Below are 225,542 nucleotides of genomic sequence, written 5' to 3'. Positions count from 1 at the left end.
CGCTCGGAAATGGATGACCGCGTCGAATGGGCCCTGACCAAGGCTGCGCTGTGGACCGAAGTGAAGGACAAGCTGCAGCAAAGCGGCTATGGGTTGTCCGGCGGCCAGCAGCAGCGGCTGTGCATCGCGCGCGGCATTGCGATCCGTCCCGAAGTGCTGCTGCTGGACGAGCCGTGCTCGGCGCTCGATCCGATCTCGACCGGCCGCATCGAGGAGCTGATCGCCGAGTTGAAGGACGACTATACGGTGGTCATCGTTACACACAACATGCAGCAGGCGGCGCGCTGTTCGGACTACACTGCGTATATGTACCTGGGCGAGCTTATCGAGTTCGGGGACACCGAGAAGATTTTCATCAAGCCGGCGCGCAAGGAAACAGAAGACTACATTACGGGTCGCTTCGGTTAATCGAGCCGACTGCCAAGACGGGAGAGCATCATGTCCGACAAGCATTTGTCCAGTCAGTTCGACGCGGACCTGAATCAGGTTTCGTCCAGGGTCCTCGAGATGGGAGGGCTGGTGGAGTCGCAGATCATCAAGGCGATGCAGGCGTTGAACCATTTTGACGCCGAGGTGGCCGACCAAGTGATCGCCGACGAGGCGCGGCTTAACTCGATGGAAGTCGAGATCGACGAGGCGTGCAGTAATATCATCGCGCGGCGCCAACCCGCGGCGCGCGACCTGCGGCTGCTGATGGCCATCTCGAAGACGATCACGAACCTAGAGCGCGCTGGCGACGAGGCCGAGAAGATCGCCAAGCGCGTGAAGCGAATCATGCAGGAGGGTAACGCGCGCACGGTGAACATCGCGGAAATCCGGCTAGCCGGCGACATGGCGACGTCGATCCTGCGTCGCGCGCTGGACGCGTTGGCCCGGCTGGACACGGTCGCCGCCGCACAGATTATGCGCGATGACAAGGCGATCGACGAAGAATTTGGGACGTTCGTGCGTAAGCTCGTGACCTACATGATGGAAGACGCGCGCACGATCTCGGTCGGGCTGGATCTGTTGTTTGTCGCGAAGGCGATTGAGCGCATCGGTGATCACGCGAAGAACATTGCTGAATTCATCATCTACATCGTCAAGGGCACGGACGTGCGGCATGTGCCGCGCGACCAGCTCGAGCGTGAGGCGCTGTCGTAGGACGGCGCTGCTTCGTTTAACTGTACGACTCTAGAAAGGCGAAAGAGGTGCCGATGCCCAGCAGCATTCTCGTGATCGAGGACGAGCCCGCGATTTCCGAGTTGATTGCGGTGAACCTGCAGCACGCGGGACACTGTCCGATTCGCGCGTACAACGCCGAGCAGGCGCGGAGCCTGATCAGCGATGTCTTGCCGGACCTGGTGTTGCTTGATTGGATGCTGCCCGGCAAGTCGGGCATCGTATTCGCACGCGAGTTGCGCAGCAACGAGCGCACCAAGCACATCCCGATCATTATGCTGACCGCGCGGGGCGAGGAGCAGGACAAGGTGCTCGGGTTGGAGATCGGCGCCGATGACTACGTGACCAAGCCGTTTTCGCCCAAGGAGTTGATGGCGCGTATTAAGGCGGTGCTGCGACGCCGTGCGCCGCAGCTCACCGAGGATAGCGTGTCGATCAACGGCCTGCGCCTGGACCCGGCGACGCATCGCGTCGCGGCGAGCCACAACGGCGAGCAAACCCAACTCGACCTTGGGCCGACCGAGTTCCGCTTGCTGCATTTCTTCATGACGCATCCGGAACGCGTGCACAGCCGCACGCAACTGCTCGACCAGGTATGGGGCGACCACGTGTTCGTCGAAGAGCGCACGGTGGATGTGCACATCAAGCGGCTGCGTGCCGCGCTCAAGCCGGCCGGCTGCGATGCTATGATTGAGACAGTGCGCGGTAGCGGCTACCGGTTGGCCAAGACAGCCTAACGCTGGCGCCGTCGGCGCCCGTATTGTCGTCGATTGTCCCGCGGCACCTTTCGCTCCGATATGAATATCATTTGGGCGCGTGCGCTCGTGTCGCTAGTCTTGCTGGGCTGTGTCGCCACGGCAATCGCCTTTGCGGTCAATGTGGATGCGGCGCTGTCGTTTGCGTTGCTCACGCTGCTCGCGCAGTCGCTTCTCAACACCTACCATACGCAGCGCCTGTGGCGGCTGCTCGATGCACCAGTCTACGGGGAAGTGCCGAGCGCGCCCGGGTTGTGGGGCGAGATCTACTACCGCTTGCATCGGCTCGCCAAGCGGTGGCACGCGCAGGTGCGGCAGGTGGAACAGCAGCATACGCGGTTTATCCAGGGCATTCAGGCCTCCCCCAACGGCGTGATGATGCTCGACGACCACAACCGGATCGAGTGGTGCAATGCCATCGGTGAGCAGCACTTCGGACTTGACGTGAAACGCGATTTGCGCCAGCACGTCACCCACCTGGTGCGCCAGCCCGATTTCGTGCGCTACTTGAACAGCCATCAGTACGATGAGGCGCTGACGATGCGCGGCATGGGCGCAAGCCGACAGCATATCCTGTCGGTGCAGGTTTTTCCGTATGGTGACAACCGCAAGCTGATCCTCACTCAGGATATTACTGAGTTGGAGCGCACCGATGCGATGCGGCGCGATTTCGTCGCCAACGTGTCGCATGAGCTGAAGACGCCGTTGACCGTGCTGTCCGGCTTTCTCGAGACAATGCGTGAACTGCCGATTGCGGAATTAGACCGACGCCGATACCTGGATATGATGGCGCAGCAGGCGGCAAGGATGCAGACGATCGTCAATGACCTGCTGGTGCTCGCCAGCCTGGAGGGCGACGCCAAGCCACCGGCCGAACAGCCAATCGACATGCGCGCGGTGCTGCAGCATCTGCGTAACGAAGCGTCGGGATTGTCCGGCGGGCGACACCATATCCGGTTCGAAGCCGACGACGCGCTTAACGTGGTGGGGGCGGAAAGCGAAATTCTCAGTGCGCTCGGCAACCTGGTCAGCAATGCGGTCCACTATACTCCGGACGGTGGGTCAATCCAGGTGACGTGGCGGGCCGAGCGTGACGGTGCTGTGTTCAGCGTCGTCGATACGGGGCTGGGCATTCCGGCCGAGCATATCCCGCGGCTGACCGAGCGTTTCTATCGCGTCGAGCGCAGCCGCTCGCGCGATACGGGTGGTACCGGGCTCGGGCTGGCGATTGTCAAGCACGTGCTGCAGCGCCACGATGCTGGTTTATACATTGCCAGCGAGGAGGGCAAGGGCAGCACGTTCTCAGTCCGTTTCCCGCCGTCGCGGGTCACGCACGGGCGCAGTGGGGCGATCTGACATACGCGGATGCCAAAGGCGTTTCATCCGCTGCGTTCGCGTGTGGGCACCGACGAGGCTTCACAAGCCGTATTCGAGTGTTGGCACCAACGGGGCTTCACAAGCCGCATTCAAGTGCCGGCACTAACAGGGTTTCGCAACTCGCGTTCAAGCGTCGGCAAGCGGGGCTCAGGCACTTGCAAAAACTATCACAGTATGATGACAAGTTATGACGCGCTGTAGCCAGAACGGCACTGTCACAAATCCTACCCGTTATTCTGGTATGGTCGGCAATCCGACCCGCCATTGACTCATGTACAAGACTCCGCACCTGCTCGCTGCCGTTGACCTAGGCTCCAACAGCTTTCGACTCATCGTCGGACGCGTGGAGGAAACTTCCGCCGGCACGCAGATTTACCCAGTGGACGCGTTGCGCGAGCCCGTGCGGCTCGCTGCTGGCCTCACGCGTGACAAATTCCTCGACCGACCAGCGCAGTTACGCGGCTGGGACGCGCTCAAGCGCTTCGGCGAGCGGCTGCGCGATTTTCATCCGGACTACGTGCGGGCGGTGGCCACCAACACGTTGCGGGTCGCGAAGAACGCCGGCGAGTTCCTTGGCGAGGCCGAGCGCGCACTGGGCTTTCCGATTGAGGTCATCGCCGGGCGCGAGGAAGCACGCCTAATTTATGCGGGTGCCGCGCATGCGATGCCGGCGAGCAACGGCAAGCGGCTGGTGTTCGATATCGGTGGAGGTTCAACCGAGTTTATCATCGGCGAGGAATATGATCCGCTGATGATGGAGAGCCTGTACATCGGTTGCGTGACGCACAGTCGGCAGTTCTTCCCGAGCGGTCATGTCAACGACTACACGATGCGTCAGGCGGAGCTGGCCGCCAAACGCGAGATCCAAGTCATCTCCAATCTGTACAAGCGGGCCGGCTGGGACCAGGCGGTCGGCTCGTCCGGCACCGCGCGGGCAATTGCGGACCTGGTCGAGGCCAATCAATTCAACGACGCCGGCGTGACGCACGGCATCACGCGTGGCGGATTGGAGCGCCTGAAGCGCGCGCTGATCAAGGCGGAAAACCTGAGCCGGCTCAAGCTGGCCGCCCTCAAGGCCGACCGTGTGCCGGTGCTGGCCGGTGGCTTGTCGATCATGCTGGCGGTGTTCGAGGAATTGGGCATCACCTATGTGGACACGACCGATGGCGCGTTGCGGCTGGGTGTACTGTACGACCTGCTGGCCCGCTCACAGCACCAGGACACACGTGCAGTGACGGTGGAAGGCTTCTCGCAGCGCTATGGCGTCGATCGCGCGCAAGCCGAGCGCATCGCCGCGCTGGCGACCGGTTTTTACAATCAACTGAATGAAACTGATCCGCGGCGGCGCACGGAGGGAGCGCTGCTGCTCGGCTGGGCCGCGATGCTGCATGAAATCGGCTTGTCAATCTCGCACAGTGCCTATCATAAGCATTCGGCGTACATCACAAGCCATGCCGACATGCCCGGATTCTCGCGCACTGACCAGGCACGGCTGGCGGCGCTCGTGCTTGGCCACGCCGGCAAGCTGGGCAAGCTTACGCAGACGCGAGACCTGGACTGGCGCCTGTTGTTCTGCTTGCGGCTGGCCGTGCTGCTGTGCCGTCGCCGGATTGACGTGGCGACCCCGATGCTGGCCGTGCGCGAGCATGATGGCGGCTTCGAGGTGCGCTTGCCGCGCAGCTGGGTTGACGACAACCCGCTGACCGAGTACAGCCTGGTCCAGGAGGCAGCTGAGTGGGGAAAAATCGGCCGGCACTATCGGGTCGTCTACGTGGATTGACGCGCGCGGTCAGCAAAACGCCTGGATGCTCGTTTGCGCACGTCCGAGGATCAGGGCATGGAGGTCGTGCGTGCCTCGAGACGTTACAGCAGCGTGCGCACCCGCCACAATTCCGGGAACAGCACGACGTCGAGCATCTTTCGCAGATACGGTACGCCGGCCGTGCCGCCGGTACCCTGCTTGAAGCCGATGATGCGTTCCACCGTGGTCACGTGTCGAAAACGCCACTGCCGGAAGGCATCCTCGAGGTCAACCAGTTCCTCCGCCATTTCATAGCATGCCCAGTGCTCAGGTGGGTTGCGGTAGATCTCCAGCCATGCCGCCTCGACGCTGGCGTCATACTTGGTGGGCAATGTCCAATCGCGCTCCAGCCGCGCCGGAGCGATCGCAAGGCCGCGTCGTGACAGCATCCGGATCACCTCGTCGTACAGCGACGGCGCCTCGAGCGCGGCTTGCAGCTGAGCATGAATAGCCGGCTGGTGGGCATGCGGCTGAAGCATTCGTCGGTTCTTATTGCCGAGCAGGAATTCGAGTTCGCGGTATTGATACGACTGGAAGCCGGACGAGGCGCCTAGGGACGGCCGCATCGCGGTGTATTCGGACGGCGTCATCGTTGCCAGCACGTTCCACGCTTGTACCAGTTGCTCGAGCACGCGCGAGACGCGCGCCAGCATTTTGAGGGCGGGCGGCAGCGCGGCGCGTTGCACCGCCGCCAGCGCCGCGCGTAGTTCGACCAGCGCCAGCTTCATCCATAGCTCGCTGGTCTGGTGCTGGATGATGAACAGCATCTCGTTGTGGTCGGGCGAGCGGGGATGCTGCGCGTTGAGCACGGTCTGTAGCGACAGGTAATCGCCATAGCTCATCGACTCGGAGAAATCGAGTTGCGCGTCATGCCAGCGGGTGGCCGGGCAGCCGCTTGTTGCGACAGGCGCCGCGCCGGCCGACGCTGCGCCGGCCGTTGCCGCGTCAGCCGTCGTTGCGCGGGCCGTCGCCGCGCCCGCCCGCGCCGTGCCTGCCTGCGCCGTGCCTGCTCTCGGGACCGTCCCCGAGGCCGTTCCGTGGCCCAACGGGCAGTTGCCGCATGGCGCTGTTGTTTCTGCTCGCGAATGCATTGCTGTCTCCGTGCAAGTCAGTCAGGTTACCGATCCGCGCGCGGTCAAGTGCGGTGCGCGCCATGCGTTTGTGGCCAGGGTCTCATGCAGGCGCGATGTCCCCACCAGCCCGATAACGGCTGCGAGAAAGCGTCCTGATGCTGCCGGGCGACCCACAGGAAGGCGGGCGCCCCCGGGCCACCGTTTAGGTATTGATACGTGCAGCCGACTGCATAGTCGGCCGCCGCGCCGTTCAACTCGACCGGCACGGCGCCGGCCGAATGCGCCAGGTCCCATACCGCGAGCGCGCCATTGTCATGGATCAGTTGGGTCAACGCAGCCATCTCGTGCATGTAGCAGGTCCGATAGTTAACGTGGGTGAGCATCACCACCGCGGTGTCCGGCCCGATCGCCCCCGGCAGCGCTGCTGGAGCATTGACCAGTTTCAGCGTATAGCCGCGGTCAAGTTGCTCGATTAGGCCCTGCGCGATGTATAGGTCGGTGGGAAAATTGGCGCGCTCGGACACGATTGTGCGACGCGACGGGTCACGCGCGTCCTGCGCCTGCAATGCTGCCGACAGCAACTTAAACAGATTGATCGAAATCGTGTCGGTGACCACCACTTCGCCGTTGCCGCCGCCAATCAGCTTGGCCAGTTCGTCGCCGAGCCGCCTTGGCAGCGCAAACCAGACGGCGCTGTTCCAACTCCGGATCAGCCCGCGCCCCCATTCTTCACGAATAACCTGCTGCGCACGGCCGGGCGCGGCAGAGAGGAGCAGACCGGGTATATACCTGAATGATAGACGGGGGTGCGCCGAAAATGCTTGTGATTTGGCGTGCGGTGCCGAATCGAAATCGCATAAAATTCTTTGATGAAGGCGGCCAGGAGAATTTTATGCAGGCGATTTCACTTGATGCAATCGATTGTCGGATCCTGGCACTGCTGCAGGAGGACGGCCGCGCCAGTAATCTCAAAGTGGCGGAGCGGATTGCGCTGTCGCCGTCCGCTTGTCTCAGGCGGATGCGGTTGCTCGAAGAGCAGGGTGTGATCGAGCGGTATCGTGCGTCGTTGTCCCGCGAGAAGCTGGGTTTCGAGCTGGAGGCCTTCGTGCAGGTATCGATGCGTAACGACCAGCCAAACTGGCATGAGAAGTTCGCCGCCGCATTGCGCGATTGGCCTGAAGTGGTCGGCGCATTCGTCGTGACCGGGGAAAGCCACTACATGTTGCGCGTGCTGTCGCACAACCTGAAGCACTTTTCGGATTTCATCATCAGTCGGTTGTACAAGGCGCCGGGCGTCATGGATATTCGTTCAAACATCGTGCTGCAGACGTTGAAGGACGGCACGGGTGTCCCGATTGAATTGCTGCCTTGTGCGCGTTGAATCGCGCGCGTTGAACCTGCGGGATTCAGCCGAGCGGATCGACGGTATGAAAGCCGCCGCGATGGAATACCAGCGGTTCGCGCGCATCGCCGGCGACGCCGCAGCGCTCGACCTCGCCGACGAAGATCACGTGATCGCCCTCGTCGTAGCGGCTGCGATTGTGGCATTCGAACCACGCGAGGGCGCCATCCAGAATGGGCATGCCGGTGTCGCCGGCCGCGTGCGCTACGCCGGCAAACCGGTCGCCTTTCAGGGTCGCGAAGCGGTGGCACAGCGCGAGCTGCGACGCGGCGAGCACATTGACGACATAATGTGTATTGGCTTCAAACACTGTCATCGAGCTTGCCCGTTTCGCCAGGCTCCACAGCACGAGCGGCGGCGCCAGCGAAACGGAATTGAACGAACTGGCGGTGATGCCGATCAATTGTCCCGATTCGGCGCGCGTCGTGATGATGGTCACGCCGGTGGCGAATTCGCCTAGTGCGAGCCGGAACGCGGCAGTATCGAAGTTGGGGTAGGCGGCGGACGTCATGGGTGAGTGCGAGCAGCGGCGCGCCGGGGCGCACACGCGAGGGCAGTGATGCGTTGAATGAGGCGAAGACACGATTGTAGCGGATCGGGCGCGGGCCGGCTGATCGAGCTGCTGGGTGTCCGTGAGGCGGTACCGCGCGCCGATGGGCGGGCGGGGACAAGACTCGATGGACATGCCGCACGATGACGGGATGCCTGACTCGATGGAGGATTCCTGACTCGATGGGGGTTTCCTGACTGATTGATAGAGGGCAATGATGAGCGAAGTGGCGACGCTGGGTGGAGGATGTTTCTGGTGCCTCGAAGCGGTGTTCCTGGATGTCGAAGGTGTCACGGCCGTTGAGTCAGGCTATGCGGGCGGCCATGTCGACGCTCCAGCGTACGAAGCGGTGTGCCGTGGCGAGACTGGACATGCGGAGGTCGTCAATCTGACGTTCGATCCGGCGGTAATCGGTTATCGCGAAATCCTGGAGATTTTCTTTGCCATGCACGATCCGACGCAACTGAATCGGCAAGGTAACGACGTCGGCACCCAGTATCGGTCGGTGATCTTCACGCATTCGGGTCAACAGGCACGCATCGCGACAGCGTTGCGCGACGAGCTTGCGGCGCGCCGGCTCTATGAGGCGCCGATCGTCACGCAGATCGAGCTGCTGGCGGGAAACTATTGGCCGGCCGAAGCCTATCATCAGAACTATTTCGCGAACCACCCAGCACAGGGCTATTGCTCGTTCGTGATCGCGCCGAAGGTGGCCAAGTTCCGGCAGTGTTTTGCGCACCGGCTCAAGTCGCGGCGCGCCTAGCGACGCAGGCCCATGCTCGTGCTGGCCCGCCGGCACGCCGAGATAGGGCGCCTGGCCAAGCCCGCTACGCGACACCGTGCACAGCGGCGAAACTATCCGGGCGCAGCCAGTTGGGCAACAATTGCATCGGCCAGCGCGATGCACGAGAGCGGGGCGCATCCCTCGGCGTTGTTGCTGACCGTGATCAGCACGGATTGGCCTGCGCGTGCGTGGCGTGCCGCCAGTGCGGCGAGTGCCTCGCGCGTATCGCGGTCGTCATCGAGCAGCGTGTCGAATGGAGCGTACCGCGCTTCTGCCTGCTGGTGCTTCAATCCCGCATGAAGATTCCAGCGCACGACCAACGGGCCGGGCGTGTCGCAGTCGAGCAGCGCCAGCGCAGCAGCCTGGCGCTGCACGGACGGCATCCGTGCGTGGATGCCGATGCAGTAGCGCACGCGCGCGGCTCGCAGGGCCTTCATCAGCCGGGGCGTCAGCAGGATCGCGTCGCGGATTTCCACCGCGTACACGACCCCGTCGGGCAGCGCTGGTAGCGCCTCCAGAAACGGCTGCAAGCGCTGCACGAACGCGGCTGGATCGGCAATCCATCTGTCGGGCAGCGGCGGGAACTGGAACACCAGTGCGCCCGCCTTGTGGCCGAGCCCTTGCAGGCACGGCTCGATGAACTCGCGCTGCGCTAACCCGGTATCGAGGAAGCATGGATTGGCTTCGCCCGGCATGCCGCGCTCACCGCGCACCGTCGCATCGGTAATGCTCGACATCGCCTTCACGGTGAAGCGGAACGCATCGGGCACCTGCGACGCGTAACGTGCATAGTCGCCGATGGTCAGTGGTGCATAGAAGGTCCGGTCGATGCTGACACTGCGCAGCAGCGGATGCGCGCTATAAGCGGCTAGCCCATTGCGCGACAAACGGCTGTCGCTGTATTCGTCGCCATAGACGAGGCCATTCCATCCCGGGTACGACCACGACGATGTACCGAGGCGCACGTTGGGCGGCAACGCGGCGCCCAGTCGCTGGCAACGCTCGTCGATGCGCGCCGGCAGGATCTCCCCGCGCGAGCAGTGACGCGCCGCCGCAGCGGTCACGGGCTTACCGGTAGCGGCCGGCGTCGCCGGCGGGGGCGTGCCGAACAAATGAAATTGGCCGTCGTTGGGTGGCGCTGGCTCGGTCACAGTGGATTGGCGTACATGTAGCGGCGTGACCAGGGCAGCGTGCACGCGGGTCGTCCGGCCTTGCGGCATACCACTTGATAGATCGACACGTCATCGTTGTCGAACGCGTATGCGCACCCGGCCAGGTACACACGCCAGATGCGGAATTTCTCGTCATCGACGAGCGCCTTCACTTCGGCCGCGCATTTCTCGAAATTCTCAGTCCACAACTCGAGCGTGCGCGCGTAGTGTCGACGCAAGCTCTCGACGTCGGTGACCTCCAGCCCGCCGTGCTGCATCGCTTCCAGCGCCAGGCTGATATGGGGCAGCTCGCCGTGGGGGAAAACATACTTGTCGATGAACTCGCCGCCACCCAGCGCGGTTTCGCCGCTGTTGAAGTCGCTCGACGTAATGCCATGGTTCATTGCGATGCCGTCGTCCGTAAGTAACTCGCGGATCTTGCTGAAGTACAGCGGCAGGTTTTTGCGACCGACGTGCTCGAACATGCCGACGCTGGTGACGCGGTCGAATTGCCCCGACACGTCGCGGTAGTCCTGCAGCCGGATCTCGATCCTGTCCTGCAGCCCCGCGTCCTTGACGCGTTGCGTGGCCAGCGCGAATTGATTTTCAGACAGTGTGACGCCAACGCACTGTGCGCCGAACTTCTGCGCCGCGCGCAGCACGAGCGCCCCCCAGCCGCAGCCGATATCGAGCAGCCGCTGCCCAGGCTGCAGCTGGATCTTAGTCAGGATGTGGTCGATTTTCTTCAGTTGCGCGGTATCCAGATCCTCGTCGCCCTTTTCGAAATAGGCGCACGAATAAATCATGTTCTTATCTAGCCACAGCTTGTAGAACGCGTTGGACACATCGTAGTGGTACTGGATCGCCTTCTTGTCCGAGGCTTTCGTGTGCGTGAAATAGCGCCGCACGCGCGCCAGCTTGCTGGCATGGGTGACCGTGCTGCGGGCCAGCGAGTAACCGACGCGGATCACATCGGATAGCTTGCCTTCGATATCGATCTTGCCCTTGATATACGCTTCGCCGAGGTGGTCCAGGCTCGGGTCCAGCAGCAGCGGCAGCGCCGCAGCCGTGTTGACCTTCAGCGTGACTTGCGGCGCCGCAAACTGGCCGAAATCATGCTGCTGTCCGTCCCACAGGACTAGACGTGCGGGCAAATTAGCCTTTTCGCGCACCTCCGAAACCCATTGCGCAAGCTTTTTTTCCCAGAACATAAGAATTCTCCTGTTCGTTGAAACGCAAGCAAAGCAACTGTTGTTCGTCTGTGATGCAAACTTTCCGGCCCGCGACGTGGCCCCGCGTGAAGCCTTGTCTCGCAACGCGCCGGCATGGGCAGGCAGGGTCACGGCGACAGGCGCACGATCCTCCAAGTGTTGTCCGGATTGCGCAGGTACTGGATTCGATCATGCAGCCGCGATGGCCGCCCCTGCCAGAACTCGACCGCGTCTGGCACCAGTCGGTAGCCGCCCCAGTGCGGTGGCCGCGGCGGGTGGTTGCCGAACTGCGCCGCGAAGTGGGCTTCACGCGCTTGCAGTTGCGCGCGGTCGCGCAGCACCGCGCTTTGTTCCGACGCCCACGCACCGATGCGCGAGCCGAGCGGACGGGACGCGAAATAGGCGTCGCTTTCGGCGTCGGCGGTCTTGCACACCTTCCCCTCGATGCGGACCTGGCGCTCCAGCTCAATCCAATAGAAGAGCAGCGTGGCGTACGGGTTGTGCGCCAATTCGCGACCCTTGCGGCTCTGGTAGTTGGTGAAGAACGTGAAACCTTGCGCATCGATCCCCTTGATCAGCACGATGCGGGCGTCCGGCCGGCCACGCTCGTCAACGGTGGCCAGTGTCATCGTATTCGGTTCGGGCAGTTGTGCGTCGAGCGCCTGTTCGAACCAGCGTTCGAACTGCTTGATCGGATCGGCGTCGACATCGGCCTCCGATAATGTGCCAAGCGCGTAGTTCTTGCGTAGGTCAGCGAGGGAACTCATCTTTTTATGCGGTCGCTTACTATGGGGCGAGTATATCGGAAGACGGCGATAGCCGCTCGACAGGGCGACGCAGCCGCCACAGGCAAGGCACAATAGCGGTTTGGCCACCGCATCGTGCATGAGGTGCGGCGGTGTTCCTTCTGCCTCTCCAACGCTAGACCATGTCCACTTCGCATGCCATCCACACCGCGTCATCTGAACCGTGCGCCGCGCGTGCGGCGCCAGCCGATCCAGCCTCGGAAACCGGGGAATTCGAGACAGCTGACCATCCGCGCCGTTTTGGCGGCGTAGCACGATTGTACGGCGCAGCCGCGCTGCAGGCATTCGAGCGTTGTCATGTCGCAGTCGTGGGCATCGGCGGGGTCGGCTCGTGGGTGGCCGAAGCGCTGGCGCGCAGTGCGATCGGGCACCTGACACTGATCGACCTGGACCACGTCGCGGAGAGCAACACAAATCGCCAGATCCATGCATTGAACGGCAACTATGGCAAGCCGAAGGTCGGCGCAATGGCGGAGCGGATCGCAGCGATCCATCCGCAGTGCGTCGTCACGCAAGTTGAGGATTTTGTCGAAGCCGACAATCTGGACGCGCGGTTGGGCGTCGGGTACGACTTCATCGTCGACGCCATCGATAGCGTGCGCACCAAGACGGCGCTGATCGCATGGTGTGCTCGGCACCGGGTGCCGTTGGTGACGGTGGGCGGCGCGGGCGGGCAACTCGATCCGACGCGGATTCGCATTGACGATCTGGCTCGCACAATACAGGATCCGCTACTAGCCAAGGTACGGACACAGTTGCGCAAACACCACGGATTCCCGCGCGGGCCGAAGGCCAAGTTCAACGTCCCGGCGGTCTACTCCGATGAGCCGTTGATCTATCCGCAGGCGGCCGCATGCGATTTGGACGGCGAGGAGGCCGTGCATGCCGGCGCGCCGGACATGGGCACGGCGCCGATCGGGCTCAACTGCGCGGGCTTCGGCTCGAGCGTGTGCGTGACCGGCAGCTTCGGCTTTGCCGCCGCAGCCTATGTGCTGCGCGTATTGGCCGCGCGCCAGCCGAATTCGGCGCGCGGCTGTTCAGAATAGCGCGCTGCTCAGCTTGCGGCGCCACTGCGAGACCAGGTGCGGCTGCCCTGACGCAAGATCAAACACCGACAGCATCGTCTTGCGGCCGATGTCGTCACGGAACGAGCGGTCGCGCTTGACGATCTCCAGCAATTGCTCGAGCGCGCCGGCATAGTGACGCGCGGCGATCCATTGGCTGGCCAGGTCAAAGCGTGCTTCCAAATCCCCCGGATCATTCGCAATGCGCGCTTCCAGCGCGCTCGTATCGGGCAACTCGGTGGCCACCGCGGCTGCGTCCAGCCGGGTCTTCAGCGCGTTGTAGCGCGCGTCGATGCCCTGCGTGGTTCGCGGCGACAGGAATTCGGCCTCGGCCCGCGCGTCATCGAAACGATCGTCGTCGAGCAGCCACTCGATCAGGTCCAGGCGCGCCTCGTCAAATCCCGGATCGAGTGCCAGTGCCGTGCGCAACCGGCCCAGCGCTTCGTCGGTGCGGCCCTCGGCCCGCAGGGCGTGCGCGGCGCGGCGCTCGGTTTCGGCGGCGTCAGGCACCAACTGGTCGATGAAGCGGCGCAATTGCCCTTCCGGCAGCACGCCGACGAACTGGTCCACTGGCCGGCCGTCGACGAACGCAATCACGTGCGGAATGCTGCGAATGCCAAGATGCTGTGACAGCTCCGGATTGTCGTCGGAGTTGACTTTCGCGAGCTTAAAGCGTCCGCCGTACTCGCGCTCGATTTTTTCCAACAGCGGGCCGAGGACCTTGCACGGGCCACACCAGGGCGCCCAGAAGTCGACCAGTACTGGCACGTTTCTCGATGCGGCGATCACGTCCTGCTCGAAAGTCTCAAGCGTCGTGTCCATCATGTTCCTCGCAAAAAAGAATTGGCTGTCCGACTACCAAATGAGGGTGATCTTGCATAATTCAACGGTCCGGTAACGGCGCCCATTCGGTCTCACCGGACCTTGTCCCTCGTCTGCTGCCGCCATGCCTGTTGCTGGGACACCGATTGGAACGTCGCTGCGCGCGCGGTGTTGCCCGGGGCGTTACAACTGCTTACTTTTCGCCGTCAACGGTGTGGTTGGCCATCGCGTTTTTGTAGCCAAGCGCGACTGTTTCGCGCGTTCGGAAAAGGAGTCCGACATGAGTAAGCTGCTGATCGCATTGACCGCTGGTCTGTTCGCCGCTTCCGCGGCATACGCGCAAGGCGCGGCATCGACGCCCGTGGTGGCGTCCGCGCCTGCCGTGACAGCGTCCGCACCGGCGGCCGCCAGTGGCGTGAATACCAAAAAGCACCATGCACGCCACCATCACGGCGCGAAGGCGAAAAGTGCCGAGCAACGAAAGGCGGCAAGCCACCCCGACAGCGGTGGCACCGGTTCGAAGTAACCGATCCGGGCACGGGCGCGCTCAGTGCGTCCCGCGCCGCGACCGCTGCATCTCGGTGTTGCACATAGCCTCGCCCGCCTCAGCGCACGAGGCTTTTTAAGTTGGTGCGGCGTGCCGCCGGTACCGCCGCTGGCCTCATAGGCTTGACGGACAGGCTATCTTGATGGGCGTTTGCGTGGCCCGAGCAAGGCCGCCGCGTGGCAAATGCCATACGACAAGCCGTTAAGGAACGCAAAGTGTTTCCAAAGGACCAGCCGCTCGCGTTCGAAGAGCCGGCGCCGATCCGCGTGTCGGTCGCCCAGATCTCGGCTGTGTCGGTGCTCGTGGTGGCCTACTTGGCGTTCGCCGCCACGCTGCTCGGCTATAGCTTGTGGGATCGCCTGCTGACGCGCTAACTAGCCGCGCAGGTCGCGCTGTTTTCGCTGTTAGTGCCGATCGTCGGGCTGAGCGCCGCGGCGCTTTGGCTAGGCGAGGCGCTCCCCCTGCCGCAATGGCTCGGTGCGGTTCGGGTGTCCGTTGCATGCCACTTGTTACGCGGATTTGCCCCAACTGTCACGCAGGCTGACGATCCGGTTGAACACCGGCTGGCCGGGCATCGAATCGACACGGTCCGCGACGAAGTAGCCGTGTCGCTCGAACTGAGCCCGCTCCTCGGGCAGGAACTGTTGTGCGTCCGGCTCCAGGTAGGCGGTAACCACGCGCTTAGCATCCGGATTCAGCGCTTCGAGGAAGTCACGACCGCCGGCATCTGGCTGCGGCTCCTTGAACAGCCGGTCGTACAGGCGCACCTCGGCACGGTACGCATGCGCGGCGCTGACCCAGTGGATGTTGCCCTTGACCTTGTAATGGTTCGAACCCTCGGTCCCCGACTTGCTGTCCGCGAAATAGTGGCAATGCACCGCGACGATGTTGCCGTGCTCATCCTTGTCCGCGCCCGTGCATTCGACGACGAAACCGTAGCGCAGCCGCACGCGATTGCCCGGGAACAGCCGGAAATAGCCCTTTGGTGGATTTTCGTTGAAGTCCTCACGCTCGATCCACAGCTCCCGCGAGAACGGGAAGGTCCGCGTGCCGCGCTCCGGGTGATGCGGATGCACCGGCGCGCTGCATGTTTCCTCGCTATCTTGCGGATAGTTGTCCACGATAAGCTTGAGCGGATCGAGTACGGCGATCGCGCGAGGCGCCTTCTCGTCCAGATCCTCGCGTAGTGCCGCTTCGAGCAGTCCAAAGTCGATCCACGAGTTGATCTTGGTCAGTCCGGTGCGTTCGCACATCAGCCGGATGCTCTCTGGCGTGAAGCCCCGACGGCGCAACCCAACGATCGTCGGCATGCGTGGATCGTCCCAGCCGTCCACGTGCTTGCCTTCGACCAGTTGCAGCAGCTTGCGTTTGCTCGTAATCACGTACGTCAGGTTGAGCCGCGAGAACTCGATTTGCTGCGGCAGCGGGCGTGTGAAGATGCCGGCATCGGCCAGTTCCGCGAGAAACCAGTCGTACAGCGGCCGATGATCCTCGAACTCCAGCGTGCACAACGAATGCGTGATGTTCTCCAGCGCATCGCAGATGCAGTGCGTGTAGTCGTACATCGGATACACGCACCATGCGTCACCAGTGCGATAGTGATGAGCGAAGCGGATCCGGTAGATGACCGGATCGCGCATGTTGATGTTCGGCGACGCCATGTCGATTTTGGCGCGCAGCACATGCGTGCCTTCGGCAAATTCGCCAGCCTTCATCCGGCGAAACAGCGCCAGGTTTTCCTCCGGCGTGCGGTCGCGATACGGTGACGGCGTGCCCGGCTCGGTCAGTGTGCCGCGTGTGGCGCGCATCTGCTCCGCGCTCTGGCTGTCCACATAGGCCTTGCCGCGCTGAATTAGCAGCTCGGCGAACGCGTACAGCTTGTCATAGTAGTTGCTGGCGAAGTACAGGTGCTCGCGACCGTCCTTCTGCCAATCGAAGCCGAGCCACCGGACCGCGTCGATGATCGAGTTCACATACTCGACATCTTCCTTTTCTGGATTCGTATCGTCAAAGCGCAGGTGGCAAACGCCGCCGTAGTCGCGTGCGATGCCGAAGTTTACGCAGATGCTCTTGGCGTGGCCAATGTGCAGGTAGCCATTCGGCTCCGGCGGGAAGCGCGTCTCGACCCGTTGGCCCCACTTTCCGGACCGGTTGTCGTCCTCGATGATGTTGCGGATGAAGTTCGACACAGTGGCTGGTTCAGCCGATGCGTTCGTGGGTGCGCCCGAACCGCCGCCGGCCGGCGGCACGCTAGCAGGGGCGGCAGGGTGTTGGCCGGGCTTGGCACCCGATCTTGCGTCGTTGCGTTCGATATTCATGAGCGGGCAGGGTGGGCCGGCCCGTGCCCGGGCCGGACAATGTTCATGACATTGCATTTTACCCGAGGTGACGGCGCGATACGGGCTGCGTGGTGCGATCGGCTGGCGGGGGCCGCGACCGTAACATCTGTAACAGCCCGTAAAACTGTTTGCCACCCCGCGCCTCGGTCTCTTAGGATCCCTGAGCTAGCGCATGCGCGCGGCCCCGCTCATAAGGAGAAGACATGAACGCGAAGGCGTTGACGCTCGCAAAGGTGGTGGTCCTGGTATCGCTCGTTCCGGCATTGTCCGCGTGCGGGTCGTTGTCGCGCTCGGAAAAACACGCGGCGATTGGTGCGTCGGCCGGGGGCGCACTCGGTTACGTGCTGACCGGTGGGCCGCTGGGCACGGTGGTGGGCGCGGCCGCTGGCGGCCTGGTCGGCGCAGGCCATTGATGCGTGATTCTGGGCGATAAAAAACGTAGTCCTCACTGGCGTGCTTTTTGACGTGTTGCGCCGTGTCGGTCAGTAGAATCATATTACTTAATATATTAATTAAATTAAGGAGATATCACATGCGCCTGGACGACACCTGTCGTTGGCCGCGCGCCATACTAAGCATCGTGGCCAATGCGGTTGCACTGTCGTTGCCGTTGTCCTTCGTCGACAACGAAGTGGCCTTTGCGAGGGCGCCCGTCCAAACCCCGGTGCTGACCGCGTCGGCCATCGCGGTGGCCGACAAGTACAGCGCCGATGCTGCCCAGCAGATCTTCAACGAAGGCGGCAACGCGATCGACGCGGCGGTGGCCATCGCGTTCACGCTGGCAGTCACGTATCCGGAGGCGGGCAATCTTGGCGGGGGCGGCTTCATGACGCTGTACATGGAAGGCAAGCCGTACTTCGTTGACTACCGCGAGCGCGCGCCGGCCGCCGCGTCGCGCAACATGTATCTGGACGGTAAGGGCAAGGTGGTCAGCGGCATGAGCCTGGTCGGCGAGAAGGCCGCCGGGGTGCCGGGCACCGTTGACGGCATGTGGCAGGTGCATCGCCGCTTTGGACGCTTGACATGGAAGCAGGTGCTGGCACCGGCAATCCAGTACGCGCGCCAAGGCTTCGAAGTCGAGCCGCAACTGCAGCAGGTGCGCGAAGCGGAGGAAAAGCACTATGAGGGCAAGACCAATTTCAGCCGCTATTTCGGTGCGTTGAAGGCCGGTACCACGTTCAAGCAACCGGAGCTGGCTCAGATGCTGCAACGCATTGCCGATCACGGCGGTCGCGAATTCTATACCGGCAGGACCGCCGAGTTGATCGCCGCGCAGACGCGCGGCAGCAAGTGGATCACCCGGCATGACCTGCAGCAGTACCGGGCCGTGTGGCGCCAGCCGATCATCGCGAACTGGAACGGTTACCAGGTCATCACCGCGCCGCCGCCGAGCTCGGGCGGCATCGGGTTGATCCAGCTGCTGAAGATGAAGGAGCGCCTGCGCAGCCGCTTCGCCGGCGTGCCGCTGAACTCGCCGCAGTACATCCACCTGGTCGCGGAGATTGAGAAGCGCGTGTTTGCCGACCGCGCGCAATACCTGGGTGATCCAGCATATTATAAGGTGCCGGTCGCGCAGCTGATCGACGAGTCGTACCTGACCAGGCGGGCGGCCGAGGTCGACCCGAAGGTGCCATCGGACACCCGTAGCGTGCAGCCAGGCCTGGGCATGGTCACGGCGCAGCGCGTGAGCCGCGTCACGGCGAACGAGCGCGCCGAGACCACGCACTATTCGGTAGTCGATAAGTGGGGCAACGCCGTGTCGAATACCTATACGATCAATGGCTATTTTGGCTCCGGGGTGGTTGTCGAAGGCGCGGGCTTCCTGTTGAATAATGAGATGGACGGCTTCTCGTCCAAGCCCGGGGTGCCAAACCTGTACGGGGTGGTTGGCAGCGATGCCAATGCGATCGAGCCCGGTAAGCGGCCGCTGTCGTCGATGACACCGACGATCCTCACGCGAGACGGCAAGCTTGCGCTGGTAATTGGCACGCCAGGCGGCTCGCGTATCTTCACATCCGTGTTTCAGGTCATAACCGACCTGTACGACTTTAAGATGCCGGCCAACGAGGCCATTGCCGCGATGCGCTTTCATCATCAGTTGCTGCCGCCCAACACGATTTTTTGGGAGCCGTACCGGCCGATCGAGGGTGAGCTTGCGCAGCAACTCCAGGCGCTCGGCTATACGCTGCAAGGGCAAGCGTTCAACGGCGACGTCCAACTCGTGAAGATCAACGGCGATACGCCCGAGCCGGTGGCGGACCCGCGCAAGCGCGGCGTCGCGAGGGTGATCCGGTAGGGCGGCTATCCGATGCGGCGTCGCGCTTGCGCGACGCTCAGAACGAGCGAGGCGCGAGCGCTAACACGAATTACAGCTTGAGCATAATCAGCAACGTCAGCGGATAGAGTGTGGCAAAGCCCTCGCGACGGCAGCGCGTGGCGTTCGCGCCTATCTCGGCGAGCGCGATCGCGAGCACGGCACAACTGGACGACTGCAGCGCGCCAAGCGTATCGTGCAGCAGTGCCAACCCAAGCGCGAAGCCGAACAACAGTGAGCCGGCGCTCGACGAGAATGCCGACACGCGGCGCTCCACGTGGTGCAGCGCGGCGTCGAGCCGCCGCGCGGCGCCATCCGGCATGAACGCGAGCACGAGTGCGCCGCAACACTGGAGCGTGCAGGCCAGCGCCATCGCTGCAAAGGCAAGGTAGAGGAACGAAACCGGCAAGGCAAGCTTATCGATTGCGTACGGGCGCCCGCACCACTGCAGCGCGAGCGCGGCGGCCAAGCCCAGCGCGCCGAACAGCGGTAGATCGTGCCGCAGGTCGGGCCACAGCTTGAACCATGTGCTGGGTGCACGCTCCATGTCAGATAACCTGTGGCTCGCGTAATGCGGCGAGCGTGGCCGCGTTGTAGCCGAGCCATTCGGCCAGCACTTTATCGGTATGCTGGCCAGGGGCCGGCGGCGCGAGGCGGGCTTGCGGCGGCGTCGCGCTCATCTTCACCGGGTTGGCCACCCGTATCGCGGTGCCGCCGCTCGAATGCGGCAAACCGACGCGTAATCTTCGCGCGATGACTGGCGGATCGTCGAATACGGGTTGAAGGTCGTTGATCGGCCCGCATGGCACGTCCGCACGCTTTAGCGCCACGCGTGTCAGGTCCAGGACGCGCAACTGAGTCAAGGCTCCCATAACCGAACATGTCTCCTTGCAAGTGCGACGGTTGCAGCGATTATACGGGGGGCAGGCTGGTGCGCCCATCCCGTATAATCAATCGTTTAAACGGACGCGCCCGTGTCCGGATTTACCCGATGCGCTGGCGCGCCAGCGACAGACCACTCGAAGCACGCTATGAAAGCCGCTGAAATCCGCGAGAAGTTCCTGAGATTCTTCGAATCGAAGGGCCATACGATCGTTCGCTCGTCGAGCCTCGTGCCCGCCAACGATCCGACGCTGCTGTTCACCAACTCCGGCATGGTGCAGTTCAAGGATGTATTTCTGGGCGCCGACACGCGGCCGTACTCGCGGGCCACGACCGCGCAACGCAGCGTGCGAGCTGGTGGCAAGCACAACGACCTGGAGAACGTTGGCTATACCGCTCGGCACCATACGTTCTTCGAGATGCTGGGCAACTTCTCGTTCGGCGATTATTTCAAGCGCGACGCGATCCACTATGCGTGGGAGCTGCTCACACGCGTCTACCAGCTGCCGCCTGAGAAGCTAACCGTAACCGTCTACCACGAGGACGACGAGGCGTACGGCATCTGGGCCAACGAAATCGGCGTGCCGCTCGAGCGGATCATCCGCATCGGCGACAACAAGGGTGCCCGCTATGCATCGGACAATTTCTGGCAAATGGCCGATACCGGTCCTTGTGGCCCGTGCTCGGAGATTTTTTACGATCATGGCCCGCAGGTGTGGGGTGGGCCGCCCGGATCGGCCGACGAGGAAGGCGACCGCTTCATCGAGATCTGGAACCTCGTGTTCATGCAATTCAACCGCGATGCGCAAGGCAACCTGACGCCGTTGCCCAAGCAGTGCGTTGATACCGGCATGGGCCTGGAGCGGCTCGCCGCGGTGCTGCAGCACGTGCACAGCAACTACGAGATCGATTTGTTCCAACGGTTGATCGCCGCAGCGGCGCGCGAAACCGGCGTGTCGGATCTTGCGCACAACTCGCTGAAGGTGATCGCCGACCATATCCGCGCGTGCAGCTTCTTGATCGTTGACGGCGTGATTCCGGGCAATGAGGGGCGCGGCTACGTGCTGCGCCGCATTGTGCGTCGCGCGATCCGCCACGGCTACAAGCTTGGCCGCAAGCGCCCGTTCTTTCACCGGCTAGTCGAGGATCTGGTCGGCGAGATGGGGGCCGCCTATCCCGAGCTGACGGCGGCGCAGCAGCGCGTGACCGACGTGCTGCGCCAGGAAGAGGAACGATTCTTCGAGACGATCGAGCACGGGATGTCGATCCTGGACGCCGCGCTGTCCGAGCTTGCGGCGCGCGACGTGAAAGTGCTCGACGGTGAGCTTGCGTTCAAGCTGCACGATACGTACGGCTTCCCACTGGACCTGACAGCGGACGTGTGCCGCGAGCGGGGCATCGGCGTCGATGAGGTGGCGTTCGATGAAGCGATGGCGCGCCAGCGCGAGCAGGCGCGTGCGGCCGGCAAGTTCCGGATGACCCAAGCGCTCGACTACACGGGCGGCAAGACGACATTTCACGGCTACGACAAGCACGTGTTCGACGATGCCAAGGTCGTCGCGGTGTATGTCGACGGCATGGCGGTGCCATCGCTGCGGGCGGGCCAGCAGGGCGTGGTCGTGCTTGACCAGACGCCTTTCTATGCGGAGTCGGGCGGCCAGGTCGGCGACCAGGGCACAATCGGCAATGCGACGGTGCGCTTTGCGGTGTTTGACACGTTGAAGGTGCAGGCCGACGTGGTCGGCCACCACGGTACCCTCGAGCAGGGCGAGCTGAAGGTCGGCGATGTCGTTAGCGCCCGTGTCGATGCCGAGCGGCGCGCACGCACTGCGCGCAATCACTCGGCGACGCACCTGATGCACAAGGCGCTGCGCGAGGTGCTGGGCCCGCATGTGCAGCAAAAGGGCTCGCTGGTCGATCCGGACAAGACCCGTTTCGATTTCTCGCATCATGCGCCGCTCAGCGATGACGAGATTCGTCGCGTCGAGGCGATTGTCAACGCCGAGGTGCTGGCCAATACGCCGGGCATCGCGCGAGTGATGTCATTTGACGACGCGGTCAAGTCGGGCGCGATGGCGCTATTCGGCGAAAAGTACGGCGACGAGGTCCGCGTGCTCGACCTGGGGTTCTCGCGCGAGTTGTGCGGTGGTACGCACGTGCGGCGCACCGGCGACATTGGTTTGTTCAAGATTGTGTTCGAAGGGGGGGTGGCGGCCGGTATCCGTCGTGTCGAGGCAATCACTGGTGACAATGCGGTGCGCTATGTGCAGGGCCTGGAGTCGACGCTCGCGGGGGCTGCCGCGGCATTGAAGGTCCAGCCGGCGGAGCTTGCCCCGCGCATCGCACAGGTGCAGGATCAGTTCAGGGCGCTGGAGAAGGAGCTGGCGCAGCTCAAATCGAAGATCGCGTCGAGCCAGGGCGACGAGCTGGTGAGCCAGGCGGTCGACGTGGCGGGCGTGCGTGTGCTGGCGGCCCAGCTCGAAGGCGCCGATGTAAAGACGCTGCGTGAAACGGTGGACAAGCTGAAGGACAAGCTCAAGCATGCAGCGATCGTGCTGGCCAGTGTTGACGGTGGCAAGGTCAGCCTGATCGCCGGCGTGACGACCGACGCGAGCAAAAAGGTCAAGGCCGGCGAACTGGTCAACTTCGTTGCGCAGCAGGTCGGCGGCAAGGGCGGCGGCCGTGCGGACATGGCGCAGGCGGGTGGCACCGATCCGTCGAAGCTGTCGGCGGCGCTCTCCGGCGTCAGGGAATGGATCCAGGCGCGGTTGTAAGCACGCCGCGGGCATCGGGCTTAGCAACGCATCACCGACGGTCGCGGGTTTCGCGCTTGGCAGTTTGCTGGTCGGGCTGCCGTTTACGGCGATCACGCTGTTTGCAATGCGCGAGGCGCGCCGCCTGCACGGCGAAAGGGCTGCGGCACTGCTGGGCTACGCCACCGTCGTCTATGGCATCGGGCAGATCACCGGGCTGCTGGTGGCCGCGCCGATCGCCGAGCGCACAGGATCGTTTTCTGCCGCACTCGGGTTCGCGCTAGCGGCGTTATGGCTCGGCGCGGCTCTATTGGTAGTGGTGGCCCGCGCGGCAGGAGCGCGCGAGCGCTAACCGGCCACGCGCCTGTCGGCCTGTCGCATCGTCGGCGTGTGGCAGACGATGCACGGCGCGACCAGGCGGCGCCTCAAAGCCGATACAATAGGCGGCTCTTTCGCGCATTTCAAACGATGATGGGATCGACCCCCGCAGGCGTGGGCAGCAACTACCGGTATTGTCCGTGCTGCCGCGCCGAACTGATTGACCAACCCGTTGTGCACGGTGCTCGAGCTGCTGGTTCGATAGCGGGGCGGCGGACGCGATACGTCGAATGCCCGCGGATTTGACGATGCAATCGTTCGTTGCCGTGTTGCTCAATGGCCTGAGCTATGGGTTGCTGTTGTTTCTGTTGTGTGCCGGGCTGACACTCGTGTTCAGCTTAATGGGCGTGATGAACTTTGCGCATGCAAGTTTCTACATGCTCGGTGCTTACATCGGCTACACGACCGCGCGCTACAGTGGCTTTGCCGCCGCGTTGATCCTCGCGCCGGCCGTGGTGGCCGGCCTGGCCGCCGCTTTCGAGCTTGGCGTGCTGCGCCGCGTGCACCGCCACGGGCCGCTTGCCCAGTTGCTGGCGACCTTCGGCCTGGCTTATCTGATTGCCGAGTTCGTGCAACTGGGATGGGGCCGCTCGCCGTTGCCCGCCGTCGTGCCGCAGTGGCTCGATGGCGCACTGGTGAATTGGCATGGCGTGGCATTCTCCCGTCTTCGCGCCTTCATGATGGCGATCTCCGCTGGCGTGCTCGGCCTCTGTGCGCTGCTACTGCGGTATTCCCGCATCGGCCTGGTGATCGCGGCCGCGCGCACGCACCCGCACGCCGTGCAGGCATTGGGCCATGATGTCGCGCGTGTGCATACTCAGGTGTTCGCGTGCGGCGCGGCGCTTGCTGCGGTGGCCGGGGTGCTCGGCGGCGCGGCATTCGTCACGGATACGTCGATGGCCGAAACGCTGGGCTCGGTCGTGTTCGCGATCGTCGTGGCCGGTGGAATGGGCTCGTTGGCTGGCGCATTCGCCGCGTCGCTGTTGTTTGGCATCGTGCAGACGCTGCTTGTCGGACTTGACATGCGGCTCGACACGCTGCTCCATTGGGTGTTGCCGACGGTGGACGAGACCGGCGCATGGGGCCGCATCACGTTGGCACAACTCGCGCCAGTGACACCCTTTGTGTTGCTGATCATCGTGTTGGTGTTGCGTCCGGGCGGGCTGGTGCGTGGCCATGTGGAGTTGGACACATGATGGCGCATCGCCAGACGCCGCGTGGCACGCGGGGCGACCGTGACGTACGGCGGCTGCCGTGGGGCGGGCTGATATTGGCAACCGTGCTTGCTGTGCTACCGCTGCTGCCGCTGGCGCATGGCGAGCCGAGCGGAGCGGTGCTGGCGCTCGCGTCGCAGGCGGCTGTGCTGATTGTGTTCGCGCTGTCGTACGATTTGTTGCTCGGTCAAACCGGCCTGCTGTCGTTTGGCCATGCCATGTATTACGGCATCGGCGCATTGGCGGCGGCGCGCGTGGCCAACGCGTGGGCATTGCCCGCACCGTGGCTGCCGGTGGTCGGCGGCGTAGGTGCGGCGCTTGTTGCCGTCCCGGCCGGGTGGCTCAGTGCGCGCCGGGGCGGCGTGACCTTCGCGATGGTAACGCTGGGGCTCGGTGAACTGGTTGCGACTGCCGCGAGCACCGTGCCGGAATGGTTTGGCGGCGTGGGCGGCGTGATGATCGACCGCGGCGCTGTCCCGGGCTGGCTCGGTATCGATTTCGGCGCGACGCGCGCGGCCTATGGCCTGGTGATCGCGGTCGCATTGGCCTCATGCATGCTGATCGCCTGGTTATTGCGCACGCCGCTCGTGCACGTGGCCAATGCGGTGCGCGACAATCCGCGACGGGCGGCATGCGTCGGCGTGGATCCCTCGCGCGTGAGATGGGCGATGACGGTTATCGCCGCATTCTTTGCCGGCGTCGCCGGCGCGCTGTCGGTGGTGACCTTTGAGATCGCCACTGCAGACAATGCGAGCGTTGCAACATGCGCGACCGCGTTGATCGCCGTGGTGATCGGCGGCACTGGCACGTTCGCTGGTCCTGTGTTGGGTGCCGTGGCCTATGTGTCGATCGCGAACGGCTTGGCGTCGCTCACCCGCGCGTGGCCGATGTACGTTGGCCTTTTTTTCTTGCTCGTCGTGGTTTTTGCGCCCGGCGGGCTGGTCGGTGCATGGTTGCATCGCCGGGTGCCGCCCGCTCTGGCGGGCAGCCGGCGTGCGCGATGCGCGCTACCGCGGTTCAGCGGGAGACGCATGGGACGTGCGCTGGCAGTGCTCGGCATGCTGGCCGGCAGTATCGCTGTGATTCAGTCAGTTTATGCATGGCGATTTGGCGATATCGGCGCGGATATCAGTCCGGGCTGGCATGTCGCCAACGGGTGGGGCATCGCGGTGGCCGGTGCGGTATGGATGGCGGTCTCGGCGTTCGCGCTGCGTGGGACGACGCTGCGTTCGCCGCGCCGGGTTGCCGAGAGCTTGCGTCCGACCCATACTGCTGCGGCAGCCATGGCTTCGACCCGCGCTTCTAAAGCGGCCATGGCTTCGACCCACCCTTCTACGGCAGCCACGAGGCCCACCGTAGCCAAAACCACCGCGTCGGTCATCGTCGCAGGCGCTGCCGCCAATGTGCCGGCACGAGCAGCCGGTACGCCGGAACAAGCGAAACCCATCGATTCCGCGCCGATGGTACGGCCGAGACACGCGCCGAGCGGTCCGGCGTTTGATGTGACGCTGGATGACGTCCATGTCAGTTACCGCGCGACGTCTGTGCTGCGCGGCGTGCATTTGCACGTGCAAGCCGGCGAGATTCACGCATTGATCGGCCCGAATGGCGCAGGCAAATCCACGGTGTTCAATGTGCTCAGTGGCGTCACGCAGGCCGATCGGGGCACCGTGCGGCTCGATGCCAGGCCGATCCGGCGGCTGGCGGCACATCGGATCGCCCGACTTGGGGTCGCGCGGGGCTTGCAGACACCCAGCTTGTTCGCGCGATTGTCGGTACTGGACAACGTGTGCTGTGCGATGCTGTGCTCGCGCGGCGCGCCGCTTGATCGCTGGCTGCTACCTGCCGCGTGGCGCGCTTTGCGTGAGCGCGCACTCGACTGGCTGCGGCTAGTGGGTCTGGGTGACGAGGCCAGCGCCCGCGCCGCACAACTGAGCTACGCCCGACAGCGCGCGCTCGAGTTGGCCATGGCCACGGCCAGCGGTGCGCGACTGCTGTTGCTGGACGAGCCGACCGCCGGCATGAGCCGGGCAGAGGCCATTGAGGCGCTTGCATTGATCCGCGCGATGGCGGTGGGGCGCACGGTCCTGCTGATCGAACACGACATGGACGTCGTGTTCGATCTCGCAGACCGGATTTCGGTGCTAGTCGACGGTGTGGTCATGGCTACCGGTACGCCGGCGCAGATCCGCGCCAATCCGGACGTGCGCGATGCCTACCTGGGCCCCGCGCGTGCGCCATGAGGCTCGTCGTGCGCCACCTGGAGGCCGGATACCAGGGCGTGCGGGTCATCCAGCACGTATCGATGCACGTGGACGGCGGTGAGATCGTCGCCCTGTTTGGCCGCAATGGCGTGGGCCGTTCGACGCTGGCCAAAGCCATTGTCGGCCTGGTTGAGCGGCGCGGTTCGATCGAGCTTGATGGCATGCAGATTGACACGTTGCGCACCGTGGACATCGCCCGCGCCGGCGTTGGCTATGTCGCCGAGACCCGCGATGTGTTTCCGACATTGAGCGTCGCGCAGAATTTGCTGCTCGGCCTGCCGCGACGCGCACGGGGCCCGGCGGTGTTCGAGCCACTGTACGAGTTGTTTCCCCGCTTGCGTGTCCGTGCCGACGTGAAGGCGGGTGCGCTCTCTGGTGGGGAACAACAGATGTTGGCCATTGCCCGGGCGTGGGCTGCGCAGCCCCGTGTGTTGATCATTGACGAGCCGACCGAGGGCCTCGCGCCGCGTGTTGTCGATGAGCTTGGCGTGGCACTGGCGACGCTGGCCGTGCGCGGCACGGCGATACTGTTGATCGAGCAGCGTGCCGCGATGGCACTGGAGCTGGCGCGACGCGTCTACGTGATGGGGCGCGGTCCGTCGGGCTTGGGTGAGATCGTCTTCACCGGTGCGCGTAGCGAGTTCGAGGCGACGCCGGCGATTGCTCGGCAATGGCTGTCGGTATAGCGCTGCGCGGGCGGCATGGCGTGCTCGAGCGACAGCCTGGTCAGCATGTCGGTAATGCAGGTTGCCAGCGTCGTTTCTCGCTACAATTCGTAGACGGTGCGAACCCGCATCGCGTTTGAGCCAACGGTAGGGATTCGATGGAGATCCACAAGGAAGTTGACGCGCGGGGGCTGAATTGCCCCTTGCCGATCTTGCGCGCGAAGAAAGCGCTGGCTGACATGCAGAGTGGCCAGATCCTGAAAGTGCTGGCGACGGATCCCGGCTCGCAGCGGGATTTCGCCGCGTTTGCGAAGCAGACCGGCAACGAGCTAGTCGAAACCAGCACGGGCGCCGACAAGACATTCGTATTCCTGATGCGTCGGCGCTGAGTAGCAAGGCACCGCGAGCGGCGACGCCGTGTCGCGGCGTTAGCCTTCGAGCACCGGTGAACGGGTGCGCAGGTATTCGGCGAACTCGTCACGAACCTCCGGGTGCTGGAGCGCGAATTCGATTGTTGCCTTTAGGTAGCCAAGCTTGCTGCCACAGTCAAAGCGCGTGCCGTGGTACTTGTACGCGAGCACCTGTTCGTCGTCGAGCAGCGACTGGATCGCGTCGGTCAATTGCAATTCACCGCCTGCGCCTGGCTTCAGTGCACGCAAGTGACTGAAGATGCGCGGCTTGAGCACGTAGCGGCCGACCACGCCGAAATGGGATGGCGCGACCTCCGGGGCCGGCTTCTCGACGATGCCCGACATCTTGACGATGTTGTCTTCCCATTCCTTGCCGTCGACAATGCCGTACGACTTCGTTTCCTCATGCGGCACTTCCTCGATGCCGATCACCGAACTGTGATAGTGATCAAACACCTCGATCATCTGCTGCATCACGGGCGGGCGACCGTACAGCAGGTCGTCGGCGAGGATGACCGCAAACGGGTTATCGCCGACGAGCTTTTCCGCGCACAGCACCGCATGCCCGAGCCCGAGCGCTTCGGGCTGGCGAACGTAGAAGCAGTCAACATGGCTGGGCTTGATCCCACGCACCAACTCGAGCAGCTTGTCTTTGCCGCGCGCCTCAAGCTCCGCTTCGATCTCATACGACTTGTCGAAGTGATCCTCGATCGCGCGCTTGCTGCGGCCCGTCACGAAAATCATTTCAGTGATACCTGCGGCAATCGCTTCCTCAACCGCATATTGAATCAGCGGCTTGTCCACCACTGGAAGCATTTCTTTCGGGCTTGCCTTGGTGGCCGGAAGGAACCGTGTGCCAAGACCTGCCACGGGAAACACTGCCTTAGTAACTTTGAGCATCTTCGATTACCCTGTTTGTTTCCGGTTGTACTACGTTAGCCCGATATGGGGAAAATGAACAGCGCGACAAAAACTATCGCCCCGCTATAGCGGATCACCCTGCACTTTATGCCGGAAGCCGCTCAAGTTGGGTGGTCAGTTTTGCCAACATCGACTCGAAATCTGCCAATCTTTTGCGCTCCTGGTCAACGACGGCGGCCGGCGCACGAGCCACAAAACGCTCGTTTTGCAGCTTCGCATTGCACTTGGCCAGTTCGCCGCCGATGCGGCTGATTTCGCGGGTCAGCCGCTCACGTTCGGCGGCAACGTCAATCTCGACCTTCAGTACCAGCTTGCTCGAGCCGACAAGGGCGACAGGCGCGCCATGCGCCTGCTGGTCGAGCGCGGCTTCGTCTGCGAGCACCTGGACTTGCGACAACCGCGCGAGCGCTTGGGCATAGGGTGCGAATTCGCGCAGGCGCATGGCATCGCCGGCCGCCACCAGCGGTACGCGAGTGGCGGGCGACAGGTTCATCTCGCCACGCAAATTACGACATGCATCGACTACTGCCTTCAGTTCGGTAACCCACTGTTCCGCCCGCTCGTCGATCTTCGATGGCGTGCTGCGCGGATAGGGCTGCATCATCACAGAGGCGTCGCCGGCCGCGGTCCCGGCCGGGTACCGGCCCGCCAGCGGCGCGACTTTCTGCCACAACGCCTCGGTAATGAACGGCATCAGCGGATGCGCGAGCCGCAGGATTGTCTCGAGCACCCTGAGCAGCGTACGCCGCGTGCCGCGCTGCTGCGCCGGCGTGCCGGTCTGCAACTGGACTTTGGCCAATTCGACGTACCAGTCGCAATACTCATCCCAGACGAACTTGTAGATCGCGTTTGCAATGTTGTCGAAGCGGTAGTCGGCAAAGCCCTTCTCGACATCGGCCTCGACCCGTTGCAATAGCGAGACAAGCCACCGGTCAGCGGGCGAAAAGTCGAGCGTGCCTTGCGGCCCGCAATCGCCTTGGCACGGTGCGATACCGCAATCATGCCCCTCGCAATGCATTAGCACGAAGCGCGTGGCGTTCCACAACTTATTGCAGAAGTTGCGATAGCCCTCGCAGCGCGCCAGATCGAAGCTCACGTTGCGCCCGAGCGTGGCCATCGATGCCATCGTGAAGCGCAGCGCGTCGGTGCCGTAGGCGGGAATTCCGTCCGGGAACGCCTTGCGCGTTTTTTGCTCAATCGATGCCGCCTGCTTCGGATTCATCAGCCCGGTTACGCGCTTGGCGACGAGCGTCTCCAGGTCGATACCGTCGACGATGTCGATCGGATCGAGCGTGTTGCCGCGGCTCTTGGACATCTTCTGGCCTTCAGCGTCGCGCACCAGGCCGTGCACATACACGGTGTGGAACGGCACCTTGCCGGTGAAATGGGTGGTCATCATCACCATTCGGGCGACCCAGAAGAAGATGATGTCGAAGCCTGTCACCAGCACCGATGACGGCAGGAAGTGCTCGAGTTCCGGCGTCGATTGGGGCCATCCAAGCGAGGAGAATGGCACAAGCGCGGACGAGAACCACGTGTCGAGCACGTCCTCGTCGCGCTTGAGCGCGCCGTTATAGCCCTGCGCGCGGGCCTGTGCCAGGGCATCGGCCTCGCTGTGCGCGACGAACACCTGGCCATCGTCCGCATACCAGGCGGGAATCTGGTGGCCCCACCAGAGTTGGCGCGAGATGCACCAGTCCTGAATGTTCTCCAGCCACTGGTAGTACGTCGTGGTCCAGTTTTCCGGCACGAACTTGATCTGGCCGCGGCGCACCACGTCCAGCGAGGTTTGCGCGATTGACTTGCCCGGATGCAGCGTGCCTTCGGGCGCCGGCTGGCTCATCGCGACGAACCACTGATCGGTGAGCATCGGCTCGATGATCGATTGCGTACGATCACCACGCGGCACGACCAGCCGGTGCGGCTTGACCGACTCGAGTAGGCCGAGCGCGTCCAGGTCTGCGACGATGCGCTCGCGCGCGTCAAAACGATCCAGCCCGCGGTAGGCGGCCGGTGCGTTGTCGTTGATCTTCGCATCGAGCGTGAGCACGATGATCTGCGGCAGGCCATGGCGTTGCCCGACCTGGTAGTCATTGAAATCGTGTGCTGGCGTGACCTTGACCACGCCGGTGCCGAACTCGCGTTCCACATAGTCGTCGGCGATCACCGGGATCTCGCGTCCGACCAGCGGCAGCGTGACGGTCTTGCCGACCAGCGCCGCGTAACGCTCGTCCTGTGGATGGACCATGACCGCGACGTCGCCGAGCATCGTCTCGGGCCGTGTGGTCGCCACGCTCAGGTGGCCTGAGCCGTCAGTGAGCGGATAGCGGATGTGCCACAGCTTGCCGTCCTCCTCCTCGCTGACTACCTCCAGGTCCGACACCGCTGTCCTCAGCTTCGGGTCCCAGTTCACGAGCCGTTTGCCGCGGTAGATCAGCCCTTGCTGGTAGAGGCGCACGAACACGTCGGTGACGACGCGGGACATGCGCTCATCCATCGTGAAGTACTCGCGTGACCAGTCGGTCGATGCGCCGAGCCGCCGGATCTGCCGCGTGATCGTGGAGCCCGATTCCTGTTTCCATTGCCAGACACGCTCGATGAAGCGCTCCCGCCCCAGCTCGTGCCGTGATTGCTGTTGCGCGTCGAGTTGGCGCTCCACGACGATTTGCGTGGCAATGCCCGCATGGTCCGTGCCGGGCACCCACAACGTGTTCTCGCCGCGCATCCGGTGGTAGCGCGCCAAGCCATCCATGATGGTCTGGTTGAACGCGTGGCCCATGTGCAGCGTGCCGGTCACGTTCGGCGGTGGCAGCTGAATCGCGAAGTCGGGCCGCTGCGGGTCTAGGGTTGCCTTCGCGTAGCCACGCTTTTCCCATTCTGGGCCCCAATACGCCTCGATCGTCGAAGGCTCAAAACTTTTTGCAAGCGTGGTATTGCTGTCGCTCATTGTCGAAATCTGCCGGAAAGACGGTGAAAATGCGGTCGAATAGATCGTTATAGTCAATTATAAGGGAGCCGGCGATGCGCGGGCGCCGGTTGCGCCGCCGCGCGACGCGGCACTTGCCGCCGTGGGACGGTATGCCGTGTGCATTCCCCGCGTGCTGGGCCGGCCACGGCCGTATAATGGCAAGCTTGTTGTGACCAAGGCCGCTCATGTCCGATTTGCTTGCCAACCTGAATCCCGAACAATATGCAGCGGTGACGCTGCCGAATGAACCGGCCCTGATTCTTGCCGGCGCGGGCAGCGGCAAGACGCGCGTGCTCATCACCCGCATTGCATGGTTGATCTCGCGCGGCGAGGCGAGCCCCGCCGGCATCCTGGCCGTCACCTTCACGAACAAGGCGGCGCGCGAGATGCTGATCCGCCTGGACGCGATGCTGCCGATCAATACGCGCGGCATGTGGATCGGCACGTTCCACGGATTGTGCAACCGCATGCTGCGCGCCCATTACCGCGATGCCGGGTTGCCGCAAGCCTTCCAGATCCTGGACACGGCAGACCAGTTGTCGGCGATCAAGCGGCTGATGAAGGGTCTGAACATCGACGACGAGAAATATCCGCCAAAGAGCCTACAGTACTTCATCAACAACGCGAAGGAGCAAGGCTTGAGGCCGGAGCAGGTCGATGCGAGCGACAACTTCAATCGCAAGTGCGTCGAGCTGTATGCCGCCTACGAGCAACAATGCCAGCGCGAGGGGGTCGTGGACTTTGCAGAATTGCTGCTGCGCTGCCATGAACTACTGCAACGCAATCCGACGCTGCGGGCGCATTACCAGGCCCGTTTCCGGCATATCCTGGTCGACGAGTTCCAGGACACCAACAAGCTGCAGTACGCGTGGCTGAAGCTGCTGGCCGGCGGGCACAATGCGATATTCGCGGTCGGCGACGACGACCAGTCGATTTACGCATTCCGCGGCGCTAACGTGGGCAACATGCTCGATTTCGAGCGCGAGTTCAACGTCCGGCACCTGATTAAGCTCGAGCAGAACTATCGTTCGCACGGCAATATTCTCGATGCCGCCAATGCGCTGATCGCGCATAATTCAAAACGGCTTGGCAAGAACCTACGTACCGATGCCGGCCACGGCGAGCCGGTGCGGGTCTATGAGGCGACGACCGATTCGCAGGAGGCCGGCTGGATCGTCGAGGAAATCCGCGCCCTGATCGACATGGGCCTGTCGCGCGACGAGATCGCGGTACTTTATCGCAGCAACGCGCAGTCGCGCGTGGTCGAGCATACGCTGGTCAATGCCGGGATTGCGTACCGGGTCTACGGCGGGCTGCGCTTTTTCGAGCGCCAGGAAGTCAAGCATGCGCTCGCGTATCTGCGGCTGATCGACAATCCGAGCGATGACACCGCGTTTGCGCGGGTGGTCAATTTTCCGGCCCGTGGCATTGGCGCACGCTCGCTCGAGCAACTGGCCGATGCCGCACGGCTGTACAACTGCTCGATGGCACAGGCGATTCCCTATGTGACCGGCAAGGCCGGCCAGGCGCTTGGCGGGTTTCTTGCGTTGATTGAGCGGATGCGTGGCGAGACCCGTGCGATGAGTTTGCCGGAGACGGTCGAGGCGGTGATCCGGCTCAGCGGGCTGGAGCAATTCTATGCCAACGACCGTGAAGGTCAGGAGCGCATCGAGAACTTGCAGGAGCTGGTCAACGCGGCCAGCGCATTCGTGTCCGAGGAGGGCTATGGCCTCGATACGCCGGCGCGCTCGATTCCGCTGGCGCCGGGTGCGAGCCGCGCTGCCGCACTGCGGGGACTGGACGATGACGGGGAGCAGGCCGTGCTGGATGCACCGCGCATCGACGCACCGGCGCAGAATCCCGACCAGATGACGCCGCTTGCCGGCTTCCTGTCGCATGCGTCGCTCGAGGCGGGCGACAATCAGGCGCAGGCCGGTGAGCACGCGGTGCAATTGATGACGGTGCATGCCGCCAAGGGGCTCGAGTTTGCCGCCGTGTTCATCACCGGACTCGAGGAAGGCTTGTTCCCGCATGAGAACAGCGTGACGGAACAGGATGGGCTCGAGGAAGAGCGGCGCCTGATGTACGTTGCAATCACGCGCGCCAAGGAGCGGCTCTATTTGTCGTTCGCCCAAAGCCGGATGCTGCACGGCCAGACGCGCTACAACGTGCGCTCGCGTTTCTTTGACGAATTGCCGGCCGGGGTGCTGAAGTGGCTCACCCCCAAGTTAGAGCCCGGCTCACGCTGGGGTCAGCGTGCCGGTTTCGGCGACAACGCTGGATGGGGCCGCGATTGGTTCGGCCGCGGCGGTCGGCGCGACGACGCGCCGTATGGCAATGCGCGCTTTGACGATGGTGCACCGGCGCCGGCGTTCGCGGACCAGCAGCGCGCCACGCAAAGCGGCTTCCGGATTGGCCAACCCGTGTTTCACGCGAAATTCGGCGAGGGTACGATCACCGCGCTGGAGGGGGGCGGCACGGACGCGAAGGCGCAGGTCGCCTTCAAGCGGCACGGCACCAAATGGCTTGCGCTCGCGGTCGCAAAACTGCAGTCGGTATGACGGACGGATAGTGGTGAGGGCGACGGACTGGCAGTGGTGGGGACGACGAACCAGTAGCGGTCGGGGCAACGAACCGGTAGTGGTGGGCGCGTAGGGCCATGGCACGGTTATGCGGCGGCGCTGCCGCGGCGTCGCGACGGCTTACGCGGTCGGCGGCGGGCCAGCGGGCTGCTCAACGCCGAAACAGCCGCGATAGGTTGCGTAGAACGAGCAATAGATCATCGTCCACAGGATCACACTGACGGGCAACAGCGCGGTCAACGCGCCGCTCGTCAGGCCAAACGCGCTTAGCACGAAACCCAGTAGCAGCGACACACCCATCAGGACTGCAAGCCACGTGGCCAGGTAGACGAGGAACGCGCCGCGGTTGCGCCAGCAGGCCACGAAGCTGAAGAACATCGCCTTGAGGGGCGGCACGCGATGCCAGGCGGTCAGCAGCGGCGCGAACCAGAACAGCATCATCGTGGGCACGTAGAATACGAAGCCGAGCGCGATACTGGAAAGCAATATGCCGCTGGAGGCGACGTCGTCATCCGGCTTCGCCTCGCTAACGACCGTTTTCAGCAGCGAGCCGCCATCGATCAGTGACGTCAGGAACAGGCTCGCGGTGACCAGCACCAGGTAGATTAGCCCGAGCTGCAGCAGCTGCCGTGCGACGGCGCTGCCATGCGCGCGAAAGCCGGTAAACAGCGCGAGTGGCAACACGTGCTTGCCGGCGATCACGTCGCGGCACGCGCTCATGAACCCGACGGACAAGCCTGGCGCGAGCATTAGCCACAGCGCGGAGCCGACTACCGGCACATGCGCGACGAGCATCATCGAGAACAAATAGGTGAAGAAGACCGCCAGGAAGCTCAGCGGGTTCTTGCGGAATAGCCAGATGCCTTGGCGGAACCAGACATAGCCGGATTTTTTGGGTGACTCGATTAGTCGCATAAGAGAGTGGTCAAACCCACGGTAACGCTTCTGCACCGATGCGCTCGCGCAACACACGCTCGAAATGAGCGGGGTCGTGCGGCTTGAGCAGTTGAGCGTCGCGTGGCAAGTAAAAGTCATAGAGCCGGGATAGCCAGAAGCGCAATGCACCGGCACGCAGCATGTCGCGCCAATGCCGCGTCTCGGCCGGTGTGAACAGCCTGACAGTCTGGTACGCGCGCAGCAATGCCTGCGTTCGTGCATCATCCAGGCGGCCGGTGTCCAGGTCGACGCACCAGTCGTTGACGGTCACAGCGACATCGAACAGCCACTTGTCACAGCCGGCGAAATAGAAGTCGAAGAAGCCGCCGAGCGTATCACGTCCGTCGCGCGACGCGAACAGCACGTTGTCGCGGAACAGGTCGCAGTGGCACGGTCCGCCGGGCAGCGCCGCGTAGTCGGGCGACGCAAAGAACGCCTGATGATACGCCAATTCGTTGATCAGCAACCGGTGCTGCGCATCGGTCACGTAGGGCAAGACCGCCGGGACATTGTCTTGCCACCACGGCAGGCCGCGCAAATTCGGCTGGTGCATCGGGAAATCGTGTCCGGCAACATGCATCCGCGCCAGCATCTGTCCGACTTCGGTGCAGTGCGCGACCTGCGGCGCCAGCCGCGGCGAGCCGTCCAGCCGCGTCACGATCGCGGCGGGCTTGTCCATCAGCATGCCGAACAACGCGCCGTCGTCGCGGCGCATCGGGTCGGGCACCGGCACGTGATGCGTCGCCAGATGCCGCATCAATTCCAAATAGAATGGCAACTCGTGCGCGGCGAGCTTCTCAAAGATCGTCAGTACGTACTCACCAGTGGTTGTCGTCAAGAAAAAATTACTGTTTTCGATTCCGGACGCAATGCCGCGGAAATCGATGATCTCGCCTATCGCGTAATGCTGAATCCAGGCGGCGAGCCGGGCTTCGGGAACGGCGGTGAAAACGGCCATGCAGACGTCATTGGACAGGTTGAAGGCTGCCGCTAGCGTGAGGCGGCAGGGGTCCGCGTGCGGCCGGCATCGATTGCCGGCCGCCGAGTCAGTCAGTACTTGAGTTGCAAGGACGGCAGCCGCGTAGAGGGCTTGCCGCTCTCGTGCACTTGCGGCGAGACATCCGGCGAGGCGCTCATCTGGTAGCGCGTGCCGAAGTTCGAGTGGACCTGGATTTCGACCGGCTTGCCACGATCGCGATATTCGGTGATCGATGTGCCGTTCGGACTCTTTTCGTAGAAGCTCGGCGTGCGGGGCGCGTTGAATTGCACTGTCGAATGCACGACGCCGGCAGGCCGGTTGATTTCCGTCAGATTCGGCAAGCCGACGGCCTCGCTCTCATCCTGTGACGTGGCGGTGGCCGGCGTCGCCGCGGCGTCCGGTTGTGGTGCGCTTGCCGCAGCGACCATCGTGGCGGCAAGCGCCAAGGTGGCCGTCACCAGTACGGTCGCGAACCGGGCCGCGCCGCGAGGAGGTGCGCCAAGCGCAATGTGGAACGGCTTCATGACAGTTCTCCGAGACGGTAAAGCAATTTTATCAAACCAGCGTGCGTCATAGGCGCCAGCGTGACGCTGTCGCCGCGGTTTTTTTGCGCCCCGCATTGCAGCCGTGTTTCGTGATAATGTCGATTGGCGCCAGTCTGCACGAGCCCGCTGTGCTCCTGCACCCAAACCGCCGCGCCTGCCCCGAGGACATCGAATAATGAATGTGATCAACGCGTCTGCTACGTTTTGCACCGAAGCCTTTGACGATCCCGCCGCGGCCGTCGAGCGGCTGTCCGCCATTTATGATGTCAGCAGTGCGTCGCTGCGCGATGCATTCGAGCGGTATCGGCGTGGTGAGCGCATCGAGGCGCGTATCCGCGCCTGTTATCCGTTTGTGCGGATTCGCACAGACGTCAATACGCATATCGATTCACGCCACTCGTATGGCTTCGTCGCGGGCCCCGGCGTCTATGAAACCACGGTAACCCGGCCGGACTTGTTTGCCCACTACTATCGCGAACAACTGAGACTGCTCGTGAAGAACCATAAGGCGTCGATTGAGATCGGGGTGTCGCGCCAGCCCATTCCGATCCACTTTGCGTTTGCAGAAGGCATTTACTTGGAGGGCGAGTTAGATGTGGACCGTCTGCGGCAGATGCGCGACATCTTCGACACCCCGGATTTGTCGCTGCTGGACGACCGTATTGTCAACGGCACGTACGAGACGCCGCCTGGCGAACCGCATCCGCTTGCCCTGTTTACAGCGGCGCGAGTGGACTTTTCGCTGCACCGGCTGCGTCACTATACGGCGACGTCGCCGATCCACTTTCAGAATTACGTGTTGTATACGAATTACCAGTTCTACATCGATCAGTTCGTCAAGCTTGGCCATTCGCTGATGGCGCGCGCCGACGATGCGCGCGAGCGCGCGTATCGTAGCGAATACGTCGCGTTTGTCGAGCCCGGTGACGTGATCACGTACAACGCGAACCTGGGCGAGCAGCCGAAACAGGGGCTGCCGGTGGCGCGCATGCCGCAGATGCCTGCGTACCATTTGAAGCGCGCCGATGGCAGTGGCATTACGATGATCAATATCGGCGTGGGGCCATCCAACGCGAAGACGATCACCGATCACGTCGCGGTGCTGCGCCCGCACGCGTGGATCATGCTTGGGCACTGCGCCGGCTTGCGCAATACGCAGCGGCTCGGGGACTACGTGCTCGCGCACGGCTATGTGCGCGAGGACCACGTGCTGGACGACGACCTACCGCTGTGGGTGCCGGTGCCCGCGTTGGCCGAGGTGCAGGTGGCGCTGGAGCGGGCTGTCGCGCAGGTCACGCGGCTCGAGGGCACTGAGCTTAAGCGCGTGATGCGCACCGGCACGGTCGCCACTACGGATAATCGCAACTGGGAACTGCGCGATCATCGTGAACCGGTGCTGCGGCTGTCGCAGAGTCGGGCAGTGGCGCTCGACATGGAGAGTGCGACGATTGCGGCGAACGGCTTTCGCTTCCGCGTGCCGTATGGCACGTTGCTGTGCGTGTCCGATAAGCCGCTGCACGGTGAGTTGAAGTTGCCGGGCATGGCGGATCGATTCTACCGTGCACAGGTGGACCAGCACCTGCAGATTGGCGTGAAGGCAATGGAGCTGCTGCGCACCAATGGACTGGACCGGCTGCACAGCCGCAAGCTGCGCAGCTTTGCTGAAGTGGCATTTCAGTAGCCAAGCCTTATGGGGCGGGGAACTGGCGCCCCCCGCCAGCTTTGCTTTGTCTAACTTGGCTAGGGTTGTCTAACTTGCACGCTTGATCGGTACGGGCGAAACACGTTCGACCTCCCGAGCCTTTGTGTAGTGTGCAGTCATTCCTTCGGTCGTGTGGCCGGCCAGCGCCTGGGCTGTTGCGGCACCTTTCAGGCGTTTCAGGTCGGTTAATGCCTTGGCCCGCAGATCGTGGAAATGCAGTCCAACCAGGTATTTCGGATCGGGTGCGATCCCTTTTTCATTGCAATCGTCCTCGTAAGCTTTCCTAGCGCGTTGACAACCGCGTTTCCAGCCAGAATAAGCCCCAATATAGGTGAAGCGACCGCCCTTGCGCGTGCAGATGACGGGTCCAATGGCCGTAACCTTTCCTCCACGCGCTAGATCGAGCGTGTCTCTCAACTCGGGTGTCATTTCGATGAGTAATCGCACGCCACTACTATTGACCGTTTTGCTGGGATGAAAATAGATACCTTCGTCAGTTACCTCCTGCCAGTTGAGCGCAAGCAAGTCACCAATCCGCTGGGCGGTTTGGTAAGCCAGATCAATCAAGCAAAGGATAGAGCGAGAAGAAGAATGCAGGTTCTTCCCTGACTCGACAATGGCGGCTCTAATTGCTTCCAGTTCAGCGTCTGTAATGTATCGATCGCGCTTTTTTTCTTTGGCTGCACCAATTTCTCGGGCTGGGTTTCGATCGCGTAATCCTTTCCGAATGGCGTGCATGAAAATTAACGACAACAACGCTTTGTACTTGTTGCTGCTGTTCGGCTTGTCATGAAAGTGCTTGTCGAGGAAGCGCGCGACATCTGCGGGGCGCACGTCCTCAATTAACCATTGCGGGCCAAATTCCTGGCGAATCAGACTGAGCATCTTGGCATAATTTGAGCGTGTCTTTGGAGCATAGTCAGGAAGCTTCTTTTGCACCCAATCGTCGATTAGAGCGGGCATCGTATTAGCTGTTGACCGCGAACTGTCCGATGCGCGCGTAAATTTAGCCAGTTTCTCGTACAAGCATGCGATCCCTTCGGTGGTACGACATAGCTTGTGCCACTTTCGATTGATATCCACGAACCACCATGTGCCATGCTTCTCGTACACGCGAGCGGGTAAATGAGATGGAATTTTGCGACGCCCAATCACGCTGCAACTCCCATATCGGATGTCAATTGCGGGCGCTTGCGTTGCTTGCTTGGCTGTGCGATGCCGGTTATATGGTGGCGCCAAACGCGCACACTGCCATCGGGGCGCCGATCGGCCGGGATACCCGCTTTTTGTAGCGCGGCAAGTTGCCGGCACGGCTGACGGTAGCCGGTCGCTTCAATGATTTCTTGTTCGGTAAGGGTCAGTGAGTCCATAATGCCTTTGAGCCAATGCCTCTATATCACTCTCCATCTCCAGCAGGGACAGGTGTTGTTCCAGGCGTCATCTTGGAATGCTGCGTGTGCATTGCATAGAGCGATGCATGCCATTGCGCCATCTACCGCACTGCGTGTCATTTCGCGTTCCCGCGCATTGGTATGGGTTGTCATTGCTCTGTCCAAAAGGACGGGCGCACGTGCTGGCTGCCCGTAAGTGCCGCGAGGTTAGTCATTTCATCCTCGCGTTGCTGGACGCATATACGTCCTCAAACACTCGCGCACTACCGGACACTTGCGCACTGCCGCATACCCGCGTACTGCCAAACACCTGCGCGTTGCCGGACACTTGTACTTTGTCGAATATCTGTGCACTGCCGAACACCTGCGCGTCGCCAGACACTTGTACTTTGTCGAATACCTGTGCACTGCCGAACACCTGCGCATTGCCCGACGCGTGTACGTTGTCGAACATCTGTGCGCTGCCGCACACCCGCGCATTGCCGATCACCCACGCGCTGCCGAACACCTGCGCGTTGCCCGACACGTGTACATCGTCGAACATATTTGCACTACCGAACACCTGCGCGTTGCTAAACACGCGCACACTGTCGTACAAATTTGCATTACCGAACACCTGTGCGTTGCCGAACACCTGCGCGTTGTTGGACACGCGTACATCGTCGAACACCTGTGCGTTGCCGAACACCCGCGCGTTGTCGAATAGCTGTGCGTTGCCGTACACCCGTGCATTGCCAAACACCCACGCTTTGTCTGCTTGTGAAAGGTTTTCCTCTTTCTCGACGTAACCGCCGATATCACCAGCACAGACGCGTGCGAAGGAGACAAGTGCACGAATGCGAAAGAGCTTCACGCCGAGCTCTTCAATAAATTGATCATCGATAAGTTCAAATTTCTTGACAATGGTCATGCTTTCACCGTTCAGATTGCTTATAGTGTTGCTTCTTCGGGGGGGACTGACAGCCGTTCTGCCAAGGCAGAAGACGTCTGCGTTACGACTTGATTTCGAGGCGTTGGCTGTGTTCGAGCCGACAGCCCGGCACGTTGCTCCCGTCTTTGATTGCCTGCGCGATCAACTTCTTGTCTGGCTTTGGTTGTGGAGGTGGCGGGTCTGTCATGTACGCCATTGGAACTTGGCGCGCGTCATCGATGACTACCTTGGCAGGATTCTCACGCACGGTAAGCTTGAGGTAAGGGCATTCAAGCTTTTGCACGCCGCTCATCAGCATGTTTTGCAGCAGATATGCTCTGATTCGCTCTGCACGCCTTGCGTATTTTTGCGCGCGCATCTGCATTTCTTCAATTGCAACTTGAATCTGTTCGGCCGACGTTTCAAGGTTGCGAATCAAGAACGCAACGTTTTGAGCTTTAGTGATAAATTCCCCGCTGATTGATTCAAGCGTGTCTGCTACGGTTCGCTCATCGAAATCAAGTTCCACCAATCTATCGGCCGCATGTCGATACTCACTGGCAATTTGGTATAAGGTCAGGTCACTCACGTCAACTCCTTAAAAGGGAATGTCGCCATCCGTGTCCAACGAGCTGTCAGCGCCAGGTATAGGGTCGCCTGGCTGGGGGGCTTGTCCTGCCACGCGCTTCAACGGACGATGGCGAAGTGTCAAAATCATCTTTGAGAGTTGTGTCGGCTCAACCTTTTTGTCGAGGATTTCTCCGGCCATCAATCCGCTCGAGGCCTCAAAAAAGGCGGCGGGCACGGCTTTGGTTCCGATGCTTCCGTCCTTTTTTAGATAGTCCTCGGTTTCAAACAAAATGCCTACTTGTTTGTTCATGAGATCCTTGAACACCTCGGCGTCAAACTCCTGAACGCTGTTTGTTTCCCGGTCCCACTTCTTTACGATGGCGTGAGAGGGCGTGATGCTCTTGATACGCAGGCACGCCATCAGCGCTTGTAACTGCTTGAAGCCGAACAGTGGTTCGCCTTGTACTTTCATGGTCCAAAGCGTGAAATTTGCGCTCAAGCGTTCTGGTGTCTCGAACGTGAAGTCGATGCCACGGGTGCCTTTGGCGCTCGTCACTTCTTCTGCGCGAGTGAATATCCCAACATACTTCCCCATGTCAGTGATGCGTACAATGCGTTCATCGGCTTGACGTGCTACGTTTGTGTCGAGTGCATACATGATGTGTTTCCGTTCAGGTGGTTTCAGTCAGTTCGTAAAAGGCTGTGATGGCGTGGTCGACCGCTGACAAGTCATTCGGAATGCGTTCTGATTCAAATAATCCCATCGGACTTTTAACGGTGTCGCGGCCGTTGTTACGTGTGGTGAAGGTGTATGTGCCATCGGACACGTCGGTGCGCAGAACTATCGTGAACATCCCTTCGATCGTGATCTTCTCGTCCAACATTTTTCCGATGGTCTTGATCTTCGTGGTGCCAGACTGATCTTCTTCGGTGTGGCTGAACACATAAACGCGCACGTCATTGGGTAGCGTGCCAGCAGCACAAAGTACGTCCCATGCGTGGCGGCCGATCTCGGTGAACTTGTCAAATCCACGTTCGTCGCTGCGGCGCATAAACTCGTTGGCAAGCATGTACTGGAAATCGTCCAGCACAATGACCTTGCGCTTGGTATGCTGCATGATCGTGATGATTTTTTGGGATTGATCCGACACGAAGATGTTGCCCGCTTTCTCCTTCGTGTGATAAGCCCATCCTGCTGCGCGAAAAGGCAGCGGCTTACGGATAGTCTGGATCAATAGGGTGTGTGCCGGGTCCATCTTGCAGAGGGACGTAGACTTTCCGGTTCCGCTCTGACCGAGAACCAACGTTGCGATGCTCATTTTCGACTCCTTGTGATGCGTGCCATTCAAGAAATTCCTGTAACTCTTGCTGTTGCCGGTAGTCGGGGCCGTAGTCCGTGTTCATGCGCTTAGCGTGAAGGGGGGCAGGGTTTGGGATGCCCTGGTGCATGTTCGGGCGTGAGGGGAAAGGGCCAAATATGTGCTATGCTGCACGCTATCTGGCACGTTTTCTGACATTTCGCCATGGCCGCCATCGCCTTCGACACACTAAAATTTGCCAACCGGCTCAAGACCGCCGGCGTGCCGCCTGCGCAGGCTGAAGCGGAGGCCGAGGTGTTCGCAGATATCTTCGAGGCCAACCTGAACCAGCTTGTGACTAAAGCGGACCTGCACGCTGAGTTGGAAAAACTTGAGAGCCGCCTGGATGTCCAAATGGACAAGCATTTGGCTGACTTGGAAACCAAGATGGACAAGCGCTTTGCTGAAGTGGACAAGCGTTTTGCCGACTTAGATGCTAAGGTGGACAAGGGATTTGCGGAGGTAAGGGGTGAGCTTGACAAAAGGTTCGCGGAAGTAAGGGGTGACCTTGATAAAAGGTTTGCGGAAGCCAAAGGCGAAGCGTTGCTCCTCAAATGGATGCTCGGTGTGACGGTTGCTAGCACGACATCTCTCCTAATCAGATCGTTTTTCTGAAGAAATAATCTTTTTGCCCAAACAGCATGAGGCGCGCGCTATTACCTATCGAGATTCACCACAATTAGTACGCCTAGTGTGATTGCAAAGCATGCGATCGCAACGGCCCTATCCGACATTCCGGACCAAAGGAGCATCCGATCCCACAGCGGCGGGGTGATGTCCTTGGCGTCGTTCAGGCCGGTGGGGCGCTTGTTTTCGGTGCGAGCCTTGGTCTTGCGCATTTCAGTGCTCCGTTTCTAATTTTCCGACATCGCAGATCGCTTCTGTCTCTGCATCCTCGCGCATCGTGTCCAGCACAATGCGCTTGACCATCGCGCCAAACTGAGCGTCGCCCATCAGCCATGTGGCACGCAGCGTTTCGCCATGCTTTGACTGCATCGCGCTATGCATACCGCCGATGATGTCGTCGTACGTCAGTTTGTTGACCTTACGGGCGAACTTCTCTTTGGCGATGGACGCGATGAGTTCGTCACGCTCCGCCTCGGCGTCTGCGCGCTCGTCCATTTCGGCCTTTTCGCGGGCGTAGCGGTAGTCCTGGAGTTGATCCACATCTACGTAGGGGGGCATCGCTTTCTCACTCAGTGCGCGTCAGGTGACGCCATGAAAACGAATATACACAAACGAATAGTTATGCGCAATACGCAGATGAATAAATTTGCATACTAGCGTCAGCCACGCGTGCCCGCATTGTGGTGCGCGCGGCTATCTATCAGGCTGAAAGGCCACATATCGCAGGCGTGACATGAATGCGCGAGAGATAGCTCAGAGTCCAGCAGCGCTTGCTGATCCGATCACACGGACAAAGCATTTGATTTGATCTTGGGAGCTTATCTGGAGAATGCCAGGCGAGAGAACCAGGTCATCCCATCCTATAGCAACGGCAGTGACTCACTGTACGAGCCCATGCAGCGGGAACAGTGAATCATGAAGTTCGTTGCTCTATGTTATTGAACTGAAGTAGGACTTGGCCAGTACTTAGCGCATATAGAAAAATTTTTTGTCTATCACTTATTTAACGAAAAATCTAACAATTCACCTGTAGGAAAATGAAATATTTTTGCATTCTCTCGTTTAGTGGGTTCCTGTATTCCTTTTAGGCTGTGATGCCTCCCACATCTCTACGGTGGCGAGTGCATAGGTTTCAACCCTATCTTTGTGTTCCCTAGGGAGAGCATCAAAGCGATGTTGCGAAAAAGCGAATGGCCAAGTGCCGCGCAGCCGCGCTCCAGGGTTGGCCGCATGAGGCAACTCCTTTTCTCCACGCCCTGTGAGCAGCCATTCCGCATGTATCGATAGGGCAATCGCGAGCTTGGCGATCGTATCCGAATCCGGGTTTTCGGTATGTCCGCGCAGAAGTCTGTTGATGGTCGGCTGAGGTACGCCAGACATGCGTCCTAGAGCTGACTGGCTCTTCACACGTCGCTCTCGCATCACCTCTTTTAATCGATCGGCAAGTTCCATGTACGAAATATACGTTGGCGCATAACTGGCAGCCAAATATCTATCCATCAATGGATTGACAAATTTATTCATTTGAGTATAGATTTCGGGCTGGCTAAAAGGAGCAGTGGAATGAAAAGTGCCAAGGAATTGGTTGCCGAGTTACGTGCTGCTGGCTTAAGCCAAAGCCGTATTGCGCAAAGCACAAAACTGTCGCAAGCAACTATCAGCCGGATCGAAAATGGCCAGTCGAATGACACCAGTATGTCGCATTGGGTTCGTATTCAAGAACTCCACTCAACGTATTGCGCTCCGAAGCCTGCCCCTGGCGTTGCGGCAACAACTTCAGATTTGTCGTTGGCAGCGGTTTTTCCAGCATCGAGTTCTGTTGAGCACATGGAGCATCGGAGCATTAAATGATGGCCACAACTAATCTGACCTTGGAGGATGGATTTGACGTTTCTCTCGTCGAAGCAACGTTGACAGATGAAGTGCGGCGGCTCCAGTTCGCACTCTGTCAGTTCGGCCGCCGGCTTCAGCGCGTAAGCGAAGATATTCCCGCTGGGCACGATTTCTCGAAGCTCGTAACGAGCACGTTCGGTTTGTTGGGCTTCCAACTCGCGTACGCGGTTGGTCAGATCTGCAATCCGAGCGTCTTTCTCGATGATGGCCGCGAGTATCTCGGAGAGGCTGAGTTGTGTTTACAGGAGCTTTTCCGTGAGTTGAATCTTGACGGTCGCGACTACCTGTGTATCGCGAAAGTCGGTCCAAGACCTTACCAAAGTCACGATGCTGTTGAAGCTGCCAGGTAAGGAATTTACGTTCATGCGAGCCTCGTTATGTATGGATTGAAGAGGTTAGAGACTTCGATTTCCGCATAGCGGTGGCTTGCATTCTTTCCAATGGGCACGTCGAAATTGGTTATGGCATACCAAAAATTTTCCCCGAAACCACGATACAACACGAGACAAACGATTTGACGCGAGATGCTTCGATGCAGCGGGAACTGAACTTAAAGCCGGAAATGCAGCGCGTGGACATACGCTGCATCGACGCGCAACCGTCAATGACAGCGGCCATCCGCCTGTGTCAGCAACTCTCTGGCTTGGACGACAAGAAGATCGTCGGAAAGCAGGGCATTGTCGCTGACGTGGCGCAGTGGTCGCGCATCACCCGAAGCGGCCAACATTACTTCCCCCAGGACAAGCTAAACGCCTTTATGGATTTGTGCTGCAACGAAGCGCCGCTGATCTGGCTGGCCCGGTCACGGGGCTATGAGCTCACCCCGCTTGAGACCGAGATGGAGCGGCGTCTGCGCCTGGAGCGCGAGAAAACCGACGAACTCGAGCGTGAAAACATGCTGCTCAAGAAGCTGCTGACGGGGAGGATGGCGTGAAAAAAGCCCATCGCACATTGATTGAAATGCAGGCCTTTGCTGCCGCTTGCGTGCAATTCGATGGCCGAGTGCCTCGACCGCGTAACCCCTATCTGTTCGATGACGGACGGCACCGGCGCTGGCAGCAAGCATTCAAAGCTGCACGGGTCCGCGTCCAGGCCCGATTTGGCGGGCAAGCAACATGATTTTCGGCTCCGTATGCTCCGGCATCGAGGCTGCATCCGTTGCCAGGCATGCGCTGGGCTGGCGTGCCGCGTGGTTCAGCGAAATCGAGCCATTCCCGTGTGCGGTGTTCGCACAGCGACATCCGAGCGTGCCGAATCTTGGCGACATGACCTGCTTCATGGATTGGCCTGATGCAACTATCGATCTTCTCGTTGGCGGAACACCTTGCCAAGCCTTCAGCGTTGCCGGACTGCGAAAGGGATTGGCAGACCCGCGTGACAACCTCATGCTTACCTATCTTGCCATTGCTGCAAAGTATCGCCCCCGTTGGTTGGTCTGGGAAAACGTCCCCGGTGTCCTGTCATCAAATGGCGGACGGGATTTTGGCACCCTGCTTGGCGCGCTGGCGGAACTCGGGTATGGGTTCGCCTACCGCGTTCTTGACGCTCAGTACGTCCGAGTGGAATCACACGCTCGCGCCGTGCCTCAACGACGACGGCGTGTGTTCATTGTCGGATATCTTGGAGACTGGCGAGCACCTGCGGCGGTACTTTTTGAGCGCGAGAGCCTGCGCGGGCATACTCCGCCGCGCCGAAAAGCGGGGCAAAGTGCTGCCCCAGCCCTTGCTGCGCATACTCGTGGCGGTGGCGGCCTGGGAGCCGATTTCGACTGCGGTGGCGGACTCGTAGCCCCCACGTTGCACGGCGAGGGCGATGAGGCGAGCGGAGGCCGTACCGGCGCTGGCGTGGGCATCATCGCATTCGACACCACGCAGATCACATTTGCCGAGAATGGCAGTCATCCGCGGCCCGGCGATCCCTGCCACCCGCTGGTGGCGAGCGGGCACGCACCGGCCATCGCGTTCGACTACGAGGCATCGGGACAGAACGGTTTCGGCGTTGGACAGGCCGCATCAACGATGCGCAGCATGGGGCGTGCGAACTCGTGTCAGAGCGGTGGCGGTTGTCAGGCCGTAGCGTATGAAGGTGCAGTGCGCCGCCTCACGCCACGCGAATGCGAGCGCCTGATGGGGCTTGACGACGATTACACGGCAATCGACATCCAAGGCAAGCGCGCGGCTGACGCTCCACGCTACAAAGCACTGGGCAACAGCATGGCAATCCCGCCGATGCGCTGGATTGGCGAGCGCATCGCGCGCGTGGAGAAAATCAACTATGCCTAACCGGGTCCTCCGAGAAGGAATTCTGACCAGTGAGCGAGTCAATGAGCTGAGTTGGGAAGCGGAGGTGTTCTATCGCCGTTTGATGTCCGTGGTCGATGATTACGGGCGCTTTACTGCTCATCCGTCGCTGCTGAGAGCGGCACTCTATCCCCTGAAACTGGATACCGTTCGGGACGCCAACATGGAACGTTTGCTCGCGGCTGTCGAGCAAGCCCGCCTTGTCCGTGTCTACGAGGTTGCCGGCAAGCGGTACTTGGAGATGCTCGACTTTCGCCAGCAGATACGAGCAAAGGAAAGCAAATACCCGCAGCCGCCAGCAGAGGCACAGCACATGCATAGCAGTTGCGTAGCAGACGACTCACAGATGCCAGCAGATGAACACTTAGACGAAGGCGTAGTCGAAGACGATATCCCTACCCCCCTACCTAGCGCGCGCGCAGACGAAAACTCGGCGTTTCGGATGTTCGTGGGCTGGAAGCCGTCGCCGCATCTGTCAACGCTGGCACACCAGTCGGGTTTGCCGATGCCAGACAGCAATGCATTCAATGCCGCCATTGGTGAATTCATCGCGTACTGGCTCACCCAAACCAAAGCCAGAACACAGCACGAGTGGGATCACGCGTTGGTGAAGGCCCTTCAAGGCAATCGCCTGCGCGGATCGAGCCAGAAAGCGACACCCGGTAGGCGGCTGCCGAAATCGGAAAACTTCGCCGCGATCGATTACGGTGAGGGGGGCAGGCTATGAACCGCGTAGCGGAAACACTCAAGCGGGGCGGGGTTCATGCCGAGCCCCAAGCCCGCATGGCGGTATGCGACAAGCACGGCGAGTACGAGGCCAAGTGCTTCATCGGTCAGATTTGGTCAAAATGCCCGACGTGCAACGCTGAAGTCCAGACACGGGAGAAGGCGCAGGCCGAAGCTAAAAGCCGCGAGGCGAAACTGCAGGCTTGGCAAAAGCGCATTGAGGGGGCGGGCATTCCTGAGCGGTTCCAGAATCGCAGCCTCAAGTCGTTCGTGGCCGAGCATCCCGGCCAGAAACGCGCACTCGCGTTCGCCCTAGCCTACGCCGACGGCTTCGATGACGTGCTAAAAACTGGCCGCTCGGCCGTGTTTGTCGGCAAACCCGGCACGGGCAAGACTCACCTTTCTGTGGGCATTGGCCTTCGCATCATGCACCGCGACAACCGCACGGTGTTGTTCACGTCTGTGCTGCGTGCCATTCGCCGGGTCAAGGAGGCGTGGCGCAGGAACAGCCCGGAAAGCGAGAGCGAGGCGATCACGCATTTTGTGCAGCCCGATCTGCTCATCTTCGATGAGGTTGGCCAGCAGTTCGGTAGCGACACCGAGAAGTTGATCCTGTTCGATATCCTCAACGAGCGGTACGAGAAGCGAAGGCCCACGCTATTGCTCGCCAATGTGCCGCTTGAGGACTACCGGCGCAAAGACGATCCGCCGGATTCGCCTTTGCGCCCGGGCGTTATCTCTTATCTTGGTGAGCGACTCATCGACAGGTTGCGCGAGGACGGCGGGGAGATCGTTCCATTTGATTTCGAGAGCATGAGGGGGCGACTGTGACGCATCGGACTTTGTCGAAGCATTCGGTGATCGTGAAGTTGGGTTCAGGCATCGAAGCAAGCCAGTCGTTGCGTTTAGATTAGGAAGAAGAATGAAGCCCATCACCGAAGACGGTTCGCCCCTGCGCCGGCTCTGCGAGGTTATGGAAAAACGCCCGGCAATGACCATGAAAGAGATGGCGATCAGCCTGGGGGTTAGCCAAGGGTTCGTGAATCGGTGCGTGCACCAGCTGGTTGCAGACCGGTACCTTCGCCATGCGAAGGGGACTCAAAAAAGTAATCCTGCGCCTTCCCGCTCCCCGCAATATTTCGAACGCACAAAAAAGCCTGTGCCACCCGTAGAATCATCGAACGTTAGAATTGTGAAGTGGCGGCCTGCGCAAGCGCGTGAAACAGCGCTCCCGGCGGATCCGCTGACAGCGGTGTTCAGGCAATGACAAGCAGGGTAAGCGGGTTATGGGCAGGCGGCGGCAATCATCACAAAGCGCGAACTGATCACGGCAATCAAGTTAAACAAGTAGTCATGAGTACGGCTGACGGAGCAATATTTGAGTTTTTGAACGAGGATATCCTGTTTTAAGTGCGCATAGGTTTTACTGCCCAAAAGGCCAGGATTGCAGGCGATAAGGGTAACGCAAGTGGAAAAACATGAACGGAGATAACCAGGCGCTGCATGAGTTTTGTTTGCGCTGGGTTGAGTGGAGTAAGACGCGGCGACTTTATGCACCATTGCGGCCGAAAAATATTTTGCTACGGCTTAGAGAACCGGCAGGGCTGGGCGATGAGCGTGATGCGGAACTAGATGTTGCGCTGAATTTATTCAACATGGCGGTGATGGCATATCCGGAAGGGCGATCCAAACAGGCGTTCATGGCGTTTTACCTGGGCCAAGTCCGCCCGATTAAACGAGCAGCCTATGAACTGGGCTATTCGCGCATGGGTTTTTTCAAAGCCGTGCGCCGGGTGCGGGAGAACGTGTATGCGGCCTCACGCCGCTTGATGAGCGAACTACGTATGCAAGAAGGAGAGGGAGTTGTGCGTTGAGCCCGGTGCGTGCCAAGCCGAAACTTAAACGGTCGGGGCGACCACCTACGCTATAACTTCTGGTTTTTGTTGCTCAAAACGTGGTACCATAACCGGAAGTTAACTATCCAGGAGTTGTCCGTGACGCAAGCATTGCCGGGTCTTCCACCGTTGCCTCGTCAGAACAGCTGCCGAGTCTTGTCTGAACCTGAACAGGTTTCTTTCCGGCTTTCGGAGTTGCACGCCAGTCTTAATGAGTCTCTGTTAAGGGAGGCGAATGAGCATGGCTATCGGGCGCGACTTGAAGCTACGGCACTGCATTCACCCACTGCGGCTGGCTCATATCATTGGCACGCCGTCGTGTATGCGGTTCGTTCCATGCTAACGAAGCATGGATGGAAGCCCAAGGACTTGCGAAACTGTCCGTTTATTGTGTCACCAGACCGTGCCGTTGCGATTGTTGTCATGACGGGTGACTCGGATACAGGCCGCCCCAACGGCAATCCAACGAATCAGGCCGAAAAAGGACCGATACTTAATCAGGCGATTGCAAGGAATCAGGAACAGCTAAGGCTTTTTGAAGCAGGCTCTGTATCTTCGACGCTAGCTGGCTCGAAAGAGGCGACGCAACTGTGGGTTTTCCTGTATCACGTTGGGGTGGGACTAAATGGGAAAGATGAGGTTCGCATGGAGATCTCGCTACCGTCGCGGTTTGAGCGGAAAAAGATCGTAGAGTGGAGTGAGAGGATTATCCTGGGCGCCATTCAGCCTAATGACGAGGTCGGTGTTCTGGGCGATGCTTCGGCTGAACCTATGGACGTGCCTGTCGAGCGCCGTGTCGGCACTTAATGAGTAGGGAACACGATGTTTTTTAACCCGAAGAGGCTGACGTTTGCCCGTATGCGGCGCGGCTGGACAAAGGCGCGCCTTGCCAAGGAGTTGGGCCTTCAGGTGCGCTCCATTCAGGGGTATGAGTCTGGCGAGTACGCGCCGGAGCCGGAGAGGCTAGCGCAAATGAGCACGCTTCTTCGGTTTCCGGTCGAGTTCTTTGCGGGCGACGACCTGCCATCGATCGAGCCTGACACTGCCAGTTTCCGCTCGATGTCGAAGATGTCGGCAACGCTGCGGAACACGGCTCTTGGCGCTGGTGTTACTGCGTTCTTGCTGAATGATTGGATTGAAGAACGATTCCACCTTCCTGGAGCAGATCTTCCCGACCTGAGCGATCTGTCCCCGGAGGAAGCTGCCGCGACCTTGCGCAGGGTATGGGGCCTTGGTGAAGCGCCGATAGGAAGCATGATTCATCTGCTTGAGGCCAAGGGGATTCGGGTTTATTCCTTGGCCATGGAGGCAAGGGAGGTTGATGCATTCAGCGTATGGCATCGTGAAAAGCCTTTTGTGTTTTTGAATACCTTTAAGTCGGCGGAGCATAGTCGGTTTGACGCTGCTCACGAACTAGGCCACCTGATACGCGACAGACACAGCATGCTGCATGGAGGGGCGCATAGCCCAGAGATGGAGCGTGAGGCAAACGCCTTCGCTTCGGCGTTTTTGATGCCTCCGGCAAATGTTTGTGGACGCGGCACGGCAGTGCTGACACTAGACAGGCTGATGCGGCTTAAGCAGGTTTGGGGCGTGTCGTTAGCCGCGCTGGCTTATCGTATGAATCAGCTGGGCTTTTTTTCGGAGTGGACGTATCGGAACCTTTGCATCCAGATAGCAAGGAACGGCTATAGGACTTCCGAGCCCAACCCCATGCGACCCGAATCTTCGCAGATACTACGTAAGGTCTTTAATGCGCTTCGCTCGGAGGGCATCACGCGTGGCATGCTCGCCAAGGAACTGTGCATCATGCAGGAAGACATTGATAATTTGACATTTGGCCTAGCCTTGTCCAGCGTTTCTCCCACCGTCGGGACGAGTACAGCGCATCGCGGCAATCGCCGTGTATTGAGTTGAACACTTAAGCAGGTCCGCCCAATTAAACGAGCAGCCTATGAACTGGGCTATTCGCGCATGGGTTTTTTCAAAGCCGTGCGCCGGGTGCGGGAGAATGTGTATGCAGCCTCACACCGCTTGATGCGAGATCGGGAGCAGTTCTGAATCTTTGATTCGCTTTGCTGCTCATCGGTACACCTCGCGGCGGTTTCCGATTCGCACAACGAGAATGCGCAAAGTACCGTCCTCGATATTAGCAATAATTCTGCAATCCCCGACACGGTATTTCCAGAAAGCCCCCAAGCGCGAACCTTTGAGGGCTTCGCCAATGCTGCGAGGGTCGTCCATTACGGATACACGCTCATGTAGGAAGGGCAGGATACGGCGAGCATGTTGCAGGTCAAGTTCCTTAAGGTTTTTGCGTGCCAGGCTCAATAGCTTAACCTTCCATGCCATAGTGTTTCATCACTTCTTCGAGCGGTGCGGTTTCGGATTTTCCCGCGCGGATCGCTTCAAACTCATGCTCAGCCAGGTACAAATCTTCGAGGTCGTCGAGGTGTTTGCAAATCGCCTCGGTGATGTAAAAGCTCTTGGTGCGCCCGGTCAGTTCGGCCAGGTTCTTCAGCCGGGCTTCTACATCGCCGGGCAGTCGAATTGAAAGGACCATAGCGCTATGCTCCTTGGAGAGGATGATACAAGTATCGTGTAAGGCTGGGCGAAGTGCAAGCCCCTTTGTCTAGAAAACAGGTGCATTTGCAGATGCTGTACGATGATCGTGGTGAGCTATGCCTTTGCCTTGCTTCTCCAATCAGACGTATGCAGATAATTGATCCCGATAAAGAACGGAATGTAACAAATGTAAACTTTTTAGTTTACTTAATAAAAGTTTACATTTTCCCCAGTTTTTTGTATCGTTTGTGAAAGGCTGGATTTTGACGTCCAGACGAAACAACGGGTTGAAAGGCGCGATTTCCAAGCCCTGAGCCTAGTCAATCGGCCAGGGCTTTTTTATTGGCTGAATCATCGGCCATCCAGACCGTCAGGTTGTAGGCCAGGACAAGCCGGCGAGTGTCCGTAACAACCCCGGCAGTGCGTCAAGCTTTGATTCTCACGGCAAGGACGCACCGCTGACCCGGCGTGAAGGGTATGAACGTGTAGTAGCCACCAAAAAGTTGTCATAAAAGCGAAAGCCCCGAACCGTTAGCAGCGGTCGGGGCTTTCTTGTTTCCACCCCTTGCCGTAACCAAGAGGAAGAACCTTGTTCAAGTATACGTCGAAACGACAGGAGATTAAATGAAAAAATTCACCTTACCCCCCATTAACGTCATCGCCCCTAGAATTAATTGGAATTTTCCACCGCAGATTTCCAACGCTCCAGTGGCATGTCCACAATTACCTCATGTTGATGCCAATCGCAAACAATTTACATGTCCCCATCTTCTATATAGTCGAGTAAAGGACCTGGACCACCATATAGCATCACTATCCCCCGACGCTGATTTTATCATTAGCCAGTTAACAGACGATGACCAAATTAAATTTTCAGAAGACATCGAAAAAATTAGAGTTTTGAAGCAACAAATAAGCGAATCCAAAGCACAAGCTGACCAAAAATTAATTGAATACGTCAACAGATTTAAGCTCCAGAATATTTACAACCACCCAAGCGACAATGCTGAGGAAAAGAGACTAGATCGCTTAAGCGTTACGCTTTCTGTGCTGGGAGAACATTTTTTCTATCGAGAATGGGAAAACAACTATGCTAAAGCTCGACGCCACGAAATTGATGTTAAGTTTCAACTGGCTGAAACCTATCAACGTCTGATGCCGACACTCAAAGGAGCTTACCTATCAAAATTTTACCATAACTTTCTCAATTTCCCGAGTCGCAGCCGTGATGCAGCCAAAACAATGTTAGACTGGATTGGAGTTCGTAATTTGCATGACGGATTTCTTGACAATAAAGTAGAAATAATTATTAGTGACAGTTTTCTTACTCACCCAGGATCGCAATTTGGCCATGTCGCAATCAATATTGGTGGCGTAATCTATGGTAGAGCGCCAACTGCTTGGGATATTCGTAGTAAGGAGGCTTATATGGAAAAACAACAGCTCGGGCGAAGCAGCATTGGATATGTAATTCAATTAAGCGAAGAAGATAAAATAAAATTGTTTCGCTCTGTGACCAATAAAATCGTGGAAGATAAAAAATATAGCGTCCTTGATCATAGTTGTTCTATTGAGATCGTCAAGTCTTTCGCTGATATTGGTATTAACGTTGTTGATCCGCGTTGGACTGTTGGAACAATATATTCTCCAGCTGATATTGATAATTTTCTAAAGCATTCAAAATCGGTCATCCAGGTGAATTCATACCCAAAGAATTAGCGTGTCTATGGTTATGAAAAGAGTGTTTAATCAAATATCTTCTCATCGCCAACCATTAGATAGCCCTTAAATCCATTTTCACATTCCGTCCAATGAAAGCCGTATACTTTGCCGTGCGACATACGCTGACTGATACGACAAGCTGTACCTTCTGGAACAGTCATCTCCGAAGCCTGATTAACATCTGAATACAAAACGACTTCTTGTTTAGCTATTTTTTCTGGGCCAAATGAGGGCGCACATCCAGCCACGACAAGCGTTACTATAAGGAAGCGTAACGCTTTTTTGATCGGCCGCCGAACCTGAGAATTTAAGGTTTCTCGGGAGGACCATCCTCGATAAATCATGGGGTTCCCTTTAAAGTACAGGATACTTGAAAATAGCACGCTAACATCATCATACTAGCACTAGCTAAGGCTTTTCGTATCACACACACGCATAGCACCGTGCCGCCGGTCAGCGAAGCTTACCTCGCCGTCAGCATCTGAGCTTTACCCACAAGTGCGGTTGTAACTGGATTGGACGGTGTTAACTTTGGTTCATTCTGTTGATGCAGCGGCAGCGGATTGGCGATCGGGGACGACACGGCGGACTGGGCGAGCAAGAATTCGCATCGGCGAATCTCGGTGACGCACGCCTCTCGTACCGGCTGGTGGCACTTACCCGGCAACTGTCGGCTAGTCCCCACACGTGGCTGCCGCAGGCGCTGTCGCCTGCTGAACTGAAGGCAGCCTATCGATTCTTTGACAACGACCAGCTCGACACTGACGGTGTACTGGCGCCACCTATTGTGCAGACGCTGCACCGTATGGAGTAGATCCCAGTGGTGCTGGTGATATAGGGCACAACCGAATTTAACCTGACGCATCTGCCTGCCACAGAAGGTTTGGGGCGCTGTACCGGTGGCAATGAGCGCGGGTTCTTGATGCACAGCCTGCTGGCGGTCGGTCCGGAGAGTTTGCCGCTCAGCGTGCTGGGCATGAAGACCTGGGCGCGTCGTGAAGGAAGCCAGGGCAGCGCCGCGCAGCGCAAATTCCGATCCATCCACGAGAAGGAAAGCATCAAGTGAATCGGGGGACTTGCGTACCTGTCGGCGCTGTAAGCACACGCAACTCATTGGCATCGGCGATCGCGAAAGCGATGTCTATGAATTGTTTGCAACGCACCGCCCAGAGGGGGTGAACTGGTTGGTACGCGTGGCATGGAACCGCTGCGCCCGCCATCCCCAGCGCTATCTCTGGCAGGCGGTCCTGCAATTATTGAGCCGCACCGCCTTTGCGTTGATTTTGGAAAGATCGATGTCGAATAACATCCAAACGTCCCCCTTGTATTCGGGATGTTGCGTCAGCGCTTCGAGTGGCGAGGGCTCTGGAATCGAGCCTTCATCGCCGTCGAAATGCGCTTCGACCGCTTCTTGGACAGCAACCGGCAGCTCGGTCCAGTTGTCTGCCGCAGCGAAGCAGCCGGGGAAATCCGGGAATGTGACACCATGGGCATGCTTGGCGTCGCCCACATGGACATAGAGTGGGTAGAGCATAGGTTTCCTCTCAAAAACTGCTGGTCACTTCAAGCCAGCCTGTTTCAGGATACTGCGCGCCGTGCCCATCGGAAGGTCCTTCTTCGGGTGGGGCACTGTGACCTTACTACGCTGAACACTTAAGTAAACTTTTTAGTTTACTTAATAAAAGTTTACATTTTCCCCAGTTTTTTGTATCGTTTGTGAAAGGCTGGATTTTGACGTCCAGACGAAACAACGCGTTGAAAGGCGCGATTTTCAAGCCCTGAGCCGGGTCAATCGGCCAGGGCTTTTTTGTTGACCGACTCATCGGCCATCCAGACCGTCAGGTCGTAGGCCAGGACAAGCCGGCGAGTGTCCGCAACAACCCCGGCAGTGCGTCAAGCTTTGATTCTCACGGCAAGGACGCACCGCTGACCCGGCGTGAAGGGTATTGATAAGGGATAAGCATGCAACGGCATTTAAGTGCGTCGCTGTTATGACCTGCCCCCTTGGTTAGGGCCAGCCGGCTTCTAGCAAAGTCCTTTTAAACCAGCTCCTGGAAAGCGGCAGGAGCATCCGCTGTTGCCCGATATTTCGCCGCAAACTGTGCGGGCGAAAGGTAATTCAGTGCGCTGTGCGGCCGTTGCTCGTTGTAGTCCTGGCGCCACGCGGCAATAAGCGCGCGAGCGTGCGCGAGACTCGTGAACCAGTGTTCGTTAAGGCATTCATCGCGGAACTTGCCGTTGAACGATTCGATGTAAGCATTCTGCGTCGGCTTGCCCGGCTGAATCAATTTTAAGCTCACCCCGTTAGCATACGCCCATTGATCAAGCGCCCGGCCCGTAAATTCCGGTCCCTGGTCCGTTCGCAGTGCTTTTGGATAGCCTCGGAAACGCGCGGCGCGCTCCAACACTCGCGCGACATACAAGCCGCACATGCCGTAGTCCACCACGATATCCACGGCCTCTTTGGTGAAATCGTCCACGATGGTCAGGCACTTCAGACGCCGCCCATTGGACAGCGCGTCCATCACAAAATCGATTGACCACACCTGGTTTGGTCCGCTTGGCAACGCCAACTGCTCGCGCTCAATCATGACGCCGTGGCGCCGTCGACGGCGCCGTACGGCAAGCCCCGCTTCACGATAAAGGCGATGCACGCGCTTATGGTTCGCCTGGATACCCTCGCGCTCCATCATCGCGTGTAATCGCCGATAACCGAACCGCCGACGCTCGTGCGCCAGTTCCACCAGGCGAGCCCTCAACACATCATTCTCGTGGTCCAGCTTCGCTTCGTAATGCAACACGCTGCGAGAAAGCCCGACAAGCCGGCAGGCGCGGCGCTCGGAGATATTCACCTTCTTGCGAATCGCCGCGACTGCTTCGCGCTTGGCTTGCGGGCTCAGGGCTTTCCCTTGACGACAACCTTTAACGCTTGCATATCGAGCATCGCCTCGGCCAGCAGCTTCTTCAGCCGCGCGTTCTCGGTTTCCAGCTCCTTGAGCCGGCGCGCTTCTGACACCTGCATGCCGCCAAACTTCGCGCGCCACGTGTAGAACGACGCGTCACTGAACCCGTATTGCCTGCACAACTCTTTGACCGGCCTGCCGGCCTCGGCTTCCTTCAGAAAACCGATGATCTGTTCTTCCGTAAAGCGCTTCTTCATGTTCGTCTTCTTCTCCGAAAACGAACTTTACTAAACTCCGGCCGGCCCTGTTTGCCGGGGGCAGGTCAGTTACCCAAAAAGCTGGCTGTGTGAACCAAGCCGCGCCAATCTGAGTGTATCGGAATCCGACTTTCGGTAAATTAACAGCAGGTCGGGCTTGATGTGGCACTCTCGGTAGCCCGCCCAATCGCCGGAAAGGTCGTGGTCACGGTAGCGTGTGGCTAATGACTGGTCGGTCGCTAGAGCAAGGAGTACCGGTTTGAGCACATCGTCCAGCGTGGTGCGGTGTTGCCCCTTGGCTTCCCGCTTGTAATCGCGTTTGAACGCAGACGATCGGTCAATCGTCCGCATGCAGATCTGCCATCAGACTATCGACACTAGCGAACTTTTTGCCCTTGCCCGCTTCCAGTTCAGCAATCGCTTTGCGTGTGGTGGCATTGGGCACCTTCACCTCAAAGGGCAGGCGGTGTTCATCAGCGATGCGCAGCATCAGCAGACGGATAGCATCGGAAATCGATAGCCCCATCGCTTCAAGCGCACTCGCGGCGCGTTCCTTGGTGTGAGTGTCGATGCGAGCACGAACGTAGGTATCAGCGGTACTCATGGTCATTCCTTGATCAGGGTGTTAAACCAATTGTAGTCACAATTTGACTACAAATCAAGTTCCGAACGATGACCACAGCCGAGGGTTCTTACTCGAAACAGCTATGACCCTTAACAGCGCAAGAACAGCAAGAAAACAGCGAGGCAAGCCGTTTGTCAAAGGTCAAACGGGCAACCCGAAAGGCCGTCCTAAACGCACGCAGGAGGAATTGGACCTGATCGCCGCGTGCAAGGCCAAGACGCTTGATGCGCTTGAGGTAATCGAGTCAATCATGGTGGGTGGCGATAACGAGCGCAACCGGCTATCGGCTGCACTGGCGATCATCGAGCGGGGTTATGGCAAGCCGGTACAGGGTGTGGAACTAGGGGGCACGGGTGGCGGGCCGATTCAAAGCATAAACATGCCCCCAGATAAATTCTGGGAGATAGCCAAGACCATCGCCGATGAGATTTGACTATGCATCCATTCAGCCCGGACGAACACTTCGCGGCTGCAAAGATGGCACAAGCGGACTTGTACTTCTTCTCGCGCTGGATGTTCTATCAGCGCCGCCGGTACAAGTGGCTGCGCGGCCCGCACCACAAAGCAATCTGCGATGCGCTGATGCGTGTCTTTTTCGGTAAGGTCAACCGGCTGATCATCAACGTACCGCCCAGATATTCAAAAACTGAACTCGCGGTAGTCAACTTTATCGCTTGGACACTCGGACAGGTACCCGATGCCGAGTTCATCCACGCGAGCTATGCTGCACCACTGGCCGCGAATAACAGCGCCAACGTGCGCTCGCTCGTGCAGCACGAGGCTTACCAGCAGGTTTTCCCAGCCTGCCGCTTAGCCTCGGACTCGAAAAGCCACTGGATTACCACCGAGGGCGGCGTGATGTACGCCGCTGGTGCCGGGGGTACGATTACTGGCTTCGGTGCGGGCAAGCACCGCGAGGGCTTTGGCGGCGCGATCATCATTGACGACCCGCACAAGCCCGACGAAGCCAAGAGCGATGTCATTCGACAGGGCGTCATCGATTGGTTTCAGAACACGCTGGAGAGCCGCAAGAACAGCAAGGACACACCGATCATCCTGATCATGCAGCGCCTTCATGAGCGCGACCTGGCAGGCTGGTTGCTCGATGGGGGCAACGGAGAATCGTGGGAGCACGTTTGTTTGCCTGCAATTCAAGACGATGGCACGGCGCTATGGCCGGAGAAACATACCATTGATGATCTGAGACGGATGGAGCAAGCTGCTCCCTATGTGTTTGCAGGGCAATACCTGCAACGTCCATCTCCACCGGATGGTGGCCTCATCAAGCCGGACGCAATCACGACAATCGACGCGCTACCTGCGGGTACGATCAAATGGGTGCGCGGCTGGGATTTGGCCGCGACCATCGACGGCGACTATACGGCGGGCGCGAAGCTGGGCAAGCTGGAGGATGGCCGCTTTGTCATTGCTGACGTGGTGAGGTTGCGCTGCGGTCCCGACGAGCGGGACGCGGCACTGACGAACACAGCCGCTCGCGATGGCAAATCGGTGCGCATTAGCCTGCCGCAAGACCCGGGTCAGGCCGGCAAGACTCAGGCGCTATACCTGACCCGCAAGCTGGCGGGCTACGCGGTCACCACCTCGCCAGAATCCGGCGACAAGGCGACACGGGCCGAACCGCTGGCCGCGCAGATCAACGTCGGTAATGTGCTCATGCTGCGCGGTCCGTGGAACGACGCCTTGCTTAACGAAATGCGACTGTTCCCGAATGGAACGCATGATGACCAGGTCGATGCGTGCTCACGCGCGTTCGCCGAAATCATGGTGCACAAGCGCGGCTTCTTCGATCTGGATTAAAACCGACATGTTTAACTGGCTACGACGCAAGGATGAGCCGCCCCAAGCCCCCGAGACCCCAAAGTCCGGGGGCTTTTTCACGACTGAGCACGATCTGCGCGTCGGCCACACTGAGGCGTGGGCACATTTGCAGGCGTCAACGTTTCAGCGCTCGGTGGCCGATGATTTCCGTGCCGCCGGCGCCGGCATGGACGCGAACGAACTTGAAAACAGCGTCAAGCGTATTGCAATGCTCCGACAGGAAAACATGCCAGCCGCGCAGGTCGGTTGGTATGCGTCACAGAGCTTCATCGGCTACCAACTCTGCGCGTTGATCGCGCAGCACTGGCTGGTTGACAAGGCATGCGCGATGCCGGGTAAGGATGCAATCCGCAATGGCTATACGGTCACGGTCAACGACGGTACAAGAGTTGATGCGGGTGTCATTGACGCAATCCGCAAGGAGGATAAGCGTTTTCGAATCAACCACCAGATGCGCGAGTTCGTGCGCATGGGGCGTGTATTCGGCATTCGCATCGCCATGTTCGTGGTCCAGTCAACCGACCCTGAATATTATGCTAAGCCATTTAATCCAGATGGCGTGACACCCGGCAGCTACAAAGGCATCCGGCAAATCGACCCGTATTGGGCAGTCCCAGAATTAAGCTCGACGGCCGTAACCGACCCGACAAGCCTGCACTTCTATGAGCCGACTTACTGGCGAATCAATGGCAAGCCGATCCATCATTCGCACCTGATTATCTTGCGCACCGGAGAAGTTCCGGATGTGCTGAAACCGACCTACTACTACGGTGGCGTGCCGGTGCCACAGAAGATTTTCGAGCGCGTCTATGCTTCCGAACGCACGGCCAACGAGGCTCCGTTGCTCGCGATGTCCAAGCGCAGTACGGTCATTCACATGGATGTGGAAAATGCTGTCGCCAATCAGGCAAAGTTCGAGCAGCGGATGGCGACCTGGGCTCACTATCGCGACAACCACGGCATCAAGGTCGTTGGCACGGAAGAGCAGATCGAGCAGTTCGACACGGCGCTCGCGGACTTCGATGCGGTCATCATGACGCAGTATCAGCTTGTCGCAGCGGCGGCGAACGTGCCGGCCACCAAGCTGCTCGGCACATCGCCCAAGGGCTTCAACGCAACGGGCGAGTTCGAAGAAGCGAGCTACCACGAAGAACTGGAAAGCATTCAAGCGCATGACCTGACACCGCTGCTTGATCGTCATCACCTACTGGTCATCCGCTCGGAAATTGTGCCGAAGTTTGGCGTCCCGCCATTTGAGACGACGGTGGCATGGAATCCGCTGGATTCGATGACAGCGAAGGAACGCGCAGAAGTCAACAAGATGGAAGCGGAAACCGGAGCCATTCTGGTGCAGTCCGGTGCCATCGACGGTATTGATGAGCGCCGCCGCATTACTCAAGACCCCACTAGCGGCTACACGGGCATCGAACAAGCCATGCCGGCTGATCCGTTTGACGATCCCAACCATGAATTGCCCGAGCATGATGATGGCGCGTAAGCTACTGACTCGCAAAAAGGCAGTGTGGGCGGATCAGTTCAAGCCAGCTGTGCTACGCGGCAAGCCGCTGCGCGTCAGTGCTGGCCTACAAGCACGCTACCAGCAGGACCTTGAGCAGCTTGTTGCCGAGATGACAGCTGCCAGTCATAAAGAAATTGTCGCGCTGTTCGAGAGCCCGCCAGTGCAAGCCTTTTTTGCGCAGGACGCTAGCCTATCGAGCCAGGCACGCATCGTGACAAACGCGCTGATCCGGCGTGTACGCAAGCGCTTCGCGCTCAAGGCAAAGGCAATCGTGGATCGCATGGTCGCGGGTGCAGATAAGGCAAGCAGCGCCAGTTTGCACAGCAGCCTGCGTGACCTGTCCGGTGGACTATCTCTAAAAACCACAGCCCTGCCATCGACTACAAAAGAAATCCTCACCAGTTCAGTCGCCGAAAACGTTGGCCTCATCAAGTCGATTGCTGACCGGTATCTAGCCGGCGTACAGGGTGCGGTCATGCGTGCAATCAGCAGCGGCAACGGGCTACAAGACCTGATCCCCTATCTACATGAACAGGAAGGTGTTACCAAGCGACGCGCGCGAAACATCGCGCTGGATCAAACACGTAAGGTCTACAACGGCCTGAACAATGGGCGCTGTATGTCACTTGGCGTAACGCAAGGGGAGTGGGTGCATAGCGGCGGCGGGATACATCCTCGCGAACGCCATCTTGCCTTTGACGGCAAGGTGTTCAATCTGGCGAGGGGCGCGCCGGTCGGACCCAATGGGGCCTATGTGCGACCAGGGGAAGAGCCCAACTGTAAATGCAGCTTTATACCTGTCATTCGCTTTTCCCGAGGTGACGCATGACAAATCGCGTCATCGATACGAACGGCTGGGCTGAAATTCGAGGCAACCCGATTTCCAAGGTGGGTGTATTTCCTTATCTGGGCAGATCAATCGGCGCGCCTGAGCCTAGCCGCATTTACATGGTTTACCGGCCAGAAGAAGAGTTGGCCGATCCTGCTTGCATTGAATCGTTCAGGCTGCTGCCGTGGGTCGATGAACACGAAATGCTAGGCAGCGAGGATACCGGCTATATCGCGCCGGAAAAGAAGGGGATTCAAGGTGTCATTGGCGAGGACGTGTACTACGAAGACGGTGTGCTGAAAGGCAACATCAAAGTCTTCTCCGAATCACTCGCGGCGCTTATTCATAGCGGCAAGCGTGAGCTGTCCGCAGGCTATCGCTGCCAATACGAGTTTACCTGCGGCCAGTACAACGGCCAACGCTACGACGCCATTCAGCGAAAGATTCGGGGTAACCACCTCGCGTCTGTCCACGAAGGGCGCATGGGACCCGATGTCGCTGTCCTGGATCACATGACATTCACATTCGATGCAAAGGAGTTACTCATGACAAATACAAGCAAGGCAACGGGGCAAGATGAAGATGTGTCGCTTGCCGACGTAGTGAAACAGCTGATTCCGCTGGTGCAGGCGCTGGTCGGTTCGACACCTTCTGCCTCGCCGGACGGCGATGTAGACCCATCGATAATCGGCGACGATGCTCCGACCAAGACGCCGGTTGAAGAGGACGATGACACGCTGCCTGCCGAAGATGAAGACGATGATTCCCCCGCGGCGAAGGGCGATAAAGAGACAGCAGACGAGCAAGAAACCGCGCAAGCCATGGACGCGGCAATTAAGGCGCTTCGCACCGCATCCAAGACTGCACCGAAATCCATGCGCGCGAGCATGGACAGCGCCATTGCCGGATTGCGCAAGGCTTGCGCCGCCGTGCAAACCCAGTTGCAAAAATCTAGCAAGACGGTAGCGAGCGTTGACGCCGCCGAGGTCACGGCGCTACGCGCGCGCGTGGCTCATCTGGAGCGCAGTGCCGCCAAAGGAATCATGAGCGAGATCAGCAAACGCGATGCGCTGGCCAGCCGCTTGTCCGCTCACATCGGCACGTTTGATCACGCCGACAAGACGCTGGTTGAAGTGGCGCGCTACGGTGTCTCAAAACTCGGTATCGCTTGCGCCAAGGGGCAGGAGATAGCCGCGCTCGACGGTTATCTACACGGTCGCGAGGCCCCCAAACCGGGGCAAGGTATGGATGCAAAGCATCCGACCTCGAGCGAACTCGACCAATATTTGCAAGGAGTCTGACAACATGGCTTTCCAAACCACTGTTCGCGCCGACATGGCCTTCGGGGTGCCGGGCGAACTTTTTACCGATGGCCCGGTGCGCGCCGCGCCGTGGACCTTGGTGTCCTCGAAGCCCAACGTGATTGGCCATGCCTATACGCTCGCGGGCGACGGCGTGGCGCAAGTTGGCGGGACCGGGCAATTTGTGGGCATCCTCGTCCACCCCAAACACTATGCCTCGTATGGCGCAGCAGCCGGTACGCTCACGCCAACGATGGAATTACCCAATCAAAGCATCGGCGAACTGCTCACGATGGGCGAAATCGTGGTGAGCCTGCCTGCTGCCGCCGATGTGGGCTATGTGGTTATCTACGACACCACGACGGGCGCACTGTCCACCATCGAAGAAGATAGCGAGGTACCCAGCGGCAGCGTTGAAGTACCCAACGCGCTTGTTTCGCGCTACCTATCGACGGGGGCGGGATTGGCCGTGATCACGCTGACCAACTGAGGCACTGAGTATGCAAAGCAAAGAACATTCGTATATCGGTCCACGTGCAGTACGGCCGCTCAAGCTGTCGAGCGTCGCTGGCTATCAGGATCTGTCCCGTATCGGTATTGGCATGGATGCCGCAACCGTGCACCGCATGATGGCGGCGATGGACGCAGCGCTGGTACCCGGTTTAACTACACCGACGATTACCACGCCCGAGCAGTTCCTACAAAACTGGCTGCCCGGGTTTGTGGCGATTACCACGGCGGCGCGCACGATCGATGAATGCGTGGGCATCACGACAGCGGGCGCATGGGAAGATGAGGAAGTCGTGCAGGGCGTCATGGAGCTTACCGGTACATCCGTGCCATATGGGGATTACACGAACGTGCCGCTGTCGTCGTGGAACGTCAACTTCGAGCGGCGTACAGTGGTGCGTTTTGAAGAAGGCATGCGCGTTGGCACGCTCGAAGAAGCACGCGCTTCGCGGATGAAAGTGAATAGTGCCGAAGGCAAACGCGAAGCGGCAACGCTGGCGCTGGAGATCAACCGCAATCGCGTCGGATTTTACGGCTACAACGATGGAAACAATCGCACTTATGGACTTTTGAACGACCCCAGCCTGCCCGCGTATGTCACCTTGCCAATGGGTGGGGCCAATTCGACCCAATGGGCGTCCAAGACCTTCCTCGAAATTACAGCAGACATTCGCACGATGGTGGCCGATCTGCGCAACCAGACGCGTGGCGTGATCGACCCGAAAAAAGAACAACTGACGCTTGTTCTTGGCACGTCGGTCATCGATTATTTGACAGTCACTTCGATTTTTAGCGTGTCTGTGCAGGACTGGCTGACTAAGACCTATCCGACGATGCGCGTGGTGTCTTGCCCGGAATTTGATGCAGCCCATGCGGGCGACAATGTCGCATATCTGTACGCCGAAAGCGTCAGCGATCAATCGACCGACGGCGGTCAAACCTTTGTACAAGTCGTGCCAGCGAAATTCCGCGTGCTGGGGGTTCAGCAGCTCGCAAAAGGCTACGAAGAGGACTACTCCAATGCGACGGCTGGCGTAATGTGCAAGCGGCCGTATGCTGTCGTGCGTCGCACTGGACTTTAACGGAGAGCAATCATGCATTACGTGTACTCGACCGCAACATGCGATACCGCCTATGGCATGTGGATCAACAGTGGAAACGACTTGCCGATTCGTACGCGTGCGATCGTGATCAAAGGCGGTGCGGGCGTCGCCAACAAAAACTTAATTACACCTCGTGGTGTAGTAACGCAGGTGACGGACGAAGATTTGGCGCTGCTTGAAAAGGACGAAGCCTTTCAGCGGCATGTCAAACGTGGCTTTATCCACGTCGAGCGATCCAAAACCGATCCAGAGAAGGTTGCCGCGGATATGACCGGTCGCGATCAAGCGTCGCCGCTGGTACCGCAAGACTTTGCGGAGAAAAAGCGCCCTAAGACGCGGAGTGGATGATCGTGAGTGCGTCCATTCAATTGGATGTCAGCGCGTTTCGCGCAGCCTTTGCTGCATTCGAGAGCAAAACCGCGTATCCCGACACCGCGCTTTCGGCAACCTGGGCGGCGGCGACGTGCTATGTGAGTCCAGAGGATCATGGGCACCTGCAAGGCGATGACCGAGTCCGTGCGCTGAATCTGATGACGGCCCATCTCCTTGCGCTGGCGGACATAGTGAAAGGCGGTCAAACGCCGGGCATGGTGTCCACCGCAACCGTCGACAAGGTGCAAGTCACGCTTACCCCACCGCCTGTCAAGTCACAATGGCAATGGTGGCTGTCGCTCACCCCCTATGGGCAGCAGCTCCTTGCGTTGCTGTCGGCTGCTGCCGTGGGTGGCTTTTATATTAGCGGGCTGCCGGAAGGATCGGCATTTCGTCGCGTGTACGGCATCTATCCCTGATGCCTAGGCCGCCTGGGTTTGGCGGTCCTATTTCCTAAGTTAATTCAATGGCCAAGGTAATACGCAAGCCCGGCCCCGGCGGTGCACGTCTGCATCAAGCGTTGCAGGATATCGGCGGCCATATCGGCAAGGTTGGCTGGTTTGAATCCTCCAAATATCAGGATGGCACACCAGTCGCCTATATAGCCGCCATCCATGAGTATGGCGTGCCAGAGAAAGGCATTCCGATGCGCGCGACGATGCGCCCAACGGCTCAGGCACAACGAGCGCAATGGGCAAAGCTGGCACAGCAGGGCTATACGGCGGTGTTTCGTGGCACGGATACGCCAGCCGCAGTTACGGAGAAAGTGTCGGCCAAAGCAGCTGGCGATATTCGCCGCGCCATCTCAAGAATCCGTACCCCCCCGCTGAAGGTCGCTACCGTCAAGGCAAGACTTCGTGGCAAGAAGCAAGGCCGCGTCGTCTCGTTGACTGCGGCTAAGCCGCTGGTCGATTCCGGTGTGCTCTTGAATACGCTCACACATATCGTGGAGGACAAATCGTGATGCCAGGCTCTAACCTGCTTAGTCTTGCGTTGTCCGTGATTGGCAAGCAACGTGTCGAGTATTACCGATTCTTGGGGCGCGAGACCAACGATGTGGGCATCGATGTGAACCGGTATGCGCCGCCTGTGCCGCTGTATGGCAGCGTACAAGCTGTTGACCGGAACCTATACCAATACCTTGGCCTTGATTTTCAGAAGCGCTACATCCGTCTGTATGCGTGTGCGCAGTTACAGGATGTAGCCCGCGACCGATCGAGCGATCAAATCGAGTTTGCCAGTCAGCGCTATCAACTGCTGTCGGATGCCGATTGGTTCAACATCAACGGCTGGGACGGCGCGCTTTGCGTACAGATATGACAGACAACAAACTGTTCCGCATTCTGCTACCGTTGATTCGTGACGGGCTGCGCGCGAATGACATTGCCGACATTGCCATCAAGCAGCAGTATCAGCCGACGCAACAAGGCACGCCAAGTGGCCCGGTGGTGTTTTTGAACAAAATCGGCGATTACCGGTACGGTTTTCCGCAGCGCAAAAGCGTCTGGGATCGCGAAGCCGGGCAGTTCGTCCATACCGAGTCGGTGTGGATGCACACTGCGTTTCAAGTGAACGTACTTGCACCGCAAAAGCCTGAGCAGCCTGATTGGCTGACGGCATCCGATCTGCTGAACCTGATCGCGTGCATCCTGCAAAGCGATGCTGGGCGCCACACGTTGCAGTCGCATCAAGTCGGCATCTATCGCGTGCAAGACATTCGCCACACTTATTTTGCTGATGACCGGGATTGCTTCGAAGCCAGCCCGTCATTCGATTTCATCCTCACCCATTTGCGCACGCTGGCCAGCCGGGCTCCATCGGTTGACGCGTTCGAGACAAACATTCGTTGCATCTAGGAGCCACTGATGGCCATTCGATTTCCCAAGTACGTTGACGTGACATCGGGCGTCGGCGCATCGGCCGGTGTGCGCCGGCGCGATTTAATCGGGCGTTTTTTTACGACAAATGCGCTGCTGCCGCCGAAAGCGGTGGTCGAGTTCGATAACCTCGATGACGTTGGGCGCTATTTTGGCACGGCCTCGGAGGAATACGCCCGCGCGTCTTTCTATTTCGGTTGGATCTCAAAAAACATTACGCGCGCGCAGAAAATCAGCTTCGCGCGCTGGGTGGATGCCGCCGTCGCGCCGATGATCTTTGGGGCGGCAGTGACTGTGCCATTGTCTCGATTCCAAGCCGTGACGGCTGGCGAGCTGACAATACAGCTTGGCGCAGATATCCACTCCGTATCGCCGTTGTCGTTCGCGGAAGCCCTCAGTTTTGCCGACGTGGCATCGGTTTTACAAGCAGCCATTCGTGCCTCAGGTGAGGGCCCTCTTTGGGAGGGCGCAATGGTCACGTTCGACGCGCGGAAAAACGGCTTCCATTTCACAACCACCAGTACGTGTGCCAATGTAAAGGTCGCTGTCCTGTCCGGCACGATCCATACTATGCTGGGTTGGGATGATCGCGCGATCTACGCCGATGGCGCAGCCGCCGAAACGATCAGTGATGTGCTGGCCGCTTCGACCGAGCTATCCAACAATTTCGGCTCGTTCACGTTCCTGCGGGCGCTTTCCACAGCCGAGACAGAAGAAGCAGCGAAGTGGAACGCGGCGCAGAATGTGATGTACCAGTTCCATACGCGCGTGTTATCAGCCGATGCGGCAGCCTACTATGAAGCGCTCAAAGGTTACGCGGGAACCGGTCTAACGCTCATCGGCGCAAGCGGCGAATACCCCGAGCAACTTCCGATGATGATCCTGGCCGCCACCGATTACAGCCGTCGTAACTCGGTGCAAAACTACATGTTCCAGCAAGCGGCGCTTACGCCCAGTGTGACGACGACGCCTGAATCGGATCGGTTGGATGCGTTGCGCGTGAACTACTACGGCCGCACGCAAACGGCTGGACAAGTACTCGACTTCTATCAGCGCGGCGTGCTGATGGGGGGTGCCACTGCGCCGACAGACATGAATGTCTACGCTAACGAACAATGGCTCAAGGATGCGGCCGGCAGCGCCATTATGGAACTGCTGATGTCGCTGGCGAAGGTATCGGCCAACGTGCAAGGACGTGGTCAACTGATCGCGACGCTGCAAAGCGTGGTCAATCAGGCGTTACTCAACGGCACGATCAGCGTCGGCAAGGAGCTGAACAATACGCAGCAGCTGTATATCATCAATATGACGGGTGAAGCCGATGCGTGGCGGCAGGTCCAGACCATCGGTTACTGGCTCGACTGCGTGATTCAGTCCATTGTGACGCCAGACGGACGCACCGAATACAAGGCCGTCTACACCCTCATCTACAGCAAAGACGATGCCATCCGAAAAGTGGACGGAAGCCACGTCTTGATTTGATCCAGCCCAGGAGTAACGATGGAAAACATCTCAGGCTTCGGCCTTGTGGTGCAGGTATGTGCATCTAAAACGTTTCCCGCCGGTTTTACGGTCACGCAGTTCGCCGACGATGGCGATCCGTTTGACATTCCGAGCATTCAAGTGAATGACAAGGCGATGGGGCTCAATGGCGATTTGATCGTCTGGTCCAAAGCCAACCCAATCACAGTGACGTTGAACCTGATTCCAGGAAGTGACGATGACAAGAACATGTCGATTTTGCTTGAAGCAAACCGGGTTGGACGTGGCAAACAGAGTGCAAAAGACGAAATCACGATGGCAGCGATCTACCCGGACGCCCGCATACTCACGCTGACCAAGGGGGTCATCACTGACGGCATGCCTGCCAGCAGTGTAGCCAGCGCAGGGCGGATGAAAAGCAAGCCGTACATCTTTGCTTTTGAGAACCGGACGGGGACATCATGAGTCTATTGCTTGAGCCCAAGGAAATATTGATTAGAACGATGGCGGGCGAGGATCGCCCCTACATCCTGTCGAAATTTCCCGCCATTGCGGGCCGCGAGATCGTCTCGCAATACCCGATCAGTGCGGTGCCGAAACTCGGCGACTACAAGACTAACGAGGCGCTCATGTTAAAAATCATGGGCTTCGTAGCGGTGCCGCTTGACAACGGCGAATTGCGATTATCGACTGCCGCACTGGTTGACAATCATGTGCCGGACTATGAGACGTTAATGAAAATCGAGTTCCATATGATGGACTACAACACGTCTTTTTTCTCAAGCGGAAAGGTCTCGACTTTCTTAGGCAATGTCGAGAGCAAGGCGATAGCGTGGATTTCCAAAACGTTGACGCACTTGTTGGAGCGATCCTTTCTGAAGGACGTGCCACGCTCCAGGAATTGAGAACGGTCTACACGTTGGAGGATGCTTTCATCCTCTGGGAGAGCATCGCTATTCCCCGCTACAACGAATGGCTGGCTGCTGAGCATGCCAGACGGACATCGAAATGAGCATTCTTGAGACGTTCTATATCCTGTTCGATTCGGATGCACAGGAAGTCAAGCAAGGAGCACAAGAAGCCGAAAAGGCGACCGAACAGCTTGAGAAAAAGATCAAGGGTGCGGATATGGCGGCCACCCAACTTGGCAAGTCGTTCAAGTCGCTAATCGGGGCGGCCACCGGTGCGATTGCTGGTGTTTTGTCGTTGGGCGCACTGGTATCCGGCGTGGCGCGCACTGTGGCCGGCGCCGACGCGCTCGGTCAGAGTTCTGAGGCACTGCGTGTCGAGGTCGAGACATTGCACGCATGGAGTGAAGCGGCCGAGCGCTGCGGCGGCAGTGGCGAGGCATTCCGAAAGACACTTACCGGCCTGAATGAAAAGGTCACTGAACTTACCAAGACTGGAAAAGGTGACATTGGCCCATTGCTACAACGGCTCGGCGTGCGGTTTCGTGATCTGAACGGCAACGTCAAGGCCATGCCACAACTGCTGCTGGATCTCGCCCAGTCGTTTGAGCGTTTAAACAAAACGGAATCCGCCGCATTAGGCAGAAAGATGGGGCTGGACGACGCCACCATCGCTCTGTTGCAGAAAGGGCGGCAAGCGCTCGAAGAACAAATCAAGCGGCAAAAAGAGCTTGGCGTTGTCAACAAGACCGATGCTGAAGCGGTAAAGCAATACACCGAGCAGCTCGGCAAGGCCAGGAACGCCTTAAGTGATCTCGGACAGGTATTTCAATACATGTTCACGAATCTCTCGACCACAGTGCTGCCCGCCTTGACGTGGTTGCTGAAGAAGTTTGAAGCGCTCACGGCCTACCTGGCAGACCATAGCGACCTAGTAAAAGGCTCCTTCATCGGACTGGCGATGGTACTGACGGCGCTGTACTTGCCTGCTGTCTTGAGCGCCGCCACCGCGACACTCGCGTTGGTCGCGCCCTATCTGCTGATCGGCGCGGCCATTACAGCGGTCGGTGCGCTGTTCGCGCTGGCCTACGAGGATGTGATGGCGTTTCTCGATGGCAACGACTCGCTGATCGGCGAGATGGCGAAACGCTGGCCAATTATTGGCGAAATCGTGCATGGGGTTGCGGATGTGTTTTCGTTTCTGTTTGATTTGGTGAGGGCTGGACTGACCTTCATGACCGATCTGATTGACGAGCCTGAGAAAGCATTTGAGCGCTTTTCGGCGAATGTGCGTGCCGCGTTCGACAAGCTGTTGAACACAATACCCGCCCTTAAGCCGGTTATGACCTTGATCGGCGATGTATTTGATCAGGTAGGCCACACCGTCAAAGCCACGTGGAACGGGATCGTCGCAGCGATCGAAACCGTCATCGGCTTTGCCTCACGCGGCTTGAAGATCATTAGTGGCGCGCTGGGGCAGGTGAAATCTTTTCTCGGCCTTGGGGACGCCGTGCCATCGCAAGGTGGAGCAGCATCCAAGGGCGTAGCGGCCGCAGATCATGCTGGCGTCATCGTTGGCAAACAGGTGCTGGCCGCCACTTCAACGCCGCTGGCGGCACAGACCTCAGCCAGTATTACGCATGCAAACCGCAGTGTGAGCAAGAGCATGAATGTGCAGACGGGACCCATCACGATCCATACCCAGGCCACGGATGGCGATGCGGTCAATCAGGCCCTCAGCCGTGGTTTGGGGCAGGAGCTGAGTACGACATTGAACCATTTTGATGACGGAGTGGCAGCGTGATTACCGGCTTCATTCCGACCGCCGCCGTCGATGTCGTCGGCGTGTTCGATGCAGGCTTTCAGCAGCTTTTTGGCGACGCGCGGCCGATAAAGGCGACGGTCAAGGAAGCGTCAAAGGCAATGGAGCATCCCATTGAATCGGGCGCAACGATGATCGACCACCGGATCATCTTGCCGGTTGAGATCGAGTTGAAGATGATGCTGGCCGGGGCAACATATCGGGACACTTATCGGCAAATCCGTGAGATGTTTCGAAAGGGTGACACGCTGACGGTGCAGACGAAGGCGGGCAGCTACGCCAACATGCTGATCGCAGAAATGCCGCATGAGGAAGCGCCTGATGCCCTCGGCACCCTCGTGCTCACGCTGAAGCTTAAGGAAGTGCAGGTCGTCACGGCACGATACGAAAAACTGTCCGTCCGGAAAGTTAGGGACAAGACGCACGCATCCACCGTGCAGCGTGGCGAGCAATCTGGGAAACCCGCGAAAAGGAAAGCGTCCACGCTTCACGACATCTTCGTTTAAAGTAGTCTTCGTTTGATGTAATCGCCATGATTCAAATTCCACTCGATGCGATCCCTAATCAATCGCTGTCGATTCGGCTCGACTCACGCCGCTACGAAATCACGGTCCAGGCCCTATCTGGGATGATAGCCGCGACGATTGCCCGTGACGGAGAGATGCTTGTGCAAGGGATTCGGTGTGCTGCTGGTACGCCTGTGCTGCCGTTCCGGTATCTAGAAGACGGCGCTGGCAACTTCGTGTTTCTGACGGAGGATGAGGAATATCCCGACTACACAAAGTTCAACAGTACGCATCAGCTTGTGTACCTTAGTGGTGCCGAACTTGCACAGGTTCGCCAGTGAAGCCAATGGATAAACTCGATCCACGCATCGTGCGTGTGGGCATCGAAATGAACGGCGAACTGAAGACATATGACGATCTGGCGATTATCGCAACCGGCTCCAAGTTCGCAAACGCCTTGCAGAATGAAGCCGAGATTCGTGTTTCGAATCTGTCCAAAGCGGACCGCGAATACCTGTTGACGGAAACTAGCCCGTTCAACCTGAATCGTACACCCAAGCGCATTGTGCTGGACGTAGGCCGACGCTCCACTGGAGCATCGCGCGTGTTTGTCGGCGACATTTCCAGCTGCCTGCCATCTCAGCCGCCAGACATCACGCTGACGTTCAAGTCATCGACCGGGCAATTTCAGAAGGGCAACATACTTGCGCGCAGCCAGGCTGGCATCGCATCCCTATCGGCCATCGCTAAACAGATAGCGGGCGATCTCGGACTCACGCTGCGCTTCGAGGCGACAGACAAGAACATCGCGAACTACGCGTTTGCCGGCGGCGCGCTGAAACAGGTAGACCGGCTCGGCGAAGCCGGGGGCGTGAACGCCTATGTCGATGACAACACACTGGTCGTAAAAAACTACAACGTGGCGCTGAGCGGCGAGGCACGTGTGCTGAGCGAGTCCACCGGCATGATCGGCATCCCCGAAATCACCGAGCAGGGCGTCAAGGTCAAGTATCTTTTTGATACCACGACCTGCCTGGGCGGTGCATTAACCATCGACAGCAAGTTGAATCCAGCCACGAGCGGCAGTTACGTCATCTTCAAGCTGCATTTTGAACTCGCCAACCGCGACACCCCGTTCTACTGGATCGCGGAGGCCAAACGCGCAGATACCCGATGATGAGTGACTACACCATCCCAAGTCATGATCCGGCGAACACAGGGGGATTAGCGGGCACGCTGCGCGAAGTGTTTAAGAAGCTGATTCAGGGCGTCGATGACATGCTGCCCGCAAAGATTGTCGGCTACGACCGCAACCGCAATGTAGCAACAGTGCAACCGCAGATCATGATGCTGACTACCGAGAACCGGACATTATCCCGGCCGCCATTGGCCTGTGTGCCCGTACTAGCACTGGGCGGCGGCGGCTTTGTGATGTCGTTTCCGTTCAAACCCGGCGACGCTGGCTGGATCAAGGCCAGCGACCGCGATATCTCGCTATATCTTCAATCCGGCTCCGAAGCCGGACCCAATACGCAGCGCCTGCATTCGTTCGCTGACGGTCTGTTCATCCCGGATGTGATGCGCGGCTACACGCTGGCCGACGAAGATGAAGCGAACGCAGTCCTGCAAAGTGCGGATGGCTTGGTACGTGTCGCACTCTGGCCGGACAAGCTCAAGTTGACTGCGCCGATGGTCGAACTTGAGGCAGCGAATGTGCACTGTACGGGCAATCTCACAGCCGAAGGGCGCGTGACCGGGTGCGGCGGCGTGACGTTCGGCGAAACACCGGCCGAAACACACCGGCATGACGGCGTTCAACGCGGCAGCGACAGCAGTGGAGGCCCAATTTGAAAAGCCTTGCAACGAATCAACGCAATGACCTGTTCATCAACGCTGACGGCAGCCTCGCCCTCGCGCGCGACATCGAGGCGGTCAAGCAGGACTGCCAGCATGCGATGCAAGCCCAACTGGGTGAAATGGTGTTCGCACTGGACCGCGGAATGCCCACGCGAGATCTAGTGTGGCACGACACAAATCTGGTGCAGTTTGAAGCCTACGCGCGCCAGACGCTGCGCGCGGTAGGCTGCGTCGTTGACGTTACTGCCTTCGAGGTTGCAATCGTGGACAACGCGCTGCGCTACAGCGCGACCATCCAGACCGTTTTTGGACCTGCTGACCTGACGAACGACCATGACTGACACCTACGACTATTTGACGCGCACGGGTGTGATCGTGCCAGACACAGCGGGGGTGCTCGATACGGTTCGCAATGAATGGCGTGGCGTATTGGGCGACGATCTGTCGGTGGCGGAGGAAACGCCTCAGGGTGTGCTGATTACGGCTGATGCGCTGGCCCGCAACAGCGTGATTCGTAACAATGCGGCGCTCGCCAACCAGATCAACCCGAACGAAGCGGGCGGCGTATTTCTAGATGCGCTCTGCGCGTTGACTGGACTTGAACGCGCGAAAGCCCAGCGTTCGAGCATCGCCGACGTCGAGGTGACCGGCATCCCGAATACGGTGATCCGCCAAGGGTTGCGTGCACGCACCGAGGCGGGCGAGCTATTCGAGACAACGGAAACGGTTGTGCTGGCGCGGGATGGACGGGCGAAGGTTGGTTTTCGTGCCGTGGAGTACGGCCCCGTTGCTGCGCCCGCCGGCACGTTGCGGCACATTGTCGATAGCATCCTGGGATGGGAAACCGTCCATAACCCCGAAAACGCGAAGCTTGGGCGAGGTCGGCAATCCGATGCCAGTCTGCGTAGGCTGCGCAAACAGACGCTCGCGCTGCAAGGCGTCTCCCTCTGTGAAGCAATCACCTCCGCGCTCTACGCAACGGAAGGGGTGCAAAGTCTGCAATTTCGCGAGAATACCGAGAGCGTTGCGCAAGTCATTGATGGCGTAGTCATGAAGCCACACTCGATTTGGGTGTGCATCGATGGCGGGACAGACGCCGATATTGCACAAGCGCTGTTGAAGAACAAAAGCGCTGGCGCAGGCTGGAATGGTACGGTGCAAGTCAATGCAGTTGACCCGGCTTCGGGCCAATCATACCGCGTTCGGTTCGATCGTCCGATACGGCGCGATTTCCTTGCGCGCGTCACGGTACGCGCGGCCTCCTCGGTTGCCGATCCGCAAATTGCCGTGCGTGACGCTATTCTTGCCTACTCGGAAAAACGCATTGAAGGTGAGACGGGCTTTACGGTTGGCACTAGCGTGTCACCGTTTGAACTGGCCGCAGCCGTCAATCGCTATGTACCGGGCCTCTACGTGCAGCGGCTGGAGGTCTCCCATCTCTTGCCGATCAATTATGTAACGACTGAAATTCCTCTTGGGATTTGGGAGAAGGCAGCGATTGCGCCGTCAGGCATTCAGGTCATCGTTGTGTAGCCACACCAAGCAGCATTGAGAAAGGCGAAAGCCCCGAACCGTTGGCAGCGGTCGGGGCTTTCTTGCATCAACCCGTTGTAAAGGGCAACGAGGAGAGCTTGTGAAGAAGTGTACGACATTCTTAAGAGAGCTGGAAATGATCTCGGACGAGCTGAAACTATCCCGCTATTGGCCTATCTGGTTCATCGCATTCCTAATCGCGGCATCGACCCTTTGTACATGTAATTCGCTGGTGGTAAGTCAATGAGAATCCAGGCATTCGATTTCTCAGTCGATTTGCTGCAAGCGTTGCTCTGGCAGTACAACGACGCGGACAATCTGCGTGGACTGCTGGAGCGCAAGCAAGCATGGTACAGCCAGAATCACACCGCGTTTTGGGAAAATTGGATTCGCGATGTATTTGACCTACGTACCGCCAACGATTTCGGGCTGTCGGTCTGGTCGGCCATTCTTGGCGTGCCGCTTGCTGTCACTGTGGATCCAACCAAGCCAGGAACACCCGTTTTTAGTTTTGGTGTGTCCAATCGAAATTTCGAGCAGGGCAGTTTCGGCTGCAAGTCTTCCTCGACAGTGGGTCTTACCGTCGAACAGAAGCGCATGGTGCTGCGGTTGCGCTATTTCCAGCTCGTCTCACGTAGCACGATTCCCGAAATCAACCAGTTTATGAAGATGCTCCTGGGCGATCAGGGGCAGGTCTATGTGCTTGACCCGAATGACATGACTTATGTCGTTTATGTCTTCACCTTTCAACCCAATCCCGGGTTGACCTTCGTGCTCGACACCTATGATTTGCTGCCGCGTCCGGCAGGCGTCGGCGTGCGCCGGATTGTCGTCACTCGGCCGTCGTTCGGCTTCGGCGAGCACAACAAGAACTTCAAACATGGAACCTTCTCGGAGTGAAAAATGCAGCAGAAATTCTTTGTTAAATCGTTTGCTGAGGCAGGCGACCGCGAAGCGGTGCCAAACAATATCCAGACCACCGGCGATGTCAGTTATGAGCAGGGCTACGGCTACGACTATCAACGCGACCAAGCAATTGATCCACTGGCCAAGCCGATTGAGCGCAACAAGCACAATGCCATCTTGCACGACATCACCGAGGCGGTGCAGCAGTATCAGGTTTTTGGCACGCCGGAGTGGATCACGGCAGAGGACAATGACGGGGTGCCTTATCCTTATGCCCGCCGCGCGCATGTGCGGTACCGGGCAAGCGAGACGGGTCCGTGGGACGTGTACGAATCGCTCGTGGATAATAATACGACCGAGCCGAGCGACGCGACGAAATGGGCTTCAGTTGTATCGGTGGTTGCGTCGCAAGAACAAGCCGCTGCTGGAACTGACAACAGTACAATCATGACGCCGCTTCGTGTCACACAAGCGATTGCCGCTTCATCGAGCAACGTAGGGCAAGTTGGCTATTTCTTCCGATCTTCCGCTCCGATGGGTTGGTTAGCGGCGGATGGAGCTATGGTGTCTCGTACCGAATACGCTGCCCTATGGGAAGCGATGGGATGTCCCGACACGGGTGATGGCCTTACGACATTCACTTTACCTGACTTGCGCGGCTACTTTCTGCGTGGGCTGGACCTGGGTGCGGGCCGAGACTTTGGCAGGACGTTGGGCAGTGTGCAGGACAGTCAGAATAAAGCACACGCTCACGCGGCGTCGGCGAGCGCGGATGGCAATCACGTTCACTCGGCATGGACTGACGAGCAAGGCTTGCACCGTCACGGTGTTCACGATCCAGGCCACAACCACGGAACAGAAGTACCACATGGCGGCGGCCACGCTCATTTCCGGTCAGTAGTCGGCCCTTTTGGGATCAGTGGTTACTACAATACGCATCACGCTCATACAGGCATCTCAATCCATGATGCCGGTAACCATGCCCACAGCGTTAGCATTGGCGACGCCGGAAATCATTCCCACACAATTACAGTAAACGGCGACGGCGGCGAGGAAGCGCGTCCGGCCAACATTGCGCTCTTAGTGTGTATTAAAATTTGAGCCGAGCACATGCAGCTGGTGAGTATAAATTTAGCTTGAATAATATTCTGATGTTAGGCAAAATGTTATTTGCAGTGAATGGTGCGGCGGAAATTTATATTTACACGGTTTAAAGAAGGTAAAATAAATGAAAGTGATGTCAAGAGAAATTTCAAAATTTTTGCCAAAACGACTAACTTCAATAATCCGTTATTTGGGTTGGGCGGATGCTCCTTATAAATGGAAGTTTTCCCGTGGTGATTGCCCTTTATGCGGGCGAAGCATATTTGTTTCTATAAAGCCAAGCCCTTTTATGACAAGATGCTTAAAATGCATGGCAAATGTCACCAATTTATCTCTCATTCCAGTTGTCAAATCTCATTGCGGTGGTGCATATTTAGGTCGTATCGCCTATGAGCTATCTATTTACGGTAGTACGCTTCATTGGCTAGAAAAAAACTTTAATGCAGTGATTTCTAGTGAATTTTTTCCTGGGTGTAATTTGGGTGAGCGAGTTAATGGATGCTTGAATCAAGATGTGCAGAATTTAACTTTTGATGATAATAGTATTGACCTCGTTACGTCTAATCAAGTATTTGAGCATGTGCCGGATGATATAAAGGGATACAAAGAATGCTTGCGTGTTTTGCGAAAAGGTGGGGCCTTGATTTTTAGTGTTCCTCTATACGATATAGAAAACACTCGACAAATTGCTTATTTAAATGGCGAGGATATCGTTTTCATTGGTGAGCCTGAATATCATGATAGCCGGATAGGTGGGGCAAAATCGGCACCTGCTTTTTGGCATCATTCGATTAATGATATTGCAAAACGGGTTGCCAGTGTAGGTTTTTCCAAAGTAAAATTAGTTGATGTTACAATTGCAAGCTCACAACGAGAGCCGGAAAAAGTCATTTATGCAGTTAAGTAGGCGGATGACCATAGGCTTATGAGAAAGTCCAGTATAAGGTCCACAAGCGGCAGCACTACATGACGCTTCCACGTGAATTTTTATGAATGCATCACACCCAGGCATTAGCATTCACCATGTCAATGTCGCAATTGGCGACGCGGGCGGTGGCGTCGCACACGAGAACAGACCACCGTACTACGCACTGTGCTTTGTCGAATATCGGAGCATTTGATCTAGGAGCCACTGTACTAGTTAGTTTGCCAAACGTTATCGGTCAGTCGGTAACGACCATGTCTGTACGGCATTCTGGCTCATGCTATGTTGAATAAAACTGCGCTGCTTTCCAGACTTGTAAAAATAGGGTATCTTTGTTTTTATGACGGCGCACGCAGGCTGGTGAACAGTTTGTTGCTTAGTCAGCTCAGATAAGCATCTTACAGGAGTTGAACAAAGAATCGTGGATAATAGTCAAGCTAACAGCATTGCTTATACTGGTGCAAATCTGCTAATTGACAATGAAAAAAATCTAAAAAATTATAATAATTGGATTGTCAGGAAATTTATACGGTGCTTTCGTAAAAATAAATTCAATGAGAATTCAGTGCTCGATTTTGGCGCAGGCGTAGGGACTTTAAGCACTATTTTTTGGAAAAAAACTGGTATAAAGCCTGTGGTTGTGGAGCCCGATCTGCAACAGCGCGAAACCTTGCTTGCTAGAAAATTCAACACTTACAAATGTATCGGTGATGTAGAAGGGCAGTTCGATATGGTTTATACTTCGAACGTTCTTGAGCATATCAAAGATGACGTTGCTGCACTTTCTGAGATTAAAAATAAACTTAATCCAGGTGGCCGTTTAGCTATTTTTGTTCCGGCATTCGAAATAATTTGGACAAGTATGGACGATAAAGTTGGACATTATCGCCGGTACACGATTCCAATGTTGAGGGCCAGTTTAGATAAAGCTGGCTTTGAGGTCGAGGAAATTAGCTACCGAGACTCGCTTGGTTTCATAATGGCAATCGCCTTTAAGTTTATTGGGAATAAATCAGGTGAGCCGAGTCGGTTTTCGCTGGTCCTATTTGATAGGATTATTTTTCCTGTTAGTCTCGCGTTGGACCTGGTTGCGAAACATATATTCGGAAAAAATATTCTAGCTATTGCTAAGCCCAAAAATATCAATCCATAATATTATAAAGGGCTCCGATTTTCTGCGAACCCGGCTCCACCTACGCCGGGTTATTTCGTTTCCTTACTTAAAAAGCGACAGACATGACAGGAAACGCGACACGCCCACTCGGGAACATGAAAACCGACCACTATACTATGCACTATGCTGTGTAGATTATTGAGGTAGTTAATGCTAAAGATTCCTTGTTAATCGAAAAGTATTTTAATTTTACTTAAAGAAAAAAGTCGGGAGAAATTTAACTGATGTTGGAATCAGTGAGGTCTAGTGCGACTTGCCGCTGGAGAACGATGTGATGCGTTCGGCCATGTGGCTTGATCGCCACCTCCCATGGTAGCGCAGTCTCGATGCGGTACGCCAGTGCGTTATAGCCTTTACCATGGGCGGCATGCTAAGGCTTGTTCAAAGGGCCTATGCCGAACGCACTGAGTTGGCGGAGGGGATGCGCCGCAGCAAGGAAAGGACCCCGATTTTCGACATCACTCCAGCGAAATCCTAGGCGCAAGACAAAGCACATTGGCACCGACGCCATCGTCGTGTGGAAGGTGCTTGTCTTAAGGCCAATGGAGAAGAATATGCGCTGCGCGGCCATCGAAGCCAATCCGATCCGTAAACTATGGACAAAGATGGAAAACGACGCCAGGGGCGGCCGACTCTCGGCTATCTAATGCGTAAACAGCCTGAGCTGTCTTTGTGTCTGCGTAAGCCAGTCAAACGATTTGTCACGCGCTCGCCTTCTCAGGCTCAACCGCGAGCCTCACGCCAAGCGCATGCAGTAGCTTGACGATTGTCTCATAACGCGGCTTGGATCCTGGTGACAGCGTTTTGTACATGCTCTCACGGCCTAGTCCAGCCACCTCTGCGACCTTCGCAATACCGCGAGCCTTCGCAATATCTGAGATTGCCGCTGTGAGTAGGTCAGGATCACCTTCCGCAATAGCGGCATTGAGATAGGCCGCGACCATTTCCTCGCTGTCCAAGTGCTCCGACACGTCAAAACGTGAAATCTTGATCTTGCTCATGTCTGGTCCTTGATCACTTTCCCCATGGCTTTCGCGCGTTTGATATCGACCTTTTGCGTTGACTTGTCGCCACCGCAAAGCAACAAGTATGTTACGCGCCCTTCACGCGCAAAGTAGACTTGGTAGCCCTACCCGACGTTGATCTTCATTTCTGATACGCCGTCTTCCAACACCTTGTACTCACCGAAGTTCCCTTGCTCGGCTCGTCTGATCCGCAGGTAGATCGCGGCACGCGCCGTCAAGTCTGTGAGACCGTCAACCCATGTGCTGAATTCTTCGGTAGCGGTGATGGTATTCATACAAGCATAGTATCCAAATGGATACTAAATGGCAAGAGAATTTTGACTACCAGCCGCTCGTGCGGCTTTTTGTTTACTGCCTCGAACTGGAACGCACATGAGGGAAACATTCGACATGCCGACGCTTCTGTCGGAATTGAGCCGTGATGAAGGGCGGCAGTTAAAACCTTACTTGGACACGGTGGGCAAAACCACCATCGGTGTCGGACGCAACTTAACAGATGTCGGAATCAGTGATAGCGAATGCAATCTACTACTGGAAAACGATGTAATGCGCTCGGTCACGTGGCTTGATCGCCACCTGCCGTGGTGGCGTAGTCTCGATGCGGTACGCCAGCGCGTCATCATCAATATGGCTTTCAATATGGGCCGCAAGCTGCTCACGTTTGCGAACACGCTGGCTGCGATGCAGCGCGGTGGTTATGAAGCGGCGGCCAACGGCATGCTTGCCTCGAAGTGGGCCACGCAAGTGGGCGCTCGCGCACAACGTCTGGCGAGCATGATGCGCACCGGAGCAAGTTGATGCAACTCGATGAACACGAAAAAAATCTACTGGCGTTGGCCTTCATCGGCGCAATACTGGGGCTGGGCAAGTTGCTTGCCGATGGGGAGCGGATCAGGCCACGACTGGTGGTGGGCCGCGTCATTGTCGGTGCGGGGCTGTCGATGAGCGCTGGCGCAGTCTTGACGGCATTCCCCGATCTATCTTCGACCGGGCTGGTGGGTACCGCTTCGCTGTTTGGCATCCTTGGGCAAAATGCGCTTGAGGCGGTCGTTCAAAAATTCGTCGGGCGAATGCCGGCCGGACAAGAAGGCTCGGATGCGCAGTAAAGCCATAGTGGCTACCGTATCCTTGCTTTTAATAGACGGCAATTACATATTCGGCGCTTAGCATGGGTCAGCGATCCTTAAGGATTTTTAAGGCATGGGTGTGAACCTTCAGTACATGATCGATGGATTCCTGGACTTTCCGGCGGCCTTCCGGCGTCTTCATCGCTTCGGTCATGTCAACAAGCGGGCGTTTGGGCATTTGCGCGTAACGACGCCGGGCCTGCTCGATTTGCTCGGCGCTAAAGCGTCCAATTGGTTTATTTTCCATAAAGTTGCCTTTTCAAGCGATCAGCAAGTAATTTATTTTACTCGTAGTTTTGGCCATGCACATCAAACCATCTTGGGTTCTTGTTGCCGCCGTTGCAGTGCTATCCGGTGCGGCGGTCAACTTTTACTGCCGTGTTCAGCTTGCGCAAGTCCATGCTGAAGTCTTAGCTGTTCGTGAGCGGCACGCCTTAGACTTGAAAGCCATCTCCGATGCCGCGCTGGCCGCTGAGCGCAAGGCATTGGAGAACAGCAAAGTCGCAGCGCAGAGAATCGAAGCCTTGGATGCGAAACTGACAAAGGAACGCCAAGCTCATGAAGCCGACAGCCGTCGTTACCGTGCTGCTCTTGCCGCTGGCACTGAGCGGCTGCGTGTCGCCGTCCGCAACTGTTCAACCCGTGGCGATAATCTGTCCGGAGCTGCCAGCACCGCCAGCGTGGGCGATGGAGCCACCGCCTACGCAGACCTCGACGCAGCGGTTGCAGAGCGCTTTTTCGCCGTCGCGGCCGACGACCAGCGAGAAATAGACAAGCTTCGGGCGCTTCAGCGTTACGTATGTACGGTGCGACCGGCGACGGCGGGATGTAGCTAAGCCTGCGCCATCACTTATCACTTATTTGAGCCGTATGGCGTTCGGTTAGCTTGCCTACATTGTCAATGTGCGATAAAGCAGCCCCGCTTGTTAAGTTAACGTTGCTTTATCCGCCGGCAACCTAGCTTTCGCTGTTCATTGCTGTGCTAATCTGCCCGTTTTTCGCTAGCCTGCTGCGCAGCAGCGCTTTGCGCTGCGTGTGTCTCATTTTTTGCCGAGCTTGTGAATGGATTTTGATCTAAATGCCGCTTTGAACGACTACCCAGCCTACGTTTGTGCATTGGAGTCGTGCCCGCAGCCTGCCGCGTCGGCCACCCCGCCGACACTGAAACCGGCAAGCGGTGAGCTGGCGAACCCATTGACCAGCCGGCCCACGACATATCATGACCTGCCGTCCGAGCTGATTCAGCAAATCGGTGACTATGTGCCCGTTCAAGACGTGGAGAATTTTTCAGTAGTCGATCGTCGTACGTATCATGCGATGCAAACCAGGCGGTTAGTCTACAGCTACTGGCAGCGAGCCAACCAAGCCGTAAGTCTCGCGTCAGTCAACCAGCTGCTCAATGAGATGGATGGCACGCTCGCCGATCCGGTGCAGCACGTCGAGCCGCTTGACGCATTGCGCCAGCGTCTGCTAGCGTTGCCGGAGGCCGAGCAAGGCGAGGCGTTCAAGCGATTGTTCGCAGCCGCGCAGCGCATTCCGAAGCATGGGTTGCAAATACAAAAGGCGCTGATGCTGATGTTTCGTTATTTGCCTTGGTCTCAGCGCCTTGAAGTATTTGACTTCGCTCACGCTTTAGTGGCACAGCGCGAGCCTGAGCAGGACAATGTCTGGCCGGCACTGGCGATTGGGTTGATCGATTTCAACATCGGCTCACCGGAGTTCATCGAGCGTTATCAGGCGCTCTTGGCGCGGCTGCCGTCGCTGAACGTGTCCCAGCAAGCGGAGCTGATTTCGGTCTTGGTCGGGCTACTGGGGCATTTGCATTCGGATATGGCACACCCAAGTAAATCCGCACAGTATGCGTTTTTGTGTGAACAGGCTCTACGCCTCCCCCCCTCTTATCAGGGTAAGGCAGTTGGCTCGTTGGCGGACAGCATATGGGTCTTGCCTAAAACGGAGCAGCCTGTGCGCTACGCGCAAATGCGCGACTTAGCTTTATCGCTGCCAGACGAGCAGTGGGGAATCGCATTTCGCCGTCTGCCTGTGGCGGCAATCAAGGCGTTGCCGCTTGACCAACATGCACAGGAGTTGGCCTTGCTCGAGCGCCATTTGGCGCGTGTGCCAGCGGCGCAGCGTGAGGGGGCGGCGCTCGGCTTGCTGTCTAGTGTTCGTTATCTGGATGAGGCGCTGTCGCAGCGAGTATGGCCGCAAGGGTTAGCTTTAATCAATGGTAGAGGCGAAGCGGCGTTATTGCGTCTGCTCACCGGGCTTCAGACATATTCTGTGTTCGTGACCATTAACGATCGCAAATTGCTATTCGCCAAAGCTCAGGTCATCGAGTTTATGGAGGCCAATCGTTTCTCTGAGGCGGCCCGTGCACGCATCCTAGACAGTGTTCGATGGTGGAACTTGCCATGGCTCAGGCATGAGCCATCTTAACGGAGGCGGCGCGCAGAGTGGGTTGTGGCGATCGGCTCATCAGAGCCCTTAACACGAGTTGACACGTGTGTTTGTTTCGGTTAGTTGGTTAGTGTTTCGCGTTGCTAGCGTGTTGCGTCAGTCAGGTGAATACATTGGAGCCTAAACCTTTCTTCGGAGGTGCTTCAATGGATCCGTCATCGTCACGCATTTCGACGCCGACTGTTACTTACCCGCCGTCCATACAGACAGGCAGTTCGAGTGCTCCTCTGCACCAGACTTCGCAGGCGACCCGTCAAGTTGCATCCGGACCGCTCACCAATCTGGCCGCATTGTCGTCAAGGGTACGCGAAGTTGCAGCAGAAACCTTATCAGATGTAAGCGCAGCGATGGCAAGTTGTTGCCCGCCGCCTCGCCCAAGCTCAAGCTCTGGCTCGGAAGGAGAAAATAGGACCAAATTCTTCTCATTAACGCCTCAAGATCTGCTTCACGCCGACGGTACACATCCCTTCTTCCCTTATACGGAAAATCCCCTGAAGAGTTACCAAGCGACTCGGTCCAATTGGACGCAAGCTCAGCATCGCGCCTTCTCCGAGAAAGCATTGGGGGTCGCAATAGAGGCCTTAGCGCGCGACGAAACAGGTGAACTGGTGGATAGAAATGCCTTCGATAACATAAGTAATCTGATGTGTTGGAATTTGCCTAGGTACTGTGCGGTCAAAGCGGAGATCATTCCCCAGTCAGAGTATGATTCGATGCACGTGCAGACTGGCTCACTCGATGTAATTTCACTGAACGACAAAAAAGTCAACAGTGCCGAAGCTCTTAAAGAGGTGCCACGTGGAGACGTCATCGGTTTCTTCGACCCTAACGCGCCGGAGGAACGTCAACTTGTTCACGCGATGATAAGCATGGGCGAAGGCAAGGCCATCGGGTGCAAAAACAACTGCTTGCCTGTTACTGTTGGTAACACAAATGCAGTTCTGGAAGAAGTCGACCTGCATACTCAGCTACTGCGACAAGGAAGATGGACAGAAAACGGTGAAGTCACCCAGCTTGCAGATAATGGTAGCGTGTACAAGAAGTTGATCCTCACCCATCGGCCTCTTAGCGAGATTGGCAAAATTCCCACCTCGGAGCAACCGAGCGACGGAGCCTCCCCATTAGCGCAAGCGAGCGGCCAAGCCTCTACATCGGCGCAAGCGTGATGAACGAGCGACGCTGACGGCTCACTCAAGGCAAGTTGCGCAGCTTGCCTTGCAACGTGGGCAGTATGGTCTCGCTGAAGTGCGGCTCGAGAAGCCTACTATTATTACGGATTGTGTTCCGCAAAGCGAAAAACCTTCAAGCGGGACAAGGGTTTGCGGGGCGCGACCCAGTCCCAGCGCAACGCGTTTTCGCCGTCGCAGCGGACGGCCAGCGCGAAATAGACAAGCTTCGCGCACTTCAGCGCTACGTGTGTGCGGTACGGTCGAATTGGTCCATCCTCGTGTCTAACTTGATTCAAAAACGCCCTTCAAACCCGCGTCTGAGGGTGCTCAAGCAATGAGCAGCAAGTTAGAGAAATTCTTGTAACTCACTGATTGTAAAGAGCAATGTATCTTCAAGCTGCGCAGCTTTGCTGAAGTCACGCTCCAGTAGCGGCTACAGGTAGAACATTCGGTCTTCGTCGCTCTTGGTCGGGGGCTGAGCGCCTTCGGCCGGTGCCCGTTCCTCATAGAACGCGAGCACAGCCTCGAGCACCTGGTCCGGCTCGTCGATCACCTGCATCAACTCGATGTCGTGCGGGCCGATCAGTCCCATTGGCTCGAGCGAGTCACGGAACCAGTCCAGCAGACCCTTCCAGAACGTGGAGCCGACCAGGATGATCGGCACATGGCGCGATTTCTTCGTCTGGATTAGCGTCAGCACTTCCGCGAGCTCGTCGAGCGTGCCGAACCCGCCTGGCATCACGATCACCGCGTCGGAGTTTTTCACGAACGTAACCTTGCGGGTGAAGAAATGCCTGAAGCGCAGCGAGATGTCTTGATACGGGTTGCCGCTTTGCTCATGCGGCAACTCGATGTTCAGGCCGACTGAAGGCGCCTTGCCTGCGTGCGCGCCTTTGTTGGCGGCTTCCATGATGCCGGGGCCGCCGCCGGAGATCACCGCAAAGCCGGCATCGGACAGTTTGCGGGCGATCTGCATGGCAAGCTTGTAGTACGGCGAGTTCGGCTTGAGCCGGGCAGAGCCGTAGAGGCTGACGGCCGGGCGGATTTCCGACAGGTACTCGGTCGCCTCGATAAACTCTGCCATAATCGTGAACATCTGCCACGATGCGCGGGCCTTCTTGGCTGTCGCGCGCTCTTGATCTGCGAGTGAACGCAGACTCGGAATCACTTTTCTCTTGGTCATAATGCTTGAAAATCGAAACCTCGAAGGCAAGACCCTGCTATTGGTCGATGGTTCGAGCTATTTATACCGGGCCTACCATGCGATGCCGGACTTGCGCGGGCCGGACGGTGGTCCGACCGGTGCGCTGTACGGTCTCATCAACATGATGAGGCGATTGCGTCGCGACATCCCCGCAGAGTATAGCGCGTGCGTGTTCGATGCGAAGGGCAAGACGTTTCGCGATGACTGGTATGCGGACTACAAGGCGCACCGTCCGCCGATGCCCGAGGACTTGGCCCGGCAGATCGAGCCGATCCACGTCGCAGTGCGTGCGCTCGGCTGGCCGCTGTTGATGATCGAGCGCGTGGAGGCCGACGACGTGATCGGCACGTTGGCGGTGCGCGCCGCGCAGGCCGGCATGAACGTGGTGGTGTCCACGGGCGACAAGGACCTCGCGCAACTGGTGAACGAGCGCGTCACGTTGATCAACACGATGACCAACGAGCGGCTCGATCGCGACGGCGTGATCGCGAAGTTCGGCGTGCTCCCCGAGCGTATCGTCGACTATCTGACGTTGATTGGCGATACCGTCGACAACGTGCCGGGCGTGGACAAGTGCGGACCGAAGACCGCGCTTAAATGGCTCGCGCAGTATCAGACGTTGGACGGCATCATCGAGCACGCGAACGATATCAAGGGCGCGGTCGGCGACAATCTGCGTCGTGCGCTCGCGTTCCTGCCCACCGCGCGCCGGCTCGTTACCGTGCATACCGAATGCGACCTGTCCCCGCAAGTGCAGTCCATCGCCGCGTCGCTGCAGGCACGGGCAGAAGCCAAGGACGAATTGCGCGACATTTATTTGCGGCACGGCTTCAAGACGTGGTTGCGTGAGCTTGACAGCGAGGCCGGGCTCGACACGTTCACGGCCACGGCCGACGGCGGGGTCGCGCTCGGTTCGGGCGCGGTCGAGCCGGCGCCGGCAACCGACATCGAGCGGCAGTACGAAACCGTCAACGCATGGGAGCAGTTCGAGCGGTGGCTGGCGGTGATCGAGGCGGCGCCCCTCACGTCGTTTGACACTGAGACCACGTCGCTGGACCCAATGCGCGCGCGTATTGTCGGCGTATCGTTTGCGACCGCGCCCGGGCGCGCCGCATATGTCCCGCTTGCGCACCGCGGGCCCGATCACCCGGTGCAATTGCCGCGCGACGAGGTGCTCGCGCGGCTCAAGCCGTGGCTGGAGAGCCCCGCACACAAGAAAGTTGGCCAGCATCTAAAGTATGATGCACAAGTCTTGGCGAATCATGGCATCACGCTGGCCGGCATCGAGCACGATACGCTGCTCGAATCGTATGTGCTCGAATCACACCGTCCGCACGACATGGACAACCTCGCGACGCGGCATCTTGGCGTGAAAACGATCAAGTACGAGGACGTTGCCGGCAAGGGTGCGGCGCAAATCGGCTTCGACGAGGTCTCAGTGGACGTGGCCACCGAATATTCCGCCGAGGATGCCGACATCACGTTGCGGTTGCACCAGGTGTTGTACCCGCAGATTCAGGTCGAAAAAGGGCTGGACTACGTTTACCGATCGATCGAGCTGCCGACGGCGCGCGTGCTGCAGACCATCGAGCGCAACGGCGTGCTGATCGACAAGGACCGGCTCGTTGCGCAGAGCAATGAACTCGGCATCCGGATGCTGGAGTTGCAGGCTGAGGCGTACGCACTAGCTGGCGGCGAGTTCAATTTGAATTCGCCGAAGCAGATCGGCGAGATCTTCTTCCAGCGGTTGCAGTTGCCGGTGGTCAAGAAGACCCCGTCAGGCGCGCCCTCCACCGACGAAGACGTATTGCAGAAGCTTGCCGAGGACTATCCGCTGCCGAAGGTGTTGCTCGACTACCGTGCGTTGACCAAGCTTAAGTCCACCTATACGGACAAGCTGCCGAAGATGATCAACCCGGACACCGGCCGCGTGCATACCAACTATGCCCAGGCGGTGGCCGTGACCGGGCGGCTTGCGTCCAATGATCCGAATCTGCAGAACATCCCGGTTCGCACGCCGGAAGGGCGGCGCATCCGCGAAGCGTTCATCGCGCCGCCGGGCAGCAGCATCGTCTCGGCCGACTACTCGCAGATCGAGCTGCGCATCATGGCGCACATTTCGGGCGACGCGTCGCTGATGGCGGCCTTCGAGCACGGCGAGGACGTGCATCGCGCGAGCGCGTCGGAAATCTTCGGCGTGACGCGGCAGGAGGTTACGAGCGAACAGCGGCGCATCGCGAAAGTCATCAATTTCGGCTTGATCTATGGTATGAGCGCGTTTGGCCTCGCATCGAATTTGGGCATCGCGCGCGACGCGGCGAAGCTTTATATCGACCGCTATTTTGCTCGCTACCCCGGGGTCGCGCGGTATATGGACGAGACGCGGATGGAGGCCAAATCGCGCGGTTTCGTCCAGACCGTGTTTGGTCGCCGGCTGTGGCTGCCGGAGATCAACGGCGGCAATGGCGCGCGCCGTCAGGCCGCCGAGCGCGCTGCGATTAACGCGCCGATGCAAGGGACCGCGGCCGATCTGATCAAGCTGTCGATGATTGCCGTGCAGGATTGGATCGAACGTGCGCGCGTGAAGTCGCGATTGATCATGCAGGTCCATGATGAACTGGTGCTGGAGGTGCCTGACGATGAGTTGGAGGTCATCCGAGCCAAGGTGCCCGAGCTGATGTGTTCGGTCGCCCAGCTCAACGTGCCGCTGGTCGCCGAATTGGGCACGGGCGCCAACTGGGAGGAAGCGCATTGACGCCGGGTGGTCCGGCGTTGCCAGCGAAATGCGGGTGACGGTCAACGAGGGGATATCGGAATGCATCGGATCATTGTGGTCGGCGGCGGCGCCGGCGGATTGGAACTTGCCACGCGACTCGGCGACCGGTTCGGGTCGCGGCGCGCGTTGCAGCGTGTCAGCGTGGTACTCGTGGACCGCTATCCGACGCACATCTGGAAGCCGCTGTTGCACGAGGTGGCGGCCGGCAGCATGGATCCATTTACGCACCAGATCGAATATGCGGCGCAGGCGCGCTGGCACGGTTTTGAATTCCAGCAGGGCGAGTTGCTCGGGTTGAGTCGCGTCGCAAAGACAATTCGCGTGAGCGCGGTGCGCGACGAAGAGGGCATTGAACTGCTGCCTGAGCGCACGCTTGCCTACGACACGCTGGTGATCGCGATTGGCAGTACCACGCATTTCTTTGGCGTAACCGGCGCCGCGCAACACGCCATCGCGCTCGATACGGTCGCGCAGGCTGAGCGCTTTCGGCGTCGCCTGATCGCCGCGTGCATGCGTGCGCAGCGGCCGCAGTCCAGCACGGACGTGGCGGCCGACGGCGCACCAGGGAGCGCCGCGCCGCACCCGCAAGCTCGGAAGCAGGAGCCGCTACCTGGCGGTGCTGCCAGTTCGGCTCACGGCGACGCGACTGATCCGGCCCACGGCGGCATGGCTGGCCTGATCTACGGCGGCACGGCCGGCCTGGCCCACAGCAGCACGGTTGGCCCGCGGATTCAGATCGCGATTGTCGGCGGGGGGGCGACCGGCGTCGAGTTGTCAGCGGAACTGCGCAACACGGCGCACGTACTGGCCGCGTATGGTTTGCATAAACTTGATCCTGTCACCGACATCGGAATCGTATTGATCGAGGCTGGTCCACGGATCCTGCCGGCGTTGCCGGAACGCGTTTCAGCCGCGACGGCGGCGCTGCTGCGCCGGCTCAACGTTTCGGTGATCACCGGTGAAGCGGTATCGGAAGTGCGCGTTGGCGAGGTCGTCACGGGCAGTGGAAACGTGCTGCGCGCCGATTTGACCGTGTGGGCGGCCGGCATCAAGGCGCCGCCGGTGCTCGCGTTACTCGACGGACTGGCCGTCAACAAACTGGGACAGTTGGTCGTGCGCTCGACGCTGCAAACTACGAGCGACGATGACATCTTTGCGCTTGGCGATTGCGCCGCCTGCCCGTGGCCCGAAGCCAAGCGGACGGTGCCGCCCCGCGCCCAGGCAGCGCACCAGCAAGCCAATTTCTTGCTCAATGCACTGCGCGCGCGGCTGGACGGGCGCGCGTTGCCCACCTATACGTACCGCGACTTAGGCTCCCTCGTCTCACTAGGCCACAACGCGATTGGCAATCTGATGGGCGGCCTGATCGGCAAGAGCCTATTCGTCGAGGGACTCTTTGCGCGATTCATGTACCAATCGCTGTACCGGATGCATATCGCCGCATTGCATGGCTATGGCCGAATGTTACTCGACATGCTCGCGCACGGGCTGCGGCGCACCACGCGGCCGCGGGTCAAGCTGCACTGAGCCGTGATCAGTCAGGGTTGCGCGCCGGTGGCAACAGGCCTGGCCGGGTCCGCCACCCATTCGCTCCAGGATCCGGCGTACAGTGCTGCGCCGTGCAATCCGGCGATTTCCATCGCAAGCGCATTGTGGCATGCGGTAACGCCGGAGCCGCAGTACAGAATCGTGCGCTCCGGTGCGGTATCACCGAGCACCGCGCGCATTTCGTTGCGCAACGTGTGGGCGGGCTTGAAGCGGCCGTCGGCGGCGAGGTTGTCTTTGAAGAAGCGATGGCGGGCGCCTGGGATGTGGCCGGCGACCGGGTCAATCGTCTCGTTCTCGCCGCGGTAGCGGTCCGGCGACCGGGCATCGAGCATCCGGCACGCGTTCGTGCTTATCTGCTGCTGCACGCCATGGACGTCGATACTGATCGACAATGGCTGCGACGGCGTGAACGTGCCCGGAGGAATGGCCGGTACCGCGTTGTCCAACGGCTGCCCGGCGGCTTGCCACGCCTGCAGCCCGCCATCGAGCAACGCCACCTCCTCGTGGCCCAACCAGCGCAGCAGCCACCACAGCCGTGCGGCGAACATGCCGCCTTGCGCGTCGTAGGCGACCACCTGTACGTCGCGGCTCAAGCCCCGCTGCGCGAGCCGGCGTGCGAGCGTGTCGCGCTCAGGCAACGGATGGCGCCCGTTGGTGCCGGTCTTCGGTCCGGACAGGTCGCGGTCGATATCCAGGTACTGTGCTCCCGGGATGTGCGCAGCATCATACGCGGCCGCGCCGGCCGACGTATCGGCCAGATCGAAACGGCAGTCGAAGATGAGCGTGGTCACGCCGGGTGTGGCGAGCCGGGTAGCCAGATTCCCGGCGGAAATCAGCGTGGTGTAGCGATGCTGTGGCATGGCGAATCTCCTGGCGAGGCGGTCATGACATCGCCCTAGATATCGACCTGGGCGAACTAGTCCTAGTCTAAACAAAAAAGCCGGACCCTAGCCCGGCTTTCGACTGACCGCAGGCACGTGTTAAATCGTGCCGAGCTCGCGGCGCAGGAATTCGTGGAAATGCTGCATGCCGTCTTCCATCGGGCTTTGGTACGGACCCATCTGGGATTCGCCGCGGGCAAGCAGCGCGCGGCGTCCGGCATCCATTCGCTCGGCGATCTCGTCGTCCTCGACGGCGGTCTCCAGATAGGCCGCGCGCTCGGCTTCCACCATCTCGCGCTCGAACAGCGCCACTTCCTCTGGATAGTAGAACTCGACGATGTTCGTCGTGCGCTGCACGCCACGCGGAATCAAATACGATATGACGAGCACGTGCGGATACCATTCGATCATCACGTTCGGGTAGTACACCATCCAGATCGCACCGAAATCCGGTGGCGCGCCGTTGCGGAACTTCAGCAACTGGTCATGCCACTTGCGATATGTTGGCGTACCCGGATTCGCGAGTGCGCTGTGTACACCAACTGTCTGCACGCTGTACCAGTCGCCGAATTCCCATTGCAGATCATCACACGAGACGAAACTACCGAGTCCAGGATGGAAAGGGGCGACGTGATAGTCCTCAAGATAGACCTCGATGAACGTCTTCCAGTTGTAGTTGCACTCGTGGATTTCGGTGTGGTCGTACAGGTACCCGGAAAAGTCGAATTGGCTTGCCGGGCCCAGGCGCGCGAGATCGCGTGCGACGTCCCGGCCGTTGTGCTCGAACAGCATGCCGTGCCAGGACTGCAGTGGCGTAGCGCCCAGGTTCAAGCACGGATTATCCGGAAAGTGCGGCGCGCCGAGCAACTCGCCGCTCAAGTCGTATGTCCAGCGGTGCAGCGGGCAGACGATATTCTCGACATGCCCGCGACCGTTGAGCATGACGGCCTGCCGGTGCCGGCATACGTTTGATAGCAGTTCGATACGACCGTGTGGATTGCGCACCAGTATGCGGCCTTCATTCTCTGCAGGCAGCGCGAAATAGTCCCCCGCTTCCGGCACCATCAACTCATGGCCGATGTAGCGTGGACCGCGTTTGAACAGGACGTCGAGCTCGCGTGCAAGGAGCGCTTCGTCGAAATAAGCTGAAACAGGCAGCTGGCTGTGAATAAACTTAAGCTGCAGAGCATTGCTCAGATTGGACATTCCCACTCCCGTGCAGACGTGAAAGCAGTGAACAACCCAACCATCGAAAAATCGATTTAGGGGAACCAGAGATTATACTCACTCCGGGCAAAGGGGGGTATCTAAATCTTTGATCCGGATCACATTTATGATACGAATCCGGTCATCGGAGTCTATTTTTTGGCTCGGTGTATGCGGCGCGCAGCACGCCGAGGTCGCATTCGCTGCCGGCCAGACGGCGTTTGCCGTAAAATAGGCGACTTGCGAGAACACATGTGCATGATGCCCAATACCGCTTCCCAAGCCCCTGGCGGGGCAGATGCCCCATTGCCGGACAATTACGAAACAGCACTCGGCGAACTCGAGTCTCTGGTTGAGCGAATGGAAGGGGGCGCGTTGAGCCTCGAAGCGTCGCTTGCGGCATATCGTCGCGGCGCAGCCCTTGTTGCGTATTGCCAACAGCAGCTCGAGAAAGTCGAGCAACAGGTTCGCGTACTCGATGGCGAGACGCTCAAGCCCATCGATCCAGCGATTGACGATGGAGAAGGTGCATGAGCGTCACGGCATTCAACGAATGGGTACGTGACGTGCTGGCGCGAACCGAGGTGGCACTCTCGGCCGTGCTGCCGCCGGCGGATGTCGAGCCGATGCGGCTGCATCAGGCAATGCGCTATGCGGTGCTGGGCGGCGGCAAGCGTGTGCGCCCGATGTTGTGCCACGCAGCAGGCCAGGCGCTGGGCGCGCCTGGCCAGCGCCTTGACGCGGCGGCTTGCGCCCTTGAGTTGATTCACGTGTACTCGCTGGTTCACGACGATTTGCCGTCGATGGACGACGATGACATGCGTCGCGGCAAGCCGACGGTGCACGTGCAGTATGATGAGGCAACAGGATTGCTCGTCGGCGACGCGCTGCAATCGCAGGCGTTCATCGCGCTTGCCTCGGACGCGCTTGAGGTACACCGTCAGGCCGCGTTGATGCGTGAACTCGCTTGCGCAAGCGGCTCGCTCGGTATGGCGGGCGGGCAGGCGATCGACCTGGCGAGCGTGGGCACGCGATTGTCGCGGACGCAGTTGGAGACGATGCATCGGATGAAGACCGGCGCGCTGCTGCGCGCGGCGGTCAAGATGGGCGCGCTGTGCGGTGACGGGCTGTCGGCCGACATCGAGGCCGGGCTCGATGCGTATGCGAAGGCGGTGGGCCTGGCGTTCCAGGTGGTCGACGACATTCTGGACGTAACGGCCGATTCGGCCACGCTTGGCAAGACAGCCGGTAAGGATGCGGCCCATGACAAACCGACCTACGTGTCGATCATCGGGCTGCAGGCGTCGCGAGAGCTTGCGGCACAGCTGCGTCGCGACGCGCATGCGGCGCTCGCGCCGCTGGGCGAGCGTGGGCTGCGGCTTGCGCAAATCGCTGACCTAGTGGTGGAGCGCATGAATTGAGCTGACGCGTCGGCGGCGGGCGTGGCGCCCGCGATCGTAGCGGTAACCCGCCTGGCGGCCGGTGACGTGCAGCGCGAGGATACATTGGCCAGGCGCGTCGGCGCATGCGCCGCAGGATTGTCTGGAATGGAACGACGATGTACGACTTGCTGAAAACCATCGATGACCCCGCCGCTCTGCGGCGCCTAGAACGCCGGCAGTTGCAGCCACTGGCCGATGAGTTGCGTGCCTTCGTGCTCGACAGCGTATCGCAGACGGGCGGCCACCTGTCATCGAACCTCGGCACGGTTGAGCTGACGATTGCACTGCATTACGTGTTCGACACGCCGGCGGACCGGATTGTCTGGGACGTCGGCCACCAGACCTATCCGCACAAGATCCTGACTGGGCGGCGGGACCAGATGAGCACGCTGCGCCAGCTTGGCGGCATCTCGGGCTTTCCGCGCCGTTGCGAATCGGAGTACGACACATTTGGCACCGCCCATTCGAGCACGTCGATCTCGGCGGCGCTGGGCATGGCGGTGGCAAGCCAGCTCAAGGGCGAAGACCGGTATGCGATCGCGGTGATCGGCGATGGGGCGATGACTGCCGGCGAGGCATTCGAGGCGCTGAACAACGCCGGCGTGTGTGAGGACATCCCGTTGCTGGTGATCCTGAACGACAACGACATGTCGATTTCGCCGCCGGTCGGCGCACTGAACCGGTACCTTGCGCGGCTAATGTCGGGCAAGTTCTATGCGACCGCGAAAAAAGGCGTCGAGCGGGTGCTGCGCCACGCACCGCCGATGCTGGAGCTGGCGCGTAAGCTCGAGGAGCATGCGAAGGGCATGGTCACGCCGGCGACGCTGTTCGAGGAGTTTGGCTTCAACTACATCGGCCCGATCGATGGGCACGACCTCGATGCGCTGATCCCAACGCTGCAGAACATCCGGGGCTTGCGTGGTCCGCAGTTCCTGCACGTGGTGACGAAGAAGGGTCAGGGCTACAAGCTCGCCGAGGCCGATCCGGTGCTGTACCACGGCCCGGGCAAGTTCAATCCGGCTGAAGGGATCAAGCCGGCTGCGTCGTCGAAGAAGACGTACACGCAGGTCTTCGGCGAATGGCTGTGCGATGCGGCGGAACTGGACCCGCGGGTGGTGGGCATCACGCCGGCGATGCGCGAGGGCTCGGGGCTGGTCGAGTTCGAGCAGCGCTTCCCGCAACGCTATTTCGACGTGGGTATTGCCGAGCAGCACGCGGTGACCTTTGCCGGCGGGCTGGCGGCCGAAGGGTTGAAGCCGGTGGTGGCGATCTACTCGACGTTCCTGCAACGTGGTTACGACCAGCTGATCCACGACGTGGCACTGCAGAACCTGCCGGTGGTGTTCGCGCTGGATCGCGCGGGGCTGGTAGGCGCGGACGGGGCCACGCATGCGGGTGCCTACGACATGGCGTACCTGCGCTGCATTCCGAACATGGTAGTGATGGCGCCGGCCGACGAGAACGAATGCCGGCAGATGCTGCACACGGGATTGCAGATCGACGGGCCAAGCGCGGTGCGCTATGCGCGAGGCGCGGGGCCGGGGGTGGCCACGCAGAAGCGGCTGAGCGGGGTGCCGGTGGGCAAGGGGGAGATCCGGCGGCAGTCGCATGCGCCGGCTGGCCACCGGGTGGCGATTCTGGCGTTCGGCTCGATGCTGGCGCCGAGCTTGACGGCGGCGCAGGAGTTTGACGCGACGGTGGCAAACATGCGCTTCGTGAAGCCGCTGGACGAGGCGCTTGTGCGGCAGCTCGCCGACACGCATGAGTTGCTGGTGACCGTCGAGGAAGGTTGCGTGATGGGCGGTGCCGGCTCGGCGTGCATCGAGTCCCTACAGGCGGCGGGGATAACCCGACCGGTATTACAATTAGGGCTTCCCGACCGTTTCATCGATCATGGCGATCCGACGAAGCTGCTTGCCGCATGCGGTTTGGATGCGGCGGGAATGGCCAGCGCGATCCGCGAGCGCCTGTCAACCGTAGAACGGCAAAAGCACGATGGCAATGCGAAAACGACCCAGCTCGTCGCATAAGCCTCGCCCGCAACGGCCGTTGCTGTTTCTCATTTAGAATCTGCGCGAGCGGCACGGGCCGTCTGGCTGGGCTGCCCGTGCTGGCGCCCCGACGCTGCCGTGAACCGAGGCGTGCGCCGGTGTCAAGGAATGCCAATGAACCAGATGAATCCCGCTTTTGTGATGCCTGATGTGCAGAGCACACCAGATACCCGGCAGATCCCGATCCAGCGGGTCGGCATCAGAGCGGTCCGCCATCCGCTGACGGTGAGGACTGCGCAAGGCGATGTGCAGCCGACAGTGGGATCCTGGAATCTCAACGTGCTCCTTCCCGCCGAGCAGAAGGGCACGCACATGTCGCGCTTCATCGCGCTGCTGGACCAAGCGCAGACGCCGCTGGACATCGCTCATTTCCGCGCCATGCTGGCGACCATGCTCGAGAAGCTCGAAGCCACGGCGGGTCGCATCGAAGTCACATTTCCCTATTTCATCCGGAAAACGGCGCCTGTATCCGGCGTGCCAAGCCTGCTTGACTATGAAGTGACGCTCAGCGCCGACGCACGCGACGGTACTACACGCCTGTTTACCAAGGTGTTGGTGCCGGTGACTAGCCTGTGCCCGTGCTCGAAAAAGATCTCTCAATACGGCGCGCACAATCAGCGTTCACATGTGACGATTGCCGCCGAATTGGCTGACGACGTGCCGGTTGAAGACCTGGTGCGGATGGCCGAGGAAGAGGCATCGTGTGAGTTGTGGGGGCTGTTGAAGCGTCCCGACGAGAAGTTTGTCACTGAGCGGGCGTACGATAACCCGAAGTTCGTCGAGGACTTGGTGCGCGATGTCGCGCAGCGGCTCAATGCTGATCCGCGGATCGTCGCCTATGTGCTCGAAGCCGAGAATTTTGAATCGATCCATAACCACAGTGCGTACGCGCTAATCGAGCACGACAAGCGGCGCTCGGACTAGCCCGCTTGCCCGGCATGTGTGCCGAGCGGTGCAGGGTGCGTCGCTGGTGCGCACGCGCCACAAATGTGTCGTACATCGCTGGACGAAGGCTCACGCGTCTACAGCGGACGCTCTGCACCTCGGTCCCTGTACTAAAGGTGATTAAAGGCTATGCCGGTGGCTGCTGCGGTGTAACGTCGGCGGTGGCCGAGTTGAGTTGCTATGCGGGTTGTTGCCCCGGATCGCCGATAGCACTTAAATCCCAGCGCGGCTTGACAGTGAACGCATACAACGTATTGGCCGCCGCGGGATTGCGTTGCAGGCGTAGCGCACCCGCGAGCGCGATCATCGCACCATTATCGGTGCAGAGCGCGAGGTCGGGATAGTACACGTCGAAGCTGTGCTTGGCGGCAGCGGCACACAGCGCTTCACGCAGCTGGCGGTTTGCGCCGACCCCGCCGGCCACGACGAGCCGCTTCAAGCCTGTGCGCTTGAGGGCGGCAACCGCCTTCGCGACCAGTACTTCGACCGCGGCATCAACAAAGCCGCGTGCCAAATCGGCTTTTGCCTGCTCGCAAGCGTTCGAGCCGATTCGGCTCAGGTGCGTGAGAACCGCTGTCTTCAGTCCACTGAAGCTGAAATCCAGGTCGCCCGAATGCAGCATCGGGCGGGGCAATTCGACGGCGCCAGGCGTGCCGAACTCGGCCAGCCGCGAAACTTCCGGGCCCCCAGGATAGTTCAGTCCGAGCAATTTTGCGGTCTTGTCGAACGCTTCACCGGCTGCATCGTCCAGTGTTTCGCCGAGCGTCTGGTAGTCGCCGACCTCGGCCACCCGCATCAGCTGCGTATGGCCGCCGGAGACCAGCAGCGCAACGAATGGGAACGGCGGTGGCCTTTGCGCGAGCAACGGCGACAGCAGGTGTCCCTCGAGATGGTGAATGCCGATGACCGGCTTGCCGAGCGCCAGCCCTAACGCATTCGCGATGCTAGCTCCGACGAGCAGCGCCCCGGCGAGCCCCGGCCCCTGCGTGAATGCAATCGCATCGATTGAGGTGCGCGCCCTCCCGGCCTGCTGTAACACCTGTTCGAGCAGCGGTAGCGCACGCCGGATATGGTCACGTGATGCGAGTTCTGGCACTACGCCGCCATAGTCGCGGTGCATGGCGATTTGCGAATGCAGTGCGTGTGCTAGCAGCCCGCGCCGGCTGTCGTACAGCGCGAGCCCGGTTTCATCACATGAGCTTTCGATACCGAGGACGAGCATGAGAATCGGACAAAAGGGTGATCGAGCCGGATGTGGCCTCGTTTGCGCCACCGGCTTGCCAGATGGCCAGCGCGGCACGTGACGCCAGCAACGCAATTAGCCAGTATAGCAGTGCGACCGCCGACGTGGCTGGCAAGCCGGTAGAATGCGTGCCATGGAACACTTCGATATCGCCGTGATTGGCGCCGGCGCCGCCGGCATGATGTGTGCGGCCGTGGCCGGCCAGCTTGGGCGGCGTGTCGTGCTGATCGATCACGCGCCGCGCGTTGCCGAGAAAATCCGGATTTCCGGCGGCGGGCGGTGCAATTTCACGAACCTGCAGGCGGACTGGACCCACTACTTGTCCGAGAACCCGTCGTTTTGCCGCTCCGCGCTCGCCCGCTATACACCGCAGGATTTTTTGGCACTGTTGCGCACCCATCGTGTTCGATGGCATGAAAAGCACAAGGGGCAACTTTTTTGCGACGATTCGAGCGAGACGATTATTGACGTGCTCAAGCGCGAATGCAGCGCCGGTGGCGTCACGTGGCGCCATCCATTGCCGGTGGCGGACGTGGCCGTCGATACGATGGGGTTCGTGGTGAACACGCATGCTGGCGCGCTGCGCGTGCGCGCGCTTGTGGTGGCAACGGGCGGGCTGTCGATCCCAAAGATCGGGGCGAGCGACTTCGCGTACAGGCTCGCCAAACGCTTTGGTCATAAGCTTGTCGAGCCGCGTCCGGCGCTGGTGCCGCTGACCTTCGCCGCCGCACATTGGGCACCGTATGCGGCGCTGGCCGGAATATCGATGACGGCACGCGTATCGATAGGCAGCGACAAGCGGCGCGCCGAGTTCGTCGAGGACTTGCTGTTTACGCATCGCGGACTGTCCGGCCCCGGTATTTTGCAGATCTCCAGCTATTGGAACCCGGGGCATGCTGTGTTGATCGACCTATTGCCGTCGTTTGATGGGGCCGCCGCACTGCTTGACGCAAAAGCCGCGTCGCGTCGGCAATTGGCGAACCAGCTCGCTGAATGGATGCCGGCGCGGCTGGCGCAGTGCTGGGCGATCCAGCACGGCCTCCCGCCCCAGGTGCGGCTGGCCGATATTGCCGACAAGGCACTACATCGACTGGCCAACGGGCTCCAGCAATGGACGTTGACGCCGGATGGCACCGAAGGCTTTCGCAAGGCCGAGGTCACGCGCGGTGGCGTCGACACCCGTGAACTATCGTCGACTACGATGATGAGCAAGCGATTGCCGGGCTTGTACTTCATCGGCGAGGCGGTGGACGTGACCGGATGGCTGGGTGGGTACAATTTCCAGTGGGCGTGGTCATCCGGTGTCGCGGCGGGGCGGGCTGCCTCCGCCGCTGTTGCGTAGCGCTAGCCAGGTGCTGAAGTTCGGCATTGCGTGCACGCACATCTGCTATACTTCCACACCTTTGGTGTGTGTTGGTGGGATGCGTCCCTTTTTCATACCTCGACTGGACATGACGACGATTCGCGTTAAAGAAAACGAGCCTTTTGAAGTTGCGATGCGCCGCTTCAAACGCACGATCGAAAAGAACGGGTTGTTGACCGAGTTGCGTGCGCGCGAGTTTTATGAGAAGCCGACCGCGGAGCGCAAGCGGAAAAAGGCAGCGGCGGTCAAGCGCCATTTTAAGCGTTTGCGCAGCCAGATGCTGCCGAAAAAGCTTTACTGATCCAGTATTGCGCCGACGCGGCAGTCGAGTTGGCGCGGTCACCCCGCAAACCTGCACCGCGCGTGCAGGGATGCTGCTGTGGCAGGCGCTGATGGGGCCACGTTGCTGCGCAGACCCGCTTGTGGATGGTGTCCCAAGCGGGTTTTTGTGTTAAACGTTGGTTTATCGCGCATGCCAAAGTTCTATAGGCGAACCTGGGCCGTTAACGGCAATACGCATGAGCTTGAAAGATCGTATCAATGATGACATGAAGGCCGCGATGCGCGCCCGTGACAGCGAGCGGCTCGCGACTATCCGCTTGTTGCTGGCTGCGCTCAAGCAGCGTGAGGTGGACGAGCGCACGACGCTGGACGACACGGCGATTGTGACGGTCGTCGATAAGCTGATCAAGCAGCGCAAGGATTCGATTTCGCAGTTTCAGTCCGCCGGCCGTGAGGATCTGGTCGCGAAGGAGTCGGCAGAGCTGGTGGTGCTGCAGCAGTACATGCCCGCCCAGCTGTCCGACGTCGAGGTCGCCGCGCAGGTGCAGGACGCGATTGCGCAAGCGGGCGCGGCCGGTCCCCAAGACATGGGCAAGGTTATGGCGTTGCTCAAGGGCAGGCTCGCGGGCCGTGCCGACATGACGGCGGTTTCCGCGCAAGTGAAGGCGGCCTTGTCGACGAAGTAGTCTTGCTTGGGCGACCGTGATTCCGCACTCATTCCTGCAAGACCTGCTAAACCGCGTCGATATTGTCGACGTGGTGGGGCGGTACGTGCAGTTGAAAAAGGGCGGGGCAAACTTCAGTGGGCTGTGCCCGTTCCACAACGAAAAAAGTCCCTCGTTCACCGTTAGTCCGACCAAGCAGTTCTACCATTGCTTCGGCTGCGGCGCGCATGGCACCGCGATCGGTTTCCTGATGGAGCATGCCGGCTTGACGTTTCCTGAGGCTGTCGGTGAGCTGGCGCAGTCCGTTGGACTTACCGTTCCACATGAACCTGCACCAGGTGCATATGGTGGTGGAAGCCCGCCCGGATCGGGAAGCGGCACCGATTCGCCGCCTGCTAATGCCGGCACGGCGCGCGCGCTCGTTGACATCATGCAGGTCGCGGCCGGCTACTATCGCAAGCAGTTGCGGGGCGCACCGGACGCGATCCAGTACCTGAAGAGACGGGGCTTGACCGGCGAGATTGCGCTGCGCTTTGGATTGGGCTATGCGCCGGATGGCTGGCAAAACCTTGAGGCGGCATTCGCGGACTATCGCGACGACGCGTTGCTCGACGCAGGCCTGGTGATTGTCAGTGACAAGGCGTCGAGCAACAGCGAAGCGAGGCGCTACGACCGCTTTCGCCAGCGCATCATGTTCCCGATTCGCAATGTGCGCGGACAGGTGATCGGCTTTGGCGCACGCGTGCTCGATGGCGGCGGCGAGCCGAAGTATTTAAATTCGCCGGAAACGCCGCTATTTAACAAGGGAACTGAGTTGTACGGCCTGTTCGAGGCGCGTCTTGCGATCCGCGAGAAGGGGTTCGTGCTGGTCGTGGAAGGTTATATGGACGTCGTTGCACTGGCGCAGCTAGGTTTTCCGAATGCGGTGGCGACGCTGGGCACCGCGTGCACGCCGGTGCATGTCCAAAAACTGATGCGGCAGACTGACACGGTGATCTTCAGCTTCGACGGTGACGCGGCGGGGCGGCGCGCCGCGCGGCGAGCGTTGGACGCATGCCTGCCACATGCGGCGGACAATCGCACCATCCGTTTCCTGTTCCTGCCCGCGGAGCACGATCCGGACAGCTATATCCGCGAGCACGGCGCCCAGGCCTTCGCAGACCAGATCGGGCGGGCAATGCCACTGTCGCAGTTCTTGCTCAACGAGGTGCTGACGGACAAGGAGATCGATCAACCGGAAGGGCGGGCCAAGGCGCTGTATGACGCCAAGCCACTGCTGCAGGCACTGCCGCCCAACGCGCTGAGGGCTCAAATCCTGCACATGCTGGCGGACCGGCTGTCGACGCCCGTTGAAGAAGTGGCGCAATTCTGCGAAATTGGCTCGCGCACCGCGCCCGCGGTGCGCGGTGCGCCGGCACGTGCCGATCGCCGTCGCGTTACCGGCCACGAGCATCGGGCACTACGCAACGTGATCATGTATCCGCGCATCGTCGCGATGCTCGATGTGCAGGATTGCGACACGCTGGCCACGCTTGCCCGGCAGGGGGCCTTGTTTGCCGAGACGATCGCGCACGCACGGCAACTGGGAGACGCGGCCGAATATCGGCTGTTGAAGGACCTACTGCTTAATTCTCCGAATGCGCCGACGTATGAGGAAATCTTCCGGGAAATTCTGGTCTATGATGAAAACGTACGCGATTTGCTGCATGCGTCGCCGGACGACGACAGCGTGCAGCGGCGCGATGAGCAGGAGCGCATCGCAGCTGACGAAGTCAGGGCGGTGGTCGCGAAGATGCGCTACGACGCTTGCTGCGAACGACTTGAAATCCTGTCTCGGCAGCCAAAATTGGAAGGGGAGCAGGCCAGGGAGTTTGCCGAGTTGTCGCAGCGGCGTGCTGAACTGAAGCGTCGGGCTATGGCGTTGGCGCTTACCGGAGGAGCTTGACCGCCGTGCTATAATTGAAGGTTTTCAGCGGGGTTGTTTCCGGGGGGCGAGCTAGAGCGGGATCGCCATAGCAAAGACCGTAGGTGGAAAAGGGGCTAGATCGGCTCGAAAGCGCAGGTCAGTGGCGGTAAAGACGGCTCGGCCTGCGGCGAAACCGGCCCATTCCCCATGCGGCGTGTCGGCGAACATCGCGCGATCCGTCCAGCGGGAAGCGACGAGGCGATCTTGCGCGACGGCGAAGTCCGCCGAGCAGGCCTGCGATGCGCGCGGCCGAGGCGTTCCCGAGGCGGGCAAGTCGGAAGGTCGTGGCGACCGAGTAACAGCCGGATTAGCCGCACTGAGAGAGTATCCACGGTTGAAGCGGCGGCCGTCGAAGAGCCGCAAGTCGAGACCAGAGCCGTAATGGCGACATCCATGACGAAAAAGCTGAACGAAGTACCAGTTGACGATGAAGCGGGCCAAATCGATGAGTCGGCCGGCTCGACCCCGCCGGTAAAGGGCGAGAAGATCAAGGCGCGCGATCGCAGGGCCAAGGAAAAGGCGCTGCTGAAGGATGCGTTCGCGTCTCAGCAGCCGGGTACTGCCGAGGAGCTGGAAGAGCGCCGCTCGAAGCTGCGCGCGCTGATCAAGCTGGGCAAGGAGCGCGGCTTCCTGACGTATGCTGAAATCAACGATCACCTACCAGACAATTTCGCGGAAACCGAGGCGATCGAGAGCATCATCAGCACGTTCAACGACATGGGCGTGGCGGTCTATGAACAGGCACCCGATGCGGAAACGCTGCTGCTCAACGACAACGCGCCGTCGGTGTCATCCGACGATGAAGTCGAAGAGGAGGCTGAGGTCGCGTTGTCGACGGTGGACTCTGAATTCGGCCGCACGACCGACCCGGTGCGCATGTACATGCGCGAGATGGGCACCGTCGAGCTGTTGACACGGGAAGGTGAGATCGAGATCGCCAAGCGTATCGAAGACGGCCTGAAGCACATGGTCCAAGCGATCTCGGCGTGCCCGACGACGATTGCGGACATCCTTGCGATGGCCGAGCGGGTCGCCAACGACGAAATCCGAGTGGACGAACTGGTCGACGGCCTGATCGATCCGAACACGGAGGATGCGGACGGCTTTAGCGCGGCGGATGCGGAGGAGATCGAGTCGGAAGCTGACGAAGGCGACGAAGGCGACGAGGAAGAGGAAGAAGAGGACGAAGGTGCGGGAGCGGCCGCGGCCAGCGCCGCGCAGCTCGAGGCGTTGAAGCGTGCGTCGCTGGAGCGCTTTGCGCTGATCGGTGAGTGGTTCGACAAAATGCGTCGCGCGTACGAGAAGGAGGGCTACAAGTCCAAGTCGTATCTGAAGGCGCAAGAGGCGATCCAGGCCGAGTTGATGTCGATTCGCTTTACCGCCCGCACGGTCGAGCGGCTGTGCGACACGTTGCGCGCGCAGGTTGACGAGGTGCGTCAAGTGGAGCGCCAGATCTTGCATATCGTCGTCGACAAATGCGGGATGCCGCGCGCGGAATTCATTGCGCGCTTCCCGGGCAACGAGACCAACTTGGACTGGGCCGAGCAGATCGTCGTCGAAGGGCATTCATACAGCGCGGTGCTCGAGCGCAATATCCCGGCGATCCGCGAACAGCAGCAGCGTCTGATCGATTTACAGGCGCGCGTCGTGCTGCCGCTGAAGGACTTGAAGGAAACCAACCGTCAGATGGCGGCTGGCGAACTCAAGGCGCGGCAGGCCAAGCGCGAAATGACGGAGGCCAACTTGCGGCTAGTCATTTCGATTGCGAAGAAGTACACGAACCGTGGCTTGCAATTCCTGGATTTGATCCAGGAGGGCAATATTGGCCTAATGAAAGCGGTTGACAAGTTCGAATATCGGCGGGGCTATAAGTTTTCCACGTATGCGACGTGGTGGATCCGCCAAGCGATTACGCGGTCGATCGCCGATCAAGCGCGCACGATTCGGATTCCGGTCCACATGATCGAGACGATCAACAAGATGAACCGGATCTCACGGCAAATCCTGCAGGAGACGGGGCTCGAGCCGGATCCGGCCACGCTCGCCGAAAAAATGGAGATGCCGGAGGACAAGATCCGCAAGATCATGAAGATCGCGAAGGAACCGATTTCGATGGAAACACCGATCGGCGACGACGACGATTCTCACCTGGGCGATTTCATCGAAGATAACAATACGGTGGCGCCGGCCGACGCGGCATTACACGCGAGTATGCGAGACGTCGTGAAGGACGTGCTGGACTCGTTGACGCCGCGCGAAGCAAAGGTATTGCGGATGCGCTTTGGCATCGAGATGAGCACGGACCATACGCTCGAGGAAGTCGGTAAGCAGTTCGACGTGACGCGTGAGCGGATCCGACAGATTGAGGCGAAGGCATTGCGCAAATTGCGACATCCGAGCCGCTCGGATAAGCTGAAATCGTTTCTCGAAGGCAACTGAGCTTCATTTTGCTGCATAATTACTGATTCGGGCCTCTAGCTCATGCTTGGTTAGAGCAGCGGACTCATAATCCGTTGGTGCCGTGTTCGACTCACGGGAGGCCCACCATATTGGAGGCGGCTCGCAGCGATGCGGGCCGCTTTGTTTTGTTCCGCAAATAGCGTGCTGTTCCGCAATTGGCGCTATCGGGTGGGCGTCACCAGCTTGCCTTTTCGGTGCCGTACATACCGGCGGGTCATCTGTTCGTTGGCATGTCCAAGTTGATCTTTGGCTGCCGCCATGCCCGCTGATTCTTCCTTATCGGTGCCGGCCTTGGCGCGCAGATCCCGAAACTGGAATGCCTGAATGGCAGCTACTAGTTCATGCCGTTCTTGGTTGCGTGCCTTTTTTTATCGCAGCCTCGCGTGCATTTTGGAATCGGAACCTGAGGGCCACTGCGCTCAGGGCCGCCCCCTGCTCATTACAGACAAGTGCCAGCGGCTGCACTTTCCCGCACTTCTCGGGCCGCACCTTTAATCGATCGATCAGCGCGGCAAGCTGCCCCTCGACTGCAATTCGCAAGCGCTGGCTGGTCTTATTCTGCCGCAGCCAGACCGCGCCGTCCCACACGTCGGCCCATGTCAGCTTAAGCACATCCGCCGGCCGCTGTCCGGTCAGATAGGCCAGCTCCATCGTATGGCGAGTTGGCTCGTCAGCCTCAATCCAAACAGCTTGATACGTTTCATCATCGACGTAGGTTCCCGTCCCGTCTCGCGAAGACCGCGCACCCCCGCACAAGGGTTGGGTTTTGCCGTCAAGCCGCGCTCGCGTGCGAAATTCCAGATGTGGGAAAACAACGCCTTTTCCCGATTCGCTCGGACTTGCCCGTCGTTTCCCTTCGCGACCCGCCCCTTCCCGTGCAAACGTCCAATGGCATCTTGCACCCGCCAGTCGAGATACTGACGAATATGAATCGGTTCAATGTTGTCTAGCGGCGCAGGTGGTGCATCAAAGAACTCATACAGCTTCGCCAGTTCTTTCAAATTGTCCTGCTGCGTACGCAACCCTTTCTTCGGCAATACCTCCCGCTGATAGCGCTCCGCCACATAGCGAAACGTAATTAACTCAGCATGCCGTGGTTGTAAGTTGACAGTCAGCTCAGACCACTTCTGTACTGCCAATGCATAGTCTGAACCCAGCGGAATCTCGCACCGGGGTGTACCGCTAGTATCCAGATAATAGTATGTCCCTGAAAACCGACCACCATACTATGCGCTATGCTTTGTAGATTATTGAGGTATTTAATGCTAAAACTGCCTTGTCAATCGAAAAGTTTTTTAATTTTTTTAAAGAAAAAAGTCGGGAGAAATTTAACTGATGTTGGAATCAGTGAGGTCGAATGCAACTTACTACTGGGGAACGATGTGATGCGTTCGGCCATGTGGCTCGATCGCCACCTCCCATGGTGGCGTAGTCTCGATGCGGTACGCCAGTGCGTCATCATCAATATGGCTTTCAACATGGGCCGCAAACTGCTCACATTTGCGAACACGCTGGCTGCGATGCAGCACGGTGATTATGAAGCGGCGGCCAACGGCATGCTCGCCTCGAAGTGGGCCACGCAAGTGGGCGCTCGCGCACAGCGTCTGGCGAACATGATGCGTACCGGGAAAGAATGATGCAGTTGAACGAACACGAAAAAAATCTACTGGCGTTGGCCGTCATCGGCGCAATACTCGGGCTGGGCAAGCTGCTTGCCGATGGTGAGCGGGTCAGGCCACGACTAGTGGTGGGCCGTGTCATTGTCGGTGCGGGGTTGTGGATGAGCGCAGGTGCGGTCTTGGCAGCGTTCCCTGATTTGTCGCCGACCGGGCTAGTGGGCATCGCTTCGCTGTTTGGCATCCTTGGGCAAAATGCGTTGGAGGCGGTGGTTCAAAAATTTGTCGGACGGATGCCGGCCGGGCGAGATGGAAGCTCGGATGTTCAGTAAAACCATTGTGGCAGTTGTTACCACAGCTGCCATTTTCGCTGGCGTCAGCGTGTCGCTGTATTACCGCGCCCAGTTTGCGCAAGTGCATGCTGAAGCCGCAGCTGTTCGTGAGCGGCACGCTCGTGAGTTGAAAGCCATATCCGATGCCGCACTCGCCGCTGAGCGTAAGGCATCGGAGAACCGAAAAGATGCAGCGGTTGCAGAGCGCCTTTTCGCCGTCGCGGCCGACGACCAGCGAGAAATAGACAAGCTTCGGGCGCTCCAAGGCTACGTTTGTGCAGTACGGCCGCAGACGATTAGTTGCCAATAGGCAAATATTGTTGCCGTCATGGATCAAACATTACGCGTGATACACAGCGGAGGCAAGAAGCGACCTTGTACTCGACCATGGCCTGAACGTTTCGCCAATCTGCTATTAACAGCAACCATTTGGTTGTGCTGCGGGCGTTGCCAGCCCATGCACTGGATTGGCAAGCCCGCTCTAATATTAAGCCACTAGTCACGTGATTGGCGATCCAGCTTGTTTTGAAATAAACTTGCCATGCAAACCCCATTTTGCATTTGCGTGAAAATGGGTGTTTCCGTAATTTACCGGATAGACAAGCAAATAGCGATCGCCTGAGCGGGGTTGTCGCCGTGGTCACCCGCGTAACAATTTGCCATCCAACCATTGCCGTGCGGCCCTGACGTATGTAACCATGCTATGCCTCCGTTTTGGCAGTTGCCGCCACCAGCGATAACGATTTCGTCGGCATTGCAAGTAGCAAGGCCGACATCAGGACTTCCAGTATGGGAGTTAACTATGTTTCCAAATTCGCTAAATACGGTGCGTATCTTGGCGCCCGCCAATGCAGTTTTTCATACCCCAGATTGGCAAAAAAGTGGCGCTCCGTTGGCATCCCTTGCTTGGCGACCTTTCTCAGGGCATTTGGTGCCTTCTTCCACGATGTTTGTCACTTGAATGTCTTGAACTTGCATTGTGGTGTCCTGATAAGATTGTGCTGGCTTCCACACACCGGATTGACAAAAAAGTGGTGCCCCATTGGCATTCCTTGCTTGGCGACCATTTTCAGGGCATCCAGCGCCTTCTTCCACAACGTTTGTCACTTGAATGTCTTGGACCCGTATTGTGCTAGTCTGATTGGGGATGACCATGGAGTATCCTTCAGTATCAACATCTCCGATATCGGCCCAAGCTGACGATGCCACAAGCGAGAAAGAAAGCATCAAAATAAGTTTGATTGTTTTGCGCATGGTTATCTCACTCCATAAAGAAGTTTATTAATTCCCAATTCTAAAGGGCCATAAAACAATATAGGTATTTTTAAATACAATTGCAAGTGATGCAGGTGAGCTGTGATGGAAACGCGCCGTAAGGAAACGGCAGGGCGCAGCTTCGCCAATCAATTGTGAAGGCACTGTTACGGGTGCATGCGTGTCTGCGGGGACCGCTCCCATGTGGCCTCTATTGTGTGATAAGTTTTCTCTATCTTTGCCGACGACTAGCGTGAAATAGACAAATTTTGCACGCTCCAGCGCTACATGTGTGCAGTGCGATCGGAGACGGCTGGATGCAAGTGAAAACTGCGTCATCAATATTTGAGCCGCACGTCATTCTGGGTCCGTTTGTAGTGGTCTAATGAAACCGGACACTGATCTAGGCGAGAATGCTCGCCATGAAGAGGTCTCTGATGACGAAGCAGCGACGTACGTTTTCCCCGGAATTCAAACAGCAAGCCGCCTGTCTGGTGCTCGAGCAGGGCTATAGCCATATGGAGGCGAGCCGCTCGGTCGGCGTTGGCGAGACGGTACTGCGTCGCTGGGTGCGCCCGCTTCAGCAGGAACGTCAGGGCATCACGCCGCAAGGCAAGGCGATCACGCCGGATCAGCAACGCATTAAAGAACGCGAGGCGCGTATAGAACGCCTCGAACGTGAGAAGGCCATTTTAAAAAGGGCTACCGCGCTCTTGATGTCGGAGGGCATCGAACGTACGAAGTAATTGATCGGATCTGCGGGAGCGAATCGATCGAACTGATCTGCTTGGTATTCGGCGTATCGCGCTCCTGTCTGTATGCGTACCGGGAGCGTGCCAAACACGTTGATGCCGAACGCATGGCGTTGCGTAGCCGAGTTCACGAGCTATTCGTAGAGAGTCGCAGTTCCGCCAGCAGCCGCAGCCTCATGGGCATGATGCGGAAGGCAGGCACGGCGATTGGCCGTTTCAAGGTCAGTCGCTTGATGGAGGAGCTGGGACTGATCTGCAAGCAGCCTGGTGGCCATGCGTATAAGCAGGCGACGGTTGAGCGGATCGATATTCCGAACCATCTCAACCGTCAGTTCGAGGCTGATGCACCTAATCAGCTCTGGTGCGGCGACATCACGTATGTCTGGGCGCAAGGCCGTTGGCATTCTCTGGCGGCGGTGCTCGAGCTGTTCACGCGGCGGGTTGTTGGCTGGGCGTTCTCGACGCGTCCGGATGCCGACTGGGTCGTGCAGGCGTTGGAAATGGCCTATGAGCAGCGTGGCCGAGCGCAAGGATTGCTGTTCCCCTCGGATCAGAGCGGTCAGTATGCCAGCCGGAAATTGCGTCAGCGGCTGTGGCGCTATCGGATAAAGCAGAGCGTGAGCCGTCGCGGAAATTGTTGGGACAATTCGCCGATGGAGAGGTGGTTGCGCAGTTTTAAGACAGAATGGCTGCCACCAGTGGGTTACACGTCGGCACAGGACGCGCACCGGGATATCAGTCATTACCTGATGCACCGGTACAACTGGATACGGCCTCATCAGTTCAATGACGCACTGGCTCCGGCGGTTGCGGAAGAAAAACTTAATGCAGTGTCCGGAATCAGTTGACCACTACAAACATAATCGCGCGTTGGCGTCACGCACACGAGTGCAGTCAGTTGGCGGCCACGCATGCGCAGCCCACTGAAATGTTTATTCCTGTACAACTGCTTGTGCCGGCGCAAGTGACGCCAAGTCTCATCGTTGAATGTAAGGCTGTACGGGTTTGCTTCAATGGGCCGCTTGACCTGAGCGTATTCCGGACAGTGCTGGCAACGCTACGGTCGGCATTGTGATTGGTCTGCTCGCAGGCACGTACGTGTAGTTGGCCGCCGGCATGACGGATAGGAGAATTGGCTTCAACAGCTTTGCAAAACCGTGTTGGAGCGCGATCCATTCTTTGAGCACGTGTTCGTGTTTCGCGGCAAGCGCGGTGACTTGCTCAAGGTGCTATGGTGGAGCGGGAATGGAATGTATTGCTGACGAGGCGATTCTAGAAGGGACGCTTCATTTGGCCCCAAGCGCACAGCGGCGTCATTTGATTGAACCCAACGTAACTATCGATGCTGTTTGGAGGCATTGACTGGCGATAACAGATGAAAACGGCGCGACCGATTTCGACACTGTAAACGTTATCGCCGGCGCGTGAACTGCCGGCATGACCCGCGTGAGCTCACTTCCTGGCGACATTGAGGCTTTGAAGGCCATGCTGCTCGAGCAGGAAGCGGCGCTGCGCGAGCGTGACACGCGAGTGATCAAGCTGCAAGAGATGATTGACTTGCAACAAGCCGCATTGGCCTCGAGCGCAGCAGCAGTCGAATAACTAAAGCTGCTCATTGTCAAGTTGCGACGCATGCAGTTTGGCCGCAAATCGGAGAAATTGGATTACCAAATCGAACAACTCGAGCTACCTCTGGAAGATCTCCAGGCCAACGAGGGAGCCACTTCTGTTCAGATTCCGAAGACCGCGTGCACTTCGCCGAAAGCACCGCTACGCAAGCGACTGCCCGAGCATCTGCCGCGCGATACGTGCACCTATCGTCATCTTCTAGATTCCTTTGCCGGCATTATCGCCGGCTCAGGCTCCGAGCGTTTCATCTATCCGACTGTCCAATTTCGCGCGGCCACCCCTCGTCGGATTTGGCAAACAATTAATGCTTTACGCAAATTGCAAACCCTTGTAGGTTATCGCCTAGCGACTTGTCATGCATGCCACCAATCCACCATCCCGTCATGTCGCTAGTCGGTTGTGAAACATCTAGTCCGGCAGACATCCAAAAACCAGCAAAGTCCTTTGTGCCACCGGTTGGTCCTGCACCGCATTGGGGCGCCCATACGTTCCCACCGCCACTTACAACTTGCCATCCGGCTGGGCATGAGATGATCAGATTGTCGACTCCGCATGCATAGTTGGAGACGATTTGATATTGGGGAAGCGGAACGGCCAACCGCCACATACCGGATTGGCAAAAAAGTGGTGTTCCGTTGGCGTTCCTAGCTTGGCGACCGTTCTCAAGACATGTAGTGCCTTCTTCCACGACGTTTGTCACTTGAATGTCTTGGGCCCGTATTGTGCTGGTCCGCTCACGAGTGACCATGGAGTATCCTTCTGTATCGACACCTCCGACATCGGACCAAGCTGACGATGCCAAAAGTGAGAACAAAAGCATCAAAATGAGTTTGATTGTTTTGCGCATGGTTAACCTCACTCCTACAAAGAAGTTTATTAATTCAAATTTAAGTGGGCCCGCAAAAAATATAGTTTTTTTCAACTACAATTACAAGTGTTAAAGATGAACTTTAATGGAAACGTGTCGTAAGGGAACGGCGTAGCGCAGCTTCGGCAGGCAACTGTGAAGTCCCCGCTACGTGCGCATGTGTGTCCGCGGGCCGCTTTGTTGTGTTCCGCAATTGGCGCTATCGGGGGGCGTGTAACCAGCTTGCCTTTCCCGTGTTAAATATACTAATATTTGATTTGTTCATTGGCATGTCAAAGTTATTTTGTGGCTGCCGGCTCCGCCTTATCGGCGCCAGTCTTGGCGTGCAGATCCTGAAACTGGGCGCCTTAATGGGAGCCACCCGCTCATGTCGTTCTTGGTCGCTCGCCTTTTTCGCCGCAACCCCACGCGTATTTTAGGTCGAAATCTTATTGTCGGTGCCTTACATCTAAAGCTTCATGGCATTTGCGAAGCGTTCACGGCATCCGCTCCTGAGGGTGGCGTAGCAGCAGCATACGGGTGTCTATCGTCGCACGCTCTTGCTCCGTGAAGCGGTTGCAGTCCATAAAAGCGGTGACCTCGTTGACCGCATCTTGCCATTTGGAAGCTCTTAGCATGGCCCCCACCTGGCTCAGTACCTCCAGCAATGCTGTTGCGCTGCTGCCATCAAGTAACTGCAACGCACGCTGCCATACGTGCTTCGAGAGCGCGTCGTCTAGCAGGAAGGTCCATTCCAGCAAACCCTGTGCGACCTGCACGCGCTGCTCGGGCAACACGCGCAGCAAGGCTGGCTCCAGTAATTGGAGTTCGCGCGCGTGGTGCTCGCGCGGTAACATAACCAACCCGAATGGCAGTTTACGCAGCGCAGCGCCCAACTGCTCGTCCGGAAGCGATAGTGCTAGCGCTCGCAGCTCTGCATAGTGCGCTGCTCGCACTTCTGTCGGTAGCCTTTCTGTAGCGGCAGCTACCATGCCGAGCGGCGCACCTTGTAGCAAGGGCGGCAGCGATCGCGCTTGCTGCCGCAAGGTCGCATAGGCGGAAAGCGTTTCGCTGCTGTCGGGATCCTCCCGAGGAGAGAAGCTCAGTCGCGGAGCCAATAGCGAAATCAGTTCGGCCTTTTAAGGCGCGTCCAGGTACGCCAGTCGGTTGAGCAATGCTTGATAACGTTCACAATACTTGGACGAAGTCCATACAGCCTTAAGCACTCTGGCTAGCTCAGGCCACAAATTTGCTTGATCTGGGCGACGCCGTTCAGCCAGCGCACAAGCAAAATTGAACATTCGAAGCCGAAGCCGTATGCCTTGCGAACGATCCCACAGTGATGCAAGCATCGTTCGTTGTAATGGAAGACCCTGTTCCGGGAGGCGGTCGGCTGCCGCAAATAGTAGTTTGAACACCTCGATTTTGTGTGCCGGCGATAGCTCCATTGACTGTGACCATTTCCACAGGGCGGTGAGCGGTTCGGCCCGCAGATCCGGTTCGGTCTGAATTTGCTCAATCTCGCCTATCAGTTGTTGTAGCGATGCGAGATCGGAAACGCTGTCTGCTCGCTGGTAACAGCGCCACGCCCATCGTCTGTGACAGGCTGCGCCGACGCGTTGGGAGCGCGCTTACGTGTTCGCGCTGGTTCGTGGCTAACGTGTGACTGCAGGTGTTCATTGCATTGCTTTCTGCGCTGGGATGTCAATGCAATTTTCATAATGGCGGGAGAAGTATTCGGTTGAACAGCGGTGAATATAGGTTAGGTGGAGTCTTGTGCCGCAGGGCTGGCTGTGCGACGACAGCGCTGTGGCAGTGAAATATGACTTGCAATGAATATCCAGAGTGCTCGCAGCAAATATCCGGAGTGAGGTAGCCGACAGCGGTGCTGCCGGCGTGGTGTGTGCTGTCGCATTGGAGAGGGAGGCCCGCGGCTGACGGGGCGGGGAAGGGGTGGGGGGGGGGGCGTATCGGGCGTGCTCGACGGGCGGGTGAGGTGAGAAAAGAGTGCGCTGAAAAAAATGTCCGCGGGCCCTTGTGGTGGAGGCGCGATTGGCTTATGATTCGCCCCCTTGCTGCAGTGCGCAGCGGGGCCGCTGAAGGAGCAAGCGCAGCGGGCGGGGTGGTCAACGGGGTGTGAGGCGGTCAGCATTGCACCAGGGTGGTAAAAAAGTTGTTGACGCTTCGCAAGATTGTGTTCATAATCTCGTTTCTCTGCTGCTGATGCAGCGACGCGATGCGGGGCTGAGGTCGGATGGGCCGAGGCGCAGGTAGCGCGATGCTCTTTAACAAGTAACAGCCGATAAGTGTGGGTACTTGATGGCGAGGCGGGCGGTAGTCGGGGGTAACAGTCCGGCTGCGGCCAAGCGAAGGAATACATCAAGTCTCATACGAAATGAAGGTAGGTTTTGAGAGATCGAAACTTGTCAACGTTTTGAGTTGAGCGACAGGGTCTGCGAGGGCCCAAACAAGTAACAGGTTTGAACTGAAGAGTTTGATCCTGGCTCAGATTGAACGCTGGCGGCATGCCTTACACATGCAAGTCGGACGGCAGCGCGGGCTTCGGCCTGGCGGCGAGTGGCGAACGGGTGAGTAAGACATCGGAACGTGTCCTAGAGTGGGGGATAGCCCGGCGAAAGCCGGATTAATACCGCATACGCTCTGAGGAGGAAAGCGGGGGACCTTCGGGCCTCGCGCTCAAGGGGCGGCCGATGGCAGATTAGCTAGTTGGTAGGGTAAAGGCCTACCAAGGCGACGATCTGTAGCTGGTCTGAGAGGACGGCCAGCCACACTGGGACTGAGACACGGCCCAGACTCCTACGGGAGGCAGCAGTGGGGAATTTTGGACAATGGGGGCAACCCTGATCCAGCAATGCCGCGTGTGTGAAGAAGGCCTTCGGGTTGTAAAGCACTTTTGTCCGGAAAGAAAACAGCCTGGCGAATAACTGGGCTGGATGACGGTACCGGAAGAATAAGCACCGGCTAACTACGTGCCAGCAGCCGCGGTAATACGTAGGGTGCGAGCGTTAATCGGAATGACTGGGCGTAAAGCGTGCGCAGGCGGTTTGCTAAGACCGATGTGAAATCCCCGGGCTTAACCTGGGAACTGCATTGGTGACTGGCAGGCTAGAGTATGGCAGAGGGAGGTAGAATTCCACGTGTAGCAGTGAAATGCGTAGAGATGTGGAGGAATACCGATGGCGAAGGCAGCCTCCTGGGCCAATACTGACGCTCATGCACGAAAGCGTGGGGAGCAAACAGGATTAGATACCCTGGTAGTCCACGCCCTAAACGATGTCAACTAGTTGTTGGGGATTCATTTCCTTAGTAACGTAGCTAACGCGTGAAGTTGACCGCCTGGGGAGTACGGTCGCAAGATTAAAACTCAAAGGAATTGACGGGGACCCGCACAAGCGGTGGATGATGTGGATTAATTCGATGCAACGCGAAAAACCTTACCTACCCTTGACATGGTCGGAACCCTGCTGAGAGGTGGGGGTGCTCGAAAGAGAACCGGCGCACAGGTGCTGCATGGCTGTCGTCAGCTCGTGTCGTGAGATGTTGGGTTAAGTCCCGCAACGAGCGCAACCCTTGTCCTTAGTTGCTACGCAAGAGCACTCTAGGGAGACTGCCGGTGACAAACCGGAGGAAGGTGGGGATGACGTCAAGTCCTCATGGCCCTTATGGGTAGGGCTTCACACGTCATACAATGGTCGGAACAGAGGGTTGCCAACCCGCGAGGGGGAGCTAATCCCAGAAAACCGATCGTAGTCCGGATTGCAGTCTGCAACTCGACTGCATGAAGCTGGAATCGCTAGTAATCGCGGATCAGCATGTCGCGGTGAATACGTTCCCGGGTCTTGTACACACCGCCCGTCACACCATGGGAGTGGGTTTTACCAGAAGTGGCTAGTCTAACCGCAAGGAGGACGGTCACCACGGTAGGATTCATGACTGGGGTGAAGTCGTAACAAGGTAGCCGTATCGGAAGGTGCGGCTGGATCACCTCCTTTCTGGAGCTCAAGTGCCTCCAAATCAAGTACTCACGCTTATCGGCTGTGAAAGTCACAGGGACAGACAACGGGTCTGTAGCTCAGTCGGTTAGAGCACCGTCTTGATAAGGCGGGGGTCGTTGGTTCGAATCCAACCAGACCCACCACGCAAGTGGAGTGTGCGCTGAGCGCGGCGCGCCGTGCGGCCCAAACCCAATAAGGGGGCATAGCTCAGCTGGGAGAGCACCTGCTTTGCAAGCAGGGGGTCGTCGGTTCGATCCCGTCTGCCTCCACCACCGCTCAATCGCGAGCGCTCGAGGCTCGAGCGCTGGCGATTGACCTGTGGGTCAAGCAGTGCAGTATGGCTGTGACGTTCTTTAACAATCTGGAAAAAGAAGCAGTAATGTCTATTGGACGCGTCTTGAGATGGGCGTGGAAGATAGACGGGTAGTGATTGATAGTATTATTTTGAGTGATCTGAGAAGACGCTTGGAAGATACGGCACAACGCGAAAACTCAGCCTATGATAGGTGCGTTGCAAGACGGACTTGTTATAGGGTCAAGCGAACAAGTGCATGCGGTGGATGCCTTGGCGATCACAGGCGAAGAAGGACGCGGTAGCCTGCGAAAAGCTGCGGGGAGCTGGCAAACGAGCTTTGATCCGCAGATGTCCGAATGGGGCAACCCGGCCCGTATGGGTCATCGGTGACTGAATCCATAGGTCACGCGAAGCGAACGCGGCGAACTGAAACATCTAAGTAGCCGCAGGAAGAGAAATCAACCGAGATTCCCAAAGTAGTGGCGAGCGAAATGGGATGAGCCTGTACCATTTAGCATCCTGGTTAGCCGAAGGCTCTGGAAAGGGCGGCCGTAGCAGGTGATAGCCCTGTAGGCGAAAACCAAGGTGTGGAACTAGGGGTACGAGAAGTAGGGCGGGACACGTGAAATCCTGTCTGAAGATGGGGGGACCATCCTCCAAGGCTAAATACTCGTGATCGACCGATAGTGAACCAGTACCGTGAGGGAAAGGCGAAAAGAACCCCGGGAGGGGAGTGAAATAGATCCTGAAACCGCATGCATACAAACAGTCGGAGCCTCGTAAGGGGTGACGGCGTACCTTTTGTATAATGGGTCAGCGACTTACGTTCAGTAGCGAGCTTAACCGGATAGGGCAGGCGTAGCGAAAGCGAGTCCGAATAGGGCGCACAGTTGCTGGGCGTAGACCCGAAACCAAGTGATCTATCCATGGCCAGGTTGAAGGTGCGGTAACACGTACTGGAGGACCGAACCCACTAACGTTGAAAAGTTAGGGGATGAGCTGTGGATAGGGGTGAAAGGCTAAACAAACTTGGAAATAGCTGGTTCTCTCCGAAAACTATTTAGGTAGTGCCTCGTGTCTCACCTTCGGGGGTAGAGCACTGTCATGGTTGAGGGGTCCATTGCGGATTACCTCGCCATAGCAAACTCCGAATACCGAAGCGTGCAATCACGGGAGACAGACGCCGGGTGCTAACGTCCGACGTCAAGAGGGAAACAACCCAGACCGCCAGCTAAGGTCCCTAAAATTGGCTAAGTGGGAAACGAAGTGGGAAGGCTAAAACAGTCAGGAGGTTGGCTTAGAAGCAGCCACCCTTTAAAGAAAGCGTAATAGCTCACTGATCGAGTCGTCCTGCGCGGAAGATGTAACGGGGCTAAGCCAGTTACCGAAGCTGCGGATGCGCACGCTAAGTGCGCATGGTAGGAGAGCGTTCCGTAAGCCTGCGAAGGTGCATTGAGAAGTGTGCTGGAGGTATCGGAAGTGCGAATGCTGACATGAGTAGCGATAAAGGGGGTGAAAGGCCCCCTCGCCGTAAGCCCAAGGTTTCCTACGCAACGTTCATCGGCGTAGGGTGAGTCGGCCCCTAAGGCGAGGCAGAAATGCGTAGCTGATGGGAAGCAGGTTAATATTCCTGCACCGTCGTTAGATGCGATGGGGGGACGGATCGCGGAAGGTTGTCCGGGTGTCGGAAATCCCGGTCCCTGCATTGGAGAAGGCGCTTTGGCAAATCCGGGCGCGTAATTCAAGGGTGTGGGGCGAGCGGCCTTGAGCCGCGAAGCAATCGGAAGGGGTCCCAAGAAAAGCCTCTAAGCTTCAGTCTAACGAGACCGTACCGCAAACCGACACAGGTGGGCGAGATGAGTATTCTAAGGCGCTTGAGAGAACTCGGGAGAAGGAACTCGGCAAATTGGTACCGTAACTTCGGGATAAGGTACGCCCTGCTAGCTTGACTGGCCTGCGCCAGGAGGGTGAAGGGGTTGCAATGAACTGGTGGCTGCGACTGTTTAATAAAAACACAGCACTCTGCAAACACGAAAGTGGACGTATAGGGTGTGACGCCTGCCCGGTGCCGGAAGATTAAATGATGGGGTGCAAGCCCTTGACTGAAGTCCCGGTAAACGGCGGCCGTAACTATAACGGTCCTAAGGTAGCGAAATTCCTTGTCGGGTAAGTTCCGACCTGCACGAATGGCGTAACGATGGCCACACTGTCTCCTCCCGAGACTCAGCGAAGTTGAAGTGTTTGTGATGATGCAATCTACCCGCGGCTAGACGGAAAGACCCCATGAACCTTTACTGTAGCTTTGCATTGGACTTTGAACCGATCTGTGTAGGATAGGTGGGAGGCTTGGAAGCGTGAACGCTAGTTTGCGTGGAGCCGTCCTTGAAATACCACCCTGGTTTGTTTGAGGCTCTAACCTAGTGCCCTGAATCGGGCACGGGGACCGTGCATGGTAGGCAGTTTGACTGGGGCGGTCTCCTCCCAAAGCGTAACGGAGGAGTACGAAGGTACGCTAGGTACGGTCGGAAATCGTGCTGATAGTGCAATGGCATAAGCGTGCTTAACTGCGAGACCGACAAGTCGAGCAGGTGCGAAAGCAGGTCATAGTGATCCGGTGGTTCTGTATGGAAGGGCCATCGCTCAACGGATAAAAGGTACTCTGGGGATAACAGGCTGATACCGCCCAAGAGTTCATATCGACGGCGGTGTTTGGCACCTCGATGTCGGCTCATCTCATCCTGGGGCTGTAGCCGGTCCCAAGGGTATGGCTGTTCGCCATTTAAAGAGGTACGTGAGCTGGGTTTAAAACGTCGTGAGACAGTTTGGTCCCTATCTGCCGTGGGCGTTGGAAGTTTGAGGGGGCCTGCTCCTAGTACGAGAGGACCGGAGTGGACGAACCTCTGGTGTACCGGTTGTCACGCCAGTGGCATCGCCGGGTAGCTATGTTCGGAAGAGATAACCGCTGAAAGCATCTAAGCGGGAAACTCGCCTCAAGATGAGACTTCCCCGGGGACGCGATCCCCTTGAAGGGTCGTTCAAGACCAGGACGTTGATAGGTCGGGTGTGTACGCGCAGTAATGCGCTTAGCTAACCGATACTAATGGCCCGTAAGGCTTGATCCTATAACTGGTCCGTTTTACCGTTGTGCCACCACGCAACCTACCGACTGCTTCCCATTCCAGATTGGCTGGCGCGCGCCCTGCGCGACAGCCCCCCCCTTTGCCTGATGACCATAGCGAGTCGGCCCCACCCCTGCCCATCCCGAACAGGACCGTGAAACGACTCCACGCCGATGATAGTGCGGATTGCCCGTGTGAAAGTAGGTAATCGTCAGGCTCCCCCTTCCCCCCCAACGCCCGCTTCCACTCGAAGCGGGCGTTGGGCTTTGTACGCCCCCTGGAGCCCTGGCCTCAGCAGGCCGGTTTCCCGCGCTTGCGGTAAGCACCCAGCAATGTCACTTTGAACGTCAGCCCCCGAGACATTCCTGGAGGCAAATCGCCGTCAACCCTGCATGAGGCTGCTTGACCGGCACTCGCTCAAGTGCCACCCCGCCTGGGCAAGCTTGACCCCATAGGGTGCGCCGCTCCCCAGCAGCGCGTCATTAAAGTCATCGCTGGCGGGATGCAACTCGCACGGGTCTAATCCGTGCCCCGCGGTGCGATGTGCGTGCGCCATGTTGGGTTTCAGGCGGTCGAATCCCTGTTTCCGTATGACTTCAGTGTCAACGACATCGCGCCGTGGTTACAAGACACTGGCTTAACCTAGACGCTGTTCAATGCGCCGCCAGATCTGAGCGCACGGGAAGCGAGGTATCACTTCACTGCTTGCCAGAACCGACGAATTCCGTCGTGGCATTGACCAGGCGCTCAACTATACTCAGTGGCGCGGCAATGACAAAATTCATGTGATGGTTGGTGTACTGCACGATGCGAATGACGTCGCGTGCCACTGCGCCAGTTGTTCGGCTTCGCCGGTGCTCCGAGTAAAGGCTTTCCACGACATGACCGATTCGATCGTCTTGAACGCGTCGGTGCACCGGGATTAGGATGTGCATGACCGGCACGCAAACATTAAAGGGTCATATCCTATGCGGCGGTACAGTTTAGCCTATGTGTGTACTATCTTACCGTGTGTTGAAACCGACGAACGGATCAGCTCGTTCGATGTGAATGTGAATCGGGTTTGAGCCGGTGGAGGAGCAACCCTCCATCGGCGTGTGTGCCAAACGTAGCGCATCCATGAGGAGCGGAAAATGAAAACAAGCGCCGTTCAGCAGGACGCAATGCGTCAATCCTCGCGCCGGTCGAGTAGGCAGCCGTCCGAGCAGGGGGACGCGCCAACGCCAGTATTTGGCCTAGCGCCGGTTCAAGCCGCGTTGGCTAGGCTTTCGCTTGCTTCGCAAGCGAGCCACGACGGTGAATGGATTCCATATCAACAATTGGCAGCGGTCTTTCAAGAGGGGGATATTGTCTATGGTCTGGATGCACCAAGGAAGCGCGCACTGGACACGTTAAAGCAAGCCGGGTTTAGTAATTCGGACCAAGGCAATGGCGGCACGCAAAAGCGGGAAGCGTTGCCGCCTAAAAAAATTCTGATTCAAAATGACTTGACAAATGCGGTATGGGACCCGCTGGATAAGCCCTACGTTTATCAGTCCGACAAACGCATCAAAAAGGCGTTAGCCGATGTCCAGCGGGGTATTGCATTCAAGGAATTTTTGTCCCGCCACGCCCGCTACAATGTTGCCAGCGAAGTGATGCCAAGCCAACAGCTAACGTTAGAGGCGAGTAAGGCGTTATGGAAGAAAACCAGTAAGGCAGGGCTTGAATACCAATTGCGGGTCAGGCAGAAAAACATTCACTTTATTGTGGACGGCATTGATGAAAACCTCAGTGCGGTAGCAGGTAAGACAGGACATGGGACGAGTATTACGTCCAGTGAACTGAGATGGTTGTATCGGCATCAAAAAACCGAGCAGGTTAAGCAACATGTGCGGTTTTGGAAGGAGGACAGAGAAGTCCCGCACGATGAGATATTCAACCAGAAAAAATGGCGGTTTGGTCCCGATTATGAGCAAACGTATCGGCCCAAGCAAAGTTACTGGCATGCTAGCTGGTTGACCAGCGCCCGTCCGCCCAGGCCAAAGTGAACCGTCGTCGATCCGTCTTTGTTGGAATCGGTGAAGCCAAGAATGAGAAAATGCTGGTCGGCAGACCTCACTAGGGGTAAACGTATCCTTTGTGCAATTTATGGCGGTTTGACCATAAGAATATTTATAGAACAACAGGTGAAGCATCCTCCAATTGCGCGCGAGCCGTGAAGCTGCCGATACCTATTGCGAGCGCCTCGCCAAGTCCCTCGTCAAGTCATTACCGCCAGATTTCGCACGATTTGAACGATTAACCCGCGGAGGGTACGCACTTTACTGCCTCCGGCGGCCCCCCATCGCGACGGCAGGCACTGACATCTCGAACTAATCTTCGGCACGCATTTTCGCTGTTCTTGCGCGCCCTGGATGGAGGGAAACAGTCAGTACGATGGCGCTATCGAACCCTTCACCTTTGGGTGTCTACTCGCAAGCAATGACGTTTGGAGCTTTTTCTTCGTGACTGTCGTCATGGTTTGTCTTGACAAAGCTGTATGCCGGCGATCGAGCACCGGCTTTATCACATTGTGTTGTGGATGAGCTCGGGGCATTCCGCGGGCTAAAGAAGGCAGAATCACTCTATCGCGATCACCGTTTTTTAGCGACGATCATCCGCTGCACGGTTCGACGGTACGGTCGCTTCAACCTGAGCCTGCGCGACATCGAAGGGGACGATCCGTCAGCCGCGATCTCGCAGTGGTCGTTGCGGCAAAGGGGATAGGTATCTGTTGCGTTTGATAGGTTTGTGTTTTTTGAACAGCTTATTGTCTAAACCCGCCTGTTGATCCAAATGAATTTTTCAAGGAGGATATGTGTAGCGATCTTGTTAAGAGGAGCCAAGCCATGACGGCATTTGATGATGCATTTGAAAAGACGGTGGCCCGAGAAGGAGGCTACTCCAACCACCCTGATGATAGCGGCGGCGAAACGGCCTATGGCATTACTGAGGCGGTAGCACGAGCAGAAGGGTATCTGGGTCCGATGGCCTTGCTGCCCTTAGCAACCGCCAAAGCCATCTATCGGCGTCGCTATTGGGAGCGGCTGCATCTGGAGGACGTAGCCGCGCTATCGGCGCCGATTGCGCTTGAATTATTCGATACCGGTGTCAACATGGGCACGCAGGTAGCAGCGCAGTTTCTGCAGCGCGCGCTCAATGTATTTAATCGTCGGCAGGCCGATTACCCTGATATGATGGTGGATGGTTTGATAGGCCTCAAAACAATCGCAGCGCTCAAAGCTTTTCTGGATAAACGCAAAGCGTCAGGGCAAGTGGCGCTTCTCAAGGCACTCAATAGCCTACAAGGGGCGCGTTACATTGAATTGGCGGAGAGACGAGAGAAAGACGAAGCGTTCGTGTTTGGCTGGATAATGAACCGGCTATGAAAGGTGCTTTCCAATCCAAGCTATTTATTTCAAAAATAGTTGTAAGGCATCGCGGTGCGCGATGATTTTTTCATTGTTGTGCGCATCGCCAATGTATCCATGATGACGTCATGGTTGCACTTAATTGAGCGATGGCAAGTGCATTGTTTCGCGGCGGCTTGTTTTTAAAGCAGTGCCGCTGCGCCTGCATCGCTAACTCCATCAATGATGGCGGTTCAAGGCATGGTTTGTTTGAGCGATGAGATAGATGCGGTATATAGTGTTTTTGCTTTTTCAGTCCGTCTCGTGTTCCGGCTGCATGAGCGCATGGGATGGATTTAGTACACAGGCAGGGGCAGAAACTTTTGACATAGCAAACGACGTGCCCTAGGCGGGGAACACAGCTGCCGCGGGTCAGGGAGAGTGCAATGCAGCACTTGCTGAGATGGATCGGACCTTATGGTGCTTTATTCATTGTAGGTATCGCCTTAGGTTGGGGCATGAACTCGGTCATTGCTGGTAGAAGGCTGGCTGAAGAACAAGCTGCGCGAGCCCGAGATCATGAGCAGCATGCCGAACAAATGAAAGCGATGTCAGATGCAGCCTTGGCCGCGCAACAGAAAGCGACCGCTATGCGGGAGGTCCAGGCCCGCCGGATCGAAACGCTGGATGCACAACTGAGTCAGGAGCGTCAAGCCCATGAGAATGAAAATCAACGTCTGCGCGATGCTCTTGCTGCTGGCACTGAGCGGCTGCGTGTCGCCGTCGTCAACTGTTCAACCCGTAGCCGTGACGTGTCCGGCTTTGCCGCCACCACCGGAATGGGCGATGGCTCCCCCGCCTACGCAGAGCTCGACCCAACGGTTGCAGAACGCGTTTTCCGGGTCGCTGACGACGACCAGCGAGAAATAGATAAGCTTAAGGCCCTACAAGCTTACGTGTGCACAGTGCGACCTGAAACCGCAGAGTGTCCCGTAACGGGTCTTCAGTCGGCGGTGCCATGACAAAGTGTCTTAAAAGACTGGCCAAAGGAGGTATCAACGCAAGTCTGTAGTGTAAATTCAAGCGTACAGTGATTAGGCAACCACTTAAGCGAAATGCGTTGGTTGCCGAGATGGCCCGCCCAAACAATGTCCATGCGACACAATTGTAAGCATAGCATACAGGGCAGATCAACTGAATGCCGGATGCGCGAACATATAGCAGAGGTAAAGCATGACGTGGTGGTTTGAACTATTGCGTGTGCCCTCCGTGTTCAGTTCAAGGGCCTGGACACAGGATGACCTCACCCTGGTGAGTGGGGTAGTGTGCGGTGCATTGATATTTTTGCTGCATAGTCGTGAGCCGTCGTGGCCACGTAAGATAGTATATTTTGGCGTATCAGTGATTGGCGGACTTTCGGTGACCTCGTCGGTGCAGCAGTACGTGGGGATACCAGAATGGCCTGCAGCGTTTTTGTCTACGGCGGCGATCGTGACGTTGGCCAATGCGCTGCTAGATTGGTCGGAGAAAATGGTACCAGAACTGTTGACTCAGTTGACCCACCGAATCATTGGGAGTATGCCTGGCAGTGACACTAAAAATAGCGAGTTAGACAAATGATAAAAGCGGCAATAGCGTACTTCAATGCTTATAGCGTATGTGACTTGCTGCTGCTGTGGACGAATGGGTTATTGGCAAGTGCGATTTTTCTGATTCTGTTGTTTGCCTTTAGTGCGCCAGCCCCCCGGCGCAGTCCGTTAAATTGGTACGAACGAGCGATACGATTTTGGTTGGTCGCGGTGTATGGCATTTTGGCGGTACGTGTATGGGCCGGATGGTATTTCACGCCGGTGGAACCGACGCATGTGGCGGTCAATGCCTTGGTGCTGGGTTTTCTGGTGGTGGCGCATGGAGATGTTGGCGTGATCACCGAGGCGTTGCGTCAGACGCGCAAGGCCCGCCGGAAGGTATTGAGCGAGCGTAAATAGCCATAGCGGACGCTTGCTTTGATTCAACAAAATCGATGAGTGCGGATCTTGCGGTTGGTTGAATCGTCCAATTACTCAGTATACGAGTTGACGGTATTGGGAGCGCACTTGTCGGTGCCCGTTCGCAAAACTTGCCGGCATGCATCCAGTGCCGCACTGTACGCTGGTCCAATGCCGTGATGCGCGCAATCGCTCGAATTGCCATGCCGGCGTGCAACCTCGCAGATATGCGCTGGCAGCGGCCGAACACGCCCTCAATGGCATCGCCAAAATTCTTCGGGCAATGCCACCTGTCGGCCACTTGGATCGCTTACGGCACGCCATGCGTCATGCCCTCGGCGTAGTGAGGCGACGTACGACGCGGTGACCTAGGTGATTGCTGAAGTCAAATGGAAGCAACTAATTGGGGTTAAAGAGTCAGTGGATGTGACAGCATTGAAGAAGGTCGGATTGACCACAGGGTGAAGCTCGAATATCCAAATCGACACGATGAAGATCGCACGGGGTGTTTATCAATACACGGCGAGTGACGACTGCTCACGCTTCCGAATACGGGCGCTTTACTCACGCAGGAATCCTCGTGCTTAGGGTGTCGTGGGTGCTCACTGGTCAGTGCCTTGGCATTGTGATCAGCTACGATACAAAAAATGTAACAACTCGTCACTTAGGCGATGAGGTAAGGCGGCCTGTCGGCATCAAAAATCGCTTGATGAAGAGCGAAATCGCGTCCACGCAATTAACTCGTGCAGTTTTTGCGGTTGCAGTCTCTGGCGCAGGGTAGCAAACCAAAAGCGGTTGATTGCTTGTGCGTTCGACAAGTTTTCAGGCGCTGTGCTGGGCTTTGCAAGGCGGGTGTTAGATGCAGCGATATATTTTGCAATCTGCTGAAATAAATTAGGTGGACGGGGTGCCCATCGGCTGCTCGTTAGATTTTGCTCGGGCTCTCCTGTTTTTTGGACAGTGGTAAAGATGCCGGGTTTAAAGTTGTCCGCCTTACCCGATACTTGCATTTCAGGCAGGCCATAATTGTAGTTTGCTTCAAATAAACGCCGTCCGCGGGGTGTCGGTGTTGATTTCTCTGTGATCGGCATATCGAAACCCGTAGAAACCCGGCCATTTCCTTTGCCGTGACCGAGTCGGAGATTGCCGGTAGAGTCGAACGTATTAGCCATGAAATTTTTATAGGCCTGGAGTCGATCCGCCTTCGTCTTTCCCTCAAGAGCCCTTTGGATGTCGGCAGCCATCCGGTTGCGTTTTAAGATATTGGCATTGTGATCAGTGGCAACCCACACATCGCGTAATTCAGTACCATAACCATGGCGAGCATATTCATCGGCTAAGATTGCACGGCCGAACCCGCGTAGCCGGCCCATCGCTGCCGCCTGCTTTGCCAGCCCCTTCCGTTTTTTTTCCCAGATAGATTGAGCGTCATCCTCTTTGATATTATCACCTAGTTGACTTCGCGCTTTTTCCGCTTCTTCGAATTCTTGCGCGCCCGCTCTGTGCAGTAATGTCATTTGATTCATCAAATGCTGACCAGTTGCGCTCGCGATGAGGTGGTTAATGCTGGCCGACCCAGGGTCCTTACCTTCCTTCACCGCAGCTTCCTGGTAGGTTAGCGGGCGACCCGTTTGTTGTGCTGCCTCAGCGTAAAAGGGCCGTTTTGAATTATATTGAGTGTAGCGCTTACTAACATCTTCGCCATAATGTTCCTTAAGCCACTGCTTATCCGCGTCACTAATAGCGGCCGCGGGCCCATATTTTACCTGGTGAACGATTTTAGGTTTGTTAGCATCGTGCTGATCGTCATAATAAAAGCTTTTTTCTTCTAGCTCGGGCAACCGACGCTGTGGTGGCTGGGCGAAACCCGCTAGACTCTTGTGGACTAACTCGATAGTACGCTGATGAAACTCGCGCTGCTGCGCATCCTGTAGTGCATCCGAGGCCAGTGTAGGTTCAGAAAGCTTGCGCCGCCGACTTTGTCCTGTCCAGTGTCGAGCGCGTTTATTCGGTAAGGCGTGTATCGGTTCCGACTCCGAGTATGTCCGTTTCCGCTTCATTTCCCCTCCTAGTAGAGGCGACTAGGTATCGCTTTTCCGCTGCCCGGCCATGGCTCGAAAACTGTCACAAATTTGCGTCAGATTTTTGCGCTGGCACAAAGTAATGTATCGTCGATGTACTTGATGATCAAGCGTTAAGCTGCGTTCGACGAAACGAGGCGATCTTAGAGGGGACCTCACTCATTCGGACAGTGTTATAAGATTTATAAGTAGAACGTTTGGGGCGATTAGGCTACCAATTTGATCGCAGGCAGCGTCGAAGTATCCCTCAACTGGCGTCTGATCCTCCAGACTTGAATGCAGTCGGTTCATTGCATTGTTCATGTACACCACTTAACCTGTGCAGGTTTCTGCTGGACCATTACATCCGAAGCCGAGTTCAAACTAAGTTGTTCAACCAGCGTTGGCGGTTCTACAATGAACCACGACTGCCTAGCGCCCACCATGACTCAACCTTCTGCGATGGTTCGTCGAGCCTAGTTGAAGTCCGGCAGTATCGACTTACGGTTCACTGCCTGAGTGATCACAAAATCCCGCCCCAGGCCTCCCGCATCGTGGGCCGCTTCGTCGCTGGCGGAAACACTTGCCACGAGCCGTCGTCGTGTCTGAAAAAGAACACGATTTGCACGCCTGTTGGCCTTGAGGCTTCTATGCACACGTAATGCCGCTAGTTGGAATGCATGCGGCTGAAGCGTGCAACTCGGACAGATGTCTCAAGAGTAGGCGAAAACCATAGCCAGCATCCGTAGACGGACGGGCGACGCGTCCATCTTGAGGTTGATGGACACAGATACCCGATGGCAGACCATGTCGAAAACAGACTACTTCAGCATGGAAGAGAGTACGGCGCCCAATACCCAGTCTATCCGCGCCAGCAGCAGATCGACACTGGCTTGCTTATCAACGGGCTCCGTCGTCAGCCAGATGGTATGGATGCGGATCAACGCAGCCGGGTCGGCGCCGCTCACTGCCTAACTACGTGCGCGGCCCGGCGCTGTTTGCCGCGGCCGGCTTGACCACGACCGTGCAGGTCGTGCCGGCAGACAGGATCAAGCCGTCGGGCACCTGATCAATATGGATGCGCACTGGAACACGCTGCGCGAGGCGGACCCAATTGAAGGTTGGATTAACGTCGGCAAGCAGTTCGCGGCTCATCGGGTTGTCGCGGTCGGCGATGCCGCGCGAGATCCCTTCAACATGGCCCTTCAATACCGCGCCGCTCATCAGTCGCATCTCGGCCGGGTCGCCGATCTTGAGCAGCGGGATCTTAGTTTCCTCGAAATAGCCGTAGACCCAGAACGAGTGGCTGTCAACGAGCGCTAGCTTAGGCTGCCCGGCGATGGCGTAATCGCCGCGATAGGCATTCAGATTTGTCACATAGCCGTCCACTGGCGCGACCACGGTCGTGCGCTCCAGATTCAGCTTCGCCGCGGCGAGCTGCGCGAGCGCCTGTTCATATTGGGCCTGGGCACTGGCGGCCTGAATCACGGCATTTTCGCGGTTCTCCTTTGAAACAACCAGCGCATCCAGATCCCGGCGTCGTGCGGCATCGTTACGGCGCATCTGCAGATCCGCCTTGCGTGCCGCGACCAGCGCCTCGGCTTGCTGGACGGCGATGCGGTAATGGTCCGGATCGATGCGCATCAGGACGTCGCCGCGATGTACGAACTGATTGTCCCGCACCGAGAACTCGACAATCTGCCCCGACACGTCCGGCGCGATATTGATGATCTCCGCCCTGACGCGTCCATCGCGGGTCCAGGGCGAATCCATGTAGTGGGCCCACAACGCGCGACCAAGCAGCACGGCAACGGCGAAGATCGCGATAGTCGCAAAAAAGCTGAGGATACGGCGAAGTTTCATGTCCGACTCTTTTAATTCAACGATAAATGGCGAGCCCGAACAGGCAGACGATACAGGTGAGCAGGCTCGCGCGGGCGAGCGACGGGTGCCAGAACAGGCGATACACGCCAAAGGAGGCCAATACGCGATCGAGCGCCCAGGTCAATGCGGTGCCGGCCAGCGTGGTGAGCAGGAGCATGGGTACGTAGACGTCGAACAATGCGATGTCACGCGGCATGGGTGGTATCTCGTCGGTGAGGGTCATGCGGGCCGGGCGTCAACTCGCTGAGCGGGGATTGGGCATCGAGCAGAGCGGTCCGGATGAAATGCAAATAGCTCAAAGTACGTTGCAACCTGTGCCGGTCATCGCGCGACCCAGCGACGCTGCGCAGCATGACTAGCGCCGCGTTGATACTGGTCTCGGTCGCCGCGCGTGCGTCGACGAGCCGTCGATGGCTGGGTGCGGAGAACAACGCGGCCAGTGTGTTCAGCATGTGCTGCGCGGCCTGCCGCCACGGCATATTGGCCGAATAGCGGGGGGCGACGGGAAGGCGGTCGAGTTCCGTGCGTAATTCGATTACGGCCTGACCGACCTCGAGCACGGTAAAGGTCCACGATAGCATCCGCATTTGCAGGTCCGGACGATCCGCGGTGACTGCATTGGCTTGGTGCAGCAGGTCACGCGTGCCGCTTTCCAAGTATTGGCGGGCCCGGCTCAGTCGAGCGTTGCATGCGTCCACGACTTGGTGCAGCAGGGCCCGCTGCAGTTGCTTATGCAGCCACGGACTGGCCGGCGGCAACAGTATGGCACTGAGTAGCGCGACGACGAGCATCGAGGCAATGAGCGCAATGGCATCGTTCATGTACGACGAAGGGTCGTAGCGCACGACGTTGTCGGGGCCAGCCAGGAAGCAGAAGAATACGCAATAGCCCATGCCAAACGCGGCCCAGCCCGCACGCGCGGACATCAGTACGCCGAACATCAGCAAGGGGGCAAGGGTGGCGCACAGCAACGTGTAGCCGTCCAGGTGCGGAAAGATGCCGAACACCGCGACGAAACCGGCGAGCACCGCGACCATCGTACCCATCGCCATCTGCGCAGCACCCTGAGCAGGCTGCGGCATCGACGCGACTAGCGCGCTCGTGGCGGCCGCGTTCAACACCGCCATGCCGCCGCTGGGCCAGGCGGTCTCAATCCAGAATGCGGCGAACAACAGCATCGCGATGGCCGCCCGCACGCCGGCCACGCTCGCCGCCACGGTATGGGTGCGCGGGATGTAGCGTTGTGCCTCGTGCTCGCGTTCATGAAGGTCCGTGCTCAGCGACGCGTACGTGAGCGCGTACGCGTGCATTTCGTCGATGAATCGGTACAGCAACTCGGCTGCGGTATCGAAGTCCAGCAGCGCGATGCCTTCACGCTGCTCGAGCTGCACTCGGGTATCTCGCATGCGGCGCGGCAAGGCTTGTTTGAACGCCTGCAGCTGTGTCGCCACGTGCTGTGCCTCCTCCGCGTTGCGCACGGGTTCGCCGTTTTCCTTTAGCAGTAGCGGCGCAACTTCGCGAAAATACGGTTCAATTGCCTCGACGACTTGGGCCTGGCCGCTTGCACGGATACGGTTCATCAACTGGTGTAACGCATGAAAGCGTGTCGACGCGTTCATGAACTCGGTGTTCAGCCGCGACAGCCGGCCACTGCGCATTCGGCTGCGCGGATCCTCGAACACCGCGAAGCTGCGCATCGCTTCTAACCCGACGACATCGGCGGCAAAGCGCGCGTTGGTGTGTTCGGCGCGAGAGCGGTCAATCCGGCCCGCCAGCGTGTCCGATACAAATTCGACGAACGCGAGGTACCGCGCTCGGACCGTAGCGCGGAGCACGTCGGCGGTGTGCTGGGGCAGCACCAGCGCGCTGACCGCGCCGGCACATAGGATGCCCAGCGTGACCTCCGTGACCCTTGTCACGGCCGCCATGAACGCACCGTCCGCATGCTGAACGGCCGGAATGCCCACTAGCGCAGCGGTATAGCCGGCAAGCACGAATCCGTACGAGCGGAAGTTGCGATTGCGCGCCGCGCCAAAGGTACAAATGCCCACCCAGATCGATACGGACAGCAAAAACAGCTCGCGCTGTTGCGCAAACAGCGAAACCAGCGCGATCGTCACGACCGAGCCAACCACAGTCCCCACGATCCGGTAAAAGCTCTTGGCGAGCACCATCCCGCTTTGCGGCTGCATGACGATGAACACGGTCGTCATCGCGGTACGCGGTTGCGGCAAGTCCAGCTTCATGGCCACGCCCAGCGCAAGCAACGCGGCGCCGACGGTCTTGAATATATAAATCCATACCCGGCCGTCGGTGCGTAACCAGTCGCGCACCGTGTCGCGCCATGCGGACGATGACGTCAACCGGGCCAGCACGGAGGTAGCGCTGCTCATGGCGATGCCTGCCGGGCGACAGCCTTGGGTACGCGTGGATCCTCGTTGGACGGGCCGTCGGCCGGATCGACCAGTCCGCCGCCCAGCGCAGCCGTCAGCGACGCGCGGGCCGCCAGCTTCGACGCGTGGATGATCTCGGCGTCCTGTTGTGCCTGCAACAATTGGGTTTGCGCGCTCAATACGGCCAGGTAGTCGGTCAAGCCGCGCCGAAAGCCGGTGGAGGCCAGATCGTAGCTGCGCTGGGCAACAGCGACCGCGCGCTGCGCCGCATCCTGCTGGACATCAAGCGATTTCAACGTGACGATCTGGTCTGCAATGTCCTTCAATGCATTAACCAGTGTCTGATTGTATTGATCGACGGCCAGGTCATAGCCGGCGCTGGCAGCATCCAGCTGGGCGCGCAGCCGCCCGCCGTTGAAGATCGGCAGGGAGATTGCCGGCCCCACCGTGGCAGCATGCGCCTGGGACAGCAGAAAGGCCAGTGGCCCGCTGCCGACGAACATTCCGCCGACCGAGGCCAACAGATTGACGTTTGGATAGAAGGCGGTCCTGGCAACGTCGATACCCACCGCGTTGGCGGCTACGCGCCAGCGCGCGGCGACCACGTCCGGCCGATGACCGAGCAACTCGGCGGGCAAGTTTGATGGCAGGCTCACCGGCGTCTGGAGCGAGAGCGTTGGACGTTGCAGCGCGGCGCCCGCTCCCGGGCCTTTTCCGGCCAGCGCGGCAAGCTGGTTGCGCAAAAGCGCGATCCGTTCGTCGAATGCCGCGATCTGGCGTTCGCGTTGGGGTAGCCGAGCTTGCGCTTGCGTGAGTTCCAATTGGGTCCCGATACCGCCTTGCAGCCGCCGACGTGCAATGTCGACAATCGACTGCTCGTGTGCCAGCGTTTGCGCGGCGATGTCCCGTTGCGCGAACGCGAGCGACAGCTTGATGTAGGCGCGCACGATGTTGACCTCGAGTTCGAGTTGCGCCGCCCGGACATCGACCGCCTGCATGCGCGCCGCATCAAGTGCGCGCTCGGCGGCCTTCTCATCGTGACCCCATAGGTCTAGGTTGTACGACAACGACAGTCCAATCGTGTTGTTCCATGTATCGGCGTTGGCTAGCGGCCCAGGACCGTAATACACGTTGTCGGGCCAGTGCTGCCGCGTCATCGACAGATTGCCGTTGAGTTGAGGCGCGAGATCGGCCCGCGCGACGCCGGCCATCGCCTGCGCCTGCCGTACGCGATCCCGGGCCATGGCCAAGCTGGGCGAGCCAGCCAGCGCGTCGGTGATCCACTGATCGAGCTGCGGATCGCGATATATTTTCCACCATTGCTGGCTTGGCCACTGTGCATCGACGCTTGCCGCACACACGGCCTGGGACGCATCGAGTTGGCCGGCGTCGAGCGGCTTGGCGCGAGGCGCGATGCCCTGGGTACTCGCACAGCCCGCAATAATCAAGTAGCTTGCAAAAATTGCGGGAGTCAGCGTGGTGAAACGTCGGACGGATCGCACGGCTATCTCGAAACACCCCGAAGTGACTAGTCGGTACAATTATATTTTGAAATATTTTCTGAATAACTGACGGCTTTGAGATAGTTTTTTACTAAAAAAGCAATAATTAATCTTGCAAATCGTGCAACAATCTTGTCGAACCGCATAGGAAGGTCGTTATGGATACGCTGCAAAACATGAGGGTGTTTGTTCGCGTTGTGGAGGCCAAGAGCTTCACGGCCGCGGCGCAGCAGATGAATACGACGACGGCGTACGCCTCGCGGGCCGTATCGGATTTGGAGGCGCACCTGCGCACCCGCTTGTTGCATCGCACGACGCGGCGCATCGCGCTGACGGAGGCGGGGGAGCGATATTTGCTGCGATGCGAGCAGATCCTCGCTTACGTCGATCAGGCCGAAGCCGAAGCCGCCGACGCACATGCGCGACCCGCCGGCCGGCTCAGAATCCATGCGACCACCAGCTTCGGCCAGTATTACGTGGTGCCTGCTGTCACGCGTTATCAGGAGCGTTATCCCGCTGTTTCGGTCGACCTGACGCTGTCCCAACATGTACCGGATTTGCTCGATGAAGGCTACGATGTCTTGCTGCAGATCAGCGCGAATGAACTGCCTGATTCTGGATTGGTGTCGCAGCGGCTTGGCGACGCGTATAGCGTGTTGTGCGCGTCTCCATCCTATCTAGAAAAGCATGGCACGCCCCGAAGCGTTTCGGATTTGGCCGGCCATACATGTCTGCGCATCGTGACATCGATCTTTCCCGGCGATCGCTGGCGCTTCGACGGGCCGGACGGCATCGAGACGATCGAGCTGCCGGCGCCGACGTTCCAGGTCAATGTGGCAGACGCACTCGCGGTGGCGCTGCGCGAGGGGATGGGCATTGGCGCGCTGCCCACGCCTTCGGCGTTGCCGGCGCTGCGCAATGGCACGCTGGTGCGCGTGCTGCCCGACCACAAAATGCAAAAGATGACGATTTATGCGCTGTATGCGTCGCGGCAATACCTGGATGCGAAGATCCGGACCTGGGTTGAATTCCTGCGCGAGCAAATTCCGAAGACACTCGCGGCCGATGAGGCTGCATTGCAGACCTTCGGGGTGCGCTAGTCACTAGCCGCCGTGCAGCACTTTTCCGGGATTGAACACATTGCTGGGATCGAGCGCGGCTTTCAACGCACGCATCAATTCAAGTTCCACGGGCGACTTGTAGCGTGCCACGTCCTCGATCTTTAATTGCCCGACGCCGTGCTCGGCGCTGATCGTGCCGTGGTGCGCATGGACGCTATCGTAGACAATCCGGTTCACGCGTGCCTGGTGCTCGGCCAGAAAGGCGCGCGGATCCACCCCCACGGGCGCCTGTACATTGTAGTGCAGGTTGCCGTCGCCTAGATGCCCGAAGGTGACCATCCGCGCGCCGGGCACGGCTGCGGCAATCGCCGCGTCGGTAGTGTCGATGAATTCGCCGATGCGCGAGCTGGGCACCGCGATGTCGTGCTTGATATTGAGCCCTTCGTTGGCTTGCGCGAGCGGGATGTGCTCGCGCAGCGCCCACAATGCGTTCGACTGCGCTAGGCTTTGCGCCACGAGTGCATCGTCGACGATACCGCGCTCGAATGCCCGCTCCATCAATCTCTCGATGAGCTGGCTTGCGTGCGCCTCGCTTTCGCCGTCGGATAACTCGAGCAACACGATCTGCGCATGCGGGGCGGCGAATGGGTATCGCTGCGACGGGAAATGGTGGGTGACCAGCCGTAGGCAGAAGTCGGACATTAACTCGAATCCGGTCAGCAGCGCGCCGGCGGTGTCGCGGGCCAGCGCCAAGAGCTGTAACGCGGCGTGCGGCGAGGCAACGCCGGCCAGCGCGGTGATGCGCGCGGCCGGTTGCGGATAGAGTTTCATTACCGCTGCCGTGATGATGCCCAGCGTGCCTTCGGCGCCGATGAAAATATCGCGCAAGTCGTATCCGGTGTTGTCCTTGCGCAGCCCGCGCAAGCCGTTCCAGACCTCACCTTTCGCGGTCACGACTTCCAGGCCCAGGCACAGTTCGCGCGCGTTGCCGTAGCGTAGCACCGCGGTGCCGCCAGCGTTCGTCGCCAGGTTGCCGCCCAACGTGCAGCTGCCTTCGGCCGCCAGGCTAAGCGGGAACAAGCGGCCGGCGTCCGACGCGTGGGCCTGCACGTGTGCGAGGATGCAACCGGCTTCTGCGGTAATCGTGTCGTTGATCGGGTCCACCGCGCGCACGCGGTTCAGGCGGCGCAGGCTGAGCACTGCCTGCCGTGCGCTGGCGTCCGGCGTGGCACCGCCAGCCAGCCCGGTGTTGCCGCCTTGCGGCACCAGCGCGACGCTGAATTCGGTGGCCAATCGTACCAGCGTGGCGACTTCCGCCGTGCTCGCCGGATGCAGCACCGCGCAGGCGCGGCCGACGTACCGGCGGCGCCAATCTGTCACGTAGGGCGACATGTCGTCCGGGTCATCCCATACCTGGTCCGCGCCGATCGCGTGCTTGCAAGCTTGCACAAAGGCGGGCAGTGCGGCGGTGTCGTGAAGCGTCATCGGTGGAAAAGCGTCATCGATGTTCAGTCGAGGCGTCAGCGGTAGCGGTGGCGCGCCGGGCAGCGCGCTTGAATGGCGCGAGATAGCCGAGCACGCTGACGAAATAGACGAGGGCGAGCACAGCCTCGATCCAGCCTAGGCGCGCACCGGCGCCCGCATCACTGGTTGCGCGCACGATTCCCTCCGCGAAATAGGCCAGAATCAGCATGGCCGACCATTGCATCGTATACAGCCTGGCGCGTAGCAGTCCGGGCACGACCAGCAGCAGCGGCAGCGCCTTGAGGGCCAGCGCCGAGCCGCCGGGACGCAGCGGCGCGAGCCAAATTTCCCAGCTCACGGCCAACACGACCAGTGCGAGCAGCGTGGCGATCGCGATCATCAACAACCGATGCAACCGCTGCGCGGTCCGTAGCGCCGGGTTGCTGGGCTGCCGGTTCATGGCCTGTCGGCCAGCGCGAGCGCCGCGCGGGCGAGCCGCGCGCCGAGTGCGTGCGCCAACGTTTTCTCGTCCGACGACAGCGGAGCCGGATTGTTGCCGCCATTCACCCCGGCGACGTGAGAGGCACCGTACGGCGTGCCGCCGCTCGTTGTGCTCATCAGCGCGGATTCGGTATAGGGGAGCCCGACGATCAGCATCCCGTGGTGTAACAAGGGCAGCATCATGGACAGCAGTGTGGTTTCCTGGCCGCCGTGCAGGCTGCCGGTGGACGTGAAGACGCAGGCGGGCTTGCCTGCTAGCGCGCCGCTAAGCCATTGTGGCGTCGTGCCGTCCAGGAAGTACTTCAGCGCCGCAGCCATATTGCCGAAGCGCGTCGGCGAGCCCAGCGCGAGCCCGGCGCACTCAGCTAGGTCGCGCAACTCCGCATAGGGCGGGCCATCGTCGGGGATGTCCGGCCTGGTGGCCTCGCAGACCGTGGAGACGGGCGGCACGGTGCGGATGCGTGCTTGTGCGCCGGGCACGCTGTCCACGCCGCGGCCGATGGCCCGCGCGAGTTCCCGGGTGGCGCCGTTGCGGCTGTAGTAGAGAACGAGTATGTCTTTCATGACCTGTGCGGTGAACCATTATTATAGAAGACGTAAGGAGGGTTGGCCTTTGAAGAAGTTCGATATCGATTGGGATGCCCTGAAGCGGCTTGCGCACTTTGTCGCGACTCGCAGCGCCGAGGACCGTATCCCGCAGGTAGCGGGTAGCCTCACGTTCACGACCGTATTGTCGCTAGTGCCGCTGGTGACGGTGGCCTTCGCGCTGTTCACCGCGTTTCCGATCTTTGCGTCATTCCAGCAATCATTACAGGGTTTTCTGGCCGACCATCTGATGCCAGCGCAGATCAACAGCCAAATTTTTAAGTATCTGAACCAGTTCGCGGAAAAGGCGAAGAGGCTGACGACGGTCGGGATGATCACCCTTGTAGTCACGTCGGTCATGACGATGATGATCGTCGAATCGGCGTTCAACACGATCTGGCGCGTACGTAAGTCGCGCCCGCTTGCGCAGCGTATCCTGGTCTATTGGGCAGTGATCACGCTGGGGCCGCTGCTGATCGGCGTAAGCCTATCGGTATCGTCCTACCTGCTCACGCACTCAATGCTTGCCAGCGCGGTCGCCAACGTGGCCGGCGCAGCCAGCGCGGCATCGGGCGCCGCGTCGCGCGCGATGCCGGTGTTCGCCGAATGGGCGCTGACCGGCGCGGTGCTGGCGCTGTCGGTACTGGCATTCACGCTATCGTACGTCTATTTACCGAACTGCCGGGTGGCGTGGCGCGATGCGCTCGTTGGTGGGCTGTGTGCAGCGATCGCGTTTGAGTTTGCCAAGCGAGGCTTCGGGCTCTATATCCGGCGCATTCCGACCTATACGGCCGTGTATGGCGCGTTTGCGACAATCCCGATTTTTCTGCTGTGGGTTTACCTGAGCTGGTTAATCACACTGTTCGGCGCGATGTTAACGTCCGCACTGCCAGAGATCCGGCTCGGGCACTTTCATCGCGTCGATTACGCAGGCAGCGACCTGCTCGATACGCTGGAGCTGCTTGCGTGGCTCAATGACGCTCGCGATGCGGGCCGTGCCGGCTACACGCTGCATGAACTGGCGCAGTTGCAGCGCTGCGGGTTGCAGACGGCTGCCCGACTGCTGGACAAGCTCGAGGCAATCGACTGGGTCGCCCGGATACGGCGCGAGCGCGATCTAGATCGCTATGTGCTTCTTGTGAATCCGCGGCACGCGAGCCTGCGTCAACTCTATCAATTGTTCGTCATCGATCGTAACGAGTTCACTTATCAACTCAATCTCGACACCGCGCACGTCGATGGCCCGACGCTGCTCGCTGCGCTCGACCATCGCGGCCTGGATGTGCCGCTTGCTGCGTTGCTGGCCGCGCGCCGCCGTCGCGGCGCCCAAGCCGAGCGGGCCAACAGCGCACGCTCCTCGCCAGTGGCGGCCGTCTAGCCGGATCGCCGCGTGCCATGCTTTCTTTTTACCGGTCTTTCGGCTAGGATCAGTCCACGAAGCTGCGCAATGCAAGGAGGAGGCCATGCGAGTCAGCGATATCCTGAAGGTCAAGGGCAACGTGCTCTACACCGTCACTCCCGACACGCCGTTGCGCGAAGCGGTTCAGACCATGGCCGAACACGACATTGGCTCGCTGGTCGTTATTGAATTCGGCGATCTGGTCGGCATGCTGACGTTCCGCGAAATCATTCTGACATTGCGCGATCGCGGCGGCTCGGTCGATGCGGTGACGATCCGCAAAGTGATGGACGATCATCCGCTCACTTGTACGCCGGAGACAGATGTCAACGAGGTACGGCGCATGATGCTTGAGCGTCACGCGCGCTATTTGCCGGTAATGGAAAAACGCACGCTGATGGGCGTGATCTCGTTCTATGACGTGGCCAAGGCGGTGGTTGAGGAGCAGGGGTTTGAGAACCGGATGCTCAAAGCCTATATTCGCGACTGGCCGGAGGATGAAGAGGCGCGCGAGGCGCGCTGAAGCCGTGGCGGGGCCGGCGTACGGTCAGCGGCCAGCATGTCGCGGGCGACTGCAAACGCAAGGAAGCCCGAGGCGAAGCGCTGGCCTGACGCACAGGAAGGGGATTCCAGACCGCTGCGGCGCGGCGCGCCGCAACAGCGCTGGCATAATGATGGCTTGAGCAATTTTCAGGCAACCAGCATGTCGGGCAACACTTTCGGTACGCTTTTCACGGTGACGACTTTCGGAGAGTCGCACGGTCCGGCCATCGGCTGTGTGATCGACGGCTGTCCGCCAGGATTGGCGCTGGCCGACGCTGATATCCAGATGGAGCTCGATCGCCGCAAGCCGGGCACGTCGCGGCACGTGACGCAACGCCAGGAGGAAGACCGGGTTGAGATTCTGTCGGGCGTGTTCGACGGCGTGACGACCGGCACGCCAATCGCGTTGCTGATCCGCAATACGGACCAGCGCAGCAAGGATTACGGCAACATCGCGGAAACTTTCCGGCCCGGCCATGCAGACTACCCATACTGGCAAAAATATGGTGTGCGCGATTACCGTGGAGGCGGCCGCGCGTCCGCGCGGCTGACTGCGCCGAATGTCGCGGCAGGAGCGGTAGCGAAGAAGTGGCTTCGGGAGCGCTTCGGCGTCCAGGTGCGCGGCTACATGAGCGCGTTGGGCGAAATCGACATCCCGTTCGTGGATTGGGCGCATGTGGCCAACAATCCTTTTTTTGCACCGAATGCGCAAATCGTGCCGCAGCTTGAAGCGTACATGGATGCGTTGCGCAAGGACGGCGACTCGATCGGTGCCCGGATCTCGGTGATTGCCTCCGGCGTGCCACTCGGCTGGGGCGCGCCGTTGTTCGACAAGTTGGATGCGGATATCGCCTATGCGATGATGGGGATCAACGCAGTGAAGGGCGTGGAGATGGGCGCCGGATTTGACAGCGTGCGCCAGCGCGGCTCGCTGCACGGCGACGAGTTGACGCCCGCCGGCTTCGCGGGCAACAATGCCGGCGGCGTGCTGGGCGGCATTTCGACCGGCCAGGATATCGTCGTGTCGATCGCGATCAAGCCGACCTCGAGCATACGTACGCCGCGCCGCTCGATCGACAAGGCTGGCGAGCCCGCGATGGTCGAGACGTTCGGACGCCATGACCCGTGTGTCGGGATCCGAGCGACACCAATTGCCGAAGCGATGCTTGCGCTGGTGCTAATGGACCATGCGTTGCGGCACCGCGCGCAATGCGCGGACGTCAAGACATCGACGCCGGCGATTGCCGCGCGCGCCCCGGGCGCGTAATTCCGCAGTGCGTCCGGCGGGCGACGGCGTCGCGTCGTGCGCCGCTGCGTGGCGTCACATGTTCGGGTAGTTTGGGCCGCCGCCGCCTTCGGGCGTGACCCACACGATGTTTTGCGTCGGATCCTTGATGTCGCAGCTCTTGCAGTGCACGCAGTTCTGCGCGTTGATCACCAGCCGCTCGCCGCCATCTTCGTCGCGCACGAACTCGTACACCGCCGCCGGACAGTAGCGGCTCTCCGGGCCTGCGTACTCGTGCAGGTTGATGTGCACCGGCACGCTCGCGTCCTTGAGCGTCAGGTGCGCTGGCTGGTTCTCCTCGTGATTCGTGTTCGAGATGAACACTGACGAGAGCCGATCGAATGTGAGCTTGCCGTCCGGCTTCGGGTACGCGATCGGCTGGCACTGCGACGCCGGCTTGAGCATCTCGTGATCCGCATGCCGATGATGCAGCGTCCACGGCACGTTGCCACCCAGCAGCTTCTGCTCGATGAACACCATTGGCGAGCCCACGTACAGCCCCTTGCTCATCCACTGCTTGAAGTTGCGTGCCCGGTATAGCTCCTCGTGCAGCCACGAGCGCTCGAACGCCTGCGGGTACGCAAGCAGCTCGTCGTGCCCACGGCCTGCCTGCAACGCCTCGAACGCCGCCTCCGCGGCCAGCATCCCGGTTTTGATCGCCGCATGGCTGCCCTTGATGCGCGAGGCGTTCAGAAATCCCGCCTCGTCCCCCACCAGCGCCCCGCCCGCAAACGTGAGCTTGGGCAGCGACATCAGCCCGCCCGCGGTGATCGCGCGCGCCCCGTACGACACCCGTTTGCCCCCTTCCAGGAACGCGCGGATCGCCGGATGCGTCTTGTAGCGCTGAAACTCCTCGAACGGTGACAGGTACGGGTTCTCATAGCCCAGCCCCACCACAAACCCCACCGCCACCTGCCGGTTATCCAGGTGGTACAGGAACGAGCCGCCGTAGGTCTTCGCATCCAGCGGCCAGCCCGCTGTATGGATCACCAGCCCCGGCTTGTGCCGTGCCGGCTCCACCTCCCACAGCTCCTTGATGCCGATGCCGTACACTTGTGGATCCACCCCCTCGCGCAGCCCAAAGCGCTCCTGCAGCTGCCGTCCCAGGTGCCCGCGTGCGCCCTCGCAGAACAGCGTGTACTTCGCATGCAGCTCCATGCCCAGCTGGAAGTGCTCCGTGGGCTGGCCGTCCTTGCCCACTCCTAGGTTGCCGGTGGCCACCCCGCGCACCGCGCCGCGTGCGTCGTACAGCACCTCGGCCGCGGCAAAGCCCGGGAAGATCTCCACTCCCAGCGCCTCGGCCTGCTGACCCAGCCAACGCGTCACGTTGCCCAGGCTCACCACGTAGTTGCCGTGGTTCTTGAAGTTCTCCGGCAACGCCCAGTTCGGCGTCTTCAGCGCCCCCGTGCGGCTCAAAAACAGGAACCGGTCTTCTACCACGGGCACCGTCAGCGGCGCACCTCGCTCACGCCATTGCGGAATCAACTCGTTTAGCGCGCGCGGGTCCATCACCGCTCCCGACAAGATGTGCGCGCCAATCTCTGAGCCCTTCTCCAGCACGCACACCGCCAGCTCCACCTGTTGCTCCGCTGCCTGCTGCTTGAGCCGGATCGCCGCCGACAGCCCCGCCGGCCCACCGCCCACCACCACCACGTCGTACTCCATCGACTCGCGTGGCCCGTATTGCTCGATCCAGCTTTGCGGGGTCATTGACGTCCTCTCCGTTAGAATGCGTTTTAGTCGGGTGCCATTGTCCGGGAAGCGACCGGGGGCCGCAACCGAAGGACAGTGAATTAGCACGATCGTTCTATTTTATGATAACGTATCACGCGTCATGTGATACGGTCTGTTTTCTCCACCTGAACAAGGGATTTCAATGGGTCGTTCGATTAATCTTGAAGGCAAGGTCGCGCTGATCACCGGCGCGTCGAGCGGTCTGGGCAAGCGCTTCGCGCAGGTGCTGTCGGGCGCGGGCGCGAAAGTGGTGCTGGCGAGCCGCCGCACCGAGCGTCTCAAGGAGCTACGCGCCGAGATCGAGGCATCGGGAGGCGCGGCGCATGTGGTCGCGTTGGACGTGACCGACTATGGCAGCATCAAGGCCGCGGTCGCGCACGCCGAAACCGAAGCGGGCACAATCGACATCCTGGTCAACCTTTCCGGCATATCGACGACACAAAAGTTGGTCGATGTGACACCGGCCGACTTTGAATATGTGTTTGGCATCAATACGCGCGGCGCATTTTTCGTGGCGCAAGAGGTCGCCAAGCGCATGATTATGCGGGGCAACGGCGCAGCGGATGCGAAGCCATGCTATCGGATCATCAACATTGCATCGGTTGCCGGCCTGCGCGCGTTGCCGCAAATCGGACTATACGCAATGAGTAAGGCCGCCGTCGTGCATATGACCAAGGCCATGGCGCTGGAGTGGGGTCGTCATGGCATCAATGTCAACGCGATCTGCCCCGGCTACATCGATACTGAGTTCAGCCACCATCACGGCTCCGCGGAGCACGAACAGAAACTGCTCGCGATGCTGCCGCGCAAGCGGGCCGGCGCGCCGGAGGATTTGGACGGTTTGTTGCTGCTGCTTGCGGCCGACGAGTCGCAATTTATCAACGGCTCAGTGATGGTCGCCGACGACGGATTGGGGGTGGCCTGATGTCTTCTGACGTGTATCGCCACGTGTTCGAGATGGTGTTGCCGATCCGCTGGGGGGACATGGACGCGTTTCAACACGTAAACAATGTCGTCTATTTCCGCTATATGGAACAGGTGCGGGTCTCATGGTTCGAGACGTTACGCTTGCCTGTGCCGGATGAGAACGGGTGCGGCCCGGTGATCGTTAACGCGCACATGGATTTTCTGCGCCAGCTGCGCTATCCAGGCGACGTACGCGGCACAATGCGGATCGGCAAGCCGGGACGCCGCAGCCTGGACTCGCGCTTCGAGTTGACGCGCACCGACACGCCCAACGAGCTTATCGCGCAAGGGGGCGCGAAGATCGTTTGGGTCGATTACAACGCCGGCAAGTCGGTGCCGTTGCCTGAGGCGCTGCTCGCAGCGCTCGAGTAGCCGCGCTGGGTGGGGCGAGCCGCTGCGCGCTCCCTGCGTCCACAGGACGCACGCCACTCAGCCGGCTTTCGGCCCGTGCAGCAATTGGCAATCTGCCCGGCCGGGCTCAGCTTAAGTAACCGCTGGACCAGTTCAGTCGCGTTGCCGGTGCCGTACTTGCGCATCTATGCCCGCATGCTGCGGCGAGCGTCACGGCCGCACCGCACGGTACCGACGACGGTGCGGTACTTATGTACTTTTGCGTATTGTGCTGCAACCTCCGCTCAGCGTAACCTTCGCACACCCAATTTGGCGTCGTGCCGTAACCGTAGCACCGGACCCGGCGTAGCCACCCGCACCGAAGCGGGACATCCATAAAGGAAGGGACAGCGACATGAACAAGCTTTATCCGAGCGCCCGGGCGGCGCTGGCGGACATCGTCAAGGACGGCCAGACGTTCGCGGTCGGCGGCTTCGGCCTGTGCGGCATCCCCGAGGCGCTCATCGCTGCGCTGCGCGATTCGGGCGTCAGGGGCATCACCTGTATCAGCAACAATGCGGGCGTGGACGGGTTTGGACTGGGCCTGCTGCTCGAAACGCGACAGATCAAGAAGATGATCTCGTCGTACGTGGGCGAGAACAAAGCGTTCGAGCGCCAATACCTGGCCGGCGAATTGGAACTGGAGTTCACGCCGCAAGGCACGCTGGCCGAGAAGTTGCGCGCCGGTGGCGCCGGCATTCCGGCCTTCTTTACCCATACCGGTTATGGCACCGTAATTGCCGAAGGCAAAGAGACGCGGCAGTTCGGCGACGACCACTATGTGCTCGAGCGCTCATTGACTGCCGATATCGCCCTCGTCAAGGCCTGGCGGGCCGATAAGGCGGGCAATTTGATCTATCGCCGTACCGCGCGTAACTTCAATCCGATGTGTGCCATGGCGGGCCAGATCACGATCGCTGAAGTCGAGGAGATTGTCGAAACCGGCGAGCTTGACCCGGATGCGATCCATACGCCCGGCATCTTCGTGCAACGGCTGGTGCACAATGCCCACCCGGAAAAGCGCATCGAGCAACGCGTCGTGCGCCAGCAATAAGCGCGCAAAGGAGACCGAGATGGCCTGGAATCGAGATGAAATGGCGGCGCGCGCCGCGCAGGAATTGCAGGACGGCTTCTATGTGAACCTGGGGATCGGGCTGCCGACGCTGGTGGCCAACCATGTACCAGATGGCATCGAAGTGTGGCTCCAATCCGAGAATGGATTGCTTGGCATCGGTCCGTCGCCGACTGAGGATGAAGTCGACGCGGATCTGATTAACGCTGGCAAGCAGACGGTGACGACATTGCCCGGCTCGTCGATCTTCTCGTCCGCCGACTCGTTTGCGATGATTCGCGGCGGGCACATTAACTTGGCGATCCTGGGCGCGATGCAGGTCAGTCAGGGCGGTGACCTCGCCAATTGGATGATCCCTGGCAAGATGATCAAGGGCATGGGCGGCGCGATGGACCTGGTGGCCGGCGTCAAGCGGGTGATCGTGTTGATGGAGCACGTGGCCAAGGGCGACCAGCATAAGATCCTCGAGCACTGCACGCTGCCCTTGACCGGCGTTGGTGTCGTGGACCGGATCGTCACCGACCTGGGTGTGATCGACGTGACCGACGTCGGCCTGAAGCTGGTCGAGATCGCGCCCGACGTGAGCATCGAGGCAATCCAGCGCAAGACCGGTGTGCCGCTCGACGTGAGCGCGTTTGCATAGTCGGGACGACAGCTGCGGTGCGTCCGCGCCGCCGTTATCGTAGTGGTTGTAGTGGTCGTGGCGGATTGCGGTGTGCGTCGGCCGATCGGCCATTATGCGTGGAGCTGGCGGGCCGCGTGCGCAAAGCACGCTAAAATTAAGCCATTACGTTTCAGGATACATCCATGCCGGCTCCGTCCGCTTCGCCCGACCCACGTACACCGCGTCAGGTCTTCGTGCGTTGTATCAGTCCCACTGGTCTGCACCGGATCGCCTATACCGAATGGGGTGACCCATCCAATCCGCGCGTACTTGTTTGCGCGCATGGTCTGACCCGTACCGGCAGGGATTTTGATGCGCTGGCCAGCCGCCTCGCGGACCGTTTTCGCGTCGTGTGCCCCGATGTCGCCGGTCGTGGGCTGTCCGACTGGCTCGACAATGCGCAGCAGTACGCATTGTCGCAGTATGTGTCAGATATGGTGACACTGATTGCCCGGTTGAATGTTGACACCGTGGATTGGTTCGGCACGTCGATGGGCGGCATGATCGGCATGGTGCTGGCCGGGCTGCCGAACAGTCCGGTGCGCAAGCTGTTGCTTAACGACGTCGGGCCGACGCTGGAGCCGGATGCGCTGCGCCGAATCGGCGAGTACGTCGGCAACGCGCCGAAGTTCGCTACCGAGCAGCAGGCGTACGATTATCTGGCCTCGATCTTGTCGGGGTTCGGTCCGCATACGCCAGACGAGTGGCGTGCGTTGAATCGGCCGTTGCTGCGGCAGCATGCCGGTGCGTGGGTGCTGCACTATGACCCGCGCATCGCGATACCGTTTGAGGCCAGCAAGGCGGAACTCGCGAGTACCGGCCAAGCGTTGCTGTGGCGTGCCTTCGAGGCGATTCCGGGGCCTACGCTGGTAGTGCGGGGTGAGCAGTCGGATCTGCTGTCGCGCGAGACCGTCGAGGCGATGCAGCAGCGTGGCCGCCAAGTGTCGGCCGTCGAGATTGCTGGCGTTGGCCATGCGCCCACGTTCGTGCACGACGAGCAGATCGCGATCGCCGAAGCATTCTTTTGCGGCGGCGAGCCGGCGCTTGCGCATCGGCCGGCGCCGACGCTGCAATGAGCCGGCGTGCGATGGCGCGCGCCTGATTTCATCGATTCCACAGGATATTTACCATGGCAGTGCAACGTTTTCATGTCGGTCCCCGTTTATCCGAAATTGCCGTGCACAATGGCACCGTCTATCTCGCCGGCCAGATCGCTGAGGAGACGAAGCAAGACATTGCTGGACAAATGCGCGAGGTGCTTGGCCACGTCGACCGGCTGCTCGCGGAGGCCGGCAGCGACAAGTCACTGATTTTGTCGACGCAGATCTACCTCTCCGACATGGCGAATTTCGCCGCAATGAATGACGTGTGGGACGAATGGGTGCCCAACGGCAATACACCGCCGCGCGCCACCGTGCAGGCCAAGCTTGCCGATCCGGAATGCCTGGTCGAAGTCGTAGTGGTTGCCGCGCAGCGAAGCTGAGCGTTTCCCATGCTATCGCGCCGTGCGGTAGCCGCCGGCGCTGTCCTGGTTTGACAGATGAGTACCGAACCCGAAACCCGCGTCCAGTCGCCGGCAGCGACGCTTGACGACGCGCTTGCCTTCGTGCGGGAGCACGCCAGTGGGGTGCGACTTGGGTCGGGCGAGATGCTCGTTGAGCACGCGCAGGGCACCGCGCAGATCGTCAATACGCTGAACGTCGATCCTCCGTCATCCGTGGCGGCAGCGCTATTCTCGGTGATTCCCTATCTGAGCGAGCCAGAACGCTTGCTGCGCGAGCGTTTCGGCGAAGACGTGCTGCAATTGGTCACGGATGTGCGCAAGCTGCTGCGGCTCGGTGTAATTGGCATTCAGGCAACGACATCCGACAGCGAAAGGGGCCGTGACGCGCAGGCACATCGCCGCGCGCAGGTCGAGGCGCTGCGCAAAATGCTAATGGCGTTTGCGCAGGATATTCGCGTCGTGCTGATCCGGCTTGCGTCGCGGCTGCAGACGCTGCGCTTTTATGCAGCGCACAAGCTGGCGCCGCCGGCGGCGTTACCGCGCGAGACGCTGGAAATCTATGCGCCGCTTGCCAACCGCCTCGGTATCTGGCAATTGAAATGGGAGCTGGAGGACCTCGCGTTCCGTTTCGAGGAGCCGGCAACCTACAAGCGTATTGCGAAGCTGCTCGACGAGCGGCGGGTCGAGCGTGAATCGTATGTGCGCGATGCGATCGCGCGTCTGAAGCGCGAACTCGCGGCGGCGAGCATCGATGCGGAGGTGAGCGGACGTCCTAAGCACATTTACAGCATCTGGCGGAAGATGCGCGGCAAAAAGCTCGAGTTCTCTGAACTCAACGATGTACGTGCGTTCCGCGTGATCGTGCCGGACGTCAAGGACTGTTATACCGTGCTTGGTATCGTGCACAATCTCTGGCAGCCGGTGCCCCGCGAGTTCGACGACTATATATCCCGGCCGAAGCCCAATGGCTACAAGTCGTTGCATACGGTGGTGATTGGCGATGACGGCCGGGCATTCGAAGTGCAGATCCGTACGCACGACATGCATCATTTTGCCGAATATGGCATTGCCGCGCATTGGCGCTACAAAGAGGCGGGAACCCGCGGATACGACGGCCAGTTCGCCGCCAGTGACAAGTACGACGAGAAGATCGCGTGGCTGCGGCAGTTGCTTGCGTGGAAGGATGAAGTGTCCGGCAGCGACTCGCCGTCGCAACCGTGGGCGCAACTACGGCAGACGCCGCTGGATGACCATATCTACGTGCTGACGCCGCAGGCGCGCGTGGTGGCGCTGCCGCAGGGAGCGACGCCGGTCGATTTTGCCTATTACGTGCACAGCGAACTCGGGCACCGATGCCGGGGCGCTCGCGTGGACGGGGCGATGGTGCCGCTGAACACACCGCTGCAAAACGGGCAGACGGTTGAGATCGTCGCGGTTAAGCAAGGGGGGCCGTCGCGTGACTGGCTCAATCCGCAACTGGGCTATCTGCATAGCGCGCGTGCCAAGCAAAAGGTGCGGGCGTGGTTCAATGCGATCGAGTTGCAAGAGACCATCGCATCAGGCCGGGCCGCTGTCGAAAAGACGCTGCAACGCGAGGGGCGCACGTCGGTCAATCTCGATGAGCTTGCCGCGAAGCTCGGCTTCAAGGCACCGGATGAGCTATTTCTGCAGGTGGGCAAAGACGAACTCAGCCTGCGCTCGGTCGAGCAGGCGCTTCGCGATGCGCCCACCTCGGAGCCGTCTGGGCTGGAGCCTGCGAATTTTGAGCGGCGCAGCAGCGGCGCCAGTGTTGCGTCCGGGGCATCGACCGGCGTGCTGGTGGTGGGCGTCGATGCGTTGCTCACGCAACTGGCGAAATGTTGCCGGCCGGCGCCGCCCGACGAGATCGCCGGCTTCGTGACGCGCGGCAAGGGGGTATCGATCCATCGCAGTGATTGCGCAAGCTTTTTGCGTATGGCCGCGCGCGTGCCGGAGCGCGTGCTGCATACGGCTTGGTCCAACGACGTACTCAGCGGCCGCGGCCAAAGCGTCTACCCAATCGACTTGGTGGTCGAAGCCGTCGATCGCCAGGGGTTGCTGCGCGATATCACCGAGGTGTTCGCACGCGAGAAGATCAATCTGGTGGGGGTGAAGTCCCAGACGCGTCGCAACGTTGCGTATATGCAATTCACTGTGGAGGTGTCTAATAGCGCACAGGTGCAGCGTGCCACCACGCTGCTCGGCGACGTGCAAGGGGTGGTCCGGGCGAAGCGGCGTCAATGAGCGCCAACGAAAGGGAGGCTTGCCGTGTTGGCGCCCTTGCATAAAACACTTGGCAACAGACGAAAACCTCCCTATAATCACGGCTTCTTCAGGCTCGTAGCTCAGCTGGTTAGAGCACCACCTTGACATGGTGGGGGTCGTTGGTTCGAGTCCAATCGAGCCTACCAACGAATACGGATTCCTAGCGGAATCCAGTGCAAAGCAAGGGGCTGCTCATCGGCGGCCATCGGGCGAAATGGTTATGACATCGCGAACGTTGACCGGGACTTTTTCGGAGCGACGCTAGTCGAGGACCTGTTTCGACCTTTGTTTTGTGTTGAATCTAAAATGCGGCCCTCGATAGGGCCGCATTTTTTTTGGCCTTGTTTCCGGCCTCCGACTTAACCGTACATGGCACGGCGCCAGGAGAACGCAATGATTTCGGTACGACTGCCCGATGGCTCTATCCGGCAATACGATCATCCGGTGACGGTGGCTGAAGTGGCCGCGTCGATCGGTCCGGGCCTTGCGAAGGCAGCGCTTGGCGGCAAGGTCGATGGCGAGCTCGTGGATACGTCGGCCGTGATCCAGCGCGACGCCCGTGTCTCGATCGTCACGGATAAGGACCCGGAGGGGCTCGAGATCATCCGCCACTCGACGGCGCACTTGCTCGCGTATGCGGTCAAAGAGCTGTTTCCTCAGGCCCAGGTGACGATCGGGCCGGTCGTGGACAACGGGTTCTACTACGATTTCGCTTATCATCGCGCGTTCACGCCTGAAGACTTGCAGAGCATCGAACAGCGCATGCACGAGCTCGCCAAGAAGGACGAGCCGGTGTCACGGCGCGTGGTGTCGCGCGACGAGGCAGTCGACTACTTCAAGCGCATCGGCGAGCGCTACAAGGCCGAGATCATCGAGTCGATTCCGCAAGGCGAACAAATTAAGCTGTATTCGCATGGCGGATTCACAGACCTGTGCCGTGGACCGCATGTGCCTTCCACGGGCAAGCTCAGGGTGTTCAAGCTAATGAAGCTAGCCGGCGCGTATTGGCGTGGCGATTCGCACAATGAGCAACTGCAGCGGATCTACGGCACGGCGTGGGCGCGCAAGGAGGATCAAGACGCGTACCTTCACATGCTCGAAGAGGCTGAGAAGCGCGACCATCGCAAGCTCGGCAAGCAGCTGGACTTGTTCCATCTGCAGGAGGAGGCTCCCGGGCTCGTGTTTTGGCACCCAAAGGGCTGGGCGCTGTGGCAGCAGGTCGAGCAATACCTCAGGCACCGGCTGGGCGAGGCCGGCTACCTCGAGGTGAAGACGCCGATGATCATGGATCGCTCGCTGTGGGAGCGCTCCGGTCATTGGCAGAACTATCGCGAAAACATGTTTACGACGGAATCGGAGAAACGCGATTACGCGATCAAGCCGATGAACTGCCCGGGACATGTGCAGCTGTTCAATCATAGCCTTCATTCATATCGCGACCTGCCGCTGCGTTTTGCCGAGTTCGGTTCATGTCACCGCAATGAGGCCTCGGGCGCGCTGCATGGTCTGATGCGAGTGCGCGGGTTTGTGCAGGATGACGCGCATATCTTCTGCACGGAAGACCAGGTGATTGCCGAGTCGATCGCGTTCAATTCGTTGGCAATGAGCGTGTACAAAGACTTCGGTTTCGAGCAAATCGACATCAAGCTGGCGTTGCGGCCGCAGCAGCGCGCGGGCACGGACGAGACGTGGGAGCGCGCGGAACAGGGCTTGCGTGAAGCCTTAGCGGCGTGCGGCCTGCAGTGGCAGGAACTCGATGGCGAGGGCGCATTCTATGGACCGAAGGTCGAGTACCACATCAAGGATGCGCTGGGGCGGTCGTGGCAGTGTGGCACGCTGCAATTGGACTTCGTGCTGCCGGAGCGCCTCGGCGCGGAATATGTGGCCGAAGACAATAGCCGCCGCCGCCCGGTGATGCTGCACCGAGCGATTGTGGGTTCGATGGAGCGTTTCCTTGGCATTTTGATCGAACACTATGCTGGTGCCATGCCGCTGTGGCTAGCCCCAGCGCAGGTCGTGGTGATGAATATTGCGGAAAGTTCGGCCGATTACGCGAATACTGTTGCCCAATCATTGAAAAAACAAGGGTTTAGGGTGGCCGCCGATTTGCGTAACGAAAAGATTAGCTATAAAATACGAGAACACGCGCTCGAAAAAGTCCCGTATCTGATAGTGGTCGGCGACAAGGAGCGTGATGCGCAAACGGTAGCCGTGCGTGCCCGTGGCGGCGTCGACCTGGGCGTGATGCCGGTCGAAGCCTTTCTCGACCGCCTGCACAATGAAGTGCGGGTGTTTGGGTGAGCCATCAGCAACGCGGCTAGTTTTTTTGATTTTTAGAGGAAACGTAACATCGCTACTGATAAGTCGTCGCATCGCATCAACGGTGAAATTAGCGCGCCGGAGGTGCGTCTGGTTGGGGTCGATGGGGAACCTATTGGCATCGTGAAGCTGGCCGAGGCGTTCCGTTTAGCGGAACAGCACGATGTCGACCTTGTCGAGATTGCTCCACATGCACAGCCGCCTGTGTGCCGCCTGATGGACTATGGCAAGTTCAAGTATCAGGAAGCCAAGAAACAGCACGAGGCGAAGCTCAAGCAGAAGGTGATCCAGGTGAAGGAAGTCAAGTTTCGCCCGGGCACCGACGATGGGGATTACCACGTCAAGCTGCGCAACCTGACGCGATTCCTCGACGAAGGCGACAAGACGAAGATCACGTTGCGTTTCCGTGGACGCGAAATGGCGCACCAGGAAATCGGCATGCGGATGCTGGACCGTCTGCGCCAGGATCTGGACGAGTACGGTCAGGTCGAGCAAATGCCGAAGATGGAAGGTCGTCAGATGGTAATGGTGCTGGCGCCGAAAAAGAAGAAGTGAGGGGCGTGCGTTGCGCGCGGCATGCTGCCGCTTGCGATACGGCGCACGATGCAGGTTTCGAAGGCGGCCAGTACGGCGTCTTCCGAAAAGGCGGCGCGTGACGCGATTGCAGCGCGCGCCGACGACAAGTGGTCCCCGGGTCTTGCAAGGGCGGAGTGTTTAGCCGCACACCCGTGGCCATAAAAAACTGGAGTGGTAGCAATGCCTAAGATGAAGACCAAGAAAAGCGCGTCCAAGCGCTTTGTCGTGCGTCCGGGCGGTACCGTCAAGCGCGGTCAGGCCTTCAAGCGTCACATCCTGACGAAGAAAACGACGAAGAGCAAGCGCCAACTGCGTGGCAGCACGGATGTTCACGCGTCGGACGTCAATTCCGTTCGCGCGATGATGCCGTTCGCGTAACCCTGAATCGAACTCATAGGAGAGAAACATGCCTCGAGTCAAACGTGGGGTTACCGCACGGGCCCGTCATAAGAAAATCATCAACCTTGCGAAGGGCTATCGTGGCCGTCGCAATAATGTGTTCCGGATCGCGAAGCAGGCGGTCATGCGTGCCGGTCAGTACGCATATCGCGATCGCCGCAATAAGAAGCGCGTGTTCCGGCGTCTGTGGATTGCGCGTATCAATGCAGCGGCGCGGCAACACGATATCACCTACAGCGTGTTCATGAACGGCTTGAAGAAGGCGTCGATCGAGCTCGATCGCAAGGTGCTTGCCGACATGGCCGTGTTCGACAAGGCTGCTTTTGCTGCCATCGTGGCGCAGGTGAAAGCCGCCGTTGCCCGCTGACCGTAAGGACAGTCGGTGCCGGGTTGGTCATCGCGCCCATTGGGCCGCACACCGACCGGCAGACTTGAACGGGGGCTCTTGCGGGAGCCCCCGTTTTTTTGTTGGCCGCAACCTTTTTGATCCACTGATAGACGTTGACATGATGGGATCTCCCGATCTTGAGCAGATCGTCGCCGACGCGCAGCGCGCCTTTGCGAATGCTGCGGACACTGTGACGCTCGAAAACGAAAAGGCACGCTTCCTCGGCAAGGCCGGTGCGTTGACCGAATTGCTGAAGGGCTTGGGCAAGCTGGACCCGGAGGTGCGCAAGAGCGAGGGCGCTCGCATCAACGTCGCGAAACAGCAGGTCGAGGCGGCACTGAACGCGCGTCGCCAGGCACTCGCCGATGCGTTGATGAATCAGCGGCTAGCTGCTGAGGCGATCGACGTGACGCTGCCCGGGCGCGGCGCAGGGGTGGGCAGTTTGCATCCGGTGATGCAGACGTGGGAGCGCGTCGAACAGATTTTTCATTCGATTGGCTTCGACGTGGCCGACGGGCCGGAGATCGAAACCGATTGGTACAATTTTACCGCACTGAACAGCCCCGAGAATCATCCGGCGCGCTCAATGCAGGACACGTTTTATCTCGACGCGAAGGACGTGCAAGGCAGGCCGTTGTTGCTGCGCACGCATACGAGTCCGATGCAAGTCCGGTATGCGCGGATGAATAAGCCGCCGATCAAGGTCATCGTCCCCGGGCGCACCTATCGTGTTGACAGCGATGCGACGCATTCGCCGATGTTCAACCAGGTCGAGGGGCTATGGATCGACGAGAACATTAGCTTTGCAGACTTGAAGGGCGTCTACACGGACTTTTTGAAGAAGTTTTTCGAGCGCAACGACATCCTCGTGCGTTTTCGCCCATCGTACTTCCCGTTTACCGAACCGTCCGCCGAGATCGACATGAGGTTCGAGCACGGCAAAAACGCTGGGCGCTGGCTCGAAATTTCCGGCTCGGGGCAGGTGCATCCGAACGTGGTGCGCAACATGGGGCTCGACCCGCAGCGCTATATTGGCTTTGCATTTGGCAGTGGCTTGGAGCGACTGACGATGCTGCGCTACGGCGTGGACGACTTGCGCGCGTTCTTTGAGAACGATTTGCGTTTCCTGCGCCAGTTTGCGTGACCTGACTTTCCTTATCGACACCCCATGCAATTTGCTGAATCCTGGTTAAGAAGCTTTGTTGATCCGCCGTTGTCGACGGAGGCGCTAGCACATGCGCTGACGATGGCGGGGCTCGAGGTCGAGGAGTGGGCGCCGGTGGCGCCGCCGACATCGAAGATCGTTGTGGGCAAGGTGCTCGAGGTCGTCAAGCATCCGAATGCGGACAAGCTGAACGTGTGCCAGGTTGACGCGGGCACGGGACAGACGTTGACGATCGTGTGCGGTGCGCCGAACGTGGCGCCCGGCATCAAGGTGCCGACCGCGCTGGTCGGCGCGACGCTGCCGCCCGCGCAAGCGGGCGGTGCGCCGTTCGAGATTAAGCTGTCGAAGCTGCGCGGCGTCGAAAGTCAGGGCATGCTGTGCTCGGCGCGCGAACTCAAGTTGTCGGACGACCACAGCGGACTGTTGGTGTTGCCGGACGATACGCTGATCGGACGCGACATCCGCGACGTGCTGCAGCTCGACGACATGATTTTCGAGATTAAGCTGACGCCGAACAAGGCCGATTGCTTATCGGTGTTCGGTATCGCGCGCGAGACGGCTGCGATTACCGGGGCGCCGCTCAACGCGCCGTCCTACCACCCTGTTCCGGTCACCTGCGATGCGCGGTTGCCGGTGCGTATCGAGGCGCCGCAGCTTTGCGGACGGTTCTCCGGCCGCGTGATCCGCAACGTCAATGCGCGGGCCAGCACGCCCGCATGGATGGTCCAGCGGCTCGAGCGAGCGGGCCAGCGCAGCATTTCGGCGCTCGTCGACATTTCTAACTATGTGATGCTCGAGCTTGGGCGTCCATCGCACCTATTCGACCTGGACAAGATTCATGGCGGCTTGCACGTGCGCTGGGGCAAGCGCGGTGAGATGCTGAAGCTGCTCAACGGCAATACGATCGAGTTGGACGAAACGGTCGGCGTGATCGCGGATGATCAGGGACGTGTCGAAAGCCTGGCCGGTATCATGGGCGGTGACAGTACCGCGGTGACGCTCGATACGCGGCATATCTATTTGGAAGCGGCATTTTGGTGGCCCGACAGCATCCGTGGACGCGCTCGCCAATACCACTTCTCGACCGATGCCGCGCATCGCTTCGAGCGAGGCGTGGACTACGCGACCACCGTTGAGCATATCGAGTACCTGACGCATCTGATCACGTCGATCTGCGGTGGCGACGCCGGTCCGGTGGACGACCATATCGTCAACCTGCCGCAGCGCAAGCCCGTCTCGATGCGTGTGTCGCGCGCAAACCGGATCATTGGCGTGCCGATCGAGGCGGACGAGATTGCCCGCATCTTCACGCGCTTGAATCTGTCGTTCGAGCGTGCGGCGGACGGCGATACGTTCATTGTGACGCCGCCAACCTACCGTTTCGACCTCGAGATCGAGGAGGACTTGATCGAGGAGGTGGCTCGCCTCCACGGATACGAAAAGATCCCGGCGCGTCCGCCGATCGCAACGAGCGAGATGCGCGTGACGAATGAGACGCGGCGCTCGATCCATGCGTTGCGTCGTGCGCTGGCGGCGCGCGATTACGCGGAAACGATCAATTTCAGCTTTGTCGATGCTGAGTGGGAACGGGATTTTGCCGGTAATGAGCGGCCCGTCGCGCTGCTCAACCCGATCGCGAGCCAGCTGTCGGTGATGCGTTCGACATTGTTCGGCAGTTTGGTCGGCGTGCTGCAGCATAATCTGAATCGGCGTGCGGAGCGCGTGCGCGTGTTCGAGGCGGGTCGGATCTTTCGCGCGGACCCGGCGGTGCAGGAGGGCGAATTGACGGTGGAGGGCTTTGTCCAACCGAAGATGATCGGTGCGCTGGCCTATGGTCCGGTCGTCGACGAACAATGGGGGGTATCGGCGCGACAGGTCGATTTCTTCGATGTGAAGGGCGACGTGCAGGCGCTGTTTGCACCGACGGTGCCTCGCTTCACGCGGGCCTCGCATCCGGCATTGCACCCGGGGCGCAGTGCGCAAATCGAGATCCATGGTCGCATTGTTGGTTGGATTGGCGAGCTGCATCCGCGTTGGCTGCGAAAATACGAGCTTCCGCATGCACCGGTACTGTTCGAGGTCGAGGCTGATGCGGTGGCCGGGCATGCATTACCGGTTGTGACTGAGGTCTCGAAATTCCCGCCGGTGCGCCGTGACATCGCGTTGGTCGTGCCGCAGCATGTCGAAGTCCAATCGATACTCGATGAGTTCGCGCAGGCGCGGGTTGGCAACGAGGCACTCCGGTTTGTGCAAAAAATGGTGCTATTCGACGAATTCCGGCCGAAATTCGACGCGAAGCAAACCGGTTCCGGCGCTGTTTCGGGGGGGCTCTCGGCTGACGAGAAAAGCCTTGCGTTCCGGATAACCTTGCAAGATACTGGCGGGACCCTTCAGGACGAGACGGTTGAGTTCGCCGTCAAAACCCTGGTGGAACGTTTGGCTCGAGTCTTTGGTGCGAGATTGCGCGGCTAAATCGAATCCGATTTGACCGAAAGAAACCAGGGGCCATTCTTGTACGATAAGCATCCAATGAACTCGAGTGAATTTGAAGCACTTCTGTCTGCGCAACGCAGTGTGATGAGTCGCGATCATCCGGCCTACAGCAATCCGGCTTCATCCGAGACGCCGACGTTGACAAAAGCCGAACTGGCCGAGTTGCTGTTCGATCAGGTCGGTCTGAATAAGCGCGAGGCAAAGGACATGGTCGAAGCGTTTTTCGAGGCAATCCGCGATGCGCTTGAAAATGGTGAGAGCGTCAAGCTATCCGGATTCGGAAACTTCCAGTTGCGCGACAAGCCGCAACGCCCGGGACGTAATCCGAAGACCGGCGAGGCCATCCCCATCGCGGCACGGCGCGTGGTGACTTTCCATGCGAGCCAAAAGCTGAAGGCGCAGGTCGAATCCGGCGCCGCGAACCTGCAGGCACGCTGAATGAGCCGCGTCAGGGTCTGCTGGCCGTGTTAGTCCCCTGGACGCATCCAAGACCGACATGACGAGCGTGTGACGATGGACAAAGTCACGTTGCCCCCCATACCCGCGAAGCGGTATTTCACGATCGGTGAAGTCAGCGAGCTGTGCGGTGTCAAACCGCACGTGCTCAGATATTGGGAGCAAGAATTTACGCAGTTAAGGCCGGTCAAACGCCGCGGAAACCGGCGTTATTATCAGCATCATGAAGTATTGCTGATCCGACGAATCCGGGAGCTGTTGTATGAGCAAGGATTCACGATCAACGGTGCGCGCAACCGACTCGATTCACGCGGTGCGCTGCTGCCGGACGAGCCGGGGGGTACGGTCCCGCCGGGCGAGGCAGGCGTGCCGCCAACGGATCTTCGGCTGGTTGCCGTCGACGTGGGCGCACTGCGCGACGAACTTCGACAGGTGATCGCTCTACTGACGGACGGCAAGCGGTCGTGACCCACGACGGGCATGCTCTTCTCCTGCTGATCTACTTGATATGCGCGTTACCCATTCGTTCTCGTTCAGGGTGGCTACCGTGCCGCGATGCTTGACGGCGGGAACACTGCTCCTCACGTTGCAACGATGCGAGGGTGACGCCCGGCGGACTGCATCGGACGGATGCGCGGCGCGCACCGTGCCCTCATCCAATCTCTTCCGAAAATTCATCCACGAAGCGTGCTAGCCGCTCGTGACGCAGCTTGGCCAGGCGCTGACCTTCCGGCGTTTGGAAATGGGCGGAGAGCTTCAATAGCTTCGTGTGAAAATGGTCGAGCGCGTATCGCGCGTCGTCCAGTGGCCGGTATTGGGCGTGCGGATCGGCATGGGCATAGAGCTGCGATCCCATGCGTCCAGCCACGTAGAAGCATCGAGCGATACCGAGTGTGCCGATGGCGTCCAGCCGATCGGCGTCTTGTAGGATTTTGGCTTCGAGCGTCTTGGGCGTGATACCGGCAGTGTAACTGTGCGCTTCGATGGCATGAGCGACGGGTTCAATCTTTTCTTCTTGCCTTCTAAGTCGTCGCAGGGTTTGCGTAGCGCGTTGGGCAGCCAGCCGAGAGGCTTGCGGGCGCAGCGGCGAATGCTTTTCCACCTGAACGCAGTCGTGCAGCAGGACGGCGGCGAACAGCACTTGTGCGTCGCCACCATCCTTTGATTGGATGGCGAACGCGTTTTTCCACACGCGTTGGAGGTGGGCGATGTCGTGAGCGCCATCGTCCCCTTCCGTGGCAAACGGAAGAAGAATTGACGCGAGGTGTGGGTATGGCGCGAAGGCTGACGTCATGCAGGAAGGGTAAAAATACGGCGATCCGGCAACTTATCCACCGGATCGGTTCGATGTGACCCATGCTCGTTCCGGATAGAAAGAGCGGATTGCTTCGGAATAGTTCCGCTTGCGCAAGGATATCCTGTTCTATCTTTTGGCGGAGGCGGCGATCAGTTCATCCATGGTCGGTGTCGGCGCAGCAGGACGTACGCTTACATGAGCCTTCTCGCGCTTGTTTCTATACTGGTATGCGCTTTTGTAGCCTGCGGCATAAGCTCGATACCTGGCACCTTTGATACAACTGGCACAAGTGTTTATTCTCGGAGAGTAAGCAGAGGGGCTTTAACATGAGTGGCGCATTGGTGATTCAAATGATTTGTTCAGGGCGGTCGTGGATACTACGCAGCAACATGTATTGTGGCCCAGTTTTTGTCGATGTGGCAGCAGGCTGGTAAACCGGACATGGACCAGGTGCGTGTCAGGCGTGTTTGGACTATGTCAATATCCACTGGACGCAGATACGTCTGAAAAAAACTTGGTGACAATTGACCTGCTCCCCGAGATTAGTACGGTGACGGTGTAGAGTCCGTTCGGAAGAGGAGCAATCGTGAAGAAACGATTCACCGAAGCACAGATTATTGGCGTGCTGAGGGAAGGCGAGGCAGGCCTGAAGCCAACCGAACTTTGCCGCAAGCATGGCATTTTAGAAGCGACGTACTACAACTGGAAAGCGAAATTCGGCGGGATGACGGTTTCGGACGCGCAGCGCTTGAAGGAGCAGGAGAACAACAAGCTCAAGCGTTTGCTGGCCGAATCGATGCTCGACAACGCGGCGTTGAAGAAGCTGCTGTCGCGAAAATAGCAAGCCCGCAGGCCAAACGCGTTCACTATGAATCGCGCCGCCGGGGTGACGACAAAGTGTTGACTGGCCGGATAATGGCCATCGCTGCTCAAAAGCGGCGCTATGGCTATCGGCGGATTCACGTGCTGTTGCAGCGCGAGGGCTGGCTGACAAACCACAAACGTATCTGGCGGCTGTACAGCAAAGCCGCACTAAGTGTGCGCAAGCGGCGACGCAAGCGCATTGCCTGTGTCGAGCGTAAGCTGTTGCCGGTGCCAACGGGGCCGAACCAAAGCGGGTCGATGGACGTCGTCGGCGATGGGTTGGCCTATGGTCGGCGCTTTCACTGCCTGACCGTGGTGGACGATGACACGCGTGAGTGCCTAGCTATCGAGGTCGATACCTCGTTGCCAGGCCTGCGAGTTAAGCAGGTGTTTGAACGGTTACGAGAGATGCGAGGCTCGCCCACTTCCATCACGGTGGACAACGGTTCGCAGTTCGCTGGTAAGGTGCTGGATGCATGGGCTGACGAAGTCGGTGTCATGCTCTCGTTCGTCTGTCCTGGCAGGCCAGTGGCAAACGCTTACATCGAGAGCTTCAACGCTCGATTCCGTGACGAATGTCTGAACGAGCACGGGTTCGTTTCCATGCACCATACCAAGCGTTTGATTGAGCAGTGGCGTATCGAGTACAACACCGAGCGGCCTCACAGCTCGCTCGGCTATCTGGCGCCGGTGCAGTTCGCGCAGGCGCACGAAGCGAAGGAATTTTTAGCCTCGGACTCTAACTGCGCTCCGTACTAAAACCGGGGGCAGGTCAGAAAGGAGGCAGTAAAATTTGGCTTAAATGAGCGTCTTGTGCAGCTCGATAGGTGCGGATACTATTTGGTGCAAGTCAAAAATCGTCATTTCGTTGCAGCCCTTTTTGAGCCACGAAGCCGGGCAGAAAAGACGCAGCTGTGGCCCTACGTTCCAGTACCGTCCAAGATTCCGCCCGTTCACCCATACGATGCCCTTAATCCAGTGACGCATGTCGAAGAACGTGTCACCGACCTCATCTAGCGTGAACGTAGCTTTGAAGAAAAGACCCGGGCGGTTAGGGTCAGCGCAACCCTGTCGCAATGATGCGAGATATGCGGAATCCATCGGAATAGGATAAGTTTTCCATCCCCGAAGCTCGTTCGAATCGAGTAGTGCGGCTTCGGTGATTCCCTTGCGATCAATGAGGTCGTCGCCATAGTTGACCCGCCCCATGGCCTCAACGAGAACGTCGAGCACCGCTTTGCCCGGCGCGACCTGTATTTGCTCACCGTTCGACACGACCCGTAGTCCTTCGGAGAGGTGGGGCTGCATTTTCATGCGGGATATGCCGCCCAGATATAAGCCATCGGCAAATATGGTTGCGTAGTCGTGAACCTTGCGCAGCGTCAATGCGCCACCGATTCCGCCTATGTCGGGCTTGCGGTACAGCACAAAGCCGGACACTTGTCCGTGATACTCGATCGGAAGCGGCGCGGCATCGGGTGCGGATTTGATCGGTTCGGGCAGGTTATCCCATATCGAAGTGAACAGATACGGCATTAGCGCATCACTTCCATAGCGCACGATCGTCGGTAGTGCAGCAGGAATTTCAGGGAGAGGCTGGCTCAAATGACTTTGAATCAGTGTCCGATAGCGGCGGTAACTGTCGGTTACTTGGCCTTGTTCGTTGATTGGGGCGAAATAGTCATAACTGGTGATATCAGGTTGATAGTCGCCAGTTTCCGGATCAATATTCGCGCCCGCCGTGAATCCAAAATTCGTGCCGCCGTGGATAACATATAAACTAAAGGAGAGACCATACCGCATGAAGTCGGCCAATTGACGTGATATATCAGAATCGCTGCCTTGGAATTTATCATCGCCCCAGTGAGTAAAAAATCCAGGATAAATTTCACCGCACATGACCATTGAACCGGGAAACTCCTCGCGGATATGTGCAAAGTCTCGCGCCTTCGGTCCGCTTAGGGCAATCGCCGTGCCTTTGAGTATCGTGCGATTTTCATACAATTGTTTTACGCCATCATCAGTAAAGAAAGGGCCTGTAATTCCTGCATTGACCCACAGTTGCCGAAGCTCTTCGAGATAGGAGCGATCTCTACCGTAGCTGGCATACTCGTTTTCTATCTGGATCATGAGAATAGGTCCACCGTTTGACAATAACAGTGGCTTAACAAGCGGCGCAAGCTCATTGATATACCGCTGGCATGCATCCATGTAACGTTTATCTTGAGCCGAACTGACGCGTAGTTTGATGTCGTCGTAGCGTAGTAAATAGGAAGGCAGCCCTCCCAGTTCCCACTCTCCGCAAATGTAAGGACCGGGCCGGAGAAGCACCCACATCCCTTCTTCCTGGCATAGACGCACGAATGCAACTATATCTCGATTTTCGGTGCAAAAATCGAATTTACCCGGCGTGGCCTCATGGTAGTTCCACATGATGTAGATCGCAATGGTATTCATGCCCATCGCTTTCGCCATCTGGATGCGATGTCGCCAGTACTCGACCGGAATACGGCTAGGATGCATCTCACCACTACGAACTTGAAATGGTTGACCATCGAGCAAGAATGTTATGCCGTCGTTGCCGAACTCAAATGTGTGGACAAACCCATCAGGTTTAATTTCTGGTTCGGTGATTTTCCGTTGCAGAAAGTGAGGTGTCCTGCACTTTACGGCACACATAGCCAGGAGCGGTGTCAGGGCAAGGGCCGACAAGAAGCTGCGTTTTTTCATGGTCGTTGCTTATATATCCGCACCTTGTAGGTGCGACTTCTTACTGAACTGTCAGCCCTGAATCATATCAGGTGCTCGCAAGATAAGCTCCCCAATGGAGGTGCTCCCCACCGAGTGTTTATGTTTAAAACTTCGAGTCAAAACGCAAATGATTGAAATATTCGATATGCCAACGCTTCTGTCGGAATTGAAGCGCAATGAAGGGCGGCGTCTGAAACCCTGCCTGATACGGCGGGCAAAACCACCATGGGTGTCGGACGCAATTTAATGGATGTCGGAATCAGTGATGTCGAATGCAACCTACTACTGGAAAACGATGTGATGCGTTCGGTAACGTGGCTCGATCGCCACCTGCCGTGGTGGCGCAGTCTCGATGCGGTACGCCAGCGCGTGATGACCAATATGGTTTTCAACATGGACGGCCAGCTACTTACGTTTGCGAACACGTTTGCCACGATGTAGCGCGGCGACTATGCGGCGGCCAGGCGCATGCTCGCCTCGTCTTGACGGCATTCCCGATTTATCTCCGACTGGGCTCGTGGGCACCGCTTCGCTGTTTGGCATCCTTGGGCAAAAGGCGCTTGAGGCCGTCGTTCAGAAATTCGTCGGGCGAATGCCGACAGGGCGGGATGGAGGCTCGGATGTTCAGTAAAACCATTGTGGCTCAACCCGTGGCGACGACCTGCCCGGAACTGCCAGCACCACCAGCGTGGGCGATGGAGCCGCCTACGCAGACCTCGACGCAGCAACTGCGCAACGCGTTTTTGCGGTCGCGGCCGATGACCAGCGGGAGATAGGCAAGCTTCGCGCGCTCCAAGGCGACGTGTGTGTGGTGGGTCGGAGATGCTGCCAATGACGCGCCGCTCGTTAGCTCGACGTGGTGCCGGGCGGTAGGCTAGTGCGTCGTCGAACTAGCGGACGTTGAAAGGGCCGAGCGGTACCGAAGGCATGAGACATATTAGAAGTCTTCTAATATCGCCTCCCCATTGCAAAAAAACGGGAAGCAATAAGAAAACCCGCGAAAGCCTTGGCTGACGCGGGTTTAAGACTGGTCGGGGCGAGAGGATTTGAACCTCCGACCACCTGCACCCCATGCAGGTACGCTACCAGGCTGCGCTACGCCCCGAAAGCGATGAAGTATAGCAGAGATGTGCACGATTGCGAACCGCATACGGTTGAGCAATGCACAGTGTCGTGGGATGCATTGATCCGCTACGCGCATTGGGTGGCAGGAATACCGGATTCGGCGTGCAACGCTCTAGCATCCGCCGGGCGAAGCCGAGCAGTCCTGCGCCGTCCGAGAGTAGCACGCTGCCGCAGGGCTTGCGCACAAACAGTGTCTTGCCGAGTGATGCCTACAGGGTCTTCAGTTGCATGCTCACAGCAGACACGGTGCACGAGGTCAGCAGCGCGGCTGGGTTGCCGGTGTTGGCGATGCCATGATTGTGCCGAGCACGTCGAGGTCGAGCGCTTTCGTGGGTCCCATTATTGGAGCGCAAGCCCCGCTATGATGCGGCGCCATTGATGACGGTTGTTGCATCAGGATCGGCTATGTGGGCAGTGTAGCGTGCATGGCCGTTTGTTTGATGCGATGGTGAGTTGGTAAGCGGGGTAAGCGGTGGACTGGCAGACTGGTGGCGTGACGAGACTGTTGAGATCGGTGGGCGGCCGGTATGTCGAATGTGGGGGACTTGCAGCCAGCATGGCGGGAGCAGGGCAGTAGCGGTTTCGGTCGCGGCAACAGATGCGAAGCATTAGAGCGCGTGGCGCACTTGCCATCATTGCGGCCCGAGCGACAAGGCTATAGTCGCCACTGCGGCTGTCCCTACAAGTTGACTATCGCAGCTTTCCTCTTTTCAAGCGGTCCATACCCATGTCTGGCAAACAAAATCGGCGCCTGGCCGACGGGCGCCTTTATGTAATCGTGCTGGCTGCCTGCGTCACTCAAGCGCATGCACAGAGCAGTGTAGCGTTGTATGGTGAATTGGACACCGGCGTCGCATGGTTGAGCTATGTCGCCGGCCATGCGCAGTATAAGGCAACCAGTGGCTTGATCGACGGCAGCTATTGGGGCGTGCAAGGCTCGGAAGACCTCGGTGGCGGAAACAAGGCGGTGTTCCGGCTCGAACGCGGCTTCGCGGTGACCAATGGGCAGTCATTGAATGATCATCCGTATTACGTCGGTTTAGGCAACGAGCGATACGGCACGATCACGTTGGGTCACCAGTACGATGCAGTCCATGACTACTTTGCACCCTTTACGCTGACGGGCGGGGCCGGCGGCACTGCATTCGCCCATCCGTTCGACAACGATAACGCGAACAACTCCTATCTGGCGCGCAATTCGATCAAGTACACCAGTGCACAATTCGCGGGTTTCAGCGCGGGCGGCATGTATGCGTTCTCGAACGCGGCGGGACAATTCGCCAACAACCGCGCGTACAGCGTCGGGGCGAGCTACCAGAATGGCCCGTTCAATGCGGGCGCTGCATACCTTCATGTGGGCGGCCGCGGCAGGACGGCAGCCGGCGCCTACGATATCGCGGCGTTGCCCGGCTCGAACCGCGACGCGTTCAATGCCACCGCCGGCGCGCAGAATACCTACGGCGTCGGCGCGAACTATGCGCTGGGAGACCTGACGCTGGGTGCCGCGTGGTCCCGTGCGACCTATACGGGTGTCGCAGATGCCGACACGGGCGCCAGTGCCCGTTCGATCGGATTCAGCAACTACGAGGTCAATGGCGTATACCAACTCATGCCCACTTTGACGCTGGCCGGCCTATATACGTACACGAAGGCGTCCGATGCGCACTGGCACCAGGGCGCCGTGCAACTCGATTATGCGCTCTCCAAGCGTACCGACACCTACATGGAGGCGATTTACCAGCGTGCATCGGCTGGCGTGCCAGCCATGATCAATACCGCCGAGCCTGCATCTGGTGGGAGCCAGCTATTGATCGCCGCGGGCGTTCGCCACCGTTTCTGATTCGCCAGCCATCATCCGCCAGCGGTCCAGCCGATCTGATGCGCCGATGTACAGACGCCCTGAGCCCTGAGCCCTAGGCACTGGGCACTGGGCACTGGGCACTGGGCACTAGGCACTGGGCACTGGGCACTGAGCGCTGGGCACTGAGCGCTGAACACCGGGCAGGGAGCACGGTGCACTGTACGTCGAGGCGTGAGGCGTCAGCGTTGCAAGGAGTCCTTGCTGGCTTGTCGCATGCTGCGCTCGAGCAGCGCGTCTAACTGGGCTGGTTCAATCGGCTTGACCAAGTGCGCGTCGAAACCGCTGGCCAACGATCGGGCACGGTCGCCCGGTTGGCCGAAGCCGGACATCGCAACGAGCGTCGAGCCGGACAGGTCCACGCTCGAACGCAGTACGACCGCCACGCCGAACCCGTCGACATTGGGCATGGCCAGGTCGGTCAGCACGAGATCCGGCAGGAACACGCGGGCGATCTCGATCGCGTGCGCGCCGTCGTAGGCCACGCGGGCCGTATGACCCTTGAGTTCGAGCAGGACGGCGAGGCTATCGGCGGAATCGCGATTGTCGTCCACGACAAGCACTCGTAGGGGTATCGACGGCGTAGACATGACGACGCTGGACGATGCTGGCGGATCCGTGTGTACCTGATGCCGGTCGATCGGCAAACGTATCGTGAACGTGCTGCCGCTGCCGAGCCCATCACTAGACGCGTCGATCGTTCCGCCGTGAAGCTCGATCAGCGAGCGGCACAGCGTCAGGCCGATCCCCAGGCCAGTATCGGTTGGATTCTGTGCGTGGTTTTCTTGCACGAACAGGTTGAAGATCGACTTCAGCCCCTGCTGCGAGATGCCTCGGCCCTGGTCGATTACACGCAGGAAGATCGTGCGCTTTCCAACAGTGACCTCAATGCTGATCCGGGCGCCACTGGGCGAGAACTTGGAGGCGTTGTCCAGCAAGTTTTGCACGGCCTGGACCAATCGTGTCATGTCACCACGGACCCAGGCCGGCTGGGGCGGCAATTGCACATGCAGGGTTTGCCAGCGCTCGTCGATGTAGGGGCGGGCCGCTTCCACGCTGCGGGCGACGACTTCCGCCATGTCGATGCAGGCCAGGCGCAGCTCCAGCTTGCCGGTGGTGATCCGCCCGATGTCCAGCAGATCGTCGACAAGCCGCGTTAAATGGCTGACCTGCCGATCGATCACGTCGTGGCAATGACGCATTGTCGCATCGACGTTCGGGGCCAGCTGCATGACGCTAACTGCATTACGCACGGGGGCGAGCGGATTGCGCAATTCATGCGCGAGCATCGCGAGAAACTCGCTCATGCGGCGGCTGGACAACTCTAGTTCCTCCAAACGCTTGTGCTCGGTCATATCGCGCGTCACTATGGTGAAGCCGAGCAGTGTGCCGGCGGCGTCGCGTACCGCTGTGATCACAACATTGGCCCAGAACAATGTGCCGTCCTTGCGCACGCGCCATGCATTGTCCTCGACACGCTCCGTGTCTGCGGCGGCTTGCAACTGCCGCTCAGGCAGGCCGTCGGTGTCATCGTCGTCGCGATAGAAGACAGACATATGGCGGCCAATGATCTCTTCTGAGCGGTACCCGTTGATCTGCATGGCGCCAGCGTTCCAGCTTGCCACGCGCCCTTGTGGATCCAGCATGAAGATGGCGTAGTCCTTGACCGATTCGACCATCAGTCTGAACCGTTCTTCGCTTTGGCGAAGCTTGTCCTCCTCTGCACGTCGCTCAGTCAAGTCGCGGGTGACTTTGGCGAAGCCGTACAATTCGCCCGATGGCGCGCGCAGCGCTGTGATCACGACATTGGCCCAGAATCTCGATCCGTCTCGACGGACGCGCCAACCTTCATCTTCAACACGGCCGAATTCGGCAGCATGCTGCAATTCATACCCGGGTTTGCCGTCCGCGATGTCGGCCGGACTGTAGAACACTGAAAAGTGGCGCCCGATGATTTCTTCGGCACGGTATCCTTTAATGTACTGAGCACCGGTATTCCAACTCGCGACGTGGCCTTGTGGGTCGAGCATGAAAATCGCGTAGTCCTTGATGTTCTGGACCATCAGTTCGAAAGCGGCGGGATCATGCAGTACGGCTCGCCCTGACATCGTGGTCACCCTTGTTTCCCCAGTTTAGCTGGCAGTACTGGCAGTCGGTCTTGCATGGCGGTATGGATTCCCAGTTTGGTGTTTTATTGATGAGCCTGCCGCTATCGCTGATACCAGTTCATCAACGGCGTAGCAGAAATGCCGTGGACCACAACCGATGCAGTGACGGCGAACAATGCAGTGGGCACGATCGCCGTGCTGGCCTGCACACCGTGCTCGACCGCGAAGGCAGTGTAGTAAAACGAACCAATTCCACGGATGCCAAACCAGCTCATCAGGCGACGCTGCACCGGCGAGGCGCGGGAGCCCACCAGTGAAATGCCCACCGCAAGTGGGCGAACAAGCAGGAACAGCGCGGCCGCTACTAGCGCATTGCGGGGACTGAACAATGGCACCGGCAAGGTGGTTAGTACATTGCCGATGACGATCATTGTGGCCATCTCCGCGATCCTCTCCAGTTCGATCGTGAAGCTGAGAATAGACTCGGCCATGTAAGCGTGTGCCTTGTCCGGATGTGCCGCAGTAGCCTGAACGTCCTGGGGATCGACTGTGCCGATCGTCGCTTGTGCTGTGCGCTCGCCGCTGGCGCGGTGCTCGACGCGACGCATCGCGACACCGGCGGCAAAGACTGCAAGGAATCCGTATGTATGGGCAAGCTCTGCAGCGCTGTACGACAACACGATCAGCCCGAGGGCAAAAAAGCCCTCCAGGCCCAGTGCTTGTGCATGCCGTGTGCGCAGCCATGCCACCACGTGGGTCGTTGCCCATCCGAGAGCGGCACCGATGCCGATTGCACCGACGCTGCCCCAGAGCGCATGAGCCATGAAGACCGGGGACAGCACCGCGGCGATCGGCCTATCTGGTTGGGCGCACAATGTAATACCTAGGAGCGCGAACGGCATGGCTGCCCCGTCGTTCAATCCACCTTCGCCGGACAGCGCAAAACGCATCTGGTCCTGATCGCGTGAATCTTGTACTTGAACGTCGTGGGCCAGCACGGGATCGGTCGGGGCCAGAATGGCGGCCATCAACAGCGCGGGACCGACTGGCAACTCTAGTACTACTATGCCGAACGCAGTCAATAACGATATCGTGACGAGCATTGCCAGCACGCCGAGCCTGAGCGGCAAGCCCCAAAGCGGATCGGCCAGCGGCACCCGCAATCGCAAGCCAATGGCGAACAGTGACACGAGCAAGGCCACCTCGGTCAACACTCGCAGCAAATGCGCGTCGCGAAAAATATCCAGCGCGAGTATTCCGGCTCCGGGCGTACCGAGCGCAGCGCCTATTGCCAGATACAGCATTGCGCTGCTGCAGGGCAGGCGCTTGAGCATCGAGCCGGCGATACCCATCACGACGAAGACGCCGCCCACGACGAGGAACCAGGTCGTTTCACGCATGATGCATGGGCGCGCTTGGTCAGATAGACGCTCGGGCGTGCATTGTCACGATCCCCGGCGCCGGCCGAATGTGTCCCGCAATGCCTGCTTGGACCGTTCCAGGATCTGGCGGCGCGACGCAGGTAAGTGCTTTCCGGCACGGTTAATGTAGAAATTTAGCATCGACATGGCCGATTGGAACGGCGTGCCGCGACGCCGTGTGCTGCGCATCGACGCGCGCTTAAGCGATTCGGCGATTTGCTGCGCTGTGCCTTGCTTGAAGACATCCGGCTCCAGGTCCAATGCGTGGCTGTGCTGAGTCACGTCGTGTGACCAACGCTTGGCACGGTTGCTGCGATGGGCGGCGCGCGCTGTCGCGTGACGCTGGCGCGGCGGGCGGCCGTTACGGTGCCGGGTGGAGGGATGGGAGCAGGTGCTGGTTGTCATGGTGGCCTCTCGGTATGCGACAACGGATATGCGGCAACGCGCTTTCGCAAGCTTCATGCCTATGCTTTACTGACTGGGCTGCCCCGGGTTGGGGCGGCAGCAGACCGGCCAGGCATGATTGATGCAAAGCTGAGATTGCTGCAAGGCGAAAGGAGTCGAAACAATGGAGCCCTCACGCCTGGTTGTATGACTCACACTGTCCACACACGGAGTACGCCATATTACGGATGTCATCACTGAGGGACATACAAGCGATTCGCAAGCTTGCCGCCGAACGGTTTGAGCAAGGGGCGACGACTGTCGGTTACGTTGCTGACCGGCAAGCGGTTGCCGAGTTGCTCAACGATGCGTTGGCAACCGAGACGGTGAATGCACTGCGGTATCGTCGAGATGGCTTCATGGCGGCCGGGATGCATTTGATTCGGGTCGCGCACGCGCTCCGCCAATGCTCGGACGATGCGTGGCGGTACGCTGCTGCATTGGCGCAACGTATCGTTGAACTTAGCGGCATCCCCGACTTTGCGCCTGAGTCACTTCCCGCCCGGAGTCACCCGGAGCATCGAGAGGGGGCTTCGTTGCAGGAGAGGGGTGAGCAGAACTGAGTGGCGGCGCGAGTGGCAATCGAAGCTACCGTGAGATCGTCGAATACATTGGGCAGGGCGACCCGACGTCCCGGCGCACCATGGAGGCGGCGTTGGCCATGCACGAAAGGTATGCGGAGGGACTGGCTACCGTCGTGTCGTCGTGTCCCATCGTCTGACGGTTTTCATCTGCTTGTGCGACTGGCACGCGCGCAAGAAGTTTAGTCATGTGCCGATGGCCGTTGCCGGTCTTTGATTTGGGGGAGAATGCTATGCTTCGTTACGCTGTTATTTTTTTCATTATTGCCATCATCGCCGCCGTATTCGGCTTTGGCGGAATTGCTACGGGCGCAGTTGAAATCGCAAAAATACTGTTTTTCATCTTCCTCGTGATTTCTCTGGCGACGCTGCTGCTTGGCCTGATCAGGCGATAATCGCTACTGTATGAAAGACTCGGAGCAACGCAATCTGCATGAGACGGTGGCGGGCGTGCGGATTTCGCATCCCGATCGGGTGATGGATCCGCACACCGGTACCCGCAAAATTGACCTGGTTCGCTATTTCGAATGGGTGGCGCCGGTGTTGCTGCCTCATCTGCGCGCACGGCCCGTCGGATTATTGCGCGCACCGGGCGGAATCGATGCGGAGTTGTTCTTTCAAAGGCATAGCGACCGGCTTGCGATACCGCATGTCACGCAGCACGAAGGCCTGGACCCTGGACACAAGCCATTGATTACCATCGACAATACGGCGGCGCTGGTGGGGGCCGTCCAAATGGACGTAATCGAACTCCATACATGGAACGCCCAGCTTCCTGCCATCGAACGTCCCGACCGGCTTGTCTTTGATCTCGATCCCGACCCAGCGTTGCCGTGGCGCGCTATGCTCGAGGCCGCCGAACGTCTGCGCACTGTGTTGGCTGACCTCGGCTTACAGTGCTGGTGCAAGACCAGCGGCGGAAAGGGATTGCATGTGGTCGTCCCGTTGGACGCACATGCCGGCTGGGACGACGCCAAGGCGTTCTCGCAGCGCGTTGCCCGCCATATGGCTACCGTCTGGCCAGCGCAGTTTGGCGCGAAAATGGGCGAGCAGAACCGCCGGGGCAAGATCTTCGTCGATTACCTGCGCAACAGCCGCGGCGCAACCACGATCGCCGCCTATGTACCGCGCGCTCGACCAGGGATGGCTGTGTCGATGCCGCTCACGTGGGACGAGGTGCCTCGCACAAGCCGCGCGGCGCAATGGACATTGCGCAACATCGCCGAGCGGCTCGACCAATTAGGCGCGGACCCCTGGGCCAGCTATTGGAGCACGCGCCAGCGCATCACAGCGGCGATGCTTGAGCGCTTGGAGCCGGGCGGCGAGAGCGCCTGAGCGCGCCGCGCGTGCGGGGCACTCAATCTATCCATACACCCGTCTGTCGGGTGCCATGCCCGGCCGCCGCGATCTATCTTGTGCTTGGGACTACGCGCGCTTGCCCTGTTCGGCCAGTTCATCGCTGCTGTGCGCTGTGCCCAACTCGGTGTCGTCAATAGCCATGAATTCGTCAGCAAACTTCTGGTCACACTGCATCTCGTGCTTGCGTGCCGTCACCACGCTCATCCTGAGAGCGGCGACATAGCTTCCATGATGTCTCCTAGCGGATGGCTCAGCGTGCATGCTGTGTTGGGTGACATGCAGCCTTCGAATACCGCACTTGGCATGCCGGAGGCCACGGGGTCGTCAGTAGGTTTGTGCCTGGATCGTCGGGTCGGCCCAGACGGTTGCCGTGGCAGGTACAACGGCGACCTTGCTCGACATTCGACGGTGAATGTCTTCCCGCTCCGTTGTAAAAAGGGCACGGGTAAGGCGTAACCATCGCACGCCGGGATTGGCATGTGCTCACCGCCTGACGGCCCATTACGCAATTGGCACGAGTGTTGCTCGCTCATGAGACAGCGGTCCACGTCGCATTGGGCGTGCGTGGTCGTGCTTGTTTTTCAAAACCGAAGGATTACCGAAAATGCCCCAACTACTGGAACAACGCATGCGTCAGTCGCTAGCATTGACGCCGCGACTGCAGCAGTCGGTGCGCCTTTTGCAGCTGTCTTCCGTCGAGTTCCAGCAAGAGCTGCGCGCGGCGCTGGACTCTAATCCTTTTCTCGAGGACGACTCGTTGAGCGGAGCTGAAGATGCGGTATCGGATACGCTGACCAGCGCCGGCTGTGATAGTGGGGATGGCGCATTGCCGTCCTGCGCCGAACCCATCACCAGCGGCACAGAGGCCGCCGGCGTGGCTGCGGAAACACCCTATTCGGATACGGCCACAACGGATTTTGCTGGTGATCCGTATGATCACGGCCCCATTCGCGAGTACAGTGGCGCGGACAACAGCGACCCGACTGCCTGGTTACGCATTCAGCCGTCGCTACGCGAGCAATTGCAGGGCACGTTGTGCCTGTATCGCCTTGATGAGCGCGATCGGGAGTTGGCGCAATTGGTGATCGAGGCGCTGGACGACGATGGTTACCTGCGTCAGCCCCTGTCAGAGCTGGCCGCGCTCGCCGAGCTTGGCACGCCCCCCACGGACGAGGAACTGCTGGTCGCGCTACGTTTTGTGCAATCATTGGACAAGCCTGGTATCGGCGCCCGTTCATTGTCCGAGTGCTTGCTGCTGCAGTTGAACGCGATGCCGGATGACACGCCACGGCGCGACATTGCGCGTGAGATCATCGTGCATCACTTGGAGCGGCTGGCGCGGCGCGAACTCGGTGAATTGCAGAAGCATATCGGTTGCAGCACGCGCGCGTTGCACGAGGCCTGTGCGCTCATCCGCAAGCTTGATCCGAAGCCCGGCAATGCCTATGGACGGGCTGAGGACAACTATGTTGTGCCGGACGTGATCGTGCGGCAGGCACGCGACAAGTTCGTCGTTACCGTGAATCCCGCCGTGCTACCGCGCGCTCGGATTAACCGGATGTACGCGGATTTGTTTGCACAAGCATCGGGCACTAACCGCTCGCCGCTGGGGCAGCAATTGCAGGAAGCGCGCTGGCTGTTGCGTAACGCGCAGCAGCGCTTTGATACGATCCAGCGGGTCGCCGAATGCATCGTGGCCCACCAAAAGGCGTTCTTCCTATACGGTGAAATCGCACTAAAGCCGTTGGTGCTGCGTGACGTTGCGGATGAGCTTGGCCTGCACGAGTCGACGATCTCGCGCGCCACGGGCAACAAATACATGGCGACGCCGCGCGGCATATTCGAGTTCAAGCACTTCTTTCCCCGTGAACTGTGCACCCAGAGCGGCGGAACGTGTTCCGCGGCGGCCGTGCGAGCATTGCTTAAGGAAATGATCGATGCCGAGAGTGCGCGCGATCCATTGTCCGACGTCACGCTTGCGCGGATGCTGACGCAGCAGGGTATCCAGGTGGCCCGGCGTACCGTGACTAAGTATCGGCAACAAATGAAGGTGCCACCGGCAGACTTGCGCCGGCAGGCGTAAAGCCGTCGTTGGCGGTCTGTGCAGCGCGGTGCTGGGAAGCGGGCGTGGCCGCTCCCACGTGACCGCGCACCGCGTTGCTCAGCCCCCGTATATGTCGAAATCGAAGTACTTCTGCTCGAGCTTTTTGTAAGTGCCATCGTTGAGCATATCGGAGATGGCCTTGTTGATCATCACCTTCAGGTCGGTGTCTTTCTTGCGCAGGCCGATGCCCGCGCCGATACCCAGCGTTTTTTCGTCTTGCAGGCTAGGGCCGACGAATGCGTATCCTTTGCCGTGCGGCGTCTTCAGAAAGCCAACGTCGGCTTGTACCGTGTCTTGCAGCGCGGCGTCCAGGCGGCCGGCGAGCAGGTCGGCATAGACCTGATCTTGATTCTGGTAGGAAACGACCTCGACGCCCTGAGGCATCCAGTACGTCTTCGCGTATGTTTCTTGAATGGTGCCTTGTTCGACGCCCACGCGCTTACCCTTGAGCGATTCCGGCGTCGGCTGGATGCTCGAGCCGACTTTGGCTACCAGCCGCGTCGGCGTGTTGAACAGTTTGGCCGAGAACGCGACCTGCTTGGCGCGCTGCGGCGTCATTGTCATTGAGGACAGCACGCCGTCGAACTTACGCGCCTTGAGGGCGGGAATCATGCCGTCAAAATTGTTCTCGACCCACATGCACTTGGCGTGCAAGCGACGGCAGATCTCGTTGCCCAGGTCGATGTCGAAGCCGACTAGCTTGCCGTCCGCGGCCTTCGATTCGAAAGGCGGATAGCTCGCTTCGACGCCGAAGCGGATAGTGGACCAGTCCTTGGCGTAAGTGCCGGCGGATGCGCCGAAGGCGACAATCGCGACAGACACAGCGGCAAATAGTTTTTTCACTTTTATCCCCTTTTGAGCCTTGGTGGGTGGTAGATTGACATGCATTCCTCCTGTAAGAGGAACGTATCGGCGGGTGCACCACGCACGAACCGGTGAGCCGCGCGTGCTGCCTCTGCGCCGCGCAGAGTAGCAGTCTAGACACGCCGCGTCGAGAGGGTGGCGCTCAAGTATGTATTTAATAGGGACAGGCTTGTCGGATTTTGACCGTCGAAAGGCCGTGCGTTGGACTAGATGACGGGGGACAATAGGTTGCTTAAACGGGGAAAACAGGAGAAGCACAATGGGCGCGGGGCACACCGCCGCTGGATCTGACGAGCCGCACGGCGCGCACGGGGACAAGCTGCTGACCCGTGCCGTCGTGCAGACACTGTGCCGCGTCGCCTTGGATAATTTTGGCGCCATGCAACATGATGTGAGTTGGGTGCACCGCTCGTTACACACGTTGGCGGCCAGCGAAGCGTTCAGCGCGCCATTGGTAGGCTTTACTGACGCGCTGCGTAGCGCGGCTGAAGTGGTCGCCCATGCTGCTACCGACGGCGACCCGGCGTCTGTGAGCGCGTGCGGCCATCGCCCTGCCGAGGCACTGCGGCGATTGGTACGCGCATGCCAGTTAATGGAGCAGAATCTGCCGACAGGCGACGGCGTGGCGGTGCGTGCGATCGCGATGCTCGATTGGCACTATCGGTTGCTCTCCGATGCGTTCGGGCTGACGCCGGCGGGGCCCCCGCCGCGCCCGCCGCTCTGCGCATTCATTGCCGCTGCCGCATTCGACTGCGATATGCTCGAGCGCGCCCCGCATGCCGAGCAAGATTCCGCCGAACCGAAGCTGGAGAGCTTTATCGAATTGATGCAACGCTATAAATTGATTGAGCGGGGCGATACGGATTGGTTCGACAATTAGGCTTATGGGTGCAGACGGGCCGCTACGCCGGCGAGGCAGGTAGGCAACGGGCCCAGCGACGTGGCGGGTGTCAAGCGACATGAGGGCGCGGCAGAGTCAGCACTCGGCGACCTTCGCGTCGGCGTGCGAAATACCACGTTGCGCGGCAATGCTTGGGCGCTAGCCGTCGCTGATGCCATAGACCAAGCCTGCCGCTACCCGACAGCGCCACCGACGCAGGGCTCTATGCTACGGCCCTTCAACCGTATCAGGCCAAGCAGTATGTCCAGGTATGGCGTCGGCACGCCGCTCATCCGGGCAAGCTCATACGGCGCGCCGACGATTCCATCGATTTCCATCGGCCTGCCGGCTTCGGCATCCTGCAACATCGATGTCTTGAACGCACCGAGTTGGCGTGTCTGAGCATTGCGTTGCTCGACACTCATGCCCATGTCCAGCCCCAGCTTCGCACCGATGGCTTGTGCTTCCCGCATTACTTCGACGACCAGGCGTGCTGTGAGCGGGTCGTCCAGGATCACGTCGGCGGTTGAACCGGTGAGTACGCTGATTGGGTTCATCGTCATGTTGCCCCACAGCTTCGCCCAAATCTCATGTTGGATCGAAGAGGCGAGCGACACGTCGAAACGGGCGTCTCGCAGCAGCCGGACAATCTCATGCTGGACCGTGTCGTCGGTGTCATGCGGTGTTCGAGCGATTAGCCGGTTGCCCTTGTTGCGCACGATCACGCCGGGTGCGCGCACCGATGCGGCCAGGTGCACGACCAAGCCATCGGCCTGTGCCACGGGCAGCGCTGCGGACACGGCGCCGCCAGGGTCCACCGATTCGAGCCGTCGATCGGCGCATGCGCCACCGAATTGGTGCAGGAACCACCATGGCACGCCGTTCATGACTGACACAATCCGCGTGTGCGGGCCGATCAATGGCGCTAGCGATGCTGCCGCATCGACCAGTGCATGGCCTTTTAGGCACACGAACACGATGTCCTGGACGCCGAGCGCGGCAGGGTCATCTGTGGCGTGCGCGTGCACACTCGTGGACTCGCCCTCCTCGATCAACGTCAGTCCGCGTGAGTGGATCGCCTCGAGTTGCGCGCCACGGGCCAGCACGTTGACCGGAACGCCGGTCTGCACAAGCCTGCCCGCCAGCAGTCCGCCGACTGCGCCAGCGCCCACGATGGTGATATTCCTGGGCATCAACGCGTCACTCCTTGTAGGATGGATCGATGCGTTCAACGCGGCGGATCAATGCGGCCAGCACGTCCTCACCGGCGCCGGTGTCCGGGGAGAACTGCAACGCGTCGCGCGTGGCGCGCGCGGTGACGTGCGCGGGGATGGATAGCACGTCACCGCGCATCGACTCAGTTAAAACCTGGATTTCGCACGCGCGATTTAGCGTCCACAGCAAGACAAACGCATGCGCCAGCGTGCGGCCGTGCGACAGCAATCCGTGGTTGCGCAGGATCAGCAGGCGCTTGTCGCTGAGCGAAGCCAATAGCCGCTGCTGTTCATCTGCATGCACGGTGATGCCCTCAAATGTGTGATAGGCGACCATATCGTGCAGCTGCGCCGCATAGAAGTTCGAATAGGATAATCCGTCGCGCATGCAGGCGACCGCCAGCCCGGCAGATGTATGTACGTGCATCACGCAATGTGCATCGTCCACGTTGCGATGGATTGCGCTGTGAATGATGTAGCCGGCCGGGTTGATCGGATAGTCGCTGGTGCTCAGGATGTTGCCGTCCACGTCGATCTTCACCAGGTTCGACGCAGTTACCTCGTCATAGGTAAGGCCGAACGGATTGATCAGAAAATGCTTGTCCGGCCCCGGCACACGAAGCGTGATGTGGTTGAAGATCAGTTCGGTCCAGCCGAGCAGGTGGAAGACCCGATAGGTGGCGGCGAGTTGCACGCGGGCGTGCCATTCGTTGGCAGTGCACCAGGATGGGGGCGCCGTATGCTGCGGTGTGGCCATGTTCGTCTCCTTGTGGCCGGCACGTCATGCTGGTCGTGCCGGATCGGGCATCGGTGACTATCGTAACGGCTTATCGATGTACGTGCAACCGATATGATGCGTGCGCACGCATCATATCGGTTGCCGGATGACGCAGAAAGCGGGCAGAGGAGCTGGGTGGGGGCCGTGGTGGTGTGGCTTGATGGAGCGGACGGAAAAAGTGGGCTGGGAAAGCGGAATGACAGAGGGTGTTGTCAAAAAGTGTAAGCAGGCAGCGTAAGCACAGAGCGCCGGGATAGCAGTGGTATGCTGGATGCTCGTTTTACTATCGATTGTCAATGTCCCGATCGTCCATGCGTACCCGACGTCCCGCTCCGAGCCCGATCGACCAGCTTTTCACCTACCGGCTGCATTGGCTCACAAAGCTGACCGACAAGGTAATGAACGATGCATTTGTTGCTCGTCTGGGGTTGCCGTTGACCGAGGCGCGCGTGCTGCTTAGCGTCGGCTCGTTCGGTCCGTTGTCGGTATCGGAACTCGGGCGCGCGTCGAACCTGGATCGCAGCCAGGCGAGTCGTGCCACCGACGTGCTTGGCAAGAAGGGTTTGCTGACTAAAGAGGCGGACGAGGAAGACGGTCGTGGCGTGCGCATCGCGCTCACGACGAAAGGCGCCTCGTTGTTTCGCAAGGCCGCATCGATTTCCTGCGAACGTAACGATGCGATCCTCGCGGTGTTGTCCGAGGCTGAACGCGTAGCGCTGGCCCAGACGCTGGACAAGATTCTCGCCAGCGTGCTGCAAGGATAGCGGTTGGCGAGGGCATCCGGGCCAGCACACATCCGCGACGCCAATGCCGCGTTCCTGCCGGGATGAAATTGCCGCGATGATCGCATGAACGCCGCCCTCAGCCATTGATTGGAATGTTTGCTCGATCCCTTTGAGGGTTTTTCCGCGTAGATTAGACAGACAGGCCTGCCTAGTATCGGTTTGTCGCGACTCCGATGGTCCAACATTGGGCTCGTCCGCTCGCTGGTGTCCGTCGTGGAGGCGGGGATCGCAAAAATGGCAGACCTGGTTCGTGCAAGTGGCCGCGTGCTTCGGCCCGGGCGCGTTGCGGGCGCCGCTTTGCTTTACGGTATCGGCTGTCCGCCGCCGGCGCGCTTGCAATCTTCAACGCATCAATAATATGGAGTCTGCCGTGAACCAATTGATTTCAAAGACGTTGACGCGCATGTCTTGTGCCGTTGCTATGAGCCTTGGCCTGTTGGCCGTTTCCGGCATGGCACGCGCCGACGATGTGCAGCCGAACAGCGAGCCTTGCGACGCGCCTTGGGACGCCAAGGCGATCTACCAGGGCGGTGAGGTGGTCAGTTACGCCGGGCGAAACTACACTGCGGCCTACTGGACGCAGGGCAACGCGCCCGACCTGAACAGTGGCGACGGCAATACTGGGCAGCCGTGGCGTATCGGGCAAACTTGCAACGTGGTCGCCAATGTGGCTAGCGGCAATCCGGATGCCAATTTCTCCCCTGCGACATTGCAATTCTTGAAGAAGAATACGGGCTTGGACGGCGAGCAGTGGAACAACATCATGAAGCTGATCAACAAGCCGGAGCAGGACTCGCTGCAATGGACGAAGTACTATGGGTACTGTCAAAACATCCATGATGATCGTGGCTATACGATCGGGATTTTCGGCGCGACCACGGGCGGTTCGAACGATACTGGGCCTGACGGTCCCGAGCTATTCAAAACGTTTGATGCGCTTAGTGGTGCCAAGATTCCGTCTGCGGAAGGCGGACTGACCCGCATTGGCGCGCATGGCAAGATGTCCGGCGCGATCCTAAAGATCTCGGACAGCAGCAAGACCTTTTGCAGCAAGGTCAACGCCCAGCAGAACAACCCGACATGGCGCGAGGCGATGTGGCGCACGTTCTACAACGTGGACATCCAATACAGCGTGCAACAGGCTCGTCAACGCGGCTTTAGCAGCGCGCTGACGATCGGATCGTTCGTCGACACGGCGTTGAACCAGGGGGCGGACGGCGGCAAGGACTCGCTAAAGGCGCTGCTCGCGCGCTCCGGCGACAGCCCGAACGAGAAGACCTTCATGACGCGGTTCTATGCTGAGCGGACCAAGGTCGTCGACACGCACGACTACAACACCTCGCCCAACGGTAAGAACCGGGTCAAGCAATGGAGCAAGCTGATGGACCAAGGCGAGACGAACTTGAAGAACGCCGACGCGGCGATCGTCAAGGTCACGAACTGGCAATTGCACTAGCCGTCGGGCGTCAAAGGGTCGTCAGCCGCGGCGCGTCGGGCGCGGCAGGTGGCTTAGACGCCGAGCAACTCCACCTCAAACACGAGCGTTGCATTCGGTGGGATGACACCGCCTGCGCCGCGTGCGCCATAGCCCAATTGCGGCGGGATCGTCAGCCGCCGCACGCCGCCCACACGCATTCCCTGCACGCCTTCGTCCCAGCCGCGGATGACCATGCCGGCGCCCAGTGCGAACGAAAACGGCTGGTTGCGGTCCTTGCTGGAATCAAACTTCTGTCCGTCGGTAAGCCAGCCGGTGTAGTGCACGCTGACCGTCTGGCCTGCTTGAGCTTGCGCACCGCTACCTGTGGTCAAATCATCGTATTGCAGCCCGGAGGCGGTCGTTACAGTGGCCATGGCGGGGATTCCTTGAGTTAAAAGCCGACATCGTAGCGCAAACGGCCGGGTACTGGCGGGATCGAGACTTGCTAGAAGGGGAGCCTTGCTGGGATCCGGCTCTGATCTGCACAGGCAGTGGCGCGAGCTGGATCCTTTGTCGGCGCGGATCGTGACAGCGCCAGCGCGATGCCTATAATACCCGTCACGGCTTGGCGTTCCGGTCCGTGCTTTGCCAAATGGAGAAATTGTATTGAGTCGCTCTATTCCTGCATCGGGCAACTTTGACGGTGAGCCCAACGATGCGTTGGCCGCCCGCGCGGCCTACCTGCAGACCGTTGCCGCTTTGTTTGCGCGCGATCGCGTGTTGTCGGTGGCGTCGCATGACTTGCGCAGTCCGCTCAACGGCATTCACAGTTGGATCTACGTCTTGGAGAGCAAGGTGGGGCAGGCCGAGCCCACCATTGCGCGAGCATTGGCCGGCTTGCGCACGGGCGTGGAGCAGCAGGTACGCATCATCGAGGATGTCATCGATGCTACCCGCGCGCAAAGCAAGGCGCTGCCGCTGGACAAGACGATGCTCGACGTCGAACATGTCGTCGCGCACGTCGTGCAATGCCTGGATGCGACTTTCGCGCGCGAACGCGCCACGGCGATCGAGGTGCGCTGGCCGCCGTCGCGTATCTCGATCGTGGCGGACGGCGCGCGCATTGTGCAGGCGCTGTGGGCGGCGTTGGCGTATGCCGTGGACGCGTCGCGTCCTGGCGGGACGGTCAGCATGGAAAACGTCTTTGAGGACGGTGTATGGCGGGCGAGTATCCAGTTCCAGCCGTCCGATGCACTGACCAACCCGGACTTGCCCCATGCGTTCGAACCATTCCTGCGCGGGGCGACACCGGTGCAGGGCACCGACGGGATGCCGCTCGCCCTGTCCGTCACGCAGCGTGTCGTGCTGGCGCACGGTGGCAAATCGAGTGCGGTGAGCGGGACCGATGGTTTTACCTCGATCGCGTTGACGTTGCCCGAGCGCGGATGAGCAGGCTGCCGGGCGTCGCGCTGTCAGCCGCTGGCCCGCTTGTGATGATGGCGCATGCGGCGCGTGCGCGCCTCGTTGACCGCGTCGCCGTGCGCATCGGCTAGCAGCACGGCCGGCAGTTGGACCCGTACATCGCGCAAATACAGTCGGCGTCCGACAGGTGCCGGACGGGCCTCTGCGCAGCGGCTCGCCCGGCGCCCGTACCTTCTCCACGATCCCGTACGCGCGCGCATGTCCGATCACGTCGCAGGCGTCGTCCGGCCGTTGCGGCTCCTGTTCCTGCGTATACAGCCGCAGGATGAATGCCATGTATGGCATCGAAGACTTCCAGCCGCTCGATGCGCATCCCTGCCAGCGCTTCGATGCTGGAGAAGCGTCGTCAATTGATCTTGCCGGCGGCGGTGCGTCACCATGCAAGACGGAAGTGCTGTCGCTTGAGCAGCCGATGTAGCAGTTTGTGCCCGGCCGGTGTGTCGCCGGAATACGCGCTCAACAATTGCGCCAATGCATCGTGGCCGTACGGCGTACCCGGGGCTATCATCGACATCATGAATGAGGCTTCTTACCGTTTTGTCGCGTTCCATCCGTGGAATGACACAGGGCGCGACTTCGTCGTCGGTGACCTGCACGGCTGCACCGATGCGCTGCGCTATCTGTTAGCGCAGGTGAGGTTCCATGGGGCGCACGACCGTCTGTTTTCGGTGGGAGACCTGGTCGATCGCGGTGAGCATCCTGTTGAGGCGCTCACGTTGTTGGAGAGGCCATGGTTCTTCGCGGTCAAGGGCAATCACGAGGCGGTGATGTGCGATGTGGCCGACGGCGTGTTGCCACAGACGGCTTGGGATTCGGTAGGCGGTGCGTGGGCGCGCGCGCTACCGGCCGAGAGGCTGAGCCGCTACGCGGCGCGCGTCAGGCGTTTGCCGTTGGCGCGTGTCGTAGGCAGCGGCGCGCGGCGCTTCAACGTGCTGCATGCCGAGTTCTTCGGTGACGACCTCACGCTGGATGCCGCGCAATTCGACGAACGCACGCGCGCGCGCCTACTATGGGGGCGGCAGTTGATCTCAGGCGGGGTCGACCCGCGCGTGCAACGGGGACTATCGCATACTTACTGCGGGCATACGCCGGTGCCCGAGGTCCGCACGGTCGGCGCGCAGACGTTCGTCGATACAGGCGCGTTCTCGCCGCATGGTGCGCTGTCGATAGTGGACGTGCATAGCGGCCGCATCCATGCGATCTCGACTCACGAGGCGCTGCGGCGGGGCGCCGCGTCGTTGGACTGGCCCACGCACAGTTAGCCGACCTGGGTCAGTTCGAACACGATGTCGATGCGGCTGCCATTCCAGTTGTATTCCAGATAGGCGGCATGGTGGCATTGCCGCAGCAGCGTGGTCCGGAACGCCGCCAGGCACTCGCCATGCGGGTCGCGCACGGAAGGATACGCGATGCCTGCGTGGCCCGCATGGCGGGCGGCTGTGCCGAGCGCCTGGCCGAACGTGTAGTCGTGCGGATGCAGGATGGTCGACGCGAGGGCATTCCGTTGCTCACGCAGATCCAGCACGCTGCCTTGCGCGTTAACCGTGTAGAGCCGCATTGGCTGGCGCATCGGCGGCTCATGCGTTGCCGACAGGAACAACGTGGTGTGATAGCGGGTTTCGGCGATTGCGGTACGAGCGTCGCGCGCGCAATAGAACACGCCGAATGTGCCCGGCGAGAAGCGACTGCCGGCGGGATTCAAATGGGTGAGCGCCGCCATGATCGGACCGTAGCCTGGACCGAAGCGGCGCTCTTCGGGGGGCACCAGGTCGATTTCGCCGACTTCGGTGCGCAGGCGATCGTTGGTGATCGCCTCGAGCGCGTACAGCGCGTCGAAGTCGCTGGCTGATGCGACGCGATCGAACAGGTTGATCGCCGGCAAGCGTGTCGGCACCACCCGGTAGGCAGGCTGCCACTGAAGCGTAGCGATGGGCCAGCAGCCCGGGTCGCGTAGCGCCGCAAGGAGGGGCTCGCGGACCTCACTTTGGGTATTGCCAAAAGGCTGAGCAGTGCTGTACTCGTCGTTCAAGCCCAACCTCCGCGCATCGCGTCAAGGTATTGTCGCACGGCGACCAGGTCGCTGAGATTACCTGCCAGCATCCGGTCCAGCGCGCGCTTGCCGTTGAACGGTGGCGCGCTGTTGGGTCGCTTGACCCAGCCGTCGGCGGCATCCGGCTGCGGCAGCAGGATCTGCAGCGCCTTGTAAATGCCGAGCAAATGCGAGAGCCGCTCGAGCGTATCGCGTGACAGCCGTGCCGCATCGGGCGCGGCTTTCCACTTGAAGAACGTCGAGCGCCCCGGGGAGCCCAGCAGCACGAGTTGTTCATCGACCGACAGTTGCCAGTCATGGGCAATGTTGAAGAACGCGCGCAGTCCAGCGGCGGACATTTCGGCCAGCGTTGGCTGGCGGGCGGGCGTTATCGGCGCGGCGGCCCCGTCAGCGACTCGAATTGGGCGGCTCATCGGGTACCTCATCTACGTGTGAACTATTGGTCTAATATAGTCCATAAAAAGATTTTTACAAGTCGGCCAAACGGCTAATTCGCTTGCCCCACACGCCGTGCTCGATCCAGACGCGCGAACAGCAGGGCGATCTGCCGGCCACACTACGATCAACGTCATGCCCATCAACGGGAACACGACGCTCAGCAACGCCAGGGCCGCCGTCCAGCTACGCATCGGCATAGGGTGACGCGGGCAGTACAAAGCGCCTATGCCGCCGGCCGGGCCTTGCACCCCATGATGGCACCGGTGACGATCCTCGCCGCGAGCCCGATCGACAGAGCCGTGCATAGCAACGGGTTGACCAAGCTTAAGTCGCGGCCCATATGTAGGGCGGTGCCGTACGAAGTCGCCCGCGAAACCGTGCCGTAGTCGCGATAGCCGATGTCGCGCAAGATCGCGCCGCTGTTTGGATGAAGGTAGACCGTGCGCACATGCTGCGGATCGTCTGGAAAATCCGACACGGTATAGACGGCCGCTGACCGAGCCAGGCAGGGTGACTCATGGACGTGCGGCACGCCAGTTGCGATTATGCGAGCGTATCGACTACACCACCGTCCACGCGCAATGCGGCACCGGTTGTGGCGCTGGCTTGCGGCGAGCACACGTACACGACCATGTTCGCGACTTCCTCGGGCGTGGCCGCACGACGCAGGATCGAGCTACCGCGATGGGTCACGACGAATTCGTCGGCGGCTTGCTCGACGCTTTGACCTTGTTCACGCGCCGGCTGCTCGAGCATCGCCCGAAAGCCCGCCGACAGCGTTGGCCCCGGTAGTACGGCATTAACGGTGACGCCGCTGCCGGCTGCGTATTTCGCGATGCCGCGCGCGATCGACAACTGCGCGGTCTTGGATAAGCCGTACGCAAGCATGTCGGGTGGGATGTTGAGCGCCGACTCCGATGAAATGAACACCACGCGCCCCCAGCGGCGCTCCATCATGCCTTTCAAGTAGCTGCGCGTCAGCCGCACGCCGGACATGACGTTCGCTTCGAAATAACGGTGCCAATCCTCGTCAGGCGTCGAGAAGATGTCACCGGGCCCAAACACGCCGAGGTTGTTCACCAAGATGTCGACGTCGGGGAACGCGGCGCTGAACGCATCGCAACCGTGCACATGCGACAGGTCCGCGGCGAAGCCGCGTAGCGCGGCGTCCGGCACGGTCGCGCGGATCGTGCGCAATGCGTGGTCCACGGAATCCTGCTTGCGGCCGTTGACGATCGTGAGCGCGCCGGCTGCGGCCAAACCTGTCGCGATCGCGAGTCCAATGCCGGCGGTCGAGCCGCTGACGGCGGCGGTTTTTCCTGACAGATCGATTTTCATCGCGAATGCTCCACTTGTTGGAAGTGAAAGGAGGTTGTCGGGAGTGTCATCGTAGCGAAGACTTGCCGGGCCAGCTTGGCGTGTTGACCGGCGCGATGCTGTACGCGTCGTCATGCGCTCAATCGTAGCGTATGCGTCGCCGGCATGAGAACCCGGTGAAGGTGTCACGCCACAAAAAAATGCCGCAACTCGGGGCACGTTTCCCCGGTTGCGGCCTCCGCTCCATGCGCGCGCCGCGCGACGGGCACGGCACGTGGTGCTCGCTTACGCTGCAGCGTCCTTGAGCTTCTTCAGCGCACGTGTCTTGATGCGAACCGTGGCCGGCTTTGCATCAAACCAGCGTTCCTCGCCGGTAAACGGATCCTTGCCGAAACGGCGCTTCTTGGCCGGCACGGCTTGCACCGTGATTTTCAGCAGGCCGGGCAGCGTGAACTCGCCCACGCCCTTTTTGTGCACGGCGCCGAGGACCGTCTGCTCCAGCGCGGCGAGCACGGCCTTAGCGGCCTTGGGCTCGACTTGTGCGCGTTCGGCGATATGGGCGCTGAGGCTGGCCTTCGTGAAAGTCTCCTTGATCGGTGCAGCGACGCCGTTAGCGACAGCCACCTTTTTCGCAGGGGCTTTCTTTGCAGGGGCCTTTTTGGCAGGAGCCTTTGTCGCAGCAGCTTTTTTCGCTACAGGTTTTGCAGAGGTTTTCGTCGTCGGTTTTTTTGTGGCCATCGTATTGAAATGCCCGGTAGTTGAGAATCCTCGCCGGAGCCGCGCGTCACGCATTTATCCGACGAGTGGCTTATTCTACGTTGGCTGATGGGCTTATCGCTAGCTACGTTCCTTAAGCGCAACATTGTTGACGTCTTTGGGCTCGGGCGGCATGCGCGATGAGGCACGCGTACCGCGGGTTCATTCGCGACTATGCGGTGGCGGGCCAGTCGATCATGCGGTTGCCGCAGGCTGGCATTTATCCCCGTTGCAATAACCGAAGCCGGCTAAGGCGGCTCACGGCATTAAAGCGTTGCTATGAGCGCGGCTGCATGCTGATCAGCTGCACGTCGAGCGCCTGACTCGATATCGGCGGCCGGTAGGCTTTCCAGCGTGCTCGCACGAATGGCCGCTCGTGGCCGGACAGTTGCAGTGCGATCCGTGTGACCCACCGGTGAGTCGGCGCATGATAGCTGTGCAGCGATATGGCGAGCCCGATCAGGCTCGCGGCCACGACCCAGCACGACACGCGCGCGGCCGGGCTAGGCTCATGCTGCGCCGCCCATACAATCCAACCCAGCGACACAGCCGCGCCAAGCGCGCAGCCGGCAACGACTTCGGATACCGAATGAGCATCCAGCACGACTCGCGATACGCCGATTGCGGCACCCGCGATGAGCCCTGCGGCTAGCACCACCAGTCGCAGCATGACCGGTGCGCCGCGCGTGCTCAGGAACGCCGCGGCCGGCAGTACCGCGGTCGCCAGCATTGAATGGCCGCTGATGCCGGTGAAATCCAGTGAGCGTACACCAATGCCCCAGCCGAGGAAGGCCACCTTGGTGACCAGCACGAGCGCGATACCGGCGCCGAGAAGGCCCGACCACGCGAGCGCGCTGCGCCAGGTATGGCTCACGCTGAGCCACAGCGCGATGGCCGCGGCGACGGGCAGCATGACGCCCGCTCCGCCGAACGCGGTAATGAGGACCCAGGTGGTCGGCGCAAGGTCTGGCATGGTTGGGCAATGACGCGAAATCGACAAAGGTCGGGTTGCGGTATGGCACAAGTATAACCGCGTGTATGGCGTGCCTTGGCCACGGCATTTCGCAGGTGAGCATCGCGAACACGGCCTTGGTAACCCGCCTCAGGCTGTCTCGCACGATCGCGCACGAGGCTGCCCGAGGGGAATTCCACATCAGGCTGGCCGCGGCAGGCGCGGATCATGCCGACTGGCCGGCGCGCGCACGCTCCAGGTTCGGCAGCAAGATGGTGACGATGCCGATCAGCGGCAGGAACGCACACACGTGGTAGACGAACCGCACGCTGGTAGTGTCGGCCAGCCAGCCGAGCACGGCGGCGCCCACGCCGCCCATGCCGAACGCAAAGCCGAAGAACAGGCCGGCGATCATGCCCACCTTACCGGGGACCAGCTCCTGTGCATACACGAGGATCGCGGAGAAGGCCGATGCGATCACCACGCCGATGATGACCAGCAGCACGCTGGACCAGAACAGGTTGGCGTACGGCAGCGCCAATGTGAAGGGGGCGACGCCGAGAATCGATGCCCATATCACATACTTGCGACCGATCCGGTCACCGATGGGTCCGCCGATCACCGTGCCGGCGGCGACTGACGCGAGGAAGATGAACAAATGAACCTGTGCCGATTGCACCGACAGGTGGAATTTGTCGATCAGGTAAAAGGTGAGGTAACTGTTGATGCTGGCCAAGTAGAAGTACTTTGAGAAGATCAGCAGCATGAGCACACCGATGGCGGTGGCGATGCGCGAGCGCGCCAACGCCACGTGGGCCGTGCTGGAGCGGGACTTTTTCGTGGACGGATGGCTACGGTACCAGCGTCCGACATTGAACAGGATCACGATGCCGACCAGTGCCGCGAGCGAGAACCAGGCGATGCTCGGCTGCCCGTGCGGGATGATGATCCAAGCGGCCAGCAACGGTCCGAGCGAGGTGCCGAAGTTGCCGCCGACCTGAAACAGCGACTGTGCGAGTCCGTGACGGCCGCCAGAGGCCATGCGTGCGACGCGCGAGGACTCGGGATGGAACACCGACGAGCCGCAACCGACGAGCGATGCGGCCAGCAACAGCATCGGGAAAGTGCCGGCCACGGACATCAGGAGCAATCCACACAATGTGAAACCCATGCCGATGGGCAGCGAGAACGGTTTCGGGTGCTTGTCGGTGTACAGGCCCACGAGCGGCTGCAGCAGCGAGGCCGTGACCTGGTAGGTCAGCGTGATCAGCCCGATCTGGCCGAAGCTCAATTGGAAGTTGGCTTTGAGCATCGGATAGATTGCCAGGATCAACGACTGAATCATGTCGTTGAGCAGGTGCGAGACGCTGATTGCGCCGAGCACCGAGAACACGGTTGCGCCAGCCCGCGTGGTGGTGGCGCTGAGTGTAGCGCCACCGGAATTACCAGCGGCGGCCGCGGTCTGTTTGTCGAGCGTGGACATCGATTTTTCTCGTCTGTGGGTCGAGGGCTGCGGTAGCCGATGCGGGCGTACCATCATGGTGCGACGTTGAGTTTAATTTGGCTTAAACACGCTGTCAGGACAATTATTGTCGAGAATCGGTCAAGCTCGCCGGGCCGCATCGGCGTTGCATGCACCGTGACCGAAAAAGCCGCTGGCTCGCTTCCTGTCAGGCCGAGTTGACGCGAATGCAAGCGAGTCGATCGCAGTGTCGTAGAGCGGATGAGAGCGGCCCCACGAGGGCCGAGGAATCAGCTTATGCTTGGGCTTCCTATCGTAGCAAGGTGTAGCGTTTTTTTTACTGTATCGAACCGCACGCAGTGGTGCATCGACAATCATGAACATAGGCCAGGCCGCGCACGCGTCAGGCGTCAGCGCAAAGATGATCCGCTACTACGAAAGCATTGGGCTCGTGACGCCGCGCAGTCGCACCGATGCCGGCTATCGCGTGTATAGCGACAAGGAGGTTCACGCGCTGCGGTTCGTGCGCCATGCGAGGCGGCTGGGCTTTTCGATTGTCGATATCCGGCGACTGCTGGCGTTGTGGAACGATCGCGAGCGTGCCAGCGCACAGGTCAAGTCGATCGCGCTGGGTCACGTCGCCGAACTCGAGCAGCGCATCGCGGAGCTGTCGGCAATGCGCGACACACTGGCGCACCTGGCTGCGCATTGCTATGGCGACGAGCGAGCGGATTGTCCGATCATCGAACATCTGGCATTGGCCGACAGCGGCCCATGCGCGCATGGTGCGTCGCTACCGCTCGATGCGGACGCTGCCCGCAGCCGCCGTGCAGCACGCGGGCAGCATGTTGAGGGCGCGCTCACTGACGCGGCAGCATTACCCCAAAGCTGGCGTTCGCGTTTGCGAGGCTGAACGCTAGTTACCTATTGTTTTGTACGGCGAGTCGATCAGTATGGCCGTGCTGCGCCACTGCATGCCCCGGAACAGGTGGGGTGACGATGCCGGATGGGCCGCTCACGTAGTCCGGCGTATGTTCCTGCAGCTTGGTGTACCACGCGTTCTTGGCCAAACAGGCATGCCCATCATTCGTGCAATTCGCTGGACTTTTTTGAGGCGGATTTCTATACTCGGGTTAACCCGATTAAGGGAAATCCCTGACGTCGTTCCGGCGGGACGTCCCCCGATTCCTGGAGAACTGTGATGCTGACCTATCTGATGATGGCCTTGTCGAACTGGTTCGAAAACGCCGAACGCCGTCGTCGCGAAGCTTATTTGGCGCAGTCGGCCGATATCTTCGAACTCGAGCGGCGCATTCGTGCGCTGGAAAACCACGGTTACCGCTCGTTCTAATCCTACGCTGTACGGTGGGGGGAGCCGCCGTGTCGGGTTAGGGTTGGTCTGTGCGTTGACGGGTTGATGACGACGGTCAACCAACGTGAATCGCGTATTCTACGCGACCTAGGCTCGTCACCGACGAATCCTTTACCGTCCGACTTGCCGTCGAACGGCGCGCAACGTGACATTTCGCTGCCGCCCGCGAACAGCGGCGTTCATCCGCCGCCATTCCATCCCTCCCGAATGGGGCCGTCGATGGTGCCCGGCCTACCGAAACTGCTGATGCCGTCAACCGTCGGATCCTAGTTTGCTACGGTGACGCGAGACGGCGCTGCCGTTCGCAGTTAAGCGAAACGATATCCCATTGATCTAGGGCAACCGTGCATGGACTATGCCGATGCCGCAACACGGCGCGCGGTTTGCTGCGCCGCATCGCATCGCACTGCCGTCAGTCTCTAGTCCTCAGTCGTCGCTTACCTCCAGTACGAAGCGGGCTTGCCGGTCAACGCCCAGTGCGTCGACAAGCCAGGGCAGGGTTTCGTGCAGCGCCGCAGCCAGCGTATACGGCGGATTGAGCACGAACATGCCGCTGCCGTACAGTCCCAGACCGTCTTTCGGCACCGCGCCGACGCTCAGTGCCACATGCAACCAACGGTCTTGCCGCAAGCGCTTGAGTTGGGCGGGAAAGCGTTGCGCTTCGAGCCGCGTGACCTGCGGGTACCAGATCGCATAGACGCCCGTCTCAAAGCGCTTCAGGCACTCTTGGACGCAACCTAGGGTGCGCGCGTAGTCGCGCTTGTCCTCGTAGGAGGGATCGATCAGTGTCAAGGCGCGCCGTGGCGGAGGCGGCAGCAATGCCTTGATTGCCTCGAAGCCGTCACCGCCGACGATGATCGCGCGCCGCCCGGCATCGCGAAAATTGCTGCGTAGCACGTCGATCTCTGTCGTATGCATCTCGAACAGCCGCATCCGATCCTGCTCGCGCAGCCTCTGCCAAGCGAGATAGGGGGAGCCGGGGTAGAAACGCAGTTCGCCATCCGGATTCAATGCGCGCACGGCATCCACATAATCGGCCAGCGGCGCCGGCAGATCGGAGCGTTTCCACAACCGCGCAATACCTGTCTCGAATTCGAGCCGCTTCTGCGCGTAACCTTCGTGCAGCGCGTATGCGCCGGCGCCCGCGTGCGTGTCGATATACCAGAACGCCTTGTCTTTCTGCGCAAGATAGCGCAGAAGGTGCACGACGACGCAATGCTTGAGTACGTCGGCATGATTGCCGGCGTGAAAGGCGTGACGGTAGCTGAGCATGATGCCCTAAAAGAATTTCGTCGATACGATATACCGCCATACGAGACGGTGGCATGGGTGTTGCAAGGCGGCGCTCAATACTACGATCCCCGTGGGCAATACACCGCTGCGCCGCTGCGGCGACTGGCCGCGCTACGCGGGTCCTAGCATGCGCTCTACCAGCTCGTGCTTGGCTTGCCGGTGGCGATGGGCGTCGAGTAGACGCCGTTCAATGTCGGCGACCGGACGGTGCGATGGCATGGCGGGCACCGTGCCATCGCCCGCCCCGGTTACTTCAATACTTGCGCGATTGCGTTGGCCACCACGTCAAGGTTGCGCGTATTGAGCGCGGCCACACAGATACGTCCGGTGTTGACCGCATAAATACCGAACTCCTCGCGCAGACGCTCGACTTGCGCGGCGTTGAGTCCTGAATACGAGAACATGCCGCGCTGCCGGTTGACGAATTCGAAATCGCGCTGCACGCCGGCGTCCTTGAGCTTTTGTACCAGGCCGCCGCGCATCGCGCGGATGCGCTCGCGCATCTGGCCAAGCTCTTGTTCCCAGAGGGCGCGCCATTCGGGATTGCCGAGCACCGCCGCCACGATCGCGCCGCCATGTGTCGGCGGATTCGAATAGTTGGTGCGGATCACACGCTTCAATTGCGACAGCACGCGCGCGCTTTCCTCGCCGCTACGCGTGATGACCGTCAGCGCGCCGACCCGCTCGCCGTACAGGGAGAACGACTTGGAAAACGACGAGGAGACGAATACGTCGATACCCGCCGACGCGAACAGGCGTACCGCCGCGCCATCTTCGTCGATGCCCTGTGCGAAGCCCTGGTAGGCCATGTCCAGGAACGGCACCAGTTCGCGTGCCTTGACCACGTCAACGATCTGTCGCCACTGTGCCTCGTCCAGATCGACACCTGTCGGGTTGTGGCAGCAGGCGTGTAGCACCACGATCGTGCCGGCCGGATAGCTGCTCAGCGCGGCGAGCAGCGCGTCGAACTTCACACCGTGGGTCGTCGGGTCGTAGTACGGATATGCCACGACTTCGAAGCCGGCGCTTTCAAACAGTGCACGATGGTTTTCCCAGCTCGGGTCACTGATCGCCACCTTCATGTTCGGCTCGATGCGCTTGAGAAAATCCGCGCCGATTTTCAGCGCACCGGTTCCGCCAAGCGCTTGCACGGTAATGACGCGGCCCTGGGCGATGAGTGGCGAGTCGTTACCCAACAACAGTTTTTGCACGGCCGTGTCGTAGGCGGCGATCCCGTCGATCGGCAGATAGCCGCGCGGCAACGCTTGCTCCAGCCGGGCCCGTTCAGCCTCGCGCACCGCGCGCAGCAGCGGAATCTTGCCTTCCTCGTTCGTGTAGACGCCCACGCCCAGGTTGACCTTTGTCGGACGGATATCGGCATTAAAAGCTTCATTCAAGCCCAGGATCGGGTCGCGCGGTGCGAGTTCGACGGCGGAGAAAAGAGACATGATCGTATTGGCAATGAGTTCGAAAAGACGGCGGGCGGCGGCCATGGCATGGTTGGGATCAAGGCCGTACAACTACCCAGTTCAACATTGTAACCAATGCCGGCCGCATTGTTCCGCGTTGGCGGGCAGCAGTGAACTATGCGCCATTGATCCGCTCCGGCGCATGGCTTACTCTGGCGCGCACCTCACGCCTATGACCGTGCCGCTGCCCGAGTCGGGCCGGTCACGGTGCCAGTGCTGAAACGCGAACGGATGCGCGGCCGGCGTGGCGGTTTCTCGAGCATGGCGGTTGCGCCTCGAGATCCCGCTCGGCCCCGTATCGTGCCAAAACGCTAGAATGTACGTTTGCTTGTCCCGGCCGGAAGGAACGACCCATGTCCGCATTGCACACCGAGAACGATCACGCGCTCGACGAGAGCAAATTCGTTGTCTTCGATGGATCGCCCTACCAGCTGTACCAGCCGTTTCCACCGGCAGGTGATCAGCCGGAGGCCATTCGTCAATTGGTCGAGGGTATCCAGGACGGCCTCGCGTTCCAGACGCTGCTCGGCGTGACCGGCTCCGGCAAAACGTTCACGATGGCCAATGTAATCGCTCGGCTCGGCCGCCCGGCGATCGTATTTGCCCCGAACAAGACGCTGGCCGCGCAGCTGTATTCCGAGTTCCGTGAGTTTTTTCCGCGCAACGCGGTTGAATATTTTGTGTCGTATTACGACTACTACCAGCCCGAAGCGTATGTGCCGCAGCGCGACTTGTTCATTGAAAAGGACTCGTCGGTCAACGAGCACATCGAGCAGATGCGGCTGTCGGCTACCAAGAGCCTGCTGGAGCGGCGTGATGTTGTGATCGTCGCGACGGTCTCGGCAATCTACGGGATCGGCAATCCGTCGGAATACCATCAGATGATCCTCACGCTGCGTGACGGTGACCGCGTCGGCCAGCGCGACATCATCGCCCGGCTGATTGCCATGCAGTACATGCGCAACGATGTCGATTTCCAGCGTGGCACATTCCGCGTGCGGGGCGATACTATTGACGTGTTTCCGGCCGAGCATGCCGAAATGGCGGTGCGCGTCGAGTTGTTCGATGACGAAGTCGAGTCGTTGCATTTGTTCGACCCGCTGACCGGGCGGGTGCGGCAACGTATCCCGCGCTTCACCGTCTACCCATCGTCGCATTATGTAACGCCGCGCGATACGGTGTTGCGAGCGGTTGAGACGATCAAGGAGGAGTTGCGCGAGCGGCTCGCGTTTTTCCACCAGGAAGGCAAGCTTGTCGAGGCGCAGCGGCTCGAGCAGCGCACCCGGTTTGATCTTGAGATGCTTCAAGAGCTTGGTTTCTGCAAGGGCATCGAGAACTATTCGCGGCATTTCTCGGGTGCCGCGCCCGGCGAGCCCCCGCCAACGCTGTGCGACTATCTGCCGGCCGATTCGCTGATGTTTTTGGACGAGTCGCATGTGCTGATCGGCCAGCTCAACGCTATGTACAACGGGGACCGGGCGCGCAAGGAAAACTTGGTCGAGTACGGGTTCCGCCTGCCGTCCGCGCTGGACAACCGCCCACTAAAGTTTCACGAATTCGAGCGCAAGATGCGCCAGGCGGTGTTCGTGTCGGCGACGCCGGCCGGCTACGAGCAGCGCAACGCGGGCCAAGTCGTCGAGCAAGTGGTGCGACCCACCGGGCTAGTGGATCCGCAGATCGAGGTCCGTCCCGCCATTTCTCAAGTCGATGATGTGCTGTCAGAAATCAACCAGCGTGTGGCGGCTGGCGAACGGGTGCTGGTCACCGTGCTAACCAAGCGCATGGCCGAGCAACTGACCGAGTTTCTTGCCGACCACGGCGTGAAGGTACGCTATTTGCATAGCGATATCGATACGGTCGAGCGAGTGGAGATCATTCGTGACCTGCGGCTGGGTACCTTTGACGTGTTGGTCGGCATCAATCTGCTGCGCGAAGGGCTCGATATCCCGGAGGTGTCGCTCGTGGCGATCCTGGATGCGGACAAGGAGGGGTTCCTGCGCGCAGAGCGCTCGCTGATCCAGACGATCGGGCGGGCCGCGCGCAACGTCAACGGCTACGCGATCCTGTATGGCGACACGATCACCGACTCGATGCGGCGCGCGCTCGACGAGACCGAGCGGCGGCGTCGCAAGCAGATCCAATACAACGAGCGCAACGGCATTGTGCCGCGTGGCGTCGTCAAGCGGATCAAGGACATCATCGACGGCGTCTACGACGTGGACGACGCACGCGCCGAATTGCGCGCGCAGCAGGAGCGCGCGAAGATCGAGGACATGTCGGATAAGCAGCTCGCGAAGGAAATCAAAAAGCTTGAAAAGCAGATGCTGGACTACGCAAAGAATCTCGAGTTTGAGAAGGCGGCGCAGACCCGCGACCAATTGGCGCGGCTCAAGCAACGCGCGTTCGGCGCGAGCGTCGGCGACCACGTACCGGAACTGCGCTAGGCTGCGGCCGCGACGCCGCGACGCCGCGACGCCGCTCGGAGCACCCGGAGCATCCGGAGCGCGAGCCCGCGTGGCGACGCGGCGACGAGATGTGTCGATGCGGCGCATATTGCCGCTTGGGACAACGCGCGGATCAGTGCTACACTGACGGTGTATTGAGAATTGTTCTTATTCCAGTTTTCACACACATTACAACGAGGAATGTCGATGGCAGGTTTTCGTTTAGTTCGTACCGCCACCGCTGTGGTGTCATTTGTGCTGGCAATGGGCGCCGCAGGCGCGGCGTCGGCGGCCGAGTATCCGATTGGCAAGCCGCAGATCCAAGGTGGGATGGAAGTCGGCGCGGTGTATTTACAGCCGATCACGATGGATCCGGAAGGCATGATGCGCAAGGCGTCCGACTCGGACATCCACCTGGAGGCGGACATCCATGCAGTTAAGAACAACCCGACCGGCTTTGCTGAAGGCGATTGGATGCCGTGCCTGCAGGTGCGCTACGAGTTGACCAAGCCCGGCTCGAACTACGTGCAAAAGGGCGATCTGATGGCGATGGTGGCGAGCGATGGCCCGCACTACGGCGACAATGTGAAGCTCGCGGGTCCGGGCAAGTATCACCTGAAGCTGTTTATCGCGCCGCCCGCGCAGACCGGGCATATGGCGTTCGGCCGCCACGTTGACAAGGAAACCGGCGTCGGTCCGTGGTTCAAGCCGTTCGAATTGAACTATGACTTCCCGTTTGCCGGCATTGGCAAAAAGGGTGGGTACTGATCGATGAAGCGCACGCTTAAATTGCAGGGTGCGGCGTGGCTGCTCGCGTGGAGCGCCGCATTCGGCGGCGGCGTCGCCTGCGCTGCGGACCTGCCCACGTTCCGGCTCGAGATGGCGGACGGCAAGCTTAATCCGGCACGCATCGAGGTGCCGGCTGGCCAGCGCATCAAGATCGAGGTGCATAACACCGGCAAAGGCGCTGTCGAGTTCGAAAGCGTGCAGTTGCGCAAGGAGAAGGTGCTGGCGCCGGGCGCCGAGTCGTTTGTCGTGATCGCGCCGCTGTCGCCGGGCGAGTACAAGTTTTTCGATGATTTTCATCGGAACGCGCAAGGCGTGATAGTGGCAAAGTGACGGGTCGCGCAGCCGCGCGAAGGAAGATGTAATGGGTCAGATTCTGTTCGTCGTATGGCGGGAGAGCGTCGAGGCGCTGCTCGTGGTTGGCATCCTGCATGCCTGGTTAAGCAATGGCGACGCCGCCGCGCGCAAAGGATTGCCGTGGCTGTGGCTTGGCGTCGGCGCGGGATTGCTGGCGGCAGTCGGCCTGGGTGCCGCGCTGGTCGGTTTCACCGAGGTGCTGTCCGGTGATGCGCAGGATTATTTCCAAACGGCAATGGTGCTGGTCGCGTGCGTGCTGATCGTGCAGATGGTGCTGTGGATGAAGCGGCATGGCCGCACGCTCAAGCACGACATGGAAATGTCGTTGGCCGAAAGCCGGCGCAATGCAAACTGGTGGGGTGTCGCAGTGCTCGCGGCACTGGCGATCGCGCGCGAAGGCAGTGAAACGGTAATCTTTCTGTATGGGCTGGGCTTTGGCCAGTCGGGCCACGTCGATGTGACGCAATGGCTAGCCGTGCTGATCGGTCTGGCGCTTGCGTTGCTCACGTTCTATCTGCTGCAACTGGGTGGCCGGATATTCTCGTGGCGCGCGTTTTTCCGCGTTACCGAGGTCATGCTGTTATTCCTTGGTGCCGGACTGTTCGAAGCGGGCATCGATAAACTGATCGACAAGGAAATCGTGCCAACCGGCATCGATATGGTGTGGGACACGTCGCATATCCTGGACGACTCGAGTACAGTCGGCTCGCTGGTGGCGACGCTGACCGGCTATCGGGCCCATCCGGCACTGGCCAACCTCATTGCGTATGCGTTGTTTTGGCTGGTGGTCTGGGTGTTGCTGCGCCGGATCCGGCAGCGCCAAGCCTCGTGCGCGCAGAGGAAGCCCGCATGAGTAGTGTGATGCTTGCTCCACGCTCCGGCTGGTTGGCCGAGGCTGGGCACTGGATGCAGCGCCACCAGACGGTGATCCGCAATGTGCAGTGGGTCGTCGTGCTCATTTATGCGCTGTTGATCCTGGTGCCGGCGTTCATGCCCCTACCGGACGATACCGCGCATATCTGGTCGAACCTCACGGTATTCGCGCAGTTCGTGTTTTGGGGCATCTGGTGGCCGTTCGTGCTGCTGTCGATGGTGATGCTCGGGCGTGTATGGTGCGGCGTGCTGTGCCCGGAAGGTACCCTGTCCGAGTTCGCGAGCAAGCATGGGCTGGGCCGTCCGATCCCGCGCTGGATGCGCTGGGGCGGGTGGCCGTTCGTCGCGTTCGGGCTCACGACGATCTATGGACAAATGGTCAGCGTGTACCAGTATCCGAAGGCGGTGCTGCTGGTGCTCGGCGGGTCGACCGTTGCCGCCATCGTGATTGGCCTGCTGTATGGCCGGGAAAAACGGGTGTGGTGCAAGTATCTGTGTCCGGTCAATGGCGTATTCGCGCTGCTGGCGCGGCTCGCCCCGCTGCGCTATCGGGTTGATGAGCAGGCGTGGCGCCGTTCATACACGCAAGGCGAGCATGGGCACCGTGTGATCCCGGTGAACTGCGCGCCGCTCGTGCCGTTGCGAAACATGAAGGGTGCGTCGGCCTGTCATATGTGTGGCCGTTGCAGCGGCCATCGCGATGCGATCGCGCTGACGTGGCGCTCGCCGGCACAGGAAGTCGTGGAGCTGGGCGAAGAGGCGGCGAACCGCTGGGACACCGCGTTGATTTTGTACGGGTTGCTCGGCATCGCGATCGGCGCGTTTCATTGGACCGTCAGCCCGCTGTTTGTCTCGATCAAGCAATCGCTGGCCGCGTGGCTGATCGACCACGACATGATGTGGCCGCTGCAGGCCAATGCGCCATGGTTCATCTTCACGCACTATCCGCAGCAGAATGATGCGTTCTCGTGGCTCGACGGCGGCCTGGTGATCGGCTATATCGTCACCACGGGTTTGCTGTATGGCACGGCGCTGCTGGCGTGCGTCGCAATGGGCAATCTGCTGCTCGGCCGGTGGCGTACGTCGCGGCTGCATCACTTTGCGCAGGCATTGATCCCGCTGGCCGGCATGGGCGTGTTCCTCGGTTTGTCAGCCACTACCGTGTCGCTGCTGCGCGCCGAGCATTTGCCCCTTGGCTGGGTGCCAGATGTGCGGCTCGCGTTGCTGGCGATCGCCAACACGGCAAGCCTGTATCTCGCGGTGAAAATCATCGTCAAGCATGTCTATGGTCTCAGCGCTGGTGTTGCCCGGGGCGTAGGCGCATTACTGTGCTTCATCGCGGCGTTGGCGGTCGTCGACAGCGCATGGTGGCTGATGTTCTGGGGTTGGGCCTGAGCACGGGCCTCGCAAAGAGGCCTAAATTGACGTCGAAATCCAAATGGACGATGAAATTTGGCTAGCGCGGAGGCCCGACTTATGGCGAGGTTTGGCCTATGGCGCGGTCCGACCTGTGACAAGTGCCGACGTGCGGCAAGGTCCGACGTTGCGGCAACGTTTGCTTAACGCGCATCCTGCCCTGCGGCAAGGTTGTCCCCTGAAGGTCGGAGAGAGCTGGACCGCGGTGGCTCGATAGGGTTTGAACTTGTCTTGTGACGAAGCCTGAGTCGGCACTGAGATCAGGGTTCGGAGATTGGGCGGGGAAATCCCGCAAAAAACGGCTTCGCTGGCTATGGCGGCAGGCTTGTCAGGCGCGAAGGGGTCTAGGTCTCGCGATGATGCCGCCAAGGCTGGCTAGTGCCAAACACCTCGGATCGAGGTGGTCCCCACAATACTCGGTTGAAGCATGCTGCCTGGTAGTTGCCGGGCAGCATGCCGGTCATTTGGTTAGGATCAGCTTGCCCAGCCGCGTTGCGCGCAGCTGATACGTTTCACCGTTGTGCAGAATGCTCACGTGCGTGCGACCTTGCAGCAAGTCGTTGCTTTGCAACGCATGCGCGACATGGGCCGTGCCCACCGGCTGCGGGGCCGGCATGGCGAGCGCCGGCGCGGCACACCGGCCTCCGGGCTGGGCAGCGGAACTGCGCATCGGGCGGTTTGTCGTCCCCGAAGGCAGGCGCAGAGTGCTGAGAGAGCGGTTTGCAGTCGTCATCGAAGATGCGGTGTGTTGATCATTGACAACGAGTTTAAATGATAATTATTCTCATTAGCAATTGTGTCTATTAATTGCCGCAGCAAGTTGATAGTCGATGCCTCGGGTCAATGCAGTGTGTCAATGCACGTGTGTAGACAGTCGGCCGTTGCCCGCATATTCGCGGATTAGCCGTATCGTGTCGAGATCCGCCTCGCGATAGGCCGACTTGACAATCTCGGTCATTTGCTCGTCATCGGAACCTTGCACGGCGCTTGGTAGCGTGGTGCAGTACTCGAAGCGCACGAACAATTGCACCGGGTCCGGCTGCTCAATCGTCATCGTCAGCGATCCGCCGACATGGGCATCGGTCGCCTTGATATCGTACCGGACCTGATGTCCGGGGCTGAGCGTCACGCGATCGCGCACGGTGGCCGGCCCATAGTGCAACTCGCGCTCCATCGTATCGCCGTGGCGCGACAGGATCGTGCAACTATCTAGGCCGAGCACGAACAACTGCGGCTGTTCAGCGCGCAGCACGAGGCCTGCCCACAATTCGTCGCGGGTTAGCGTAGCGGTCAATGAGTTCAGCGGGTCGTTGACTTGGATCAGGTGTTCGAAATTCAAAGCAGTGGTGTCCTTCAACAAGCAAGGCGCGGTGTGCCGCGATGATAGCGCGAATCGACGCCCGGTTTACACAGCCGCCGCCAGTCCACTCTGAATGGTGATCGGACGCGTCAACAACTTATGGACCGGGCACGCATTGGCGACTTGCAACAAGCGTTCCCGCTGCTCGTCATCCAGCTCGCCGTGTAGCACGATCGTGCGGCGGATAGTGGATCCCTCGTCGTTCTTCTCGATATCGAGCGAAACATCGACGTCGACCAGGGGCCATTGCTTGCGCTGCGCATACATCTTCAACGTGATCGACGTGCACGCGCCCAGGCTGGACAGCAGCAGCGACATGGGCGTGGGTCCACGCTCGCCACCGCCGGCTGACGCCGGCTCGTCCGCCAGCCAGCTATGGGTGCCATCGTCGAGCAGGACCCGATACGCGTGATGGCCGATGTGCGCGGTGACGTTCGCTTCTTTCATTGTCGTCAGTCCTCCAAGTTGGCCAAAGTGGGCCGAGCAATGGTCAACGAGCAATCATTGTGACCGAAAAACGGCCGGCGCATGCATGCGTGCGCTGTGCCGTCATCACGTCTTGGCCGCCATGCGTCAACTGTACCGCAGTGCGGTACCGCAGTGCGCGCGACGCCCATCGTTCAGGCAGCGATGTGTCCAAACTTGCCGCCGCGGTAGTCCGCGACGGCTTGGCGGATCTCGTCCTCGGTATTCATCACGAACGGGCCATAGCGCACGACAGGTTCATTGAGCGGCACGCCGCCGATCAGCAGAAATTGCAGGGGCTGGTCGGTGGCACTGATCGTGATCGTATCGCCGACGTTGTCAAACACCACCATTTGCCGTGCGTCGGCCGCCGTCTGCTGGGCGCCATAGCGGCCGCCATCGTCGAGCGCATAGGCGAACACGCGAAAGCCATCCGGTACTGGATGTACCAGGGTTGTCCCGGGCTGCATCCGGAAATGCTGAAACAGAATCGGGGTGCGCGTCTGAATCGCGGCACTCACCCCGAGTGCCTCCCCGGCGATGACCCTGACGTCGATGCGCCCGTCTGGCGTGCGTGCAACCGGAATGTGCGCGCCGGGCAGTTCTTGGTAGCGAGGTGCCATCATTTTGTCGCGGCGCGGCAGGTTGACCCACAACTGGAAGCCGTGCGAGCGTCCGCCGTGCTCGAGCAATGAAGCGGCCGGCATTTCGCTATGGACCACGCCGAAGCCAGCCGTCATCCACTGGACGTCACCGGGGCCGAGTGTACCGGCGTGGCCTGCGGAGTCACGATGAGCGAACTCGCCTTCCAGCATATACGTGACTGTCTCAAAGCCGCGATGGGGATGCGCGGGCGCGCCGACGGCCTGGCCCGGCGCATAGTCAACCGGGCCCATTTCATCGAGCAGCAAGAACGGATCGAAGTGCGTCAGCGTCTGCGTCGGGAACGGCCGGTGTACGACAAATCCCGCGCCCTCCACGGTGCGCTGCGCGGGAACGACTTGCCGGACTGCGCGGGCCCCCACGTCCTGCGAGCGTGCCGCCGCGATGGTGTGTCTGGAGTGATTGAGCATCAGAATCTCCGTGATTCAATTGGGCTATTTGCATCATTTATGCAACATGAGATGATTATAGGTAACGCATTGTTGGCTGTCAGCGGGCCGTGCTGCAACGAATTGTTCTACTGATGGAACGACGACGTGAACCTGGGTCATCATGATTTAAACGACCTGCTGTACTTTTCGCAGGTGGTCGAATACGGTGGTTTTTCTGCTGCCGAGCGCGCGCTGGGCATTTCCAAATCGCGCTTGTCACGGCGGCTGTCCGACCTGGAGGCGGCGCTCGGGGTGCGGTTGTTGCAGCGCTCGACGCGCAAGCTCGCGCTGACCGAGGCGGGTGCGCTGTTCCATCGGCATTGTGTGGCGATGCTTGGCGAAGCGCGGGCCGCGTTGGATGCGGTTCACCAGCTCGGCTCGACACCGCGCGGCACGGTGCGGGTCAGCGTGCCGATGACGGTCTCCCAAACGATGCTGGCGCATTGGATGCCAGCGTTCCTGCGCCGCTATCCAGATGTGAAAGTGGTGGTGCACGTCACGAACCGGGTGATCGACTTGTTCGAGGACGAGATCGACGTCGCACTGCGGGTGCGCTCGGAGCCGCACGCGAACGCGAATATCGTCGTGCGGCCGCTATGGCGCAGGGAGCAAATGCTGGTCGGCTCGCCGAGCCTGCTGGATGCAAACCATCCGCCGATGGTGCCGGCTGACCTGGCGCGCTATGCGACGCTGTCGGTGCCTAGTGCCGATGGCCGGTACGTGTTTAAGCTGATTGCGCCGGATGGCTCACGTCACGACTACGAGCATGAACCGCGGCTGGTGACCGCCGACTTGCTGATGATCCACCAGGCGGTATTGGCCGGTGTGGGTATTGCGGTACTGCCGGACAATATCTACCAGGCGGCGATGCATGCCGGGCAATTGTCGCCGGTGATGCCCGGCTGGACATTGCCGCCGCCACAGCTGTACGCGGTGTTCTTGTCCCGGCAGGGGTTGCTGCCGGCGGTGCGCGCGTTCATCGATTTCTTGGTCGAAATGATTGAGAATGGCACGGGGACGCCGCATGATGGCCGGGCTGACGCGCTGCTGTGCCCGGATTCGACGCGACATGACCGGGAGCGTGCGGCCGACAGTTAGCGCGTCGGCATTGAAGCACGCGTTTGCGATCGAGCAAACGTCATGTCCCACTGCTTGAAGGCGCCGTGAGCGCCAGGCCCTTCTCGCGAGGGGCCGCGGCCGCTCCATGTTGCGCCGGTCTGCGGATCCCAGTATTGGGATTGTGTGTCCGGGTGCGGCTGTAGCCCGCCGTGCTTGGCTTAGCCGAAAACTTTTTTCGCTCAATTTATAGGCGGCGACGAGATCACGGACTTGAACGAGCGCCGCATCCCGCTGTGCAACGAAAGACCGGCTTGGGACGCGGTTCAAGGACCCGGCGGTTCTTATTCCGCCGGGCGCCTGGCGCCACGCATGCGGTTCGCGTGACTCAGCTTATTCGCCCGCGCTGGGCAACCCACCGGCTACCGCGTTAAAGCCGCTGTCGACATAGGTGATTTCGGCGGTAATCCCGGAGGACAGCTCCGAGAGCAGGAACGCGGCCACGTTGCCGACCTCCTCGATGGTCACGTTGCGGCGCAGTGGCGCGCTATGCTCGACGAATTGCAGAATCTTGCTGAAGTCCTTGATGCCGCTGGCCGCCAGCGTCTTGATCGGACCCGCCGAGATGCCGTTGACGCGCACGCCGCGCGGCCCGAGCGAAGCCGCCAGGTAGCGCACGCTGGCTTCTAGCGAGGCCTTGGCAAGTCCCATCGTGTTGTAGTGCGGCACTACGCGCTCGGCGCCCAGGTACGTCAACGTCAGCAACGACGCGGTGTCCGCCAGCATCGGCGCGGCAGCCTTGACCATGGCCGGGAAGCTGTAGGCGGAAATGTCGTGCGCGATGCGGAACCCTTCGCGCGACAGGCCATCCAGGAAATCGCCCGCGATCGCCTCGCGCGGCGCGAAGCCGATCGAGTGCACGAGCCCGTCTAGGCTGCCCCAATGCTGCTTCAGCGACGCGAACAGTGCGGTGATCTGTGCGTCATCGGCCACATCGCAAGGCAAGACCAACTCGCTGCCGAACCCGGCGGCGAACTCGGTGATGCGCTCCTTGAAGCGTTCGTCCACGTAGGTGAACGCAAGCTCGGCGCCTTCGCGGTGTGCGGCTTGCGCAATACCATATGCGATCGAGCGGTTCGACAGTAGACCCGTAATAAGGATGCGTTTGCCAGCCAGAAAACCCATGAATACTCCCTATGTCAATCGTATGCCGATCGGGGCCGTCGGCGGCATGTTGCGCAACGGCGCACAGTGCCCGATGCCGGTGCGGCGCCCGATTTTCTATAGAATTGTCGCACAGCGCAACCCTGGACCGTTTCATGACCCCTGGCCCGCGATGGCTCCGTCATCGATTGCAACCTTGTCTCATCGCCGCTTTACTGGTCACCGCTGGACTGGCTGCGCCCGCCGCGTACGGCGCCTATGCGATTGCACAGTACGGCGAGCCGAAGTATGCACAGGGTTTTTCGCACTTTGATTACGTCAATCCCGACGCCCCGAAGGGTGGCACGCTGGCGCTGGCCAACCCGAAACGGCTCACAAGTTTCGATAAGTTCAATCCGTTCACGCTGCGCGGCAACGTCGCGCCCGGCATTGACCTGATGTTCGAGACGCTGATGACGGGTAGCGCGGACGAGTTGGCGTCGGCCTATGGCCTGCTTGCCGATGACGTGCAGATTGCGCCGAACCGGCTGTGCGCGACGTTCCATCTGAATCCGAAGGCGCGTTTCTCGAACGGCGACCCGGTGCAAGCAGAAGATGTCAAATATTCGTTCGATACGCTCAAGAGCCCGTTGGCCGCTCCACAGTTTGCTGCAGTGTTCGGCGATATCGCGCGCGCGGTAGTGGTCGATGCCGCGACGGTTCGATTCGAGTTCAAGCGCCCGAATCGGGAATTGCCGCTGCTGGCCGGCAGTGTGCCCGTGTTCTCGCGTAAGTGGGGGCTGCGCGCGGACGGCTCGCGCATCCCCTTCGACCAGCTGGCGTTTGAGCCACCGATCGCCAGCGGCCCGTACCTGATCGAGCGCTACGACAATGGCCGCACCATCACGTTGAAGCAGGACCCGCACTATTGGGCAGCCGGGCTGCCGGTGCGGCGCGGCATGTACAACTTCGAGCGGATCACCTACAAGCTCTATGCGGATAACGTCGCCAAGCTTGAAGCCTTCAAGGCCGGAGAATTTGACGTGAACGTCGAGTATATTGCCCGCCAATGGGTGCGCGGCTATGTCGGCAAGCGGTTCCGCAGCGGCGAGCTGGTCAAGCGCGAGTTTCGTCACCACAACAGTGCGGGCATGCAGGGTTTCGTGGTCAACACGCGGCGCGCGTTGTTCCGCGATGTGCGGGTGCGGCACGCGCTCGATTTGGCGCTCGACTTCGAATGGCTGAACCGGCAACTGTTTTATGGACAGTACACCCGGTTGAACAGTTATTTTGCCAATGGCGTGCTGGCCGCGCGAGGCATGCCGGATGCGGCCGAGCTGGCCATCCTTGCGCCGTTGCGCGCGCAACTCGATCCGGCCGTGTTCGGGCCTTTGCCGGTGCAACCGGTCACCGCGCCGCCTCCCCACTCGCTCCGGGCCAATCTGCTTCAGGCGCGTGAACTACTCGCCCAGGCGAGCTGGACATACCGCGACGGTGCATTGCGCGCGCGCGACGGCACGCCGTTCGAATTCGAGATCATTGACGATTCGGGCGGCGGCATGGCACAAGTCGCGGCGCCGTATATCCGCAACCTACAAAAGCTAGGCATCCGGGCCACGTACCGGCAGCTGGACTATGCAGTATTGCAGAAGCGGCTGGACGCATTCGATTTCGACATGACCGCGTTGCGGTATCCAGATGTCGCAGTGCCGGGCTCGGAGCAACTGGCGCGTTTTGGCAGCCATGCGGCTGACGAGCCGGGCTCGGACAACTTGTTCGGCCTGAAATCGCCTGCGCTCGATGCCATCGTGCACGCGCTGCTGGCCGCGCGCACGATGGATGAGCTGGTGGCGGCAAGTCGCGCGCTGGACCGCGTGCTGTTGCATGGCTATTACGTGGTGCCGCAATGGTACAGTTCAGTGCACCGGATCGCCTATCGCCGCACGCTGGCGTATCCCCGGACCGGGCCGCCTAACTACACCGCCGAGGAGTGGGTCCGCTCGCTGTGGTGGCAGGCGCCGCAGGACCGTCCATCCTCGAATGACGCACCCTGAACCGGTATGTGGAGCTACATCCTAAAGCGCCTGTTGTTGATGATCCCGACGTTGTTCGGTGTATTGACGTTGACCTTTGTCGTGATCCAAGTCGTGCCCGGTGGCCCGGTCGAGCAGACCGTGCGCGAGTTGCGCAAGGGGCAGGAGCAGGGCGGCACGCCGTTCGGCATGAGGGCGCACGCCGGCGTCGACGCGCAACAGATCGCGCAATTGAAGAAGCTGTATGGTTTCGATAAGCCGCCTCTGGAGCGTTACGCGTTGATGCTATCGCGTTATGCGCGATTCGATCTCGGTGACAGCTACTTCCGGCATCAGAGCGTCTGGTCGCTGGTGGTCTCCAAGCTGCCGGTGTCGATCAGCATCGGGCTATGGACGTTCTTGTTGACCTATCTGATATCGGTGCCGTTGGGCATTGCAAAGGCCGTGCGCAACGGTTCGCGCTTTGATGTTTGGACCAGCATTGTCGTGCTGGTCGGCTATGCGATTCCCGGCTTCGTGCTCGGGGTGCTGCTGCTAGTGTTGTTCGGTGGTGGCACATTCTTGCAACTGTTTCCGCTGCGCGGGCTGACCTCGGACAACTGGTCGCAGCTGAGCATGCTGGGTAAAATCGCCGACTACCTGTGGCATATCGCGCTGCCGGTGACCGCGTCGGTGGTCGGCAGCTTTGCGGTGGTCACGATGTTGACCAAGAACGCTTTTCTTGACCAGATCCGTCGCCAGTACGTGCTGACGGCGCGTGCCAAAGGCCTGCCCGAGCGCCGCGTGCTGTTCACGCACGTGCTACGCAACGCGATGCTGCCGCTCGTCGTCGGCTTTCCCGCGGCATTCATCGGCGCATTCTTCACCGGCAGCTTGTTGATCGAGACGCTGTTCTCGCTCGATGGCCTGGGGTTGCTGTCCTACGAATCGGTGCTGCGGCGCGATTACCCGGTGGTGCTCGGCACGCTGTATCTCTTTACGCTGATCGGGCTCATCACGCAGCTGATTTCCGACCTGTGCTACGTGCTGGTCGACCCACGGATCCAATTTGACAATTTGGAGCGTTGACGTGAGATTGCGTGCAAAGTCTAGCCATGGGGCCGGCCCGGATGCGATGGCGCGCGGCGCCGTGCTGGCGCTCGCGTCGCCGTCGCCGTACCAGCGGCTGTGGCGTCGCTTCAAGCGCAACCGCCTGGGCTATTGGAGTTGGGTTGTCTTCGTCGCGCTGTATGCATTTAGCCTGTGTGGCTTCTTCGTGTCGAACGACCGGCCGCTGATCGTGCGCTATCAGCATGCACTATATTTTCCGTTGTTTCAGACGTATCCGGAAACCACGTTTGGCGGGCAGTTTCCCACTCCGACCGATTATCTCGACCCGTATATTCGTGCGCGCTTCGAGCAACCAGGTCATTTCGCCCTCTATCCACCGAACCACTACTCGTACGATACGCTGAATTATTTTTCGCAAGTGCCCAATCCCGCGCCGCCGTCGCGCGAGAATTGGCTCGGAACCGACAGCCAGGGGCGCGATGTGTTCGCGCGCCTGCTGTACGGCTTTGCTGTGTCGGTATCGTTCGGGTTGGCGCTGACGGCGATTGGCACCTTACTGGGCATCGTAATCGGCGCGCTGCAAGGGTACTTTGGCGGACGCATCGATTTGGCGGGGCAGCGGCTGACCGAGATTTGGGGTTCGTTGCCGGAGTTGTATTTGCTGATCATCTTCGCCTCGATTTTCGAACCCAGCCTCATGCTGCTGCTGGTACTGCTGTCGCTGTTCGGATGGATGGGGCTGGCCGCCTACGTGCGCGCAGAGTGCCTGCGCAACCGCACGCTTGACTATGTGAAGGCAGCGCGCGCGATGGGGCTGTCGCACTGGCAAATCATCCGCCGGCACGTGATGCCCAACAGCATGACGCCGGTCATCACGTTCCTGCCGTTCCGCATGAGCGCGTCGATCTTGGCGTTGACGAGCCTAGACTTCCTCGGCCTTGGCGTGCCGCCACCTACGCCTAGCCTCGGTGAATTGCTTGCGCAGGGTAAGGCGAACCTGGACGCATGGTGGATCTCGATGTCGACGTTCGGTGTTCTGGTGCTGACGCTGACGCTGCTCACGTTCATGGGCGATGCGTTGCGCAACGCACTCGATGCCCGGCTGGCCGCTTGATGAAGCGAATCCTACGATCACAATGACGCAAGCATTTCCGCCGACCGGTGAGGTGGCCGTCCCGTCGGTCCAGTCGCAGCCGCTGCTGTCAATCGAGCACTTGCAGGTGCGTTTCGGCGAGTCGATCGCCGTTCATGACCTGAGCCTGGCCATTGGCCGGGGAGAGCGGGTCGCGTTGGTCGGCGAATCCGGATCGGGTAAGACCGTGACCGCGCTGTCCGTGCTGCGTCTGCTGCGCGACGCGCAACTGGACGGCGCCATCCGTTTCGCTGGCGAAGATCTGCTCACGTTGAGCGAAAGGCGCATGCGTGGTGTGCGCGGTGCCCAGATCGCGATGATTTTTCAGGAGCCGATGAGCGCGCTCAATCCGTTGTATACGATCGGCAAGCAAATCATCGAATCAATTCAATGGCATGACGGCGTGGACGCGCGTCAGGCGCGGCGCCGAGCGATTGCGTTGCTCGCTCGTACCGGCATCGACGACGCACCTCGGCGGGTGGACGACTACCCGCACCAACTCTCCGGCGGCCAGCGGCAACGGGCAATGATCGCGATGGCGCTCGCGTGCCGGCCTCAGCTGCTGCTTGCGGACGAGCCGACCACGGCACTGGATGTGACACTCCGTGGCCAGATCGTGGAATTGCTGCTCGACTTGCAGCAGGCAAGCGATATCCATCCCCACGGCATGGCGGTGCTACTGATCACCCATGACCTGAACCTGGTGCGACGCTTTGCGCAGCGCGTTGCGGTAATGGAGCAGGGCAGACTCGTGGAGACGGGCGCTGTCGAGCAAATTTTCTCCGCGCCGCAGCATCCGTACACGCAACGGTTGCTGGCGAGTCGGCCAGTGCGCCACATCCTGCCGGTGTTGCCGATCGCGCCGGTGCTGCTGGAGGCGCGCGACATTCGCGTGTCGTTCCCCAAGCGGCGTCGCGCCATCGCCGAGTGGTTCGTGCCACGCCGCTTCGTGGCGCTAGATGGTGCCAGCGTCGCCGTGCGCCAGGGCGAGACGCTGGGCGTGGTGGGCGAATCCGGCTCCGGAAAAACGACGTTGGCGATGGCATTGCTCGGCCTGCAGCACACCGATACCGGCACGATCGAATTCCGCGGCCGACCTCTAGGCTCATTCCGTGGACGCCAGCGCCGTGCGTTGCGCGCGCAGATCCAGGTCGTCTTTCAAGATCCGTTCAATTCGCTTTCGCCGCACCAGACAGTCGAGCAAATCGTTGGCGAAGGGCTTGCGCTACATGCGCCGGGCCTGGACGAGGCCGCACGGCGCGCAAAGGTGATCGCCACATTGCGGGAGGTGGGGATCGATCGCACCGCATTGTTACGCTATCCGCACGAATTCTCTGGCGGGCAGCGTCAGCGGATCGCTATTGCGCGCGCCCTCATCGTCGAGCCGCAGGTCCTGGTGCTGGACGAGCCAACCAGTGCGCTTGACGTGTCAATTCAGCAGCAGGTGCTGCATTTGCTGTCGCGGTTGCAACAAAAGTACAACCTCGGCTATGTGTTCATCTCACACGATCTGGAGGTTATCGCGGCGATCGCACACCGGGTTGTCGTCATCCGAAGCGGCATGATTGTCGAAACCGCGCCCACCGAGGTGCTGCTGCATGCGCCGACTCATCCTTACACCCGTCAATTATTGAAAGCTGCCAAGTTTGATGCAGAGTCGGACTAATGGAAACTAATAACCCTATGAGAATAATTGAAATTGTCTATTTTCTTTGACAGCGTAATAAACACTGGTTAGTATCGTCCCAACTTTTCCGCATCCCCCTGATTTTTCAGGGCTTCCCAGAAAATACTACCGACCCGATGCAGCATATCAACTTGAAGCAAGCTTGCGCTCGAATTGTTGCTAGCGTGTTCCTCGGCGCGCTGATGGCTGGAGTAAGTGGGGCGTACGCCGACGAAACAAGCAGTCGAAAGCAAACCGTCAACATGGGACCGAGTTTCCAGCCGTTGGCGGCACAAAACGGCACGACGCAGAGCGGTGCCCAGGATTCCCACCAAGGCGCAAGCCAGACCTTTTCGTCAAACACCCATTCGTTTCTTTCCGGCATGGCCACCAAGGCTGGCGATGTGGTCGTCGGCGCGCTCAACATGATCGGGGTGCGTTATCGGTGGGGGGGCGACTCGCCCAGTTCGGGGCTCGATTGCAGCGGCTTCGTCCGTTACGTGTTTCAAGACACGCTCGGCCTGACGTTGCCGCGTCGCGCGGAGGAAATGAGTCGCGTTGGCGAGAAGGTCAAGATGAGCGAATTGAAGCCGGGCGACTTGGTGTTCTTCAACACGATGCGTCGCACGTTCTCGCACGTGGGCATCTATATCGGTGACAACAAGTTTGTGCATTCGCCGTCAACCGGCAGTACGATTCGCGTCGATGAGTTGGATGGCGGGTACTGGGAGAAACGGTTCACCGGCGCGCGTCGGCTTGACGCCGCGTATCCGAAGGCCGACGCGTTGCGGCAACGCGTCAGCGCATCGACGTCGAACTGAACGCTCCCGGCCGCGCGCCGGCCGGGTAAACAGATGCCTGTGCGTTACTGCGGGCGGGCCAGCGCCAGCTTTTGCTGCAATTGCGGAAAGATCCGATTGACGGCCTCTTCTCCGGCGAGAATCGCCGCGTTCCGCTGGCCGAAATCGCTGCCGCTCATCGCGGCGAGGTTGGGATGGACTACGACATCCGCATATTTGTTGAGTTCGTAGGCTTTGATCGACTGTCCCATGATCGTGAAAGTCTGCATCAGCACGTCGAAAGAGCTTTGTGTCAGACCATTTTCCGGGCGCTGCGAGATGTCGATGGCGATCACAAAATCGGCCCCCATCTTGCGAGCGAACGCGGCCGGCACCGGGCTGACCAGGCCACCGTCAACATATTCGCGATCGCCGATGCGCACCGGCTCGAATATCGATGGCACGCTGCACGAAGCACGTACTGCGATGCCGGTATTGCCCCGCTGAAACAGAATCGGCTGACCGCTTTTCAGGTCGGTGGCCACGATGCCCAGCGGGCGGGCCATTTTTTCGATCGGCCGGTTGCTCAGTGTGGTGTTGACATAATTCTGCAGGGCGATGCCCTTGAGGAAGCCTCGCGAGCGCAAGGGCATCGCCCAGTCGCTGATTGCCGCCTCGTCCATCGTCAACGCCAGCTTGTTCATCTGCAGGCCGGTCATGCCGGACGCGTACAAGGCCGCGATGACTGAGCCGGCGCTGGTGCCAACCACGATATCGGCATCGATGCCGCGTGCCTCGAGCGCTTTGATGACGCCGATGTGGGCGAAACCACGCGCTGCGCCTGCGCCGAGTGCCAGCCCGATCTTCAGCGGGCGGGTCGGCGCGGCGGGCGGCAGCGCGGAGGCGGCCATATCGGGGCGGGTCTTGGGGCCAGTGCATGCGGCAAGCAGCGCGGCCGTCGCGACGCTGAGCAGGCGGCGGCGGGTGGGCGAAACAGCAAACAGCTTCAACGAAATCTCCAGCACGATGGGCGCACAGTTCGATGTTGCCGCGACACGGCAACGACGGTGCCCGCGCGCATTATAGGCGCAATGCCCTGATTAAGCGCATTGCCCCGACATCACCGGGGAGTCGCGACCGCACCGGTATAATGATGGCTTGCCCGGTCCGCGAGTCTTGCCTTGAACCGCGAGCCATGCCTCGAACGCGGGCTTTGCCTCGAACCATCTGATCTGCAATGACCACCTCCGTACGTACCCGCTTTGCGCCGAGCCCGACCGGCTTCATCCATCTTGGCAACATTCGCTCCGCGCTCTATCCATGGGCGTTTGCCCGCAAACATCACGGCACGTTCATTCTGCGCATCGAGGATACTGACGTCGAGCGCTCGACCGATGTGGCCACGCAGGCGATCCTCGATGGCATGCAGTGGCTCGGGCTCGATTTCGACGAAGGGCCGTACTACCAGATGCAGCGGATGGACCGCTATCGCGACGTGATCAAGCAGTTGCTCGATCAGGGTCTTGCGTATCCGTGCTACATGTCGACCGAGGAACTGGATGCACTGCGCGAACGGCAGCGCGAGGCGGGCTTGAAGCCGCGCTATGATGGCACTTGGCGTCCCGAGCCGGGCAAGGTGCTGCCGGCGCCGCCCGCTGGCGTGCAGCCCGTCGTGCGCTTCAAGAATCCGTTGAGCGGCACGGTGGCATGGGACGATGCGGTCAAGGGGCGCATCGAGATTTCGAACGACGAGCTTGACGACCTGGTCATCGCGCGGCCCGACGGCACGCCCACGTATAACTTCTGCGTGGTCGTTGACGACCTGGACATGGCGATCACGCACGTGATCCGTGGCGACGACCATGTGAATAACACGCCGCGTCAGATCAACATCCTGCGTGCGCTGGGCGGCACGCCCCCCGTGTATGCGCATTTGCCCACGGTGCTCAACGAGCAAGGCGAGAAGATGAGCAAGCGCAATGGGGCGATGAGCGTGACGGGGTACCGCGATGAGGGCTACCTGCCCGAGGCAGTGTTGAATTATCTTGCTCGGCTGGGTTGGGCGCACGGCGATGCGGAAATCTTCTCGCGCGAGCAATTTGTCGAATGGTTCGACCTTGAGCACCTGGGCAAGTCGCCGGCACAGTACGACGCCAATAAGCTGAAGTGGCTGAACAACCATTATCTAAAGGAAGCCGACAACGCGCGGCTGGCGTCACTCGCGTTGCCGATGTTGGCCGCGCTTGGTGTCGATGCGACGCAGGGGGCGCCGCTAGACGGCGTCGTCGCGCTGCTCAAGGACCGTGCGAGCACCGTCAAGGAGATCGCCGAGAGCGCGGTGATGTTTTACCAAACGCCGGCGCCGGCAGCGCAGGAGCTTGAGCGACATCTGACAGATGCCGTGCGTCCCGCGCTTGCCGAGTTCATCGAAGCCCTTGCGGGGATCGACTGGACGAAGGAGGCGATCGGGGCGGCGTTGAAGGCGGTGCTGGCAGCCCACAAGCTGAAGATGCTCCAGTTGGCGATGCCGGTACGTCTGCTGGTGGCCGGGACGACGCATACGCCGTCGATTGATGCGGTGCTGCATCTGTTCGGCCGCGAGACGGTGCTCGAGCGGCTGCGGGCAAGGCTGGCCTGAACCGGGTGACGAAATTTTGCGCCAGAGGGCTTTACAAACGGTCGGTTTGTTCTTAGAATCTCGTTCTCTGTCGGGGGTATAGCTCAGCTGGGAGAGCGCTTGCATGGCATGCAAGAGGTCAGCGGTTCGATCCCGCTTACCTCCACCAAGACATAGTCCGCAGATAATTGCCGTAGTTTGAAAAGCCTTGGGGAATCAAGGCTTTTTCTATTTTTACGGCCTGTAGAATCCTCTGTATTCCACGGTGCTCCCACACTTGTGTCTGTCCAAAGTCCTGCCCTAAACTGGTTAGCGTCGAACTTCGCTTTTGGGGCAGGTAAGGGATAGTTGACTGCACAGCAGCTTCGCTCTGCTCAGCATCAGAAACGGGGCTAAGAAAATGGTCACTCTCACCCTACAGGCGGGTTTCGCTGTAGGGTGTTTTCCTTTGGGGAGGCTATTCTGCAGAACGTGGCACTGATTGGAATTGATTTAAGCAAGCACTCCTTTCGCGTGCACGGGCAGCACCGGCATGGCAAAGTGGTGTTTCACAAGAAGGGGAGTCGCAAGCAGCTGATCGAGTTTTCTGCCGTGTTTTACGCCTGCACGGTGGCGATGGAAGCCTGCGCAAAGGCTCATTACATGGCTCGGAAACTGACTGGCTTCAGGCATCAGGTCAAGCTCATGTCGCCGCAATGCGTGCGACCCCTCGTCAAGAGCAACAAGAACGACTTTGTGGATGCCGAGGCGTCTGCGAGGTGGCTTCGCGCCCATCCATGTGTTTTGTCACGCCGAAACGTCTGCGCCTACATGTAGTGGCTTGAGCGCCAAAGCGGCCGATTGGCCGGTTGGGTGCGCACCGTGCTCACGCGACGACATTCCAACGTGGTGGTGGGCTCATCGCACCAGATAATGGGCCGAACTCGACTACCGCTGTCTACTCGTACTACCCTCTGACGGGTCTGTCGGTGTTAGATGTCCGCATCATCCTTCAGGGTCGGGTAAAGCACGATGAATCATTCAAGAATGCCAGCCTCCATCAAACCCGGTGCGGTTCAGGAAGCTATCGGCAGGCGTGTTTCTATGAGGCGATCACTATTTTGCTAAGTCGAGACATTGGCCCCAGCTCACTAGTCAAAAGATTTTGATACGTGATATGGACGTTGAACTGTGAACAAATCCGTAGCGGATGTTCAAGCTTTGGTGTTTGATTGCCTCGCACGTAGAGGTGAATGATTTTGGCGTAGTCCGGGTAGTAAGTCGAGTACGCTAGTATTTGCCCAAGCGCATACTTCCATTTAATGAAGCTCTTGATCTCCACAACGGCGGAGGGAAGTAGCAAATCGATAAATCCAACAGGGGTGTGAACTTCAGCATGTCCGTCTGGATGGCATACGGACAGCATATCTTGAATGCTGCATTCGAGCATGTCACCTTCTGGAACATACTTGAAATAGCGATCAGCAACTGCCGACGTTGCAAAGTAGTAGCCGTGCTTGTGACGCCCTTTAATATTCAAGTCTATCTCAGAAAGTTGCCTGAAGTGTTGGACAATATGATCGCCTACGCGTATCGCTTGTTTTTCTCGAGAGAAGGGGTCAAAGACGCCGCTGCCGGCCAATTGTCGGCCAGCGTATAACCAGCGGGAAGGATGAATCGTTAGAAGGCTGTCCTGGGCTTTTTCTTCGTGAAGCGCATATAGATCAATCATATTAAGGTAACGAGCTTCTAATGATGTCGGGTCGACGGCTGCTCGCCGCAATCATGGGCCGCGCAGCTTGAGTCCGGCTGGCGGCCACACGTGCAGCTGACCTTACCTCGCTGAGCACACCATCCGTAGGCTAGCGGTCTCGCCGATTTTCGGTTGATGCAGTGGCCAGAATGAGGCCAGAATTTCTAAAGCAGCTCACCCTGTCGCTGCAGAAAGATCTGGATGCGGCGATAACCATGGCGCGGATGTTGCGCCGATAGGAGGCTCATCGCCTCCAGCATCGGTGCGTCGCGTACCACAAGCTTCGATGCGTAATGCAACGCCGATCGTGTGACCAAAATCAGCGCCCATGCACGCCGCTTCGACAGGCTCCGTGCTTTCCCGTAGGCGACCTGCTGGCGGCGGGCACACATGCTCACCGTTTTTTGCGTTGATCTCTTTCATCGCCTTCAGTTCAAGTTCCCGTTCCGCTAGCATTTTCTTCAATCGAGCATTCTCCTGCTCGAGTCTTTACATCAGCGGCGTCCAAGCCACCGAAATAGTGCCACCAGTGATCGATTCTCGGCTCGCTGGTTCCATGCTTCTTCGCCAACTCGGCGACCGGCGCCTTGTCTGCCTCAAAGCCGTCTGCTATGCCTTAAATAGCGCCGCGATATAGCCTTGCTCGCACCTAAGTGAGCCAGACGCAAGCAGCTAAGCTCCTTGGCGTAACTCAGCCACGTGTCTCTGACTTGATGTGTGGCAAGGTCAATTTATTTGGCCTTGATGCTTCGGTCAATATGGCGACAGCCGCCAGGCTGGACATCGAAATGTAGGTACTCAAAGCCGCCTGATCTATCTTTCCCTTGTACGGGGATAAGCAAGCCCAAGGAGGCTGAGCGGCTGATCCTGCGGGCTATCGTCGAATTTCTATCGGTGCAGTAACCATTTGAGGGACCCAACGTCCATGCCGCGTCCGACGTCCGGTGACACAGGCGAAGGTCTCCCGCATTCGCTGAAAAAACGGAAAAGTGCTTGCCGACCCGGGACCAGTCTGCGTATAATCTCTTTCTCTGCTGACGACGAAAGCAATGTTGTTCCGAGTCGGGCACGTTGTGAAGTTGGGCGGAAATGAGTGAAGTCTTCGTTGAAACGAAGGAAACGGATCAAAAAAGACTTCACAAACGGAAAAAACGTCGTTATAATGTCGTTCTTTTCTGAGCTGTTAAACAAAACAGTGAGACAGAATCTGAAAAGATTATGTCCCCTTCGTCTAGAGGCCTAGGACATCACCCTTTCACGGTGAGTACAGGGGTTCGAATCCCCTAGGGGACGCCAGATATCGCTCTCACCAAAAGGTAAGAGCAGTGTGCAAGGGTAGACGACGCTTGCACGCTAAGATGTCGAATTGGAGTGGTAGTTCAGTTGGTTAGAATACCGGCCTGTCACGCCGGGGGTCGCGGGTTCGAGTCCCGTCCACTCCGCCAAAGTTAAAAAAGCCCGCTTATGCGGGCTTTTTTTATTCCGATTTTTTTATTTCGTATTGCCAGGCGGCCTCTAGTATAAATGCGGCGAATCACTACGCGCATACGTGCGCCGCATTCAACTGTGGCCCGCTTCTGGATCGAGCGACGCCTATGCGTGTGTCCTTCTGCTGACGCTTGACCAATAGACCAGCAGCCCAGTCGCCGCCAGCGCGACGCTCAGCGTATTGGCATACCAAAAGCCGCGCGCGCCAGTCAGTGCCGTGGGCATCCAATGTAGTGGGTCGAAGCCGGCGAGGTATCCGCCGCCCAGGCCGACGCCCCATAGCGCGATGGCGTAGATGATCGTCGGGACCACGGCGACCCGGTACGCACGCAGTGCGAACGCAGTGGTGATTTGTAGCGCGTCGAACAGGTGATAGCCAGCGGCGATTGTCAACAGCGGCATGGCGGCGGAGACCACGTTCGGGTCGGGCGTATAGGCGGCGATCAGCCATGGCTTCATCGCGAGGATGACCGTTGCGTACAGCAGCGCGATGCCTGTAGCCAATCCGATTCCATGCGCGGAGAGAGTGCGTGCCGCGGTAAATTCGCGTGCACCGAGCCGTTGGGCGACCAGCGTGGACGTCGCAATGCCGATCGACAATGGCGTCATATACAGCACTGTACTGACATTGCTGGTGATCTGGTGCCCGGCAAGCGTCGTGGCGCCGAAACGCGCGATGAACAGCGCCATGAATGTGTAGGATGTGACTTCAATCAGGTAGGACAGGCCCATCGGGACGCCAAGCTTGAGCAACGCCAGTTGTTGCCGCCAGTGAGGCCACGAGTATTGCGCGAACACTGCAAACTGGCGATAGAAATTGACGCGCAGCAGTAGCACGATGCCGACGAGGGCCGATAGCCAATTGATGATCGAGCTGGCGAGGGCGGCGCCTGGACCACCCAGCGCCGGCAGGCCGAACGCGCCGTGGATCAGCAGCGCATTGAGCGGCACCTTCAACATCAGTCCGCCAAGCTGGATCAGCATGACCGGCCGCGGCTTGGTGACCGCATTCGACAGCGAGCTGAAAAGACGGAACAGCAGGCTAGCCGGCAGCCCGAGCGACAGGATGCGCAGGTAGGCGAGCGCGCGCTCATTCAGCTCCGGCGGCGCGTCGGCGATGCGCAGCAACGGCGTCGGGAAGTACAACAGCAGACAACCGGGCAGCGTCAGCATGATGGCGAGCCAGGCCGACTGCCGCACTTCTTCGCCGATTTGCGCGTGGCGGTGCGCGCCGAATAATTGTGCCGCGATGGGCTGCAGCGCCACCAGGATGCCAGTTAGACCGATATAGACCGAGATGTAGATCGACGAGCCGAGTCCGAGAGCGGCCAGGTCCGTGGCGCAATACCGTCCGACCATGGCAGTATCGATGACACCGAACGCAATGATCGCCAACTGGCCGACCAGCACGGGCCAGGCGAGGGAGATAATTTGGCGGGCGTCGGTCAGCATGTCGGGCGTGGGTTGGGTGGTGGGCTGAGGGGCCAGCGTGGCTATCGGCTGGCGGCGCCTGGCAGCCTATGATCTTGAAGACTAGCTATTGGATCGTGCGACGTCTCACACCACGTTGCGGTGGCGTCTTCAGTCGCTCGACCCTGACATACAACCGGAACAACTCGTCGCGATCCGCGGCCCGGCGTCCTTCCCACGCGAGGTGCCATGCGTATGGCGGCAGCGTGCCCGGCGCGCTGAAATCGTGCGTGTCCTGTCGCAGCAGTACGTCGCAATCTTCATCGCCAAATGCAAAGCGCATGTTGCCGAAGTACGCGAAGGTCGCCAATTGGGCATTGCCCAGACGCACCGGCCGAATACATGCATAGTCAGGTGGCAGATGCGTGGCGATCTGCGTGGCGACGTCGCGGTAGGTCCGGCTGTAGTTCACCACGGGCAACCATAGCGTCATCAGCAGTACCCACATGAGTGTCGTGCCGCCGCTAGTCAGCACGACACTGCGCCAGATGACCTTCGGTTGCCGCGAGATGCGCCAGCGTACCAATGCGATCCAGCCGAGCGTGACGACAAGTGCGCACAGGAACGACAGGGGGGTGAATTCGGGCTGGAATCCGGGCACCAGCCGCGCGAGGTTACGGGCTAGCGGATGCGGGAAGCCAGTCAAGCTCGCGAGCCAGACTAGCCATACGAAAGAGCCGAGGATCGTGAAGCTGAGCACCGCGAACCAATCGATGGCATTGATCGCGCCGCGCTTCAGGGTGGGCAGGCCGAATGCGGCGAGCACCGCGAGCGGTGGAATCAGCAGCATGAAAAACCGGTTGGTTTGATGGCTCTGCAGCACGACCAGTACCAGCAGGGGCCAGAACACGAACATCGGAATTGCTACATGCGGTGCGCGGCGCAGTCTGCCCCAGCTGTACCAGGACCAGATCGCAAGTGGCCATGCGGGCCATGTGAACAGTGGCAAGTTCTTGATCGCGTAGAACAGCGCCTTGGACGGCGGCCCAGCATACTCATCGAAGTTGCCGTGGAACCACGTGCGTAAGAAATCCGGTGCATGCACTGGCAACACCCATAGCGCGGCCAGTGGCCACGCCAGCCCCAGCGCGAGGGCCAACGGCATCGCGATCACGGCAAACGGCTTGATCTGGACGCCGTGGACCAGCCCGGCCGTGGCAACGATCGCCACGAGCAATGCGGTTGCTAGCACCGGATTGCCCGCCAATGCGATGCCACCGACTGCAACGCCGGTCCATGCCGCGCCTTGCAAGGGCTTGTCTAGGCTGCGCACCAGCCCATACAGCAGCATGGCGACCGCGGTCATTTCAGCGATTTGCGGCGTCGTCTCGTGGCCGCGCTCGGCCAGCCCGAAGCAACCCAGCACGATCAGCAGCGCGCCATCGGCCAACGTGCGCCCGTAGTCCTGCGGCAACGGCTCGCCGCCAAACGCATATTTAAACGGCTGCACTTCTGGGCGCCGGCCAAGCAGGTACGCACCATACCAGACGAACGCGCATGTCATGCAGAAAAACACACCAGTGTAGAGGCGCGATGCGTTGCTCGGATCGACCAGTGGATCCAGCCATCGGATAAAGGAGGCGCCGACCCAATAAGCAAGTGGCCCATCCGTCGTCACGGGCTTGCCGACCAGGTTCGGTAGCAGCCAATCGCGCCAGGTGCCGCTTGCCATCGTCCACATGACGCCGAAGCCGGCGGCATCCTCGTTCTTCCAAGGATCACGGCCGAACAGGCCGAATGCTGCATAGACGACGCAAATCGTCAGCAAGGCCCAGCGCGGCAAGGCGCGGGTGGCCGAGGCCGTGAGTCGGACAACGGGTCTCATGCGTGGCGATTGGACCTATTCTTGTGATCGGCGATCCAGCATTGTAGTCGTGCTGCGGGTGCCGTTAGACAGAAAAGGGCAGCCTCGGCTGCCCTTGATGGAAACTGCCCCGGCCTGCGCGGCGCGCCGCAAGCGGCGTGGCCAGGTACCGAGGTGGCCGCCTGCGCGGGCGGCCGCTCCACGGCCGTGCTTACTTCGCGACTTTCGCGCCGGCACGGTTGCCGAACTTTTGGCGGAACTTCTCGACGCGGCCGGTCGTATCCATGAATTTGTTCTGCTCGCCCGTATAGAAAGGGTGCGATTCGGAAGACACTTCAACCTTCGCGAGCGGATAGGTCTTGCCGTCGAGTTCGATCGTCTCACGCGTTTGGATCGTTGAGCTGATGATGAACGTCTTGCCGTTGGACATGTCCTGGAACACGACCTCGCGGATATCGGGGTGAATGCCTTGCTTCATGATACGTTCCTTGATTTCAAGCGGTAGCCAGCCCGCCGCGCCACCCTGTCGACAGTTTGCTGCCGGTGCGCGAGCCACTTTCCGAAGGTGGAAAAGGCAGAATTATGCCTGAAAATCAGTTGGTTGACGAATTTTTCAGGACTCCGGTGCCGGCTAGGTCCTGTCGGTAATAGCGCGCGAGCAGTCGGTATAGTTGCGGATACTGCTCGGCGAAGGCGTGTGGCCGCACGAACAGCGCCTCGCTGCACACCGCGAAGAATTCCGACGGGTGTTCGGCTGCGTATGGGTCGATTAGCGAATCGCGCTCCCGGTGCGCCCAGCGATGCGGTGGAGCCGCGTCCACGCGTGCGCAGAACTGATCGTACGCGTTGTCGAAGAGGTCGTCCCATTCGGTGCGGCTCAACTCCGCATGCCAGCGACGGATCAGCGGCGGATGGCCGTCAGCATCGCCATTCAGCATGTCGATCTTGTGCGCAAACTCGTGAATCACGACGTTGTACGCTTCGTTGCCGTCGCTCATTTGCACGTCTTCCCAGGACAGGATCACCGGGCCACCTTCCCACGCTTCGCCGCTGGCATCTTGCATGATCTCGTGGACCACGCCGGCTTCGTCCTCGACGCTCTTGCGGACCACGAACTCGCCCGGGTACACGATGATGCCGACCCATCCGCGGTACAGCTCCAAGCCCAGGTTCAGCACGGGCAGGCAGGCCTGCGCGGCAATGCCCACACAGATCTCATCGGTCAACTCGAGATCGTGTGCGGCCGTGAACGTCTTTTGTGCAAGAAACAGGCTGACCCGTTCGCGCAGCCGCGCCCGGTCGCCGTCGGTCAAGTAGCCTAGGAAGGGCAGCTGCGCGCAGGTGTGTGCCCATAGCGCGTCCGAAATCGCGAACTCGCGCAACGCGCGCTCGCGGCGCCGCCGCCCGAGCCAGTCGGAAAGTTTGCCCAACATGGTGTCCTGTCCCGTCTGCGATTCAGTCCAATGCACGCTGCCATGCGGCAAATAGCCCACCGACCACCGCCACCGCGGCCAGAAAATAAAAGCCATCTAATGAAGCCAGGAAATTCGCCTGCTGCATGACACTGCGCGCGAGCAGCGCGACGGCGACGCCGTGCGAATCGCCGGACGGATTGCCGATGGCGAGCACGCCGCGGCTCAGCGTGTCCAGAGCCGCGGAAAAAATCGGATTGTATGGATTGACGGCTTCGACGAGGCGGGTTTCGTGCAGCGCGAGCCGATGCTGCTCGAGCATGATGATCGACGCGGTGGCGAACGAGATGGCCAGTTGTCGCACCAGATTCTTCAACCGGTAACCGTGGGTGAATTCTTCGATCTCGAAGAGGCGGAAGGTCAGGTTCGCGACCGGCAGCACGATGAACAACAGCAATAGGCCGCGCAGCAGCAGCGGAGCGGCGAGTGCGTCGCGGCCGACCTGTGGTGACATCTGCGCCGTCCACAGCGCGGCCAGTGCCGCGAGCGCGAACCCGGGCACGATGATCCATTTCTTGCGCGGCACGCGCTTCGAATAATGCAAGTAGACGAAGAGCATCATGCCGGATATCAATGATGTGACGCCGCTCAGATATCCCGTGCTCTCGATCGTGAAACCCAGCCCGCGTTCCATCAGCCGGGGCAGCAGGTAGCTGAACCCCGTCGACAGGTAGTAGTAGAACACATAAAGCACTAACCCGACCTGAAACGTAGGCTCGCGCAGCGCGTGCAGGCGCACCAGTGGCGCCGGGTGATGCCATTGGTGGTGGATAAACCAGGCGAGTCCGGCAATGCCGCATACGGTCAATACGATCAACCCAGGCGAGCCGGTGAACAGCTGGAAGCGCAGCTGCGTCATGACGATCTGCAATGCGGCTTGCGCGAATGCGAACACCAGATAGGGCCAGTAGTGCGGCTCGGTGCGATGCGCCGGATCGACGTCCCCCGTATCGGGCAGCGACAACAGCGCAAGTACGCCGAGCACGAAGCCCGCGGGCGCGGTGCAGGCGAACAGTGCCCGCCAGTCGAAATGCGACACTAGCCATGCACCGGCGATGGGGGCGAGCGCACTGCCGGAGACGATCAGCGTCAGAAACCCCCGCAGCGCGCTGGCTCGGCGCTGCGCGGTGAAGCTGATTTGAATTAGGATCCGGCACGCGCCGAGCATCGGACCCACGAAGTAGCCCTGTACGCCTCGTGCGAACAGCAGTTGGGCGGAGCTGTCGCAGAGCGCCGCCAGCAGCGCGCCGGCGCCGTACAAGCCCATGCATCCGGCGATGTAGCGGCGATAGCCGATGCGCTCGACCCACCAATGCTGTTGCAGAATGCCCAGCACGGCGCCCAGCGCATAGACGCTCGAGGCCCACACCAGTTCGTCGGGGGAGGCGTTGATGCCGCCGGCGATATAGGTGGCGAAGAACGAGAAAATAGCGTTGTCGAAATAGTCTAGTCCGATGACCGCCGCGAGCACCCATGACATCACCGCGCTGCCGCGGTGGGGTGCGTGGGTGGCGCCGGTTGCCGGAGCGGCGTTCATCGGCTGCTGCCGTGGCCCGGACCGCGCGGCGTAGGGCAGGGTATGGGCCGCTGACGGGCTCGCGCCGTGTCAGTATCGCGTATGGCCTGGCTCTCGTGGCCAGTGTTGACTGGGCTGTCGGTTCCGCGTGCCGGTGCCGCCTTCGTGCCGTCCCGCCCATAGGCGCCGCTACGCGCCTTGCGCCGCTGTAGTGCAACGTCCACCGGCGTGCCAGCAAGTCGCTGGTCAACATAGTCCAGGTCGTGCCGTAACTGCGTCCGCAGCGCTTGGGCGGTTTTCAGTTCGTTGCGCACCTGGGCAACACGTCGATTCAGAATGTCCAATTGCGTGGCCAGTGAGGCGCGCCATGCGGCGAGCGCGGCAGGCGAGAGGTGCGGGCGGCCTCCGTCGGTCGGTGCCTCGAACGGCTGCTTTAGCAACTCGGTGATCGCCGTGAGCGAAAAGCCCAATGAGCGCATCCGCAAGATGCGCGCGAAGCGATCAAGATCGGCCTGCTCGTACAACCGATAACGTCCCTTGCTGCGGGTGGGCGTGGCCAGTCCCCGTTCCTCGTAGTACTTCAGCGTGCGAGGTGTCACGCCGAGCCGGGTGGCGGCTTCGCTGACGGTCACCAGTGCACAAGGAGGATCGGCAGGGCGCATCGCGCGGTTCGATTCGACGAGGGGAAAGGCCCATTATATATAAACCTGTACGTTCACGTTCATGTTCGCGTTCAGGCCGGTCGAGGCCGGCCCGCCTGTGAGCGATGTGTTCCCATAAGCTGCCGGCCCAATAAAAAACCGCCGGCAAGACCGGCGGTTTGCGGAGCGACACGTGCAGGCTGCGCTCAACCGCCGCGGCGCATCATGTCGAAGAACTCGGAATTGCTCTTGGTTTGCTTCAGCTTGTCGAGCAGGAATTCCATGGCTTCGATTTCATCCATGTCATGGATGAACTTACGCAGCACCCAGATCTTCTGCAGAATTTCTGGCTTGATTAGCAATTCCTCGCGACGGGTGCCCGATTTGTTCAGGTTGATCGACGGATAAACCCGCTTTTCCGCAAGGCGTCGTTCCAGATGCACCTCCATGTTGCCGGTGCCCTTGAACTCCTCATAGATCACGTCGTCCATGCGGCTGCCGGTTTCGATCAGCGCAGTGCCGATGATCGTCAGCGAACCGCCTTCCTCCACGTTGCGCGCCGCACCGAAGAAGCGCTTCGGGCGTTGCAGCGCGTTGGCGTCGACGCCGCCAGTCAAAACCTTACCCGAGGCCGGCACGACGGTGTTGTAGGCGCGTGCGAGCCGCGTGATCGAGTCCAGCAGGATCACCACGTCGTGCTTCATTTCGACCAGCCGCTTGGCCTTCTCGATCACCATTTCAGCGACCTGCACGTGACGCGACGCTGGTTCGTCGAACGTGGACGCGATCACTTCGCCGGCTACCGAGCGCTGCATTTCAGTCACTTCTTCCGGGCGCTCGTCGATCAGCAGCACGAACAATGTGACGTCCGGATGGTTTGACTTAATCGCATGCGCGATGTGCTGCAGCATCACGGTCTTGCCCGACTTCGGCGACGCGACCAGCAGTCCGCGCTGGCCTTTACCGATCGGTGCAATCATGTCGATGATGCGGCTGGTGATGTTTTCCTCGCCGCGCACGTCGCGCTCGAGCGACAGCGGCTTGTTCGGGTGCAGCGGCGTGAGGTTCTCGAACATGATCTTGTGTTTCGAGGCCTCGGGCGGCTGCCCGTTGACTTTGTCGACCTTGACCAGCGCGAAATACCGTTCGCCGTCCTTCGGCGTGCGTACTTCGCCTTCGATCGTGTCGCCGGTGTGCAGGTTGAAGCGGCGGATTTGCGACGGACTGATGTAGATGTCGTCGGTGCTCGCCAGATACGAGGTCTCGGGCGAGCGTAAAAAGCCAAAACCGTCCGGCAGCACTTCGAGGGTGCCGTCGCCGAAGATCGTTTCACCAGTCTTGGCGCGTTTTTTCAGAATTGCGAACATCAACTCCTGTTTGCGCAGGCGGTTCGCGTTTTCGATCTCCAGGCCATTGGCCATTTCGATCAAAGCAGATACGTGTTGCGACTTAAGCTCGGATAAATGCATACAGGAATCCCGCCAGGGAAAGAGGAGAAGCGACAGAAAGGGGAGGAGGGTCGTCGGGCGACGGGCCCGGTTAGGACGTTATGCGATTTGAAACGTATTCGGTTTTTCTAATCTTAGCATAGCATAGCTATGTGAATTCAAGCATAGCCACGATGCGGCGCTCGTTGCATCCTTGCAACAAGCGCCGTCACGGTGTGGGCGCCGCCGCGGGGGCTCAGATATGGCTGTCGATCAGCGCCGTGATTTGGGCCTTCGACAATGCGCCCACCTTCGTTTGGGTCGCCACGCCGTTCTTGAATAGGATCAACGTCGGAATGCCCCGCACGCTAAACTTGGCCGGCGTCGACGGATTCTGGTCGACATCGATCTTCGCGACCTGCAGGCGGTCGCCGTAGTCGCGTGCCACCTCGTCCAGTAGCGGCGCGATCATCTTGCACGGGCCGCACCATTCCGCCCAGAAGTCGAGCAGGACGGGCTTGTCCGCCTTGAGGACGTCCTGTTCGAAAGAAGCATCGGTGATGTGCTTGATTTGTTCGCTCATTATCGCGTTACCTCTAAAGGCACCCAGGGTGCGGCCTCATGATGGCCCCCCGATATGCCCGATCTCCAAAAACCCGCCCGGCGGCATGCTACTGCCGCGAGGCGGCCCTCGCGAAGCGCAACGGCGGGACCCTCCCGCCCATTCGCAGGTCATTCAGCCGTCATCTTAACGTAATTCGTTTTCCGTTGTGCGCGGTGGCGTCACGATGCAATCCAGTGCTAGAATACGCCGTGACGGGCCTCCTCGCATGGTGGCGCGGTCAACCTGGTCAGGTCGGGAACGAAGCAGCCACAGCCGTTTTCCGCCAGTGCCGAGGGTTGGGCTCGTCACCTTCCTCTTGCTCCGATCACCCGATCGAGCTGTTCCGCTCCCATCATTTCCGGTGTCAACGCAACGTGCATACGCGTCATGCGCCAATGCCCGCGCATAATCGTCGTTTGCCCATTAGCATCCCTCACTGGCACCTCTCTCACCGGCACCTCTTCTTCGTTTGCCCACTGGCACGCCTGCATCCGGCGGCGCGCGGCCGATCGCGCGTGGTGCGCACGAGCGTTGCTGATACAATTTCGTGATGACCTATCAAGTTCTCGCACGCAAGTGGCGGCCCAAGGATTTCGCGTCGCTCGTCGGCCAGGAGCACGTGGTGCGCGCGCTCACCCATGCGCTGCAAGCGCAGCGGCTGCATCACGCTTATTTGTTCACCGGCACGCGCGGCGTGGGCAAGACCACGCTGTCGCGGATCTTGGCCAAGGCGCTCAATTGCGAGGCCGGCATTACCGCCACGCCGTGCGGCGTATGCAAGGCGTGTCGCGAAATCGACGAAGGGCGCTTCGTTGACTACGTTGAAATGGACGCAGCCAGCAACCGGGGCGTCGACGAGATGGCGGCGTTGCTCGAGCGCGCTGTCTACGCGCCGGTCGATGCGCGCTTCAAGGTCTACATGATCGACGAAGTGCACATGCTGACCCATCACGCGTTCAACTCGATGCTCAAGACGCTTGAGGAGCCGCCGGCGCATGTAAAGTTCATTCTCGCGACGACGGACCCGCAGAAGATTCCCGTCACCGTGTTATCACGCTGTTTGCAGTTCAACCTCAAACAGATGCCGGCAGGCCATATCGTGTCGCACCTGGAGCGTATCCTGACCGACGAGGGTATGAGTTTTGAGACGCAAGCGCTGCGCCTGTTGTCGCGCGCCGCGGACGGTAGCATGCGCGATGCACTGTCGTTGACCGATCAGGCGATTGCGTACGCGGCAGGCGCGGTAACCGAACAGGCCGTGCGGGGCATGCTCGGCGCACTGGACCAAAGCTACCTGGTGCGCTTGCTAGATGCGGTCGCCATGCGCGACGGCGCTGCGGTGCGCTCGGTGGCTGACGAGATGGCAGCGCGCAGCCTGTCGTTCTCGACGGCGCTGCAGGATCTGTCCAGCCTGCTGCACCGTATTGCGTGGGCGCAGGTGGTGCCCGATTCGGTGCTGGACGAGTGGCCGGAAGCAGCGGACATCCGACGTTTTGCGGGGCAGCTGACGCCCGAAGCCGTGCAGCTCTATTATCAGATCGCGACGATTGGTCGCGCTGAACTGGGACTGGCTCCAGACGAGTATGCCGGTTTCACGATGACGCTGTTGCGCATGCTTGCGTTCGGTATGGCTGACGTAGTGCGCGGGCCTGCGCCAGCGGATATGCCGCCGGTCCCCGGCACGCCGGCGATGGGCGCGCCGGGGACCGGCGGCGGCCCGACAGCCGGTGCCGCGCGCGCCGCCGGTGCCACGCAACGCGAGGTTGTATCGTGCTTGCACGTCCGCGCAGCGACGCAGGCTCTCGCCATGCCTACTCATGCCGCCGGGGCGGCGCAAATGGCTGCACGCTCGCCTGGCATGCCTGCGGAGGCACGCGGCGAGGCTGACGCGGATGAGGCGCTGCAGGCGGACGGGGCCGGTGCGCCCCACACAGACGATGGTTTGACGGACGTGCTCGAGACCGGTCCGAGCCCTCACGCGTTGCAGAAGGACGTTGCCGCTCCATCGTCGCCACCGGTTCCATCGCTCCCAGAGGACCCTTCGCGCGTTGGCAGTCCGGCCAGCGCGGCGCTTGGCATGCTGCGAGGCAAGGCAGTCCGCGCTTCAAGCGAGCGTGGTCGTGCGCCGGCTGCTGCGTCGGGCGCCATCCGATCCGAGGGGACAACGGTGCCGGGCGCCGGCGGCGACAGCGCCGCCGTGCCGCCTCGCACGAAAGCGGCGTCCGCGGCAGCACAGCTGGCCGAACGGCTAGCGGCCAACGCTGTCGCCGGCGCCCGGCGTCCAGCGCCGCGCCGCGACGGCCAACAGCGGGGCGCTGCCGCGCCAAGTGGCGCGGCGCGCGCGTCCGGCGCGGTTCACGGCGCCGGCGACGCACAGGGTGCTGCTCGCGCATCGGCGCCGGCGGTGGCACCTTGGGACGACACGCCGCCCGACGACGCGTTCGGCCGCTGTCCGCGTATGACGGCGCGTTCGACGTTGGCGAGCCCCATTTCGCCGCACTGGCGGATGACCTGGCGCCCGTGCCGGCTGCCGTGCAGCCGCCGGCGTCAGTCGAGGACACGCCGTTGCCGCCGGCTGTGCCTCTTGCGCCGCTTGGCTATGACGGCGATTGGCCGACATTGGCCGCATCGCTGTCGCTCAGCGGCATTGCGTACCAACTTGCGTTTCATAGCGAACTCGTGGCGTGCGACGGTGACGAGCTGACATTGCGCGTGCCGGTGCCGCAGTATGCGGACGCGGCGCACGCCGGCAAGCTGAAGGCTGCGCTCGAAGCGGCCCTAGGCAAGCCGGTCCGCGTGGCCGTATCGGTCGGCCCCGCACGCCGCACAGCCGCGCTGTAGCGGCCGCGCGGCGCGTGCAGCAACAGCAGCAAGCCGAGCGCGAGATCAACGC

The 225,542-nt window shown here is 59.8% G+C and carries 217 protein-coding genes, 8 tRNA genes, 3 rRNA genes, 1 other RNA gene and 15 pseudogenes (1 of these 244 running past the window's edge); 152 read left to right on the top strand and 92 right to left on the bottom strand.

Going from position 1 to position 225,542, the window contains the following annotated elements; genetic code table 11:
* The 5 genes from pstB to ppx all read left to right on the top strand — a co-directional run.
* Window positions 1-408: the 3' portion of a phosphate ABC transporter ATP-binding protein PstB gene (pstB, locus tag IHE30_RS03055; RefSeq protein ID WP_337688732.1), read on the top strand. 441 nt of this gene lie to the left of the window's left edge; 408 of the gene's 849 nt are visible here — the last part of the coding sequence; its start codon lies beyond the left edge, outside the window; the stop codon is at window positions 406-408.
* 30 nt (window positions 409-438) lie between these two features.
* Window positions 439-1,143, top strand: coding sequence for a phosphate signaling complex protein PhoU (gene phoU, locus IHE30_RS03050; protein ID WP_337688730.1), 705 nt, complete (start codon window positions 439-441; stop codon window positions 1,141-1,143).
* A 53-nt stretch (window positions 1,144-1,196) separates the two neighbouring features.
* Complete coding sequence (gene phoB / locus IHE30_RS03045; protein ID WP_337688728.1) at window positions 1,197-1,898, top strand: phosphate regulon transcriptional regulator PhoB; 702 nt, start codon at window positions 1,197-1,199, stop codon at window positions 1,896-1,898.
* A gap of 60 nt (window positions 1,899-1,958) precedes the next feature.
* Window positions 1,959-3,272, top strand: a complete 1,314-nt coding sequence (gene phoR, locus IHE30_RS03040) for a phosphate regulon sensor histidine kinase PhoR (RefSeq protein ID WP_337688726.1) — start codon at window positions 1,959-1,961, stop codon at window positions 3,270-3,272.
* A 292-nt stretch (window positions 3,273-3,564) separates the two neighbouring features.
* The gene (gene ppx, locus IHE30_RS03035; protein ID WP_337688724.1) at window positions 3,565-5,073 is read left to right on the top strand and encodes an exopolyphosphatase; all 1,509 of its coding nucleotides are present in this window, start codon (window positions 3,565-3,567) and stop codon (window positions 5,071-5,073) included.
* 83 nt (window positions 5,074-5,156) lie between these two features.
* Here ppx and kynA read toward each other — a convergent pair whose 3' ends face one another.
* On the bottom strand, window positions 5,157-6,185 hold the full coding sequence (kynA, locus tag IHE30_RS03030) for a tryptophan 2,3-dioxygenase (protein ID WP_337688723.1): 1,029 nt from the start codon (window positions 6,183-6,185) through the stop codon (window positions 5,157-5,159).
* Window positions 6,186-6,274: 89 nt separating this feature from the next.
* Window positions 6,275-6,931 (bottom strand): annotated as a pseudogene (locus IHE30_RS03025) (aminotransferase class V-fold PLP-dependent enzyme); the annotation flags it as partial.
* Window positions 6,932-7,059: 128 nt separating this feature from the next.
* On the opposite strand from IHE30_RS03025, the gene IHE30_RS03020 reads away from it, so the two are divergent.
* The gene (locus IHE30_RS03020; RefSeq protein ID WP_337688722.1) at window positions 7,060-7,548 is read left to right on the top strand and encodes an Lrp/AsnC family transcriptional regulator; all 489 of its coding nucleotides are present in this window, start codon (window positions 7,060-7,062) and stop codon (window positions 7,546-7,548) included.
* Between the two features lie 25 nt (window positions 7,549-7,573).
* Here IHE30_RS03020 and IHE30_RS03015 read toward each other — a convergent pair whose 3' ends face one another.
* Window positions 7,574-8,080 carry a flavin reductase family protein gene (locus IHE30_RS03015; protein WP_337688720.1) on the bottom strand — a complete coding sequence of 169 codons (507 nt, stop codon included), beginning with the start codon at window positions 8,078-8,080 and terminating at the stop codon, window positions 7,574-7,576.
* A 256-nt stretch (window positions 8,081-8,336) separates the two neighbouring features.
* Here IHE30_RS03015 and msrA point away from each other — a divergent pair, with 256 nt between their 5' ends.
* Entirely contained in the window at window positions 8,337-8,882 is a 546-nt protein-coding gene (msrA, locus tag IHE30_RS03010) for a peptide-methionine (S)-S-oxide reductase MsrA (protein WP_443193593.1), read from the top strand.
* Between the two features lie 92 nt (window positions 8,883-8,974).
* Here msrA and IHE30_RS03005 read toward each other — a convergent pair whose 3' ends face one another.
* From IHE30_RS03005 to pdxH, 3 genes are all read right to left on the bottom strand, one after another.
* Entirely contained in the window at window positions 8,975-10,123 is a 1,149-nt protein-coding gene (locus tag IHE30_RS03005; RefSeq protein ID WP_337688716.1) for a DUF72 domain-containing protein, read from the bottom strand.
* On the bottom strand, window positions 10,051-11,265 hold the full coding sequence (locus IHE30_RS03000; RefSeq protein ID WP_337688714.1) for a cyclopropane-fatty-acyl-phospholipid synthase family protein: 1,215 nt from the start codon (window positions 11,263-11,265) through the stop codon (window positions 10,051-10,053). The genes IHE30_RS03005 and IHE30_RS03000 overlap by 73 nt, the downstream gene beginning before the upstream one ends.
* A gap of 128 nt (window positions 11,266-11,393) precedes the next feature.
* A complete protein-coding gene (pdxH, locus tag IHE30_RS02995; RefSeq protein WP_337688712.1) occupies window positions 11,394-12,032 on the bottom strand; it encodes a pyridoxamine 5'-phosphate oxidase in 639 nt (212 codons plus the stop codon).
* 161 nt (window positions 12,033-12,193) lie between these two features.
* On the opposite strand from pdxH, the gene tcdA reads away from it, so the two are divergent.
* Window positions 12,194-13,117, top strand: a complete 924-nt coding sequence (gene tcdA / locus IHE30_RS02990; protein WP_337688710.1) for a tRNA cyclic N6-threonylcarbamoyladenosine(37) synthase TcdA — start codon at window positions 12,194-12,196, stop codon at window positions 13,115-13,117.
* Here the strand turns inward: tcdA and trxA (IHE30_RS02985) are convergent.
* Complete coding sequence (gene trxA / locus IHE30_RS02985; protein WP_337688987.1) at window positions 13,109-13,957, bottom strand: thioredoxin; 849 nt, start codon at window positions 13,955-13,957, stop codon at window positions 13,109-13,111. The two genes, tcdA and trxA (IHE30_RS02985), sit on opposite strands and share 9 nt — an antisense overlap.
* Window positions 13,958-14,237: 280 nt before the next feature.
* Between trxA (IHE30_RS02985) and IHE30_RS02980 the strand changes: the two genes are divergently transcribed.
* Both IHE30_RS02980 and IHE30_RS02975 read left to right on the top strand, forming a co-directional pair.
* Complete coding sequence (locus tag IHE30_RS02980) at window positions 14,238-14,483, top strand: hypothetical protein (protein ID WP_337688708.1); 246 nt, start codon at window positions 14,238-14,240, stop codon at window positions 14,481-14,483.
* A gap of 236 nt (window positions 14,484-14,719) precedes the next feature.
* Window positions 14,720-14,878, top strand: a complete 159-nt coding sequence (locus IHE30_RS02975; RefSeq protein WP_337688706.1) for a hypothetical protein — start codon at window positions 14,720-14,722, stop codon at window positions 14,876-14,878.
* Between the two features lie 135 nt (window positions 14,879-15,013).
* Here IHE30_RS02975 and IHE30_RS02970 read toward each other — a convergent pair whose 3' ends face one another.
* Complete coding sequence (locus IHE30_RS02970) at window positions 15,014-16,822, bottom strand: glutamine--tRNA ligase/YqeY domain fusion protein (protein ID WP_337688705.1); 1,809 nt, start codon at window positions 16,820-16,822, stop codon at window positions 15,014-15,016.
* A 224-nt stretch (window positions 16,823-17,046) separates the two neighbouring features.
* Here IHE30_RS02970 and IHE30_RS02965 point away from each other — a divergent pair, with 224 nt between their 5' ends.
* Entirely contained in the window at window positions 17,047-17,256 is a 210-nt protein-coding gene (locus tag IHE30_RS02965) for an ornithine carbamoyltransferase (RefSeq protein WP_337688704.1), read from the top strand.
* Window positions 17,257-17,375: 119 nt separating this feature from the next.
* Window positions 17,376-19,139 carry a gamma-glutamyltransferase gene (gene ggt / locus IHE30_RS02960; protein ID WP_337688702.1) on the top strand — a complete coding sequence of 588 codons (1,764 nt, stop codon included), beginning with the start codon at window positions 17,376-17,378 and terminating at the stop codon, window positions 19,137-19,139.
* 70 nt (window positions 19,140-19,209) lie between these two features.
* Here the strand turns inward: ggt and IHE30_RS02955 are convergent, their stop codons facing one another.
* Entirely contained in the window at window positions 19,210-19,704 is a 495-nt protein-coding gene (locus IHE30_RS02955) for a hypothetical protein (RefSeq protein WP_337688701.1), read from the bottom strand.
* A gap of 1 nt (window position 19,705) precedes the next feature.
* Window positions 19,706-20,029 (bottom strand): CoA transferase, encoded by a 324-nt coding sequence (locus IHE30_RS02950; RefSeq protein WP_337688699.1) that lies wholly within the window; start codon window positions 20,027-20,029, stop codon window positions 19,706-19,708.
* 159 nt (window positions 20,030-20,188) lie between these two features.
* On the opposite strand from IHE30_RS02950, the gene alaS reads away from it, so the two are divergent.
* The 6 genes and pseudogenes from alaS to IHE30_RS02920 all read left to right on the top strand — a co-directional run bounded on the left by alaS (window position 20,189) and on the right by IHE30_RS02920 (window position 27,702).
* Entirely contained in the window at window positions 20,189-22,813 is a 2,625-nt protein-coding gene (gene alaS, locus IHE30_RS02945; RefSeq protein ID WP_337688697.1) for an alanine--tRNA ligase, read from the top strand.
* Between the two features lie 4 nt (window positions 22,814-22,817).
* A pseudogene (locus tag IHE30_RS02940) lies at window positions 22,818-23,144 on the top strand (YbfB/YjiJ family MFS transporter); the annotation flags it as partial.
* A 274-nt stretch (window positions 23,145-23,418) separates the two neighbouring features.
* Window positions 23,419-24,366 (top strand): branched-chain amino acid ABC transporter permease, encoded by a 948-nt coding sequence (locus IHE30_RS02935; protein WP_337688695.1) that lies wholly within the window; start codon window positions 23,419-23,421, stop codon window positions 24,364-24,366.
* Window positions 24,363-26,627, top strand: a complete 2,265-nt coding sequence (locus IHE30_RS02930) for a branched-chain amino acid ABC transporter ATP-binding protein/permease (RefSeq protein WP_337688694.1) — start codon at window positions 24,363-24,365, stop codon at window positions 26,625-26,627. The genes IHE30_RS02935 and IHE30_RS02930 overlap by 4 nt, the downstream gene beginning before the upstream one ends.
* Window positions 26,624-27,334 carry an ABC transporter ATP-binding protein gene (locus IHE30_RS02925; RefSeq protein ID WP_337688692.1) on the top strand — a complete coding sequence of 237 codons (711 nt, stop codon included), beginning with the start codon at window positions 26,624-26,626 and terminating at the stop codon, window positions 27,332-27,334. The genes IHE30_RS02930 and IHE30_RS02925 overlap by 4 nt, the downstream gene beginning before the upstream one ends.
* Before the next feature lie 137 nt (window positions 27,335-27,471).
* Window positions 27,472-27,702 carry a sulfurtransferase TusA family protein gene (locus IHE30_RS02920; RefSeq protein WP_337688690.1) on the top strand — a complete coding sequence of 77 codons (231 nt, stop codon included), beginning with the start codon at window positions 27,472-27,474 and terminating at the stop codon, window positions 27,700-27,702.
* Window positions 27,703-27,741: 39 nt separating this feature from the next.
* Here IHE30_RS02920 and galU read toward each other — a convergent pair whose 3' ends face one another.
* Window positions 27,742-28,623 (bottom strand): UTP--glucose-1-phosphate uridylyltransferase GalU, encoded by an 882-nt coding sequence (gene galU, locus IHE30_RS02915; RefSeq protein WP_337688689.1) that lies wholly within the window; start codon window positions 28,621-28,623, stop codon window positions 27,742-27,744.
* Window positions 28,624-28,729: 106 nt separating this feature from the next.
* A complete protein-coding gene (locus tag IHE30_RS02910) occupies window positions 28,730-31,591 on the bottom strand; it encodes a valine--tRNA ligase (RefSeq protein WP_337688688.1) in 2,862 nt (953 codons plus the stop codon).
* 206 nt (window positions 31,592-31,797) lie between these two features.
* Here IHE30_RS02910 and IHE30_RS02905 point away from each other — a divergent pair, with 206 nt between their 5' ends.
* On the top strand, window positions 31,798-34,173 hold the full coding sequence (locus IHE30_RS02905) for a UvrD-helicase domain-containing protein (RefSeq protein ID WP_337688685.1): 2,376 nt from the start codon (window positions 31,798-31,800) through the stop codon (window positions 34,171-34,173).
* 141 nt (window positions 34,174-34,314) lie between these two features.
* On the opposite strand, the gene IHE30_RS02900 is transcribed toward IHE30_RS02905, so the two are convergent.
* From IHE30_RS02900 to IHE30_RS02890, 3 genes are all read right to left on the bottom strand, one after another.
* On the bottom strand, window positions 34,315-35,109 hold the full coding sequence (locus IHE30_RS02900; protein ID WP_337688684.1) for a BPSS1780 family membrane protein: 795 nt from the start codon (window positions 35,107-35,109) through the stop codon (window positions 34,315-34,317).
* A gap of 10 nt (window positions 35,110-35,119) precedes the next feature.
* Window positions 35,120-36,088, bottom strand: a complete 969-nt coding sequence (locus IHE30_RS02895; protein WP_337688683.1) for a homoserine kinase — start codon at window positions 36,086-36,088, stop codon at window positions 35,120-35,122.
* A 92-nt stretch (window positions 36,089-36,180) separates the two neighbouring features.
* Window positions 36,181-36,633: a hypothetical protein gene (locus tag IHE30_RS02890; protein WP_337688681.1), complete on the bottom strand. Its 453-nt coding sequence runs from the start codon at window positions 36,631-36,633 to the stop codon at window positions 36,181-36,183.
* A 196-nt stretch (window positions 36,634-36,829) separates the two neighbouring features.
* On the opposite strand from IHE30_RS02890, the gene IHE30_RS02885 reads away from it, so the two are divergent.
* Complete coding sequence (locus IHE30_RS02885; RefSeq protein WP_337688680.1) at window positions 36,830-38,335, top strand: AMP nucleosidase; 1,506 nt, start codon at window positions 36,830-36,832, stop codon at window positions 38,333-38,335.
* Window positions 38,336-38,404: 69 nt separating this feature from the next.
* On the opposite strand, the gene IHE30_RS02880 is transcribed toward IHE30_RS02885, so the two are convergent.
* The 6 genes from IHE30_RS02880 to IHE30_RS02855 all read right to left on the bottom strand — a co-directional run bounded on the left by IHE30_RS02880 (window position 38,405) and on the right by IHE30_RS02855 (window position 42,546).
* The gene (locus IHE30_RS02880; RefSeq protein WP_337688678.1) at window positions 38,405-39,382 is read right to left on the bottom strand and encodes a tyrosine-type recombinase/integrase; all 978 of its coding nucleotides are present in this window, start codon (window positions 39,380-39,382) and stop codon (window positions 38,405-38,407) included.
* 125 nt (window positions 39,383-39,507) lie between these two features.
* Window positions 39,508-39,726: a DUF4224 domain-containing protein gene (locus tag IHE30_RS02875; protein ID WP_337688677.1), complete on the bottom strand. Its 219-nt coding sequence runs from the start codon at window positions 39,724-39,726 to the stop codon at window positions 39,508-39,510.
* A gap of 232 nt (window positions 39,727-39,958) precedes the next feature.
* Complete coding sequence (locus IHE30_RS02870) at window positions 39,959-40,657, bottom strand: polymer-forming cytoskeletal protein (RefSeq protein ID WP_337688675.1); 699 nt, start codon at window positions 40,655-40,657, stop codon at window positions 39,959-39,961.
* A gap of 82 nt (window positions 40,658-40,739) precedes the next feature.
* On the bottom strand, window positions 40,740-41,246 hold the full coding sequence (locus IHE30_RS02865; RefSeq protein WP_337688673.1) for a siphovirus Gp157 family protein: 507 nt from the start codon (window positions 41,244-41,246) through the stop codon (window positions 40,740-40,742).
* 9 nt (window positions 41,247-41,255) lie between these two features.
* The gene (locus IHE30_RS02860; RefSeq protein WP_337688672.1) at window positions 41,256-41,885 is read right to left on the bottom strand and encodes a hypothetical protein; all 630 of its coding nucleotides are present in this window, start codon (window positions 41,883-41,885) and stop codon (window positions 41,256-41,258) included.
* A gap of 13 nt (window positions 41,886-41,898) precedes the next feature.
* Window positions 41,899-42,546 carry an ATP-binding protein gene (locus IHE30_RS02855; protein WP_337688670.1) on the bottom strand — a complete coding sequence of 216 codons (648 nt, stop codon included), beginning with the start codon at window positions 42,544-42,546 and terminating at the stop codon, window positions 41,899-41,901.
* Window positions 42,547-42,750: 204 nt separating this feature from the next.
* Here IHE30_RS02855 and IHE30_RS02850 point away from each other — a divergent pair, with 204 nt between their 5' ends.
* Window positions 42,751-43,200 carry a coiled-coil domain-containing protein gene (locus IHE30_RS02850; protein ID WP_337688668.1) on the top strand — a complete coding sequence of 150 codons (450 nt, stop codon included), beginning with the start codon at window positions 42,751-42,753 and terminating at the stop codon, window positions 43,198-43,200.
* Between the two features lie 41 nt (window positions 43,201-43,241).
* Here IHE30_RS02850 and IHE30_RS02845 read toward each other — a convergent pair whose 3' ends face one another.
* The 3 genes from IHE30_RS02845 to IHE30_RS02835 all read right to left on the bottom strand — a co-directional run bounded on the left by IHE30_RS02845 (window position 43,242) and on the right by IHE30_RS02835 (window position 44,736).
* Window positions 43,242-43,424, bottom strand: coding sequence for a hypothetical protein (locus IHE30_RS02845; protein ID WP_337688667.1), 183 nt, complete (start codon window positions 43,422-43,424; stop codon window positions 43,242-43,244).
* A 1-nt stretch (window position 43,425) separates the two neighbouring features.
* Window positions 43,426-43,770: a hypothetical protein gene (locus tag IHE30_RS02840; protein WP_337688665.1), complete on the bottom strand. Its 345-nt coding sequence runs from the start codon at window positions 43,768-43,770 to the stop codon at window positions 43,426-43,428.
* A gap of 504 nt (window positions 43,771-44,274) precedes the next feature.
* Window positions 44,275-44,736 carry a helix-turn-helix domain-containing protein gene (locus IHE30_RS02835; protein WP_337688663.1) on the bottom strand — a complete coding sequence of 154 codons (462 nt, stop codon included), beginning with the start codon at window positions 44,734-44,736 and terminating at the stop codon, window positions 44,275-44,277.
* A gap of 39 nt (window positions 44,737-44,775) precedes the next feature.
* Here IHE30_RS02835 and IHE30_RS02830 point away from each other — a divergent pair, with 39 nt between their 5' ends.
* The 10 genes from IHE30_RS02830 to IHE30_RS02785 all read left to right on the top strand — a co-directional run bounded on the left by IHE30_RS02830 (window position 44,776) and on the right by IHE30_RS02785 (window position 51,943).
* Window positions 44,776-45,063: a helix-turn-helix domain-containing protein gene (locus IHE30_RS02830; RefSeq protein WP_337688661.1), complete on the top strand. Its 288-nt coding sequence runs from the start codon at window positions 44,776-44,778 to the stop codon at window positions 45,061-45,063.
* Window positions 45,060-45,455 carry a hypothetical protein gene (locus tag IHE30_RS02825; protein ID WP_337688660.1) on the top strand — a complete coding sequence of 132 codons (396 nt, stop codon included), beginning with the start codon at window positions 45,060-45,062 and terminating at the stop codon, window positions 45,453-45,455. The genes IHE30_RS02830 and IHE30_RS02825 overlap by 4 nt, the downstream gene beginning before the upstream one ends.
* Before the next feature lie 71 nt (window positions 45,456-45,526).
* Window positions 45,527-46,039: a hypothetical protein gene (locus tag IHE30_RS02820; RefSeq protein WP_337688658.1), complete on the top strand. Its 513-nt coding sequence runs from the start codon at window positions 45,527-45,529 to the stop codon at window positions 46,037-46,039.
* Window positions 46,040-46,220: 181 nt separating this feature from the next.
* Window positions 46,221-47,387 carry a DNA cytosine methyltransferase gene (locus IHE30_RS02815; protein ID WP_337688657.1) on the top strand — a complete coding sequence of 389 codons (1,167 nt, stop codon included), beginning with the start codon at window positions 46,221-46,223 and terminating at the stop codon, window positions 47,385-47,387.
* Window positions 47,380-48,132, top strand: a complete 753-nt coding sequence (locus IHE30_RS02810; RefSeq protein ID WP_337688655.1) for a DnaT-like ssDNA-binding domain-containing protein — start codon at window positions 47,380-47,382, stop codon at window positions 48,130-48,132. The genes IHE30_RS02815 and IHE30_RS02810 overlap by 8 nt, the downstream gene beginning before the upstream one ends.
* Window positions 48,129-48,962: an ATP-binding protein gene (locus IHE30_RS02805; RefSeq protein WP_337688654.1), complete on the top strand. Its 834-nt coding sequence runs from the start codon at window positions 48,129-48,131 to the stop codon at window positions 48,960-48,962. The genes IHE30_RS02810 and IHE30_RS02805 overlap by 4 nt, the downstream gene beginning before the upstream one ends.
* A gap of 91 nt (window positions 48,963-49,053) precedes the next feature.
* Window positions 49,054-49,398, top strand: a complete 345-nt coding sequence (locus IHE30_RS02800) for a hypothetical protein (protein ID WP_337688651.1) — start codon at window positions 49,054-49,056, stop codon at window positions 49,396-49,398.
* A gap of 211 nt (window positions 49,399-49,609) precedes the next feature.
* Window positions 49,610-50,005 carry a hypothetical protein gene (locus IHE30_RS02795; RefSeq protein ID WP_337688649.1) on the top strand — a complete coding sequence of 132 codons (396 nt, stop codon included), beginning with the start codon at window positions 49,610-49,612 and terminating at the stop codon, window positions 50,003-50,005.
* Window positions 50,006-50,125: 120 nt separating this feature from the next.
* A complete protein-coding gene (locus tag IHE30_RS02790; protein ID WP_337688647.1) occupies window positions 50,126-50,833 on the top strand; it encodes a hypothetical protein in 708 nt (235 codons plus the stop codon).
* 15 nt (window positions 50,834-50,848) lie between these two features.
* A complete protein-coding gene (locus IHE30_RS02785) occupies window positions 50,849-51,943 on the top strand; it encodes an XRE family transcriptional regulator (RefSeq protein ID WP_337688645.1) in 1,095 nt (364 codons plus the stop codon).
* A gap of 165 nt (window positions 51,944-52,108) precedes the next feature.
* On the opposite strand, the gene IHE30_RS02780 is transcribed toward IHE30_RS02785, so the two are convergent.
* Window positions 52,109-52,378 (bottom strand): type II toxin-antitoxin system RelE family toxin, encoded by a 270-nt coding sequence (locus tag IHE30_RS02780; RefSeq protein WP_337688643.1) that lies wholly within the window; start codon window positions 52,376-52,378, stop codon window positions 52,109-52,111.
* Window positions 52,362-52,589 (bottom strand): type II toxin-antitoxin system RelB family antitoxin, encoded by a 228-nt coding sequence (relB, locus tag IHE30_RS02775; protein WP_337688641.1) that lies wholly within the window; start codon window positions 52,587-52,589, stop codon window positions 52,362-52,364. Before relB ends, IHE30_RS02780 begins: the two co-directional genes overlap by 17 nt.
* A 626-nt stretch (window positions 52,590-53,215) precedes the next feature.
* On the opposite strand from relB, the gene IHE30_RS02770 reads away from it, so the two are divergent.
* Window positions 53,216-54,310, top strand: coding sequence for a hypothetical protein (locus tag IHE30_RS02770; protein ID WP_337688640.1), 1,095 nt, complete (start codon window positions 53,216-53,218; stop codon window positions 54,308-54,310).
* Window positions 54,311-54,336: 26 nt separating this feature from the next.
* On the opposite strand, the gene IHE30_RS02765 is transcribed toward IHE30_RS02770, so the two are convergent.
* The gene (locus tag IHE30_RS02765) at window positions 54,337-54,657 is read right to left on the bottom strand and encodes a hypothetical protein (protein ID WP_337688639.1); all 321 of its coding nucleotides are present in this window, start codon (window positions 54,655-54,657) and stop codon (window positions 54,337-54,339) included.
* A 203-nt stretch (window positions 54,658-54,860) separates the two neighbouring features.
* Here IHE30_RS02765 and IHE30_RS02760 point away from each other — a divergent pair, with 203 nt between their 5' ends.
* Window positions 54,861-55,127, top strand: a complete 267-nt coding sequence (locus IHE30_RS02760) for an IS4/Tn5 family transposase DNA-binding protein (RefSeq protein WP_337688985.1) — start codon at window positions 54,861-54,863, stop codon at window positions 55,125-55,127.
* A gap of 105 nt (window positions 55,128-55,232) precedes the next feature.
* Entirely contained in the window at window positions 55,233-55,379 is a 147-nt protein-coding gene (locus IHE30_RS02755; protein WP_337688637.1) for a hypothetical protein, read from the top strand.
* A 162-nt stretch (window positions 55,380-55,541) separates the two neighbouring features.
* On the opposite strand, the gene IHE30_RS02750 is transcribed toward IHE30_RS02755, so the two are convergent.
* The 5 genes and pseudogenes from IHE30_RS02750 to IHE30_RS02730 form a co-directional block, all read right to left on the bottom strand.
* Complete coding sequence (locus IHE30_RS02750) at window positions 55,542-55,847, bottom strand: type II toxin-antitoxin system HicB family antitoxin (RefSeq protein WP_337688635.1); 306 nt, start codon at window positions 55,845-55,847, stop codon at window positions 55,542-55,544.
* 24 nt (window positions 55,848-55,871) lie between these two features.
* A pseudogene (locus tag IHE30_RS02745) lies at window positions 55,872-55,961 on the bottom strand (type II toxin-antitoxin system HicA family toxin); the annotation flags it as partial.
* Between the two features lie 391 nt (window positions 55,962-56,352).
* Window positions 56,353-57,473 (bottom strand): IS3 family transposase gene (locus IHE30_RS02740; protein WP_337688634.1). Its coding sequence is split into 2 segments (ribosomal slippage): window positions 56,353-57,215 and window positions 57,215-57,473, totalling 1,122 coding nucleotides; the frame shifts between segments, so codons are not numbered across the junction.
* 69 nt (window positions 57,474-57,542) lie between these two features.
* Window positions 57,543-57,824 carry a type II toxin-antitoxin system YafQ family toxin gene (locus tag IHE30_RS02735; protein WP_337688632.1) on the bottom strand — a complete coding sequence of 94 codons (282 nt, stop codon included), beginning with the start codon at window positions 57,822-57,824 and terminating at the stop codon, window positions 57,543-57,545.
* A complete protein-coding gene (locus tag IHE30_RS02730; RefSeq protein WP_041754127.1) occupies window positions 57,811-58,077 on the bottom strand; it encodes a type II toxin-antitoxin system RelB/DinJ family antitoxin in 267 nt (88 codons plus the stop codon). The genes IHE30_RS02735 and IHE30_RS02730 overlap by 14 nt, the downstream gene beginning before the upstream one ends.
* Before the next feature lie 103 nt (window positions 58,078-58,180).
* On the opposite strand from IHE30_RS02730, the gene IHE30_RS02725 reads away from it, so the two are divergent.
* From IHE30_RS02725 to IHE30_RS02595, 27 genes are all read left to right on the top strand, one after another.
* On the top strand, window positions 58,181-58,531 hold the full coding sequence (locus IHE30_RS02725; protein ID WP_337688627.1) for a DUF5681 domain-containing protein: 351 nt from the start codon (window positions 58,181-58,183) through the stop codon (window positions 58,529-58,531).
* A 2-nt stretch (window positions 58,532-58,533) separates the two neighbouring features.
* Window positions 58,534-59,916 (top strand): phage terminase large subunit, encoded by a 1,383-nt coding sequence (gene terL / locus IHE30_RS02720; protein WP_041753215.1) that lies wholly within the window; start codon window positions 58,534-58,536, stop codon window positions 59,914-59,916.
* 7 nt (window positions 59,917-59,923) lie between these two features.
* On the top strand, window positions 59,924-61,435 hold the full coding sequence (locus tag IHE30_RS02715; protein WP_337688621.1) for a phage portal protein: 1,512 nt from the start codon (window positions 59,924-59,926) through the stop codon (window positions 61,433-61,435).
* Window positions 61,404-62,285 carry a phage head morphogenesis protein gene (locus IHE30_RS02710; RefSeq protein WP_337688619.1) on the top strand — a complete coding sequence of 294 codons (882 nt, stop codon included), beginning with the start codon at window positions 61,404-61,406 and terminating at the stop codon, window positions 62,283-62,285. Before IHE30_RS02715 ends, IHE30_RS02710 begins: the two co-directional genes overlap by 32 nt.
* Window positions 62,282-63,586 (top strand): DUF2213 domain-containing protein, encoded by a 1,305-nt coding sequence (locus IHE30_RS02705; RefSeq protein WP_337688617.1) that lies wholly within the window; start codon window positions 62,282-62,284, stop codon window positions 63,584-63,586. The genes IHE30_RS02710 and IHE30_RS02705 overlap by 4 nt, the downstream gene beginning before the upstream one ends.
* A gap of 4 nt (window positions 63,587-63,590) precedes the next feature.
* Complete coding sequence (locus IHE30_RS02700) at window positions 63,591-64,076, top strand: structural cement protein Gp24 (RefSeq protein ID WP_237070045.1); 486 nt, start codon at window positions 63,591-63,593, stop codon at window positions 64,074-64,076.
* Between the two features lie 10 nt (window positions 64,077-64,086).
* Window positions 64,087-65,178: a major capsid family protein gene (locus IHE30_RS02695; protein WP_337688613.1), complete on the top strand. Its 1,092-nt coding sequence runs from the start codon at window positions 64,087-64,089 to the stop codon at window positions 65,176-65,178.
* 12 nt (window positions 65,179-65,190) lie between these two features.
* The gene (locus IHE30_RS02690; RefSeq protein WP_337688611.1) at window positions 65,191-65,547 is read left to right on the top strand and encodes a hypothetical protein; all 357 of its coding nucleotides are present in this window, start codon (window positions 65,191-65,193) and stop codon (window positions 65,545-65,547) included.
* Window positions 65,548-65,549: 2 nt separating this feature from the next.
* Complete coding sequence (locus IHE30_RS02685) at window positions 65,550-65,990, top strand: DUF4054 domain-containing protein (protein WP_337688609.1); 441 nt, start codon at window positions 65,550-65,552, stop codon at window positions 65,988-65,990.
* A gap of 101 nt (window positions 65,991-66,091) precedes the next feature.
* Window positions 66,092-66,535: a hypothetical protein gene (locus IHE30_RS02680; RefSeq protein ID WP_337688607.1), complete on the top strand. Its 444-nt coding sequence runs from the start codon at window positions 66,092-66,094 to the stop codon at window positions 66,533-66,535.
* Window positions 66,535-66,891: a phage collar protein gene (locus tag IHE30_RS02675; protein WP_337688605.1), complete on the top strand. Its 357-nt coding sequence runs from the start codon at window positions 66,535-66,537 to the stop codon at window positions 66,889-66,891. The genes IHE30_RS02680 and IHE30_RS02675 overlap by 1 nt, the downstream gene beginning before the upstream one ends.
* Entirely contained in the window at window positions 66,888-67,427 is a 540-nt protein-coding gene (locus IHE30_RS02670) for a phage gateway protein (protein WP_337688603.1), read from the top strand. The genes IHE30_RS02675 and IHE30_RS02670 overlap by 4 nt, the downstream gene beginning before the upstream one ends.
* Window positions 67,428-67,436: 9 nt before the next feature.
* Complete coding sequence (locus IHE30_RS02665) at window positions 67,437-68,930, top strand: DUF3383 domain-containing protein (RefSeq protein WP_337688601.1); 1,494 nt, start codon at window positions 67,437-67,439, stop codon at window positions 68,928-68,930.
* An 18-nt stretch (window positions 68,931-68,948) separates the two neighbouring features.
* Window positions 68,949-69,395, top strand: coding sequence for a phage tail fiber protein (locus IHE30_RS02660; protein WP_013434695.1), 447 nt, complete (start codon window positions 68,949-68,951; stop codon window positions 69,393-69,395).
* Window positions 69,392-69,835 (top strand): hypothetical protein, encoded by a 444-nt coding sequence (locus IHE30_RS02655; protein WP_337688597.1) that lies wholly within the window; start codon window positions 69,392-69,394, stop codon window positions 69,833-69,835. Before IHE30_RS02660 ends, IHE30_RS02655 begins: the two co-directional genes overlap by 4 nt.
* 295 nt (window positions 69,836-70,130) lie before the next feature.
* Window positions 70,131-71,642 carry a hypothetical protein gene (locus tag IHE30_RS02650; RefSeq protein ID WP_337688596.1) on the top strand — a complete coding sequence of 504 codons (1,512 nt, stop codon included), beginning with the start codon at window positions 70,131-70,133 and terminating at the stop codon, window positions 71,640-71,642.
* Window positions 71,639-72,166: a phage baseplate protein gene (locus IHE30_RS02645; protein ID WP_337688594.1), complete on the top strand. Its 528-nt coding sequence runs from the start codon at window positions 71,639-71,641 to the stop codon at window positions 72,164-72,166. The genes IHE30_RS02650 and IHE30_RS02645 overlap by 4 nt, the downstream gene beginning before the upstream one ends.
* Window positions 72,167-72,192: 26 nt before the next feature.
* Window positions 72,193-72,507 (top strand): phage baseplate plug family protein, encoded by a 315-nt coding sequence (locus tag IHE30_RS02640; protein WP_013434700.1) that lies wholly within the window; start codon window positions 72,193-72,195, stop codon window positions 72,505-72,507.
* 5 nt (window positions 72,508-72,512) lie between these two features.
* A complete protein-coding gene (locus IHE30_RS02635; RefSeq protein WP_337688590.1) occupies window positions 72,513-73,343 on the top strand; it encodes a baseplate hub protein in 831 nt (276 codons plus the stop codon).
* Complete coding sequence (locus IHE30_RS02630) at window positions 73,343-74,017, top strand: Gp138 family membrane-puncturing spike protein (RefSeq protein ID WP_337688588.1); 675 nt, start codon at window positions 73,343-73,345, stop codon at window positions 74,015-74,017. The genes IHE30_RS02635 and IHE30_RS02630 overlap by 1 nt, the downstream gene beginning before the upstream one ends.
* Window positions 74,014-74,364 (top strand): hypothetical protein, encoded by a 351-nt coding sequence (locus IHE30_RS02625; protein ID WP_337688586.1) that lies wholly within the window; start codon window positions 74,014-74,016, stop codon window positions 74,362-74,364. Before IHE30_RS02630 ends, IHE30_RS02625 begins: the two co-directional genes overlap by 4 nt.
* The gene (locus tag IHE30_RS02620; protein ID WP_337688584.1) at window positions 74,357-75,556 is read left to right on the top strand and encodes a baseplate J/gp47 family protein; all 1,200 of its coding nucleotides are present in this window, start codon (window positions 74,357-74,359) and stop codon (window positions 75,554-75,556) included. Before IHE30_RS02625 ends, IHE30_RS02620 begins: the two co-directional genes overlap by 8 nt.
* A 243-nt stretch (window positions 75,557-75,799) precedes the next feature.
* Window positions 75,800-76,456 (top strand): DUF2612 domain-containing protein, encoded by a 657-nt coding sequence (locus tag IHE30_RS02615; protein ID WP_337688583.1) that lies wholly within the window; start codon window positions 75,800-75,802, stop codon window positions 76,454-76,456.
* Between the two features lie 3 nt (window positions 76,457-76,459).
* Complete coding sequence (locus IHE30_RS02610; protein ID WP_337688581.1) at window positions 76,460-77,563, top strand: phage tail protein; 1,104 nt, start codon at window positions 76,460-76,462, stop codon at window positions 77,561-77,563.
* A gap of 127 nt (window positions 77,564-77,690) precedes the next feature.
* Window positions 77,691-78,473, top strand: a complete 783-nt coding sequence (locus IHE30_RS02605) for a class I SAM-dependent methyltransferase (protein WP_337688579.1) — start codon at window positions 77,691-77,693, stop codon at window positions 78,471-78,473.
* Window positions 78,474-78,555: 82 nt separating this feature from the next.
* Entirely contained in the window at window positions 78,556-78,687 is a 132-nt protein-coding gene (locus tag IHE30_RS02600) for a hypothetical protein (RefSeq protein ID WP_337688577.1), read from the top strand.
* A gap of 225 nt (window positions 78,688-78,912) precedes the next feature.
* The gene (locus IHE30_RS02595) at window positions 78,913-79,644 is read left to right on the top strand and encodes a class I SAM-dependent methyltransferase (RefSeq protein ID WP_337688575.1); all 732 of its coding nucleotides are present in this window, start codon (window positions 78,913-78,915) and stop codon (window positions 79,642-79,644) included.
* 722 nt (window positions 79,645-80,366) lie between these two features.
* On the opposite strand, the gene IHE30_RS02590 is transcribed toward IHE30_RS02595, so the two are convergent.
* Entirely contained in the window at window positions 80,367-80,666 is a 300-nt protein-coding gene (locus IHE30_RS02590; protein WP_337688573.1) for an addiction module antidote protein, read from the bottom strand.
* Between the two features lie 128 nt (window positions 80,667-80,794).
* Window positions 80,795-80,965 carry a hypothetical protein gene (locus tag IHE30_RS02585; protein WP_337688571.1) on the bottom strand — a complete coding sequence of 57 codons (171 nt, stop codon included), beginning with the start codon at window positions 80,963-80,965 and terminating at the stop codon, window positions 80,795-80,797.
* A 97-nt stretch (window positions 80,966-81,062) separates the two neighbouring features.
* On the opposite strand from IHE30_RS02585, the gene IHE30_RS02580 reads away from it, so the two are divergent.
* A complete protein-coding gene (locus tag IHE30_RS02580) occupies window positions 81,063-81,488 on the top strand; it encodes a glycoside hydrolase family protein (RefSeq protein ID WP_443193582.1) in 426 nt (141 codons plus the stop codon).
* Window positions 81,488-81,796, top strand: a complete 309-nt coding sequence (locus IHE30_RS02575) for a holin (RefSeq protein WP_337688567.1) — start codon at window positions 81,488-81,490, stop codon at window positions 81,794-81,796. Before IHE30_RS02580 ends, IHE30_RS02575 begins: the two co-directional genes overlap by 1 nt.
* Window positions 81,797-81,863: 67 nt before the next feature.
* Here the strand turns inward: IHE30_RS02575 and IHE30_RS02570 are convergent, their stop codons facing one another.
* On the bottom strand, window positions 81,864-82,064 hold the full coding sequence (locus tag IHE30_RS02570) for a hypothetical protein (RefSeq protein ID WP_337688565.1): 201 nt from the start codon (window positions 82,062-82,064) through the stop codon (window positions 81,864-81,866).
* A gap of 55 nt (window positions 82,065-82,119) precedes the next feature.
* Between IHE30_RS02570 and IHE30_RS02565 the strand changes: the two genes are divergently transcribed.
* From IHE30_RS02565 to IHE30_RS02555, 3 genes are all read left to right on the top strand, one after another.
* Window positions 82,120-82,653: a lysis system i-spanin subunit Rz gene (locus IHE30_RS02565; protein ID WP_337688984.1), complete on the top strand. Its 534-nt coding sequence runs from the start codon at window positions 82,120-82,122 to the stop codon at window positions 82,651-82,653.
* A 226-nt stretch (window positions 82,654-82,879) separates the two neighbouring features.
* On the top strand, window positions 82,880-84,256 hold the full coding sequence (locus tag IHE30_RS02560; RefSeq protein ID WP_337688564.1) for a hypothetical protein: 1,377 nt from the start codon (window positions 82,880-82,882) through the stop codon (window positions 84,254-84,256).
* 167 nt (window positions 84,257-84,423) lie between these two features.
* Window positions 84,424-85,443, top strand: coding sequence for a hypothetical protein (locus tag IHE30_RS02555; RefSeq protein WP_337688562.1), 1,020 nt, complete (start codon window positions 84,424-84,426; stop codon window positions 85,441-85,443).
* Between the two features lie 436 nt (window positions 85,444-85,879).
* Here IHE30_RS02555 and IHE30_RS02550 read toward each other — a convergent pair whose 3' ends face one another.
* On the bottom strand, window positions 85,880-86,629 hold the full coding sequence (locus tag IHE30_RS02550; RefSeq protein ID WP_337688560.1) for a TIGR00730 family Rossman fold protein: 750 nt from the start codon (window positions 86,627-86,629) through the stop codon (window positions 85,880-85,882).
* Window position 86,630: 1 nt separating this feature from the next.
* On the opposite strand from IHE30_RS02550, the gene polA reads away from it, so the two are divergent.
* Both polA and IHE30_RS15060 read left to right on the top strand, forming a co-directional pair.
* Window positions 86,631-89,405 (top strand): DNA polymerase I, encoded by a 2,775-nt coding sequence (polA, locus tag IHE30_RS02545; RefSeq protein ID WP_337688558.1) that lies wholly within the window; start codon window positions 86,631-86,633, stop codon window positions 89,403-89,405.
* A 60-nt stretch (window positions 89,406-89,465) separates the two neighbouring features.
* On the top strand, window positions 89,466-90,953 hold the full coding sequence (locus tag IHE30_RS15060) for an NAD(P)/FAD-dependent oxidoreductase (RefSeq protein WP_443193581.1): 1,488 nt from the start codon (window positions 89,466-89,468) through the stop codon (window positions 90,951-90,953).
* Window positions 90,954-90,964: 11 nt separating this feature from the next.
* On the opposite strand, the gene IHE30_RS02530 is transcribed toward IHE30_RS15060, so the two are convergent.
* Both IHE30_RS02530 and IHE30_RS02525 read right to left on the bottom strand, forming a co-directional pair.
* Window positions 90,965-91,834 (bottom strand): sulfurtransferase, encoded by an 870-nt coding sequence (locus IHE30_RS02530; RefSeq protein WP_337688557.1) that lies wholly within the window; start codon window positions 91,832-91,834, stop codon window positions 90,965-90,967.
* A 120-nt stretch (window positions 91,835-91,954) separates the two neighbouring features.
* Complete coding sequence (locus IHE30_RS02525) at window positions 91,955-93,061, bottom strand: aromatic ring-hydroxylating oxygenase subunit alpha (protein ID WP_337688556.1); 1,107 nt, start codon at window positions 93,059-93,061, stop codon at window positions 91,955-91,957.
* Window positions 93,062-93,322: 261 nt separating this feature from the next.
* Between IHE30_RS02525 and IHE30_RS02520 the strand changes: the two genes are divergently transcribed.
* The 4 genes from IHE30_RS02520 to folE2 all read left to right on the top strand — a co-directional run bounded on the left by IHE30_RS02520 (window position 93,323) and on the right by folE2 (window position 97,478).
* Window positions 93,323-93,595, top strand: coding sequence for an exodeoxyribonuclease VII small subunit (locus IHE30_RS02520; protein WP_443193592.1), 273 nt, complete (start codon window positions 93,323-93,325; stop codon window positions 93,593-93,595).
* Window positions 93,592-94,482 (top strand): polyprenyl synthetase family protein, encoded by an 891-nt coding sequence (locus IHE30_RS02515; RefSeq protein WP_337688554.1) that lies wholly within the window; start codon window positions 93,592-93,594, stop codon window positions 94,480-94,482. Before IHE30_RS02520 ends, IHE30_RS02515 begins: the two co-directional genes overlap by 4 nt.
* Before the next feature lie 137 nt (window positions 94,483-94,619).
* Window positions 94,620-96,533 carry a 1-deoxy-D-xylulose-5-phosphate synthase gene (dxs, locus tag IHE30_RS02510; RefSeq protein WP_337688553.1) on the top strand — a complete coding sequence of 638 codons (1,914 nt, stop codon included), beginning with the start codon at window positions 94,620-94,622 and terminating at the stop codon, window positions 96,531-96,533.
* A gap of 135 nt (window positions 96,534-96,668) precedes the next feature.
* The gene (folE2, locus tag IHE30_RS02505; protein WP_337688552.1) at window positions 96,669-97,478 is read left to right on the top strand and encodes a GTP cyclohydrolase FolE2; all 810 of its coding nucleotides are present in this window, start codon (window positions 96,669-96,671) and stop codon (window positions 97,476-97,478) included.
* A gap of 199 nt (window positions 97,479-97,677) precedes the next feature.
* Here the strand turns inward: folE2 and tsaD are convergent, their stop codons facing one another.
* Window positions 97,678-98,721: a tRNA (adenosine(37)-N6)-threonylcarbamoyltransferase complex transferase subunit TsaD gene (gene tsaD / locus IHE30_RS02500; protein ID WP_337688550.1), complete on the bottom strand. Its 1,044-nt coding sequence runs from the start codon at window positions 98,719-98,721 to the stop codon at window positions 97,678-97,680.
* Between the two features lie 139 nt (window positions 98,722-98,860).
* On the opposite strand from tsaD, the pseudogene IHE30_RS02495 reads away from it, so the two are divergent.
* The 6 genes and pseudogenes from IHE30_RS02495 to IHE30_RS02470 form a co-directional block, all read left to right on the top strand.
* Window positions 98,861-100,084: pseudogene (locus IHE30_RS02495) on the top strand (NAD(P)/FAD-dependent oxidoreductase); the annotation flags it as partial.
* Window positions 100,085-100,193: 109 nt separating this feature from the next.
* The gene (gene rpsU, locus IHE30_RS02490; protein WP_013434742.1) at window positions 100,194-100,406 is read left to right on the top strand and encodes a 30S ribosomal protein S21; all 213 of its coding nucleotides are present in this window, start codon (window positions 100,194-100,196) and stop codon (window positions 100,404-100,406) included.
* Window positions 100,407-100,623: 217 nt separating this feature from the next.
* Complete coding sequence (locus IHE30_RS02485) at window positions 100,624-101,073, top strand: GatB/YqeY domain-containing protein (protein WP_337688548.1); 450 nt, start codon at window positions 100,624-100,626, stop codon at window positions 101,071-101,073.
* A gap of 16 nt (window positions 101,074-101,089) precedes the next feature.
* Window positions 101,090-102,997 carry a DNA primase gene (gene dnaG, locus IHE30_RS02480; protein WP_337688546.1) on the top strand — a complete coding sequence of 636 codons (1,908 nt, stop codon included), beginning with the start codon at window positions 101,090-101,092 and terminating at the stop codon, window positions 102,995-102,997.
* Window positions 102,998-103,411: 414 nt separating this feature from the next.
* The gene (rpoD, locus tag IHE30_RS02475) at window positions 103,412-105,457 is read left to right on the top strand and encodes an RNA polymerase sigma factor RpoD (RefSeq protein WP_337688544.1); all 2,046 of its coding nucleotides are present in this window, start codon (window positions 103,412-103,414) and stop codon (window positions 105,455-105,457) included.
* 29 nt (window positions 105,458-105,486) lie between these two features.
* Window positions 105,487-105,565, top strand: a tRNA-Ile gene (locus tag IHE30_RS02470).
* 252 nt (window positions 105,566-105,817) lie between these two features.
* Here IHE30_RS02470 and IHE30_RS02465 read toward each other — a convergent pair.
* Both IHE30_RS02465 and IHE30_RS02460 read right to left on the bottom strand, forming a co-directional pair.
* The gene (locus IHE30_RS02465; protein WP_337688542.1) at window positions 105,818-106,129 is read right to left on the bottom strand and encodes a tyrosine-type recombinase/integrase; all 312 of its coding nucleotides are present in this window, start codon (window positions 106,127-106,129) and stop codon (window positions 105,818-105,820) included.
* Entirely contained in the window at window positions 106,111-106,617 is a 507-nt protein-coding gene (locus IHE30_RS02460) for a hypothetical protein (protein ID WP_337688539.1), read from the bottom strand. Before IHE30_RS02460 ends, IHE30_RS02465 begins: the two co-directional genes overlap by 19 nt.
* Window positions 106,618-106,740: 123 nt before the next feature.
* Here IHE30_RS02460 and IHE30_RS02455 point away from each other — a divergent pair, with 123 nt between their 5' ends.
* The 3 genes and pseudogenes from IHE30_RS02455 to IHE30_RS02445 all read left to right on the top strand — a co-directional run.
* Window positions 106,741-107,115, top strand: a complete 375-nt coding sequence (locus tag IHE30_RS02455; protein ID WP_337688537.1) for a glycoside hydrolase family protein — start codon at window positions 106,741-106,743, stop codon at window positions 107,113-107,115.
* Window positions 107,115-107,426, top strand: a complete 312-nt coding sequence (locus tag IHE30_RS02450) for a holin (RefSeq protein WP_337688535.1) — start codon at window positions 107,115-107,117, stop codon at window positions 107,424-107,426. Before IHE30_RS02455 ends, IHE30_RS02450 begins: the two co-directional genes overlap by 1 nt.
* A 184-nt stretch (window positions 107,427-107,610) precedes the next feature.
* Window positions 107,611-107,736: pseudogene (locus IHE30_RS02445) on the top strand (lysis system i-spanin subunit Rz); the annotation flags it as partial.
* Window positions 107,737-108,284: 548 nt separating this feature from the next.
* On the opposite strand, the gene IHE30_RS02440 reads toward IHE30_RS02445, so the two are convergent.
* Window positions 108,285-108,680: a hypothetical protein gene (locus tag IHE30_RS02440; protein ID WP_337688533.1), complete on the bottom strand. Its 396-nt coding sequence runs from the start codon at window positions 108,678-108,680 to the stop codon at window positions 108,285-108,287.
* Window positions 108,681-109,117: 437 nt separating this feature from the next.
* Between IHE30_RS02440 and IHE30_RS02435 the strand changes: the two genes are divergently transcribed.
* The 4 genes and pseudogenes from IHE30_RS02435 to IHE30_RS15045 all read left to right on the top strand — a co-directional run.
* A protein-coding gene (locus IHE30_RS02435) for an IS3 family transposase (RefSeq protein ID WP_337688979.1) occupies window positions 109,118-110,280 on the top strand; the annotation gives its coding sequence in 2 pieces (ribosomal slippage) (window positions 109,118-109,373 and window positions 109,373-110,280; 1,164 coding nt in all).
* Window positions 110,281-110,580: 300 nt separating this feature from the next.
* Window positions 110,581-110,694: pseudogene (gene tnpB / locus IHE30_RS15055) on the top strand (IS66 family insertion sequence element accessory protein TnpB); the annotation flags it as partial.
* 184 nt (window positions 110,695-110,878) lie between these two features.
* Complete coding sequence (locus tag IHE30_RS15050; protein ID WP_443193580.1) at window positions 110,879-111,034, top strand: hypothetical protein; 156 nt, start codon at window positions 110,879-110,881, stop codon at window positions 111,032-111,034.
* Window positions 111,035-111,238, top strand: a pseudogene (locus tag IHE30_RS15045) (transposase domain-containing protein); the annotation flags it as partial.
* Between the two features lie 124 nt (window positions 111,239-111,362).
* Here IHE30_RS15045 and IHE30_RS02425 read toward each other — a convergent pair.
* Together IHE30_RS02425 and IHE30_RS02420 are read right to left on the bottom strand one after the other, a co-directional pair.
* Entirely contained in the window at window positions 111,363-111,908 is a 546-nt protein-coding gene (locus IHE30_RS02425; RefSeq protein ID WP_337689025.1) for a hypothetical protein, read from the bottom strand.
* Window positions 111,909-112,405: 497 nt separating this feature from the next.
* Window positions 112,406-113,026 carry a hypothetical protein gene (locus IHE30_RS02420; protein WP_337688532.1) on the bottom strand — a complete coding sequence of 207 codons (621 nt, stop codon included), beginning with the start codon at window positions 113,024-113,026 and terminating at the stop codon, window positions 112,406-112,408.
* Window positions 113,027-114,390: 1,364 nt separating this feature from the next.
* Here IHE30_RS02420 and IHE30_RS02415 point away from each other — a divergent pair.
* The 5 genes from IHE30_RS02415 (at window position 114,391) to rrf (ending at window position 119,555) form a co-directional block, all read left to right on the top strand.
* A 16S ribosomal RNA gene (locus IHE30_RS02415) occupies window positions 114,391-115,921 on the top strand.
* A 69-nt stretch (window positions 115,922-115,990) separates the two neighbouring features.
* A tRNA-Ile gene (locus IHE30_RS02410) sits at window positions 115,991-116,067 on the top strand.
* Between the two features lie 53 nt (window positions 116,068-116,120).
* Window positions 116,121-116,196, top strand: a tRNA-Ala gene (locus tag IHE30_RS02405).
* A gap of 261 nt (window positions 116,197-116,457) precedes the next feature.
* Window positions 116,458-119,341 (top strand): 23S ribosomal RNA (locus IHE30_RS02400).
* A gap of 100 nt (window positions 119,342-119,441) precedes the next feature.
* Window positions 119,442-119,555, top strand: a 5S ribosomal RNA gene (gene rrf / locus IHE30_RS02395).
* The 16S, 23S and 5S rRNA genes sit together here with 2 tRNA genes alongside, the layout of an rRNA operon.
* A 481-nt stretch (window positions 119,556-120,036) precedes the next feature.
* On the opposite strand, the gene IHE30_RS02385 is transcribed toward rrf, so the two are convergent.
* The gene (locus IHE30_RS02385; RefSeq protein ID WP_337688530.1) at window positions 120,037-120,168 is read right to left on the bottom strand and encodes a hypothetical protein; all 132 of its coding nucleotides are present in this window, start codon (window positions 120,166-120,168) and stop codon (window positions 120,037-120,039) included.
* Window positions 120,169-120,471: 303 nt separating this feature from the next.
* Here IHE30_RS02385 and IHE30_RS02380 point away from each other — a divergent pair, with 303 nt between their 5' ends.
* The 6 genes and pseudogenes from IHE30_RS02380 to IHE30_RS02360 all read left to right on the top strand — a co-directional run.
* Window positions 120,472-121,368, top strand: a complete 897-nt coding sequence (locus tag IHE30_RS02380) for a hypothetical protein (protein ID WP_337688528.1) — start codon at window positions 120,472-120,474, stop codon at window positions 121,366-121,368.
* Between the two features lie 840 nt (window positions 121,369-122,208).
* Complete coding sequence (locus tag IHE30_RS02375) at window positions 122,209-122,748, top strand: glycoside hydrolase family 108 protein (protein ID WP_337688526.1); 540 nt, start codon at window positions 122,209-122,211, stop codon at window positions 122,746-122,748.
* Window positions 122,749-123,155: 407 nt separating this feature from the next.
* A complete protein-coding gene (locus IHE30_RS02370) occupies window positions 123,156-123,731 on the top strand; it encodes a lysis system i-spanin subunit Rz (protein ID WP_337688524.1) in 576 nt (191 codons plus the stop codon).
* Between the two features lie 211 nt (window positions 123,732-123,942).
* On the top strand, window positions 123,943-124,329 hold the full coding sequence (locus IHE30_RS15040; protein ID WP_443193579.1) for a putative holin: 387 nt from the start codon (window positions 123,943-123,945) through the stop codon (window positions 124,327-124,329).
* On the top strand, window positions 124,326-124,697 hold the full coding sequence (locus tag IHE30_RS02365) for a hypothetical protein (protein WP_337688522.1): 372 nt from the start codon (window positions 124,326-124,328) through the stop codon (window positions 124,695-124,697). The genes IHE30_RS15040 and IHE30_RS02365 overlap by 4 nt, the downstream gene beginning before the upstream one ends.
* Window positions 124,698-125,171: 474 nt before the next feature.
* Window positions 125,172-125,279: pseudogene (locus IHE30_RS02360) on the top strand (IS481 family transposase); the annotation flags it as partial.
* 113 nt (window positions 125,280-125,392) lie between these two features.
* Here IHE30_RS02360 and IHE30_RS02355 read toward each other — a convergent pair.
* From IHE30_RS02355 to IHE30_RS02330, 6 genes are all read right to left on the bottom strand, one after another.
* Window positions 125,393-126,757: a hypothetical protein gene (locus tag IHE30_RS02355; protein ID WP_337688520.1), complete on the bottom strand. Its 1,365-nt coding sequence runs from the start codon at window positions 126,755-126,757 to the stop codon at window positions 125,393-125,395.
* An 821-nt stretch (window positions 126,758-127,578) separates the two neighbouring features.
* Window positions 127,579-127,725, bottom strand: a complete 147-nt coding sequence (locus IHE30_RS02350) for a hypothetical protein (protein WP_337688518.1) — start codon at window positions 127,723-127,725, stop codon at window positions 127,579-127,581.
* 7 nt (window positions 127,726-127,732) lie between these two features.
* On the bottom strand, window positions 127,733-128,620 hold the full coding sequence (locus IHE30_RS02345) for an HlyD family secretion protein (RefSeq protein WP_337688516.1): 888 nt from the start codon (window positions 128,618-128,620) through the stop codon (window positions 127,733-127,735).
* 16 nt (window positions 128,621-128,636) lie between these two features.
* Window positions 128,637-128,837, bottom strand: a complete 201-nt coding sequence (locus tag IHE30_RS02340; protein ID WP_337688515.1) for a DUF1656 domain-containing protein — start codon at window positions 128,835-128,837, stop codon at window positions 128,637-128,639.
* Window positions 128,827-131,034 carry an FUSC family protein gene (locus tag IHE30_RS02335; RefSeq protein WP_337688513.1) on the bottom strand — a complete coding sequence of 736 codons (2,208 nt, stop codon included), beginning with the start codon at window positions 131,032-131,034 and terminating at the stop codon, window positions 128,827-128,829. The genes IHE30_RS02340 and IHE30_RS02335 overlap by 11 nt, the downstream gene beginning before the upstream one ends.
* Window positions 131,031-132,536, bottom strand: coding sequence for an efflux transporter outer membrane subunit (locus tag IHE30_RS02330; protein WP_337688511.1), 1,506 nt, complete (start codon window positions 132,534-132,536; stop codon window positions 131,031-131,033). The genes IHE30_RS02335 and IHE30_RS02330 overlap by 4 nt, the downstream gene beginning before the upstream one ends.
* Before the next feature lie 158 nt (window positions 132,537-132,694).
* Here IHE30_RS02330 and IHE30_RS02325 point away from each other — a divergent pair, with 158 nt between their 5' ends.
* Window positions 132,695-133,636: a LysR family transcriptional regulator gene (locus IHE30_RS02325; RefSeq protein ID WP_337688510.1), complete on the top strand. Its 942-nt coding sequence runs from the start codon at window positions 132,695-132,697 to the stop codon at window positions 133,634-133,636.
* A gap of 3 nt (window positions 133,637-133,639) precedes the next feature.
* Here the strand turns inward: IHE30_RS02325 and IHE30_RS02320 are convergent, their stop codons facing one another.
* The 3 genes from IHE30_RS02320 to wrbA are packed head-to-tail and all read right to left on the bottom strand — an operon-like array spanning window position 133,640 to window position 136,126.
* Window positions 133,640-135,082 (bottom strand): FAD-binding oxidoreductase, encoded by a 1,443-nt coding sequence (locus tag IHE30_RS02320; RefSeq protein ID WP_337688509.1) that lies wholly within the window; start codon window positions 135,080-135,082, stop codon window positions 133,640-133,642.
* Between the two features lie 13 nt (window positions 135,083-135,095).
* Complete coding sequence (locus IHE30_RS02315) at window positions 135,096-135,521, bottom strand: DUF2069 domain-containing protein (protein ID WP_337688508.1); 426 nt, start codon at window positions 135,519-135,521, stop codon at window positions 135,096-135,098.
* Window positions 135,518-136,126, bottom strand: a complete 609-nt coding sequence (wrbA, locus tag IHE30_RS02310) for an NAD(P)H:quinone oxidoreductase (RefSeq protein ID WP_337688507.1) — start codon at window positions 136,124-136,126, stop codon at window positions 135,518-135,520. The genes IHE30_RS02315 and wrbA overlap by 4 nt, the downstream gene beginning before the upstream one ends.
* 49 nt (window positions 136,127-136,175) lie before the next feature.
* Between wrbA and IHE30_RS02305 the strand changes: the two genes are divergently transcribed.
* From IHE30_RS02305 to aroC, 3 genes are all read left to right on the top strand, one after another.
* Window positions 136,176-137,525: a YihY family inner membrane protein gene (locus IHE30_RS02305; protein WP_337688506.1), complete on the top strand. Its 1,350-nt coding sequence runs from the start codon at window positions 136,176-136,178 to the stop codon at window positions 137,523-137,525.
* An 85-nt stretch (window positions 137,526-137,610) separates the two neighbouring features.
* Entirely contained in the window at window positions 137,611-138,069 is a 459-nt protein-coding gene (locus IHE30_RS02300) for a CBS domain-containing protein (protein ID WP_337688505.1), read from the top strand.
* 180 nt (window positions 138,070-138,249) lie between these two features.
* Window positions 138,250-139,356, top strand: a complete 1,107-nt coding sequence (aroC, locus tag IHE30_RS02295) for a chorismate synthase (RefSeq protein WP_337688504.1) — start codon at window positions 138,250-138,252, stop codon at window positions 139,354-139,356.
* A 54-nt stretch (window positions 139,357-139,410) separates the two neighbouring features.
* On the opposite strand, the gene IHE30_RS02290 is transcribed toward aroC, so the two are convergent.
* Window positions 139,411-141,084, bottom strand: coding sequence for an electron transfer flavoprotein-ubiquinone oxidoreductase (locus IHE30_RS02290; RefSeq protein ID WP_337688503.1), 1,674 nt, complete (start codon window positions 141,082-141,084; stop codon window positions 139,411-139,413).
* A gap of 166 nt (window positions 141,085-141,250) precedes the next feature.
* Here IHE30_RS02290 and IHE30_RS02285 point away from each other — a divergent pair, with 166 nt between their 5' ends.
* The 16 genes from IHE30_RS02285 (at window position 141,251) to IHE30_RS02210 (ending at window position 156,251) form a co-directional block, all read left to right on the top strand.
* Window positions 141,251-142,033 (top strand): SDR family oxidoreductase, encoded by a 783-nt coding sequence (locus tag IHE30_RS02285; RefSeq protein WP_337688502.1) that lies wholly within the window; start codon window positions 141,251-141,253, stop codon window positions 142,031-142,033.
* Complete coding sequence (locus tag IHE30_RS02280; RefSeq protein ID WP_337688501.1) at window positions 142,033-142,446, top strand: acyl-CoA thioesterase; 414 nt, start codon at window positions 142,033-142,035, stop codon at window positions 142,444-142,446. The genes IHE30_RS02285 and IHE30_RS02280 overlap by 1 nt, the downstream gene beginning before the upstream one ends.
* A 373-nt stretch (window positions 142,447-142,819) precedes the next feature.
* On the top strand, window positions 142,820-143,518 hold the full coding sequence (locus IHE30_RS02275) for a CoA transferase subunit A (protein ID WP_337688500.1): 699 nt from the start codon (window positions 142,820-142,822) through the stop codon (window positions 143,516-143,518).
* A 19-nt stretch (window positions 143,519-143,537) separates the two neighbouring features.
* Window positions 143,538-144,179, top strand: coding sequence for a CoA transferase subunit B (locus IHE30_RS02270; RefSeq protein ID WP_337688499.1), 642 nt, complete (start codon window positions 143,538-143,540; stop codon window positions 144,177-144,179).
* A 164-nt stretch (window positions 144,180-144,343) separates the two neighbouring features.
* Window positions 144,344-145,276, top strand: a complete 933-nt coding sequence (locus IHE30_RS02265; protein WP_337688498.1) for an alpha/beta fold hydrolase — start codon at window positions 144,344-144,346, stop codon at window positions 145,274-145,276.
* Window positions 145,277-145,329: 53 nt separating this feature from the next.
* Window positions 145,330-145,683: a RidA family protein gene (locus tag IHE30_RS02260; RefSeq protein WP_337688497.1), complete on the top strand. Its 354-nt coding sequence runs from the start codon at window positions 145,330-145,332 to the stop codon at window positions 145,681-145,683.
* A gap of 57 nt (window positions 145,684-145,740) precedes the next feature.
* On the top strand, window positions 145,741-147,966 hold the full coding sequence (locus tag IHE30_RS02255) for a RelA/SpoT family protein (protein WP_337688496.1): 2,226 nt from the start codon (window positions 145,741-145,743) through the stop codon (window positions 147,964-147,966).
* Between the two features lie 90 nt (window positions 147,967-148,056).
* Window positions 148,057-148,133, top strand: a tRNA-Val gene (locus IHE30_RS02250).
* 247 nt (window positions 148,134-148,380) lie between these two features.
* On the top strand, window positions 148,381-150,288 hold the full coding sequence (gene thrS / locus IHE30_RS02245) for a threonine--tRNA ligase (protein WP_337688495.1): 1,908 nt from the start codon (window positions 148,381-148,383) through the stop codon (window positions 150,286-150,288).
* 48 nt (window positions 150,289-150,336) lie between these two features.
* Window positions 150,337-150,861, top strand: coding sequence for a translation initiation factor IF-3 (gene infC / locus IHE30_RS02240; RefSeq protein WP_083813434.1), 525 nt, complete (start codon window positions 150,337-150,339; stop codon window positions 150,859-150,861).
* 201 nt (window positions 150,862-151,062) lie between these two features.
* Window positions 151,063-151,260, top strand: coding sequence for a 50S ribosomal protein L35 (gene rpmI, locus IHE30_RS02235; RefSeq protein ID WP_337688493.1), 198 nt, complete (start codon window positions 151,063-151,065; stop codon window positions 151,258-151,260).
* Window positions 151,261-151,288: 28 nt separating this feature from the next.
* Window positions 151,289-151,648: a 50S ribosomal protein L20 gene (gene rplT / locus IHE30_RS02230; protein ID WP_013434982.1), complete on the top strand. Its 360-nt coding sequence runs from the start codon at window positions 151,289-151,291 to the stop codon at window positions 151,646-151,648.
* A gap of 142 nt (window positions 151,649-151,790) precedes the next feature.
* Window positions 151,791-152,813, top strand: a complete 1,023-nt coding sequence (pheS, locus tag IHE30_RS02225) for a phenylalanine--tRNA ligase subunit alpha (RefSeq protein WP_337688976.1) — start codon at window positions 151,791-151,793, stop codon at window positions 152,811-152,813.
* A 24-nt stretch (window positions 152,814-152,837) separates the two neighbouring features.
* Window positions 152,838-155,306 carry a phenylalanine--tRNA ligase subunit beta gene (gene pheT / locus IHE30_RS02220; RefSeq protein ID WP_337688492.1) on the top strand — a complete coding sequence of 823 codons (2,469 nt, stop codon included), beginning with the start codon at window positions 152,838-152,840 and terminating at the stop codon, window positions 155,304-155,306.
* Between the two features lie 57 nt (window positions 155,307-155,363).
* Window positions 155,364-155,765 carry an integration host factor subunit alpha gene (locus IHE30_RS02215; protein WP_337688491.1) on the top strand — a complete coding sequence of 134 codons (402 nt, stop codon included), beginning with the start codon at window positions 155,364-155,366 and terminating at the stop codon, window positions 155,763-155,765.
* Between the two features lie 75 nt (window positions 155,766-155,840).
* On the top strand, window positions 155,841-156,251 hold the full coding sequence (locus IHE30_RS02210) for a MerR family transcriptional regulator (RefSeq protein ID WP_337688490.1): 411 nt from the start codon (window positions 155,841-155,843) through the stop codon (window positions 156,249-156,251).
* A 184-nt stretch (window positions 156,252-156,435) separates the two neighbouring features.
* Here IHE30_RS02210 and IHE30_RS02205 read toward each other — a convergent pair whose 3' ends face one another.
* On the bottom strand, window positions 156,436-157,077 hold the full coding sequence (locus IHE30_RS02205; RefSeq protein WP_337688489.1) for an HD domain-containing protein: 642 nt from the start codon (window positions 157,075-157,077) through the stop codon (window positions 156,436-156,438).
* A gap of 589 nt (window positions 157,078-157,666) precedes the next feature.
* Here IHE30_RS02205 and IHE30_RS02200 point away from each other — a divergent pair.
* Window positions 157,667-157,921, top strand: coding sequence for a transposase (locus IHE30_RS02200; RefSeq protein WP_337688488.1), 255 nt, complete (start codon window positions 157,667-157,669; stop codon window positions 157,919-157,921).
* Window positions 157,873-158,703, top strand: a complete 831-nt coding sequence (locus IHE30_RS02195; protein WP_337688974.1) for an IS3 family transposase — start codon at window positions 157,873-157,875, stop codon at window positions 158,701-158,703. The genes IHE30_RS02200 and IHE30_RS02195 overlap by 49 nt, the downstream gene beginning before the upstream one ends.
* Before the next feature lie 39 nt (window positions 158,704-158,742).
* Here IHE30_RS02195 and IHE30_RS02190 read toward each other — a convergent pair whose 3' ends face one another.
* Entirely contained in the window at window positions 158,743-160,674 is a 1,932-nt protein-coding gene (locus IHE30_RS02190) for a beta-galactosidase (protein WP_337688487.1), read from the bottom strand.
* Between the two features lie 267 nt (window positions 160,675-160,941).
* On the opposite strand from IHE30_RS02190, the gene IHE30_RS02185 reads away from it, so the two are divergent.
* Both IHE30_RS02185 and IHE30_RS02175 read left to right on the top strand, forming a co-directional pair.
* Window positions 160,942-161,136 (top strand): hypothetical protein, encoded by a 195-nt coding sequence (locus IHE30_RS02185; RefSeq protein ID WP_337688486.1) that lies wholly within the window; start codon window positions 160,942-160,944, stop codon window positions 161,134-161,136.
* 211 nt (window positions 161,137-161,347) lie between these two features.
* Window positions 161,348-161,530: pseudogene (locus IHE30_RS02175) on the top strand (lysis system i-spanin subunit Rz); the annotation flags it as partial.
* Window positions 161,531-161,723: 193 nt separating this feature from the next.
* Here the strand turns inward: IHE30_RS02175 and IHE30_RS02170 are convergent.
* A tRNA-Pro gene (locus tag IHE30_RS02170) sits at window positions 161,724-161,800 on the bottom strand.
* Window positions 161,801-162,547: 747 nt separating this feature from the next.
* On the opposite strand from IHE30_RS02170, the gene IHE30_RS02165 reads away from it, so the two are divergent.
* A complete protein-coding gene (locus IHE30_RS02165; RefSeq protein WP_337688484.1) occupies window positions 162,548-163,660 on the top strand; it encodes a porin in 1,113 nt (370 codons plus the stop codon).
* A 200-nt stretch (window positions 163,661-163,860) separates the two neighbouring features.
* On the opposite strand, the gene IHE30_RS02160 is transcribed toward IHE30_RS02165, so the two are convergent.
* The 3 genes from IHE30_RS02160 to IHE30_RS02150 all read right to left on the bottom strand — a co-directional run bounded on the left by IHE30_RS02160 (window position 163,861) and on the right by IHE30_RS02150 (window position 167,612).
* A complete protein-coding gene (locus IHE30_RS02160; RefSeq protein ID WP_337688972.1) occupies window positions 163,861-165,786 on the bottom strand; it encodes a PAS domain-containing hybrid sensor histidine kinase/response regulator in 1,926 nt (641 codons plus the stop codon).
* Between the two features lie 101 nt (window positions 165,787-165,887).
* Window positions 165,888-167,186, bottom strand: coding sequence for a cation:proton antiporter (locus IHE30_RS02155; RefSeq protein ID WP_337688483.1), 1,299 nt, complete (start codon window positions 167,184-167,186; stop codon window positions 165,888-165,890).
* Between the two features lie 45 nt (window positions 167,187-167,231).
* Window positions 167,232-167,612, bottom strand: a complete 381-nt coding sequence (locus tag IHE30_RS02150; RefSeq protein ID WP_337688482.1) for a DUF3175 domain-containing protein — start codon at window positions 167,610-167,612, stop codon at window positions 167,232-167,234.
* A gap of 227 nt (window positions 167,613-167,839) precedes the next feature.
* On the opposite strand from IHE30_RS02150, the gene IHE30_RS02145 reads away from it, so the two are divergent.
* The 3 genes and pseudogenes from IHE30_RS02145 to ligD all read left to right on the top strand — a co-directional run.
* The gene (locus IHE30_RS02145) at window positions 167,840-168,214 is read left to right on the top strand and encodes a ferritin-like domain-containing protein (RefSeq protein ID WP_337688481.1); all 375 of its coding nucleotides are present in this window, start codon (window positions 167,840-167,842) and stop codon (window positions 168,212-168,214) included.
* A 251-nt stretch (window positions 168,215-168,465) separates the two neighbouring features.
* Window positions 168,466-168,627, top strand: coding sequence for a DUF1328 domain-containing protein (locus IHE30_RS02140; protein ID WP_337688480.1), 162 nt, complete (start codon window positions 168,466-168,468; stop codon window positions 168,625-168,627).
* A 46-nt stretch (window positions 168,628-168,673) separates the two neighbouring features.
* A pseudogene (gene ligD / locus IHE30_RS02135) lies at window positions 168,674-169,567 on the top strand (non-homologous end-joining DNA ligase); the annotation flags it as partial.
* Window positions 169,568-169,657: 90 nt separating this feature from the next.
* On the opposite strand, the gene IHE30_RS02130 reads toward ligD, so the two are convergent.
* The gene (locus IHE30_RS02130) at window positions 169,658-169,786 is read right to left on the bottom strand and encodes a hypothetical protein (protein ID WP_337688479.1); all 129 of its coding nucleotides are present in this window, start codon (window positions 169,784-169,786) and stop codon (window positions 169,658-169,660) included.
* A 409-nt stretch (window positions 169,787-170,195) separates the two neighbouring features.
* On the opposite strand from IHE30_RS02130, the gene IHE30_RS02125 reads away from it, so the two are divergent.
* Window positions 170,196-171,674 carry an RNA polymerase factor sigma-54 gene (locus IHE30_RS02125; protein ID WP_337688478.1) on the top strand — a complete coding sequence of 493 codons (1,479 nt, stop codon included), beginning with the start codon at window positions 170,196-170,198 and terminating at the stop codon, window positions 171,672-171,674.
* 78 nt (window positions 171,675-171,752) lie between these two features.
* On the opposite strand, the gene IHE30_RS02120 is transcribed toward IHE30_RS02125, so the two are convergent.
* Window positions 171,753-172,538, bottom strand: coding sequence for an ABC transporter substrate-binding protein (locus IHE30_RS02120; protein ID WP_337688477.1), 786 nt, complete (start codon window positions 172,536-172,538; stop codon window positions 171,753-171,755).
* A 280-nt stretch (window positions 172,539-172,818) separates the two neighbouring features.
* On the opposite strand from IHE30_RS02120, the gene IHE30_RS02115 reads away from it, so the two are divergent.
* Window positions 172,819-173,439 (top strand): hypothetical protein, encoded by a 621-nt coding sequence (locus IHE30_RS02115; protein WP_337688475.1) that lies wholly within the window; start codon window positions 172,819-172,821, stop codon window positions 173,437-173,439.
* 194 nt (window positions 173,440-173,633) lie between these two features.
* Here the strand turns inward: IHE30_RS02115 and IHE30_RS02110 are convergent, their stop codons facing one another.
* Window positions 173,634-174,659: a 2-dehydropantoate 2-reductase gene (locus tag IHE30_RS02110; protein ID WP_443193591.1), complete on the bottom strand. Its 1,026-nt coding sequence runs from the start codon at window positions 174,657-174,659 to the stop codon at window positions 173,634-173,636.
* Window positions 174,640-175,410: a class II aldolase/adducin family protein gene (locus IHE30_RS02105; protein WP_337688473.1), complete on the bottom strand. Its 771-nt coding sequence runs from the start codon at window positions 175,408-175,410 to the stop codon at window positions 174,640-174,642. Before IHE30_RS02105 ends, IHE30_RS02110 begins: the two co-directional genes overlap by 20 nt.
* A 317-nt stretch (window positions 175,411-175,727) precedes the next feature.
* Here IHE30_RS02105 and IHE30_RS02100 point away from each other — a divergent pair, with 317 nt between their 5' ends.
* Both IHE30_RS02100 and IHE30_RS02095 read left to right on the top strand, forming a co-directional pair.
* On the top strand, window positions 175,728-176,195 hold the full coding sequence (locus tag IHE30_RS02100; protein WP_337688472.1) for a MarR family winged helix-turn-helix transcriptional regulator: 468 nt from the start codon (window positions 175,728-175,730) through the stop codon (window positions 176,193-176,195).
* A 391-nt stretch (window positions 176,196-176,586) separates the two neighbouring features.
* Entirely contained in the window at window positions 176,587-177,672 is a 1,086-nt protein-coding gene (locus IHE30_RS02095) for a chitosanase (protein ID WP_337688471.1), read from the top strand.
* Window positions 177,673-177,725: 53 nt separating this feature from the next.
* Here IHE30_RS02095 and IHE30_RS02090 read toward each other — a convergent pair whose 3' ends face one another.
* Entirely contained in the window at window positions 177,726-178,067 is a 342-nt protein-coding gene (locus IHE30_RS02090) for an FKBP-type peptidyl-prolyl cis-trans isomerase (RefSeq protein ID WP_337688469.1), read from the bottom strand.
* A 232-nt stretch (window positions 178,068-178,299) separates the two neighbouring features.
* On the opposite strand from IHE30_RS02090, the gene IHE30_RS02085 reads away from it, so the two are divergent.
* From IHE30_RS02085 to IHE30_RS02075, 3 genes are all read left to right on the top strand, one after another.
* A complete protein-coding gene (locus tag IHE30_RS02085) occupies window positions 178,300-179,082 on the top strand; it encodes a sensor histidine kinase (RefSeq protein ID WP_337688468.1) in 783 nt (260 codons plus the stop codon).
* Window positions 179,083-179,389: 307 nt separating this feature from the next.
* Window positions 179,390-179,533, top strand: a complete 144-nt coding sequence (locus IHE30_RS02080) for a hypothetical protein (RefSeq protein ID WP_337688466.1) — start codon at window positions 179,390-179,392, stop codon at window positions 179,531-179,533.
* A 97-nt stretch (window positions 179,534-179,630) separates the two neighbouring features.
* On the top strand, window positions 179,631-180,377 hold the full coding sequence (locus tag IHE30_RS02075; RefSeq protein WP_337688465.1) for a metallophosphoesterase: 747 nt from the start codon (window positions 179,631-179,633) through the stop codon (window positions 180,375-180,377).
* Here IHE30_RS02075 and IHE30_RS02070 read toward each other — a convergent pair.
* From IHE30_RS02070 to IHE30_RS02040, 7 genes are all read right to left on the bottom strand, one after another.
* Entirely contained in the window at window positions 180,374-181,045 is a 672-nt protein-coding gene (locus IHE30_RS02070; RefSeq protein ID WP_337688969.1) for an RES family NAD+ phosphorylase, read from the bottom strand. The two genes, IHE30_RS02075 and IHE30_RS02070, sit on opposite strands and share 4 nt — an antisense overlap.
* Window positions 181,046-181,140: 95 nt before the next feature.
* Window positions 181,141-181,578 (bottom strand): MbcA/ParS/Xre antitoxin family protein, encoded by a 438-nt coding sequence (locus tag IHE30_RS02065; protein WP_337688462.1) that lies wholly within the window; start codon window positions 181,576-181,578, stop codon window positions 181,141-181,143.
* Window positions 181,579-181,826: 248 nt separating this feature from the next.
* A complete protein-coding gene (locus IHE30_RS02060; protein WP_337688461.1) occupies window positions 181,827-182,135 on the bottom strand; it encodes a hypothetical protein in 309 nt (102 codons plus the stop codon).
* Between the two features lie 11 nt (window positions 182,136-182,146).
* Window positions 182,147-182,941, bottom strand: coding sequence for an SDR family NAD(P)-dependent oxidoreductase (locus IHE30_RS02055; RefSeq protein WP_337688460.1), 795 nt, complete (start codon window positions 182,939-182,941; stop codon window positions 182,147-182,149).
* Window positions 182,942-183,205: 264 nt separating this feature from the next.
* On the bottom strand, window positions 183,206-183,658 hold the full coding sequence (locus tag IHE30_RS02050) for an HU family DNA-binding protein (protein WP_013435012.1): 453 nt from the start codon (window positions 183,656-183,658) through the stop codon (window positions 183,206-183,208).
* Window positions 183,659-183,953: 295 nt separating this feature from the next.
* Window positions 183,954-184,649 (bottom strand): phosphatase PAP2 family protein, encoded by a 696-nt coding sequence (locus IHE30_RS02045; RefSeq protein WP_337688457.1) that lies wholly within the window; start codon window positions 184,647-184,649, stop codon window positions 183,954-183,956.
* 205 nt (window positions 184,650-184,854) lie between these two features.
* Window positions 184,855-186,111, bottom strand: coding sequence for an MFS transporter (locus tag IHE30_RS02040; RefSeq protein WP_337688455.1), 1,257 nt, complete (start codon window positions 186,109-186,111; stop codon window positions 184,855-184,857).
* A gap of 355 nt (window positions 186,112-186,466) precedes the next feature.
* On the opposite strand from IHE30_RS02040, the pseudogene cueR reads away from it, so the two are divergent.
* Both cueR and IHE30_RS02030 read left to right on the top strand, forming a co-directional pair.
* Window positions 186,467-186,847: pseudogene (gene cueR, locus IHE30_RS02035) on the top strand (Cu(I)-responsive transcriptional regulator); the annotation flags it as partial.
* A gap of 444 nt (window positions 186,848-187,291) precedes the next feature.
* A complete protein-coding gene (locus tag IHE30_RS02030) occupies window positions 187,292-187,441 on the top strand; it encodes a DUF3563 family protein (protein WP_083813437.1) in 150 nt (49 codons plus the stop codon).
* A gap of 447 nt (window positions 187,442-187,888) precedes the next feature.
* Here the strand turns inward: IHE30_RS02030 and IHE30_RS02025 are convergent, their stop codons facing one another.
* A complete protein-coding gene (locus IHE30_RS02025; RefSeq protein WP_337688448.1) occupies window positions 187,889-188,734 on the bottom strand; it encodes a 23S rRNA (adenine(2030)-N(6))-methyltransferase RlmJ in 846 nt (281 codons plus the stop codon).
* A 269-nt stretch (window positions 188,735-189,003) separates the two neighbouring features.
* Entirely contained in the window at window positions 189,004-190,203 is a 1,200-nt protein-coding gene (locus tag IHE30_RS02020) for an amino acid aminotransferase (RefSeq protein ID WP_337688447.1), read from the bottom strand.
* Window positions 190,204-190,577: 374 nt separating this feature from the next.
* On the opposite strand from IHE30_RS02020, the gene uvrB reads away from it, so the two are divergent.
* The 5 genes from uvrB (at window position 190,578) to IHE30_RS01995 (ending at window position 196,079) form a co-directional block, all read left to right on the top strand.
* Window positions 190,578-192,668, top strand: coding sequence for an excinuclease ABC subunit UvrB (gene uvrB, locus IHE30_RS02015; RefSeq protein ID WP_337688445.1), 2,091 nt, complete (start codon window positions 190,578-190,580; stop codon window positions 192,666-192,668).
* Between the two features lie 207 nt (window positions 192,669-192,875).
* Entirely contained in the window at window positions 192,876-193,436 is a 561-nt protein-coding gene (locus IHE30_RS02010; protein ID WP_443193578.1) for an iron transporter, read from the top strand.
* 3 nt (window positions 193,437-193,439) lie between these two features.
* Window positions 193,440-193,787: a cupredoxin domain-containing protein gene (locus IHE30_RS02005; RefSeq protein ID WP_337688444.1), complete on the top strand. Its 348-nt coding sequence runs from the start codon at window positions 193,440-193,442 to the stop codon at window positions 193,785-193,787.
* A gap of 31 nt (window positions 193,788-193,818) precedes the next feature.
* Window positions 193,819-194,664 (top strand): FTR1 family iron permease, encoded by an 846-nt coding sequence (locus tag IHE30_RS02000; RefSeq protein WP_337688443.1) that lies wholly within the window; start codon window positions 193,819-193,821, stop codon window positions 194,662-194,664.
* The gene (locus tag IHE30_RS01995; RefSeq protein ID WP_337688441.1) at window positions 194,661-196,079 is read left to right on the top strand and encodes a 4Fe-4S binding protein; all 1,419 of its coding nucleotides are present in this window, start codon (window positions 194,661-194,663) and stop codon (window positions 196,077-196,079) included. Before IHE30_RS02000 ends, IHE30_RS01995 begins: the two co-directional genes overlap by 4 nt.
* Window positions 196,080-196,560: 481 nt before the next feature.
* Here IHE30_RS01995 and hemP read toward each other — a convergent pair whose 3' ends face one another.
* The 4 genes from hemP to IHE30_RS01975 form a co-directional block, all read right to left on the bottom strand.
* The gene (gene hemP / locus IHE30_RS01990; RefSeq protein ID WP_337688439.1) at window positions 196,561-196,833 is read right to left on the bottom strand and encodes a hemin uptake protein HemP; all 273 of its coding nucleotides are present in this window, start codon (window positions 196,831-196,833) and stop codon (window positions 196,561-196,563) included.
* Between the two features lie 120 nt (window positions 196,834-196,953).
* Window positions 196,954-197,439, bottom strand: coding sequence for an SRPBCC family protein (locus tag IHE30_RS01985; RefSeq protein ID WP_337688438.1), 486 nt, complete (start codon window positions 197,437-197,439; stop codon window positions 196,954-196,956).
* A gap of 66 nt (window positions 197,440-197,505) precedes the next feature.
* Window positions 197,506-197,907 (bottom strand): OsmC family protein, encoded by a 402-nt coding sequence (locus IHE30_RS01980; RefSeq protein ID WP_337688437.1) that lies wholly within the window; start codon window positions 197,905-197,907, stop codon window positions 197,506-197,508.
* A 173-nt stretch (window positions 197,908-198,080) separates the two neighbouring features.
* Window positions 198,081-198,998 carry a pirin family protein gene (locus IHE30_RS01975; protein WP_337688436.1) on the bottom strand — a complete coding sequence of 306 codons (918 nt, stop codon included), beginning with the start codon at window positions 198,996-198,998 and terminating at the stop codon, window positions 198,081-198,083.
* Window positions 198,999-199,124: 126 nt separating this feature from the next.
* Between IHE30_RS01975 and IHE30_RS01970 the strand changes: the two genes are divergently transcribed.
* Entirely contained in the window at window positions 199,125-200,117 is a 993-nt protein-coding gene (locus IHE30_RS01970) for a LysR family transcriptional regulator (RefSeq protein ID WP_337688435.1), read from the top strand.
* Window positions 200,118-200,468: 351 nt separating this feature from the next.
* On the opposite strand, the gene fabI is transcribed toward IHE30_RS01970, so the two are convergent.
* The gene (gene fabI / locus IHE30_RS01965) at window positions 200,469-201,260 is read right to left on the bottom strand and encodes an enoyl-ACP reductase FabI (RefSeq protein ID WP_337688434.1); all 792 of its coding nucleotides are present in this window, start codon (window positions 201,258-201,260) and stop codon (window positions 200,469-200,471) included.
* A 134-nt stretch (window positions 201,261-201,394) separates the two neighbouring features.
* Here fabI and IHE30_RS01960 point away from each other — a divergent pair, with 134 nt between their 5' ends.
* The 5 genes from IHE30_RS01960 to IHE30_RS01940 all read left to right on the top strand — a co-directional run bounded on the left by IHE30_RS01960 (window position 201,395) and on the right by IHE30_RS01940 (window position 207,920).
* Window positions 201,395-203,272 (top strand): extracellular solute-binding protein, encoded by a 1,878-nt coding sequence (locus IHE30_RS01960; protein WP_337688432.1) that lies wholly within the window; start codon window positions 201,395-201,397, stop codon window positions 203,270-203,272.
* Between the two features lie 6 nt (window positions 203,273-203,278).
* A complete protein-coding gene (locus IHE30_RS01955; protein ID WP_337688431.1) occupies window positions 203,279-204,319 on the top strand; it encodes a microcin C ABC transporter permease YejB in 1,041 nt (346 codons plus the stop codon).
* Between the two features lie 46 nt (window positions 204,320-204,365).
* Window positions 204,366-205,415, top strand: a complete 1,050-nt coding sequence (locus IHE30_RS01950) for an ABC transporter permease (RefSeq protein WP_337688965.1) — start codon at window positions 204,366-204,368, stop codon at window positions 205,413-205,415.
* 22 nt (window positions 205,416-205,437) lie between these two features.
* Window positions 205,438-207,099: an ABC transporter ATP-binding protein gene (locus IHE30_RS01945; RefSeq protein ID WP_337688430.1), complete on the top strand. Its 1,662-nt coding sequence runs from the start codon at window positions 205,438-205,440 to the stop codon at window positions 207,097-207,099.
* 137 nt (window positions 207,100-207,236) lie between these two features.
* A complete protein-coding gene (locus IHE30_RS01940; protein ID WP_337688429.1) occupies window positions 207,237-207,920 on the top strand; it encodes a C40 family peptidase in 684 nt (227 codons plus the stop codon).
* Between the two features lie 44 nt (window positions 207,921-207,964).
* On the opposite strand, the gene IHE30_RS01935 is transcribed toward IHE30_RS01940, so the two are convergent.
* A complete protein-coding gene (locus IHE30_RS01935; protein ID WP_337688963.1) occupies window positions 207,965-208,888 on the bottom strand; it encodes a patatin-like phospholipase family protein in 924 nt (307 codons plus the stop codon).
* Window positions 208,889-209,115: 227 nt separating this feature from the next.
* On the opposite strand from IHE30_RS01935, the gene gltX reads away from it, so the two are divergent.
* The 3 genes and pseudogenes from gltX to IHE30_RS01920 all read left to right on the top strand — a co-directional run.
* Window positions 209,116-210,516 carry a glutamate--tRNA ligase gene (gene gltX, locus IHE30_RS01930; RefSeq protein ID WP_337688428.1) on the top strand — a complete coding sequence of 467 codons (1,401 nt, stop codon included), beginning with the start codon at window positions 209,116-209,118 and terminating at the stop codon, window positions 210,514-210,516.
* Between the two features lie 72 nt (window positions 210,517-210,588).
* A tRNA-Ala gene (locus tag IHE30_RS01925) sits at window positions 210,589-210,664 on the top strand.
* A 293-nt stretch (window positions 210,665-210,957) separates the two neighbouring features.
* A pseudogene (locus tag IHE30_RS01920) lies at window positions 210,958-211,292 on the top strand (IS110 family transposase); the annotation flags it as partial.
* A 284-nt stretch (window positions 211,293-211,576) separates the two neighbouring features.
* On the opposite strand, the gene IHE30_RS01915 reads toward IHE30_RS01920, so the two are convergent.
* Both IHE30_RS01915 and IHE30_RS01910 read right to left on the bottom strand, forming a co-directional pair.
* Window positions 211,577-212,206: a hypothetical protein gene (locus tag IHE30_RS01915; RefSeq protein WP_337688427.1), complete on the bottom strand. Its 630-nt coding sequence runs from the start codon at window positions 212,204-212,206 to the stop codon at window positions 211,577-211,579.
* Window positions 212,207-212,403: 197 nt separating this feature from the next.
* Window positions 212,404-212,840 (bottom strand): annotated as a pseudogene (locus IHE30_RS01910) (IS3 family transposase); the annotation flags it as partial.
* A gap of 40 nt (window positions 212,841-212,880) precedes the next feature.
* Here IHE30_RS01910 and IHE30_RS01905 point away from each other — a divergent pair.
* From IHE30_RS01905 to IHE30_RS01895, 3 genes and pseudogenes are all read left to right on the top strand, one after another.
* Window positions 212,881-213,021, top strand: a pseudogene (locus tag IHE30_RS01905) (helix-turn-helix domain-containing protein); the annotation flags it as partial.
* 426 nt (window positions 213,022-213,447) lie between these two features.
* Window positions 213,448-213,523, top strand: a tRNA-Glu gene (locus tag IHE30_RS01900).
* 72 nt (window positions 213,524-213,595) lie between these two features.
* Window positions 213,596-213,672 (top strand) — tRNA-Asp (locus IHE30_RS01895).
* A 148-nt stretch (window positions 213,673-213,820) separates the two neighbouring features.
* On the opposite strand, the gene IHE30_RS01890 is transcribed toward IHE30_RS01895, so the two are convergent.
* The 8 genes and pseudogenes from IHE30_RS01890 to trxA (IHE30_RS01855) form a co-directional block, all read right to left on the bottom strand.
* On the bottom strand, window positions 213,821-215,167 hold the full coding sequence (locus IHE30_RS01890; RefSeq protein WP_337688425.1) for an MATE family efflux transporter: 1,347 nt from the start codon (window positions 215,165-215,167) through the stop codon (window positions 213,821-213,823).
* A gap of 85 nt (window positions 215,168-215,252) precedes the next feature.
* Window positions 215,253-217,010 carry an ArnT family glycosyltransferase gene (locus IHE30_RS01885; RefSeq protein ID WP_337688423.1) on the bottom strand — a complete coding sequence of 586 codons (1,758 nt, stop codon included), beginning with the start codon at window positions 217,008-217,010 and terminating at the stop codon, window positions 215,253-215,255.
* Between the two features lie 190 nt (window positions 217,011-217,200).
* The gene (locus IHE30_RS01880) at window positions 217,201-217,467 is read right to left on the bottom strand and encodes a type B 50S ribosomal protein L31 (protein ID WP_337688421.1); all 267 of its coding nucleotides are present in this window, start codon (window positions 217,465-217,467) and stop codon (window positions 217,201-217,203) included.
* A gap of 115 nt (window positions 217,468-217,582) precedes the next feature.
* Window positions 217,583-218,422, bottom strand: a complete 840-nt coding sequence (locus tag IHE30_RS01875; RefSeq protein ID WP_337688419.1) for a M90 family metallopeptidase — start codon at window positions 218,420-218,422, stop codon at window positions 217,583-217,585.
* 22 nt (window positions 218,423-218,444) lie between these two features.
* On the bottom strand, window positions 218,445-219,941 hold the full coding sequence (locus IHE30_RS01870) for an MFS transporter (RefSeq protein WP_337688962.1): 1,497 nt from the start codon (window positions 219,939-219,941) through the stop codon (window positions 218,445-218,447).
* A gap of 218 nt (window positions 219,942-220,159) precedes the next feature.
* Window positions 220,160-220,639: pseudogene (locus tag IHE30_RS01865) on the bottom strand (MerR family transcriptional regulator); the annotation flags it as partial.
* 185 nt (window positions 220,640-220,824) lie between these two features.
* Window positions 220,825-222,087 carry a transcription termination factor Rho gene (rho, locus tag IHE30_RS01860; protein ID WP_013435079.1) on the bottom strand — a complete coding sequence of 421 codons (1,263 nt, stop codon included), beginning with the start codon at window positions 222,085-222,087 and terminating at the stop codon, window positions 220,825-220,827.
* A 214-nt stretch (window positions 222,088-222,301) separates the two neighbouring features.
* Window positions 222,302-222,628 carry a thioredoxin TrxA gene (trxA, locus tag IHE30_RS01855; protein ID WP_337688416.1) on the bottom strand — a complete coding sequence of 109 codons (327 nt, stop codon included), beginning with the start codon at window positions 222,626-222,628 and terminating at the stop codon, window positions 222,302-222,304.
* A 232-nt stretch (window positions 222,629-222,860) separates the two neighbouring features.
* Between trxA (IHE30_RS01855) and ffs the strand changes: the two genes are divergently transcribed.
* Window positions 222,861-222,959: signal recognition particle sRNA small type (gene ffs, locus IHE30_RS01850), an RNA gene on the top strand.
* 240 nt (window positions 222,960-223,199) lie between these two features.
* Entirely contained in the window at window positions 223,200-225,353 is a 2,154-nt protein-coding gene (gene dnaX / locus IHE30_RS01845; protein ID WP_443193577.1) for a DNA polymerase III subunit gamma/tau, read from the top strand.
* On the opposite strand, the gene IHE30_RS15035 is transcribed toward dnaX, so the two are convergent.
* A partial coding sequence (locus tag IHE30_RS15035) for a hypothetical protein (protein ID WP_443193576.1) occupies window positions 225,316-225,542 on the bottom strand: 227 nt, incomplete at its 5' end. The genes dnaX and IHE30_RS15035 overlap by 38 nt on opposite strands.

The organism is Mycetohabitans sp. B46 (assembly GCF_037389205.1).
In the GTDB taxonomy this organism is placed as follows: Bacteria; Pseudomonadota; Gammaproteobacteria; order Burkholderiales; family Burkholderiaceae; genus Mycetohabitans.
Note: the sequence above shows the minus strand (reverse complement) of the source record. Positions and strands in the feature narration are given on the sequence as shown.

Excerpts from the sequence above, each read along its gene's own strand:
- phoU (WP_337688730.1), top strand. The coding sequence starts at position 439 with ATGTCCGACAAGCATTTGTCCAGTCAGTTCGACGCGGACCTGAATCAG.
- phoB (WP_337688728.1), top strand. The coding sequence starts at position 1,197 with ATGCCCAGCAGCATTCTCGTGATCGAGGACGAGCCCGCGATTTCCGAG.
- phoR (WP_337688726.1), top strand. The coding sequence starts at position 1,959 with ATGAATATCATTTGGGCGCGTGCGCTCGTGTCGCTAGTCTTGCTGGGC.
- ppx (WP_337688724.1), top strand. The coding sequence starts at position 3,565 with ATGTACAAGACTCCGCACCTGCTCGCTGCCGTTGACCTAGGCTCCAAC.
- kynA (WP_337688723.1), bottom strand. The coding sequence starts at position 6,185 with ATGCATTCGCGAGCAGAAACAACAGCGCCATGCGGCAACTGCCCGTTG.
- IHE30_RS03020 (WP_337688722.1), top strand. The coding sequence starts at position 7,060 with ATGCAGGCGATTTCACTTGATGCAATCGATTGTCGGATCCTGGCACTG.
- IHE30_RS03015 (WP_337688720.1), bottom strand. The coding sequence starts at position 8,080 with ATGACGTCCGCCGCCTACCCCAACTTCGATACTGCCGCGTTCCGGCTC.
- msrA (WP_443193593.1), top strand. The coding sequence starts at position 8,337 with ATGAGCGAAGTGGCGACGCTGGGTGGAGGATGTTTCTGGTGCCTCGAA.
- IHE30_RS03005 (WP_337688716.1), bottom strand. The coding sequence starts at position 10,123 with ATGCCGCAAGGCCGGACGACCCGCGTGCACGCTGCCCTGGTCACGCCG.
- IHE30_RS03000 (WP_337688714.1), bottom strand. The coding sequence starts at position 11,265 with ATGTTCTGGGAAAAAAAGCTTGCGCAATGGGTTTCGGAGGTGCGCGAA.
- pdxH (WP_337688712.1), bottom strand. The coding sequence starts at position 12,032 with ATGAGTTCCCTCGCTGACCTACGCAAGAACTACGCGCTTGGCACATTA.
- tcdA (WP_337688710.1), top strand. The coding sequence starts at position 12,194 with ATGTCCACTTCGCATGCCATCCACACCGCGTCATCTGAACCGTGCGCC.
- trxA (WP_337688987.1), bottom strand. The coding sequence starts at position 13,957 with ATGGACACGACGCTTGAGACTTTCGAGCAGGACGTGATCGCCGCATCG.
- IHE30_RS02980 (WP_337688708.1), top strand. The coding sequence starts at position 14,238 with ATGAGTAAGCTGCTGATCGCATTGACCGCTGGTCTGTTCGCCGCTTCC.
- IHE30_RS02970 (WP_337688705.1), bottom strand. The coding sequence starts at position 16,822 with ATGAATATCGAACGCAACGACGCAAGATCGGGTGCCAAGCCCGGCCAA.
- IHE30_RS02965 (WP_337688704.1), top strand. The coding sequence starts at position 17,047 with ATGAACGCGAAGGCGTTGACGCTCGCAAAGGTGGTGGTCCTGGTATCG.
- ggt (WP_337688702.1), top strand. The coding sequence starts at position 17,376 with ATGCGCCTGGACGACACCTGTCGTTGGCCGCGCGCCATACTAAGCATC.
- IHE30_RS02955 (WP_337688701.1), bottom strand. The coding sequence starts at position 19,704 with ATGGAGCGTGCACCCAGCACATGGTTCAAGCTGTGGCCCGACCTGCGG.
- IHE30_RS02950 (WP_337688699.1), bottom strand. The coding sequence starts at position 20,029 with ATGGGAGCCTTGACTCAGTTGCGCGTCCTGGACCTGACACGCGTGGCG.
- alaS (WP_337688697.1), top strand. The coding sequence starts at position 20,189 with ATGAAAGCCGCTGAAATCCGCGAGAAGTTCCTGAGATTCTTCGAATCG.
- IHE30_RS02935 (WP_337688695.1), top strand. The coding sequence starts at position 23,419 with ATGCAATCGTTCGTTGCCGTGTTGCTCAATGGCCTGAGCTATGGGTTG.
- IHE30_RS02930 (WP_337688694.1), top strand. The coding sequence starts at position 24,363 with ATGATGGCGCATCGCCAGACGCCGCGTGGCACGCGGGGCGACCGTGAC.
- IHE30_RS02925 (WP_337688692.1), top strand. The coding sequence starts at position 26,624 with ATGAGGCTCGTCGTGCGCCACCTGGAGGCCGGATACCAGGGCGTGCGG.
- IHE30_RS02920 (WP_337688690.1), top strand. The coding sequence starts at position 27,472 with ATGGAGATCCACAAGGAAGTTGACGCGCGGGGGCTGAATTGCCCCTTG.
- galU (WP_337688689.1), bottom strand. The coding sequence starts at position 28,623 with ATGCTCAAAGTTACTAAGGCAGTGTTTCCCGTGGCAGGTCTTGGCACA.
- IHE30_RS02910 (WP_337688688.1), bottom strand. The coding sequence starts at position 31,591 with ATGAGCGACAGCAATACCACGCTTGCAAAAAGTTTTGAGCCTTCGACG.
- IHE30_RS02905 (WP_337688685.1), top strand. The coding sequence starts at position 31,798 with ATGTCCGATTTGCTTGCCAACCTGAATCCCGAACAATATGCAGCGGTG.
- IHE30_RS02900 (WP_337688684.1), bottom strand. The coding sequence starts at position 35,109 with ATGCGACTAATCGAGTCACCCAAAAAATCCGGCTATGTCTGGTTCCGC.
- IHE30_RS02895 (WP_337688683.1), bottom strand. The coding sequence starts at position 36,088 with ATGGCCGTTTTCACCGCCGTTCCCGAAGCCCGGCTCGCCGCCTGGATT.
- IHE30_RS02890 (WP_337688681.1), bottom strand. The coding sequence starts at position 36,633 with ATGAAGCCGTTCCACATTGCGCTTGGCGCACCTCCTCGCGGCGCGGCC.
- IHE30_RS02885 (WP_337688680.1), top strand. The coding sequence starts at position 36,830 with ATGAATGTGATCAACGCGTCTGCTACGTTTTGCACCGAAGCCTTTGAC.
- IHE30_RS02875 (WP_337688677.1), bottom strand. The coding sequence starts at position 39,726 with ATGGACTCACTGACCCTTACCGAACAAGAAATCATTGAAGCGACCGGC.
- IHE30_RS02870 (WP_337688675.1), bottom strand. The coding sequence starts at position 40,657 with ATGACCATTGTCAAGAAATTTGAACTTATCGATGATCAATTTATTGAA.
- IHE30_RS02860 (WP_337688672.1), bottom strand. The coding sequence starts at position 41,885 with ATGTATGCACTCGACACAAACGTAGCACGTCAAGCCGATGAACGCATT.
- IHE30_RS02855 (WP_337688670.1), bottom strand. The coding sequence starts at position 42,546 with ATGAGCATCGCAACGTTGGTTCTCGGTCAGAGCGGAACCGGAAAGTCT.
- IHE30_RS02850 (WP_337688668.1), top strand. The coding sequence starts at position 42,751 with ATGGCCGCCATCGCCTTCGACACACTAAAATTTGCCAACCGGCTCAAG.
- IHE30_RS02845 (WP_337688667.1), bottom strand. The coding sequence starts at position 43,424 with ATGCGCAAGACCAAGGCTCGCACCGAAAACAAGCGCCCCACCGGCCTG.
- IHE30_RS02840 (WP_337688665.1), bottom strand. The coding sequence starts at position 43,770 with ATGCCCCCCTACGTAGATGTGGATCAACTCCAGGACTACCGCTACGCC.
- IHE30_RS02835 (WP_337688663.1), bottom strand. The coding sequence starts at position 44,736 with ATGAATAAATTTGTCAATCCATTGATGGATAGATATTTGGCTGCCAGT.
- IHE30_RS02830 (WP_337688661.1), top strand. The coding sequence starts at position 44,776 with ATGAAAAGTGCCAAGGAATTGGTTGCCGAGTTACGTGCTGCTGGCTTA.
- IHE30_RS02825 (WP_337688660.1), top strand. The coding sequence starts at position 45,060 with ATGATGGCCACAACTAATCTGACCTTGGAGGATGGATTTGACGTTTCT.
- IHE30_RS02815 (WP_337688657.1), top strand. The coding sequence starts at position 46,221 with ATGATTTTCGGCTCCGTATGCTCCGGCATCGAGGCTGCATCCGTTGCC.
- IHE30_RS02810 (WP_337688655.1), top strand. The coding sequence starts at position 47,380 with ATGCCTAACCGGGTCCTCCGAGAAGGAATTCTGACCAGTGAGCGAGTC.
- IHE30_RS02805 (WP_337688654.1), top strand. The coding sequence starts at position 48,129 with ATGAACCGCGTAGCGGAAACACTCAAGCGGGGCGGGGTTCATGCCGAG.
- IHE30_RS02800 (WP_337688651.1), top strand. The coding sequence starts at position 49,054 with ATGAAGCCCATCACCGAAGACGGTTCGCCCCTGCGCCGGCTCTGCGAG.
- IHE30_RS02795 (WP_337688649.1), top strand. The coding sequence starts at position 49,610 with ATGAACGGAGATAACCAGGCGCTGCATGAGTTTTGTTTGCGCTGGGTT.
- IHE30_RS02785 (WP_337688645.1), top strand. The coding sequence starts at position 50,849 with ATGTTTTTTAACCCGAAGAGGCTGACGTTTGCCCGTATGCGGCGCGGC.
- IHE30_RS02780 (WP_337688643.1), bottom strand. The coding sequence starts at position 52,378 with ATGGCATGGAAGGTTAAGCTATTGAGCCTGGCACGCAAAAACCTTAAG.
- relB (WP_337688641.1), bottom strand. The coding sequence starts at position 52,589 with ATGGTCCTTTCAATTCGACTGCCCGGCGATGTAGAAGCCCGGCTGAAG.
- IHE30_RS02770 (WP_337688640.1), top strand. The coding sequence starts at position 53,216 with ATGAAAAAATTCACCTTACCCCCCATTAACGTCATCGCCCCTAGAATT.
- IHE30_RS02765 (WP_337688639.1), bottom strand. The coding sequence starts at position 54,657 with ATGATTTATCGAGGATGGTCCTCCCGAGAAACCTTAAATTCTCAGGTT.
- IHE30_RS02760 (WP_337688985.1), top strand. The coding sequence starts at position 54,861 with ATGCAGCGGCAGCGGATTGGCGATCGGGGACGACACGGCGGACTGGGC.
- IHE30_RS02750 (WP_337688635.1), bottom strand. The coding sequence starts at position 55,847 with ATGCTCTACCCACTCTATGTCCATGTGGGCGACGCCAAGCATGCCCAT.
- IHE30_RS02735 (WP_337688632.1), bottom strand. The coding sequence starts at position 57,824 with ATGCGGACGATTGACCGATCGTCTGCGTTCAAACGCGATTACAAGCGG.
- IHE30_RS02730 (WP_041754127.1), bottom strand. The coding sequence starts at position 58,077 with ATGAGTACCGCTGATACCTACGTTCGTGCTCGCATCGACACTCACACC.
- IHE30_RS02725 (WP_337688627.1), top strand. The coding sequence starts at position 58,181 with ATGACCCTTAACAGCGCAAGAACAGCAAGAAAACAGCGAGGCAAGCCG.
- terL (WP_041753215.1), top strand. The coding sequence starts at position 58,534 with ATGCATCCATTCAGCCCGGACGAACACTTCGCGGCTGCAAAGATGGCA.
- IHE30_RS02715 (WP_337688621.1), top strand. The coding sequence starts at position 59,924 with ATGTTTAACTGGCTACGACGCAAGGATGAGCCGCCCCAAGCCCCCGAG.
- IHE30_RS02710 (WP_337688619.1), top strand. The coding sequence starts at position 61,404 with ATGAATTGCCCGAGCATGATGATGGCGCGTAAGCTACTGACTCGCAAA.
- IHE30_RS02705 (WP_337688617.1), top strand. The coding sequence starts at position 62,282 with ATGACAAATCGCGTCATCGATACGAACGGCTGGGCTGAAATTCGAGGC.
- IHE30_RS02700 (WP_237070045.1), top strand. The coding sequence starts at position 63,591 with ATGGCTTTCCAAACCACTGTTCGCGCCGACATGGCCTTCGGGGTGCCG.
- IHE30_RS02695 (WP_337688613.1), top strand. The coding sequence starts at position 64,087 with ATGCAAAGCAAAGAACATTCGTATATCGGTCCACGTGCAGTACGGCCG.
- IHE30_RS02690 (WP_337688611.1), top strand. The coding sequence starts at position 65,191 with ATGCATTACGTGTACTCGACCGCAACATGCGATACCGCCTATGGCATG.
- IHE30_RS02675 (WP_337688605.1), top strand. The coding sequence starts at position 66,535 with ATGCCAGGCTCTAACCTGCTTAGTCTTGCGTTGTCCGTGATTGGCAAG.
- IHE30_RS02670 (WP_337688603.1), top strand. The coding sequence starts at position 66,888 with ATGACAGACAACAAACTGTTCCGCATTCTGCTACCGTTGATTCGTGAC.
- IHE30_RS02665 (WP_337688601.1), top strand. The coding sequence starts at position 67,437 with ATGGCCATTCGATTTCCCAAGTACGTTGACGTGACATCGGGCGTCGGC.
- IHE30_RS02660 (WP_013434695.1), top strand. The coding sequence starts at position 68,949 with ATGGAAAACATCTCAGGCTTCGGCCTTGTGGTGCAGGTATGTGCATCT.
- IHE30_RS02655 (WP_337688597.1), top strand. The coding sequence starts at position 69,392 with ATGAGTCTATTGCTTGAGCCCAAGGAAATATTGATTAGAACGATGGCG.
- IHE30_RS02640 (WP_013434700.1), top strand. The coding sequence starts at position 72,193 with ATGATTCAAATTCCACTCGATGCGATCCCTAATCAATCGCTGTCGATT.
- IHE30_RS02635 (WP_337688590.1), top strand. The coding sequence starts at position 72,513 with ATGGATAAACTCGATCCACGCATCGTGCGTGTGGGCATCGAAATGAAC.
- IHE30_RS02630 (WP_337688588.1), top strand. The coding sequence starts at position 73,343 with ATGAGTGACTACACCATCCCAAGTCATGATCCGGCGAACACAGGGGGA.
- IHE30_RS02620 (WP_337688584.1), top strand. The coding sequence starts at position 74,357 with ATGACTGACACCTACGACTATTTGACGCGCACGGGTGTGATCGTGCCA.
- IHE30_RS02615 (WP_337688583.1), top strand. The coding sequence starts at position 75,800 with ATGAGAATCCAGGCATTCGATTTCTCAGTCGATTTGCTGCAAGCGTTG.
- IHE30_RS02610 (WP_337688581.1), top strand. The coding sequence starts at position 76,460 with ATGCAGCAGAAATTCTTTGTTAAATCGTTTGCTGAGGCAGGCGACCGC.
- IHE30_RS02605 (WP_337688579.1), top strand. The coding sequence starts at position 77,691 with ATGAAAGTGATGTCAAGAGAAATTTCAAAATTTTTGCCAAAACGACTA.
- IHE30_RS02600 (WP_337688577.1), top strand. The coding sequence starts at position 78,556 with ATGAATGCATCACACCCAGGCATTAGCATTCACCATGTCAATGTCGCA.
- IHE30_RS02590 (WP_337688573.1), bottom strand. The coding sequence starts at position 80,666 with ATGAGCAAGATCAAGATTTCACGTTTTGACGTGTCGGAGCACTTGGAC.
- IHE30_RS02585 (WP_337688571.1), bottom strand. The coding sequence starts at position 80,965 with ATGAATACCATCACCGCTACCGAAGAATTCAGCACATGGGTTGACGGT.
- IHE30_RS02580 (WP_443193582.1), top strand. The coding sequence starts at position 81,063 with ATGAGGGAAACATTCGACATGCCGACGCTTCTGTCGGAATTGAGCCGT.
- IHE30_RS02575 (WP_337688567.1), top strand. The coding sequence starts at position 81,488 with ATGCAACTCGATGAACACGAAAAAAATCTACTGGCGTTGGCCTTCATC.
- IHE30_RS02570 (WP_337688565.1), bottom strand. The coding sequence starts at position 82,064 with ATGGAAAATAAACCAATTGGACGCTTTAGCGCCGAGCAAATCGAGCAG.
- IHE30_RS02565 (WP_337688984.1), top strand. The coding sequence starts at position 82,120 with ATGCACATCAAACCATCTTGGGTTCTTGTTGCCGCCGTTGCAGTGCTA.
- IHE30_RS02560 (WP_337688564.1), top strand. The coding sequence starts at position 82,880 with ATGGATTTTGATCTAAATGCCGCTTTGAACGACTACCCAGCCTACGTT.
- IHE30_RS02555 (WP_337688562.1), top strand. The coding sequence starts at position 84,424 with ATGGATCCGTCATCGTCACGCATTTCGACGCCGACTGTTACTTACCCG.
- IHE30_RS02550 (WP_337688560.1), bottom strand. The coding sequence starts at position 86,629 with ATGACCAAGAGAAAAGTGATTCCGAGTCTGCGTTCACTCGCAGATCAA.
- polA (WP_337688558.1), top strand. The coding sequence starts at position 86,631 with ATGCTTGAAAATCGAAACCTCGAAGGCAAGACCCTGCTATTGGTCGAT.
- IHE30_RS15060 (WP_443193581.1), top strand. The coding sequence starts at position 89,466 with ATGCATCGGATCATTGTGGTCGGCGGCGGCGCCGGCGGATTGGAACTT.
- IHE30_RS02530 (WP_337688557.1), bottom strand. The coding sequence starts at position 91,834 with ATGCCACAGCATCGCTACACCACGCTGATTTCCGCCGGGAATCTGGCT.
- IHE30_RS02525 (WP_337688556.1), bottom strand. The coding sequence starts at position 93,061 with ATGTCCAATCTGAGCAATGCTCTGCAGCTTAAGTTTATTCACAGCCAG.
- IHE30_RS02520 (WP_443193592.1), top strand. The coding sequence starts at position 93,323 with ATGCCCAATACCGCTTCCCAAGCCCCTGGCGGGGCAGATGCCCCATTG.
- IHE30_RS02515 (WP_337688554.1), top strand. The coding sequence starts at position 93,592 with ATGAGCGTCACGGCATTCAACGAATGGGTACGTGACGTGCTGGCGCGA.
- dxs (WP_337688553.1), top strand. The coding sequence starts at position 94,620 with ATGTACGACTTGCTGAAAACCATCGATGACCCCGCCGCTCTGCGGCGC.
- folE2 (WP_337688552.1), top strand. The coding sequence starts at position 96,669 with ATGAACCAGATGAATCCCGCTTTTGTGATGCCTGATGTGCAGAGCACA.
- tsaD (WP_337688550.1), bottom strand. The coding sequence starts at position 98,721 with ATGCTCGTCCTCGGTATCGAAAGCTCATGTGATGAAACCGGGCTCGCG.
- rpsU (WP_013434742.1), top strand. The coding sequence starts at position 100,194 with ATGACGACGATTCGCGTTAAAGAAAACGAGCCTTTTGAAGTTGCGATG.
- IHE30_RS02485 (WP_337688548.1), top strand. The coding sequence starts at position 100,624 with ATGAGCTTGAAAGATCGTATCAATGATGACATGAAGGCCGCGATGCGC.
- rpoD (WP_337688544.1), top strand. The coding sequence starts at position 103,412 with ATGACGAAAAAGCTGAACGAAGTACCAGTTGACGATGAAGCGGGCCAA.
- IHE30_RS02465 (WP_337688542.1), bottom strand. The coding sequence starts at position 106,129 with ATGGAGCTGGCCTATCTGACCGGACAGCGGCCGGCGGATGTGCTTAAG.
- IHE30_RS02455 (WP_337688537.1), top strand. The coding sequence starts at position 106,741 with ATGCTAAAACTGCCTTGTCAATCGAAAAGTTTTTTAATTTTTTTAAAG.
- IHE30_RS02450 (WP_337688535.1), top strand. The coding sequence starts at position 107,115 with ATGCAGTTGAACGAACACGAAAAAAATCTACTGGCGTTGGCCGTCATC.
- IHE30_RS02440 (WP_337688533.1), bottom strand. The coding sequence starts at position 108,680 with ATGCGCAAAACAATCAAACTTATTTTGATGCTTTCTTTCTCGCTTGTG.
- IHE30_RS02425 (WP_337689025.1), bottom strand. The coding sequence starts at position 111,908 with ATGCGCAAAACAATCAAACTCATTTTGATGCTTTTGTTCTCACTTTTG.
- IHE30_RS02380 (WP_337688528.1), top strand. The coding sequence starts at position 120,472 with ATGAAAACAAGCGCCGTTCAGCAGGACGCAATGCGTCAATCCTCGCGC.
- IHE30_RS02375 (WP_337688526.1), top strand. The coding sequence starts at position 122,209 with ATGACGGCATTTGATGATGCATTTGAAAAGACGGTGGCCCGAGAAGGA.
- IHE30_RS02370 (WP_337688524.1), top strand. The coding sequence starts at position 123,156 with ATGCAGCACTTGCTGAGATGGATCGGACCTTATGGTGCTTTATTCATT.
- IHE30_RS15040 (WP_443193579.1), top strand. The coding sequence starts at position 123,943 with ATGACGTGGTGGTTTGAACTATTGCGTGTGCCCTCCGTGTTCAGTTCA.
- IHE30_RS02365 (WP_337688522.1), top strand. The coding sequence starts at position 124,326 with ATGATAAAAGCGGCAATAGCGTACTTCAATGCTTATAGCGTATGTGAC.
- IHE30_RS02355 (WP_337688520.1), bottom strand. The coding sequence starts at position 126,757 with ATGAAGCGGAAACGGACATACTCGGAGTCGGAACCGATACACGCCTTA.
- IHE30_RS02345 (WP_337688516.1), bottom strand. The coding sequence starts at position 128,620 with ATGAAACTTCGCCGTATCCTCAGCTTTTTTGCGACTATCGCGATCTTC.
- IHE30_RS02340 (WP_337688515.1), bottom strand. The coding sequence starts at position 128,837 with ATGCCGCGTGACATCGCATTGTTCGACGTCTACGTACCCATGCTCCTG.
- IHE30_RS02335 (WP_337688513.1), bottom strand. The coding sequence starts at position 131,034 with ATGAGCAGCGCTACCTCCGTGCTGGCCCGGTTGACGTCATCGTCCGCA.
- IHE30_RS02325 (WP_337688510.1), top strand. The coding sequence starts at position 132,695 with ATGGATACGCTGCAAAACATGAGGGTGTTTGTTCGCGTTGTGGAGGCC.
- IHE30_RS02320 (WP_337688509.1), bottom strand. The coding sequence starts at position 135,082 with ATGACGCTTCACGACACCGCCGCACTGCCCGCCTTTGTGCAAGCTTGC.
- IHE30_RS02315 (WP_337688508.1), bottom strand. The coding sequence starts at position 135,521 with ATGAACCGGCAGCCCAGCAACCCGGCGCTACGGACCGCGCAGCGGTTG.
- wrbA (WP_337688507.1), bottom strand. The coding sequence starts at position 136,126 with ATGAAAGACATACTCGTTCTCTACTACAGCCGCAACGGCGCCACCCGG.
- IHE30_RS02300 (WP_337688505.1), top strand. The coding sequence starts at position 137,611 with ATGCGAGTCAGCGATATCCTGAAGGTCAAGGGCAACGTGCTCTACACC.
- aroC (WP_337688504.1), top strand. The coding sequence starts at position 138,250 with ATGTCGGGCAACACTTTCGGTACGCTTTTCACGGTGACGACTTTCGGA.
- IHE30_RS02290 (WP_337688503.1), bottom strand. The coding sequence starts at position 141,084 with ATGACCCCGCAAAGCTGGATCGAGCAATACGGGCCACGCGAGTCGATG.
- IHE30_RS02285 (WP_337688502.1), top strand. The coding sequence starts at position 141,251 with ATGGGTCGTTCGATTAATCTTGAAGGCAAGGTCGCGCTGATCACCGGC.
- IHE30_RS02280 (WP_337688501.1), top strand. The coding sequence starts at position 142,033 with ATGTCTTCTGACGTGTATCGCCACGTGTTCGAGATGGTGTTGCCGATC.
- IHE30_RS02275 (WP_337688500.1), top strand. The coding sequence starts at position 142,820 with ATGAACAAGCTTTATCCGAGCGCCCGGGCGGCGCTGGCGGACATCGTC.
- IHE30_RS02270 (WP_337688499.1), top strand. The coding sequence starts at position 143,538 with ATGGCCTGGAATCGAGATGAAATGGCGGCGCGCGCCGCGCAGGAATTG.
- IHE30_RS02265 (WP_337688498.1), top strand. The coding sequence starts at position 144,344 with ATGCCGGCTCCGTCCGCTTCGCCCGACCCACGTACACCGCGTCAGGTC.
- IHE30_RS02260 (WP_337688497.1), top strand. The coding sequence starts at position 145,330 with ATGGCAGTGCAACGTTTTCATGTCGGTCCCCGTTTATCCGAAATTGCC.
- IHE30_RS02255 (WP_337688496.1), top strand. The coding sequence starts at position 145,741 with ATGAGTACCGAACCCGAAACCCGCGTCCAGTCGCCGGCAGCGACGCTT.
- thrS (WP_337688495.1), top strand. The coding sequence starts at position 148,381 with ATGATTTCGGTACGACTGCCCGATGGCTCTATCCGGCAATACGATCAT.
- rpmI (WP_337688493.1), top strand. The coding sequence starts at position 151,063 with ATGCCTAAGATGAAGACCAAGAAAAGCGCGTCCAAGCGCTTTGTCGTG.
- rplT (WP_013434982.1), top strand. The coding sequence starts at position 151,289 with ATGCCTCGAGTCAAACGTGGGGTTACCGCACGGGCCCGTCATAAGAAA.
- pheS (WP_337688976.1), top strand. The coding sequence starts at position 151,791 with ATGGGATCTCCCGATCTTGAGCAGATCGTCGCCGACGCGCAGCGCGCC.
- pheT (WP_337688492.1), top strand. The coding sequence starts at position 152,838 with ATGCAATTTGCTGAATCCTGGTTAAGAAGCTTTGTTGATCCGCCGTTG.
- IHE30_RS02215 (WP_337688491.1), top strand. The coding sequence starts at position 155,364 with ATGAACTCGAGTGAATTTGAAGCACTTCTGTCTGCGCAACGCAGTGTG.
- IHE30_RS02210 (WP_337688490.1), top strand. The coding sequence starts at position 155,841 with ATGGACAAAGTCACGTTGCCCCCCATACCCGCGAAGCGGTATTTCACG.
- IHE30_RS02205 (WP_337688489.1), bottom strand. The coding sequence starts at position 157,077 with ATGACGTCAGCCTTCGCGCCATACCCACACCTCGCGTCAATTCTTCTT.
- IHE30_RS02190 (WP_337688487.1), bottom strand. The coding sequence starts at position 160,674 with ATGAAAAAACGCAGCTTCTTGTCGGCCCTTGCCCTGACACCGCTCCTG.
- IHE30_RS02185 (WP_337688486.1), top strand. The coding sequence starts at position 160,942 with ATGGATGTCGGAATCAGTGATGTCGAATGCAACCTACTACTGGAAAAC.
- IHE30_RS02165 (WP_337688484.1), top strand. The coding sequence starts at position 162,548 with ATGTCTGGCAAACAAAATCGGCGCCTGGCCGACGGGCGCCTTTATGTA.
- IHE30_RS02160 (WP_337688972.1), bottom strand. The coding sequence starts at position 165,786 with ATGTCAGGGCGAGCCGTACTGCATGATCCCGCCGCTTTCGAACTGATG.
- IHE30_RS02155 (WP_337688483.1), bottom strand. The coding sequence starts at position 167,186 with ATGCGTGAAACGACCTGGTTCCTCGTCGTGGGCGGCGTCTTCGTCGTG.
- IHE30_RS02150 (WP_337688482.1), bottom strand. The coding sequence starts at position 167,612 with ATGACAACCAGCACCTGCTCCCATCCCTCCACCCGGCACCGTAACGGC.
- IHE30_RS02145 (WP_337688481.1), top strand. The coding sequence starts at position 167,840 with ATGTCATCACTGAGGGACATACAAGCGATTCGCAAGCTTGCCGCCGAA.
- IHE30_RS02140 (WP_337688480.1), top strand. The coding sequence starts at position 168,466 with ATGCTTCGTTACGCTGTTATTTTTTTCATTATTGCCATCATCGCCGCC.
- IHE30_RS02125 (WP_337688478.1), top strand. The coding sequence starts at position 170,196 with ATGCCCCAACTACTGGAACAACGCATGCGTCAGTCGCTAGCATTGACG.
- IHE30_RS02115 (WP_337688475.1), top strand. The coding sequence starts at position 172,819 with ATGGGCGCGGGGCACACCGCCGCTGGATCTGACGAGCCGCACGGCGCG.
- IHE30_RS02105 (WP_337688473.1), bottom strand. The coding sequence starts at position 175,410 with ATGGCCACACCGCAGCATACGGCGCCCCCATCCTGGTGCACTGCCAAC.
- IHE30_RS02100 (WP_337688472.1), top strand. The coding sequence starts at position 175,728 with ATGTCCCGATCGTCCATGCGTACCCGACGTCCCGCTCCGAGCCCGATC.
- IHE30_RS02090 (WP_337688469.1), bottom strand. The coding sequence starts at position 178,067 with ATGGCCACTGTAACGACCGCCTCCGGGCTGCAATACGATGATTTGACC.
- IHE30_RS02080 (WP_337688466.1), top strand. The coding sequence starts at position 179,390 with ATGTATGGCATCGAAGACTTCCAGCCGCTCGATGCGCATCCCTGCCAG.
- IHE30_RS02075 (WP_337688465.1), top strand. The coding sequence starts at position 179,631 with ATGAATGAGGCTTCTTACCGTTTTGTCGCGTTCCATCCGTGGAATGAC.
- IHE30_RS02065 (WP_337688462.1), bottom strand. The coding sequence starts at position 181,578 with ATGAGCCGCCCAATTCGAGTCGCTGACGGGGCCGCCGCGCCGATAACG.
- IHE30_RS02055 (WP_337688460.1), bottom strand. The coding sequence starts at position 182,941 with ATGAAAATCGATCTGTCAGGAAAAACCGCCGCCGTCAGCGGCTCGACC.
- IHE30_RS02050 (WP_013435012.1), bottom strand. The coding sequence starts at position 183,658 with ATGGCCACAAAAAAACCGACGACGAAAACCTCTGCAAAACCTGTAGCG.
- IHE30_RS02045 (WP_337688457.1), bottom strand. The coding sequence starts at position 184,649 with ATGCCAGACCTTGCGCCGACCACCTGGGTCCTCATTACCGCGTTCGGC.
- IHE30_RS02040 (WP_337688455.1), bottom strand. The coding sequence starts at position 186,111 with ATGTCCACGCTCGACAAACAGACCGCGGCCGCCGCTGGTAATTCCGGT.
- IHE30_RS02030 (WP_083813437.1), top strand. The coding sequence starts at position 187,292 with ATGCTGACCTATCTGATGATGGCCTTGTCGAACTGGTTCGAAAACGCC.
- IHE30_RS02025 (WP_337688448.1), bottom strand. The coding sequence starts at position 188,734 with ATGCTCAGCTACCGTCACGCCTTTCACGCCGGCAATCATGCCGACGTA.
- IHE30_RS02020 (WP_337688447.1), bottom strand. The coding sequence starts at position 190,203 with ATGTCTCTTTTCTCCGCCGTCGAACTCGCACCGCGCGACCCGATCCTG.
- uvrB (WP_337688445.1), top strand. The coding sequence starts at position 190,578 with ATGTCCGCATTGCACACCGAGAACGATCACGCGCTCGACGAGAGCAAA.
- IHE30_RS02010 (WP_443193578.1), top strand. The coding sequence starts at position 192,876 with ATGGCAGGTTTTCGTTTAGTTCGTACCGCCACCGCTGTGGTGTCATTT.
- IHE30_RS02005 (WP_337688444.1), top strand. The coding sequence starts at position 193,440 with ATGAAGCGCACGCTTAAATTGCAGGGTGCGGCGTGGCTGCTCGCGTGG.
- IHE30_RS02000 (WP_337688443.1), top strand. The coding sequence starts at position 193,819 with ATGGGTCAGATTCTGTTCGTCGTATGGCGGGAGAGCGTCGAGGCGCTG.
- IHE30_RS01995 (WP_337688441.1), top strand. The coding sequence starts at position 194,661 with ATGAGTAGTGTGATGCTTGCTCCACGCTCCGGCTGGTTGGCCGAGGCT.
- hemP (WP_337688439.1), bottom strand. The coding sequence starts at position 196,833 with ATGACGACTGCAAACCGCTCTCTCAGCACTCTGCGCCTGCCTTCGGGG.
- IHE30_RS01980 (WP_337688437.1), bottom strand. The coding sequence starts at position 197,907 with ATGAAAGAAGCGAACGTCACCGCGCACATCGGCCATCACGCGTATCGG.
- IHE30_RS01975 (WP_337688436.1), bottom strand. The coding sequence starts at position 198,998 with ATGCTCAATCACTCCAGACACACCATCGCGGCGGCACGCTCGCAGGAC.
- fabI (WP_337688434.1), bottom strand. The coding sequence starts at position 201,260 with ATGGGTTTTCTGGCTGGCAAACGCATCCTTATTACGGGTCTACTGTCG.
- IHE30_RS01960 (WP_337688432.1), top strand. The coding sequence starts at position 201,395 with ATGACCCCTGGCCCGCGATGGCTCCGTCATCGATTGCAACCTTGTCTC.
- IHE30_RS01955 (WP_337688431.1), top strand. The coding sequence starts at position 203,279 with ATGTGGAGCTACATCCTAAAGCGCCTGTTGTTGATGATCCCGACGTTG.
- IHE30_RS01950 (WP_337688965.1), top strand. The coding sequence starts at position 204,366 with ATGGCGCGCGGCGCCGTGCTGGCGCTCGCGTCGCCGTCGCCGTACCAG.
- IHE30_RS01945 (WP_337688430.1), top strand. The coding sequence starts at position 205,438 with ATGACGCAAGCATTTCCGCCGACCGGTGAGGTGGCCGTCCCGTCGGTC.
- IHE30_RS01940 (WP_337688429.1), top strand. The coding sequence starts at position 207,237 with ATGCAGCATATCAACTTGAAGCAAGCTTGCGCTCGAATTGTTGCTAGC.
- gltX (WP_337688428.1), top strand. The coding sequence starts at position 209,116 with ATGACCACCTCCGTACGTACCCGCTTTGCGCCGAGCCCGACCGGCTTC.
- IHE30_RS01915 (WP_337688427.1), bottom strand. The coding sequence starts at position 212,206 with ATGATTGATCTATATGCGCTTCACGAAGAAAAAGCCCAGGACAGCCTT.
- IHE30_RS01890 (WP_337688425.1), bottom strand. The coding sequence starts at position 215,167 with ATGCTGACCGACGCCCGCCAAATTATCTCCCTCGCCTGGCCCGTGCTG.
- IHE30_RS01885 (WP_337688423.1), bottom strand. The coding sequence starts at position 217,010 with ATGAGACCCGTTGTCCGACTCACGGCCTCGGCCACCCGCGCCTTGCCG.
- IHE30_RS01880 (WP_337688421.1), bottom strand. The coding sequence starts at position 217,467 with ATGAAGCAAGGCATTCACCCCGATATCCGCGAGGTCGTGTTCCAGGAC.
- IHE30_RS01875 (WP_337688419.1), bottom strand. The coding sequence starts at position 218,422 with ATGTTGGGCAAACTTTCCGACTGGCTCGGGCGGCGGCGCCGCGAGCGC.
- IHE30_RS01870 (WP_337688962.1), bottom strand. The coding sequence starts at position 219,941 with ATGTCATGGGTGCTCGCGGCGGTCATCGGACTAGACTATTTCGACAAC.
- rho (WP_013435079.1), bottom strand. The coding sequence starts at position 222,087 with ATGCATTTATCCGAGCTTAAGTCGCAACACGTATCTGCTTTGATCGAA.
- trxA (WP_337688416.1), bottom strand. The coding sequence starts at position 222,628 with ATGAGCGAACAAATCAAGCACATCACCGATGCTTCTTTCGAACAGGAC.
- dnaX (WP_443193577.1), top strand. The coding sequence starts at position 223,200 with ATGACCTATCAAGTTCTCGCACGCAAGTGGCGGCCCAAGGATTTCGCG.